Raw genomic sequence first — 228,209 nt, forward strand, 5'->3', positions numbered from 1 at the left:
ACATATCGCCAAAGGCCTCCCGGGGCATATCCGGATGGCGGATCACATTATGCGGCTCTCCAGTAAGGTGTTCTTCTTTATAACCACTGGCATCAATAAAGGCCGAGTTCGCGTACGTAATATGACTCTGAGTATCGGTGGTCGACATTAACGTCGAGCCTTCGTTAAGCAAAAACTCGTTTTGTGTAACGTGATTGTTACGCCTCATGAATAACTCCATGGTGATGTCTGTGTGAAGAAAAGCCGCCCGAAGAAAAAAGCCTCAGGCAAGGTGATATCATTATCTTGAATATTACGGCTGGCGTATTCTCCACAAATTCTAATCAATTAGAAAGCACCTGAATTAACTATTTTTTCATCGCAGTCGGGGCATATGTAATAAAATTGCAATCATCCGGAAGAGAATATCCATACGGGCGGGAAATAAACTCACTTAAGGCAAATATAACCTTAATAATGACTCCATGGCGAAAACCACCTACCCGAAATCGTGTTTCATTAACAATCATAAAACATTATTATTGCTGGCCCGGCTTTCCCGACGCATCAGGACACAGGATGAAAATCAATATAATTGGTACCAGCGGCAGCGGCAAAAGCACGCTGGCCCGCAGGATCGCCGCCGAACTGGCGCTGCCCTGTATCGAAATGGACACCCTGTACTGGCGTTCCGACTGGCAGGGCACCCCGGATGAGATGCTGTTCGCGAAGCTGGAGGCGATACTCAGCGCCACGCCGGGCTGGGTGCTGGACGGCAACTACAACCGCACCCGTCCGATAAAATGGCGCAACGTCGATCTGGTGGTATGGGTCGATTACGGCCTGGCCCGCACCCTGCGCCAGGCGGTGATGCGAGCAGTGAAACGCGCCTGGACCCAGCAGGAGCTGTGGCCCGGCACTGGCAACCGGGAAAGTTTTCGCCGTTCCTTCTTTAGCCGGGAATCGATCCTGCTGTGGACGCTCAAAACCTGGCGCAGCAACCGGGCGCGCTATGAATCGGACATGCAGAACCCGGCTTTTGCCCATATCCGCTTCGTGCGCATCACCTCCCGCCAGCAGGCTGAGGCCCTGATCGCTGAGCTGCGTTCGTCCCTGTAATCCCACGCGGTATTTCTGAAATCCGGCAAACCAAATGTAAATTAATTGTTTCTCAGCGGTGAAATCGCCCCTTAATAATGGCGACATGTTTAGTCAAACGAGATTGCAACATGTCCTGGCGAATCAGCATTCTGGATAAAAGTCCTGTCGCAGAAAACGAAACGGCCGCCGATGCGCTGTCGCGCACCTTAAGCCTGGCGCAGCAGGCCGAAACCCTGGGTTATCACCGCTTCTGGATTGCCGAACACCACAACACCCCGCAGCTGGCGAGTCCGTCGCCTGAGCTGCTGATTGCCTGGATCCTCGGGCAGACCCGCCGCATCCGCGTCGGCTCCGGTGGGGTAATGCTGCAACACTACAGCCCGTACAAAGTGGCAGAGAACTTCAACCTGCTGGCGGCCATCGCCCCCGGTCGTGTGGATCTGGGCGTCGGCAAAGCGCCGGGCGGCCTGCCGCTTTCGACCCGGGCGTTACAGCTCGGCCTCAGTCAGCAGGATAAGGGCGATTTCGCCGCCCAGCTGGCGCAGCTGAACGGCTGGATCAACCCGACGTCACAGGAGGAGGCGGTTCGCGCCACTCCATTACCCCAGGTTCCGGCGGCGGGATTCCTGCTGGGAGCCAGCGCGGAGAGCGCGCGCCTTGCCGCCAGCCTCGACTGGGACTTCGTCTTTGCCGCCCATCTGAATGGCGACCCCGATCTGCTGCGCGAGGTGATTGGCACCTGGCGCGCCCATAGCGCCCGGGAGGTGATCGTCGCGGTGCAGGCCATCGTGGCCCCAACCCAGGCTCAGGCCGAGGATCTGGCCCAATCCGTCGAAGTGTGGGGCGTTGAGTTGGCCAACGGCCAGCGGGTCACCGTCGCCAGCGAAGAGCAGGCCTACGCCTTTGCCCGTCAGGCGGGCAGCGAGCCGCTGCGCATCGCCCGCCGCGCCCAGTCGCTGCTGGCGGGTACCGCGGAGTTTGTACTGGAACAGCTGGAGGCGCTGCATCAGCAGTGGGGCATTGACGAGTTCATTATTGATACCCCGGTTGCCGATGGCACCGTCCGCGTGCAGTCCCTGCGCCTGCTGGCCCAGGCCCGCGAGCCGCGGGAGGTGACGGTATGAGCCTCGAACAACAGCTGATCGCCTGGCGCCGCGAGCTGCACCAGAACCCGGAGCTCTCCGGTGAAGAAGTCCAGACTACCGCCCGCCTGCGTCAGTGGTTAGGCGACGCCGGAATTAAGGTTTTGCCTTACGAACTGGCAACCGGCGTGGTCGCCGAAGTGGGGAAGGGTGAAAAACAGATCGCCCTGCGGGCCGATATCGACGCCCTGCCGATTGACGAGCGTAGCGGCGTCGCCTTTACCTCTCAACGCCCCGGCGTGATGCACGCCTGCGGCCATGACATCCACACCAGCGTGATCCTCGGTGCGGCCCTAAAACTTAAAGAACGGGAAGCCTCCCTGAACGGTCGGGTGCGGATCTTGTTCCAGCCCGCAGAAGAGAACTTCGGCGGCGCTAAAAGCCTGGTGCGCGCAGGGGCCCTGCGCGACGTCAGCGCCATCTTCGGCATGCATAACGAGCCGGGTCTGCCGGTGGGCAGTTTCGCCACCCGCGGCGGCCCGTTCTACGCCAACGTCGACCGCTTTGTGTTCCGCATCACCGGCAAGGGGGCGCACGCTGCCCGGCCGCATGAAGGGAGCGACGCGATTGTACTCGCCAGCCAGCTGGTTACCGCCCTGCAAAGCGTCGCCAGCCGCAACGTGAATACCCTGGATTCGGTGGTGCTGAGCGTGACGCGCATTACCGGGGGCAACACCTGGAACGTGCTGCCGGAGAACGTCGAGCTGGAAGGGACCCTGCGCACCCATCGCACCGAAGTGCAGCAGAACGTGAAGGCCCGGGTGGCCGAAATTGCCGCCGGGTTTGCTGCCGCCTTTAACGCCCAAATCGACATCACCTGGTATGCGGGACCTACCGCGCTGGTCAACGACGCCAACTGGGCCGAATTTGCCACCTCGGTGGCGCGGGAGACCGGCTACGAGACCCGTCAGGCCGAGCTGCACATGGGCGGGGAGGATTTCGCCGTCTACCTGCAGCAGATCCCCGGAGCCTTCGTCAGCATCGGCAGCGCCAGCCAGTATGGCCTGCACCATCCGGCCTTTAACCCGGACGAGGCATTAATTGAACCTGCCGCGCGCTATTTCGCCCGGCTGGCAGAAAAAGCACTGAATCAACTTTAAGGGTAAGGAGGGACTATGTCCGCACCACGACAGCTGCGCCTGGGCACGATTTTGCACGGCGCGTCAGGGAATATGTCAGCCTGGCGCCATCCGGCGGCCCCGGCCGATGCCAGCATCAATTTTAACTTTGTCAAAGAGACGGCCCTGAAGGCCGAAGCGGGCAAGCTCGACTTTATCTTTGTCGCGGACGGCCTCTACATCAACGAGAAGTCGATCCCGCACTTTCTCAACCGCTTTGAGCCCCTGACCGTGCTGTCGGCGCTGGCGACCGTCACATCACGGTTGGGGCTGGTGGGCACATTATCTACCTCTTACAGCGAGCCCTTCACAGTGGCACGTCAGTTTGCCAGCCTCGATCACCTGAGCAATGGCCGGGCGGGCTGGAACGTGGTCACCTCGCCGCTGGAAGGGTCGGCGAAGAACTTCTCCCGCGACAAACACCCGGAGCACGCCCTGCGTTACCGCATCGCCGATGAGTATCTCGACGTGGTGAAAGGGCTGTGGGACTCCTGGGAGGGCGACGCCTTTGTGCGTAACAAAGAGACCGGGCAGTTCTTCGATCCGCAGAAACTGCACACCCTCGATCACCACGGCGATTTCTTTAAGGTGTCCGGGCCGCTGAACATTGGCCGCACGCCGCAGGGCAGGCCGATCGTCTTTCAGGCTGGCGCATCCGACGACGGCAAAAAGCTGGCGGCGAAACATGCCGACGCCATCTTTACCCATCATGAAACCTACGAAGAGGCGCAGGCCTTCTGGCACGACGTGAAAAGCCAGCTGAAACAGCATGGCCGTCGCGCCGACGAGCTGCACATCTTCCAGGGGGTGAGCGTCATTGTCGGTAAAGACGCCGACGACGTGGAGCAGCAGTACCAGACCACCGCCGCGCTGGTCTCCATCAACGATGCCCTGAACTATCTGGGCCGTTATTTTGAGCACCACGATTTCAGCCAGTATCCGCTGGATGAAGCCTTCCCGGACATTGGCGACCTGGGGAAAAACAGCTTCCGCAGCACCACCGATGAGATCAAACGTAACGCCCGGGAGCGCAACTTAACCCTGCGTCAGGTGGCGCTGGAAGCCGCCTCGCCGCGTCCGCGTTTTTCCGGCACTCCGGAACAGGTGGCCGACGGCTTACAGCAGTGGTTTGAAGGCTATGCAGCGGACGGTTTCATCATCCAGGGCGGCACCCCGGACACCTTCCCGCGCTTTGTCGATCAGGTGGTGCCGCTGTTGCAGGCGCGCGGCCTGTTCCGCACCGAATACCCGGGCACCACCCTGCGCGAGAGCCTGGGGTTAGACCAGCCGGTTAATCAGTTCACACAACAATAACGCCCACAACAATAAGAGAACCTGCCATGCAAAAATCATCGCTTATTCTGGCGCTCGCGCTGGCCTTTACCCCTGCCGTCTGGGCAGAGAACGTCAATATTAACGGCACCGGGGTCAGCCTCGAGGCCAACAAAACGCCGATCAACACTGCGAAGAATCCGCAGGCCATCGCCCAGCTTCCGGCCAGCTTTAAGCCGGTGGTGCCGGGTAAATTCACCGTGGCGATTGCCGGGCTGAGCCAGCCGCCGCTGACGGTGTTTGCCGATGACAACAAAACCCTGATTGGCAGCGAGGCCGACATCGCCCGTCTGGTGGCCGACAGCCTCGGGCTGGAGCTGAACGTGGTGCCGACCTCCTGGGAAGACTGGCCGCTGGGCGTGACCTCCGGGAAATACGATGCGGCGATCAGCAACATCACCGTCACCAAAGTGCGTAAAGAGAAGTTCGATTTCGCCACCTACCGCAAGGATTCGCTGGGCTTCTACGTGAAATCCACCAGCCCGATCAAGAAACTTGAGAAGGCGGAAGACATCGCCGGGCTGCGGATCATTGTTGGCTCCGGCACCAACCAGGAGGCGATCCTGCTGGCGTGGGATGCGGAGAACCAGAAGAAGGGGCTGAAGCCGTTCACCCCGATCTACACCAAAGATGATGCCGCCCAGACCCTGGCCCTGCAGTCCGGTCGTGCGGATGCCTACTTTGGCCCGAACGTGATTGGCGCGTGGAAAGCGGCCCTCAACGGTAAAACCAAACTGGTGGGCAGCGTGGACGGGGGCTGGCCGAAAGCGGCGCACATCGCCGTGACCCTGAAAAAAGGCAGTGGCCTGGCCGAGCCGGTACAGACCGCCCTGAACGGCGTGATCAAGAACGGCGACTACGACAAGGTGCTGAACCGCTGGGGTGAAGGGGTGGAGCGCATCCCGAGTTCCGAAGTGAATCCGGCTGGCCTCGGTGACTAAGGAGATCCCATGAGCGACCATTTTCGTGACGTATCGCCGGAGGACGCGGATCTTCAGCCCATCATTGAGGGGCTGTTTGGAGAGTACGCGGCGCGCTACGGCGACTATTTTTCCAAAGATGCCGAGATCGAACTGACCGAGTGGTATCTGGCACCCCAGGGGCTGTTTATTGTGCTGGAGCGCGACGGAAAAATCATCGCCACCGGCGCTTATAAACCCTTCGATGGGCAGACCGCCGAGATCAAACGGATCTGGACCGACAAATCCCTGCGTCAGCAGGGGCTTGCCGCCCGGGTGGTACAGGAGCTGGAGCGCCGGGCGGTACTGGCCGGTTACAGCCAGATCTACCTCACCACCGGCTTCCGTCAGCCGGAAGCGGTGCGGCTCTACCTGAGCCAGGGCTACGCGGCGCAGTTCGACCTTGAGCGCGACCCGGAAGAGTACAGCCAGCCGCCGTTCGACGGGCGGCTGCGCTTCACCAAAACGCTGGTACGCGAAGCGTTCAGTAAATCGGCATGAGGAACGACGATGAACAACGTTGAAACCATCAAAGTGGTCCCGGCGCGCTACCCGCTGCGTACGGTGGGGGCGATTGTTGCGCTGTTTGTGCTGGCGGTTGTCGTGCAGTCGGTGGCCTTTAACCCGCGCTGGGAGTGGAGCGTGTTCGCGCGCTGGTTCTTCGACCCGGTGATCCTCGAAGGGGTGGGGCAGACGCTGCTCCTGACCCTGATCGGCACCGCGCTCAGCGTGGTGATCGGCGGCATGTTAGCCCTGGCGCGGCTGTCGTCCTCGTGGCTGCTGAGCAGCCTCGCCTGGGGCTACATCTGGCTGTTCCGCTCGCTGCCGCTGATTGTGGTTCTGATCATCCTTTATAACTTCTCCTATCTGTACGACACGCTCTCTCTCGGCGTGCCGTTCACCGGCATTACCTGGGGCAGCTTTGAGACCATCAACGTGCTGGGGCAATTCTCCACCGCAGTGGTCGGCCTGACGCTGGTGCAGAGCGCCTATACCGCAGAGATCATTCGCGGTGGCTTCCTGGGGGTCGATCACGGTCAGTATGAAGCGGCCGCCGCGCTGGGCTTACCGGCCTCGCGCCGCACCCTGCGCATTATCCTGCCCCAGGCGCTGCGCACCATTCTGCCGTCCGGATTCAACGAGATCATCAGCCTCGCCAAGGGCACGGCGATGGTTTACGTCCTGGCGATGCCGGAGCTGTTCTACACCATCCAGATGATCTACAACCGCACCCAGGAGGTGATCCCGCTGCTGATGGTCGGTGCCGTCTGGTATCTGGTGATCACCACCGTGCTCTCGGCGATTCAGCACCTGGTGGAACGTGCCCTGGCCCGCAGCGAGCGCCGCTCGGCGGTAAACTCCACCCGCGCCACCCGCACCCGTTCCGTTACCACCCAGACGACACAGGAGCCTGTCCATGCAAGCCTCTCCTGAAGGACATATTTCGATTACCGGCGTGAGCAAGTTCTTTGGCCGCCACAAGGCGCTGGATAACGTTTCGCTGGAGATCCCGCCGGGCTCGGTGACGGTGATCCTCGGGCCGTCCGGCTCCGGAAAATCGACGCTGCTGCGCACCATTAACCACCTGGAGCGCGTCGATGAAGGCTTTATCCAGATTGACGGGGACTACATCGGCTATCGCCGTGAAGGCAATACCCTGTACGAGCTGAAAGAGAAAGCGATCCTCAAACAGCGGGTTAACGTCGGCTACGTGTTTCAGAACTTCAACCTGTTCCCGCACCTGACGGTACTGGAAAACCTCATCGAAGCGCCGATTGCCCATAAACAGCTAAGCCGCAAAGAAGCGGTCGAACGGGCCTACGATCTGCTGGACGTGGTTGGGCTGCGCGATAAGGCCGACGCCTGGTCGCGGCACCTTTCCGGCGGCCAGCAGCAGCGTATCGCCATCGCCCGCGCCCTGGCCCTGCGCCCGCGGGTGATGCTGTTTGATGAGCCGACCTCGGCGCTTGATCCCGAGCTGGTGGGCGAGGTACTGGATGTGATCAAAAAGCTGGCCCGCTCCGGCACCACCCTGGTGGTGGTGACCCATGAGATTGGCTTTGCCCGGGAAGTGGCGGACCAGGTGGTATTTATGGTCGATGGCAAAATCGTCGAGCAGGGCAGCAGCGACGAGGTGCTGAACCGTCCGTCCCACGCCCGAACGCGGCAGTTCCTGTCGAAAGTGCTCTGAGGAGAGAAGATGAAAAAGGGATTACTGGCGTTGGTTATGGTGGCATCCACCAGCCAGGCTGCAATAGATTTACAGGCTAACGAGCAGCCGCTGCCGGTGACGGTGGATCAGCAGGCGGTGGCGAAGATCCCCGCGAACTACAAATTTGTAGAACCGGGCACCTTAACCGTCGCCATTTCGGCCCTCAACTCGCCGCCGCTGGCGCTGCTGGCCAGCGATAACCGCACCCGTATTGGCAGCGATCCGGATATCGCCCGGCTGCTGGCGGGCAGCCTGGGATTAAAACTCAAGCTGGTGCCGACGGCGTGGGAGGACTGGCCGCTGGGCATCACCTCCGGGCGTTACGACGTGGCGCTGGTCAACATTGCGGTGACCGAACAGCGGAAACAGAAGTTTGATTTTGCCACCTATCGCGTCGATAACCTGGCCTTCTCGGTGAAATCCACCAGCGAGGTGCAGTCGATCAAGGGCGCAGCCGATCTGTCAGGTAAAAAGGTGATTGTCGGCTCCGGCACCAACCAGGAACGCATTCTGCTGGGCTGGAACGAGGAGAACAAAACCGCCGGGCGCGAGCCCGCGCTGCCGGTCTACCTGACCGATGACGCCTCCGGCAATCTCTATATCCAGTCCGGCAGGGCGGACGTGTTCTTTGGCCCGCAGTCGGTATCGGCCTATAAAGCGGCCCTGACCGGCAAAACCCGCGTGGTGGGCTTAGGGCCGAAGAAGGCCTATGTCGCCACCACCACCAAAAAGGGTAACGAGCTGGTGTATGCCCTGCAGGCTGCGCTCGACGGAGCCATCCAGCGGGGGGACTACCAGAAGGTGCTGGCCCGCTGGGGGGAGCAGGGCGAGGCGGTGGCGCAGTCGGAGGTCAATCCCCCCGGGATAACCTACTGAGGCTGCTCTACACTTAAGGCTTTGACCGAGGTATAGCCGATGATCAAAGTCTATGGTGTTCCCGGCTGGGGTTCAGCCATCAGTGAAGTGATGCTGACCCTCGCCGACATTCCCTATCAGTTTATCAACGTCGACGGGTTCGATAAGCCGGGCGCTACGCGCGAGCTGCTCGAAAAACTCAATCCCCTGTGCCAGGTGCCAACGGTCGAGCTGGAGAATGGCGAGATCATGACGGAAACGGCGGCGATTGCACTGATGATCCTCGACCGCTGTCCTGACCTCGCGCCCCCCATCGGGAGTCGCGAGCGCCAGCAGTTTCAGCGTCTGCTGATCTGGCTGGTAGCCAACGTCTATCCCACCTTTACCTACGCCGACTACCCGGAACGCTGGACGCCGGATGCCCCGGAACAGCTACAGCAAAACTGCCGTGAATACCGGAAATCGCTCTATCTGTGGCTGGATAATCATCTTAAGGCGTCGCCTTACGCTTTTGGCGCGCAGATCACCCTTATCGACTGTTATCTGTGTGTGATGCGCACCTGGGGACCACGACCTGACTGGTTTGCCGCCAACACCCCGAATATCACCGCAATTGCCGATTGCGTGGGCAAGCTCCCGAAACTGCACAAGGTGCTAAAAGACAACGAGATACTCTGTTAGTCTGGATCCCTTATTCAAAAGGAGCCCTGCACATGCCACACGTCAATATCAAATGCTTCCCCCGCGACCTGAACGCCGAGCAAAAAACCGCCCTGGCGGCGGATATCGCCGAGGTGATCACCCGTCATCTGAACAGTAAAGATCGCGCTATCTCCGTGGCCCTGAACGAAGTTCAGGAAGCCGACTGGAAAGCACAGGTCTGGGATACGGAGATTGGCCCGAAGCTGGATGAGCTGATTAAGAAGCCGGGTTATTCGATGTAAGCCTTTTGCCGGGCGGCGCTGCGCTTGCCCGGCCTACAAAGGCTCGGTACCCGTAGGTCGGGTAAGGCGCAGCCGCCACCCGGCTATTCACACATACAGCTCCGGATGCGCCTCCAGCATCGTCAGCATATTATCCCGAATCTCATCCTGCGCCCCGGCCATCCACACCGCTTCCAGCGGCATTCCCATCTGCTCCGCGCCGTTGAGTTGCACAAATTTAACTCCCGGCATCAGATAACGACTGCTCCACGCCGGGACAATCGCCAGACCAATCCCCGCCGCGACCAGGTTGATAATGGTCTGCTTCTCGTCGGCCATCTGTGACACCGTCACTTCAATTCCCGCGTTATGGAACAGCTTCATGGTCAGGTCGTGGCTGTGCGGGCGCGAGCGCCGCTCGGGCAGGATCATCGGCATCCCTTCCAGTTCGGCGATATCAACCCTTTGCCGATCGGCAAAAGGGTGGCTGGCAGGCAGGGCCAGAATGCCGGGCTCATTACACAAAAACGCCCGGCCAAACTGGGCGTCGAGCTGGGCGGGAGGGCGGATAAACACCAGATCCAGCCTGCCGCTTTTCAGCTTCGGCAGCAGATGGACGGTCTTATCTTCGAAGAGTTGGATCTCCACCGTCGGGTAGTGCTGGCGGAACAGTTGCAGCAATCCCGGCAGCAATCCGATGGCCGCGCTGTCGATGGTGCCGACGCGCAAAAGCGGCTGTGCCCGGCGCGGATTTTGACGAAATTGCAACATGATCGCATCGGCGTGGGCCAGCAGCTTTCGCGCCTCTTCCCGCAGCAACACGCCGTTCTCGGTCAGCGCCACCCGACGAGTGGAGCGGGTAAACAGCCGCGTGCCAAGTGCCTCTTCTAAAAGACGAATATTTCTCCCCAGGGCGGAGGGAAGCATATCCAGGCGCTGGGCCGCCTGGCCGAAATGCAGGGTCTCTGCCACCGCCAGGAAACAGCGCAGGTGTTGTAGTTCCATTTGGGCTCGCTCGCGATTATTGCATTTTTTTGTATAAACCGATGCGCATGATCATGCAAGAAATATCAGCATACTCATCAAGGCAGCCCGACTGCGTACCCTACAAAATAATTATGAGGAATACCTCACATGACCTGCACAATCGAACAACGGGTTATGCGCAAGATCACCTTGCGCATCGTCCCCTTCATCATGCTGTTGTACTTCATCGCCTTCCTTGACCGGGTCAACATCGGTTTCGCGGCCCTGACCATGAACGCCGATCTCGGCTTCTCCCCGGCGGTGTTTGGCTTCGGGGCCGGGATCTTCTTTCTCGGCTATTTTCTGTTTGAAGTCCCGTCCAACCTGATCCTGCACAAGGTCGGGGCGCGCATCTGGATTGCCCGGGTGATGATCACCTGGGGGCTGGTCTCCGGCGGCATGGCTTTTGTCCAGAGCACCACCAGCTTCTACAGCCTGCGCTTTCTGCTCGGCGTGGCGGAAGCGGGCTTCTTCCCGGGGATCATCCTCTACTTAAGCTACTGGTTCCCGGCGCAGAAACGCGCCCAGGTCACGGCAATCTTTATGGCCGCGGCACCTATCTCCACCGCGCTCGGCTCGCCAATCTCCGCCGCACTGCTGGAGATGCACGGCATGCTGGGCTTCGCCGGCTGGCAGTGGATGTTTGTGCTCGAAGCGGTACCGGCGGTGATCCTCGGCGTGGTGGTGCTGTTCTGGCTCACCGACCGCCCGGAAAAGGCGAAATGGCTCAGCGAAGAGGAGCGCGGCTGGCTGATTGCCACCCTGCAACGTGAGCAGGCTGCGAAACAGGCCACGGCGCAGCACAGCGTCTGGAAAGGGTTACTCGATAAACGCGTGCTGGCCCTGTCGCTGGTCTACTTCGGCACCTCCGCCGGGCTCTACACCCTGGGCATCTGGTCGCCGCAGATCATTAAAACCCTCGGCGTCTCCTCCATGACCGTCGGCCTGTTGAACGCCATTCCGGCCGTGATGGCGGTAGTGGCGATGGTGCTCTGGGCCCGCCATTCTGACAAAACCGGCGAACGCTCGTGGCACGTGATTGCCGCCTGCATCGTGGCCGCGGCTGGCCTGTTTATGGCGGGCAGCACGGCGAGCATCGTCGGGGTGATCCTCGCCCTGACCATCGTTAACTGCGGCATCAGCGCCTCCAAGCCCCCGCTGTGGAGCATGCCAACCCTGTTCCTTTCCGGCTCGGCAGCAGCGGCGGGTATCGCAACCATCAACTCACTCGGCAACCTGGGCGGCTTTGTCGGTCCGTTCATGATCGGCCTGATTAAACAGCAGACCGGCAGTTACACCTGGGGGCTGTGGTTTGTCGCCGGACTGCTGATCCTCTCTTCACTGGTAGTTCTGTGGCTCTCGGCGTCCAGCCGCAAGGCGCAGGCTAATGAACCATTAATTCAGTCAAAACATTAATTTAAGGAAACAGAGATGAAAGATTACGCCATTGCAGCTATCCCCGCAGACGGTATCGGCCCGGAAGTGATCACCGCGGGCGTTGAGGTGTTACACGCGCTGGCCCAGCGTCAGGGGGATATGCGTTTCTCGGTACATACCTTCGAGTGGGGCTCGGACTACTACAAAACCCACGGGGTGATGATGCCGGAAGACGGGCTGGAGCAGTTAAAAGCCTTCGACGCCATCTACTTTGGCGCGGTGGGTGCCCCGGACGTGCCGGATCACATTACCCTGTGGGGGCTGCGCCTGCCGATCTGCCAGGGCTTCGACCAGTATGCCAACGTCCGTCCGACCAAAATCCTGCCGGGCATTCAGTCCCCGCTGCGCAAGGCGGTGCCGGGTACCCTCGACTGGGTGATTGTGCGTGAGAACTCGGAAGGGGAATATTCCGGCCACGGTGGCCGGGCGCACCGCGGCCTGCCGGAAGAGGTGGGCACCGAAGTGGCGATTTTCACCCGCACCGGGGTGACGCGCATCATGCGCTACGCCTTCCGCCTGGCGCAGACCCGTCCGCGCAAGCTGTTAACCGTGGTCACCAAGTCCAACGCCCAGCGTCACGGGATGGTGATGTGGGACGAGATCGCCGCCGAAGTGGCGCGCGAGTTCCCGGACGTGACCTGGGACAAAATGCTGGTGGACGCCATGACCGTGCGCATGACCCTGCATCCGGAGTCGCTGGACACCATCGTCGCCACCAACCTGCACGCCGATATCCTCTCCGATCTGGCCGGGGCGCTGGCGGGCAGTCTGGGGGTGGCACCTACTGCCAATATCGATCCGGAGCGTCGTTTCCCGTCAATGTTTGAACCGATCCACGGTTCGGCGTTTGATATCACCGGCAAGGGCATCGCCAACCCGGTCGCCAGCTTCTGGACCGCGGCGCAGATGCTGGAACACCTGGGGGAAGGCGAGGCGGCAACCCGTCTTATGGCCGCCGTGGAAAAAGTCTGTGCCGAGGGCATCATGACCCCGGACGTGGGCGGTACGGCCAACACCCGCGAGGTCACCCAGGCGGTGATCCGCGCCATCGCAGAAGGCTGACCTATGGCACAACACGACGACAGCGCCCTGCGAGGGGCGCTTACTGAGATCTTCATGGCGGCAGTGAAAAGTGCCGATCCGCATGAGGCACTGATTAAGGCGCTGCCGGAGAAACCGCGCGGGCGCTGCATTGTGGTCGGAGCCGGGAAAGCCAGCGCCGCCATGGCCGCCGCGCTGGAGGCCGCCTGGTCGGATGTCGATCTGCAGGGTGTGGTAGTGACGCGCTACGGTCACGCGGTGCCGACGCAAAAAATCCGCATCCTCGAGGCGGCGCACCCGGTCTCGGATGCGATGAGCGAAGTGGCCTCGATGCTGATGATGGAACAGGTCAAACATCTCAGTGCCGACGACTGCGTGATTGCGCTGATCTCCGGCGGGGGCTCGTCGCTGCTGGCCCTGCCACGCAAGGGCATCACCCTGGCCGACAAACAGTTGGTTAACCAGGCGCTGTTGAAGAGCGGGGCGACCATCCACGAGATGAATACCGTGCGCAAGCAGCTGTCGGATATCAAGGGCGGACGCCTGGCGCTGGCGGCGCTTCCCGCCCGGGTGATTACCCTGATCATCAGCGATGTGCCCGGGGACGATCCCCAGAGCATCGCCTCCGGCCCGACAGTGGCGGACTCGTCCACGGCGGAAGAGGCGCTGGAGATTATCGCCCGCTATCGTCTGGCGCTGCCGGAGCCGGTAATGCGGGTCCTGCGCACCCCGCGGGCTCCGGTGACCACGGCAGAGATAGACGAGGATATCCGCCTGATCGCCACCCCCTCCGGCGCGCTGGCTGCCGCTGCCGCCGTGGCGCAGCGGATGGGTTATACCCCGTTGATGCTGGGGGATGCTCTGGAAGGCGAAAGCGCCCAGATGGGAATTATGATGGCCGGGATCGCCAAATCGGTGAAGCAGCATGGCCTGCCGGTGAAAGGCCCGGCGGTGCTGTTAAGCGGCGGAGAGACAACAGTCACTATTGGCGATTCGGGCGGTGGCCGCGGCGGGCGCAACACTGAATTTCTGCTGGCGCTGGCCTGCGCCCTGAAGGGTGAGAAGGGGATTTACGCTATCGCCGGGGACAGCGACGGGATTGACGGCACCGAGGACGCGGCAGGAGCAATCGTTACGCCGGATACGCTGCATCGCACTTCGCTGGATGCCAGATCCATGCTGCGTGGGCATGACAGCTACAGCTATTTTTCCGCACTGGGGGATCTGGTGATAACCGGGCCAACCTTAACTAACGTGAATGATATTCGGGTAGTGATGATTACCTGACGTGAAACTTGCCGGGCGGCAGCTTCGCTTTGCCCGGCCTACAACTCGTATCCCGTAGGCCGGGTAAGCGGTAGCGCCACCCGGCATGTGTTTACACCGCCACCACAATTTTACCCACCTGGCCGTTCGACTCCATATAGCGCTGTGCGTCAGCAATTTGTTCCAGTGGGAAGGTCTTGTCGATGAGCGGCTTCAGGGCACCCGTGCGTAATCCTTCACTGACAAAGGCTTTTGCTCGCGCCATTTTTTCAGCATCGGTGGTGATTTCGAAAAGCTCATAGCCCCGGAAGGTCAGGTGCTTACCCAGGATGGCGAAGACCGGAACCGATAGGTCGCGGCTGTCCAGCGCACCATACTGAAAGAAAATCGCGCCGTCGGACATCACCTTCGCAATCTCAGCCACACCCGGGCCGCCGACCGGGTCAAAAGCCATTTGGATCCCTTTGTCGGCAGTGATCCGGTTAATCTCCGCCGCCACACTCTGCTCCTGGCTGGCGACCACAGCAGCCGCACCGGCTTCCAGCAGTAGAGCGCGTTTATCACCGGTACGCGTCATGGCGATGGGGATGGCACCACGCATCCTGGCGATCTGTATTGCCGCCAGCCCGACGCTACTGGACGCGGCATTGATCAGTACATGATCGCCCGCTTTGAGGTTGCCGTATTCAATCAACGCTCCGAAGGCGGTGACGTACATCATCCAACTGGCGGCAGCCTGCTCAAAACTGAGATTCTGCGGATGTTTTACCACCGCGTGCGCCGGGGCGTTCACCACTTCGCCGTACATCCCGTAGTCACTGAACATAAAGGCGGGGATCACGCTCACGCAGTCACCCGGGGCAAAGTCCGTGACGTTTGTCCCTACGGCTTTGACCACGCCGGCGGCTTCGTAGCCAAGGCGGGCCGGAAACTGTGGATCGATAACGTACTGACCGGTGCGGTACATGATTTCCGCGCGGTTAATGCCAATGGCACGTACGGCAATCTGCACCTCATTTGGGCCAGGGGCAGGTACGACAACATCTTTAATTTCAAGCACATCGGCGCTACCTACACGATTAAACACGACAACTTTAGACATCTTTCACCTCGAAGAACGATAAGGACAATTGCATGAGCAAAATGTACCGGGCAACGTTCGGGGGAAAAACCGCTGTCGCGGAACTTCACTATTTCTCTGTGGGTAATAATCCATTGAGCTGCGCCGATTTCCCGGCAAAAAGCTCAGTCAGCCAGTCGATAAACACCCTGACTTTGGGCGCCAGATAACGTCTGTCGGGATACAGCACCGAGATGGGTTTCGTCACCGTGGTGTAATCAGCAAGCACTTCAACCAGCCTGCCGGCCTGGAGATGCGGGGCCAGCACGGCATGGATCCCCTGTAACATTCCCAGCCCTGAAAGGCCGCATGAGAGCAGGATATCGGAATTATCGACCAGCATGGTTCTGGCCGGACGGAAGACCACGGCCTCGCCATCTTTCACAAAGCGCCAGTCCATCACCGCGCGACTGTGGCCCGAAAAGAACATCACGGCTTTGTGCGCGGGCAGATCGTCTGGCGTCTCAGGTACGCCATATTTTTCCAGGTAGGTAGGGGCGGCACAGGTCACCAGACGTGCATCGCCAAGACGGCGGGAGATCAGCGTCGAGTCCTGCAGTTCCCCCATACGGATCACACAGTCAATACCTTCCGCTACCATGTCGACACGGTGGTCGGAAGAGGTCAGCTCCAGCTCGATGTCCGGATATTTTTCCTGAAAGCTGGCCAGGGCGGGGATCAGCACCGCATGCGCCAGCGACAGGGGGGTATCCACACGCAGACGGCCTCGCGGCGGACGCGTGGGCGAAAAAGAGGCCAGCACATCGTCCACTTCAAGCAGCAGAGATTTCGCGCGTTGTAAAAAAACTTCTCCTTCTGATGTCAGGCTGATTTTGCGGGTGGTGCGGTGCAGTAATTTACTGCCCAGCTCATCTTCCAGCTGCTGCAGGGCTTTGGTGACGGCAGGGCGGTGAAGATGCAGGACATCCGCCGCCCGGGCAAAGCTGCCCTGTTCAGCAACTTCAACAAATATGGTCATGAGCTCAAACATTCTGGCGCGCATTTTTCACAGCCTTCCGTACAGGATTGTTTCTTTATTGATAACAGTGTAATACGAAAACGCCGCTTTTTACTGCATCACCAAATACTTATGCTTACTTCACTCCAGTCAACAAGGTGATGATATGTCATTAATTCATAACTACCAGGCACCCATGGTCAACCGCAAAAAAGTGGGCGATATGATGATCACCCTGCTCAGCGATGGCTATCTGGATGCCTCATTTGAGCTGCTCTCCGGCATTACCGGTTCGCAGGCGGAAGCCTTACTGCAACGACGCGGGGCGTCGGTTCTGCCCCGGATGAACATCAATGTCTATGTCATTCAGAACGGCAAGCAGACCATTCTGGTCGACAGCGGGGCGGGGAACTTCAAGGGCTGGGGCGGTCGTCTCCCCGTGGCGTTGGCGGCGGCGGGCATCGATCCGCTGCAAATTGATACGATCCTGCTGACCCACGCGCATCCTGACCATATAGGCGGCCTGGCGGGCCCGCTGCAAACGCCTCATTTCCGCAACGTCGAACGGCTGTTTGTGCATCAGGATGAACTGGCTTTCTGGCGCAACCAAACCCTGCAGGCCAGCGCCCCGGACGGCTTTAAACCTGCCTTTGCTCTGGCTCAAAATGCCTTTGCAGCGTACGAGCAGAAGCTGGTGCCGTTCGCTCACGAGGATATTCTACCGGGCATTCAGGCGGTGGCGCTGCCGGGGCACACGCCGGGCCATAGCGGTTATGTTGTCGGAAACGAGAACGAATCGCTGCTGATCTGGGGGGATATCGTCCATTTCCCGCATATACAGGTTGAACACCCGGACGTGACCATCGCCTTTGACAGCGACCCTGCCGCGGCGGCCTTAACCCGCAAGCGCCTGCTGGAACGGGTGGCCAGTGATAATCTCAGCGTTTCAGGCATGCACTTTAACGCGCCCGTCACCGCGACGGTAAAGCGGGGTGCTGAGCAACAGTTCGCGTTACATTACGACGGATGGTCTCCGGCAGTATAAATCCTCACTTCTTTCGACCGCAGAATCACCCGTCTCCCCCTTCACAGGGCACTACACTGATCAACATACCTGCACGCGCTAACCCAGCGCGTGATTGTCATGTCCATTAAATAAGGATGCATCATGATCCGGTCCATTCCTCTCGAGCGTTATCGCAACATCGGTATCTCCGCGCATATTGATGCCGGCAAAACCACCACCACCGAGCGCATCCTGTTTTACACCGGGGTGAGCCACAAGATGGGGGAAGTCCACGATGGGGCGGCGATCACCGACTGGATGGCGCAGGAGCAGGAGCGCGGCATTACCATTACCTCGGCGGCGGTGAGCTGCTTCTGGTCCGGGATGGATCGCGGTTATGAGCCGCACCATATCAACATCATCGACACCCCCGGGCACGTGGATTTCACCATCGAGGTGGAGCGCTCCATGCGGGTGCTGGACGGGGCGGTGATGGTCTACGACTCGGTGGGCGGGGTGCAGCCGCAGTCGGAAACCGTCTGGCGGCAGGCCAATAAGTACCGGGTGCCGCGCATCGCCTTCGTCAACAAAATGGACCGTCCGGGGGCCGATTTTTTTCACGTGGTGCAGATGATGATCGATCGGTTGAAAGCCCACCCGGTGCCGATAGTGATCCCCATCGGGGCTGAAGATCGCTTCACCGGGGTAGTGGATTTGATCAAGATGCGGGCCATTATCTGGGACGACGCCACGCAGGGCATGACCTTCAACTATGCCCCGGTGCCGGACGATCTGCAGGCCACCGCCCAAACCTGGCGGGATAAAATGGTCTCCGCGGCGGCAGAAGCCAGCGACGACCTGATGGATAAATACCTCGAAAGCAACGATCTCGACGAGGCTGAAATCATTCGCGGCCTGCGTAAACGCACGGTGGCCGGGGAGATCCAGCCTATGCTCTGCGGCAGCGCCTTTAAAAACAAAGGGGTGCAGCGGATGCTGGATGCGGTGATTGAGCTGATGCCGTCGCCCCTCGACGTGCCCGCCATCGACGGCGTGGACGAGAAGGGCCAGCACGCCGAGCGTCACCCCAATGATGATGAACCCTTCTCGGCGCTGGCCTTCAAGCTGATGTCCGACCCCTACGTCGGGCAACTGACCTTTATCCGCGTCTACTCCGGGGTGCTGAAAAAGGGCGACGCGGTCTTTAACCCGGTGAAGGGTAAAAAAGAGCGCATCGGACGCATCGTACTGATGCATGCCAACGACCGGCATGACGTCGAAGAGCTGCGCACCGGGGATATCGCCGCCTGCGTCGGGCTGAAGGATGTCACCACCGGCGACACCCTGACCGACCCCGACGCGGTGATCACCCTCGAGCGGATGGAGTTCCCGGACCCGGTGATCTCCCTCTCTATTGAGCCAAAAACCAAAGCCGACCAGGAGAAAATGGGCATCGCCCTGCACCGGCTGGCGGCAGAAGATCCTTCTTTCCATCTGCATACCGATGAAGAGTCCGGCCAGACCATTATCTCCGGGATGGGCGAACTGCATCTCGAGATCATCGTCGACCGCATGCGGCGTGAATTTGGCGTCGAGGCCAACATTGGCCGTCCACAGGTCACCTACCGGGAGACCATCCGCAAAACGGTCAACGACATCGAGGGCAAGTTTGTTCGCCAGTCCGGCGGGAAAGGGCAGTACGGCCACGTGGTGCTGAGCCTTGAGCCGCAGGAGCCGGGCAGCGGTTTTGCCTTTGTCGATGCCACCAAAGGCGGGGTGGTGCCGCGGGAGTATATCCCGTCGGTGGAAAAAGGGCTGCGCGAAGCGATGAACAGCGGGGTGCTGGCGGGCTACCCGGTGGTGGATATCAAAGCGACCCTGACCTTTGGCTCGTACCACGAGGTCGACTCCTCGGAGATGGCCTTCCGCATGGCGGCGATCTTCGGTTTTAAGGACGCGGCGCGCAAAGCCGACCCGGTGATCCTGGAGCCGATGATGCACGTGGAGGTCGAGACCCCGGAAGAGTACGCCGGGAATATCATGGGCGATCTCTCCTCCCGGCGCGGGCTGGTGCAGGGAATGGAGGAGCAGTTCGGCAGCCAGATTATCCGTGCCGACGTGCCGCTGGCGGAGATGTTCGGTTATGCCACCACGCTGCGCTCCATGTCTCAGGGGCGGGCAACCTACAGCATGGAGTTTCACCATTACGCCGAGGCCCCACGTATCGTGGCCGATGAGATCATCGCCGGGCGCGCGAAAAAGTAGGCCCGGAGGGGTGAACCATGAAGCGTTTGCATTTTGCTCTCGCCGCACTCATGGCACCCCTTACGCTGCTGGGGTGTGTGGTAATGTCCGGCACCAGCCGGACTGACTTTAGCGCCACAAAGCAGGCGGATATGGTCTTTATCGGCCTGCCTGCGCCGCTGAACTGGCTGGCGGCCGGGATGCAGGGCACCACCTTTCCGGTCTCCAGCACCCTGTCACTCACCGCCGCCCACGTGGCGGTGCCCTTGCTGAAGCCAGTGAAGGCTCAGCATCCCATTTGCGATGTGGCGGTAATTGGCGATAACAACCGCGGCAAGATCGTGCATCAGCTGGCTTACGCCAGGGTCGGGCGCAACGTCACCCTGTTCGGCTACAGCGCCATCAATAGCCTGCCTAAATCCAGCATGGGCAAGATCGACGGCTTCGTGAAGCGCGACGGCTGCTACTACGGCATTATTACCGGGGCGGGGGCGGTCTCCGGGATGTCCGGCGGGCCGGTGATGGACAGCCTGACCGGGGAGACGGTGGGGATCATCACCAACGTCATCCCCGGTAAAGGGGCCGTGGTCTTCGTGGCGGTGCAGGATTTTACTAACGTGCTGGACCGGCTGCGGATCCCTTATAAAACCTACTGACCCGGCGCTTTCACCTGCCTGCCGCTGGTGACAAACGTTCCCGCGCCGAGGTGGTGCAGGGTATTGCGCTTATCATCGTCAAACTGCCATCTTCCGGCAACGAACGCCCGTTCATCCGCCGCGGCGGAGACCACTTCCCCAAACAGGGTGTCATATTTTTCCGCTGCGGAGGTGGCGGGCAGCAGACGGCACTCCATCCACGCCAGACATTTTTCTTCAATGACGGGTAATCCCAGCACCGGGCCGTTAATTGTCGGGATGCCGTAACAGTTGAACTTATCCTCATCGCGGCCGCTGACGCTGCCCACGGCATAAGTCCAGTTGGTCGCTGCCACGCCGGGAATCACGATCCCGAACCTGCCGCTGCGCTCAATCAGCTCCCGCGACCAGGCGCTTTTGTCCACCACGATGGCGATCCGCGGCGGCTCGAACTCCACCGGCATCGACCAGGCGGCAGCCATGACATTGCGCCGGTCAATAGATTCATCGCGGCTGGTGATTAAGACGGTAGGGCCGTGATTCAACAGGCGGCTGGCGTGCTTTAACTCAACGGGGCGGAAGTGGCTCATACAAACTCCTTACAGAACAGGTCAGGGCATTAAACGGCTGAAAGCCATCGGAAATCAAGCTGCAACAGTTTTGTCACCCATTCGTCACACAAGCTGCCTACAGTGGCGAGCATCAAATCCCAAAGAGGATAACAATATGCTCACGTCCATAACGCTCAAAGGCGTCTCCTACGCTTTTGGCGCGAATACCGTTTTGAATCAAATCGATCTGCATATCGAGCCGGGTAGCGTGGTTGCGCTGCTGGGGCCGTCAGGCTGCGGCAAAAGCACCCTGTTGCGTCTGCTGGCGGGGTTAACCCAGCCCGCGCAGGGGGAACTCCATTTTGGCGATCGGCTGGTGGCGAAAAGCGGCTGGGCCTTGCCGCCGGAAGCCCGGGACATCGGGATGGTGTTCCAGGATTACGCCCTCTGGCCGCACATGACTGTGGCACAGAATGTGATGTTCCCGCTGAAGATGCGCCATATCCCCCGTCAGGAGTGCGACACCCGCGTCGCCCGGGCTCTGGCCCGCGTTGGCTTAAGCGATTTCGCCCACCGCAAACCGGCCGGGCTCTCCGGCGGGCAACAACAGCGCGTGGCCCTGGCCCGGGCGATTGTCGCCGAGCCGCGGGTGCTGCTGTTTGACGAGCCGCTCTCCAACCTCGACAGCGAACTGCGGGGCACCTTGTGTCACGAGATGGCCACGCTGCTGCGCCAGCTCGGCACCACCGCCGTTTATGTTACCCACGACCGCCGGGAGGCTGAAATCCTCGCCGACCGCATCGTGCATCTGTCTGCTGGCAGCGTCGCTGCCGATCGTTTGATTCCATCCTCAGGAGAGTTCGCATGAAAGCTGCAATGTCCGTCAAAAAGGGAGTGCTGTTAGCCATGGCGTTATCGTCCGTTATGATGTCCAGCGCCCACGCGCTGACCGTTTACACCGCAGGTCCGGGGTCGCTCGCCAAAAGCCTCGCCAGCGGCTTTGAAAAGAAAACCGGCGTGAAGGTGGATATCTTCCAGGCGACCACCGGCAAAGTGATGGCCCGCCTCGAAGCGGAGCAGGCGAATCCGCAGGCCGATATTTTGATCTCCGCCTCCTGGGATACGGCGGAAGATCTGCACAACCGCGGCTGGCTGCTGCCGTACCAGAGCGCCAATGCGGCGAAGGTGCCTGCGGATCTGAAGTCGGACGACTATGTGGCGCAGGGCGTGTCGGCGTTAGGCATCGTCTGGAACACCAAGAGCGGCACCCCGGAGCCGAAAGAGTGGGGCGATCTGACCACCGAGGCCTTCAGGGATAAAGTCACCACCCCGGACCCGGCGCTCTCCGGTGCCTCGTTGGATCTGCTGATCGGGTTGCAAAATGGCATGGGCGATAAAGCCTGGACCCTGTTTGATGAGCTGAAAAAGAACGGGATGGTGGTTAGCGGCCCGAATGCCCAGGCGGTAACGCCGGTAATGCAGGGGGCGAAAGCGGCGGTGTTTGGCGCGGTGGATTATGTCTCGTATGGCAACATCAGCCAGGGCGAATCTCTGAAGGTGATCTTCCCGGCCAGCGGGACGGTGATTGCCCCGCGCCCGATGATGATCCTCAAATCCACCCAGCACGCAGAGGATGCTAAAGCCTTTGTCGATTACGTCCTGTCGCCAGAAGGTCAGGCGATGGTGGCCGATGCCTGGCTGATGCCCGCCCGTGGCGACGTGCAGGCGAAGCGTCCGCTGCTCAACGACCTGAAGATCCTGCCGACCAAAAGCGACGGTACCAGCGAACGCAGCGATATCCTCAAGCGTTTCAACACGCTCTTCACCTTATAATCAGGCGACGGGGGCAACCCCGTCTTCAGGACTGCTTTGTGAATCCTAAATTCTTGTCGGTGACGACGCTGACGCTGCTGGTGATCCTGGTGGCATGTCCTCTCGCCTTTATTCTGCTGCAGGCGGTGTTTCCCCAGTTCAGCGCCGGAGTCTTTTCCGGTGCTTTTAGCGGCGTGGTGACGCTGCTGGCCGAGCCGCATCTGCCCACCATGCTGGGCGGTACGCTACAGGTGGGCATCGGGGTGGCACTGGTGAGTGCATTAATTGGCTTTCCCCTCGGCGTGGCGCGCGGGCTGCTGAATCTGCCGCTGCCCCGGCTGTGGGATCTGCTGTTTCTGATCCCCTTTTTAACCCCGCCCTATATTGCCGCGCTGTCGTGGATGCTGGTCCTGCAAACCAACGGCTATCTGCAACAGCTCACCGGCCTTAATCTCAATAATTTATTGTTCAGCCAGACCGGGATTGTACTGGTGATGGCCCTGAACATCTTCCCGGTGGTTTATTTCGCGGTGTCGCGCAGCCTGCTGGCGAGCGGGCAGCGTCTGGCACTGGTGGCACGGATTCACGGTGCCACCCCCGGACGGGCGTTCTGGCATATCACCCTGCCGATGCTTTCGCCATCGCTGGCGGCGGGGATGCTGCTCTCCTTTACCCTGGCAATTGAGGAGTTTGGCGTGCCCGCGGCGCTCGGCACCCGGGCCGGGGTGCTGATGCTGACCACCGATATCGAGAAAAAACTGGCGGAATGGCCCATCGATCTCTCCGGTGCATCGATGCTCTCGGTGGTGTTGGTGATTCTCGCCCTGAGCGCCTGGTGGCTGCAGAAAAAGCTGACCGGCAATCAGGATGTAACCAGTATTACCGGCAAACCGACGGAGAACATGGGGGCGGATGCCGGGGGCTTTACCCTGCCGGTGGTGGCGCTGCTGGCGCTGACCGGGTTTATCGCGGTGATCCTGCCGGGCGCTTCGATGGCCTTGTCCGGCGTGCTCGGTACCCTGTCGGGCGGGGTGACGCTCGGCAATCTGACCGCCTCCCACTACGCGGCGCTGTTCAGCCAGCAGGGAGATGCCCTGTCGGCGCTGGGCACCAGCCTGTCGCTGGCATTGGGCGCGGCCTGTATCACCGGGCTGCTCGGCCTGCTGGCCGCCTGGCTGGTGGTGGTGCAGAAGATCAAAGGGCGCGGGCTGCTGGATGCGCTGTCGCTGATGCCTGCCGCGTTGCCCGGCGTGGTGGTCGGGGTGGGGCTGATCCTGCTGTGGAACCAGCCGTTCTGGCCAGTCTCACCCTATAATAGCTGGGCGATCCTGTTGCTCTCCTACTGCTGTCTGCTGCTGCCGTGGCCGGTGCGCTATGTCGGCAGCGCGCTGCGCCAGCTGGGCGGTAATCTGGAGCCGGCCGCGCGGGTGCATGGCGCGTCGGCGCTACAGGCGTTGCGCTTTATCGTCCTGCCGCTGGTCTCCCCGGCGATGCTGGCGGCGATGCTGATGGTGTTTGCCATCGCCTCGCGGGAGCTGGTTACTTCCCTGCTGCTGGCCCCGGCGGGTACGCAGACCGTGTCGGTGTTTATCTGGCGGCAGTTCGAGCAGGGATCCGTCGGGCAGGGGATGGCGATGGCAACCCTGACGCTGCTCACCGGGCTGGTGTTGATGCTGACGGCGCTGGGGATCATGCAACGCACGGGGCGCGGGTAAAAAGCACTTTTGCGACAGTGGCCGGGGAAAAATAGTTTATAAACAAGGAAGAATTGTTAAAGGAGCCCACCATGACCCCGTTTTTAACTGCGTATTTTGCCCGTACCGGCTGGCAGCAGCCGGTTGCTGTGGATATTGACACCCTGCGGGCGCTGCATCTGCACCACAACAGCGCCATCCCGTTTGAAAATATTGATGTGGTGCTGCCGCGGGAGATCCAGCTCGACGATCAGTCCCTCGTCGATAAGCTGGTCACCGCCCGGCGCGGCGGCTACTGCTTTGAGCAGAACGGTCTGTTCGAGCGGGTACTGCGCGAGGTGGGCTTTAACGTCCGCAGCCTGCTGGGACGGGTGGTGCTGGCGAACCCGCCCCACATGCCGCCGCGCACCCACCGCCTGCTGCTGGTGGAGTTGAACGGTGAGCGCTGGATCGCCGATGTCGGCTTCGGCGGACAGACGCTGACCGCGCCGATTCGGTTGATCGCCGAGGAGGAGCAGGCGACGCCGCACGGCATCTACCGGCTGATCAACGACGGTCAGGACTGGGTGCTTCAGTTCCGTCATCACGACCACTGGCAGTCGATGTACCATTTCGATCTCGCCGCCCAGTACCAGACCGATTATGTGATGGGCAACTTCTGGTCCGCACACTGGCCGCAGTCCCATTTCCGTCATCATCTCCTGATGTGCCGCCATCTGCCGGACGGCGGCAAACTGACCCTCACCAACCTGCACTTTACCCACTGGCAGGACGGGCACGTGGTGGAGCAGATTAACCTGCCGGACGCAGAAGCGCTGTATCAGCTGATGCAGGAGCGGTTCGGGCTGGGAGTGGACGATCCGAAGTACGGCTTTTCGCTGGCGGAACTGACGGCGGTGATGGCCGGGTTCGAAACCCATCCGCAGGCGGGGAAATAGCCAACAACGCCGGGCGGCGCGTGCGCTTGCCCGGCCTACGGTGTGGTGCGGTTTTACGGGTTTTGTAGTTTTTGTGTTATCTCCGCGACCGCACCAGTTGATACCGCCGGGTGATATATTCGAACGGCGCGCTCCAGACGTGCACCAGGCGGGTGAAGGGGAAGATCAGGAAGATGGTCATCCCCAGCACCAGATGGACGCGGAAAATAAAGGCCACGCCGGTCAGCATCTCGGACGATCCCCCCTGGAAGGTAAAGATCCCCTGGGCCCAGCCGACCAGCTTGAGCATTTCGCTCCCGTCCGGGTATTGCGCCGAGAACGGAATGGTCGTCAGACCAAGCACGCACTGGGTCAGCAGAATGCTCATGATGATGATATCCGGGGTGGTGGAGGTGGCCCGCACCCGCTGATTGAACAGGCGACGGTACAACAGCATCGCGCCGCCAATCAGGGTCAACACGCCGCAGATCCCCCCGGCGATCATCGCCAGCTGCTGTTTGACCGCCATCGGCAGAAACCAGGCGTACATCCAGTGCGGAGTTAACATCCCGAACAGGTGGCCGAAAAATATCCCCAGGATCCCGATATGAAACAGGTTAGAGCCCCAGTTCATGCCGCGCTTGCTCAGCAGCTGGCTGGAGGAGGCGCGCCAGGTGTACTGGCCGTAGTCGTACCGCAGCCAGCTGCCGAGGAAGAAGACCGCAGCGCAGATGTACGGATAAATGTCGAAGAAAAAGACGTTCAGATGGTGTGTCATTTTGGGCCTCCGGCGCTGACGTCCACATACTGCGGGGCGACGTCCTGGCTAAAGCGTCGTTGATATTGCTGCATTGGCGAGCTGTCGCAGGCCGTCGCGTTATCCTCGATAAACTTCACCTGCTCCTCTTCCCAGACCGCATCCAGCGCCTGGCGGGTGTCGTCCCGTTTTTCACCCGCCACCTGCTGCGTGACACTGTCACTGGAAAGTTTACTGCCCGCGAACCTCAGCAGGGCGTCAAACAGCTGATAGTGCGCTACCTCGCGCTGTTTTAACCGCCCGCCAATCAGCGCCAGGATCGGCGCGACGTTCTGCAACCCCTCCCGGGCCTGCGCCTCGGGCAGAATGCTCAGATACTCGAGATAGAGCGGAAGATAGTCCGGCAGCTCACGGCAGTCGAGCTGAAGCCCGGCCTGTTCGTACTGGTTCATCAGGTCGACCATCGCCTGACCGCGATCCCGGGACTCGGCATGGACATGTTCAAACAGCAGCAGCGAGGTGGCGCGCCCGCGCTCGAACACCTCGCACCACCCGGCCTGACGGTCGAGTAGCGGGGCGTTGAGATACTGCTGCGCAAAGGGCAGCAGCACCGGCGCATCCTGCGCCACCAGGGCGATCGCCTCGTCGCGGCTCTCCCACAGCGCCTCGTCCGGGTACTCAATCAGCAGGGCGATAATTTTGAGGATCTGCATTACTCTCCCTCCCCGTGTTCACGCACCTCGGTGATGTTGATGGCGTCGATGCGGCTGCTGTTGAACAGGTTGAATTTGGTGTCGGAGCCGTGGCAGCCGTCGCCGAAGGTAAAGCCGCAGCCGTTTTTCTCCGGGAAGGCGTCCCGGGCCATTTCCCGGTGGCTGGTGGGGATCACGAAGCGGTCTTCGTAGTTGGCGATGGCGAGATAGCGGTACATCTCCTCCACCTGCTCGACGCTGAGGCCCACTTCCTCGATGGCGCGGGTGTCGGTCACGCCCTCGACGGTCTGGGAGCGTTTATAGTGGCGCATCGCCATCATCCGTTTCAGGGCGCGCAGCACCGGGCCGGTATCGCCCGCGCTGAGCATATTCGCCAGATACTGCACCGGAATGCGCAGGCTTTCCACCGCCGGGAGAATGCTGTCGGTCTGCGGCAGGCCCCCGGCATCGGCGTAGGACTGGATCGGCGACAGCGGCGGAACATACCAGACCATCGGCAGGGTGCGGTACTCCGGGTGCAGCGGCAGGGCCAGCTTCCAGTCCATTGCCATTTTGTAGACCGGAGAGCGCTGGGCCGCGTCAATGACGTTCTGCGGAATGCCTTGCTTGACCGCCTCTTCAATAATCGCCGGGTCGTGCGGGTTGAGGAATACGTCGCACTGCCGCTCATAGAGATCGGTTTCATGTTCGGTGCTGGCCGCCTCCTCGATACGGTCTGCGTCATACAGCAGCACGCCGAGATAGCGGATGCGCCCGACGCAGGTCTCCGAGCAGACGGTCGGCTGGCCGGACTCGATACGTGGATAACAGAAGATGCATTTTTCTGACTTGCCGCTCTTCCAGTTGAAGTAGATCTTCTTGTACGGGCAGCCGCTGATGCACAGCCGCCAGCCGCGGCATTTGTCCTGGTCGATCAGTACGATGCCATCCTCTTCGCGCTTATAGATCGCCCCGCTCGGGCAGGTGGCCGCGCAGCTCGGGTTCAGGCAGTGCTCGCACAGCCGCGGGAGATACATCATGAAGGTATTTTCGAACTGGCCGTACATCTCCTTCTGCATCCTGTCGAAGTTGCGGTCCCGGGCGCGCTTCTCGAACTCGCCACCCAGCAGCTCCTCCCAGTTGGGCCCCCATTTGATCTTGTCCATCCGCTTGCCGTCAATCAGCGAGCGCGGGCGGGCGGTGGGCAGGTGATTGCCCTCCGGGGCGCGGTGCAGATCCTGATAGTCAAAGGTGAAAGGTTCGTAGTAGTCGTCGATCTGCGGCATCACCGGGTTGGCGAAGATTTTCGACAGCACCCCCAGTTTGCCGCCGAGACGCGGGGTCAGCTTGCCGGAGATGCCGCGGATCCAGCCGCCTTGCCACTCCTCCTGGTCCTCCCAGTTTTTCGGGTAGCCGATGCCCGGTTTGGTTTCGACGTTGTTAAACCAGGCGTACTCCATCCCTTCGCGCCCGGTCCAGACGTTTTTGCAGGTTACCGAGCAGGTGTGACAGCCAATGCATTTGTCGAGATTAAGTACCATGCCGACCTGTGAGCGTATTTTCATTTTTTCGCCTCCTGAACCTGATCCCGACCTTCGCCATCCAGCCAGTTAATGTTTTTCATCTTGCGGATCATGATGAACTCATCCCGGTTTGACCCGACGGTGCCGTAGTAGTTGAAGCCGTACGCCAGCTGGGCGTAGCCGCCAATCATGTGGGTTGGTTTCGGGCAGACGCGGGTTACCGAGTTGTGGATCCCGCCGCGGCGTCCGGTCACTTCTGAGCCCGGAATGTTCAGAATGCGCTCCTGGGCGTGGTACATCATGGTCATCCCCGGCGGCACGCGCTGGCTGACCACCGCGCGGGCGGTCAGCGCCCCGTTAGCGTTGAAGCACTCGATCCAGTCGTTGTCCTCAATGCCCAGCTCCCGGGCGTCGGTTTCGCTGATCCAGACAATCGGCCCGCCGCGCGACAGGGTCTGCATCAGCAGGTTCTCGCTGTAGGTGGAGTGGATGCCCCATTTCTGGTGCGGGGTCAGGAAGTTCAGCGCTTTTTCCGGGAAGCCGTTCGGCGGGATCTCGCGCATATGGGTCACGCTGCGGGTATCAATCGGCGGTCGATAGGCCACCAGGCTTTCGCCAAAGGCGCGCATCCACTGATGATCCTGATACAGCTGCTGCCGCCCGGAGAGGGTGCGCCAGGGGATCAACTCGTGGACGTTGGTGTAGCCCGCGTTGTAGGAGACATGCTCGCTCTCAATGCCGGACCAGGTCGGGCTGGAGATGATTTTGCGCGGCTGGGCCTGAATATCCCGGAAGCGGATCTTCTCGTCCTCCTTGTTCAGCGCCAGATGGCTGTGCTCGCGGCCGGTGAATTCGGCCAACGCCTCCCAGGCCTTGACCGCCACCTGACCGTTAGTTTCCGGGGCGAGGGCGAGGATCACCTCCGAGGCGTCAATGGCCGTCTCGATACGCGGGCGGCCTTTCGCCGGGCCGTCGAGCTTGACGTAGTTAAGTTTGCCGAGGAAATCGACCTCATCCTGGGTGTTCCACGAGATGCCTTTCCCGCCGTTGCCGAGCTTGTCCAGCAGCGGCCCGAGGGCGGTAAAGCGCTCGTAAGTTTCCGGGTAGTTGCGCTCCACCACGGCGATGTTCGGCGCGGTTTTGCCGGGGATCAGATCGCATTCGCCTTTACGCCAGTCGGCAATGTCGAACGGCTGGGAGAGCTCCGCCGGGGAGTCGTGTTGCAATGGCTGCAACACCACGTCGGTTTCAGTGCCCAGATGGCCGACGCAGACCTCCGAGAAGACTTTGGCGATGCCCTTGTAGATCTCCCAGTCGCTGCGGGACTCCCAGGCCGGATCCACCGCGGCGGAAAGCGGGTGAATAAACGGATGCATATCCGAGGTATTCATATCGTCTTTCTCATACCAGGTGGCGGTGGGCAGGACGATATCCGAGAACAGGCAGGTGCTGGACATGCGGAAATCCAGCGTCACCAGCAGATCCAGCTTGCCCTCGATGGCGGCGGTCTGCCACTCCACCTCTTCCGGCTTCACGTCATCGGTCGAGCCGAGATCCTCGCCCTGAATACCGCTCTCGGTGCCGAGCAGGTATTTCAGCATGTACTCGTGCCCTTTCCCGGAGGAGCCGAGCAGGTTAGAGCGCCAGACGAACAGGTTACGCGGGTGGTTATTGCCGCTGTCCGGCTGCTCGCAGGCCATGCGGATATCGCCGGATCTCAGCGCCTGGGCGGTGTACTCCTGAGGTGACATGCCGACAGCATCCGCCTGCGCCTTGATGTGCAGCGGGTTGAGGTTGAGCTGCGGCGCGGACGGCAGCCAGCCCATGCGCTCGGCCCGGACGTTAAAGTCGATCAGATGCCCGGTGAACTTCGAGGCGTCCGCCAGCGGGGAGAGCAGCTCCTGCGCGGTCAGTTTTTCATAGCGCCACTGGCTGGCATGGTTGTAGAAGAACGAGGTGCTGTTCATCTGGCGCGGCGGGCGGTTCCAGTCCAGCGCGAAGGCCAGCGGCAGCCAGCCGGTCTGCGGGCGCAGCTTCTCCTGGCCCACATAGTGCGACCAGCCGCCGCCGCTCTTGCCCACGCAGCCGCAGAACACCAGCATGTTGATCATCCCGCGGTAGTTCATGTCCATGTGGTACCAGTGGTTGACCCCGGCACCGAGGATAATCATCGACCGGCCATGGGTCTTATGCGCCGTGTCGGCAAACTCCCGGGCGATCTGCTCAATGTGACGCCGCGGCACGCCGGTGATCTGCTCCCCCCAGGCCGGGGTGTAGGCTTTGATCTCGGCGTAATCTTTGGCCGCGAGGGTGTCCTCCAGGCCGCGATCGAGGCCGTAGTTAGCCAGCACCAGATCGTAGACGCTGGCGACGTGCAGCTGGCGGCCATCGGCGAGAGTCAGGGTTTTCACCGGCAGCTGGCGGACCAGGACCGGATCCTGCTTCACGCTGCGAAAGTGCGGGTTTTCATTGCCGCCAAAGTAGGGGAAGGCCACCCCGGCGACAGTGTCGCGGGTGTCCAGCAGAGAGAGCGCCAGTTCGGTCTCCTGGCCTGCCGCCTGCGGCTCGAGGTTCCATTTGCCTTTTTCGCCCCAGCGGAAGCCAATAGAGCCGTTGGGCACCACCAGATCCCCCGAGGCGGTAAAGGCGACGGTTTTCCACTCCGGATTGTTGGCTTCCCCCAGCCCGTCGGCGAGGTCCGAGGCGCGCAGCATCCGGCCCGGCACGTAGCTGCCGTCCTCGCGCGGGTCGAGCATCACCAGCATCGGCATATCGGTATAGCGACGGCAGTAGTTGAGGAAGTAGTCGCTCGGGTTATCGAGGTGGAACTCTTTCAGGATCACGTGGCCCATCGCCATGGCTAAGGCGCTGTCGGTACCCTGTTTCGGTGCCAGCCACTGGTCGCTGAGCTTCGCCACTTCCGAAAAATCGGGGGTGATGGCGATGGTTTTGGTGCCTTTGTAGCGCACCTCGGTGAAGAAGTGGGCATCCGGGGTGCGGGTCTGCGGCACGTTGGAGCCCCAGGCGATGATGTAGCTGGAGTTATACCAGTCGGCGGACTCCGGCACGTCGGTCTGTTCGCCCCAGGTCATCGGCGAGGCGGGGGGCAGGTCGCAGTACCAGTCGTAGAAGCTCAGGCAGGTACCGCCCAGCAGGGAGAGGTAGCGGGTGCCGGCGGCGTAGGAGACCATCGACATTGCCGGGATGGGTGAGAAGCCCGCCACCCGGTCCGGGCCGTAGTGTTTGATGGTCCAGACGTTGGCGGCGGCGATCAGCTGGTTCAGCTCTTTCCAGTTCGAGCGGATAAACCCGCCGTGGCCCCGCGCCTGCTTGTAGCTCTGGCTTTTTTGCGGGTCATTCTGAATGGCGTTCCAGGCCAGCACCGGATCGCTGTGCTGTGCCAGCGCCTCCCGCCACGGCTCGATCAGCTTGCGGCGCACCAGCGGGTACTTCAGGCGGTTAGCGCTGTAGAGATACCAGGAGTAGCTGGCCCCGCGCGGGCAGCCGCGCGGTTCGTGATTCGGCAGGTCGGGGCGGGTGCGGGGGTAGTCGGTCTGCTGGGTTTCCCAGGTGACCAGGCCATTCTTGACGTAGATTTTCCAGCTACAGGAGCCGGTACAGTTCACGCCGTGGGTGGATCGCACAATTTTGTCGAACTGCCATCGCTGGCGATAGCTGTCCTCCCAGTCGCGGTTGGTGTGCATCACCTGACCGTGTCCATCTGCGAAGGTCTCGCCTTTGAGTTTGAAATAACGAAAGCGATCCAACAATTTACTCATGACGTTTCTCCTGACGGAGTGACGCACCACCCCGTGGTTACACTGCTCACAAAAAAATTGAACTACGCGTTATGATTTGACGTGCTTCTGACGACGGCCATACACCAGCCAGGTGACGAACACGCAGACGATGTAGAACACCAGGAAGACCTTCATCGCCCCTACCGGGGAGCCGGTCATCGCCAGCGAGGTGCCGAAGGCTTTTGGAATGAAGAACCCGCCGACAGCACCGATGGCCGAGATAAAGCCCAGCGCCGCGGCGGTGTCGGTAACGGCCTCTTTCTGGGCCTGCTCGTCCGTACCGCCGTGCAGTTTGACTCTGTAGACGGTGATTTGCCGGAAGATGACAGCGATCATCTGGAAGGTGGAGCCGCTACCCAGCCCGGCGGTGAGGAACAGCCCCATAAACACCAGATAAAAAGCGGTAAAGTTGCCCGAGCCGGATCCCGGCAGGGTGAGAAACAGCAGGGCGGAGAACACGGCCATAAAGATGAAGTTCACCAGGGTGACGCGCACCCCGCCGAGCTTATCGGAGATCACCCCACCCGCAGAGCGCGCCAGGGCCCCGATCAGCGGGCCAAAGAAGGCCAGATGCAGGATATTGACGTCCGGGAACTGGGTTTTCGACAGCATGGCGAAGCCGGCGGAAAAACCGATAAACGAGCCGAAGGTCGCCAGATAGAGCAGGCTCAGCAGCCACAGGTGCAGGCGCTTCAGCACCGGCAGCTGGCTGGCGATGGTCGCTTTCGAGCTGGCGATATCGTTCATGCCGAAAAAGGCGGCGAGGGTCGCCAGCAGCAGCAGCGGGGCCCAGATCCAGGCCGCGTTAGCAAGGAACAGCGTCGAGCCATCCTCCTGCGGCACGCCGTGCACGCCCAGGAAAGTGAACATCGGCAGGAAGATCACCACCGGGGCCACCATCTGCATCACGCTGACGCCGAGGTTGCCCAGCCCGCCGTTAATGCCCAGCGCGCTGCCCTGTCTGGCTTTCGGGAAGAAAAAGCTGATATTGCCCATGCTGGAGGCGAAGTTCGCCCCGGCAAAACCGCACAGCAGGGCGATAGTAATAAATACCGCATACGGAGTAGCCGGGTTTTGCACCGCAATACCGAGCCACACGCAGGGAATAATAAGAATAACGGTGCTTAATACCGTCCAGTAGCGGCCGCCAAATATTGGCACCATAAAGGAGTAGGGGACGCGTAATATTGCCCCGGAGAGCGAAGGCAGGGCGGTTAACATAAATAGTTGATCGGTAGTGAAATTAAAACCCACCTTATTTAGATTCACCGCCACCGCGCTAAATAACATCCAGACACAGAACGCCAGCAGCAGACAGGCAACCGAAATGACTAAATTTCGTCGCGCAATCTTTTTGCCTTTATTTTCCCAAAATGCCGCGTTTTCCGGTTTCCAGTTGCTTAACAGATAAGGATTATTCTTCTCAGCTTGTTGTGACATATTACCCTCTTGCAGATCCGTAAATGGCAGAAAGAGACAGTCATTCAGGCAGATACCTGAAATTTTTTGGTGAGAGATTATTGGATGTTTTTGGGAGACTTCTGAAAGGATAGATAAAAAAGCGAACCCCTGAGATTAGAAGGGAGATATGGGTTCGCTAAATGTGTTACAAATCGTAACAGTTAAGAACTGCTGATGATTAGCCCAGCTCGAGAGTAATCAACGTATCAAGATGCTGATTAAAGGCATCATCGTCCATCTCCGGCATGGATAATACATATAGCCCGTCCAGCCCGCAGACCAGCCCGATCAGCCGCCAGGCGATATTTTCCGCACTGTCTTTCAGCCGGAAGGCGTTGGCCTCTTCACCCGCCCGTATGATAGCCACCGTCTCCTGGTGCCACATCTCCATGGTTAACACATAAGCCCCTTTTATTTCGGCATCGCGGGTGGCCAGCAGCTGCGCTTCCCGCCACAGGCGAATATAGGGCTCAAAACTGCGATCGTTGCTGCCGACCATGGCATGCAACCGTGCGCGCCAGCTGGCGTTTTCGCCCACTACTTCGGCATCCAGCAGGTCACGGATCAGACGGATAAACGCCTGCGACTTTAGCTCGCCCGCTGAGGCGAAATGGTGATGGACCTGGCCGGTCGCCACTTTCGCTTCACTGGCGATACGTCGCACGGTCATCCCGGTAAAGCCCTCGCTCAGCGCCACGCGCATTGCCGCCTGCAGGATCTCTTCCCGCCGCTCGTCCTTGCTCAGATAGCTCATTCTTTTCACTCTCAACTGGGGGACAACGAGTGTAACAAAGAGCTGGACATGCGTTCAACTTTCCGTAGGATCGCAACCTGGACATGTGTCCAGATTCGGTTAAATAAGGATAGTTATGTTTGGTCAGTGGTTAGCGTTAGTGATTATTGTGCTGGTCTATATTCCGGTGACGATCGATGCCACGGTGCTGCACGTCGCCGCCCCGACGCTGAGCATGACCCTGGATGCCAGCGGCAATGAATTGCTGTGGATCATTGATATCTACTCTCTGGTGATGGCCGGGATGGTGCTGCCGATGGGGGCGCTCGGGGATCGCATCGGCTTTAAGCGGCTGCTGGTCATGGGCAGCACCCTGTTTGGCCTCTCGTCGCTGGCGGCGGCCTTTGCTCCTTCGGCGGGGTGGCTGATTGTGGCGCGGGCCTCGCTGGCCATCGGCGCGGCGATGATCATTCCCGCTACGCTTGCCGGGATCCGCACGCTGTTCCCGGATGCGCGTCGGCGCAACATTGCCCTTGGCGTCTGGGCCGCGGTGGGGTCCGGCGGGGCGGCCTTTGGCCCGCTGGTGGGCGGCATGCTGCTGGCGCATTTCTACTGGGGATCGGTATTTTTGATCAACGTCCCGATTGTGCTGCTGGTGGTCTCCCTGGCGGCGCGTTTTATTCCCGCTCAGCAGGGACGGCCTGAGCAGCCCCTGAACATTACCCACGCCCTGATGCTGATCGTGGCGATTTTGCTGCTGGTGTTTAGCGCTAAAACGGCGCTGAAAGGGGGGCTATCTCCATGGCAGGTAGCGGGCACGCTGCTGACCGGGGCGGCGATGCTGTGGATCTTTGTCCGCATCCAGCTCCGCGCCCCTACGCCGATGATCGACATCCGTCTGTTCGGCCACCGCATTATTCTCAGCGGGGTGGTGATGGCGATGACGGCGATGATCGCCCTGGTAGGTTTTGAGCTGCTGATGGCGCAGGAGCTGCAGTTCGTTCACGGCTTCACGCCGTTCGAAGCGGGAATGTTTATGCTGCCGGTGATGGTCGCCAGTGGCTTTAGCGGGCCGATCGCCGGAGTGCTGGTAGGGCGTCTTGGGCTGCGGATCGTGGCGACCGGCGGCATGGGGCTGAGCGCGCTGAGCTTTATCGGGCTGTCGATGCTCGATTTCAGCACTCAGCAGTGGCAGGCCTGGGGCCTGATGGTGCTGCTGGGCTTTAGTGCGGCGAGCGCCTTGCTGGCCTCGACCTCAGCGATCATGGCCGCCGCGCCAAAAGAGAAGGCGGCTGCGGCCGGGGCGATTGAGACCATGTCCTATGAGCTGGGGGCCGGGCTGGGGATTGCGATCTTTGGTCTGCTGTTGACCCGCAGTTTCTCGGCGTCGATTGAACTGCCGTCCGGGCTGGATGCTTCGCTGGCGGAGCATGCCTCCTCGTCCATTGGCGAGGCGGTGAAGGTCGCCCAGGGGTTGTCGCCATCGCTGGCGGAGTCGGTGATTGAGGCGGCAAAAACCGCGTTTATCACCTCGCACAGCGTGGCCTTAGGCAGCGCGGGGGCGATGTTGCTGCTGCTGGCGATCGGGATTTGGTTTAGCCTGGCGAAAGTCGCGCAGCAATAAAACCACGCCCGGCGGCGCTGCGCTTGCCGGGCCTGGAAAGGCAGGTTTGGGGGGTATCAGACCATAAAAACTTCCGGGCCCTTAACATCGATGATGTTGATGATGCGTAGCGCTGCTTTATTGGGTTTACTTTCGTTCCGCTCCCACTTCGATACGCTTTCTACTGACATACCCGTTGTTATGGCCAGGGCTGCCTGAGACATGTTGTAGCGTGTTCGAACTTCTTTAATTTCGCCGCCGGTCATTTCACGTACAGCCGGGATGCTGCGTGCTGCCACTGCGGCATCGATGGAGGCCACAGTCTCATCTTTCACCACACCCAATTTGTTGTAACGCTGAGCCATGCCCTGAATACGTTTCAGCCCTTCAGTCATCACAAGTCACCTCTATCAGTTCTTTATCATTCACCAGGCGTTTTATCTGTGCTGGAGTAAGCGCAATAAAATCTTCTGCGATCCTGCAATAAGCATCGATTTCGTCATCTTCTAATTCCTTGCCTCTCTTTTTAGAAAGATGACTTTTCAGATACATATCAAAAAAATAAACGTTTGAACCATAGTGGAAAAACACGATGGCCCGGGCACCATCTCGCGGACTTACCGCAGGTAAAGCCAGTCGCTTTTTATAAGTATATTTACCTAAGTGGTCCCCATGCAGGCCCGAAATAATAGCCTTTGCGGCCTTACATAAAATGCTATTACTGATGCGAGCGTCCTTGCGCTCCGCCTCAAATTCAGGTGTAAGATAGATACCCATGGTTATTCCTTAACCTCGCCACCCGTAAAGGTTACTATAGTCATCTTTACGGGTTAATTCAATCGTTCGTCAGGTGTCTTGGGTAATGCCCGGCGGCGCTTTGCTTGCCGGGCCTACAACGGCAACAGATTACGGTTCCTGCGCCGCGCTCAGCACGCTGTGCAGCAGCACGTTTGCCCCTTTCTCTGACCACTCCGGCAGGATCTTTTCGGCTTCGTTATGGCTGATGCCCTTCACGCAGGGGATAAAGATCATGCTGGCTGGCGCGATTTTGCTGATATAGCAGGTGTCGTGCCCGGCCCCGGAAACCATCGGTTTCGCGGTGTATCCCAGTTCCGTCACCGCTCTTTCGCTACGTGCCAGACAGTCGGTGTCAAAGGCGATGGGCGCATAGTCGAAAATGCGCGCCACCTCTGCGGTGACACCGCGCGGGGCAAGACTTTCTGCCGCCTGATGCAGCGCAGCTTCCATTGCCGCCAGCGCCTCGCTTTGCGGGTGACGAAACTCGACGCTGCATACCACCCGGGAAGGGACGACATTGCGCGAATTCGGTGTGATTTCCGCCATGCCGATGGTCGCCCGGCCATCCGGCGCATGCTGATAGCCAATCTCTTCCACCTTCAGCGCCAGCTCCGCAAAGGCGGTTAAAGCGTCGCGGCGGCTGTGCATCGGCGTGGTCCCCGCATGGGCGGCAAAACCGTCGAGGGTGATGGTAAACCAGCGCTGGCCCATCGCCGCACGCACCAGCCCGATATCCACGGCTTCCTCTTCCAGAATCGGCCCCTGCTCAATATGCAGCTCGTAACAGGCGTGGATCGGGAAGGCGCGGGCAGGGCGTTCGCCGCGATAGCCGATGGCCTCCAGCGCCTCGCGTACCGTGACTTTTTTGCTGTCCATCCTGGCGTAAGCAAACTCTTCGGTAAGCTGACCGGCCCAGACCCCGGAGGCAAGCATCGCCGGAGCAAAACGCGCCCCTTCTTCGTTGGTCCAGTTCACCAGCACGATATCGCGCTCGGTTTCAACCTGATGGTCGTTCAGGGTGCGCAGCAGCTCCAGCCCGGCCAGCACGCCGTAAATCCCGTCGTAATTGCCGCCCAGCGGCTGGGAATCCACGTGCGACCCGGTCATCACCGGGGCCAGCGCCGGATTTTTACCGGCGCGGCGGATAAACATATTGCCCATGCTGTCCACATCACAGGAAAACCCCGCCTGCTGCGCCCAGTCGCGCAGCAGGTTGCGGGCAATCCGGTCTTCGTCGCTCAGCGCCAGGCGGGTGACGCCGCCGCCGGACGTCCCGCCGATATGCGCCATCCTCTCCAGCGTTGACCAGAGTCGGTCTGCATTCACGCGGATCATGCTTTGTCCTTGCTGCTGCGATAGCGGAAGTCACAGCACTTACCGCCCTGCATGATGGTGGTGGTGCGGGTCAGCTCCACGTCCGGCGCGTAGCCGACGATGAATTTCTCATCCCGGGCGCACGACAGCAGGTGGCCAATCTCGCCCAGCCCCATCTCGTGATACATCTCGGCGTAGCGGCAGCGGGTCACGTTGTAGTTGTACTGCTGGTCGTCGGCATCGATCACCTTCACGTCCAGGGCGTTATCTTTCTCCCACAGGTATTGCAGGGCGATAAAGCTCTTCACGTCCGCGCCGTTCGGCTCTTTACTGGCAAATTCTTTGCCTGCGTTAATCGCGGCCTGCTCAATGGCCTCGCCAATTACCGCCTGGGCGCGGGTCTTACCGATCTCGCGCACCAGGATCTCGTAAATGGGCTTAATAATTTCTGCTTCAATTTTGCGGCGGGCGAGAATGCCCAGCTCGTTATTATCACTCATCACATTGCCTCACTGCGTTACTTAGCTTTTGCGCCGCCCAGCACGGTCTGCGGCTGCCATTTGCCGTCGACCACTTTATAGACGGTGAACGACGGGGCTTTCAGGTTGCCCTGGTTGTCAAAGGCGATTTGCCCGGTGACGCCGGAGTAGCTGATGGCGCGCAGGGCAGGCAGGTATTCAGCCGGATCCACCGAGTCGGCTTTCTCCATCGCCGCCACCAGCACGCGGGTCGCGTCATAGGCGAACGGGGCGTGCAGCTCGATATGGGTGTGGTAGCGGGACTGATACGCCTGCTCGAAGGCCTTGCCGCCCGGCATCTGCTCGACTGGCAGGCCTGGCTCCAGCGCCACCACGCCTTCACCCTCTTTCTGCGCCAGTTGCAGGAAGGTCTGGCTGACAAAGCCGCCCGCGCCCATCAGGGTGGCGTTCATGCCCAGCTGTTTAATACGACGGGCCAGCGGTGCCGCCTGGCTGTCCACGCCGCCGAAGAAGATCAGATCGGCGTTTTTGCTGCGAATGGCGGTCAGCACGGCGCTAAAGTCGACGGTTTTGTCGTCAACGTACTGGCGGTCAACAATTTTCACGCCCTGAGCTTCGAGGGACTTAATAAACTCATCCGCCAGACCCTGACCAAAGGCGGTACGGTCGTCGATCACCGCGATGCGTTTGGCTTTCAGGGTGTCGATAGCGTACTGGCCGGCAAACTGGCCGCCGTCATCGTCGTGGCCCATCACGCGGAAGCTGGTGTCAAAACCCTGTTTGGTGTACGCATGGCCGGTCGCCACCGGGGCTACCTGGGCGATACCGGCATCGTGATAAACCCGCGCCGCCGGAATGCTGGTGCCGGTGTTCCAGTGACCGACCACCCCCGCCACGCCGCTGTCCACCAGACGCTGGGCCACGGCTACCGCAGTACGCGGATCCGACTGATCATCTTCGGACTGCAGTTTGAAGGTCACTGCTTTGCCGCCGATGGTCGGGTGCTGCTTGTTGATGTCGTCAATCGCCAGCTGCGCGCCGTTCTCCAGATCTTTACCAATACGGGCAGACGGGCCGGTGAGCGGGCCCGCCAGGCCGATAAGCACGGTTTCACCGTCTGCGGCCCACGCGCCCGTTGAAGCAAACCCGCTGAGCAGAAGCGCGGCGCTGAGCGCGCTGATTTTTACTGTTTTCATTGTTATTCCCTGGTGTTGGTTGGTGTTGTCAAACGGGCATTTCGCCCAAATAAATCTGTGCTATTTGATCGTCGTCGAGCATCGCTTGCGACGCCCCGTGATGAACGATGCTGCCGCTATCCATTACCCAGGCCTGGTCGGTCACTTCCAGCGCCAGGCGGGCGTTCTGTTCGATCAGCAGCAGGGCCACGCCGCGCTCGCGCAGCCCGGCAATGACGGCAAAAATGTTCTCCACCATCTTCGGTGCAAGCCCCATCGACGGCTCGTCGAGGATCAGCAGGCGCGGGCGGCTGAGCAGGGCGCGGTTAAGGGCTAACAGCTGCTGTTCCCCGCCGGAGAGCAGCCCGGCCAGCTGATGCTGCCGTTCGCCCAGGCGCGGAAAACGCTCGAAAATCTCAGCCATCTCCTGCCTGACGGTGACAGTGTCACGCCGCAGCCAGGCCCCCATCTGTAAATTTTCCAGCACCGTCATCCGACCAAAGATGCCCCGGCCTTCCGGGACCATCACCAGCCCGTCGCGCAGCAGCGCTTCGGCTTTCTGCTTACGCACCGCTTTGCCGTTAAACTCAATGTTGCCGCCAAAACGCTCCAGCCCGGTGATGGCTCGCACGGTGGAGCTTTTGCCCGCGCCGTTGGCACCGATCAGCGTGGCCTGTTCGCCTTCACGCAGGCTAAAGGAGACGTCCCGTACCGCCTGGATCCCGCCGTAATGCACGTCCAGGCGTTCCACTTTCAGTAATTCAGACATGGGCATGGCCTCCAAGCCAGGCGGCGATCACCGCCGGGTCGCGTCGCACGCTGTCCGGGGTGCCGCTGGCCAGCGTTTTACCGTAATCCAGCACCGTGAGGCGATCGCAGATCCCCATCACCAGCTTGACGTCGTGTTCAATCATCAGCAGGGTTTTTCCGTCGTCACGAATACGGGCCAGCAGCTCGCCGAGGGCCACTTTTTCTGCGGCGTTCATTCCGGCAGCGGGTTCATCCAGCGCCAGCAGCAGCGGATCGGTTGCCAGCGCGCGGGCGATCTCCAGTCGACGCTGATGGCCATAAGCCAGATCGCAGGCGCGGTAGTGGGCGAACTTCGCAATCCCGGTATACTCCAGCCAGTGCCAGGCCTGCTCCAGGGTCTGCGCCTCTTCTTCCCGGGCGCGCTTGTGACGGCTCAGCGCCGCCCACAGCCCGTTACGGGTGCGCACGTGGCGACCGACCATCACGTTCTCCAGCACCGACATCTCGTTAAACAGACGCACGTTCTGGAAGGTGCGGGCGATGCCTGCGGCGGTCACTTTCTCGATCTGGGTCGGAAAGTAGGGTTGATCGGCAATGGCGAACTCCCCGCTGTCTGCCGGGTACAGGCCGGTGATCAGGTTGAAGCAGGTGGTTTTGCCCGCGCCGTTAGGGCCAATCAGGCCATAGATTTCGCCTTTGTTAATGGTCAGTGAGACGTTATCCACCGCCGTCAGGCCGCCAAAGCGTTTGGACATATTTTTTACGGTTAACAGGCTCATGCTTGCACCTCCTTGTGGCGCTTCGGCCAGATGCCCGACGGACGCACCAGCATCACCAGTACCAGTGCCAGGCCGTAAAACAGCTGGCGCAGGATCTCCGGGTCAATCAGCACCGAACCAAACAGCGCCTGCTGCACCGGGGCCGCCTGGCTGCGCAGCAGCTCCGGCAGGGCGGTGAGCAGTACCGCACCGAGGATCACCCCCGGGATATGGCCCATTCCGCCCAGCACCACCATCGCCAGTACGGCAATAGACTCTTGCAGGGTGAAGGATTCCGGCGAGACGAAGCCCTGGAAGGCACCGAACAGCGCCCCGGCCACGCCGCCAAAGGAGGCGCCCATGGCAAAGGCCAGCAGCTTAAAGTTGCGCACGTTGATGCCCATCGCCCGGGCGACGTCTTCATCTTCACGGATGGCGTGCCATGCCCGGCCAATGCGCGAGTGTTGCAGGCGCAGGCAGACAAAAATGATCCCGACAATCACCAGCATCAGCAGGTAGTACCACAGCCACAGGGCGGGCACCTTTACGCCGAACCAGTGGTACACGCCGCTGAACTTCAGGCCAAACAGGTTGAGGGTATCGACGCCGGTTATGCCTTTCGCGCCGTTGGTGATGTTCACCGGGCGGTCGAGGTTACGCATCAGGATGCGGATGATCTCCCCAAAACCGAGGGTAACAATCGCCAGGTAATCCCCGCGCAGCTTCAGCGTCGGGGCACCGAGCAGAATGCCGCACACCGCCGCGACCAGCGCCGCAATCGGGATAATCAGCAGATAAGAGGTGTGCAGCCCCTCCGGGAACCAGACGTTGAGGATCGGGAACACCTCCGCCAGGTGCGGCGAGGCCAGCAGCGCCGCCAGATAGGCACCGACGGCATAGAAGGCGATAAAGCCCATATCCAGCAGGCCGGTATAGCCCACCACGATGTTTAGCCCCAACGCCAGCATGATATAGAGCAGGGCGAAGTCGATCACCCGCACCCAGTAGTTGCCGCCCAGTTGGGTCGCCACCATCGGCGCAAGCAGCAGGGCAAGGACGAAGAGCGTCATGCCGGACCAGAATTTACCGCTGGCCGCCGGTGTTTTGAGTTCAATGGCACTCATGATTTCCCCTTACGCCCTGTGCGCCACGCGTTCGCCCAGCAGACCTGCCGGACGGAAGACCAGCACCAGAATCAGCACGATAAAGGCGAACACGTCCTGATAGTTGCTGCCGAATACGCCATTGGTCAGCTCGCCCAGATAACCACCGCCCAGCGCTTCGATAATGCCGAGCAGGATCCCGCCCAGCATTGCCCCACGAATATTGCCGATACCGCCCAGCACCGCTGCGGTAAAGGCTTTAATGCCGGGCAGGAAGCCCATCGAGAAGCTGGCATTGCCGTAGTTACTGGCCATCATTACCCCCGCCAGCGCGGCAAAGATGCCGCCGATGGCGAAGGTCAGGGTGATAATCGCATTGGGATTGACGCCCATCAGGGTGGCGACCCGGGGGTTTTCCGCCACCGCGCGCATACCGCGACCGAGGCGGGTGTACTCCACCAGCAGCCACAGGCCGGTCATAACGACCAGCGCCAGCGCCACGGTGACAATGCCGGTAACGGTGATAATCGCCGGGGGATGGGCTTCGCTGCCTGCGGTGATGGCAATCGGGTCCATCGGCAGGATCTGCGGGAACATCAGCGGATTACGCGACCAGATAATCATCGCCACGGTTTGCAGCAGCACCGACACGCCAATCCCGGAGATCAGCGGTGCCAGCCGGGGGGCGTTTCGCAGGCGGCGATAGGCAAAGCGCTCAACGGCCATCGCCAGCAGGGCGCAGACCGCCATGGCGATCAGCAGCGCAAAGCCCAGCTGCAGCAGCTGCGGCATGGCGGGGAAATGGCTGCTAAGAAGATTCAACGCCGACAGGGTGGTCAGCGCGCCGACCATCAGAATATCGCCGTGCGCGAAGTTAATAATGCGCAAAATGCCATACACCATGGTATAGCCCAGCGCGATCAGCGCGTAGATGCTGCCCAGCATCACGCCGTTGATCAGTTGTTGTATGAGTGTGTCCAACGTTCCTACCCGACAAAGTGCTCTTTCCAGCGGGTAACATCTAATAATTGAATTAAATTGTGAAATACGCATATATTCTTTCTTATGATTTTTGGAGCTTGCGTTATCTATTTGATTTAAAAGGTGATGATAAATAGCGCATAAACCGGATTGCCCATAGCAGATCAACATATGAATAAAACAGAACAATCCCTGACGCTGGCGGCCTTTGCCGAGAGCCGACTGGCGAACGATCCGCCCCTGCGGGCGGTGCGGGCTTTCGAGGCGATAGCCCGACTGGGCAGCGTGACCCAGGCCGCGCAGGAGCTGGACATCTCCCCGTCGGCGGTAAGCCATCAGCTGAAAGTGCTGGAAGGGTATTTACAGATGTCCCTCACCGAACGTCAGGGGCGCAGGCTGATCCTCAGCCAGCAGGGGCGGGACTATTACCGCTCCATCCGCGCGGCCTTTAACGTGCTGCGCCAGGCCACGGAGCATCTGCTTGAGCAGGTGCAGACCCGCCAGGTGACCATCAGCCTGATCCCGCTGTTTGGCATGGGATGGTTTATTCCGCGCCTGCCGGGGTTTATGCGGGCGAATCCACAAACCGAGATCAACGTGGTCTACGCCAACCACCGCAACTACCTGAGCGATGCCTCGGACATGTCGATCCGCTTTGGTAACGGGCAGTGGGCGGGCTATCAGAGCGAAAAGCTGATCTCCGGGCAGATGGTGCCGGTCTGTAGCCGGGCGTTTTTGCGCCTGCACGGGCATATCGACACGCCGGAACAGCTCCTGCAAATGCCGCTGTTGCACGACGAGGAGCGCACCACCTGGCAGCAGTGGTTTATCCAGCAGGGGGTAAAACGCCCGCCGCGGCGCAGCGGACCGATGTTTGAAGACGGGCTGCTAACCCTGGCGGGAGTGCAGGCGGGGCTGGGTTGTGCCCTGATGCGCGAGCCGCTGATTGCGCCCTATCTGGAGAGCGGCGAGCTGGTGAAGATTTTCGATCTGCCGATTGATGATGGCCGGGATTATTACCTGTGCGTGCGTCAGGACGGCGAGATGAGCCAGGACGGCAAGCTGCTGCAAAGCTGGCTGCGGCGGAACAGTTCCCTGGAGGAGATGCCGGGTGGCGGCTCCGCCTGACGCGGCCTACAGGGTGAGGGTGAGTCGTAGGCCGGGCAAGCGTATGCGCCGCCCGGCGTTGCAGGCCGCACGGCCCACAACCTCAGGCGGCCCGGGTGGCATACCAGCACAATAGCGACCCAGCGCACACCATCATCGCTCCCTGCCAGAAGCTGAACGACAGAGGGGCGTTCAGCAGCACCGCCGCCAGCGCCGCCGACAGCACCGGAGTAAAATAGGAAGCCGCCGCCAGCAGCGTCACGTTGCCGTGCAGAATGCCGGTGTTCCACGCGGCATAGCCAAACCCCAGCGCCACGCCGCACATCAGCAGTTTGATCACCACCGGCACGCTGAATACCATCTCCGGCTGATCGCTGAAGGCATATTTCAGCCACAGGGTCAGCGCCGTCAGCAGCACAAACAGCGTGATGCCGTTCTGCCCCCGGGCATATTTACTGGTCACGGTGCAGTAGGCCGCCCAGATGAAAGCCCCGACAAAGGCCAGGCCGTAACTCAGCGGGTTGGATACGACGTTGCGGGCAATCTCGGCCGGGTTAAGGCCGGTGTCACCGCCTAATACCCAGCTCACGCCCAACAGGGAGATAAGCAGCCCGGGGATCACCCACAGGGTTGAGCGCTGACGGTTAAACAAAATGGCAAACAGGATAGTCAGGCTCGGCCAGAGGTAATTCACCATTCCCACCTCAATCGCCTGATGGCGGGTGGTGGCGTAGCCTAACGACAGGGCCAGACAGATTTCATAGCTGACAAACAGCACGCTACCGGCTATCAGGTAGCGCGGCGAGAAACGCCGCAGGTCCGGAAACCCCACCGTGACCAGGCACAGTAAACCGCTGAGCGTATAGATCATCGCCGCGCCGCCTACCGGACCCAACCCCTCGCTGACGCTGCGGATCAGCCCTACCATCGTGCTCCAGAGCACAATCGCCGCCAGCCCGATCAGCGTGGCTTTCTTTCTGTCCATCATCTTTCCATTGGCATGACATTTTCAGGGGCAAATTTATAGCACTGTTTCAGTACCTTCCGCGAATTAATCTCCCTGTCATTACCTCTTAAGCAGTAATAAAACCGCTCCCCGCTGACTATTAAGAGGGCGAAGATCGGCGAGTTTGATTTGCCGCAAAAAAAACAGGGGCTTTGCTGTTAGTTTTCCGCCGGAATTCTCAATGATCTAACGAGGACAGCAATGGACGTCAGCCGCAGACAGTTTTTTAAAATCTGCGCGGGCGGTATGGCCGGTACGACAGTGGCTGCTTTAGGGTTCGCCCCCAAAATGGCGCTGGCTCAGGCGCGCAACTATAAGTTGCTGCGCGCCAAAGAGATCCGTAACACCTGCACATACTGCTCCGTGGGATGCGGGCTATTGATGTATAGCCTGGGTGATGGCGCGAAGAACGCCAAAGAGTCGATTTACCATATTGAAGGCGATGCGGATCATCCGGTCAGCCGCGGAGCGTTATGCCCGAAAGGGGCGGGCCTGCTGGACTATGTCCACAGCGACAACCGTCTGCGTTATCCGGAATACCGCGCGCCGGGCTCCGACAAATGGCAGCGCATCTCCTGGGATGACGCTTTTACGCGCATCGCGAAGCTGATGAAGGCCGATCGCGACGCCAACTTCGTCGAGACCAACGCGCAGGGCGTGACGGTGAACCGCTGGCTCTCCACCGGGATGCTGTGCGCCTCTGCGGCCAGCAATGAAACCGGCATGCTGACGCAAAAATTTGTGCGCTCCCTCGGGATGCTGGCGGTAGACAACCAGGCGCGCGTCTGACACGGACCAACGGTAGCAAGTCTTGCTCCAACATTTGGTCGCGGTGCGATGACCAACCACTGGGTTGATATCAAAAACGCTAACGTCGTGATGGTGATGGGCGGTAACGCCGCCGAAGCTCATCCGGTGGGATTCCGCTGGGCGATGGAAGCGAAAAACAATAACGATGCGACGTTGATCGTCGTCGACCCACGCTTTACACGTACGGCGTCGGTGGCCGATATCTATGCGCCAATCCGCTCCGGCACGGACATTACGTTCCTCTCCGGCGTGCTGCTGTACCTGATCGAAAACAACAAAATTAACGCCGAGTACGTTAAGCACTACACCAACGCGAACCTGCTGGTGCGGGATGATTTTGCCTTCGATGACGGGCTGTTTAGCGGCTATGACGCCGAAAAGCGTCAGTACGATAAGTCCTCCTGGAACTATCAGTTCGACGAGAACGGCTATGCGATGCGCGATGAAACGCTGACGCATCCGCGCTGCGTGTGGAACCTGCTGAAACAGCACGTTTCACGCTATACGCCGGAGGTGGTGGAGAACATCTGCGGTACGCCAAAAGCCGATTTCCTGAAAGTGTGTGAAGTGCTGGCCTCTACCAGCGCCGCGGACAGAACCACCACGTTCCTTTATGCACTGGGCTGGACCCAGCATACCGTCGGCGCACAGAACATCCGTACCATGGCGATGATCCAACTCCTGCTCGGCAATATGGGCATGGCGGGTGGCGGGGTCAATGCCCTGCGCGGTCACTCGAATATTCAGGGCCTGACCGACCTCGGCCTGCTCTCCACCAGCCTGACCGGCTATCTGACGCTGCCGTCCGAGAAACAGAGCGATCTGCATAGCTATATGGCGGCGAACACCCCGAAAGCGACGCTGCCGGATCAGGTGAACTACTGGAGCAACTATCCGAAGTTCTTCGTCAGCCTGATGAAATCCTTCTACGGCGACGCGGCGCAGAAGGAGAACGACTGGGGCTTTAACTGGCTGCCGAAATGGGATCAGTCCTACGACGTCATTAAGTATTTCAACATGATGGCGAAGGGCCAGGTCACGGGATACATCTGCCAGGGCTTTAACCCGGTGGCGTCATTCCCGGATAAAAACAAGATTGTCGCCAGCCTCAGCAAGCTGAAGTACATGGTGGTGATCGACCCGCTGGTGACTGAAACCTCGACCTTCTGGCAGAACCACGGCGAGATGAATGACGTGGATAGCGCCTCGATTCAGACCGAGGTGTTCCGTCTGCCGTCCACCTGCTTCGCGGAAGAGGACGGCTCGATCGCCAACTCCGGCCGCTGGCTGCAGTGGCACTGGAAAGGGCAGGATGCCCCGGGCGAAGCGCGTAACGACGGCGAGATCCTGGCCGGGATTTACCATCGCCTGCGCGAGATGTATCGCACCGAAGGCGGCAAGGGCGTCGAGCCGCTACTGCGCATGCGCTGGGATTACAAACAGCCGGATCACCCGGAATCGGAAGAGGTGGCGAAAGAGAACAACGGCTATGCGCTGGCAGATCTCTATGACGCCAACGGCGTGCTCATCGCGAAGAAAGGCCAGCTGCTGAGCAGCTTCGCCCAGCTGCGCGATGACGGTACGACGGCGTCGTCGTGCTGGATCTACACCGGGAGCTGGACCGAGCAGGGCAACCAGATGGCCAACCGCGACAACGCCGACCCGTCCGGGCTGGGCAATACGCTGGGTTGGGCCTGGGCGTGGCCGCTGAACCGTCGCGTGCTCTACAACCGCGCCTCGGCGGACATCAACGGCAAGCCGTGGGATCCGAAACGGATGCTGATCCAGTGGAACGGCACGAAGTGGACCGGAAACGATATTCCGGACTACAACACCGCCGCGCCGGGCAGCAACACCGGGCCGTTTATCATGCAGCCGGAAGGGCTGGGACGTCTGTTTGCCATCGATAAGCTGGCTGAAGGGCCGTTCCCGGAACACTACGAGCCGATGGAAACGCCGCTCGGCACCAACCCGCTGCACCCGAACGTGGTCTCCAGCCCGGTAGTACGTGTCTACGAAGAAGATGCCGTGCGGATGGGCAAGAAGGACAAGTTCCCGTATGTCGGCACCACCTATCGCCTGACCGAGCATTTCCACACCTGGACCAAGCATGCGCGCCTGAACGCCATCGCCCAGCCGGAACAGTTTGTCGAGATCAGCGAGACCCTGGCCCAGGCCAAAGGCATTGCCAATGGCGATCGCGTCAAGGTCAGCAGCCAGCGCGGGTTTATTCGCGCCGTGGCGGTGGTCACCCGTCGTCTGCAGGCCCTGAACGTGCACGGTCAGCAGGTGGAAACCGTCGGTATTCCGCTGCACTGGGGCTTTGAAGGGGTGGCGCAGAAGGGCTATATCGCCAACACCCTGACGCCAGCGGTAGGGGATTCCAACTCGCAAACGCCAGAGTATAAGGCGTTTCTGGTCAACATCGAGAAAGCGTAAGGAGCGAAGTAATGTCGATGGAAACACAAGACGTCATCAAACGCTCCGCCACCAACGGCTTTACCCCCGCGCCTCGTGCGCGGGATTACAAAGCGGAAGTGGCTAAGCTTATCGATGTCTCCTCCTGCGTGGGCTGCAAAGCCTGCCAGGTGGCCTGCTCAGAGTGGAATGATATCCGCGACGAGGTGGGGCACTGCGTCGGGGTGTACGATAACCCGGCCGATCTGAGCGCCAAATCCTGGACGGTGATGCGCTTTAGCGAAACCGAGCAGAACGGCAAGCTGGAGTGGCTGATCCGCAAAGACGGCTGCATGCACTGCGAAGATCCGGGCTGCCTCAAGGCCTGCCCGTCCGCCGGGGCGATTATTCAGTACGCCAACGGCATCGTCGATTTCCAGCAGGATAACTGCATCGGCTGTGGGTACTGCATCGCCGGGTGTCCGTTCAACGTACCGCGTCTCAGTAAAGAGGATAACCGGGTCTACAAATGCACCCTGTGCGTGGATCGCGTCAGCGTTGGTCAGGAGCCGGCCTGTGTGAAAACCTGTCCGACCGGGGCCATTCACTTTGGCACCAAGAAGGAGATGCTGGATGTGGCGCAGGCGCGGGTGGATAAGCTGAAGGCACGCGGCTACGCCAATGCGGGCATTTATAACCCGCAGGGCGTGGGCGGCACCCACGTGATGTATGTCCTGCACCATCTCGACCAGCCGGAGCTGTATCACAACCTGCCGAAAGATCCGGCGATCGATACCTCCATCAATCTGTGGAAAGGGGCGCTTAAACCGCTCTCGGCGGCGGGCTTTATCGCCACCTTTGCCGGGTTGATTTATCACTACGTGGGGATCGGGCCGAACAAAGAGGTGGATGAGGATGAGGAGGAGCACCATGAGTAAGTCAAAGATGATTATGCGCACGAAGTTTGTTGACCGCGCCTGTCACTGGACGGTGGTGATCTGCTTCTTCCTCGTGGCGGTATCGGGGATTTCGTTCTTCTTCCCGACGCTGCAGTGGCTGACCGAGACCTTCGGTACACCGCAGATGGGGCGCATCCTGCACCCGTTCTTTGGGGTACTGATTTTCGTGGTGCTGATGTTTATGTTCGTGCGCTTCGTGCATCACAACATCCCGGACAAGCAGGATATTCCCTGGCTGAAGGGGATTGTTGAGGTGCTGAAAGGCAACGAGCATAAAGTCGCGAAGGTGGGCAAATATAACGCCGGACAGAAGATGATGTTCTGGACCATCATGAGCATGATTTTTGTGCTGCTGGTGACCGGGGTGATTATCTGGCGTCCGTACTTTGCCCACTATTTCCCGATGCAGCTGGTGCGCTATAGCCTGCTGATCCACGCCACCTCGGCCATTATTTTGATCCACGCCATTCTGATCCATATGTATATGGCGTTCTGGGTCAAAGGCTCGATTAAAGGGATGATCGAAGGCAAGGTGAGCCGCCGCTGGGCGCAGAAACACCATCCGCGCTGGTATCGGGATGTGGAGCGTCTGGAAGCGCAGAAAGATGTTAGTGAAGGGATGAAGTAACTGCCCCCCGCTCCGGACGGTGTTTCGGAGCGGGTTTTGGGGAGGTCAGGTGTTGGTTATTAGCGAGTCAATGGCACCAACGACATCCTAGCTCGTATTACGCAAATTACAAATTAAATCCCTGCTGTTAATTTTTCTGTTATTGACGTTCGTCACCATAGGCGAAAATATTAATAAGCTTTCGAAATCAATATTGATCCGCGGTGCAAGGTGTTCATGCCAGAGTGGAAGCTTACGCGCCCGTATTAAAGGAACGATGACGCGTGTTTCCAGATCGTCATAACAATCATGTTGAATAACCATATAGTAGGGTAGTTCTTTATTGGTCAAAATAGACGAATTACGATAAACGTTGAATTGTTTTAGCATTATATCACCCTAAAAAATTCATCATCGGTAAGGGTTCCATATTTAGCGACGAACTCATTCATAGCCTTCATGAATTCCTTATCGCGTTTGCGCTGCTCGATGCGTTCCTCTGCCGTTAATACGGGGCGTGGTGCGACACCAGTTAAATGATCCTTACCTGCGCTCTTTTCTTTGATACTTGCTTTCATTGGTTGATTCTCCTGTATTGGTAAGCCCATTATCAATCGCCAACAATAAAAAACAATACCGATCCCCCTGGTAATTCAGGATTTGCGAGCACGATTCCAGACAAAAGCAAGAGAGTGAAAACAGGCGGAATTATTACGAATCACCCTCCCGATAAATAACCAGGAGGGCAATAACCGTCAGAATTTCTCTTTAATATAACGGAACGGATAAGCGGTTGGCTTAATTTTACCGATTTTACGTTTCGGTAATTTAACCTCTTCTTCCGGCAGATCTTTATAGGGAATTTGCGACAACAGGTGAGAGATAATATTCAGCCGCACGCGCTTTTTATCCTCGGAACGGGCGACAAACCACGGGGCCCATGCGGTGTCGGTGGCCGCAAACATTGCATCGCGTGCCGCGGTGTACTCATCCCAGCGGTTGAAGGATTTGATGTCCATTGGCGACAGCTTCCAGGTTTTGCGCCCGTCGTTGATGCGGTCGCGCAGTCGGCGTTCCTGCTCTTTCGGCGTCACCTCCAGCCAGTATTTGATCAGGATAATGCCCGCATCGACCATCGCTTTTTCGATGATAGGTGCACCGTCGAGAAACTTCTCGGCCTGGTCCTCGGTACAGAAGCCCATCACGCGCTCAACACCGGCGCGGTTGTACCAGCTGCGGTCGAAAATCACGATTTCACCTGCCGACGGCAGATGCGGCACATAGCGCTGGAAGTAGAGCTGGCTTTTCTCTTTCTCTGTCGGGGCCGGCAGCGCCACCACCCGGAACACGCGCGGGCTGACGCGTTCGGTCAGGGCTTTGATGGTGCCGCCTTTACCGGCACCGTCGCGCCCTTCGAAGACCACACACACCTTCAGGCCCTTACTCACCACCCAGCGCTGCAACTTCACCAGCTCCACGTGCAGGCGATGCAGCTCTTGTTCGTACTCCTTACGCTTAAGTGGGACGGGAGGCGTGCTATTCGCCACTGTTTTGCTTTTCTTTTTATCTGCCATGATGCGTTCCTGTGCGGGGATCCTGCCGGTACGGCCATGATTACATGTTGAAGTGTAATCATGGCTGGACGTACTGGCGGAAAATATTTACTCCCGCGCGAGTGCTTATCTTTTTCTTGCCTCGTACGGGACGTACCCCACGTCCTCTATCAGTTTTTGCCCCTGCGGGCTTAAGAACCAGTCGATAAGTGCCTGAGTATTGGCCGACGGCGCGTCAGTGGTGACCATGTAAACATCTACCGTAAACGGATAGCTGCCGTTGCGGATATTCTCTTTGGACGGGGCCACACCTTCGACCGAGAGCAGGCGCAGATCTTCCAGGTTGTCCATCTGACTGGCGTAGTAGCGGAAAGAGTAGCCCAGCGCATTAGTGAGGTTCTGATAGTTGGCGACGCGGCGCACAAGTCCGCCCATGCCTCTTACCTGTTCGCTCTCCAGCGGTTCACGCATCCTGAGCCCCTGCATCACCTTAGAGAGCATCACGGTCTGACTGCCGGAGTTGACCGGACGTTGGAAAGGAATAATGCGTTCATCTCGACCGCCTACCTCGCGCCAGTTGTTGATTTTTCCACTGTAGATACTGCGGATTTGCTCAATGCTAAGATCGCTGACCGGGTTGTTCTGGCTGGTGACAAAGACAAAGGCTTCCCGGATGAAAGGGATTTGCTTCAGCGTGATGTTTTTATCCGCTGCGGCTTTCTTGTGTTCCGCCGAAGGCTCCGCGACGAAAATCAGGTCGACTTTGCCGTCAATCAAGCTTTGCCAGGAATCAGGTGTTCTGCTGAAGCCAAGGTAATCGAAGGCAGAGTCCGCATCCAGCCTCTGGTAAATCGCCTGCGCGGCAGAGGCATAAACGGGCCAGGCCGCCGTCGCACCGTCGAGACGCGGCCATGCCTTGTCAATACGCAGCGTCGGGTTAACCACGGGCGTCAATCGGTTATCGCTGGTAAAAGGTCGATACTCGTAAGACCAAAGGGTTTCAATATCGCTTTTCCCATAATCTTCATTAATTAAAACATCCTTTCGTTGGTAGTCCTGATAGCCGACAACCAGCAGCAGGGCGCAAAACAGGCCCAGCGATATCCAGTAGCCCTTATTATCAGCCAGCGGCTTACCGCCATGGGCGGTACCGCAGATGACCGCCAGCAAAAATACGGTGTAGGTGACCAAAGGAACACACAGCAGTAGCCATAACTTTCCATCGAAAAAGGCCAGAAAATTGGAGATCAGGAACGGGATAGTGCCTATGCCCATCCAGGAAAAGGCTTTGTGCGTAAAGTCTCCGTTGCTGATAAACATGACCAGGATCCAGAAAGTCAGGACATAGAAAATGGCGATCAGCATGGGCGCATAGCGTGGCCAGAAGCGGTCGGGCATTTGTTTGAATCGTCCCCATAGATACCCCGTCGGGACAATGCAGGTCGCCACGGCCAATATTACAGGCATCAGAGGTCCTCTCAGATTCAGCGATTGAAACAATATCATCCAGAACGCCGAACCAGCCTGAGCTAACACAGGCAGTATGATAAGGAGCATTAGCAAAGAATAGAGCCAGTATTTGTATTTGTGGTTCATCGTCAGACATCCCTGTGGCATGTTGTGAGCAAAGGCGCTTTATCGCACCTTTATTAAAAAACGTCACCGAGGTCTGAAATAAACACCGCGAAAAAGAGAAAAATGCCTGCGGAATTTCGTGTCGTACAATGAATGTATTCACAAATGAGCGTGAAGAAATGGATAAATTTGTCGCACTTATATTTTGAACTGGCTCACCCTACAGGATTGGTCGATAATGGCTGTTGCAATTTTTTAACAACTGGTTGTGGTATGAAAAAGACGGTGTTTTCGCTGGCACTTGGCACCTTTGGCCTGGGCATGGCCGAATTTGGCATTATGGGTGTGTTAACCGAGCTGGCGCGGGACGTGGGGATCACCATTCCTTCCGCCGGGAATATGATTTCGTTTTATGCATTTGGGGTGGTGATCGGGGCACCGATCATCGCGCTCTTCTCCAGTAAGTTCTCCTTAAAGTCGATCCTGCTGTTCCTGGTGACGCTGTGCCTTATCGGCAATGCGATTTTCACCTTCTCCACCTCGTACACCATGCTGGCCATCGGGCGACTGGTCTCCGGCTTTCCGCACGGGGCGTTCTTTGGCGTTGGTACCATCATCCTCTCGCGCATCGCGCCGCCGGGCAAAGTGACGCTGGCGGTAGCGGGAATGGTGGCCGGGATGACGGTCGCCAACCTTGCGGGGGTGCCGCTCGGCACCTGGCTGGGGCATCAGTTCAGCTGGCGCTATACCTTCTTCCTGATCGCCGCCTTTAACCTGCTGGTGATGGTGTCGATTGTCCTGTGGGTGCCGCAGACCTTCAATAAATCGCAAACCCGCCTGAGCGAGCAGTTCCACTTCCTGAAGAAACCGGAGCCGTGGTTTATCTTCGCCGCCACCATGTTCGGCAACGCCGGGGTCTTCGCCTGGTTCAGCTTTGTGAAGCCGTTCATGATCAACGTGTCGGGCTTTTCTGAGGGGATGATGACCGCGATCATGATGCTGATGGGGCTGGGAATGGTGCTGGGCAACCTGTTCAGCGGCAAACTCTCCGGGCGCTACAGCCCACTGCGGATTGCGGCGATGACCGATCTGGTGATTGTGCTGTCGCTGCTGCTGTTATTCGCCTTTGGCGGGTTGCCTGTGGCCTCGCTGGTGATGGGCTTTATCTGCTGCGCCGGGCTGTTTGCGCTGTCGGCACCCTTGCAGATCCTGCTTCTGCAAAATGCGCAGGGCGGGGAGATGCTGGGAGCGGCGGGGGGTCAGGTGGCGTTTAATCTCGGCAGCGCCATTGGGGCGTACTTTGGCGGGATGATGATTACCCTGGGCTTTAGCTGGAGTTACGTGACCTTGCCTGCGGCGGCGCTGTCGTTCTGCGCCATGTCGTCGCTGTTGATGTACGGGTATCTGAAAGCCCGCCGGGCTGGGGGGAATACCCAGGCGTTAGCCTGAGAGTGAATTGCCGGGTGGCGCTGCGGTATGAACCGGAAACATGGGTAACACTTTAGACCGGATACATGGGTAACAGTTATAACTGGCATAGAAGAGGAGACTCGCTATGCCCTGGACTGAGACCCGACCCATGCAACGCCTTGATTTTATCCGTGCCTGCCACGCAGGCACGGACTCCTTTTCCGCCCTCTGTCGGCGCTTCGGCATCAGCCGCAAGACCGGCTATAAATGGCTTGAACGCTTCGACCCGGATGACCTCTCATCCCTCTCTGACCGCTCCCGTGACCCGCACTCGCACGCCCGGTCCGTTCCGGACGGTATCGCGGCTTACCTGACGGCCCTGCGGCAAAAGCATCCCGACTGGGGACCCAAAAAACTGCGGATGTGGTGCCTCAATCATCAGGTCGATTTTACCGTGCCTGCCGCCAGTACTATCGGCGATATCCTTAAACGGGAGGGCCTGGTTGCGGATAAAAAGCGAAAACGCCGGACGCCGGGCAACCGTCAGCCCCTGACCACCATCAGTGAGAACAATCAGGTCTGGAGCGCGGACTTTAAGGGCAGGTTCAGGCTGCTGAGCAGGGAATACTGCCACCCCTTCACCCTGACCGATAATCACAGCCGGTATCTGCTGAGCTGCCGGGGAACGGACCGGGAGAGCGAGCCCTTCGTCAGGCAGTGCCTGACTGATGCGTTCCTGGAGTACGGGCTCCCGGAGGTGCTCAGAACCGACAACGGTCAGCCCTTTGCCGGGACAGGTATCGCCGGGTTAAGCCGTCTTGCGGTCTGGCTGATAAAACTGGGCGTCAGACCGGAACGTATCCGGCTGGGCCATCCGGAGGAAAACGGGCGGCACGAGCGCATGCATCGTTCCCTGAAAAGCGCGCTGGCGCATGGCAATACGTTCATGACGATGGAGGAGCAGCAGGTCTGGTTCAGCCATTACCGGAAGGAATTTAATCATGAAAGGCCCCATGAAGCGCTGAACGGTTCGACGCCGGGAGTGGTGTGGCAACCTTCATACCGCAGATGGAACGGAAATATACCGGAATACGTCTGGCCGGAAGGAGCCCGGTTGTACCGGGTGATGTCGAAAGGAGTGATACATACAGGAAAGAGTGTGTTCCTGAGTGAGGCGCTCATCGGGGAACATATCATGCTGGAAGAGCAGGATGATGGCCTTGAGGCCATCATCTTCAATGGAATAACACTTGCGTACTATGACCGGGAATCCCAGAGTGTGATCCGGATAGACTAGAAAAAGTGTTACCTGTGTTCCCGGTCTGATCTGTCACCTGTGTATCCGGTCATACACTGCGCTTACCCGGCCGACAAAACCCGTAGGCCCGTGCAAGCGCGGCGCCGCCGGGTAACAAGCACTCACAAAACGCTTTCGAGGTTTTTCAGGAAATCTTCAACCTGTTCTGACGAGGCAGTATCTGCCTGATAAAGAATATCCAGCCTGACGTTCTTCAGGCCGCAAAAGCCGAAAACACCTTCGATTAACTGGGTTTGTATGGCCGTGGAATAACCGTGCTTATCGAACCCCTTGAGATCGCTGCCTGCTGTGGCGATCAGGCGGACCGGAACATCGCGTAAATTACCCACTATCTTGCCGTCTTCTGCCACTTTGTACGCCCAGTTCAGGGTGAGTACCCGGTCAAACCAGCCTTTCAGCAGGCCAGGAACCGACCACCAGTACACCGGGAAGACAAAGACCAGCATATCTGCCCGCTCAACCCGCTGTTGCTCACGCAGAATATCGGCGGGAAGGGCGCTGGCATCCCCGTGATAGAGCGCAAGATCGGGAGGTTGCATTGACGGCGTAAAGGCTTCGGCATGCAGATCGGCAATCTCGACCTGAGTACCTCGTTCACGCAGTCGCGCGGCAATTCGCGCCGCCAGCGTGTGGGATAACGAATTTTCGACAGGGTGAGCTGTCACGATCAGCGCATTATCTATGACATGTGTTCCAGACATAACCACCTCAGCACGGAGTTAACCTGTTACCTATATTACTATTGGTAACTTATCTGTCAATCCGTCTGCACCACTCATTTTGTGCTGTCAGTACAGGTGTTCAGTACGCCAAACATCGCGCCACTGAGCATATCTTCCGCGACATTACGCGCGAGCACGCCGTTACTCGCAGCGGTGCTAAGCGCATCCGCCGCACCAATGATGGCCGTCAGCGCCGCTTCACCCTGTACCCCTTTCAGGGTGATATAGGGGGAGAGCGCCATGCGCAGGCAGTCTGCACATTCGGCGACGCAGGCTTCCCGGAACGTCTGCAGGGCCCGGGAACCTGAGAGTGCCGCGGCGATAGGCCCTGTCTCTGGCCCCGCGCTGATTGCGCAATCAATATAGGCGGCACTGAAGAAGCGGATAGTATTTTCCAGCGTTTTGTTATCGACCTTCAGCGTTTCACGGAATTTTTTTAACTGCTGGTCGCTGAAATCCTGATACAGCGCCATCAGCAATCCCTCACGATCGCCGAAGTGATCGTAGGGAATAGGCTTGGTGACGTTAGCCCTCTCGGCCAGATAACCCAGCGTCAGTGCCTCGGTGCCTTGCTGACGCACAATCCCACGTGCAACCTCCAGCAACTGCACCCGGCGATCCTCTTTTCTTAACCGCTTAACAACCATATTTCCCTCGCGCACGTTGTCTACTAAAGGTAGTTTACACGGTTTCCTGGCGAGGCTGAATTTTATCGAAGGCCCCCGTATCGGGGCCTTATCTGCACTCACGGCAGCGAGGGTTCCCCGAGGGTTAACATCAAGCGGTTAGCCCAGGCGAAGAAGGCGGCGGACTGCACCAGGTCCAGCTGAGCCAGGGTATCCAGCCCCTGACGTTCCAGCCCGGCCAGATGTCCCGGCGTGACGGCCGGTGGCGTGACCGACAGGGCGGCGGCAAAATCGATCTCCGCCTGCCAGCGCGGCGACTGCCCGCTGCTCAGCGACTGACCCGGCGCTACCGCCAGCAGTCTTTCAACCGCATCATTATCCTTCGACAGTTGACTGGCTTTACGCGCATGAACAGAGGCGCAGTAAATGCAGCCGTTGATCTTGCTGGTCACCGTGGCCGCCAGCTCGCGCTCTGCCCGGGGCAGCCCGCCCGAGGTATAGAAGATGCCTTTATCGGTCAGCGTTCGCTGCTCCAGCACCGGCAGATTGCGCCCCAGCAGGCGGAAATAGTCCGAGTCGGTATGGCCGAATCTGGCCAGGATCGCCTGCTCATCAGGGGTGAATTCCGCCAGCGGTTTAGCGGCCAGCCAGGGCTCCCAGCCCAGCTCCTGCTGGGTAAATTGTACCGGTGCGGCTTTGCCGTTTTGGGTCAGGGGTATGCTGTGCCAGGGGCCTGCCACCACAGCAACATCGCTGGCGGCCACTGTTTTGTCATTCAGCAGCCGCAGGCCAACGAGCAGGCGGCTCTGGAAGCTGACAAAGGCGATCAGCTGCGCCAGAGTGACAATACCCTCTTTGCTCCAGCCCGCGAGGGTCAGGGCATTGATCGCGCCGGGCGTGGCTTCCACCGGCGAGAAGGTCAGCAGACGGGCAAAGGTCAGGGCGGGGGTCAGGCGCACGGAGGTCGGATCCGCCAGACCAAACCCGGCGTAGTGGGCCGCCAGCGCGTCGGCGTTGTGCCATTTCGCCACTTTAGCCGCCACGGCAAAGCGTTCGTCCAGCGCAAAGTCGGCATTCTGCTGACTGAATAAGGTTTCGTAGCTCCCCTGGGCGTGACGCGTTGCCGCCTCGCGGGTGAGTCGTGCCTGCTCCAGCGGGGAACCTGGGGCGATCTCCGCCAGTTCGGCGAGAATATCCTGACTTAAAGCCATAGTGACTCCTTATAAAAGATGAGGGGCGATCTGCTCTGCGATTAACTCAATGGAACGTAAGGTGTCCTGATGCGACGGCTCAACCGAATGCACCTGGAACGAAATATCGGTAGCGCGGGCCAGCACCGAATCCTGCGCCAGCGAGGCCAGCATCGTCTGCGGCGCACCGATGTGGGCGTCGAACTGACGGATATAATCCGTGACAGTGTCACCAGTAAGGGCATGTCCGGCGGCCTGATGCTGCTGCGCCTGGCGGGTCAGACCCGGTTCGGCGACCTTCAGGGCATACGCATCGCTGTCGGCGACAAACGCAGTGCGGGAGGCCAGAATGCGCGGGGCCACGCCAGTCGGCAGGGCGTCAAGATAGGCATCAATAATTGGGTTCTGGATCGCATCCAGCGGCAGCGTAAGATTGTCCGCCGGACGCGGCTGGGTTCGGGAGAGCATCAGCCCGTGGCCCTGCCGGGCGGCACGCACGGCGCCTTCCACCGAAAAGGTGGCGATCCACACCCGCTCCGTCAGCCCGGGAGCGGGTGGATAAAGATGGTTGTCCGGATGCGTGAGCGAATCCCCGCGCCAGGCGCTGTTAATCAGATGCAGGTGATCGGCGAAGGTCGCCGCTCGCTCGTTGATGGTCAGCCCGAACGGCAAAAACGAGGTCGGCGTCCCGCCGGAGCCAAACCCGACCTCCAGCCGCCCGTCGGATAAGAGATCCAGTACCGCCGTGTCCTCCGCCACCCGAAGCGGGTTCTCCAGCGGCAGGGTGATAATGGCGGTGCCGAGTCGAATGCGGGTGGTAAAGGCCGCGACGTGGGCGAGGAACACCAGCGGCGACGGCAGGCCGCCCTCATGCTCGTGGAAGTGATGCTGGGCAATCCAGGCGGTGTCAAAACCGTAGCGTTCGGCATGACGGATCTGCTCTGTCGCCAGGCGATAGCGTTCTTTGGCTGGCGCATCGTCCAGCAGGCGGGTGAAGAAACCCAGGCGTTTACGCGTCATGCGTACTCCTTCTGTGAGAAATGGGGAATGGCGTCGATCAGCTCGCGGGTATAGGCGTTCTGCGGGGCGGCGAACAGCGACTCCACCGCGCCATGCTCCACGACCTGACCGCTGCGCAGCACGGTGACGCTGTGGGCAATGCGGCGCACCGTCGCCAGGTCATGGGTAATAAACAGATAGGTCAGGCCCAGCTGCTGTTGCAGCTGCTGGAGCAGGGCGAGGATCTGCGCCTGCACGGTGACGTCCAGCGCCGAGGTGGCCTCATCCAGCACCAGAATGGTCGGCTCGAGAATTAAGGCGCGCGCAATGGCAACCCGCTGGCGCTGCCCGCCCGAAAGTTCCCGCGCGGTACGGCTTAACAGCTCCGGCGGCAGGGCCACGCGTCGGGTGACGCTCTCCACCCTGGCGGCGCGTTCGGCTTTGCCGACCGGGGCGAAATTTTTCAGCGGCTCTTCGATGATCTCAAACAGCGTCTGGCGCGGGTCCAGCGAGGCAAAGGGGTTCTGGTAGACGAACTGGATCTTCTGCCGCAGCTGGCGACGCGCCTCGTGGCTGAGGGTGGTGGCATCAATATCATCAATAATCACCCGACCTGCGTCGGCCTGCTCAAAGCCGAGCAGGATCCGGGCGAGGGTGGTTTTCCCGGAACCCGACTCGCCGACCAGCGCGTGGGTACTGCCGCGCTGCACGGCAAAGCTCACGCCATCCAGGGCCTGCAGCTGATGACCTTTACCCAGCGCAAAGCGTTTGCTGATCCCCTCGGCGCGAATAGCCGGGGAGTAAAGCGGACGACCCGCCACCGGGGCGATGGTTAACCGCGGTCCGTTCAGATCGCTGAGCAACTGGCGGGTATAGGCGTGCTGCGGGGCACGCACCACGTCGGCGGTGGCACCCTGCTCCTGTACCTCGCCGTGGCGGAACACCAGCAGCCGGTCGGCCCGCTGGGCCGCCAGCGCCAGGTCGTGGGTGACGAACAGCACCGCGGTGCCGGATTCCCGGCGAAGGAGGTCCAGCAGATCGAGAATGCGTTTCTGCACCGTCACGTCCAGCGCGCTGGTGGGTTCATCGGCGATGATCACGTCCGGGCGCAGGGCGATGGCGATAGCGATCAGCACCCGCTGCTTCATGCCGCCGGAGAGCTGATGCGGAAATTGTTTCATCCGCTGCTCGGGGTGGCTGAGGCCCACCTTCGTCAGCAGGGCCAGCACCTGGCTGTCGCACTCGGCCTGAGTGATTTTTTGATGCAGACGCAGGATCTCGCCCACCTGGGCACCGACGGTTTTCACCGGATTGAGGGAGTTACCCGGATCCTGCGGCACCAGGCTGATGCGCGCCCCGCGCAGGCTGTCGAGCCGTTTCGCCGACCACTGGCTGAGATCTTCACCGTTCAGGCGGATGCTGCCGGCGTCGCGGCGGGCGTTGTCTGCCAGCAGGCCGATGATCGCCTGAGCGGTGGTGGTTTTCCCGGAACCAGACTCGCCGACAAAGGCCAGCATCTCGCCGCGCCCGAGGCTAAAGCTGACGTTATGCACCACTTCGCGCCACTCGCGTCCGGTGCGGTAGCTGAGGGTCAGGTTTTCCACAGAGAGTACGGTCATGAGCGGCCTCCGCTTAACTGTTGGCTGATCCGGTTGGTGGCCAGCACCACGGCGATCACCACCAGGCCGGGGAAGGTGGTTAACCACCAGGCGGTAGAGAGATAGTTACGCCCCTCGGCAATCAGCAGGCCCCATTCCGGGATCGGCGGCGGGGTGCCGTAGCCGAGGAAGCTGAGGGTCGACAGCGCCAGGATCGCCTGACCAAACTGCAAGGTGGCAAAGGCCAGCACCGCGGTCAGGGAGTTGGGCAGAATGTGTCGCCACAGCACCGTCCAGAAGGTGCCGCCGCTGCCAAACGCCGCTTCGACATAATCGGTGTGGCGGATACGCACCACTTCACCCCGCGCCAGGCGGGCAAAGCTGGCAATCGACGCTACCCCTACGGCAATGGCGGCGTTCACCGTGCCAAAACCGAGGAGAATGATCACCGTCAGGGACAGCAGCAGCGAGGGGATAGCGAGCAGCACGTCCACCAGACGCATCAGCACCGACTCCACCCGACCGGCAAAGGCCCCGGCAATGACGCCGATGGCGGTGCCAATAAACAGACCCATCGCCACCGCCACCAGCGCAGCGCTGAGGGAGTGCGATGCGCCATAGACGATGCGGGTATAAACATCGCGCCCCAGTTGATCAGTACCGAGCCAGTAGTCCGCCTGGGGAGCCAGTCGCTGCGCACCTGCAATGCCTTCTATCGGGCTGAAGTGGGTAAACAGCCCGGGCGCGAGGGCCGCCAGCGCGGCAGCGGTAATAATGGCCCAGGCCAGCCATAATCCGGGCTGCCAGCGTAATCCGCCCCAGGCGGGTATGCGCTTGCGCGCCGCAGCAGCATAATCAACAAGGCTCATGCAGCACCTCCGGTCACGGTTTGCAGGCGGGGGTCGAACAGCGGCATCAGCAGATCCACCGCCAGGTTAATCAACACAAAGCCGAGGGCGGAGATCATCACCACCGCCTGTAACACGGCGATATCCTGATTATTCACCGCCTGCTGAGTCAGCAGCCCCAGACCGCTGCGGCCAAACACGGTTTCGGTGATCAGCGCTCCGGCAATCAGCTCCCCCAGCAGTAGCCCGGCGATGTTCAGCACCGGCAGCAGGGCGTTGCCGGTAACGTGCCGCCAGAGGACGGCGGTCTCGCTCAGCCCTTTGGCCCGTGCCACCGCCACAAACGGCTGGGCGGACACCTGATCCAGACTGCGCATCAGGATCTGCGCCAGCGGGGCGGAAATCGGAATGGCGACGGTGATAATCGGCAGGATCAGCCCTTGCAGCGGAGTCGGGTTAATCACCGGGATCAGCCGCAGCTGGAAGGAAAACAGCTGAATCAGGGCAATCCCCAGCCAGAACGTTGGCAGGGAGATAAACAACACCGGCAGGGACTGGATGGCGTTGCTCAGCCAGCGCAGCCCCGGCAGACGCGAGGCCAGCGCCAGGGAGAAAGCCAGCACCACCGCCAGCACAAAGGCGGGCAGCGCCAGGCTTAAGGTATCCGGCAGGTTGGTGGCAATCAGCTCGCTCACCGCCACACCGGCCTGCACCGAGAAGCCAAAATCGCCGCGCAGCATCGCCCCGAGGGTGTGCAGATACTGCTGCCACAGCGGGCTGTCGGCTCCGTAGGCGATGCGCATCTCTTCGATTTGCGCCGGGCTCAGACCCAGGTCCGGGTTCTGGAACTTGATCAGCACCGCGTCCCCCGGCAGCACCTGGAGCAGGACAAATGACAGGGTAAACGCCGCCCAGAGCACCAGCAGCCCCAGCCCGGCCCGTCGCAGCAGATAGTGGCTCATCATCGGCTCCTTAGTGTTTCTCGATCCACGCGCCGTAGAACGACGGGCGACCGACCGCTTCAAAACTCACCCCTTTCAGCCAGGGCGCACCGGCAAACACCTGCGGCTCTTCGAAGATCGGGATCACGTAGGCGTTATCCAGCAGGTAGCGCTGGGCATCGCCGGTGAGCTGCAGGCGCTTCTGCGGATCCACTTCGGCGGAGATGTTCACCAGCAGGTCGTTGAGCTTGTCGTCGCGGAAGCTGTTGACCTTGTCGCTGGAGCCGCCTTTTTGCAGCAGGGCGTCGCGGTTGTTCGGATAGAACATGCTCTTCACCACGTCCGGGTCGGCGCGGCCCACTTCCGAGACGGTAAGCGGAGTTTTCAGCGGATCGAGGTTGTCGAGAACGTGGCTGCCCGCGTCACCGGCTTTCACGCTGAGGGCAACCCCCACCTGACGCCACTGCTGGGCCACCAGCTGCAACACCTCTTTATTCTGCGGCTGGGGCAGGGATTCGTAGATGGTCAGGGCCAGACGCTGGCCGTCTTTGGCGCGGATGCCGTCGCTGCCCGTCTTCCAGCCCGCCTCATCCAGCAGGCTGCTGGCTTTGGCCGGATCGAAGGTCAGCTTGTCGCTGAGATCGACATAGCCCGCCGCGGAGTCGGCAATCACCGATTTGGCCTGCGGATAGTTGGGTGAGAACAGGGTCTCCACCACCTGTTTGGCATTGGTGGCGTGGAGCAGCGCCTGGCGCACCCGCACGTCGGCTACCAGCGGGTTATCCGGACGGAAGCTGATGCTGTCGTTCACCCCGCGGGTGGGGGCGGCGTAGATGTGATATCCCTGTTCGGTGGCCTGTTTTTCGTCATAGGCCTGCACCTGGCGGATAAAGTCGGCCTGTCCGGCCAGCAGCGCGCCAACGCGCACGCTGTCTTCCGGTGTCACCAGATAGGTAATACCGTCGAGGTTCGCCGGGCCCTGTTGGGCGAGGTTTTTCGGCCCCCAGGCGTAGTCTTTACGTGCCTGAAGGTTCACTTCCCGGCCCAGTTTTTCGTCTTTCACCACGAACGGGCCGGAGCCGATAATATGGCGGGCATCCCCCAGCTCTTCAAAGTTACGTTGTAACGTGCTCAGGGAGACCAGGCCCGAGCCGATGGTGGCGGTGCCCTGCAAAAAGCCCGGGGACGGCTTTTTGAAGTAAAACTTCACGGTCTGCGGGTCGACCACTTCGCTGCGGTCGTAGTTGTTAATCACTTCCGACACCGGCAGGCGCTGGGCCTTGTTGCCTTTGCCGTAGGTATCAAAGTTCTTCGCCACCGCGTTGGCGTCCAGCGGCGTGCCGTCAGAGAAGGTCACGCCCGGGCGGATCTTAAAGGTGTATTCGGTTTTATCCGCGTTGGTGGACCAGCTCTCGGCGATCCACGGCTCCACCTCCAGCGTCTTCGGGTTCTGCCAGGTGAGCTTGTCGGTGATCTGATTGAGGATCCCGCCGTTGGGGTAAAACCCACCCGCCGGGGGATAGAGGTTGGTGTGCGCCTGTTGCTCCAGATAGACCAGCGTGCCGCCTTTGACCGGCGTATCGGCTGCATAAGCCGCCGTGGTCGCAACAATGAGTGCGGTCAGCAGCGGCAGGCGAAATGGGGTTTGCATGGTGAATTCCTTTGTTATCTTCTTGTTAGCGTCGAATGCATCTTCGGGCGGGGCCGAAAAGAAGGGAACAAAGGAATTGAGCTAAGGATTTGCAGAAAGTGGCAATAAAAAAACCGCGCCGGTGGGGGCGCGGTGAGTCGTCTCTAGACGAATTTCGCCAGCGGATCGGCGGCGGCAAAGGCCACCGCGCGGTCGGCTGCGGGCGGGTAGATCAGCTCGTTAGTGATGGCGATTTTGATTTTCTTCGCCTCATCCCGGACGCATTTCACCTTCTGGTCCCAGCCTTCGCTGTAGACCGCCCCCCAGCCGCCCAGATCGAGACAGGTGACGTAGTTCACCTGACGATAGGGATAGGGTTCAACCTCCAGCAGGCTGGCCGCGGCGTTATGCCCGGCAAATTTGCCCAGCTGGATGGCGTGCTGGCAGGTCATCAACGCCGTGTTACCGAGATTGTCGGTGCGGGCGTGGGCCATATCGCCGGTGGCGTAGACCTCCGGATGGGCTGGCACCTGCAGGCTCTCGTTGACCACTAAACGCCCCTGTTTGTCGCGCTCGCCCGCAATCTGCTGGCTGAGAGGATGGGCTTCCACGCCTGCCGTCCAGACGACGGTGGCGGCCGCGATGCGCTCGCCGTTTTTCAGGGTGACGCCGTTGGCATTAATGGCTTCGATCTCACTGTTGAGCCGCCACTCCACGCCCAGTTCATGACTCGCTTCTTCAATGGTTTGGCGCAGCGCTTCGCTGTAGCGACCGCCAATCACAGCGCCGCGTTCAACTACGATGACTTTAGTCTGCGTATCAGCGCCAAATCGGGCGCGCAGACGGGCAGGGAGTTCGGTAGCCAGCTCAATGCCGGTGAAACCGCCTCCGCACACTACCACAGTGTTACGTTCCGGCGTGGCAGGGCGTAAAGCCAGTGAATCGAGGTGGTTTTCGAAAAGCTGGGCGGATTCCAGCTGGTCAATATCAAAGGCAAATTCATCCAGTCCGGCGATGGCCGGGCGGCGGGTCTGGCTGCCGGTCGCCACAATCAGGCGGTCGTAGGTGGCCAGCGTGACCTTGCCCTTGCTATCGCGGTACCAGACACTTTTCTGTTTAGCATCAATGCGTTCAGCGGAACCGGCAATAAAGTTGATATTCAGTTCAGCAAAGAGAGCGCTTAACGGGGCCGCAAAACCTGCGACCTGCTCTTCATAAAAGCGCGGGCGGATCCGCAGCTCTGGCCGGGGGGCCAGCACGCTAATCTCCAGGTCTTTGCTTGCCGTTAAGTCGGCCAGACGCGCGGCGCTCACCGCAGCCCACATACCTGCAAAACCGCTGCCCAAAATTAAAATTTGCTTCTTCATCTTCGATCCTTTTTCTCATCAGGCCTCGTGGCTGACGTGACTGCAACTATACTTGTCGGAGTTAACTGCGACAACTTCTTTCTGAGTTAAATGGCGTCCACCATTAAAAACAGGCAGTTAGCAGCTGTAGGGGATTGTGGCTGTCTTTCACTCATCGAACATGGCTATAATGACGCGGAATAATAACTTCGGAGTTAAGCATGGCTTTTTACAGTTCCGGTGTGGAATACGGCATTCATAGCCTGATGACCATGGTGGATGCGAAGGGGAACGACCGCGAGATGAGCGTCAGGGAGATGGCGGCGCTACAGGGCGTGCCCTACGACTACCTGGGCAAGATCTTCACGCGTCTGTCGCGCGCCGGGCTGGTGAGCAGTACCGAAGGAAAGGGCGGCGGCTTCCGTCTGGCGCGGCCTGCGGAGCTGATCACCGTGCTGGATGTGGCCCACGCCATCGACGGCGAGAAAAACATGTTTGAGTGTCGGGAAGTGCGTCAGCGACTGGCGGTATTCGATGAAACGCCCCCGGCCTGGGTCTGCGACGGACCGTGCGGCGTGCGTTCGGTGATGGACAGCGCCCAGCAGCGGATGGAAGAGGAGCTGGCGCGGCATACCATTCTCGACCTGGCGCGCAAAATGTACCGCAAAGCGCCGGATACTTTTCAGATTGAGGTGCAGGAGTGGATTGCGGATCGGCGGAATACGTAGGCCCGGCAAGCGCAGCGCCGCCGGGCATGCAACTTATGAACGGAAATCAATCACCATACGGCCACGGATCTGGCCTTGCTCCATCTCCTTGAAGATGGCGTTGATATCGCCCAGCGGACGCAGCGCCACTTTTGGCACTACTTTACCTTCGGCGGCAAACTGGAAGGCTTCGGTCAGATCCTGACGGGTACCGACCAGGGAACCCACCACCTGAATTCCGTCCAGCACCAGGCGTGGAATATCCAGGCTCATCGCCTCTGGTGGCAGACCGACTGCCACCACGCGGCCACCGGCACGAACCGCATCTACCGCCGAGTTAAAGGCCACTTTCGCTACCGCCGTCACTACCGCAGCGTGGGCACCGCCGGTTTTTTCCTGAATAAATTTCGCGGCATCGTCGCTGCGGGAGTTAACGACCAGATCGGCCCCCATGCTGGAGGCCAGCTTCAGCTGCTCGTCGTTAACATCAACGGCGATCACTTTGGCATTAAAGACGTTTTTGGCGTACTGCAACGCCAGGTTACCCAGCCCGCCGAGGCCATAAATCGCAATCCACTGACCCGGTTTGATCTCCGATACCTTCACCGCTTTATAGGTGGTCACCCCGGCACAGGTGATGCTGCTGGCAGCGGCGGATTCCAGTCCGTCCGGTACTTTTACCGCATAATCGGCGGTGACGATGCACTCTTCGGCCATCCCGCCGTCCACCGAATAACCGGCGTTTTTCACGGTACGGCACAGGGTTTCGTTGCCAGAATTACAGTATTCACAGTGGCCGCAGCCTTCGAAGAACCACGCCACGCTGGCACGATCGCCCGGCTTCAGCGAGGTGACCCCCGGGCCGACTTCCTTCACCACGCCAATGCCTTCATGGCCGAGGATCACCCCGGTCTTATCACCAAAATCGCCGTTCTTAACGTGAAGGTCGGTGTGGCAGACGCCACAGCACTCCATCTTCAGCAGCGCTTCGCCGTGCTTCAGTGGGCGCAGGGTTTTCTCGGTCACTTCTACCTGATGGTCTTTGGTCACGACAGCAGCTTTCATATGTTTCTCCATTTTCATATTGAGGATCTGCGAGGCAGGTATGGCGTCCAACAGCGCGACATACCTCTTAAGGATTAATTTTTTTAATGATTGAGGCAAGGGCTGTGAAACATAATGTCATCATTTAATGAGGTTTTAGCGGAACGGTAATAGCAGAATAAGTAATAACCATAATGAGTGAGTGGGTATATATTTTTGCAGCAAATCTGTCATGTTTCTGACATTTCGAAACCGTATGGTGTGGTCTTCTTAAAAACCGAAGAGTTAACAAGACAATGCATCTGGTAAAAAAACTTCTCGCCGTAAGCGTTCTTCTGTCTGCGTCCGTACAGGCGCAAAATATCCTCGAATTCCCTCAGCCTGATAACAATCCGGAAGAGTTTTATGCCGTCACCGAAATTCCGGCAGGCGGAATTATTAAGTATGAAACGGATGCTAAAACCGGCTTTATCATCGCCGATCGCTTCCAGTCGATGCCGGTGGCCTACCCGGCGAACTACGGCTCGCTGACCCAGTCGCTGGCGGGCGACGGGGATCCGCTGGACGTGATCTTCTACACCCGCGCGCCGATGGCGCCAGGTACCCTGATCAAACTGCGCGCCATTGGTGTGCTGAAGATGATCGACGGCGGCGAGAAAGACGACAAAATCGTGGCCGTCCCGGCCAGTAAAATTGACCCGACCTATGACGACATCAAAGAGCTGAGCGATCTGCCGAAGATTGAGCAGCAGCGTCTGGAGTCGTTTTTCCGTGTCTATAAGCAGCTGCCGGAAGGGCGTAAAGCGGTGGAGCTGAACGGCTTCAACGATGCCGCCACCGCGAAGCAGGAAATTAAACAGGCATGGGATGCCTGGAAAACGAATCAACCGAAGTAAAAAATGGCCCGGCGGCGGCTACCCGCCGGGCGATTTACTACAGCTGCGCCGTCAGCGCGGCAATCTCCTCCTGCCACTGGGCCTGAAGCTGCGGTTTCTGATGTTTAGGCTTACGCAGCCGATCTTCTTCCAGCAGCGTCTCCAGCAGTATCAACCGTTCCAGCAGATCGTCATGTGCCTCTGGTTCCTCGCGTTGTGCGGCCTGAACCGGCGCAGCGCTGCCTGCGTTGCCGTCCCGCAGGCGGGCGAATACCGCGTCGGCATCATGCCATTCGCTGAGCTGGCCATGTTCAATTAGCCAGAAGCGGTTGCAGCTCTGGCTGATTAACTGCCGATCATGGCTGACCAGCAGCACGCCGCCCTCGAACTGTTGTAGCGTTTCGGCCAGCGCCTCTTTGCCTTCCATATCCAGATGGTTGGTCGGCTCATCGAGCATCAACAGGCTAAAGCGGGCCAGAGTCAGGCCAATAAACAGTAGCCGCGAACGTTCTCCGCCGCTGAGCGTGCTGACCTTTTGCCCGTGCCGCGCCCAGGCGAACCCGGCGGAGATCAGCGCCATCTTGCGATCCTGCGGGTTGGGGGCGAAGGGCTCCAGGGCGTCGATCAGCGTGGCGTCATCCGCCAGCTGGTGCAGGGTCTGGTCGTAATAGCCCATCGCCACGCGCGGGTGGATCTTCAGCCCGGCAGGCGTTTCGCTGGCAGTAAACTGTCGCCAGATCAGCCGCATCAGGGAGGATTTGCCGCAGCCGTTGCGCCCGACAATTGCCACCCGGTCGCCGCTTTTGAGCCGGACGTTTTCTGCCGAAAATAGCGCTGGCAGGCCCGGTGCAGGCGGTACGTCGAGGGTATCGATCTCCAGCAGCCGGTCGGCGCGTAGCGCATCCCCGCGCAGGGTTAAGGTCCAGGGCGTGCCGGAAGTCAGCGCCGTCTGGCTCTCCTTCAGGCGCTTCACCTGGCGTTCCATCTGCTTGGCTTTGCGGGCCAGATCCTCGTTGTCGTAGACCTTGCCCCAGGTCGCCAGCCGTTTTGCGCTGGCGGTAACCCGGTCGATCTCCTTTTGCTCGGCTTTATGGCGCAGGGCGTCGCTTTCGTCCTTTTCCGCCAGGGCCTGACGCGCCCGGGTGCAGGGAAGGGCGAAGTAGTGCAGCGTTTTATCCCGCAGAATCCAGCTGCCGTTGGTGACGGCATCCAGTAACTGCCTGTCGTGCGACACCAGCACAAAGCTGCCGGACCAGTTCTGTAAAAACTGCTCCAGCCACAGCAGGGTCGGCAGATCGAGGTGGTTGCTGGGTTCATCCAGCAGCAGCAGATCCGGCTCGTTAATCAGCGCCCGCGCCAGCAGCAGACGCGTATGTTGCCCGCCGCTAAGGGTAGCCGTTTGCAGAGCGGTGTCCTGCGGAGTAAAGCCCATGCCCGCCAGTAAGGTTTCCGCCCGCCAGCGCAGGCTTTCGCGCTCGGCCACCGGCAGTTGGGCCAGCACCGCGTCGATCATGGTCAGCGGATAGACCGATTCCGGCAGATGCTGCTCCACCCGGGCCATCAGGCAGTGCCCGGCCAGCGCCACCGTCCCGGAAAGGGGCGTGTCGGTGCCGTCGAGGATCTTCAACAGGATACTTTTGCCGCAGCCGTTATCGCCCAGCAGACCGATGCGGTCGCCTTTCTTCAGGCTAAAGGTGAGGTCGTTGAACAGCATGTCAAAGGCGGTATCAACACGGAGAGAGAGTGCAGTCAGTAATGTGCTCATTTGCTTACTCAAGAGTTTCAGGCATGAAAATGCCTCGTCAAACATCGCTGACGATAACCCGGTAAGCCCGAGAGAAGGGATTCAGTCTTAGGTGTCTTCGCTCAAGCCGAAGTTATCGCAGCACGTAACCGATAACGCTTGAGCAGGTGCGATCACCAAGGTGAAGTGAAATATCAAAGATTTCACAGCACAGCATAATTAGCCTCCTTTATATTCAGTAGGTTGATAGATGAGAGGAGTGTAGCGGGGTTTGGTTTGGCGGGCAAGGGGGGGCGGGTTTCGCCGGGTGGCAGGGCTAAATAATTTGGTTGCATTTTAAAACTGGATGGTCTGATATAGTTGGTTTTAAGTTGAAACCACATTACGGAACCCAGACATCATGAATGCGCAACTTACCACTTCGCCGGAGCAGGCGGGTATGTCACCCAGCCTGGTGTGGCTCTTCGCCATCGCCAGCGGTTTGAGCGTGGCAAATGTCTATTACGCCCAGCCGCTGCTGGATGCGCTGGCGCGGGATTTCGCCATCAGCCAGGCGGCGGTGGGCGGCGTTGTCACCGCCACCCAGATGGGCTGTGCGCTGGCGTTACTGTTTCTGGTGCCGCTGGGCGACAGGGTGGATCGCCGTCGGCTGATGGCGCTGCAAGTGCTGGCCCTGATCGTCGCCCTCATTTTGGTGGGGATGGCGCAGTCTGCGCCGGTCCTACTGGTGGGTATGCTCGCGGTCGGGCTGCTCGGTACGGCGATGACTCAGGGGCTGATCGCCTGTGCGGCCAGCGCTGCGGCTCCACATGAACAGGGGCGGGTGGTGGGAACGGCCCAGGGCGGCGTTTTCATCGGGCTGCTGCTAGCGCGGGTCTTTGCCGGGGGCGTGAGCGACCTGGCGGGCTGGCGCGGGGTCTATTTCAGCGCCGCGCTGCTGATGCTGATGATTGCGATCCCGCTGTGGCGACGGTTGCCTGTTCTGCCTCCGGCTTCCCGGGCGCTGAGTTATCCCCGCCTGCTGGCCTCGATGCTGACGCTGCTGCGCCAGGAGAAGGTGTTGCAGGTGAGAGGCATGCTGGCGCTGCTGATGTTCGCCGCCTTTAATATCTTCTGGAGCGCGTTAGTACTGCCCCTCAGCGCGCCGCCGTATAGCTTCTCGCACACGGCAATTGGCGCGTTTGGGCTGGCAGGCGTGGTTGGTGCCCTGGCCGCCGCGCGGGCCGGGCAGTGGGCGGACCGGGGATATGCTCAGCGCACCAGTGCGATAGCACTTCTGGCGCTGCTCTTGGCCTGGTGGCCGCTGTCGCTGATGGATGTGTCGCTCTGGGCGCTGGTAATCGGCATCGTACTGTTAGATCTGGGCGGTCAGGCGCTGCACGTCACCAACCAGAGCCTGATTTTTCGCACCCGCCCGGATGCGCACAGTCGGCTGGTGGGGCTCTACATGCTGTTCTATGCCGTCGGCAGCGGGCTGGGGGCCATCGGCACGACCGTCACTTATGCTCATTTTGGCTGGCAGGGGGTGTGCATGCTGGGGGCATTGGTCAGCCTGCTGGCGCTGGTGTTCTGGAGGATAACACAGCGCCAGCTCGCAGAAACCACGGGCTGCGCCAGTGAACGCAGGTGAATTCCCGGCCGTACTGGCGTAAAATTAGCTTTTTGCCACAGGTAACTTCAGCAATGGCTCTGATCCCGAAAAACTACGCGCGGCTGGAAAGCGGCTACCGCGAAAAAGCGTTAAAAATCTATCCATGGGTATGTGGGCGCTGCTCGCGGGAATTTGTTTATTCCAACCTGCGTGAATTAACGGTTCACCATATCGATCACGACCATACCAACAACCCGGAAGATGGCAGTAACTGGGAGTTGTTGTGTCTGTTCTGTCACGATCACGAGCACTCCAAATACACGGAAGCGGATCTGTATGGCACCACGGTGGTGGCGGGCGAGGACGCGCAAAAAGACGTAGGCGCGGCGACCTACAATCCGTTTGCCGATTTACAGGCGATGTTAAATAAGAAGAAGTAGATCGTAGTTGAAACGCCGGGTGGCGCTGCGCTTACCCGGCCTACGAAATGCTCCCTCTGCCTGTGGGGTGAGGAATGCTTAATAATTTTATTGCCTTTAAAGCAACCTGGTAATTAAAGAATAATAAACGACTTACAGCGGCTCCCTGGTCCGGCTGAAAATCGCCGAAGCGTTTCCGGAAGGCCGGGGCGAGGCGCAGGGACGCGCCGAGAGGGCATAGCCTGCAGGGATGCAGGCTGGTGCCCGACCCGAAAGCCTGGAGGAATAAGCTGAGGACAAAATTGCCGGGAGCAATTTTGGACAGCGCTTGCGCTGGCCCCGAAGGGGTGAGCCCCAGGGATGGGGCGAACAATCCGCGAAGCGGCGATTTTCTTGCCGGGAGCCCGGGTTGCCAGGGTGGTGGCGATTGAGCCACCCTGGCACGTTCACCGGTTCTGGCGTATCAGAGAAGCAAGAAACGTGAAGTGAACGGAACCACCACCTCAGCCGCATGTACCCCTTACCTTCTTCCCAAAGGGGAGAGGGTGCACACATAAAAAAGGCAACTTACGTTGCCTTTTGCTTTTAGATCGACGTCCGACGATAGCTCCGGTACTCCGGCTGCCAGAAGTTCTCATCAATCGCCTGCTGTAACGCATCGGCAGAGGTTTTCACTGCCACCCCTTGCTGCTGCGCCATCTTGCCCACGGCAAACGCAATGGCCTTCGACACCACGTGGATATCCTTCAGCTCCGGCAGCACCAGCCCCTCGCCATTATTCACCAGCGGTGAGTGCTTGGCCAGGGTTTCGCTGGCGGACATCAGCATCTCATCGGTAATGCGCGAGGCACCCGAGGCGATCACCCCCAGACCAATCCCCGGGAAGATATAGGAGTTGTTGCACTGGGCAATCGGGTAGGTTTTATCCTTCCACACCACCGGGTCAAACGGGCTGCCGGTGGCGACCAGCGCATTGCCTTCTGTCCAGGCGATGATGTCCTGCGGGGTGGCTTCGACGCGGGAGGTCGGGTTTGACAGCGGCATCACGATCGGGCGCGCGCAGTACTTATGCATCTCGCGGATGATCTCTTCGGTGAACAGCCCGGTCTGCCCGGATACGCCGATCAGAATATCCGGCTTGACGTTGCGCACCACGTCCAGCAGGGAGAGCACTTCATTGTCGGTATCCCAGTTTTTCAGATTCTCGCGCTTTTGCACCAGTTTGGTCTGGAACGGCAGCAGGTTCGGCATGCCGTCGGTCAGCAGGCCGAAGCGGTCCACCATAAAGACGCGAGAGCGGGCCAGCTCTTCGCTTAAGCCTTCCCGCTGGGTCTGGGCGATGATCTGCTCGGCAATACCGCACCCGGCAGAACCGGCCCCGAGGAAGACAATCTTCTGATAGCTTAACTGGTTGCCCGCCGCACGGCTGGCGGCAATCAGGGTGCCGACGGTAACTGCAGCGGTGCCCTGAATATCATCGTTAAAGGAGCAGATTTCGTCCCGATAGCGATTCAGCAGCGGCATGGCGTTTTTCTGGGCGAAGTCTTCAAACTGCAACAGCACGTCCGGCCAGCGATGTTTTACCGCCTGGATAAAGTCATCCACGAACTGGTAATACTCGTCGTCGGTGATGCGCGGGTGACGCCAGCCCATGTACAGCGGATCGTTGAGCAGCTGCTGGTTGTTGGTCCCGACATCCAGCACCACCGGCAGGGTGTAGGCCGGACTGATGCCGCCGCAGGCGGTATAGAGCGACAGCTTCCCGATTGGAATGCCCATCCCGCCGATCCCCTGGTCGCCCAGACCGAGAATACGTTCCCCGTCGGTCACCACGATCACTTTGATGTTGTGGTTCGATACGTTCTGCAGAATGTCATCCATGTTGTGACGGTTCTGATACGAGATAAACACGCCGCGCGAGCGACGGTAAATTTCGGAGAAGCGTTCGCAGGCGGCACCGACGGTCGGGGTGTAGATCACCGGCATCATCTCGTCGAGATGGTTTTGCACCAGCCGGTAGAAGAGGGTTTCGTTGGTGTCCTGGATATTGCGCAGGTAGATGTGCTTATCGATTTCGGTTTTGAAACCCTGGTACTGGATCCACGCGCGCTCGGCCTGTTCTTCGATGGTTTCCACCACTTCCGGCAGCAGGCCCAGCAGGTTGAAGTTGCTGCGCTCTTCCATGCTGAAGGCGCTGCCCTTGTTCAGCAGGGGAAACTCCAGCAGAACCGGTCCGGCGTAAGGGATATAAAGGGAACGATGTCGGGTTGCTTTGTTGTCCATGTCACTCACTTAATTTTGGGAAATCCGTCCCTGGCACTGGTGTTGATCATTGTCGCTGTCGTGCCTGCAGGGGATGTCAGGCGCATAGTATAGAGGAGGTGAATGTTAAAAACTGCAACATACAAACAAAAACACCACCGGTTTTGCCGGTGGTGTCAGGGATCCTTGCGCGAGCTTACTTAGGTTCGTGGCGTTTTCTGCCGGTAGCGTGGGTGACCTGCGTTTCGCTGTCGCCCTCAATCACCACTTTACGCTGGTTAGAGAGTTTGTAGTTCAGTCCCAGAATATGGCGTGCCTGACGGTTCGATTTCATAGTAACTCCTCATTCCTGTTTGTAGTGATAAGGCGAACGAAATGTAACCCCTAAGGTTGCAGATCCAGCATAGCAGGTTTTCAGAAACTGGCGTGCTGACCGCTGACGACGTAGTTAATGGTCTGCTGGTAGATGTCACTGAGGATGTCATTGTCTGAGGCTTCAACCCACTTGGTGAGTTCCATCAAAATGTCATCTTCGGTGACAGCGCCCATCTCTGCGCGTAAACCCTGTGCAATTGCATTTACCAGCTCCGGCTGCGCGGATGGTGTGGTTGCTGAAGTATAAGTAAACATAGTGCCTCCGTGTCGTTTTCTATTTAATGTTCCGGTTCGCAATAACGTAATGCACATTCAGAATGGCAAATTTTTTAATCACTGTGACTAAGAGTCGTCCTGGAAATAAAAATATCATAATCCCTAACTTTTAAAGGATATATCATGGCTTCCAGCGACGCCTGTTTGTGTATTTTTCATAAGGCATGGGGGAGGGCCAGGATATCAATTCAATCACGCTGCCCCAGGGCGTTTTACCGTAGCAAAAAGCATTGCCCTCTCCCTGTTCTGCCGGGAAGGAGAGCGGCTTCGGCCCGGTAAACATCTCGCCACCCGCCGCCGTAAAGCGGGCTATTGCCTGCGCAAAATCATCCACATAGACCGCAAAATGTTGCAGGCCAAAGTCGCTCGCTCTGGCCGGGGACTGCTGCTCCGGGCCGTGCATTTCAAAGAGCTCTATGCCCGGCCCGTGGGGCATCGCCAACATCCGGATGGCGCGAACCTCGGTCCCCGGGAATAAACGCAACGTTTTCTGCTGAGCATCGGGATCAATATTCCCGTCGCCGGGCTCTACTGAGCGATATATTTCTTTCGCGTTAAAGGCCTGCTCGAAAAATAGTGTTGCCTGATTAATGTCCGGCACGGTAATACCGATATGGTCAATACCTCTTACGGGTGAATTCATTCTCTGCTCCTTATTAAAAATTTAAATATAGCAGGTGAATATCTGCGCAAAAGGATGAGACTGTTCCGTGTTTGCCCTTGAGTCCAGACTCTCTTCTATACTTAACCCTTTGTAAGCCAAAAGGAGAGCAAATTATGACAATTCACAAGCACGGTTCGGCGCACTGGTCTGGCGATATTAAACGCGGCAAGGGTACGGTCTCCACCGAGAGTGGCGTCCTTAATCAGCAACCTTACGGCTTTAATACCCGCTTTGAAGGGGAAAAGGGCACTAACCCGGAAGAGCTGATTGGTGCAGCCCATGCGGCCTGCTTCTCAATGGCGCTGTCCCTGATGCTGGGCGAGTCTGGTTATACCGCCGACTCCATCGACACCACTGCGGATGTTTCGCTGGATAAAACCGACAGCGGTTTTGCCATCAGCAAGATTGCGTTGCAGAGCAAAGTGACCGTACCGGGCATTGACCCACAGCAGTTTGACGGCATTATTCAGAAGGCCAAAGCCGGATGTCCGGTGTCGCAGGTGCTGAAAGCTGAAATCACCCTCGACTATACCCTGAACTGATCCGCAAGCCGGGCGTCGCGCCCGGCTATCCCTTCACCGCCCCGGGAAAAACCTCTGCCAGCCACGCGATAAACACCCTCAGACGCTGGGTCACATGCCGGTTTTGCGGATAGACCACGTAAAACGGATAGTGCGGCGGACGCCACTTCGCCAGAACTTCCACCAGCGCACCCGACGCAATCAGCCCGCCGACCGAGTAGCGAAAGGTCTGGATAATCCCTATACCGACAACCGCCGCCGCCAGATGCGCGTTGCTTTCGTTCACCCCGATATGGTGCCGCAGGCCGATCTCGCGAACCTCATCATCGTGAGTAAAGCGAAACGGCACCGCGCGTCCGGTCACCGGGGACAGATAGCTCACCAGTTTATGTCCATTTTTTAACTCCTCCGGGTAGGCGGGGATGCCGTGCAGCTTCAGGTAGTCCGGCGTTGCGCAGGTGACCATCTCCGCATTGCCGATATGCCGGGCGATCAGGGAGGAGTCCCCCAGCACGCCGCCGCGGATCACGCAGTCCACGTTGCCGCTGATCAAATCCACTGGCCGGTCAGCCACCCCCAGGTCGATGCGGATGTCGGGGTAACGATGCATAAAGTCCGGCAGCAGCGGGATCAGCACGTCCCGCGCCGTCGAGCCCCCCACATCGATCCGCAGATGCCCCTGCGGCTGCTGCTTCACCGCGCTGAACGAGGTGTCGATATCTTCGATATCAATCAGCACCCGCCGGGCTTTGTCGTAATAGTCCTGACCTTCCGGAGTGGGCGTTACCCGCCGGGTGGTGCGCTGTAACAGCCGCACGCCGAGATGCGCCTCCAGGGCTTTTACCAGCTTGCTGAGGGTGGCGATGGGCATGGTCAGCGAGTCTGCCGCCCGGGTGAAGCTGCCGGTTTCTACCACGCGCGTAAAGGCGCGCATTGCCATTAACTGATCCATCGGACGGGCTCATTGAAGAGGGGGATTATTCCCACAGGGAAAAAGTGATTTCCATTTTTGCTGATTTTTCCCTAATCCCGCAAGGGGTAGAGTGCATCCACACTCACAACACAGAAGGTCAATCACATGAACGCAGCATTAACAGGTAAAGTCGCACTCGTCACCGGTGGCACCAGCGGTATCGGTCTGGCAACGGCAAAAGAGCTGGCCGCTCAGGGGGCGAAGGTGTACATCACCGGTCGCCGGCAGGCTGAACTGGACAACGCCGTCGCCGGCCTCGGCGGGCAGGTGACCGGCATTCGCGCCGACGCCTCCCGGCTTGCCGACCTCGATACGGTGTATGCCCAAATCGCTGAGCAGGCCGGACGGCTGGATGTGCTGTTCGCCAACGCCGGTGGCGGCGATATGCTGCCGCTGGGGGCCATCACCGAAGAACATTTCGACCGCATCTTCGCCACCAACGTGCGCGGCGTGCTCTTTACCGTGCAGAAGGCGCTGCCGCTGCTGGCGTCCGGGTCGTCAGTGATCCTCACCGGCTCGACCGTCTCGGTTAAAGGCACCGCCAACTTCAGCGTCTACAGTGCCAGCAAGGCGGCAGTGAGAAACTTTGCCCGCTCCTGGGCGCTGGATTTGCAGGGGCGCGGGATCCGCGTCAATGTGGTCAGCCCGGGTCCAGTCAAAACCCCGGGGCTGGGCGAGCTGGTACCGGAAGAGCAGCGGCAGGGGCTGTTTGATGCCTTAGCCTCAACGGTGCCGCTGGGTCGCATTGGCGAACCGGAAGAGGTGGCAAAAGTGGTGGCGTTCCTCGCCTCCGATGCTGCCAGCTTTATCAACGCCGCCGAGCTGTTCGTGGATGGTGGGATGGCGCAGATTTAACGCTGATAAAGCAGGGTGAGATTGCCGCCGAGGCGGCGATCCTTCAATGGACGGCTGGCGACCAGGCGTGACAGTGTCCCTGAGCTACATTGATGCAGGGCGCACCAGGGTTCCAGCCATTCCAGACGATCCCCGTTTTGTTGCAACACATACCCCGCCAGCCGTGCCAGCGCGCCATTATTCTCCTGAGTCACATCAACCTGATTCGCCCCGGCAAAACTGGCGATCATCACCAGCGGCTGCAGGGCATAGTTGTGATAGGCCAGCGCCCGTGCGCCGCGACGCTGTTCGTTTGCCAGTGTGCCGTCGGCGGCTATCTGCCCGGCGGCGATGCGATACTCTTTTAGCGACCAGTTGAACAAATCCCGCCGGTCAAGGGCCACGGCGCTGGCCATTACTGCCCATGCCGCCCAGTAGCTGTGATTATTGGTGCTTTTCAGCGGCAGACCGTCCCACTCCTGGATGACCCGATCCGCCAGCTTGCCCAGCCAGCGCTCGGTGGTCTGTTGTCCGGCAAGGGACGTCCCTGGGGTAAACTTCAACTCCAGCCAGCTGCTGGCCAGCGTCGCCAGCGCCCATTTACGCATCGCGCGCCCGGTATGGCTGGTCTCCCCGGAGAGCAACGCGTCTGCTTTGGCCCAGGCCGCGTAGCCGTTGAGAATACAGGTCAAAGTATGTGGATCCCCGCTCTGTTTATAGCGCCAGACCATTTCCGAGATCCCGCGTTCAAAGCCGACGATGGGTTTAGACGCGGCGCGAAACGCCTGTTCCGCCTGCGGATTCAGCGTGGCGCGGGCGCTGTCCGACCCTTCATATTTACTGCGCAAGGTCAGCGGGGCGGTGAAAGGCGCGGGCAGGGGAACGCAGCCGCCCGCTTCAGTCTGCGGCAGCGGTCGGGTAAAACCCGCAGGCGGCACCAGCGGAGCGGCCAGCGCGTACAAGGGTAAACAGAGCAGCACATGCAGAGTACGTTTCACATTCATCTTCAACAGAGTTAAATATTGATATTGGTTATTTTTGAGCCGAATCGCTTCTTTCGGGATATATCGCCTTAATACTATTAGTCGATAAATGTAAATTATGTTAAACACTAACTTATAAAGCCTAACAATGTATCGGGAACAATGACTGTGCTTACTACACTCATCTACAGAAGCCAGTTAAATTCATCCTGTAAATCTTTCTCACTGATTTCACTGGTGGAAAAGGCCAGACACAGTAATGCCGCGCTGGATGTGACGGGCATATTGCTGTTTAACGGCGTCGATTTTCTGCAGATCCTGGAAGGATCTGAAGAGGTCATCGAGACGTTGTTTGTGAAGATTAGCCAGGACAAGCGCCATGACAGCGTGGTAGAGCTGATGCGCGACTACGGCCCGCGGCGACGCTTCGAGAATGTCGGCATGCTGCTGTTCGACCTGCGTATTGATACACCTAAGTCGGTGCGCGACTCCGTACTACGCTACAGCAAACTGGATAATTATCTGGCGGCGGAAGATCGGGTCTTCAAATTTATTCAGCGTTTTATTCACCAGCAGAAAAAAGCGCCGGGCGTCTCCAGCTTCCGGCCCGATAAGTGGCGGCTGGCCCCGGAGCATGCGCCTTTCGGCAAAACGATTAACGGGCTGATTGATAATCAGGTCTGCCAGTTTGCCCTCCAGCCGATTGTCGAACCCACCGAGGGGAAAATCTCCTCGCTGGAGGCGTTGATCCGCGGCAACGACGGCGGCAGCCCGGAGCGGTTCTTTAATGCTATCGATCAGGACAAAGTGTACGAAGTGGACCTTCTGACCAAGTCCTACGCTTTTGCGCTGGCAGAGAAGATCGGCATTGGCGACCATAAAATCGCCATTAACCTGCTGCCGATGTCGCTGGTCAACGTGCCCGGCGCCGTCGATTATCTGATGGACCAGATCCTCTTCCACGGTTTGCAGCCGGAGCAGGTGGTGATTGAAGTTACCGAAAACGAAATGATCTCCGGTTTTAACCAGTTCAACAGCGCCATCAAGCAGCTAAGGGCGGCAGGGATTGGTCTGGCGATTGATGATTTTGGCTCTGGCTATGCCGGACTGTCGCTGCTGACCCGTTTCCAGCCGGATAAACTGAAAATCGACCGCGAGATTGTCAGCAATATCCACTTAAGCGGCCCGAAACAGGCGATTGTGAAGTCGATCATCAGCTGCTGCACCGACCTGGAGATTGCGCTGGTGGCCGAGGGTATCGAGAAGATCGAAGAGTGGTGCTGGCTGGAGTCGGCAGGCATAAAACGTTTTCAGGGCTTTTTATTTGCCCGCCCCAAATTAAACGGCGTGGGAGAAATTCACTGGCCACAATATACTAATGCTGCATATTTAAGCGATTAACTCTCCGGCAAATAATTAGCGGTAAAAGAGATAAAGGTTTTCAATCTATGGCAGGGTCAAAAATATAAGGTCCTGCCGTGCAATCTGATGATTTAAATCGTTATTAACCCCGCCAGTGCTATTTCCATGAATAAATAACTTTAATTCAATATCAGGGGGGCGGTGCCGATAATACCTCAGACCGTTTTATATCTGAGGTAGTTATGTCGTTGAAAAAGTCGTCCCTAGCCATTCTGCTCGCCTTACTGTTTTTCTTTGTCGCCAGTGCCGCAACCAATGTCTGGCTGGCCATCAAAAGCAATGATTCGCTGGATAGCGTCAATAAAGAGATTCAGGTGGTGTTATCCATTATCGATCCTATTAACCACAGCCGTACCCTGCGCGTGCGGGTGATGGAGTATATGAAGCAGGTGGAGAGCGGGGATACCGCCAGTATCGCTGAGAAACTGGACTCGGTGAAGCTGGCCCTGACCAAAGCGGATGGCGCGTTCGCCGCCTTTAATGCCGCGCCGCGTCTGGCGGATGAAGCCCCGCTCGTAAAGGACTATAACGATGCCTGGCTCGCCTACCGTAATGAGGGGCTCGCCCCGCTGATCGACGCGGCCTCGGCGCATGACGCGGCTAAATTTGATGCCCTGATCCCGCAGATCTCCCGCCTCGACCGCCAGTATGAGATCGTCCTCGACCAGGTGCTCTCTGTGCATCAGAAATACGCCAAACAGCTCAATGAGGATGCGCGCTCGCATTTTGCCTCCGGCTTAACCATTATCGCCGCCTTTGCCGCGCTGTTTGTGGTGGTCATTGTCGGGGTGAGCGTGCTGATGAAGCGGTTTGTCTTTGCCCCGATTAACCTGGCGCGGGAACACTGCAGCCAGATTGCCGCCGGTCAGCTGACGCAAGCGGTACCGCAGAAGGCGGGCTCGAACAACGAAATCGATCTGCTGATGGGCTCGATGGAGCAGATGCGTCAGGCCTTGCTGGAGACTATCTCGCAGGTGCGCGAAGCCTGCCGCACCGTCAATTATGCCTCGCAGGAGATTGCCTCCGGGAATATCGACCTGGCCTCGCGTACCGAACAGCAGGCCTCGGCCCTGACGGAAACCGCTGCCAGCATGGAGCAGCTGAGCGCCACCGTCGCCAATAACACCGACAATGTGCATCAGGCCGGTAAGCTGGTGCAGGATGCGGTGAACAACGCCCGTACCGGCGAGGCGGTGACCCGGGAGGTGATCGAGACCATGAACACCATTGCTGCCAACTCCCAGCGTATCGAAGATATTACCAGCGTGATCAACAGCATCGCCTTCCAGACCAATATTCTGGCGCTGAACGCCGCGGTGGAAGCCGCGCGCGCCGGCAACCAGGGGCGCGGTTTTGCGGTGGTGGCGACCGAAGTGCGTACCCTGGCACAGAAGAGCGCCGTGGCGGCGAAGGATATTGAAAACCTGATTGCCCAGTCGGTCTCCAGCGTGAAAAACGGTTCGCAGCTGGTGAACCGTTCCGGGGAAGTGATCCATGCCATTATCAACTCGGTCAATAAAGTGAATGCGCTGATGGAGCAGATCTCGGTGGCCTCGGAAGAGCAGAGCCGTGGGATTGGCCAGGTCGGCCAGGCGGTGACCGAGATGGACGGCGTGACCCAGCAAAACGCCGCGCTGGTGCAGGAGTCCGCGGCCGCGGCCGCCTCGCTGGAAGAGCAGGCGAAACACCTGACCCAGAGCATCGCCAGCTTCCGACTGCCGGAACCGGCATAACAGGGATGAATGCCCGGCGGCGCTACGCTTGCCGGGCTTACAGGGTCAAACCCGTGTTTTGTAGGCTGGCTAAGGCGCAGCCGCCACCCGGCAATATCCCCCACACCCTTCGCAGTGACCCATCTCACATTAATTTCCTGGTCTATGCTTGATGTTCATGCGCGACATCAGGTCAGCGCATTTTCTCTATTTCCCTCTGCTTAGCGATAACCGCCGGGCAACCCGAGGATGATGGGTCAAACGAGGTGCTGGAATGACGGCTAAATCTATTAGGTATTGGGGTTGTGAATATAGCGATGCGAACGACGTTCGCTTTCATCTGTGGGCCAGCGGTCAGCAGCACATCGACCTGCGCCTGAACGGCGAAACACTGCCGATGCATCCGACCGGCGACGGCGGATTTGAACTGACGGTCAACAACGTTGCCCCTGGTTCAGCGTACAGCTTTATCCTGCCCGACGGCACTGCGGTGCCCGATCCGGCCTCCCGCGCCCAGCAAGGGGATGTCAACGGCCCGTCGCTGGTGTGCGATCCTCACAGCTATGTCTGGCGCAACACCCACTGGCAGGGCCGCCCCTGGGAAGAGAGCGTGGTCTACGAGCTGCATATCGGGACCTTTACCCCGGAGGGCACCTTCCGCGCCGCGGCCGACAAACTGCCGTATCTCGCCTCGCTCGGCATCACCATGATTGAGCTGATGCCGCTCTCCCAGTCCGGGGGCAATCGCGGCTGGGGTTATGACGGGGTGCTGTTGTATGCCCCGCACAGCGCCTACGGCACGCCGGACGAGCTGAAGGCCTTCGTCGATACCGCCCACGGGCTGGGGTTATCCGTCGTGCTGGATATCGTGCTTAACCATTTCGGGCCGGAGGGCAACTATCTGCCGAAACTGGCCCCGGACTTCTTCCACCCTGAACGCATGACCCCGTGGGGAAACGGCATCGCCTACGACCTCGCGCCGGTGCGTCAGTTTATTGTTGATGCGCCCCTGTACTGGCTGACGGAGTTTCACTTCGACGGCCTGCGCTTTGACGCCATTGACCAGATCGAAGACAGCTCCGACACCCATGTACTGATTGAGATCGCCACCCGCATCCGCGCCGCCATTACCGACCGGCCGGTGCATCTCACCACCGAAGACAGCCGCAACGTGGTGTTTCTCCATCCGCGCGAGGAGGATGGCAGCGTGCCGCTGTTTACCGGGGAGTGGAATGACGATCTGCACAACGCCGTCCACGTGATGGCCAGCGGCGAAACCCATGCCTGGTACCAGGATTTTGCTGAAAAACCAGAGCAGTGGGTGGCGCGGGCGCTGACTGAGGGCTTCTCTTATCAGGGGGAACGTTCCCCCCAGACCGGTGAGTTGCGGGGCGTGAATAGTCTCGCTCAACCGCCAGTGGCCTTCGTCGATTTCATCCAGAATCACGACCAGGTAGGCAATCGTGCGCAGGGGGATCGCCTGCTGAGCCTGATTGGGGAGGAGCCCACCCGGGTGCTGATGGCCGCGCTGCTGCTCTCCCCGCACATTCCTCTGATGTTTATGGGCGAGGAGTTTGGTGAAACCCAGCCGTTCCTGTTCTTTACCGATTTCCACGGGGATCTGGCGCGCGCGGTGCGGGAAGGGCGCGCAAAAGAGTTCAGCGATCACGACGAGACGGTGCCGGATCCCAATGCGCCGGAGACCTTTACCCGCTCCAAACTGGACTGGGACAAACTCAACCAGCCTGGCGGCCAGAACTGGCTGCGCTTTACCCAACAGCTGTTGCAGCTGCGCCAGCGGGCAATTGTGCCGCTGCTGGCCGGAGCCCAGGGGGGGAACGGCAGGGTGCTGAAAACCGCGCCGGGCTGTGTGGTGGTGAGCTGGACCTTTACCCAGGGCACGCTGACGCTGGCGCTCAATGTGAGTGACCAGCCACAGAAGCTGCCCGATATCGCCGGTGAAACGCTGTTTGCCTGGCCGGAAGGCCGCACGGAGCTGCTCGCGAACACCGTTATTGTACGTTTTGCACAAGGAGAACCGACCTGATGATCCCAACAGCGACCTGGCGTATTCAGTTTCGCAACGGCATGACCTTCGATCGTGCCGCCAGTCTGGTGCCATATCTGCAACAGCTCGGCATCAGCCATCTGTATGCTTCGCCAATCTTTACCGCCGCCCGGGATTCGACGCACGGTTATGACGTCACCGATGCCAACGAGATTGACCCTGCTATCGGCGGTCGCGCCGGGTTTGAACGGCTGGTCAGCGCCCTGAAGGCCGCCGGGCTGGGGTTGATCCTCGATATTGTGCCGAACCACATGTCCACCTCGCTGGAAAACGCCTGGTGGCGGGATGTGATTGAGCACGGGGAGAAGAGCCGCTACGCCCGCCACTTTGATATCGACTGGTCCCGGCGGCTGACCCTGCCGTTTCTCGGGGATGACTTTGAGGTGGTGCTGGCGAACGGCGAAATCAGCGTCCAGCGCGACCCCAACACCGGCAAGCCGGCGCTGGCCTATTTCGACAACTTCTACCCGCTGACCCCCGAGAGCTGGGAAGGGCGCGAAGAGGAGGTCCTGAACCTCAGCGATCCGGCGGCCATTACGAAGCTGCACGACCAGCAGCCGTGGCGGCTCACCAGCTGGCGCGATGCGCCGCGCGACCTTTCCTGGCGTCGCTTCTTTGAGATTACCGGTCTGGTGGGCGTGCGGGTAGAAGATGACGCGGTGTTTGATGACAGCCACGCCCTGATCCTTGCCCTGGTGCGTTCAGGTGCGGTGGACGGGCTGCGTATCGATCACGTGGACGGTCTCGCCGACCCGCGGGCTTATCTGCAACGTCTGCGGCAGGAAGCTGGGCCCGACTGCTATATCACGGTGGAGAAGATCCTCAGTAAAGGCGAGAACCTGCCCAATGACTGGCCGATCTCCGGCACTACCGGGTATGAATTTATCGCCTCGCTGTCGGAGGTGCTGATCGATGACGACAAAATCGATGGTCTGCGCGAGGCCTATGACCGGATCATGGGCCGCCCGGTTGATATGCATGACGAACTGCGCGACGCGCGGCTGCTGATGGTGGACCGGAACTTCGCCGGGGAGTTTTCCACGTTGCTGAGCCTGGCGAACAGCCTGGCGCAGACCGAAGGCGTTGTTATCGAAGAGGAGCCCCTGCGGCTGGCGCTGCGCGAGCTGCTGGTGGCCTTCCCGGTGTACCGCACCTACGGCACGGCGCAGGGTATGTCCGCCGCGGACGTGCGGCTGCTGAACCATGTAGTGTCGACCATCAGCGCCGACCCTGACGCTATCGCGCTGCTGATGCGCATTCTGACCGGCGAGGTCTCTGACGAGGCGCGGGATACCGCCACGACCTTCCGCACCCGTTTCCAGCAGCTGACCGGGCCGCTGATGGCGAAATCGGTGGAGGATACGCTGTTCTTCCGCCAGCACATGGATCTGGCGCTCAACGAAGTGGGGGCCGAGCCGGTGCCGCGCGCCTTCTCGCTGACGCGTTTCCATACCGAGATGGCCGCCCGACGGGATCGTCAGCCGGACGCGCTCTCCGGTACCTCGACCCATGATACCAAGCGCGGGGAAGATGCCCGCGCCCGGCTTTACAGCCTGACCGAAGCGCCGGCGGTGTGGGCAGAGTGCGTGGCCCGCTGGCAGCAGTTAAACCAGACCCACGTGCGTTTTCTGAATGATGGCACGGCCCCGCGCGGCGCCGACACCTGGATGCTTTATCAGGCGCTGGCCGGCGTCTGGCCCCCGGATCTGGATCCGCAGGATGCGGCGGGGCTGAATGCTCTGGAAGCGCGCTTCCTGGCCTTTGTCGAGAAGGCGCTGCGCGAGGCTAAGCTGCGCACCGACTGGGTGGACAGCAACGAAGCCTATGAAACGGTGGTGCTGGAGTACGCCCGCCATCTGCTGTCGCCGGACAATCAGGATTTCCTGCAGGACTTCAGCACCTCGCTGCGTCCGTTTATCCGCGCCGGGCTGGTAAACAGCCTGAGCCAGACGGTGATCAAACTGACCGCCCCGGGCGTGCCGGATGTTTATCAGGGCAGCGAAGGGCTCAACTTTAGCCTTGTCGATCCGGATAACCGCCGCGAGCCCGATTTCGACCAGCTCCGTCAGCAGCTGGCGACAGCGGATCGGCAGACTGCTACCCGCGAGGCGAGCTGGCTGGATGGGCAACTTAAGCTCTCCGTCACCCGCACGCTGCTGCATCTGCGCCAGCGCAAACCGGCGCTGTTCCGTCTGGGCAGCTATATGGCGCTCCTGACCCGCGGCGAGCGGGCGGATAAGGCCATTGCCTTTGCCCGCGTGGATGACGACGACGTACTGATTGTGGTGGCACCGCGGCTGGCGCTGGCGAACGCCGCGCAGGCGTTTCCGGTCACCGGGGCGGCCCTGTGGGGACAGACAGAGGTGGTGCTGCCACCCGATCTTGCCGGGCGCAGCTACAAGGACTGTTTCAGCGGTGAAACCCTTACGTTGGGCGAAAGCCTGCAACTGAGTGATGCACAGGATTGCTGGCGGGTGTTACTGGCCTGCGGCTAATGATTATGACGGTTCGAGGGAAAGACATTATGGCATTCGACAAAATCTATGAAATTCAGCCGGGGCAGAGTTACCCGCTGGGGGCGAATTACGATGACAAAGGGGTGAATTTTGCCCTCTTTTCGGCCTGCGCTGAACGCGTTGAGCTGTGTCTGTTTGACCCGAGTGGTAAAACGGAAATTGCCCGTCTGGAGTTACCGGAGTTCACCGACGAAGTCTGGCACGGCTATGTCCCGGATCTGAAACCGGGCGCGCTGTACGGTTATCGCGTGTATGGTCCGTACGATCCGGAAAACGGCCACCGCTTCAACCCGCATAAGCTGCTGATTGACCCCTATGCGAGGGCGTTGACCGGGGAGCTTATCTGGAACCCGGCCCACTTTGGCTATGAACTGGGGCATGAAGATCTCGATCTCAGCTTTGATACCCGGGACAGCGCTCCCTATACGCCAAAATGCCGGGTCATTGACCCGCGGGTCTTCGACGGGCAGGATCCGCATCGCCCGGCGGTGCCCTGGTCCAGCACCATTCTGTATGAAACCCACGTGAAAGGCTTTACCCAGCTCAACCCGGCGATCCCGCCTGAGCTGCGCGGCACCTTCGAGGGGATGGGGCATAAAGCGACGGTGGATTACATCAAAAGCCTCGGCGTGACCTCCGTTGAGCTGCTGCCGGTGCATGCTTTCCCGGATGACCAGCATCTGCTCGACCGGGGGCTGAAAAACTTCTGGGGCTACAACACGCTGAACTTCTTCTCTCCGGCGTCGCGCTACGGCGGCCCGAACGGCATTCAGGGATTCCGCGACATGGTGCGCGCCTTCCACGATGCCGGTATCGAGGTGATCCTCGACGTGGTCTATAACCACACCGCCGAGGGCAACGAGCTGGGCCCGACGCTGTCATTTAAGGGGATCGACAACTTCTCGTATTACCGCACCATTGCCGGGCAGCACCGTTACTACGTGAACGATACCGGCACCGGCAATACGGTGAATACCTCGCACCCGCGGGTGCTGCAGATGGTGATGGACTCCCTGCGGTACTGGGCGGAGTCGATGCATATTGACGGCTTCCGCTTTGACCTTGGCACCATCCTCGGACGCGAGCCGGAAGGGTTCGACCAGCGCGGCGGCTTTTTCGATGCCATGATGCAGGATCCGCTCCTCTCACGGCTGAAACTGATCGGCGAGCCGTGGGATATCGGCCCGGGCGGCTATCAGGTCGGCGGATTCCCGCCGGGCTGGGGCGAGTGGAATGATAAGTATCGCGATACCGTGCGGGAGTACTGGCGCGGAGATAACGTCTCCTCCGATTTTGCCGCCCGACTGCTCGGCTCCGGGGATCTCTATGACCAGCGCGGGCGTCGTCCGTGGGCCAGCATCAACTTTATTACCGCCCACGATGGCTTCACCCTCAACGACCTGGTCTCGTTTAACGAGAAGCACAACGAGGCCAATGGCGAGGACAACAACGACGGCCACAATGATAACCGGTCATCGAATTATGGCGCGGAAGGTCCGACTGACGACGAGCAGATCAACGCCCTGCGTGAGCAGCAGAAGCGTAACTTCCTCACCACGCTGCTCTTCTCCCACGGTACACCGATGCTGCTGGCCGGGGATGAGTTTGGCCGCAGCCAGTTGGGTAATAACAACGGCTACTGTCAGGACAGCGAGATCAGCTGGGTACACTGGGAGAATCTGCCGGAGAGCGCCGAGGCGCTGCGCAACTTCACCCGTCATCTGATCGACCTGCGCACCCGTCAGCCGCTGTTACGCCGCGAGAGCTGGCGTGACGGGATGGAGATCACCTGGTTCAATGCCGGTGGTGGGCCGCAACTGCCGGAACACTGGGACGAGGGGACCACGCTGGGGCTTCATCTCACCCGTGCCGATCTGCACGGGCAGAAGGGGATCTGGCAGGAGGTGCTACTGCTGATTAACCCGTATGAAGGCGCGGTGCCGTTCCGTATCCCGGAATGCGGTCAAGAGGGTTGGGTGCTGGAGCTTTGTACGGCAGGGGATGAACATCTGGGGCAAGCGGTGCTCCCGGATACCGATTTTCCGCTGCCAGGCCGCAGTATCGTGCTGTTACGGCGGCCCTGAACGCGGGGCTATTTGTTAGCCCGCGCTCTGTCCCACGGGCTGGTGGTCTCGTTCTCGGCTTTTGCCGGGGCGGGATCCTCCAGCGAGTCCAGGTACAGGGCTTCAACTTCGGCCCGGGCCCACGGGGTGCGCCGCAAAAACTTGAGGCTGGATTTGACGCTGGGATCGCTGTTAAAGCAGTTGATTTTAATCAGCTTGCCCAGCTGCACCCAGCCGTAGCGCGCCACCAGGGCATTCACCTGCATTTCAAGCGTGACGCCATGCAAAGGATCTTTCGAAGGGTGAGCAGTCACAGGCATCCTTTAATTATCTGGCAAGGGGTTGAAAGCGGGGAAGGTTACAAGAAAAGCCGGGGGCCAGCAAGCGCCCTGACGGGCAGCGGTTTTGTAAATTTTATAGGCCGGGTAAGGCCTAGCCGCCACCCGGCACGACAGATCGCACCCGGGTTTATGCCCGGCGGCGCTGCGCTTGCGCGGGCCTACGATTCTGGCGCGCGACCTCACCATCGCATGAAGCTACTGTTATTGAAACGCTGTTCCTATATACTCTATTTCCCCGATCCCGCTGCTATTGATCCGATGAATACACCTGATAAAAACCTTCGCGCCTTTCACTTTTCCGCCTTTCGCTATCTGTTTGCCGCCCGGTTTCTTACCGTGCTGGGCAACGGTATTGCCCCCATCGCGCTGGCGTTTGCTGTGCTGGATATTGGGGGATCGGTCTCCGACCTCGGGATCGTTGTTGCCTCCCGGTCGATCTTCAACGTGCTGTTTCTGCTGCTGGGCGGGGTGCTAGCGGATCGCTATTCCCGCAGCAAGGTATTGGTGTCTTCTTCGCTGGTGGCGGCCATTTCGCAGGCGATTGTGGCCTGGTCGGTGCTGGACGGTTCCGCCACGGTAATCTGGCTGGCCTTGCTCGGGGCGCTGAATGGGGCCGCCGCCGGGATTGCGTTACCGGCCTCCTCAGCGCTCATTCCCCAGACGGTACCCGCGCAAAAGCTGCGCTCAGCCAACGCCTTTCTCCAGGCCGGTATTTACGGCGGGACGGTGATTGGCGCTTCCCTGGGCGGTATTCTCATCAGCGCCGTCGGTCCCGGCTGGGGGCTGGCCATTGATGCGCTGGGCTTCGCCGTCGCGGCACCACTCTATTATTTAATTCGCGTTTCGCCCCGCGAAACAGGAACATCCCAAAGCAATATGCTGCAGGATCTGAAAGAGGGGTGGAAAGAGTTCGTCAGCCGCTCCTGGGTGTGGGCTATCGTGGTGCAGTTCACCATCATTAATGCGGCCTTCAGCGGCGTGATGATGGTACTCGGGCCGGTGATTGCGGATGCCTCCTTTGGGCGCGCACACTGGGGGATGATCATTGCGGCCCAGAGCCTTGGGCTGATCGTGGGCTCCTCCCTCGCGCTGCGCTGGCGTCCGCGCCGCGACCTCTTTATCGGGGTGCTGCTGGTGTCGTTTTGTGCCTTACCTCCTTTCATGCTCAGCCAGCTTGCGGCCACCCCGTGGCTGATGGCCGCGTTCTTTATCGCTGGCGTGACCTTTGGTCTGTTTGGTGTCGCCTGGGCCCAGTCGCTGCAAACCCACATTCCGCAGGACAAGCTGGCCCGCGTCTATGCCTGGGATGCGGTGGGATCCTTTGTCGCCATTCCCTTCGGAGAGCTTATCGCGGGCCCGCTGGCGATTGAGTACGGCACCCACAACGTGCTACTGGTATCCGCCGCTGCGGTGGTGATCGCCACGGCGGGGGCGAGCCTGGTACCGTCGATTCGCCGGCTGGAGAGCGGTTTTCAGGTGACATCGCACACTATTGCTCAGCGCGATCGGGTTTGATAAAACGAAGAAACGAGTCATTCGATGATGAACAGGCAGATGATTTCCAGTCACGCTTTCCAGGTACCGTTTCAGGGCAAATTGATTTCTGCTGAAAGCACATTCGGTCTCAATGGCCATGTGCTGATGCTTCATGGCGGCGGTAAAGACCGAACCGTTTTCTATAAATATCGTGCGCTTCTGGATACGTTAGGCTTTGGAACGACGCTATTTGACTTTGTCGGTCATGGTGAGACGGGAGGTGATTTGCATGAATCCTCCCTTTGTAGCCGTACGGCACAGGCAGAGGCGGTGATTGCGTTTCAGAGGCTGGCTGTCACGGGTTGTATAGGCGTTAGTATGGGAGCCTATAATGCGCTTCAACTGAGTAAAACAGTTCAGTTTCACTCCCTCATTCTTATGGTTCCCGGCGTCTACGCAACGCCAGCCTACGAGGTTAACTTTGGTCCTGAGTTTTCTGCCATCATCCGCAAAGAGAGAAGCTGGGCGCAAACCGATGCATGGGGTATCGCTGCCGAATTTACCGGTAATATGCTGATTATTGCTGCCGAAAATGATGTCATTATTCCCGCTGAAATACCGGAAAGATTATTCTCCTCAGCAAACTGCTGCCGCCAAAAGAAGCTGCTCGTCATTCCTGGCGCGGATCACAATAGTGTCTGGCAAAATGTAATGCTGTCAGACTCCCTGCACGAAGAAATGCGTTCAGCTATTAAGCAATGTTTATCCTGATCTTCCCCTGCCACAGGACAGGGGATAATCCGTAGGCCGGGCAAGCGAAGCGCCACCGGCAATCATGGGCAGAAGCTACGATCCCCAGCGGGTTCTCAGATACCGCACCGCTTCCTGAGCCTGGGGCTGATTCAGGTTGTTCTCACGGAACAGGATCGTGCCGTCGATTTGCGGTTCGGATTCATTCAGGTCGAGCTGCTTTTTCAGCTCCGGCACGCCGCCTTGCACCGTCCAGTCGGGCTCTTTGCTTGAGGGTTCGCCCACCTTATAGAGCGCGACGCCGATATAGAGTCGCGTATGGGTAGGCTTCACCACGCCAGCCCACCATTTCGCCAGCACGTCATAGCGCGCCGCATCGCGGGAGAACGGCCAGTAGATCTGCGGAGCGATATAGTCCAGCAAACCCTGCTGCACCCAGCGACGGGTATCGGCAAAGGACTCGTCGTAAGCCGCCGCGCCCCGGGTGTCGGACCCGGCCGGATCGTGGGAGCGGTTACGCCAGACGCCAGCCGGGCTGACGCCAAACTCGACGTTGGGGTTGATCTGCTTGATGGTGCGCGACACCTGGGCAATCAGCTGCTGGGTATTATCGCGCCGCCAGTCGGCCTTTGAGGCAAAACCTTGCCCGTACTGCCGCCAGGTCTGGCTGTCATTCAGCGTCGAGCCGGGGGATTCCGCATAGAAGTAGTCATCAAACTGCACGCCATCCACCGGATAGCGCGACACCACTTCAGCCACGATGCTGGTGATCCACTCCCTGGCTTCCGGAATGCCTGGATCGAGGACATAGCGATCGCCTGCGGTGCGGATCCACTCCCGATGCAGAACAAACACGCTCGGCGGATTAAGCGACAGGGTGCGGTTCAGCTCGGCGACCGTGCCGGGTTTAGTGTTAGTCGAGACGCGATAAGGGTTAAACCAGGCGTGGACCTTCATTCCGCGCTTGTGCGCTTCATCGAGCATAAACTGCAGCGGGTCGTAGCCGGGATCCTCCCCAATTTTGCCGGTCAGCATATCCGACCATGGCAAAATCTTCGATGGCCACAGGGCGGTGCCGTCCGGTTTGACCTGGAAGAACACGGTGTTGATCCCGAGGCTTTTCAGGTTATCCAGCTTATCGGTCAGGGCCTTTTGCTGCATGGCGATCCGCGATGCGGCAGGACGACCGTTCACCGACGCCAGAGGGGGCCAGTCGAGACGAGAGACCGTCGTCAGCCAGACGCCGCGCACCGGTTCATGGCGCGCACTTTTATCCGGTAGCGGATGTTTCGCCACCGGCGGAAGCGGGGTGACCAGCGATTTGGGCGGCGTAGAGCTGCAACTGACCAGCAATAGTGCCCAGGCGATCAGAGCGCCGGAGCGTTTAAGGTGAGTGGCAAGCTGAGAATGACGTGAGCAGGCGATGATAGACTCCATTTATACAGACGCCGGGAACATTTATTCTCGTTCTATTCGCAGGTAAGTCAATTCTTAACGGTTATTGCAACTATGCCATCAGCCGATAGTGCGACTGCACCAGACCCGACGGGAAGCTGCGGCTTGATAACAACCTCAAATCGATATCCTGGGGCAGGGATCCGAACAGCGGTTTTCCTGAACCGAGCAGGACCGGAACGGTAGTGATCACCATATCGGCGACCAGGCCTTCGCGCAGAAACGACTGGATCACTTGCCCACCATCGATATAGACGCGCTGTACGTTCTGCGCTGCCAGGTCATTAAGTACTTCCTTTGGCGTATTGCGCGAGAACTGCACTTTGCCCTTCAGCGCCTCGGGCACCGGGGTATCGGCCAGCTGTCGGGAGAGCACCAGCACGGGCCGGTCGTAAGGCCATTCCTCAAAGGTCAGCACCTTCTCATAGCTCCCTCGGCCCATAACGATCCACTCTTTGTCCGCGATGAACGCCGTATAGCCATGATCTTCGCTCGGATCATCGCGCTGCAACAGCCAGCCGTTATCGCCATCCTGTCGGGCGATGTAACCATCAAGGCTGACCGCAATAAAAACGTGTGTGGTAATCATTAGCTGCTCCGTATTCAGATTGCATAGTGCAAACTCCCGAGACGCTGCAGTATAACACCTGGGGCTTCAGGCTATTTAGCGGGAAAATTCGCTAATTGTTACTGCCTCAGGATCTGCTCCAGCGTGGCACCGATCGCCAGAATTTGCGCATCGCTGCCCGGCAAACCGTCTATCTCAATTCCCACCGGCAGCCCGCTGGTGGCACCCAACCCGACCGGCAGGGTCAGGCCCGGCAGTCGTGAGTTGCTGCCGGGATCCACATTGCGGATCAATCGGACAAAGTTTTCCCCTGAACTCACCTCGTCATTCGCCAGCGGGGCGACCACCGGTGAGGTGGGGAAGATCAGTCCGTCGAGCTGGTGGTCGTGGAACGTCTGTTCGTAGAGTGCCAGCAGTCGGCCAATGCCCTGCGAAACCGCCGCTTGGTACAGCGGCGCCAGCGGGACGGGGTTCCCGCTGCTGTCCGGGATCAGGCCCGGCACAATAGCGTGCTCAAAAATGGCGCGCACATCCGGGCTGGCGATGTGCTGCACGATATCCTCCAGCGTCAGCCCGGTTTCATGCGCCTGCAGATAGTCGATCAAATCGTGCTTGCCTTCGTGCATCACCACCGGGAAGGAGACAGCGGCGTTGGCCGCTTCAAGCCCGGGCAGTTCGACGTTAACCAGCGTTACCCCGGCATCCCGCAGCCTGGCGAGCACGGCGTGGGCCAGCTGGCTCACCTCGTCATCCAGCCCCTGCCAGAAATAGTGCGCAATCCCGAGTCGAAGGGTTTGGGCGGGTTTAGGGGCTAAAATCTCGCCCCCGGCCATCAGACTGTCGAGCAGGGCGATATCCGCCACATTGCGTGCCATCGGGCCCGCGGTATCCCGGGTGTGGGAGATGGGGGTGATCCCCGCCTGGGAATAGCGCCCGGTGGTGGGACGAAAACCGACGCAGCCATTCAGGGCGCAGGGCTGACGCACCGACGCCCCGGTATCGGTGCCGATGGCCACCGGGGCCATGCCGGCGGCAACGGCCACCGCGCTGCCCGACGAGGATCCGCCCGCAATGCGGCTGACATCATGGGCATTGCGCACCCCTTTAATCGCAGGCGTGTGATACGCCGCGTTGTAGCCGGTAACGCCAAAGGCCAGTTCGTGCATGTTGCATTTGCCAATAATAATCGCCCCGGCGTCGATAAGGCGCTGGATCACCGGGGCGGTGGCGTTGGGCACAAAATTTTTCATGGCAGGCGTACCGGCGGTATTGGGCAACCCGGCCACGTGAATATTGTCTTTCACCGCGACGGGAACACCGCCCAGCGGCAAGGGTGCACCGCCTGCTGCAAGGTGTTTATCCCAGGCTCTTGCCTGGGCCAGCGCCTGCTCGGCATTGACCGTAATAAAGGCGTTAAGGTGATCCTGAGCGTCGATGCGGGCCAGGCAGGCGCGAACCAGGGCTTCGCTCGATATCTTGCGGTCATTGATGAGCCGTGCCGCCTCGACAGCGGAGAGGGTATCCAGTGGTGCAGGGTTTGCGGGTGTTATTATTTTCATGGGCTGTTTCCGGACAGGAGGTATCCGCAACATTTAGGCAAATCCGGAACCCGCCCGCCATCCTCAGGATTGAGGAGGCGTTAATGCCGGAGCCGGGAGGCCAGCTCCGTGCGGTTAGCGCAATTCAGCTTTTTAAGGGCGTGATTGAGATGGGTGCGAACGGTGGTGAAGCTGATGTTCAGCAGGCGGGCAACCTCTTTATCGCTCAGACCTTTACTGACCAGGCTGACCACCTCCTGCTCGCGGGCGGTTAACGGCGGAAAATGATCACCTTTGGGCAGGGCTCTGGCAAACCAGGGCTCCAGCAACTGTAGCAGGGCAATCTCCCGCGGCCCGAACGGTGGGGCACCTTTGGCCCGCCAGATGCGCAGATCGCCCACGTCTTCACCCTCACGCAAAAAATAGACATTCACGCCGTGGTGCATCCCGCAAGGTTTCAGGAACTCATGGTAGAAGGGCGTCTGGAATAACTCGCGGGCAGGCATTACTTCATCCACCAGGGTCGGACGTTGCTTCGCCCGCAGCAGTGGGGTGATAGGGTCGATGTATTGCCAGGTGCTGGCATGCTCGCGCATCGCTTTATCATCGATGTTCCAGCTAACACCATGATGTGAGGTTTGAGAGGCAGAGGACCAGATGCAGGATGCCGCAAAATCGGCCTGCAGCAGGGCGCAGACGTTTTCCAGCGTCTCCTGACGCAAGGCGCGGCTACCCTGGCCCGAGCCGAGTTGCCACAGGATGTGCGAGAACAGATGAAGCTCGTGTTGGCTTAACGGGGTCTCCATGCCGGATGGTCTCCCTGCGGTTTTGTGCCAGTGAGTGTAGAACAGGCCTGACCCAGCGCCAGAATTATTTATAGTTACAACACACAATAAACTTATAACATCATGACACCTCAACATGGTGCCCGTTTATCTTTGCCTGGCAGGGAGCGGGGGCCGCTCGTCGCCGTTTGCGAACAATACGTTAACGCAAACGGCGACGACTGAACAGGTTAATGAGTTAACCGTCAGGAAACAGAATGCCGGTAAGCGGAACCCCGGACTTTCTCAACGGCCACTTTCCCGGCGATAAAGGCGTGGTCCGAATTGTAATATTCCCATTCGCTGTAGCGTCCGGCCAGGGTGATGCCGTGCAGCAGCAGCCATTTGCGGATCGTCTCCACGTTCTCCTTCCGGCTCTGATCGTAGATCACGTAGGCGTAGGGGATATCGATTTGGTTGGCGGTGATAATCTCATCCTCTGCCGAAATGATCCCGGATTCAATGCACTCCTTAATGCAGCGGTCGATCAGCGCCTGGCCGTCCACCGGCAGCGGTTTATCCGGCGAGTAACTGATTTCACAGGTCAGGCCGCAGCCGCCCGGCGGGCTGCAGAAGGGGCTGGCGTTACCCTGAACGAAAATGCGGTGGAATATTGTCTTACCGGCGTAATAGATCCAGTGTTTGTCGGTCAGATTGTCGCGGCCAATCCCCAGATTGACGCAGCGCACGGAGACGTGGCGCAGGCCTTTCGCCGCCTTGCGCACCTCAGGCGGCACTTCGTCCCCCATCAGGCGAATCAACTCCGGCAGCACCAGGGTGCTGATCAGCTGCTCATAGCGGTACTGACGCCCGTCAGCGAGGGCAACAATATGTTGATTGGCATAGATTTTACTCACCTCAGCCCCGGTCTCGATCCGCCCCTTAATATGCGGTAAGAACCCGTTCATCAGCGCCTGGAAACCGCCCTGCAGCGGATAGCCGAAGCGTGCATTGGGGCCCATCGGCTTCGCGGTCTCGTTCAGCGCGCCGTCGATAATTTGCTCCAGGTCGGGCAGGGGAACACGGCCACCCAGCCAGGACGTTTCCATTTCCGATAGTGGCACCGTCCATAACTTTTTATTGTAGGGGATGGCGAAATGGCGGGCGATCCCCTTGCCCCAGGTCTCATAGATGAAAGCTTCAAAGCTGCCTTTTTTCGGCGTGCTTTCTGCCGCGTCGGCGCTGATGTAATCCGGCACCGCGCCATCGGCACAGCAGTCGTGATGCTGCTTACCAGTGGCGGTCTTTCCGGTGCAGGCCGGGGTCATGCTTTGCACCCCGGAGCCAGTGCCGTAGCGCGCCTCGATGGCACCCAGGATGCACTCTTTGACCACCGTGGCGGGCAGCCCGTAAAGTGAACCCTGGAAGGGGTAGCGGGTATAAACGCCGTCGGTATAGACCCAGGCTTCGCGGACCTGCCAGTGGATATTGTCGCCCAGCAAGGTTTTGTACAGGGCCAGCACCTCTTCGTCAGCGGAAAACATAATGTGGCCCGCATAATCAAAGGTAAAACCTTTGTCCTGAATGGAGCGACACAGCCCCCCGACGGTGGCATTACGCTCAAGGAGGATTGCCCCTTCGCCATAGTGGTAGGCCGCGCTCAGCCCGGTTGGCCCGGCACCGAGGATCACACATTTCTGGGCTTCCGCGCGGGTCGCTTTCGGGGGGATCAGGCGTAAAACCGGCTCGTCAGCGGCTTCGTCTGGGCTGATATCCACGGCGTTGACCGTCGCGGCGGAGGCATCCAGATAGCGTGAGAAAGCGTTCTCAATCAACTCGTGCATGCTCTGCACGGTTTTATCCCAGGAGGTGTTAGCGATAATACGCTGCATCGACTGCTGCTGCGCTTTTCGGGCTTCCTCTGGCAGCGCCAGCGCCTGTTCGCAGGCAGCGATAAAAGCGGCATGGTCGTGAGCAACGGCCACAACGTGGCTATAAGGTTTTTCAACATCGGCAATGGCGGTGCTGACCACCGGTAGCTGCGCGGCCATATACTCGAGCACTTTCGTCGGGCTAATGAAACGCGTGGATTCATTCAGCGCGAACGGCATCAGGCAAACATCCCAGCCAGCAAGGAACTGGGGCAACGCCTGATAAGGCTGCATGCCGGGATAGTGGATGTTGCTGCGTCTGGGCAGGGTGGCGAGATCGATTTTCACCACCGGGCCGACCATTACGATTTGCCACTCCGGATGTGAGTCCGCCAGGGCGGCAATCAGCGATAAATCCATGCGTTCGTCAATAACGCCGTAATACCCAAGGCGCGGATGGGGGATCTCGTCCTGCAGCGGGTGGTGATTCGCCCGATCCAGCGCCTGTTCAAAATGCACCGCATCGACGCTGCTGGCAAAACAGTGAATGTTCGGGTGGCGTCCTTTTCGCGCCTCGTACAGGCTGGGGCCGCCGGTAAAGACAATATCCGCCCGGGTCAGCAGGGCTGACTCACGTTGCAAAAGCTGGCGGGGGGCTTTCTCAAAGGCAGCCAGTTCATCCATGCAGTCGTAAATCACCACCGCCGGGGTAAATACCTTCAACAGGGGAAGCGCCATCGGCGTATAGAACCAGACCACCGGGGTTTCGTCCGCTTCCCGTAGGTCCGTCAGCAGCGTTTCCAGAAAGGCAATCTGCTCATCGTGGAACCCCGGCGCCGTTGACGGCGTGTGCGGCTGAACCACGGTAACATTGGGGGCGGGCTGAGTGAGTTTCAGCTCAGGTTTATCCGCGGAATAGAGCGGCTCCTCGATAAAGACAATGTGATAGTGCTGGGCAAGACGTGTCATCAGATGCTGTGGACGCTGAAAGACGAAGTCCCAGCGCAGGTGACTAAAAACATATATTTTTTTCATATCTGATACCTCTGTGCCGGTGCAGGTAAAGGCGCCTGATGGCTGTTGAAAACGAGTCAGCCGGAGCTGGGTTTGCTCAAGCGCGTGTGCGTAAAGGGTATTAAGATGTCGCTCTTTATCGGGGGTGATGTCCCACAAACCGCAGTGATGCCAGACAGCACAGTTTTCCCAGTCGGGGCGGTCAATAATGGGGTAAAGGCAAATCCCGGAGAGCTCAACGCCAGCCAGTTGCGCCTGAGCAACCTCAGAGGCGACATCGTTAATCCAGGCTCCGCGTCCACTGCCGACATGGCTTGTTTCGGCAAGCAGGATGGGGCGGTGATAGCGTACATAAAGCTCCTGCAACATCTCGTGTAACCGTCGTCGTCGACGATCGCCAAGATGCCAGGGGAGGCGCTGGTTGTTTCCCGTTATCCACTGGTTGTCGTGGTAGTAATTGGCGCCGATCAGATCCAGATAGCGCGGATGACCACCCAGCTCCGGCTCATGCCGTCCCGCTAACATATCCCACGCCTGGAACTGAGCCGTGCGTAACGCCTCGGTTTCCTGTCTGGTCGTGGGGTCGTCGTCGGGGGAAATCAGATGGACAATGGGATCGCAGTGCAAAATTCTGGCCCGCGGATCGGCGGCCCAGATGGCGTCGCAGGCGGCGATGGCAGCCCGAACCAGCTGCCGTTTGCTCTGCATGCTGTCCACTGCTTCGGGCAGGGCGGCAGGAAACAGGCCTACGGCAATCCCCCAGGCGGTAAAGGAGATCTCGTTGACCGGGGAATAGACCGGCGGCTCCCGATACAAGGGGCGCAAAAAGGCGGCCAGCGCGCCGCACAGCCTGGCAAAACGCGTGACAAACGCCTCGGAGAAAAAATCGACATCGTCCGGCCAGCCGTAATGGCAAATCGTCCAGCAGATCTGAATACCATTCTCCTTTGCCGAGGCCATTTTTGCGGCCACGGCGGAAAAATCATAACCCTCTGGTTTATCCGTAACTCGCCAGCCGACGCTCTCCCTCACCGTGGCGATATTAAAAGGGCGGAGCGCCCTGTAATCGTCGTGATGTCTGCTGTCATGACCCGTTTCGTGATCCATCGACAGGGCATGGCCCTGCCGCGTAACAAAATCCGCACCCTCAAACCCCGCTTGCCAGAATGAGTTAAAAATAGCCATCTCACTGCTCCCGTATGGATAGTGTTTATTAATAAAAAACGGCCTGGTATTAAAATGGGGGAAATAAATAATCGCTCTACGGTTCTCTGTCCGGCAGAATAATTAATTGCTCACGTCTGTTTACATCGCAATCATGCATGCTTATTTCCTCCACGCATTTTATTAAAGGCGGAATAAAGTCAAAAAAACACCACCCGGAAGTACCAGGTTTGTTTCAACATCCCTTGCAGAAATAGGTGCGAACCACATTTACCGTGCTCTTATCCTTAAATCATAGTCGGAAACACTGATGAACAGCGGCGTCTTTTCACCAGGCTTCTGCTTCGTTCTTTAAAAAGATGATTAAAATCATTGGGCGATAGCGGTGCTTTTTTTACGGGTGACGCTTCGTTTAAGCGACATTATTTTTTATTTTTCGCATAAAGCAGGGAAGGCCGCTACGTTAGTTTCCCGCACGCCGAGGAGTTAAATGGCGTAATTAACGAACCGGCAATTGTGCTGGACTTCATACTTTTATTTTTAAATTTGCTTTGGCGGAGAAAATACAAAAGCCGAGACCTTTACCCAAGAGGAAATAACCCAGGATAATATAAATATATGTAGTTACAACATACAATACAACCTTCTTTATAATCCACTTCAGCACCGTGCACAGTACCTCTGTCTGACAGAAAGAAAGGTCAAAAACAGACGCGTTTATCCTTTGTAGGGGTTAATTTGCACTTATCCCCTGGAGGGGTTATTCTCATTTTATCCCCTATAGGGGATTTTCTCTACATATCCGCTATAGGGGATAAATATGAAAGTGACATCGGCAGAGGGGCTGGCGCAGGCCGTCCGGGATCAGCGTAAGGTCAATAAGTTAACCCAAACGGCGACGGCTGAACAGGTTGGCATTAAACAAACCACGGTTTCGGATTTCGAGAACAAACCGGGCTCCACCAAGCTGGAAACTCTGTTCAAAATTCTCGCGGCACTGGATCTGGAACTACACGTAGTGAAACGCGGCGCGACGCTGCCGGATACTCACGGCTGGACGAAGGAGTGGTAAGCGATGCGCGCACAACGACTGACTGTTGCGATGAATGGCGAGGTGGTGGGGACGCTGCACCGCGACGGCAGCGGGGCGATGTCCTTTCAGTATGATCCGGCGTGGCTGGCAGAGCCGGGGTCGCGCGCCATTTCCCTCTCGCTGCCGCTGCAGCACGCCAGGATCAGGGGTGCCCAGGTCTTTAATTTCTTCAGCAATTTGTTGCCGGATTCCGAGGCGATCATCGCCCGTATGCAGGCCCGTTTTCAGGTTGAAACCGCGCATCCTTTTGATCTGCTTGCCACCGTTGGACGCGACTGCGTCGGCGCTATTCAGCTCTATCCGCCAGGGCAGGAGATCCCCCCGGTAACGGATATGGTGGCTGAACCGCTGGATGACGAACAGATTGCGGCGCTGCTCGACGGGTATCAGATGGCCCCACTGGGGATGACAGAGGAGGGGGCCGACTTCCGTATTTCACTGGCCGGGGCGCAGGAGAAAACGGCGCTGCTGTGGTATCAGGATCGCTGGCAGCGTCCCCAGGGCAGTACTCCAACCAGCCATATCTTTAAGCTGCCGATCGGCAGAATCGAGCAGAACAATATCGACCTGAGCGAGAGCTGCGAGAACGAGTGGCTCTGCTTGCGGATCGCAAAAGCCTTTGGCTTCCCGGTGGCGAACGCCGACATGGCGCGATTTGGCCGCAAAAAGGTGCTGGTTATCGAACGTTTCGACCGCCGCTGGGCACGCAGCGGCTGGCTGATGCGCCTGCCGCAGGAGGATTTTTGCCAGGCGCTGGGCGTTTCGCCAGCGCTGAAATATGAATCGCACGGCGGCCCCGGGATCGCCGACGCCATGAAGCTGCTGCTCGGTTCCCGACTGGCGGGGCAGGATCGCGAGATGTTCTTTAAGGCGCAGATCCTGTTCTGGATGCTGGCCGCGATAGATGGTCACGGCAAAAATTTCAGCCTGTTTATTGAGGCCGACTCCTCGTTTCGTATGACCCCGCTGTACGACGTAATTTCGGCGTTTCCGCTGTTCGATGCCGGGAGTATTCCGGTCAAAAAGGCAAAAATGGCGATGGCGTTACAGGGGAAGAACCGGCAGTACCATTTCGCGATGATCCAGCCGCGCCACTTTATCAGCACCGCGGCGGTGGCGGGGTTTTCTCAGGAGGCTGCCCGCCGTTTGCTGACGGAGATGGCCGAGCGCACTGACGAGGTTATCGCCTACGTCAGGGCAGAGCTGCCGGCAGATTTCCCCTTACAGGTGAGCGAAGCCATTTTTCGCGGTTTAGCCAGCCAGGCCGCGCGGATAGGGCGATTCAATGTGTCAACACCGTAGCACAGCGCCCAGGGCATCAACTATCAGTACCAAAAATGGTAGGTAGTTGATATATATTCTCAATTGTAAATGATAGTTATTTTCATTATCATTTTTCTTTACGTAAGCAACTGTAAAGAAAAATGACATGAACAATGCCTCTGCCGTAAAGAACAAAACCCTGTGCGCCCTCGCCATTTCGCTGGCAATGCACTCTGGCGCGCTATTCGCCAAAGACTTTACCGAGAAGGATTTTCTCGTTCAGCCGCTTGGACATGGCGTCTACGAGCTGGCCTACGATAAAGAGCAGAACGCGCTGTATGCCGCTTCAGCCCCCTCCTTTGATAAAGATAAAACCGCCGGGCTGGTCTTCCAGCTGGCCGCACCGACGCTGAAGATTGAGCGTCAGATCCCGACCGAACGTCGCACCTTTGCCGTCGCGCTGGATCAGGAGCAGCACATTCTTTATCTCGGCAATGCGCTGGAAGGGTCGGTCACGCTGCTCAATACGCGTAACAACGCGATCGTCAAAACGATCCAGTTAAGCGACGATTCCGATGCCAATAAAACAGCCCATGTCCGTGAGGTGGTGCTGGATAAGAAGCATCAGCGCCTCTATGTCTCCGGGATCGGACGTAAGGGGAAAGGCCTGCTGTGGGTGGTAGATACCCAGAAGCAGGCGCTCTCCCGGACGCTCGAAAAACTGGAGCCCGTCGGTTTTGCCGTGGATGAAGCGGGGGACAAGGTTTACGTCGTCTCCGGCAGCGGGGAGCTGATTGCGCTTGATGGCAAAACGTCGGAGCCGCTTTCCCGGGTGAAGGTCGATCCTGCCGACCCGGAACATTACTTCCTCAACATCGCGCTCAACACCGCCAAAGGGGTGGGTTATATCGCTGACACCAATACCAAAGATGTGCTGGTTGTGCAGCTCGATTCCGGCAAACTGCTGCACCGTGTTCCAACGCCGAACTCCGTCGCCGTGCTCTACAACGCCGCCCGGGAAGAGGTCTATGTCACCCATCGCAACGATCGCCAGATTAGCGTCATCGACGCGGCCACCAATCGCCTGAAACACACCGTTAAAACCGTGGCGATGCCCAACAGCCTGGCGCTGTCTGCCGATGCCCGCACGCTCTATGCCAGCGTCAAGCAGGATGAGAAAGCCAGTGAAGCTGACTACGTGCTCAAGATTGATTTAACCCAGTTCTAAGGATCCTTGTTGTGATAAAGCAAACACGCATGGCCGTGGCGGTTTCGCTCGCCCTGGCTAACCTGCCGGGGGCGGTTTTCGCCGCAGAAAACACCGCCGTTAACGAAGATGAACTGGTCGTCACCGCGACCGGTTTTAGCCAGGAACGCCGCGAAGCCCCGGCAACGATCTCCGTGGTGAATGAAAAGGAGCTGAACACCCGCTCGAATCAGAACGTCACCGAAGCCCTGCGCGAAATGCCGGGGTTGTTGGTCGGTAACGGTCACGGCAGCCTGGCAACCGGCGATGTTCAGATGCGCGGGATGGACTCCACCTACACCTCGTATATGGTGAACGGCATCAAGCAGGCGACCCGTGAATCCCGCCCGTATGGACACCATATCGGTACCGAAGCGGCCTTTATGCCGCCGCTTGCCGCCATCGAGCGAATCGAGGTGATCCGCGGGCCGATGTCCTCCCTGTATGGCTCAGACTCTATCGGCGGGGTGGTCAACGTGATCACCAAAAAGTCCTGGAACCTGGAGAAGTGGACCGGCGTCCTGGAGGATAACTACTTCCTGCAAGAGAAGAGCGAATACGGCAATACCAACCAGACCAATGCCTTTGTGATGGGGCCGGTGATCCCGGGCAAGCTCGGTGTCAGCCTGGCGGCGGATTATCTTGATCGCCGCGACGATGACAGTATCAATGATGAGCGCTTTGTGAAGCATCAGTCCGGGAATCTGGATGCGACCATTTCCATGTCGCCGACCGATACCCAGCTCTGGGATCTGAATGCCACCAAAGGCAACCAGGAGAAGACCCATAACCACAAGCAGTGGTACTGGGGCTTCGACCGGGATGCGGCCTCGCTGTCACAACATGCCTGGTATGGCGACATCCTCGAAGTGAAAAACTTCGTCAGCTACGAAAAAGCCAAAACCGAGTATCGCGTTCCGGGAATGTCATCGCAGTTTATTACCCAGAAGAACTACGAAGCCAACAGCGCCAATATCTTTACCCTGGGCGATCATAAGCTGACCCTGGGGGTGAACTTTACCCGCAACGAACTGGATGATGAGTTCGGCATTAAAGATAAGGAAGCGCCTGGCGTCACGCCGGTGAGCGAGATAACGCGCGACGGCTGGGCGGTGTTTGCCGAAGATGCCTGGATGATCGTGCCGGACTTCACCCTGACCACCTCGGCGCGTCTGGACCATGACAGCTATTTCGGTTACCACGTCACGCCGAAACTCTACGGCAACTGGACCATTGATGAGAACTGGGCGCTGAAGGGCGGCGTTTCGGCTGGCTATAAAAAGCCGGATCTGCGCCAGAATAACGAAGGCTTCACCAGCGTGTATGGCGCTTATCCGTACTCTGAAATCGGCATCGGTAATGACGACCTGAAGCCGGAAGAGAGCGTCAACACCGAGCTGGGCATCTACTGGCAGCAGGACGCGCTGGCGCTGGATGCGACGCTCTTCTACACCAAATTCAAGAACAAAATCAGCGACCATCTGATTTGTACTGCGTCGGACACGCAGAAGTGTAGCTACAACGGCTATGTCGCAGATACCGTCTTCCAGTATGCCAACGTCAGCGATGCGCAGATCTACGGTCTGGAGCTGAACGGCGACTGGCAGGTCACCTCCGCCCTGAAAGCCAACGCCAACTATACCTATACGCACAGCGAACAGCAGAGCGGAGAGTATAAAGGCTATGCCCTGAGTGATTTCCCGGAGAGTATGGCCAACGTCTCACTGACCTGGAACGCGGTGAACGATCTGGAGCTATGGACCAAAGCCAGCTGGCGCAGCTCGTCGCCGGACATCGGCAAATCCAGCGAAACGGAAGCCTGGGCGCTGGTCGACCTGGGCGCGCGATACCATCTGAACAAGAACGTGACGCTGATGACCGGCATCTATAACCTGTTCGATGCCAACCCGATCTACCGCACCTCTTACAACCAGTCGTCAGTGCTGGAAGGTCGCCGCTATAACTTCGGTGCCCGTATCGAGTTCTGATCCCTCTGCCGGAGCCTGCGGGCTCCGGTCTCTGCGGCTGGTTAAAACCTTCAACATGTGATACTTAAACTGGGATACAACAAACCAGGATAATAAAAAATGTCGCAGAACAAAATTGCCCACAAAGTACAAAACCTCCAGTCATCGGCGATCCGAGAATTATTAAAACACAGCAAGATGGAAGGGGTGATTTCACTCGGCGGGGGCATTCCCAACCCGGATCTGTTCGATCGTGAAGGGCTGGAGCTAGCTATGGAGAAGGTGCTCTCCAGCACCTGGAAAGAGGCGTTTCAGTACGGTCTGAGCGAGGGCAGCCCGGCGCTACGCGAGGCCATCTGCCAGCTGCTGAGCGGCAGGGGGATCCGCTGCGGCGTGGACGACCTGGTTGTCACCTCCGGCTCCCAGCAGTCGCTGGATATTCTGGCGCGGGCGCTGATTAATCCGGGCGACATCGTGGTCGTTGAACGGCCAACCTATCTCGCTGCGCTGCAGGTTCTGCAGTTAGCGGAGGCTAACCTGATGTCGGTGGGTACCGACGGCGACGGGATGATCATTGATGAGCTGGAAGCGCTGGTTAAGACCACGCCGGTCAAAGCCGTCTATATCGTCCCAACGTTCGGCAACCCGGGCGGCGTCACCCTGGCAGAGCAGCGCCGCAAGCAACTGGTGGCGTTATCCCAGCAATACGATTTTGTCATCATCGAAGACGACCCCTATGGCGAAATCAACTTCACCGACCAAACCTTCACGCCACTCAAAGCCTGGGCGGACGAGATGGGCTGTGGCGATAACGTCATTTACACCTCCACGTTTTCAAAAATCCTCGCGCCGGGCGCCAGGGTTGGCTGGTTAGTGCTGCCGGACTGGATTAAGCGCCAGGTGGTGATCCTCAAACAGGCGACCGACCTGCACACCAGCTCGTTATCCCAGTCGCTGACGTATCACTACCTGGAGAGTGGCCGCCTGGCCGGGCAGATCGACCTGATCCGCGAAGCCTATAAACACAAATGCCAGATTCTGTGCCAGCACGTGGAAAGCGAACTGAGCGATCATCTGACCTTCCACAAGCCGATGGGCGGCATGTTCCTGTGGGCCAGATTCAAATACGAGATGAACACGACAGAGTGGCTGAAAAAGACGCTGAACAACGGCGTGGTCTATGTGCCTGGGGAGTTCTTCTACTGCAACGCGCCGGATCATGCCACGCTGCGCATGTCCTACGTCAGCGTCACGGACGAGAATCTGAAAGAGGCGGTGGCGCGGTTAAAAGCCTCGCTGTAAGTTCCTGATGCGGGTGGCACAAGCCACCCGTTTTTACGTCAGCTGCGAATAAATTCCAGCAGATCCTTATTGATCGCATCGGCATGCGTGGTGTGCATCCCGTGAGGATACCCCGGATACACCTTCAGCGTGCTGTTGCTGAGAAGTTCATCCTGGAGCAGGCTGGCATTCTTGTAAGGCACAACCTGATCGTCATCACCCTGCAAAATCAGCACCGGAAGGGTGATCGCCTTCAGATCGGCGGTCTGGTCCGTTTCTGAAAACGCCTTAATGCCTTCATAGTGCGCCTTCGCGCTGCCAGTCATTCCCTGACGCCACCAGTTCTGGATCGTGCCCTGCGAGATTTCAGCCCCGTCACGGTTAAAGCCGTAGAACGGACCGCTCGCCACGTCGAGATAGAACTGCGCCCGGTTGGCGGCCAGCGCCTGACGGAATCCATCGAACACCTCAATCGGCGTGCCGCCCGGATTGTCCGGGGTTTTCACCATCAATGGCGGTACGGCGCTGATCAGAACAGCTTTCGCCACGCGGCCCTGCGGTTGTCCATATTTCGCCACGTATCGCGCCACCTGGCCGCCGCCGGTGGAGTGGCCGACGTGCACTACATTGTGCAGATCCAGATGTTCAACCACCGCGTCGACATCGGCGGCGTAGTGGTCCATATCATGCCCGTCGCTGACCTGATCGGAGCGGCCATGACCACGGCGATCCGAGGCGATGACCCGGAAGCCTTGCGCTAAAAAGAACAATAACTGGTTATCCCAGTCATCGGCGCTTAATGGCCAGCCGTGGTGGAAGAAGATAGGTTGTGCATCTTTGGGGCCCCAATCTTTATAGAAGATACTGACATTATCTTTTGTGGTGACAAATGACATGATAGACCTCTCGGGGAGTAAAAAAACCTGAGTGAATGATTAACCTGGTGAAGACGTACAGCCGCTAAGAAGTCTAGTTGAGATAGTTAACGGCTGCCTGCGTTTTGCGCAGCCGGCTCAGGCTAAACAGCACCGATGCGACAGAGGCGGCGACGGCGACCCACAGGGCAGCATGGATCGTCTGGCCGGTTGTCGTCGACATAACGGAAAGCAGGATCCCCACCACGGCGGCACCCAGGCATTGCCCAAACGTTCGCGCGACAGACAGGATCCCCGAGGCATAGCTGGCATTCTCGCGGGAGACATTCGCCAGCATCTCCCGGTTGTTGGGGCTCTGAAAACAGCCAAATCCGATACCGCACACCAGGCTACGCAGGCAGATATCCCACACGGCAGGCGCGGCGGGCAGCATCGCCAGCAGGACCAACCCGACGACAAAAATAGCCAGCCCAAGGGTGGAGATCAGCGGCGCAGAGATCGTATCGGCCCAGCGGCCCGCATGGGGCGCAATCAGCACAATGCCAATCGGCCAGGGAATAAACAGCAGCGCAGAGACGACAGGGCTGTAGCCATACACGCTCTGAAACAGAAAGGGCAGCGCGATAAAGGTGATGCCCTGGCTGATAAATGAGGCCAGCGAGGTTAAGGCTGCGAGCGTAAAACGCCCATTTTTGAAAATAACCGGAGGCAGCAAGGGGGCACGGGCGCGGCGGATATGCCAGATAAATAGCAGAGCGCTGAATATGGCGAGCAGCCCCCAGCAGACAGCCGCGAGGTTCGCGCTGTTCACCGCCATAATCATCGCCCCCAGCAGCATCGCCGATAGCACCGCCCCGCAGGTATCAAACGCCGCGTGACCCGAGGTTAACTTTCCGGGTAATGCCCTGGCGGCCAGCACCAGCGCCAGCGTTCCCGGAATAATGTTAATGGCAAACAGCCATTGCCAGCTGAGGGTGTCGAGGATAGTGCCACCGAGCACCGGGGCAATCGCCGTACTGGAGGCGATCAGCAGAGCATGCAGGCCCAGAACGCGGCCAAGCAGGCGTCCCGGAAAAACGGAGCGCAGGATCGCCGGGGCAATACTCAAGGTGGCCGCGCCGCCGATCCCCTGCACGATGCGCATTCCAATGAGAATATCCGGCGTTGTTGCCAGCGCACAGCCCAGCGATGTCAGGACAAATGTCGTCAGACCCGCCAGAAAAATGGGCCGCGTTCCATAGCGGGCCGCGAGGGAGGCGAAGATAAGCAACGTCATGGCCGCGGAGAGCAGATAACCGTTGGCGAACCAGACGGCGTGACTGGCAGGCACCTGCATCGCGTGCGCCATCGAGGGCAGAGCAATGTTGATCATGGTGCCATCGAAGACGCCCATGAGCGTGGTGATCATGACTGCGATCATAACCCGGGCGCGCTCCCGGCCTGGCAGCCCTTCGTCACCGGGTTGGTTTGAAAATAGCGTGTTCATCCTGACTCCTGAGGAGGGTGTTTTAATGACAAAACTATAATCGTGGGGTATAGAGTGCGGAAGATGCAGCGTTTACACTTAATCATTGCGTCGAACGCCTTATCTGAATTCACCCCGAGGTTTATGATGTCCGATCCTGATTTTAACTTGCTGGTCGCGCTCGACATCCTGCTGGCAGAGGCCAGCGTTGCAGGTGCCGCGCGACGCTTAAACCTCAGTACATCCGCCATGAGCCGTACCCTCAGCAGGCTACGGGAGGTGACGGGCGATCCGATCCTGGTGCGGGCAGGTCGCACCATGGTGCTGACCCCCTGGGCGGAAGCATCCCGGGACCGCGCCCGCAATGCGGTGCATGAGGCGAGGGCGGTGCTGCAACCCTCACTGGAGACGCTGAAGGTCGAAAATCTGGCGCGGCTTTTTACCATCAGAGCCAACGATGGATTTGTCGTCGCGTTTGGCCCGGCGCTGATCGCCGCCGTGGCGGAAGCGGCACCTGACGTGTGTATCCGCTTTGCACCGAAACCGGAAAAAACGTCGCGCTATCTGCGTGAGGGTCTGGTCGACCTGGAGATTGGCGTGCAGAGCAATATGGGCCCTGAAATTCGCCTGCAGCGGCTCTTTCAGGACAGGTTTGTCGGTGCGGTTCGCAAGACGCATCCCCTGGCGACGTTACCGCAGATCGGCGTAGAGGATTATACCGCCTGGGGCCATGTGGTCGCCGCGCCCGACGGATCCTTACACGGCTTTGTGGATGACGCGCTGGCAGAGTCGGGCATGAAACGTAAGGTGGCAAGCGTGGTGCCAGGCTTTCCGACGGCATTGTCCGTGGCGCTGGCGTCCGATCTTATTGCCATGGTGCCCGCGCTCTATTTGATCAATCAGCAGATGACGGAGCAACTGCATGTTTTTGAATTACCTTTTAAAACCCGGACCATCACGGTTTCGCAGATGTGGCATCCCAGAATGGAAAAGGATCCCGGCCATCGCTGGCTGAGAGAGAAGATTAAAGCGGTGTGTCAGACGGCGGGTGGGTGAAACTGCGCTCCGAATGGCAACCAGGCTATCCGGAGCGCTATCCTTTATACGTGCAGTTCTGCGACGACCTCGGCAACGCTTTTCACGCGGCGAATGCTGCCGATGCCTGTGCCGAGAGAGATATAGCCCTCGTCAGTATTGCCTTCAAGCATTCCCAGGCGCAGACCGCGTAATCCGCCCATCACCTTCGCCAGCTCTTCCTTACTGGTGCCCGCCTTATCCAGCGCAACCAGTTTATCGGCGAGCTTACCCGGCAACGAACGGTAGTAATCGGGAAGGGTGCGGAACAGGCGCATATCCAGCCCGTTCGCGGCGATAATTTTGTCTTTTACTGATTGCGGTACGCGGCTTTCAAGCGTGCTGATAAATACCGAGCCGGCAAACACACCCTGTGCGCCCAGGGCATGTGCGGCTCTGGCGGTTCGGTTGTCGGTTATCCCGCCCGCGGCCATAACCGGGACATTTTTCACCGCGTCGGCAATCAGCGGCACAATGGAGAAAGTGCCCAATGCGACGCCGGGCAAGGTGCCGCCTTCATCAAACCCCGTCGCCACAATGATATCGGCCCCGGCGGCTTCCGCGAGTCGGGTGTTTTCCGGAGAAGGGTTGATATCCCGGAAGATGATTTTGATCCCTGCGGTTTTCAGCTCATCAAACAGGGCAGGGATAATGGAACCTTCGCCGTAGCCAGTGTAGACCACTGCATGCACAGCCTCCTCTTTGATGACGTTGAGGATGGACGGTGTCCAGATGTCATTTTCTGCCGTCGGGATCAGATTGACGCCAAAAGGTTTCTCGGTGAGCATTTTGGTTTTGCGGATCTCTTCGCGCATTTTCTCGGCTGTCGCTTCCGGCGTTGAGACCGCCGTTTCGGCCGTTAATCCGGCATTGGGTCCGAGTACTCCCAGACCTCCGGCGTTACTTACCGCCGCCACCAGACGGGCATCGGTGAGCCATGACAGAGGCCCCTGAATGACATTTTTTTCGATACCCAGAATATGACTAACACTCTGATTTTGCATGAGACATTTCCTTTAACAAAGACGGTTCGTAGACCGGAATAGCCTGAGTCTACTCGCCGCTTTTGTTCTGAAAAATAGCGAATATCCTTCATCACTTTTACAAAATCAGTAACAATGGGCGTGTTATTCATTTCGGGATATAGGCGTGCTATGCAAATCAACGTGTACGAACTGATGCGGATCTTTATTGAGATCGTCGAGTCAGGCAGTTTTTCCCAGACGTCAGAAAACCTGCAAATTCACCGGCCCGCAGTGACCAGAGCGATCAAACAGCTGGAGCAGCACACGGGGGTGCGTTTGCTGCACCGTACAACCCGGCGAATCACCCTGACACCCGAAGGGGAAGAGTTTTACCGCAGCAGTAAGCCCTTGCTGGAACAAACCGATGCTTTATTAGGCTCTTTCGTCGCGGGCCGTTCATTATGCGGGCAGCTGCGTGTGGATATGCCCGTATCGATTGCCGCAATGCTGGTTGTACCCAGGTTGCCGGATTTCTATCGCCATTATCCCGGGATTGAAGTGGTGCTCAGCAGCTCCGATCGGCGTAAAGATATGCTGCGTGATGGCCTGGACTGCATCGTCCGTGTCGGTCCGCTGGAAGACGGTGACTATGTGGCTCGCTCGCTGGGTAAGATTAAACTGGTCACCTGCGCCAGCCCGGCATACCTTGCGGAGTATGGGGTGCCTGAAACGCTGGACGATCTGCAGCATCACCAGGGCGTGAACTGGTTTAACATTAACAGCCGACAAATTATGCCGTGGGTGTTTCAGTCGCCGTCTGGCATTGAGGAACTTAATCTGCCGGGCAAACTGGTACTGGATAATTCAGAAGTCTACATTGCGGCGGGTCTGGCCGGGCTGGGGTTATTGCAGGGCATGGATTTCTTTTTACGCCCGTACATCAATAACGGACGTCTGGTAGAAGTGTTGCCTGGTCATCCGGTTCCGGCGCGACAGTTGTCCGTGCTTTATCCACACCGGCATATTTCACCGAAAGTGCGGGTCTTTACGCAGTGGCTTGAGACGGTGTTGAAGGCGTATACCTAAAATTGGGGCAGGGTGGATGAATGAAAGTGATACTGGTGCGGCACGCGGAAACAGAGTGGAATGTGCGGGGAATTATTCAGGGGCACAGTGACAGCGCGTTAACCCGTCACGGATTGCATGAAACATCGGCCTTACTGGCCGCGCTTGCAGCAAGTGATTACCGGGTCGAAAGTGTTTACGCATCTCCGCTTGGCCGTGCATGGCAAATGGGCCAGAGCCTGGCTGAGGGCTTTCGCTGCCCATTGACGGCAGAACCCGCTCTTACAGAGCAAGCCTTTGGTCAGTTTGAAGGAGTGTCATCAGAGCTGCTCATCCAAAACTATCCAAACGATGCCCGTGCATTGTTCGAACTTGATGCAGCGTATTGCCCACCGGGTGGTGAATCTCTCGCGCAGGCTTCTCAGCGGGTGATGTATTTTTTACATCACCTGGAATCAACATCACATCATCAAACAATTTGTATTGTGACTCACGGGCATGTCAGTCAGGGCGTTCTGGCGATTCTTAAAGACGGGACTATCGATAATTTCCCACGATATGCACAACCCAACGCGAGTTACTCGGTGTTCGATCTGATAAACGGGAAATGTACCGATGTCAGATGGGGAATTGCCACACACTTGCTTCAACTTCGTTGGTGAACAACACGAGAATGAAAACTCCTCTGTGATAAATGGCTGGACAGGAAAGGGAAGGTTGTGGTGCACGCGTATTGGGTTGTCTGCATAAGGATATGGGACAGGATGGTGTCGGTACAAATATCGCATTTAACATAATATACATTATGCGCACTTGAGGAATAATACCTCAAATCCACAGTCCATATCTGACCAAACTGACTCGTTTGCTTTACAGCCTCACCACTGCGGCTACTGCTTTCAAAGCGATGATTATCATAAAGCTTCCTTTATCCTCTGCATGACGTAATGCTACAGGCTATGATTATGGGCCTGGGCCTCCCTCATAATTCCGGAAACTCTAAATAATGATTCTCTACTGGTCACCTGCCGATCCTGCCCGCAAGGGATACCTGTATGACTGATGCACATCAGGCTGGCGAAATGATCAACCGGTCTGCCAGAAATAGCTGGCTGATCGTTGCTGCCCGTTTCATCTCTGACTTCGGCGCATTTTTAAATATGGTGGCGTTATCCACCTATGTTTACCTGCTAAGCCAAAGTGTGACGCAAGTGAGTATTTTTCTGGCGTGTCGCGTTACCGGAGGAATTTTAGCAAGCGTGTTTGGCGTCCCTTACTTCAGACGCTTCAGCGGGCGCTTGCCCCTGGTCATACTTGATATTGTTCGCGCTGCGCTGCTGGCACTGTTATTAATTTTCCCCTCTGCCATACAACTTTATCTTTTGCCTTTTATCGCTCTGGGAATTGGTATAGGCAATTCCATGTTCGCAATTGGGCTAAACAGCCAGTTACCCTGGTGGGTGGATGATTCCCGCCGGGTTGCAACGAATGCCTGGTTGACTTCAGCCTCTGCGACGGGAGCTGTGACAGGAAGCATGGTGTCAGGTATTTTGCTGGCGACAAAAGGTTATGAGCTGGTATTCGTCACCAATATTCTCACCTATCTCCTCGCCGGTTTATGTATTCTGCCTTTACGCTTTCTGATTACCCCCGCGGGAGCTGAGATAAAAAATCAGCGTAAAGAATGGGCTAATCTTGTTAAAGGGCTACGAGCCGCACCGCTGATGGCCGGAATGTTGTTGATAACAATGGCGGATACTCTCGGCAGTGCTGCCCATAACGTAGGTTTTCCCATTATTTCAGAGCTTCTGACGGCTGACGCGCCAGGCAAAACGATGGGGCTTCTGCTGGCCCTCTGGGCCGGTGGTAAATTTGCCGGAGCCAGAACGTCGAATTACTTTTTGCTTACGCGTGGGATACGAAATGAGCGTCTGTTTTTTTATGGCGTGGCCTTGATGTCCCTGGGGTTTATTTTCACTTTCCAACAAAATACCGTTTCTCTGGCGCTATTTTTTATTTTCTTCGCGGGTATTGGAGATGGACTTGCGGATGTCAGTCTGATTTCGCGGATCCAAAGCGAAGTTGAATCTTTACGACTGCCTGTTTTTAGCTTGATGACGCTGTTACAGATGACAGGATTCGGGGTTGGAATGTTGATAGTGGCCCCCTTTTATCTCTGGTTTGCTCCCTCGGTGGTTATTATTATTTTTCACGGGATCCCTTTACTGACGTTGATCTGCGTAGGGATATACAGCCGACGGAAACCGTCCTTACGTTAGGTACGGACTTGAACATAAAAAAGCCGCGAGCAGTTTCCCACTCGCGGCGACAGAATCAGTGATGATGTGTTCCGGCAATCAGGCGGCTTTTACCGCTCTGATTTTTTTACTGCTCTCAGCATCTGACTCTGTTTTCTCTGTTGCAGTGGCGGCATGAGGATCAGGGAGCTTGCTGGTACGCAGAATATGCTGCACGGCCTCTTTCTGCTCGGCGAGATACAGCCCGAGGTTCTCAGCCTGCGTCTCATCCATCTGCATTTCGCTTTGCAACAGCCAGTCGGTGAACGCTTCTGCCAGGTCGAGCAGTTTGTCGTGCGCGTCAGCCTCTTTCTTACTGGCAAATGTCATTTTCTCTTCACCTTTTCTTACGACAACAAATTTTGTTTCAACAGCCATTATGCACCCCCGCACTGTAATTATATACAGTATAGCAGTTCCGGCGCAGTGTTGCAGCCTTAATGTGCGTCGATGTTATGCCTCCTGCAAACGCGCCAGCATCTTGAGCCTGCAGACATAAATAATCGCGCACAGCAGCAGACTGAATAGTGCCGTGCAGATAAATACGCCCGCCCCGGTCGTGGCCAGCATCACGCCACCGATTAACGGCCCGACAGCGACCCCCAGCGTCGTCAAGGTTGAAGCCCCCAGATAAGCACCGCGATGCGCTGCCGGGGCTAACTGATCGAGCAAAATGTTCAGGTTCGGCATCAGAATCGCCTCCCCCATGCTAAAGATGGCCGTGACCGTCAGCCATGCCCAGATTTCCGTTGATCGGGTGGCAAAAAAGCACAGCTGCGACAACGCGAAAATGGCACCGCCGATCAGTATGCGTTTCGGCAGGTTGATCTGCGCCAGAAAGCGCATGATAAAGCTCTGGAACACCAGCACGGTACAGGCGTTGGTAACCAGTATCAGGGTGATCAGCTTAACCGCCGCGTTGCCGTCAAGTGACATCAGATACTGGGGTAACACCGCTTCGTAATGGATAAAAACAACGCTGCACAGAATGCTGCACAGCAGTGCCGCGATGTAGATCCTGTCCCTGGCGATAATCCCCATCACCTGGTGTAGCTTTATCGCAGGGGCACCGCCGCCCTGCTCTTCGCCCAGCAATTTACCCGCCGGAATAAACAGCAGCACGTAGACGAAAAATGGCAGATAGGTCAGCCCGGTGATCAGGAAGGTCCCCTTCTGGGATGTCAGGCCAAAGACGAGCCCCACCAGCGGGCCGAACACCGCCGCGACGTTGATCAGGTAGTAACGCATTTGCAGAGCAAGCGCACGACGGCGTCGGTCGCCCAGCAAATCGCTCATCAGCGCACGCACCGGAGGATCCACCCACGCAAAACATACGCCGATGATCATCAGCCCGGTAATAAACAGCCCCATCCCGGAGGCCTGCGCCAGAATGGTATATCCCACAGCGGAAAACCCGCAGCCCAGCAGAAGAATGATCCGCCGTCCCAGCCGGTCCGAAATCTGCCCGCCATACATACCGAGCACCACCGATAAAAGTGCGCTACTGGTCATCGCCACGCCAATGGCAATCGGCGACATATGATAATTTTGCGTCATGATAACGGCGATAAACGGCCATGCCATGAAATAGCTGAAGCGCACAACGAAAGTAAAAAAGAGCAGCGCATGAACCGTCGCCGGGAAAGTTTTTAACGTCTGAAAGAGACCCGGAGCCGCACTCACTTCAGCGGCGGGTTTTGTCGTCATAAGTCATCCTAATGATTATTTTTATTAAAATATCGTTTCGCTATTAATAATAAACGACTAAATATTAATAAGATTATTCAGTAGCGGCTGCAATATAAATGTTAAATAAATGTATAATTTGCCAGCTTATGATGTGAGGACTACGGGTCGCAGAGAAATATAAAGGAAAGAAAGTATCAGGCCACAAAATGCAGTTGTTAATACTAAAAAACCGGCAACCCATTGCAGGCTGCCGGTCTGAGCGTCTTTACAGGCTGCGGGGATCATACCCACCAGCAAAACAGTCTTCGTCCAGCGTCAGGCTACCAATTTTATGTACCGGACCACTCATGCTGACCTGAAAATCCTCACTGAAAGTGATTAGCAGCTGTCCACCCGGCATAATCACCTTAACCCGATTGTCGACCCGATCGAGTTTGCGCATTACGCTGGCCGCCGCGCAGCTACTGCTTCCGGATGCCATTGTAAAACCGGCGCCCCGCTCCCAGATACCGATACGCAGCGTGTTGCGATCCACCACCTCCACCAGCTGGACGTTGGTGCGTTTTGGAAACACGGGATGGCTTTCGATTTGCGGCCCTAAGCAGTGAACCTCCGCCAGGTCGAGCTTATCCACCAGCACGACACAGTGCGGATTACCCATTGAAACCAGCGATACCAGTCGGGTTTCATCCGCCAGCGTCAGGGATAATTCAACGCTTCGGGTTGTTCAATCAGGGCGGGCAGCGCCGCCGGACTGAACTTAGCCTGCCCCATCTCCACCGTAATATGATGAGGATCGTCATGGACCCGGCAATGCACGTCCCCGCCCGCAGTGTGCACTAAGAAGGACTCATGTCCAACGCGGCCGATATCAAAAAGATAACGGGCATAGATGCGCAGACCGTTACCGCTTTTCTCAGCTTCTGAACCGTCCGGATTGATGATTCGCAACGTGGGCGCGTTTAGATCGCCACTGTCGATAAGCAGCCCGTCAGAGCCAATCCCATAGTGGCGATGACATAAGGTACGGATCTGTTCGTTACTTAGCTGTTCGGCGACAGAACGGTGGCACACCAGGTAATCATTACCGAGGCCGTGATATTTATGGAATAGCAAAGGCGTCATGGAGAGGGTTCTGAATTTGATTATTTAACAAATACATTACCGTATTTTTCAGCCCGCGGAACCAAAAAGTGAACGCTGCTTTCGTTCATGTTCAATCAGCCATTCTTTACGGGCGATCCCTCCGCCGTAACCGGTCATCGCCCCCTCTTTGCCAATAATCCGGTGGCATGGAATGACAATGGCTATCCGGTTGGCACCATTTGCCGCGGCCACCGCGCGAACGGCAGCGGGTTTCCCAATCTGCCCGGCCAGAGACTGATACCAGGAGGTTTGCCCATAAGGAATGTCGCGTAGCGCCTGCCAGACGGCACGCTGGAAATCAGTGCCGGGCGCATCGAGCGTCAGCCCAAACTCTTGGCGCGTACCGGCGAAATACTCGCCGATCTCTTTTTCCGCCTGTCGGGTGTGACTATTTTCTCCCGACATGATCCTCGCTTTTAACCGTCGCTGGAGATCGCGAAACTCCGTCTCCAGCATACGACGATCGGTAAATTCCAGCAGACAAACGCCCCGTTCCGTAGCGCATACAAACATGGGGCCAAGCGTGGTGGTGAAACGGTGAATGACGATCACCCGGGTCTGTTCAGTTGGCGCAACGCCGGTAAGACGCTTACAGGTATAGCCAAAGCCGCTCAATGATTCATAACCACTGTCAAAAGCGACATCGGTGGCGTTACGTCCCCCTTTTAACTCCTGCAGGGCAACATTTACCCGCTGCATTCGTTGAAAGGCCTGAAAGGTAATACCGTGGTGTTGCAGAAACCAGCGCCGCACCCGCTCGGGGCTGATGTCATGACTTCGTAGGGCTGTATCACTTATCCGGGCTTTGGGATCTGCGCGAACAAGCTCAAGCGCCTGTTCAATGAATGACGGCGCACTGTGGGCGTTTTCCGTGGGTCGACACACTTTACAGGGGCGATAACCGGCATCGAGCGCAGATTTAAAATCTTGATAAAATTCGACGTTTTCACGTTTCGGTTTCCGCGCCCGGCATACGGCAATACAGAATACCCCTGTCGTTTTGACGCCAACGTAAAACACCCCCGTATACCCGGGATCACGTTCAAGTAATGCCTGATACCAGAGATCGCACTGCTTAATATCAAGCACTTTCATTAGCAAAGACCTCTGCAAGATACCCTGCCTGGTGCGCAGCTATTGCACTGGCCGCATCCCAGACATTCGCGATAAGTAAGGGGGTGTCCTGATGGTGAAGTTCAGCGAAGGTCATGATTATCTCCTGTAGTAAGGTACAGGATGAATCTAGGGTATTCGAGGAACGTCTCACAACCGAAAATTGGACAACCATTTTTTAGCAAGGCAAAGGGTAACTGGTATTTGACCTTATTATCAGTACAATAAATGTGACCACAATGTTAATGAGATATAGAAATGAAGTTATTTTCCACCGAGCGTACGGACGTCTGGCTGCTGACGCCCGATCTTGCAGACAGTTTCCAGCTTTTCCTGCTGGAAAACCGATCGCATTTCGCCCCCTTTGAGCCCTTGCGTGACGAGGACTATTTCACGCTGGACAATATCAGCCAAAGACTGCTGAGCGCCCGGAACGATTACGACGCGAGAAAGTGTCTGCAACTGGTGTTCACGCTAAAAGGCGAACATACCCTCATCGGCAGCATCAATTTCACTAACTTTATCTTTGGCGTTTTCCAGGCGTGCTATCTCGGCTTTTCGCTCGATCGGGCTTATCAGGGAAAAGGACTCATGCACGAGGCGCTCAGCAAATCGATTGACTATGTCCATAAAACCTATGGTTTCCACCGCATCATGGCAAACCATCTTCCGGACAACGCCCGCAGCAGTAAGACCCTGGCGAGTCTGGGCTTTGTGAAAGAGGGGTATGCGCAGTCGTATCTCAAAATAAACGGGGTATGGCAGGATCATGTGCTCAACTCACTGGTTCTGCCAGACGTTGAGTGACCGGGGTAACTGAAACACGCAGCGCTAATAATAAGTCAGCGTATAAGTCGCCACCGCGTTAACCTCCCCGGCCGCCACGCGACGTTGGGTCTGATAGTAACGTGCATGCAGAGGGATGGTATATTGTCCCTCTGGCGCAGTCCCCATATCCATCTCTTTGTGAAAGATCACCGGCGCATTCTGGTAAAGCAGCTGAACCCCTATACCGCGCGCCCGGTTATGACGGGCATCGTTTTTTAGCACCCCTTTCTCTCTGACGAAGGCGGACTCCTTACCGTCCAGACGCAGCTTCACCCCCACCGCACTATTGCAATCAAGCTGTAACGCGAACGGCGTATCCCCTGCGGTATCACCCACCTGCTCAAACTGATTCAGATTGGTCGCCGGGAGTTGTACCGTCGTGGGCGTCGAGGCATTCAGGGTACAGGCTCCCACTTTAATTCGCCCATGTATTTCAAGGGCTGCCACAGCGGTATCGCCTGCGAACAGAAAATGGTTGTCACGGTAATTCAGATCGCCTGACGCCACCCCGGAGGCCGTTTTCACCAGTTCGACTTTGACCCGAAACATTCCCGTGCGAAATGCATCGTCATCTTGTCCCGGTGGGAGGTGAACCGCTGCGGTAAAAGGTACACTGGTCATGCGTGCCGGGAAACCGTCATAGCCGCCGATCGCCCGCAACGAAATCCTGACGCCCAGGCCGTTCAGATTGGTGGGGTAAATTTCAGGAGATTGCGCCGTGCCTGACATAAAGGCTCTGAAATCAACGTCAGGGTTCCCGGGATGGCCCTTATCACAGGCGATCCACTGCTCGCCGCCATCACTTATCTCATTCCATGAAAACGTCTTGCTGTAGACAGGCGTACCAGGCAGCGCATTTGCATGAATCATCATGCTGCCTACGTCCACGCGCAGCGTGGATGCTTTCCCCTGGGCAAACACAGGGGTACATGCCAGGGCCTGTGCGCCATGAAGCAGAACAGGGATTAACCACCATTTCAGGCGGTTGAGCGTTAAGAAGTACATGAAAGACTCTGCTGTAAAATAAGAGATGGTGCAGACGCCAGGACGCGTGATAAATCGTAGCGCGCAATACACTGCTGATTAGCGGCCGTTCCCCACTGGGCTTTGAGACGCCCTGCTTTTCGCAGACCCGACAGATAGACCTGCCCGTCGTTAGCGACAATCCCCTCTGACTTATCATCGAGGGCTGTCACCTGCGTGCCAAACGGCAGCGGCTGGCTGTTTTTTTGAAGTATCAACAGCGCCTTATAGCCCACGTGCGCGCGAAAAGAGGCCATAACTATCGCATCTTTGGTGGGAACCGCGGTCACCGAACTGTTGGATAAATCAACGTTAGCGGGCAGCGCGTGGCTATCCAGTGAAACGGTATTACGATGGTAGGCCGTCGCAAAAGGCAGCACGGCATACCCGGAGGCGTTGGTCCTGATCGTTTTCTGGTTTTCCAGCGGCACATTACCCGCACTATTCGCATTCACTAAGATGACGGGACCCTCCATCTCCTGCGAGAACACCACCCCATGCCGGTGCAGCAAAACGCCGCCGCTGGCACCGTAACTGACCCGTTTCATCTGACTGTCTTCGCTGTAGCTGGCATTAAGAGCGCCCTGGCTGCCGGTGTATCCCAGCGACACGTCACCGCTCTGCCCTTGCTGGCTATCCGTACTTTGCTCAACGGAATAGCTAACAGAACGATCGTCCAGCAGCGCCCCATTAATACCCAGTGTCTGCGTAACGCCTTTTTTCTGCGACGACGAGGTGTTGTAGCTGACATAGCTATCGGGGAGAAACGTCGCCAGCGGCACCGAAAGCGAGAGGGAGATGACTTTGTCGTTATCCTGCTGCTCTGAAGAGTGGGTATCACTGTAACCCAGCGACCAGGAGACGCCGTGAAAATCGCTGCTGATGCCCATGTTCGCCGTGCGTTGCGCCCGCACTCCTGACCAGTAGTCATCCTGATTCAGGCTGAGGTACAGCGATAAACCGGAGGCGATGGTCTGATTTAGCGTCACCTGCAGCGTCGATTTTTTGTTTTCCTCATCCGCATCATCGCTCTCGTCCGCTGACGCATCCGCCAGGGAAGCATAACGCTGGTGGGAGTAGCGCCAGGCATTGATCCTGACCAGGGTGCCGAGTTGCTCAAGCCCTTTAGTATATTGCAGCTGCCATGCTCGCCCGGAACCCTGCACCTGGCGGGTGCTGGCGTCCGATGCCAACAGTTGAAGCGACAATGCCCCCCAGTCTCCCAGCCCTTTCCCCATCCCTAGCGAAAGATTGCGATACTGCTCCGCCACCTGAAGGCCGCCAAACCCGGTTATCCCCTGGCCGAAACCGCGCATGAGCGAAATCTGCGTCATTAGCGGCTGACGGGCATTGCCACTGGCAGAGTATCTCCCGGCGATCAGGGTGTATTTCAGATAGCCTTCACGCTGCATCTGGTTGACCGATGAATAAGGCTGGTAGAAGCGGCGTTCTTCACCGCTGGATTCTTTAACCACAACCTCAAGATCGCCGCTGTTGGCCATGGGATAGAGATCGTTAATGACGAAGGGCCCCGGCGTGACATAGGTCTGGTATAACAGATAGCCATTTTGCCGGACCGTGACCCGGGCATGACTTTTTGCAATGCCGTGGATTGTGGGCGCAAACCCTTTTTGGGAGTCCGGTAGCATCTCATCATCAGACGCGAGACCCACGCCCTGCACCTGGACTGGATCAAAAACCTCCCCGGAGGTAAACGCATCTCCCAGCGTTAACTCGCTTTTCCAGCGCGCAATATCGCGTTCCAGCCACGTGGCCGAACTGCTCCAGTGGGTTTTTTCATTGCTGTTACTGGTCAGACTGCCATCCGAACGCAGGCGCCATGCCCCCAGGTTAGCGCCATTCTTCATCATCACAGAGTTGTCATTTTCACTTCCGCCGCCTTGTCTGTCCCGCTGGCTGGCACCGGAATAGCGATAGTTAAGCTCAACGGCGTTAATGCCCTCATCCCATAGCGTCACCGGGACAGCGCCGCGGGCCTGCTGGCTCATCAGCGCCTGAGGGATGGAGAGCACCAGCTTCTGATGCTGAAAATCGAATGTTGTGCGACTGTCCGGCAGCACTTTCGCCAGGTCGACGCAGGCAGCAGGCTTGTCGTCATCCCCGTTCTGCGCCAGTACCGCGGGATTAACGCCCGCCTTGCGCAGATCCTGAGAGGTCAGACAGGGCACCAGCGCCCCATGGGCACCATGGTGAAATTCGATATCTTTGGGTGATTCAATACTGACATCATTAACCAGCCAGTTGACCAGGTAATGACCTTCGGGTTGCGCATCCTGTGCGTTGAAGCTGCTTAAATCAACCGAAGGTAAATTCTCGTTTTTCTCCAGCAGATCCATATTAAACGCTGGCTGCGCCAGAACGGGCTGGCAGTAACCCCATACCGCTATCAGCAGATAGCCATGGGGTTTCAGGCCGATGTTCCAGCGCTTCATGACAAGGGGTTAGCCCTGATTGAGGGTTGAACTGAAGTGTTGAGGTGCACCGAAATCATCAAGCGTGTTCCAGGAAATGCTTTGCGCCGTGCTTCCTGCCGGAACGGTATAATCCTGACGGCCACCCGGGGCCAGTACGCTCTGGTCAGCGGCAGTTTTACTCTGCTGGTTACCCAGGGTAAATGAGGTGACGGTGACATAATAAGGCGATGGGTTCACTGCATGAAGCTGATGACCACTGATGCTCCAGTGCAGATTTTTCGCGGCGGCCAGCGACGACCCGGGTAAACCGAGGGGACGATAGATCAGCTTAAGTTGATTCTTAATCGCGAATTGCAGAATATTTTCGCCCCCCTTGCCGCTATTTTGAGGGATCACCTTAATATTCAGCACAAAAAGCGACTCTTTATTTTTGGGAAGTTGACCGGAGGTCTGGATCACCCGTAAATCGTTAGTATTTCCGGCGTCAAGACGAAACAGTGGCGGTGTCACGATGAAGGGGGATTTATTCTCATCGCCGATGTCGCTTACCCAACTCTGAATCAAAACCGGCGCATCGGTGTTGGTATTCTGCACAGAGATGTCCGCTTCATTTTCGCTGGACAGGTAAATTAACCGGGTTCCTCCGATAGAAACCCCGCCCGCTAATACCGGAGAGGAAAACAGCATCACGGCGGCGAGTAACGTCAGGCTTTTCATTTTCATTGGTAGCTTCTTTCGCAGATCTGGAAAAAGAAAAGAGCAGAGTGACTCTGCTCTTTATGGAACTCAGGTGAGTGGATAATAACTATTCGTAATTAATATCAATGCTAGCATTTGCATTAATATTACCGGCGGTGACATCCACCTAGGAGTCACTCTTCAGGTCGGCAAGAAAACCAAAGGTAATATCACCATTATCATCGGCCTGTTTGGTGGCCGTTTTTACCTGCTTATCAAAAGTCAACTGCGTGCCCTGTGTGGAACCATCGTCGCTGGAATAGACTTCAATTCCAACGCCCTTCGCCACACCGTCAGCGGCATTCATGGCCAGTACGGCATCTGCCTTACCGTTGGCATTGGCATCAGGCGTACCCTCCAGACTGATACTGACGTTCTGTGCCGTCGGGCACCCTTTCAGATGGATTTTAAACGGGGTTTGCGCCGTGGTTTGCTCATGTGATTTCAGTGTATCCATGTTTACACTACCGAAATCGACGTTCACATTGCCGGAATTATCGGCAACCTGACAGGTTTCATTGATGATTTTACCGGAGAAATTAACGGTGCTCGCATGCGCCGACAGCCCGGTGAAAAAGAAGGTCAGGAAAGCGCCGGAAAATAAAATCTTAGTCTTAGAATTCATTTTTATAGCCTATAAAAGACAGGATAACGTGTTATCAAATAAACAATGCAAGTTGCATTCAATTAACAAAAATGACTCAGAACATTCTTAGCCCCGTGTCACTCGGCGACGAGTATAAAAAATTAAACAGTTCGGAAAAATCAACAAGATGTTCTGATTTGTAAGCTTTAGAGATATTGCATGTATCGCAACATGCAGGCAACAGCCAGCCTACATAAATAGACAGCAGATCGCTGCTCTCCTTTTATTTGCAGATCAGTGGAAGAAATAACCAACAATGTATTAATGCAGAGGAAATAGTTTACCGCGCAACTATTTTGCAGTACCGTGTATTTCAGGCAGGACGTCTGATTGTATCGGTTATACCCTGTCGGCAGCAGTGTGGTGAATAACGCTACCGTGCTTGCCGATAGCTCAAGGAGAGAGAAATATGTGCCTTCGGCAGATCACCCTATTTTTAGAACTCTTAGTTTTACTCAGCCTCCCGGCTGTCGGCCATGCTTCATCATCAGGTAAGCTACATTTTTCCGGACGGATTTTTATCGTCGGGTGCTTAATCGACCCGCAGGGTAAAAGTGCGCAAATCGTCTGCGGCAAAACCCCGCATAAAGAACGCCTGAACATCGCCTCATATTCCCCTTCCACCGCTGAATTTGCCTTGCCGGATAACCGGGGTGAAGCGTCGGTCCGGTGGTTGAACAGGCAACACACCGAAGCCGATCTGATCGTCAGATATCGCTAGTTTATGCTGGCCGAACCCGGTTCACTATCCCCATCCCGGCCAGCATCGCCAGAACAAACAGCAGCCCCTTCCCGACGCCCGCCCCCAGCAACACCAGCGACGGTCCGGGGCAAATACCCGCCAGCCCCCAGCCGAGACCAAACAGAATCGCCCCCACCAGCAGCGGGCGATCTACGGCGTTATTCTCCGGTAGCAGGATGGGCACCCCGCAAATGGCTCTTTTTCTGCCTTTCACCAACGCAAAACCGACTATCCCCACCGCAATCGCCCCCATCATCACGAAGGCAAGCGAGGGATCCCAGGCCTGAGAGAGATCGAGAAAGTGAAGTACCTTTTCCGGGTTTGCCATCCCACCGACCAGCAGGCCCACGCCAAAAATCAGGCCACACAGAAACGCGCTAATAATCAGCATCATCTTCTCCTTAACCCAGCCAGAAACCGGTCAGCGTGGCGGTAATCACGCCCACGGCCATAAAGGTCAGCGTGGCGGCCAGGGAGCGCTTAGAAAACCTCGACAGCCCGCAGACGCCATGCCCGCTGGTGCACCCGGATCCGAGACGCGACCCGATGCCCACCAGCAAACCGGCCACGATAATCGTCGGCCAGGAGGTCTGAACGGTAATGGCCGGCAGCGGGAAAAAGAGAGAGAACAGCAGCGGTGAGCCAATCAGACCGGCTAAAAAGGCTATCCGCCACCCTTCTGTGCGGGTCTTTTTCGCCAGCATACCTGCCACAATGCCGCTGATCCCGGCGATGCGCCCGCAAAAGTGGATCAACAGTATGGCTGCAAGCCCGATTAACACCCCGCCGCCGAAACTGCTCAGCGGTGTAAAGTGAGCGAAATCAATGGTCATGGTCGACTCCTGCCTGTGGGCAATAGAGGTCATATAAGGTATTGAGCAGCGTGAAGATCCGCGGATCCTCAATCCGGTAGAAAATCTGTTTACCTGTGCGTCGGGTCTCCACCAGCTGTAAGCGCCGCAACACCCCCAACTGCTGGGATAAGGTGGGCTGACGGATCCCCACCGCCTCTTCAAGTTGCGCGACGCTGGCTTCCCCCTGGCTTAACTGGCACATCAGCAGCAGCCGGTCCGCATTGGACAGACCGCGTAAAATCTCTGCGGCACCCAGCGCCGCCTGTTTCATCGCATCCTGAAGATCGGTCATGGTTTCCATCATCAATATACAATTTTATATAATGTATTTTAGTATATTGTATCCCGGCGCAGGCTGCAAAAAAAAACCGGCAGCGATCCTGAGATCCCTGCCGGTTGGCTACGTCAGACGTGATTAGAATTTGTAGCTGATACCCGCCTGTACGCTGGCATCGTTATCCACATCACCTGTACCGAAGTAGACCCCGGTGTTAACGGAGAAGTTGTTACCGATAGTGGTGTTGATACCCGCCCCGAAGATACCCATCGAGGTGTTGTGACCGTCGGTGTTGTGATAATCCGCCGCTTTGATGTCGGTATTATCGCTAAACTCGGTCTGGTAACGGGCATCGGCCCATGGATAGAGCTCGACGTTCTTGTTGAGGTCTGCCAGTTTGGTGGTCACGTGCATACCGACACTGGTATTCCACTGGGAAACCTGGTTGTCGCTGAAGGCCAGCTCTTTATCAGAGAAGCCTTTCTCTTCTGCTTTATCCCATCCTAAGGTGGCATACGGCTGGAGGACGGTTTCACCCGGCAGCATCACGTTCACACCGGTACGCAGCTGGGTGGTATACAGATTACCGTCCGCAGAGCCGCTCAGCGCTTCGGTCATGCCGCTGGTATCTTGCGTGCTGTTCTTCGCTGACATTGAGTAGCGCATATCGCCGTAGCTGAAGCTACCGTCAACAAACATGCCCCACAGATTGTCATGCAGCGCCTGCTGCCAGCCCGCATACAGGCTGTAGTAGTTGCCATAGACGGTATCCTTGAAGCTGTCAGCGCCGCCGCTGTTGCTCTGGTCGCGGCTGCGGGTCCAGGCCAGCGCCACGCCACCGGTCAGGCTGTCGCCGTTGTCCAGACGAGTTGTCCAGTCAACACCGCCCTGCACGCCCTGGGTGATGTCTTTGTAATCGACGTCATCGCTGTAATCGCCATGCTGATACAGGAAGTCGCCCCACAGCTGCGCCCCTTCGGCGACGTTACCATACAGGCTCTGCAGATGAACCTGGTTCAGATGGTTGGCCAGATCGTCGGTAACCAGGCGGCCCGCCTGTTTGGCAGCATCCAGACCGGCAATCGCCCCCTGGACATCGCTGGCCAGCGCCCCGCGGGAGCTGTCCAGCAGCACGTTGTAGGCGTTCGGAGCGGCCATCAGCCCGGCGCTCTTAGTCAACTGCGCCGCCTGTTCAATGGTCAGGGAGTTATTGTAGTTGTAAGCTCCGCTGCGGTTTTCAACCTTTTGGGAACCGTTGCTGAACTGTGCTTCAACCGCATCGGCCGGATTGCCGGCAGTGGAGAATGTCGCAATCTGGACGTTTTTCTGATTCAGGGTAGACGCAGAGATCTGGGTCACCGTCAGGCTGTTATTCGTCCCGGTGACCGTACCAAAGTTGACGGTACTGTCGGAGGTCATGGCGACCTGAACATTGCTGCCAGTGGTATCCGCCGTTAAAGACGAGCCGTTCTGGATGGTCCAGCCAGTGTTATCGTTTAACTTATCGATGTCGATATTGTTATCCGACGTGGTGTTGATCGTTTCAAATCCGCTGATCTTACCGGTAATGGTGCTGTTGGCATCCATTGACAGCTCATCAGTGCCGGTGCCAGCATCCACGTTGCCGGTCACAGAGGAATTATTGGTCAGCACGACCGTATCATTACCTGCCCCGGTAGTAATGTCCCCGTTCACCGTCGAGTTGTTCAGCTGCACCGTGGTGCTGCTCTCATCGGCAGTCACAATGTTGCCGTTCAGGGTGCTGTTATCCAGCGAGATTTGCGCCGTGGAGGAAGAACCACTCCCCACAACGGCCACTGAACCGTTCACCGTAGCGCCATTGGTCAGCGCAACTGTGGACGCCTGCTGACCATAGATCCCCATCGCAACAGTTTGCCCCTGAAGTGCTGAGGTAATGCTGGCTGCATCCGCATTGCCTGCATAGGCTCCTTCAAAATAGCCCTGCAAGGTGGCGTTAGTTTCACTGGCCGTAACGGTGCTGTTATCAACGCTAATAGTATTATTGCTATTGCTGAAGGCATAAATAGCGCCGTTAACGGTGCTGTTGCCGGCAACATTAATGGTGTTGTCCCCGCCGGTCACGGTATAAATATCCCCGCCGAGGGCACTGCCATTTTCAATATTAACGGTGTTGGTGCCCTGGTTAGCGCCAGAATCAACAAAAATCGCCGCGCCGCCCATATAGGCTTTATTCCCTGGCTGCGCTTTCGTTGCCGCACCGTAGGCGAGATTGTCATTTTCGCCGGTCAGGGTGGCGTGATTAATATCAATATTAAAGCTGCCGTTATCACCCGCAGCGTTATTACCCCCTTCAATCATGTCGGTGGTCGCGCCATTTTGCAGGGTAATATTTTTGGTACCGCCAAAATTAGCCTGAACAAAGGTTCCGCTCATGTCGGTGCCGTCTACGGTCAGAGACTGGGTATCTTCCTGCTTGTTATCCCACAGATAGATAGCGTCATTGCCGTTACCGGTGCTGTTGGTGTTGGCATCGTTGATATACGCAGTACCGTTATCATTGACTGCCCGGGACACAGTGCCATTCGGACCACTAAAAGAGTTAGTCTGGAAACCGCAGGTACTGGTCGGGGCATCGGTTGGTGAGCAGTCTGCTGCCATGGCATAGCCGGAGAAAGCAGTCAGAGAGATCAGGATGCATTGTGATAACAAGGTACGACGAGTTTTATAGCGCATTTTTATATCCCTAAGATGATTCTGATAAACAATCGATCGCAGAGATTTTTACGCAATAAAAACGAATTAAGAATAGTCTCGCTGCCTGCTATTTGTAATATTAATTCCATCCCGGCATTTAAATATAAAAATCAGAATAAGCAGGATGAGTATAAATTTTAGATTAATAGATTCATGTGATGAATGATTTTGATCGCTTATTCAACGCAGGGGAGCACCATAAACCCCCTCGTTTTATAGATACCCCTTAGTGATTATAAAAATACCGATTCAGGAAGAGTAAAAACACTATAAATAATGTTTAGGATACTAACATTTTGTTTCATTGGGCGGGGGCAAGGTGTCGCTCCCGCCGGAAGGTTAAATCTTCAGCTCAGGAACCAGGGCTTTTTTGTCCGACATGCAGGTCTGCCACGCCTTGCCGGGCTCGCCGTTATCCAGCACCGAGGAGGTGCGATACTCCACCGTGCGGGTGCGCTGGTCAGACGCCACGTACTCGATGGTAGTCCAGCGGGTGTCAGCATCCTTCCCTTCGGCGGTGAGTTCGATGGTCTGGTTTTTCACAATCTCGGCGCACTCGCTTGCCGCGGCCTCAACTTTGCGAAACTTCTTCTCTTCAGGTGAGGTGCCCTCGTTGGACATACACCCGGTAAACAGCAAACAGGCCAGAGAGATCAGGCTGATTTTTTGCAGCATCACGCAGTCCTTTTGTTAAACACGCATTAGCTGAAAGCGTAGCCTATGCGGCTGGGCTCTTCCTGGTTTAACGGAGCTGGGCCTGCATTTCCCTTATTTCTCGTAACTGCTCTCTGGTCATCAGGCGATATGACTCTTTTTCCTTATGCGTTGTCGCGAAACGCTGGCTTCGAAGTGGCGAAGATCGTCCAAACTTTCCAGTTGCGGCAAAAACAGATTTTCCAGTTCCCCGCTAAGACCCAAAACCATCGCCACACGCACCACGACTTCAAAGCTGATATTGCGCCCAGCTTCCAGATTTGAAACTGTATTTACTCCTGTACCCGCCCGCTGCGCCAGTTCGGCTTGGGTGAACTGCCGTCGAAGACGTTGCTGGCGCAAACGTTCGCAAAGCAACGTGAGAATTTCATCAGGACTTTTAAAGTTTAAATCCAACATTTTGTACCTTAATGGCTAATTTGGACTTTAAGCCACAAAATATGAGAATTAAATGACTCAATTAAGGCCATTCACGCTTTCACAACCGAAACCCCCTGCTGGCTTACCGCCTCCACCCAGCGGCTGTCGGTATCCGGTTCAACCACCACGGTGTTGATCAGCGCAAGCTCACCAATCAGGAAAGACGATGCGGTGTTGATTTTTTCCGGGGAGGCCAGTACCACCGTTTCGGCGGCTCTGCCGGAAAATGCCCGTTTGATGCACGCTTCTTCATAATCTCCGGTGGTTAACCCGGCCTCAGGGTGGATCCCGGTTACGCCCATGAAAAACAGATCGGCATGGATATGTGCAATCCCTTCAATGGCTGCTGCCCCCACCGTGACGACAGAGTGGCGGAACAGGCGGCCGCCGATGAGGATCACCTCCACCCGGGGAAAGTCCACCAGCGCCAGGGCAATACCCGGGCTGTGGGTCACCGCCGTGAAAGGCAGATCCGCAGGCAGGCTGCGCACCAGCTCGGTGGTGGTGGTTCCGCCGTCGATGATCACCACCTGGCCCGGCGAGATAAGCTCAACCCCCTTCTTTGCTACCCGTTTTTTCGCCTCGATGCCGAGACTGCTGCGTTCGGCAAAGCTGGAGACCGCCTGTGATGCCGGTAACGCGCCGCCGTGGACCCGCTGTAAACGCCCCTCGGCCGCCAGCTCGCGCAGATCCCGGCGAATGGTGTCTTCTGATACCTCAAATTCCAGGCTGAGATTTTTGGACAGCACCTGCCCTTCGGCACTCAGTTTTTCGAGGATCAGCTGTTTGCGTTGACGAGTGAGCATGGGGTGGTTCCTGAGGTTGCATGTTTGATCTTGATATTGCACGAATGTGCGGTTTATGATGCCCACTCTACGTAAACAGGAGGCATCGTGCAATCTAATCGTGCAGAAGTACGCATCCTCGACAGCAAAACGCTGTCAGATGACTGGTACACACTCAAGAAATATACCTTCGACGTGCGCCGCCGTAACGGGGAGTGGCAGCGCCAGAACCGCGAGGCCTACGACCGGGGCAATGGCGCAACTATCCTGCTCTACAACCGCGACAAACGGACGGTGATCCTCACCCGCCAGTTCCGCTTTCCGGTGTACATCAACGGGCACGACGGCTATCTGATTGAAACCGCCGCCGGCCTGCTCGACAACATGGCACCGGAAGAGCGCATCAAGGCCGAAGCGGAAGAAGAGACCGGGTATCAGATCGACCACGTTGAGAAAGTGTTCGAAGCCTTTATGAGCCCCGGCTCGGTCACCGAGAAACTCTACTTTTACATTGCGGAGTATCTTCCCGGGGATCGCACCGGCGAAGGCGGCGGCATTGAGGCCGAGGGTGAGGACATCGAGGTGCTGGAGTGGCCCATCGATCAGGCGTTACTGGCTATTGATGACGGACTGATTGTCGATGGCAAAACCATCATGCTGCTGTATCACGTGGCCCTGAAGAAGATCCTCTAACGAAATCGCACCGACAGAAACGGATTTCTGTCTTTTCGCAAACCTCATCATCTACACTTCTGAAAAGCACAAACCGGAGATGCCTGCATGACCGACTGGAACCCCGCCCTGTATCTGCAATACGGCGCAGAACGCACCCGCCCGGCTTTAGAGCTCCTCTCCCGCATTGCGCTGGATGAGGTCACCGATGTTGTCGATCTGGGCTGCGGGCCGGGCAACAGCACGGCGCTGCTCCAGCAACGATGGCCCTCGGCGCATATCACCGGGGTGGATACGTCCCCGGCGATGCTGGCAGAAGCCCGAGCGGCGTTGCCGGGCTGTCGGTTTGTTGAGGCCGATATTCGCCACTATCGCCCGGAACAGGCCCTGAGCGTGATTTACGCCAACGCCTCGTTGCAGTGGGTGGAAAACCATTACGAACTGCTGCCGCATCTGGTCTCGCTGCTGAAGCTGAACGGCGTACTGGCGATCCAGATGCCGGATAACTTCCTGGAGCCGACCCACGTGCTGATGCGTGAGGTAGCCTGGGAACAGGATTATCCGGATCGCGGCCGCACGGCCCTGCCCGGCGTCCATGCCTATTACGATATTCTGACCGAGGCGGGATGCGAGGTGGATATCTGGCGCACCACCTATTACCACCAGATGCGTTCCCACCAGGCGATTATCGACTGGGTAAGCGCTACCGGCCTGCGGCCCTGGCTCCAGGAGCTGAATGAGAGCGAGCAACAACGCTATTTGCACCGCTATCATCAGCTGCTGGAGGAGCAGTATCCGCTACAGGAGAACGGGCAGATCCTGCTGGCTTTTCCGCGACTGTTTATCGTCGCCAGACGTGTCCCTTAATCAGGCTTTCGCCTCTTTCAGCAGCTGCTGGATCACCAGCTCCTGCTTATCGTTATTTCCCTCGCCGAAAGAGGCGTAGCGCAGCTGCCCTTTGGCATCAAAGAAGTAGTGTGCCGGCCAGTAACGATTACCGAAGGCGGTCCAGATCCTGTAGTTGTTGTCAGTCACCACCCGGTACGGGAGCTGCCATTTGTTGATGGCCTGCTGCACCGACGCCAGCGGTTTTTCCCACTGATATTCCGGAGTATGTACGCCAATCACCACCAGTCCCTGAGCCTGATACTTATTGGCCCACTCGCGGACGTGCGGCAGAGCGTGCTGACAGTTGATGCAGTCCCAGGTCCAGAAGTCGATCAGCACCACTTTGCCTTTTAACGACGCCGGGGTGACGGGATCGCCGTTCAGCCAGCCGGTGCCCCCCTCAAGGGACGGCATGGCGCTGGTGGTGACCGGTTGTGCGACCGGCTGGAGGGTTGGCTGAGGTTGGCTTTCCGGTGCCAGCTGCAGGAGCGTTTTCTCCAGACGGTCGGCTACGCCGTTTGCCCCCTGAAAAACGCTGTTCAGACCGAAGGCGGTAAAGGCCACCGACATCAGCATCGCCACGCCCGCCCCTTTTCGCAGCCCGTCCATCAGCCCCGACTGGGTTTTCAGCCGCGCAATCAGCGCCTGCCCGCTGAAGCCGAGCAGCGCCAGCATCACCGCACAGCCGCTGCCGTAAGCCGCCAGCAGGCTACCGGTGGCGATCGGGTTATGCCCTGCGATACTCAGACTGAGGATCGCCCCCAGAACCGGTCCGGCGCACGGCGACCACAGCAGCCCGACCGCCAGCCCGGCGAGCACCGCTGAGGCCTGGCCTCCGGTTTGCGTGCTGCGGGAATTAATCGCGTTGCCAAGGCGTAATGCGGGTCCGGCGATGCGCTGGGCAAAGGTCGGGAAGATCAGGGCCAGCGCAGCCAGGCTCAACATCCCCAGCGCAATCCAGCGCCCGACCAGGGTGGCGCTGACCACCCAGTCGCTGGCGACGGTGATCAGGCTGGCAACCAGGGTAAACATGATCACCATCCCGAAGAGCATGGCGACAAGCTGGCGCTTCTGGCCGCGAAAACCGGCGAACAGCAGCGGGATGACGGGAAGCGTACAGGGGCTGAGCAGGCTGACCATGCCCCCTAAAAATGCGATCACGAGAAACATAATTCACCTCACTAAAGCGGTTGGCTGCGACGATTACAGTGAGGCTATTACAGCGTGGGGATGTGTCTGGCATGTGTGGAGGACAGGGGGATTTGTCAGGTGGTGTATTCGTTTAGCGCGGAGATACAGTTCGGTACAAAGGGTGCGGTCTGAATGCCCGGCGGCGCTACGCTTGCCGGGCATTCAGGGACAAGACCTTGTTGTGTAGGCCGGGTCAGGCGCAGCCGCCACCCGGCAATTCACACCACCGGCAAGGTAATGCGCGCGGAAAGCCCGCCCTCGGGCCGGTTTGCCAGCTGTAACTGCCCCTCCAACTGGGCGGTAAGCTGGGCGGCAATCGCCAGCCCCAGCCCGGTGCCACCAGTGTCCCGGTTACGGGAGGATTCCACCCGGTAAAACGGCTGCAACACCGCCGCCAGCTCCTGCTCCGGAATACCCGGGCCGTTATCGTCCACGGCGATCAGCACCCTGTCATCGCCCACCGTCAGCCTCACCTCCGCGGTATCACCAAATTTCAAAGCGTTATCCAGCAGATTGGTGAGGATACGGTGCAGCGCCTGCGGACGGGTGGCGAAGGGTACGGCGGTGCGGGCTGCGGTAAACTGCACGTTTTTGCCGGTATCGCTGTAATCACACACCAGGGTATCAATAAAGTTATAGAGATCGACGTTGCGCACCGGCTCTGGCGATACCCCGGACGAGCGGGCGTAGTCGATCCCCTCGCGTACCAGCCGGGTCATGCTGTCCAGATCCTGGGTGAGTTTGTCGCGCAGTTCCGGCTGGTCGGCCATCTCCACCCGCAACCGCATCCGGGTGATGGGCGTCTGTAAGTCATGGGAGATGGCGGCAAGGATCTGCGCCCTCTCCTTCAGCGAGGTCTGGATCCGCTCCTGCATGGCGTTAAACGCCCGCGCCGCATGTTGTACCTCCAGCGGGCCTTGCTCGGTGAGGGTCAGCGGATTCGGGCTGGCGGGTTCAAGGGTGTCGACCGCCCGGGTAAAGCGGGTAAAAGGCCGCACCACCTGACGCACCGCCAGCCAGGCGCAGAGCGCCACTAACAGCAGCTGAAGAATAAACACCACCGGCAGCCAGCGGGCGACCGGCGGCATCCGCGGGGTAAGATCCAGGGTCAACGGCGAGCCGTCACGCAGCGTCAGGTGTGCCTGGATATGGGAAACCGGCCCCGGCACCGCCGTGAAGCGCAGCGGATACTGGGTCGCCAGGGTATCCGTTAACGTCCGGACCGCATCCCGGGAACGGGCATCCGCGGGCGGCGCGCCCGCCTCTCCCGGCCCCAGTATGTAGTGATAGTTATCCCGGTCGAGGCGCGGAAGCCACTGCGCCCGCTCATTCGCAGGCAGCCGGTCGAGGATCGCCACGCTGGTGGAGACATCATCCTGCAGATTGCCCAGCATCACGTTGCGCACGCTGCTCATCCGTTCGTACATGACCAGGGTCAGGCTCAGGCCATTGGCAAGCAACAATCCCAGCAGGACGATCAGCAGCAGACGATAGTGCAGCGAACGCGGCCAGAGCCTCATTCTTTGGCCTCAAGAATGCTCACCGGCATCGAAAAGACGTAGCCTTCGCTGCGCACTGTTTTTATATACAGGGGTGTGCGTGCATCCTCATTCAGACGCTGGCGCACCCGGCTGACCAGCAGATCGATGGAACGCTCGAACAGCTCAGCATCCCGGCCCTGAGTCAGGTTTAGCAGCTGATCGCGGGTTAACACCCGCTGGGGATGATCGACAAACACCCGCAGCAGACGGTACTCCGCCCCGCTCAGCGCCACGATGGTGCCGGTGGCATCCAGCAGATGACGGGCGCTGGTGTCCAGTTGCCACTCGCCAAAGGCGATGATCCGCCCGGCTTCGGTCACCTGCAGATTGGGCGGCAGCGTGCGAAAGCGGCGCAGTATGGCTTTGATCCGCGCCAGCAGCTCACGCGCCACAAAGGGTTTGACCACATAATCGTCGGCCCCCATCTCAAGACCGAGGATGCGATCCATGTCGTCATGGCGCGCGGTCAACATTAAAATCGGCAGATCTTTATGTTGGCCGCTGCGCAGCTGGCGGCACAGGGTCAGTCCGTCATCACCGGGCATCATGATATCCAGTACCACCAGGTCGACTGCCTGTTTATCAAGCACGGCGCGCATCTCTTTGCCGTTAGCGGCACCGGTGGCGCGATAGCCCGATTTCAGCAGATAATCGACGACCAGCTCGCGAATATCCCGGTCGTCATCGACGACAAGAATGTGATCGGTTGTCTCCACCCTAAGCTCCTGTTAATCAGCGATTCGCCAAAAATAGCATAGATTGCTTATAACTTATCCGCATCCACCACCGCCTTGACGAAATCCTGCGGATCTTCCTGCGCCGGATTGTGGCCAATATTGCCGGTAAAGGTGCGATGCTGATATTTGCCGATGAATTTCGCGGCATACACCTCAGGCAACGGGTGCGGCGCGCCGTTATTGTCGCCTTCGATGGTGATGGTCGGGACGCTGATGGTTGGGGCGGTCGCCAGTTTTTGCTCATAGCTGTCGAAGCGACGTTCCCCTTTTTCCAGCCCCAGACGCCAGCGGTAGTTACTGATGGTGACCGCCACGTGATCCGGGTTGTCCAGCGCTTTGGCACTGACGTTGAAGGTGGCGTCGCTGAACTTCCAGCCAGGGGACGCGAGGGTCCAGATCAGTTTGGCAAAATCATGGGTGTTAGCGGCATACCCCTTCTCACCGCGCTCGGTGGCAAAGTAGAACTGATACCACCACTGCAACTCGGCCTGCGGCGGGAGCGGTTTTTCCCCGGCCTTCTGATTACCAATCAGATACCCGCTCACCGAAACCAGCGACTTCACGCGCTCCGGCCACAGCGCTGCCACGATATCCGCCGTTCTGGCCCCCCAGTCGTAACCGGCGAAGACCGCACGTTTGATTTTCAGGGCATCCATCAGGTTAATGACGTCTTTCGCCATGGCGGCAGGCTGGCCGTTGCGCGGCGTAGCGGGCGACAGAAAATGGGTCGTCCCGAACCCGCGGTTGTACGGCACAATCACCCGGTAGCCTTTGGCCGCCAGCGCCGGGGCAACCTGAGCGTAACTTTGAATGTCGTATGGCCAGCCGTGCAGCAGGATCACCGGTTCGCCATTTTTCGGCCCGATATCGACATAGCCAACGTTGAGATCGCCGGCGTCAATCTGCCGGATCTGTTTAAAGCCGGCGGCATAGTCGGTGCCCGCCGCTTCGGCCTGACAGGCAGAAACGGTGGCTAAAGAGAGGGTCAGGGCCAGGGTTAAGTAAGCCAGTTTGTTCATCATGGTGGGATCTCCGGGTCAGTAGAATTTACCCGGCTATCTCACCACTCTGATGTATGGCGAATATGTGCAAAATGGCCCGTTTTGCAAGCTGCTGTATCGCGAGCAGGCCCGGATACACTGTGATACAAACTGAACGTAAAACGGCAGACCTCAGGTCAGCTGGTAATACTTGTCCGGCATTTTGCGCGCGGGGATCTCCGGCTCATCGTTCATCTGCAGCAAATCAATCTCCATCGCATTGCAGATGGCATCCAGCGGCAGGTCGTTATTCTCGGTGCCAAACGGCTCCTCCAGCTCTTCCGCCAGGGTATCCAGCGAGATAAAGGTGTAGGAGATCAGCACAGACACGAACGGCGTCATGTAGTGCAGGTCGCTGACCAGCGCAAACGGCAGCATGATGCAGAACAAGTAGACGGTACGGTGCAGGATCAGGGTGTAGGCAAACGGCACCGGGGTGTTGGCGATACGTTCGCAGCCGGCCAGCACGGTCGACATATCATTCAGACGAATATTCAGGCTGTGGAACAGGATATCCGACAGCTCGCCTCTCCGGCGTCTGACCGCCAGCCACTCCCCCATGATCAGCAGTATGCGGTTGGCAGGCGAACTGGAGTCCATCGCCACGCGCAGGTTCTCTTCGGAAAGATATTTCGCCAGCTGTTCTGCCTGCGGCTGTCGGCGCAGGGTCATGCGCAGACAGTGGGCAAAGGCAATCTGCAGGCGAACAAACTCACCCAGCGCCGGGTCGTCCGGCAGGGTGTTTTTGACTTCACGGAACAACGAGCGCGAGGCAATCATCAGCTGGCCCCAGAGCAGGCGCGCTTCGACATAGCGGGCGTAGCAGGCGTTGTTGCGGAACCCGAGGAAGATGGCGATGGCAACCCCAAGAATGCTGAACGGTGCCACCGTCAGCCGGATGCCCAGTGAGGTATACCAGGGCAACATCAGGATCACGACGATAGAGAGCAAAAAGTTTAGAAACAGGCGGGAAAAGATTTTGGTCAGCACGGAACCGTGCCAGACGAAAATCAGACGCAACCAGTGCTGTTGAGGTCGAACAATCATAGTCAGCTTCATCGGGAAAAAAGAGCGGTGACTATTAAACGTGATCGTCGTCACGGTTGCAAGTATGTTAAAAAATGATGATGTTTTTGCGAGGCTTAGGGCAAACCGCACGGGGGCAAGGTGTGTTATTACAGGAAAGCGTTAAAGTATGTTGTAACTAAGGAAGGTAAAAAGGAGTTAACAAGAGTGCCCTGTTTTTCCCCTTACCCTAACCCTCTCCCAAAAGGGAGAGGGAAAAGTTCAACGGATCAGCAGAGCGGCTTAACCGCTTCGCGCATCCCTTTGTGCAGAATCGCATCCAGATCCTGGGCAACCTGCTCTACCAGGCCATTGACCTGAGTCAGATCCTGCTCCCAGTGGTCGCTGACGCTCAGCACCGCGCTCACCAGCTCGCGGGTGGTGATCTGCTGGTCATTATGCTGGGTCCACAGCTGCTGGAAGCGGGTGATCCAGTGCGCATCGTCCTGCACCGGGTAGCTTTCGCCGTTACGCTCCGCGCGGTAGAAGGCAATCAGCGCCGCCAGGGCAAACGTCAGACGCGCCGGGAGTTTGCCGCTGGCCTGCTGCCCTGCCAGAAGCTGCGGCAGAATGCGGGTGCGGTACTTGGTCATGCCGTTGAGGGCAATCGACAGCAGCTGATGTTTGATGTACGGGTTGCGGAAACGGCCCGTGACCGCGCTGGCAAACGAGGCCAGCTCATCACGCGGCAGATCCAGCACCGGGATAATCTCTTCATGGATAGCTTTTTCCACAAAGGCGCAAATCTCGGTGTCGTTCATCGCCTCACCCACGGTATCCAGCCCGGCCTGGAAGGCCACAGGCACCAGGGCGGTGTGCGCCCCGTTGAGGATCGCCACTTTACGCTCTTTGTACGGCTTGATGTCATCAACAATCAGCACGTTCAGCGCCAGCTTGTCGAGACGCAGCTCCTGCGTCAGGGATTTCGGCCCCTGGATCACAAACAGATAGAAGTGTTCGGCGGTATCAAGGAAAGCATCGTGATAGCCAAGAGAGGCTTCAAGCTGGGCCACTTCATCACGCGGATAGCCGGTGACGATACGGTCAACCAGCGTTGAGCAGAAGCTGTTGGCGTCGTTCAGCCACTGGGTAAAGGCCGCCGGCAGCGCCCACTCCTGAGCATAGCGCAGCACCAGCTCGCGCAGCGCCTCGCCGTTATAGTCAATCAGCTCACAAGGGACAATCACCCAGCCTTTATCGGCAGCGCCGTTGAAATGGCTGAAGCGCTCGAACAGCAGACGCGTCAGTTTCGCCGGATAGCTCACCGCAGGGGCATCCTCGAATTTATCCCCGGCGTGATAGCTGATCCCCGCCTCCGTGGTGTTGGAGAAGACAAAACGCATCGCCGGGTTGTGGGCCAGCTTGAGGAATTCATCGTACTGGTCGTAAACGCTGATTTCGCGGTTAACCGAGCGGATCAGGCGAGCGTCGCTGACCGCTTCGCCCTGCTCGTTCAGGCCACGAATAATGGTGGTGTAGAGGCCGTCCTGGGTGCTCAGGGAAGGCGGGAAATCGCTTTTGATCGGGCGGACAATCGCAATACCGGCATTGAGGTCGGTATGTTCATTGAGCAGGTCGATCTGCCAGTCAATAAACGCGCGCAGGAAGTTGCCCTCACCAAACTGGATGATACGTTCAGGATAGAGCGCTCCGGGGAAATCACGACGGTTCAGTGTGTTCACAATGGGGTCCTTGTAATGATTAGTCATACAGCCTGATAAGATTGGTACGATAACTTATCAAAACTTAACGACCACGAACCCCTGTTTTGATCAAATACGCGGTGAATTGTGACAGGATCTATAAGAATTTGTAGAACACTGAGGTGGCCGCCATCTCACCGTCAGGCATCAGGGCGTAGCGCGGGATCTCGCCCACTTTCTGCCAGCCCGCCCGCTGATAGAAGATCTCTGCCCCGCTGCCGGTGGTAGTGTCCAGCACCAGCACCGTCTTACCCTGATCCCGGGCAACATTTTCCAGGGCCTGCATTAACCGTCCCGCATCGCCGCAGCGGCGCGCGTTCTGGTGAACCAGCAGTTTGGCGACATCCGCCCGGTGCGGCTGGTTGTCAGGCTGATCGGTGATCAGCTGCACGGTGCCGGTGAGCTGGCCCTCAGCATTGGTCGACACCAGCAGAGTCCGCTCCCCGCGCCCGACGCTCTCGGCCACACCGCGCCAGAACGCGCTGGCCTGCTCGAGGCTATAGGGCAGCATAAAGCTTACCGACGCGCCGCCGGTGACACAGCTGTGCAGAATGTCAGCTAACTGAGGAAGGTGCGCGAGGATGTCGTCGCGCGAAAAAATATGAATAGCAGGTGATGTCATCATTATTCTCCTTTTAATCAACGGCAACACCATGCGCTTTACATTTTTGTAACACAAGAGAGACTGTCAGAGGATTTTCTTATCTCAGCAGCCGGTACCGCGCTGCTGTTTCATGGAGTACATCATCCGGTCGGCGGTTTTCAGCCAGCTCTCCAGATCGTCGCGATCGTGGTTAAACTCGATGACGCCCCAGGAGAAAGAGAGCGCCCAGGGATATTCAGCATGCTCATTCCACACCGCGGCCTGTTCGGTAAGATACTGCATGGCAATCCATGCGCCCTTCTCGTCGCTGTTGGCAAACAGGATCGCGAACTCGTCCCCGCCGTAGCGCGCCAGCACGTCGGCTTCGCGGAAGGTGGAACTCAGCAGCCCGGCCATCGCCTTCAGGGCGTTATCGCCATCGGCGCGACCGTAGCGGGCGTTGATCTGTTTAAAGCGATCCAGATCCAGCCAGGCGAGAGTCAGTGGCTCTGCCCGACGGCGCGCGGCACCAATGACGTAGGTGGCAAGATGGTGAAAACCGCGGCGGTTATACAGTCCGGTCAGATTGTCGATGATAGTGGCGCAGGTCGCGGCGAACTCCACCTCTACCAGCGCCGCCAGATCGGCCAGCGCCGCAACGTCGGCCGCGGAAAACTGCCGCGGCTGATGGTCGATAATGCACAGGGATCCCACCGTGGCCCCATTGGGCAGATGCAGCGGATAACCGGCATAAAACCGCACCGGAACGTCGTCGGTGGCCAGTGGATTATCGGCAAAACGGACATCGTCTAAGGTGTCGGGCACCACCAGCGGCGAATTATTGAATACGGTATGGCCGCAAAAAGAGAGGTTGCGCGGCAGATTGGTGGCATCAGCACCCTCCGCGGATTTAACCACCACCACGTGCTCGTCAACCAGGTTGATCATCGCCACCGGTACCGCAAACAGGCGTTTTGCCAGGCGGGTCAACCGGTCGTAGGTCGGATTATTTTCAGTCTCAAGCAGCCCGGATTCGCGCAAGGCGCCAAGACGCGCCACTTCATTCTGGGGTAAAAAGGGGGATTTCATACAGACTCCGGACATCAGGCTTTTTAAAAGCTTAGCGCATTATGACGCCGGTCAATGGGCGAATATCCTATTTTTACCTTCGCGCTTCGCCTGATAGAGGGCAATATCGGCTGCCTGCAGCCAGTCTGTGACATTTCCCATCTCCCGGGTGGCGATAGCAATGCCGATGCTCATCGTACACGGGACCGCCTCTTCCGCCACGCCGTCGATCACCGCGGCGGCATCCATAATCCGGCTGGCGACCACGTGCGCCTCCTCCAGGGTGGTATCAGGGAGCAGGATCACAAACTCGTCGCCGCCCAGCCGCGCCGGGGTATCGCTCTGCCGGGTGGCGACATGTAGTATCTGTGACACTGTCACCAAAAGCATATCCCCCACCTTATGACCGAAGCGATCGTTCACCTCTTTGAAGTTGTCGATATCGATAAACATCAATGCCGATTCGCGGCAGGTCTGCCGCAGTTTATGCAGCTCATTGTCGATTCGCTTCTCCAGCAGACGGCGGTTGGCAATGTCGAGGAGCGGATCCATCATCGCAATGCGTTCCAGCTCGCGGGACTTAAAGCGCAGCCGCATGGCGATGCTGTTGGTGAGCAAACTCAGCGCCACGGTATAGATGCCGATCAGCGGCAGCGTGGCGTACATCGTGCGCTGGGACACCCAGGGGATAAGCGCCATCCCCTGCGTCAGCCAGCTGGCCATAAAGACCACCAGCATCACCGCACCGGCTTTTTTCATCAGCGGGAATCCGCCCGCTGCCAGCCGGTCAGCCATTAAGATGCTGGCAATGGCGAGAGACGGCAGCGGGTTCGCCGCCATCATGGCGATCCAGAACCCGCCTGCCCCGGCGTCCAGTATCAGGTTTTGGTGTTCCGTACTCAGCGGCGTGGTGGAGCGACGGGCGCGCCAGAAGGCCAGCGTCGGCCAGATAAAGGCGTTGATCCCCAGCAGACCCATTAGCCAGGGTGAACGTTGATGCTCCACCAGGACGGAAAGAATGGGGAAAAAGCAGAGAAATGTTCCAAGCACTCGCATCAGAAACATGCGTTTGATAAACCGACTGCCAGGCACGCGAGGGGGTTTACTGAGTCTGTCAGTTCCGTTCATCACACGAATTTTCCGAAATAATCACCCTATTATATTATTGACGGATAAAATTCGTATCAAGGCATTTATCAGTTTTGTGAATATATGGCAGGGCCCGCCCCACCGGGCAGGCAAACGATTATACCTGCTCAGATGGCGCTGCATTTTGTACGGCAGTCGTTATCTCTGTCATTCGCGCGCTGGTGCGATTTCGGCCTGCTTTTTTCGAACGATACAGATAATCATCCGCTTCGCTCATCAGACGATTGAAAATTTCCGTTCGCTTCCAGGGATCCGATTTTCCGTTGCCCAGCCCGATACTGACGGTCAAAAACAGTACCTGCCCGCGCCAGTTGAACGGATGTTGTTCAATAGTGGTACGGATACGTTCCGCCAGGCCGTACCCCTGCTGCGCCGACACGGTATTGACCACCACCGCAAACTCCTCGCCCCCCATCCGCGCCACCAGTCCCTCGTTCCCTACCGTCTCCTGCACTTTACGCGCAAAGGCCGCGAGCACGGTATCGCCACACTCGTGACCGAAGTTGTCATTGATGCTTTTGAAATAGTCGATATCCAGCAGCATCACGGTCAGCAGCGGGCTTTTACGTGTGCCCTCATCGCGCTTCAGGGCCTCGTACAGCCCGGACCGGGAGTACACCTGGGTCAGGAAATCATAATCGGCGCGCAGGGAGACCTGGCGGATCAGCGAGTTGATCGCCGCCATGCTGACCGAGACCATCACCGGGCAGACAGCCATAGTGGCGATCCCCAGCCGGGCAGAGAACATCATCGGCGTGGTGATCGGCGTGGTCGCCAGAATGGTAATGATGGAGTTGCCGACCAGGGTGATCTCCACCGCCCCGGTGACAAAGGTCAACAGGCAGGTCGCTGGTAGTGAATAGCGCACCGCGCACCAGATCAAGGCTGGCATTGGAAACGCCAGCGCACCGGCCCCGCCAATTGCCACCGAGGCCGCCACCGAGATAATCAGTAACACCACCGGCATCAGATGGCTGGCCCGCAGGGTCCGCTTAAAGGTGGGCCAGGTGATGGTCAGCATGCAGGGAACAATCAGTACCCCGGTGGAAAACTGTTCGCTAAACCAGTCGGCGACCAGCGGCCAGAAGGCGCGATTATCCACCCCGCCCGACACCATCGCCCCGAGCAGCGCGCAGAGCAGCGCGGCCACCAGACAATAGTTAAACAACCGCAGGGCATTTACCGGATCCGGGGTGCGGTTTTTCAGCCGCCTGTCGCGCTGGACCAGCAGGGCAACCATGACGATAAACACCATATTCGAGAGGTTGATGCCCAGCGAGGTGATGCCCCAGTTGGTGGTGAGGGCGTCATAGACCAACATGGCGAAATACGATAGCGCATAATAGTGCGGCCGGTTCAGGTAAGCGTAACGGGCAAATACCCCTGCCATGACGCCGTTTAGCGGCCAGAACATCGACAGTGATTCCACCAGACGCAGCTGCGCGCCAATAAAATAGAACAGCGTGGTCAGGACAAATATTCCCACCGCATTACGCAGGGGGCTTTCCGGCTGAAAAAGCGCGAATGTTCTGCTGGAGTCAGAAGACATGCAATATCAATCCATAGGGTTGCTTTTAACAATGATTTATCACCCGCGCGGGTGAATGTTAAAAGTTTGGGACTCATGTATATCACATCAGGGGGGGTACAATCACCACTCCGTTAAGGGGGCTTAACTGTCAGTCGTCAGCCCCCGGGTCGGATCCGGTTAATAGACCGAGCGGCCCAGCTTCTGGGTCAGACGCTCCAGCACCGCGACGCCGGCCAGGGAGTTCCCCGTCTCGTCCAGCTCCGGGCTCCAGACCGCAATCGCCATCTCGTGCGGCACAATCGCCACCACCCCGCCACCAACCCCCGATTTGGCAGGCAGCCCCACGCGCCAGGCAAACTCACCGGCATTCTGATACATGCCGCTGGTGGCCATCAGGGCATTCACCTGCCGGGCCTGCATCGACGTGACCACCGGCTCTGAGAGGTGCGGCGCATAGCCCTGGGCGGCCAGAAACAGAAAGGTGTCGGCCAGTTCAACGCAGTTCATCTTCAGGGCGCAGTAGTGGAAGTAGTTTTGCAGCACCGTCGAGACATCGTTATGGAAATTGCCGAACGACTTCATCAGCCAGGCGATCGCCGCATTGCGCGCCGAGTGTTCGAACTCTGATTTAGCCACCAGGGTGTCGTAAGCAATATCGCTGACCCCGGAGAGCTGGCGCACAATCTCCAGCATCCGCTGACGCGGGGCGCTGAGACGGCTTTGCAGCATATCGCACACCACCAGCGCCCCGGCGTTGATAAACGGGTTGCGCGGTTTGCCCTGCTCGATCTCCAGCTGCAGCAGAGAGTTAAACGGCTGGCCGGAGGGATCTTTCCCTACCCGCTGCCAGATCTCGTCTTCGTCATACTGACGCATGGCCGCCACCAGGCTGAGCACTTTTGAGATCGACTGAATGGAGAAACGTTCGGTGGCATCCCCGGCCTGGAAGCGCTGACCATCGACGGTACGAATGGCAATCCCGAGCTTGTTGCCGTTGACCGAGGCAAGCGCCGGAATGTAATCGGCCACTTTGCCCTGGCCCAGTAAGGGACGTACTTGCGCCAGAATGGCGTCCAGCATCTGATTATTGATGTTCGCAGCCATCGGTTGCTCCTTGCTCACAGGCCAAAAACGGCCTGCGAGTATAACAGAGGCTGATGGATGACGTCAGGCAGGAAGTCGGAACCGCGAAACCGCCTGTAACAGCAGGCCGGATTCATCATGCAGTCGCCGGGAGGCCTCGGAGGCGGTGTTCACCAGTTCATCGGTCTGGTGCGCCACCTGGTTCAGGGCCTGTAGCTGGCCGGTCATGCGGTGAATGCTGTCCCCCTGGCTGAGGGTCGCCACGGAGATCTCATTCAGTAAGCTACAGAGATTGCCCACCAGACCAATCACCTGCTGGAGATTATCCTCCAGCCGGGTCACCGCTTTCGAGCCATCTTCGATGCCCTGTAGCGAGTGATTAATCAGCTGCTGAATGGTTTGCGTCGAGTGGCTGCTCTTACGCGCCAGCAGCCCCACTTCCCGCGCCACCACCGCAAAACCGCGCCCCTGATTCCCGGCGTGCGCCGCTTCGATAGCCGCGTTCAGGGCCAGAATATTGGTCTGAAACGCCACGTTATCGATGATCGCCACAATGCCGCGCATTTCAGAAGAACGCGCCACAATCGCCGCCATCGAGGCGTTCACCGTCTCCATCATACGATCGCCGCCCGCCGCCATCTCCCGCGCCTCGTCTGCCCGCGTGCTCGCCAGTCTGGCGTAGCCGCTGTTGCCCTCGACATGGGTCTCCAGGTCGGCAATGTGCGCCGTGACCTCTTTCAGCTCCTGCGCCTGACGCGCCGACTGGTGATAGAGCTTCTGATTGCCCTCCGCCAGCGACCCGATATTGGTCACCATCGAGGTGGTCGCCTCGCTGACCTGCGTCACCAGCTGCTGCAGGCCCTGTTGCAGGGTATCGACGCTGTCGCCAAGCTGCGCCATCTCGCGGTTAAAGCGTTTCACGCCCGGCGGCGGCGCGGAGAGATCCCCCGCCGCCAGCAGATTGATATGGGCGATAAGCCGACGCAGCGGCACGATCACCCAGCGCGACATCGCAAACCACACCGCTACGGCGATCGCCAGTAGCACCACCGGGGCCAGTAAGAACAGGGATTGCAGGCTGGAGAGGCTGGCGGTCAACAACTGACGCCCCTCTGCGGCGCGCTGGACGCTGGCCTGCTGATAGCGGGCGTAGTTGTCATTGAAGTCCGCCTGAAATGCCTGCGCGGGGACCGCGAAGAAGGCGTCAATCGACTGGCTATTGACCAGCCCGTCGGCCTGTTCACGGATAGCATCGAAGAACAGCTGATAGCTGGTGAGCAGCGCCTCATCCCGCGGGGGCTGCATCGCCTGCCAGGCCTGCCACGCCTGCTGAGAATCCCGCAGCGCCAGCTGGGCCTCGTCCATCAGGCTGTGCCAGCTCCCGTCCGAACCGGTCTCTTTATCCTGCATAAAGTAAACCCCCGCCCGATTGAGCAGATCGCTCGCCGCCAGCAGCGAGATCCGCGCCTGATCGACTTTGGCCTGTTGCAGGTACGCCATCTGATTACGCTGTTCATTGCGCTGGGCATCCCGCAGCGAGACGGAGAGGAAAATCGAGGATGAGATTTGTACGGCAGAGAAGAGCCCGATAATGCAGAAGATCCCCGCCAGCAAACCAAACTGCCGGGGAGTAATGCGGCGATAAATTTTGCTTAAGTTCATAAATGTATTCATTAACAATGCCTTAGACGTGGGCGAGTCTACGCAGTGAAAATGACAGAACTATTTCAGGGAGATGACAGCGGGAAGGAACGCCCGGCGGCGCGGCGCTTGCACGGTCCTACAGATTTTGTAGGCCGGGTAAGCGCTGCGCCACCCGGCAGATGCACATTGTTAAACCCGGTCTTTCCACACCGTCTGCACATTGCAGAACTCATGCAGGCCGAAGTGCGACAGCTCCCGGCCAAAGCCGCTCTTCTTCACCCCACCAAAGGCCACGCGGGCATCGCTGGCGCTGTAGCCGTTGATAAACACCCCGCCGCACTCAAGCTGGCGGGCAAAGCGATCCGCTCTCTCAGCGCTGGCGGTAAACACTGTGGCAGAGAGCCCGAAATCGCTGTCGTTCGCCAACGCCAGGGCATGATCGGCATCGGTTGCCACGGTGATGGCCGCCACCGGGCCAAACAGCTCCTGACGGAAGGCGGTCATCGTCGGAGTGACATTCCCCAATACGGTCGGCGCATAGTAGTTCCCTGCCCCCGCCAGCTTCTCGCCGCCCAGCAGCAGGGTCGCCCCTTCGGCAAGCGTAGCCTGCACCTGCTGATCCATCTCGTCGCGCAGATCGAAACGCGCCATTGGCCCCAGGTAATTCTCTTCTGCGTCCGGTGCCCCCATTTTCAGGGCCGCGGTGGCCTCAACAAAGCGACGGCTGAACTCGTCGGCAATCCCCGCTTCGACGATAAAGCGTTTGGCGGCGGCGCAGACCTGCCCGGTGTTCTGATAGCGCCCGGTCACCGCCGCTTTCACCGCCAGATCGAGGTCGGCATCGTTGAGGACGATAAAGGGATCGGATCCCCCCAGCTCCAGCACGCATTTTTTCAGCGCCGCCCCGGCCTGAGCGCCAATCGCCGCCCCGGCCCGCAGGCTGCCGGTAACGGTCACCGCCGCAATGCGCGGATCGGCAATCATCTGGCTTACCCCGTCGTTGGTGGCATTCAGCTGACTAAACACACCCTGCGGGAATCCGGCGTCATTAAAGATGGCATCAATCAGGGTCGCGGCGCCCAGCACGTTCGGGGCGTGTTTCAGCAGATAGCTGTTGCCCGCGAGGATAATCGGCACCGCGCCGCGCAGTACCTGCCATAGCGGGAAGTTCCACGGCATCACCGCCAGCACCGGGCCCAGCGGGCGATATTCAATCACCGCATCCGCCACCTGCGTCGCCTCGGTAGCGAGCATCGCCGGGCCATGTTCGGCATACCAGTCGCAAAGCCCGGCGGATTTCGCCACCTCCCCGCGCGCCTGGGCAATAGGTTTGCCCATCTCGCGAGTGATCATCTGAGCCATCTCTTCGCCACGGTTGCGCAGCACGGTACCCAGATCGCGCAGTTTTTGCGCACGCGCCGCCACCGGGACGCTGCGCCACTGGCGAAAAGCGGCATCGGTCCGGGCAAGGGCTTGTTCAACGTCGGTGGCGGTCGCCCACGGCCAGACGGCCAGGGTTTCGCCGTTTGCCGGGTTAACAGATAAAGCATGAGTGGCAGAAGGTATAGTCATGATCGGCTCCGTGTAATAACAGTTGCTACAGTGTGGCCTGGTCTGTTATTTCTTAAAAATGAATAATAGTGACCACCTTATTCACGATACGAGAATGATATGGATCTGACCCAGCTGGAAATGTTCAACGCCGTCGCCCAGACCGGCAGCATCACCCTGGCCGCGCAGAAGGTGCATCGCGTGCCCTCAAACCTCACCACCCGCATCAAGCAACTGGAAGCCGACCTCGGGGTAGAGCTGTTTATCCGCGAGAACCAGCGGCTGCGCCTCTCCCCCGCGGGGCACAATTTTTTGCGCTACAGCCGACAGATCCTCGCCCTGGTGGATGAGGCCCGGATGGTGGTGGCCGGTGATGAACCCCAGGGGCTGTTTACCCTCGGGTCGCTGGAGAGCACGGCGGCGGTGCGTATTCCGGCCTCGCTGGCGCAGTTTAACCAGCGCTATCCGCGCATTCAGTTTGCGCTGGCGACGGGTCCATCGGGGATGATGATCGACGGCGTGCTGGAGGGGACCCTGAGCGCCGCTTTTGTTGACGGGCCCTTAACCCACCCGGAGCTGGAGGGGATGCCGGTCTACCGGGAAGAGATGATGCTGGTGGTACCCGCCGGTCAGCCGAAGGTCGAGCGGGCTCTGGCCGTCAGCGGACGGGATATCTACGCCTTTCGCGCCAACTGCTCCTATCGTCGCCATTTTGAGAGCTGGTTTCATGCGGATCGCGCCACGCCCGGGCGCATTCATGAGATGGAGTCCTACCACGGCATGCTGGCCTGCGTGATTGCCGGTGCCGGAATTGCGCTGATGCCGCGCTCGATGCTGGAAAGCATGCCCGGTCATCAGCAGGTGGAAGCCTGGCCGCTGGCAGAGAACTGGCGCTGGCTCACCACCTGGCTGGTGTGGCGTCGCGGGGCGATGACTCGCCAGCTCGAAGCCTTTATAGCACTGCTAAACGAAGGTCAGCCACCAGCACCTTCTCCATAAACAGGCTCAGGGGGTCGGGCGCATACGGGGGAAACGCCTCGCACAGCTGATACCCGCAGCGCTCATACAAATGAATGGCCGCCTGCTGTTTAATCCCCGTCTCCAGTCGCAGCGTGTGACAGCTGCGGCTGAGCGCTTCATCTTCCAGCGCCGCCAGCAGTTTTTCCCCCAGCCGCTGCCCGCGATGGGTCGGATCGATATAGACCCGCTTCATCTCCCCGCTGCCGTCGCCGTTGAGTACGATGGCCCCGCAGCCGACGGCGTTAAGCTGGCGATCGCGGATCACCATCATGATCAAACTGTGTTCCGGCAGCCCGGTCAGATCCAGCAGATGGTTGCTTTCCGCCGGATAGAGCGCGCTCTGGTAGCTGTCGAGATCGGCAATCAGGGTGGTGATATCCGGATGGGCGGGCGATTCTGAGGTAATGGAATACATGGCAGGCTCCTTTTGTCGTTTTTCTCCACCCTAACGCCGGGCGGCTACGTTGCGGGCATATTTTTAACTTATAACTGCCGCCAGCCATTGCACGCCTCGCGCCTGCGGCGTAAGTTTGGGCCCAGTCACGGTTAAAATGTCAGGAAAAACAATGAACACCAAAGCCCGTAAAGTGATGATTATTGGGGCCGGAAACGTCGGCACCTCCGCCGCCTATGCCCTGCTGAACCAGAATATTTGTGAAGAGCTGCTGCTGGTGGATATCAACCAGCAGCGCAGCGAAGGTCACGCCTGGGATCTGTCGGATGCCGCCGCCTATATGCCCGGGATGATGACCATCTCCACCCGCGAGGCGAGCGACTGTGCCGATGTGGACATCGCGGTGATCACCGTCTCCGGCGGTGCCCTCAAGCCGGGGCAGACGCGGCTGGATGAGCTGAACGCCACGGCCCGCATTGTGAAAAGCATTGTGCCGCAGATGATGACCGGTGGGTTTAACGGCATTTTTCTGATCGCCACTAACCCGTGCGACATCATCACCTGGCAGGTGTGGCAGCTCTCCGGCCTGCCGCGCCATCAGGTGATTGGCACCGGCGTCTGGCTGGATACCACCCGCCTGCGCCGCACCCTGGCACAGGCGCTGGATATCGGTGCCCAGAGCATCGACGCCTTTATTCTGGGCGAGCACGGAGATACGCAGTTCCCGGTCTGGTCACATTCGGCGGTCTACGGCTCGCCCATTGCCGACGTGTATCAGCGCCACACTGGCAAAACGCTGGATTTTGATGAGCTGGCCGAGCGCGTGCGCAAACAGGGCTTTGAGATCTATGCCCGCAAGGGCTGCACGGAGTACGGTATCGCCGCCACTATCGCCGAGATCTGCCGCAATATCTTCACCGGCAGCCACCGGGCGCTGGCGATCTCCTGCATTCTGGACGGTGAGTATGGCGTGGATGGCGTGGCGATTGGCGTCCCGGCGGTGCTGGCCCAGAGCGGCGTCCAGCAGATCATAGAGCTGAAGCTTGCAGACGACGAATTAGAAAAATTCCGCCATTCGGCGGAGGTGATCAGAGCCAATATCGCCCGTCTGCCCTGAATCCTAAGGGGCCAGGGTCAGAGTGGCATCAAGCTGGCTTAGGGTCTGCTGCACCCCTTCGTCCAGCCGTTTATCGGTAACGATATCGGTGAGAGTGTTGAGGTGAGCCACGTTAAACAGCGACCAGGCACCGTATTTCGAGCTGTCGGCCAGCAGCACCCGGCGGCGGGCATTGGCGATCAGATCCCGCTTGAGGGCCGCTTTCTCTTCCGTCGGGGAGGTAATGCCGCGCTCCAGATCCCAGCCGTTACAGCTGACAAAAGCGATATCCGGCCAGACGTTTTGCAGTAGGCGGCGGCCGTGCTCGCCGATGCAGGACTGGCTGGAGTCGTCGATGCGCCCGCCAATGATCGTCACCTCGATCTGCTTAAACTCCGAGAGAAACAGGGCGATATGCAGATCGCTGGTGATCACGCGCAGCGGGAGATGGGTCAACTGGCGCGCCAGTTCGATCATGGTGGTGCCCGCATCGAGCACCACCGCGTCACCGGCTTTGACAAAGCTGGCTGCCGCGCAGGCAATGGCGTGTTTTTCCGCCAGGCTGCGCTGCATCTTTTCGCTGGTGGTGGGCTGCGAAGGAATAAACCGGTTCAGGGTCACGCCGCCATGCGTGCGGCTGATCACCCCCTCCTGATCGAGCTTAATCAGATCCCGGCGAATAGTCGCGGGCGAGGCATCCGTCGCCGCCACCAGCTGATCCACCGTCACCAGATTGTGCCCTTTCAGGTAGTCCATTATCTGTTCTAACCGGCTATATCCCTTCATATTATTCCCGTGTGATTTGCATCGCTAACTGGATAGAAACCGTCATGCTCTCAGACTTCGCTTTACCTGTCCACGCAATGTCGAACGCGGTGCCATGGTCGGCAGAAGTGCGGATAAACGGCAGCCCGGCGGTGATATTCACCCCGTCGTAAAAACCGAGTAATTTTAACGGGATATGCCCCTGATCGTGATACATCGCCACCACCATGTCATACATCCCTTCGTGGCACTGCATAAAGACCGTGTCCGGCGGGCATGGCCCTGACACATTCAGCCCTTTCGCCTTCATCGCCTCTACCGCCGGGCCGACAATCTTGATCTCTTCGTCGCCAAACAGACCGTTCTCCCCGGCGTGCGGGTTGACCCCGGCCACGGCGATACGCGGATTTTTATACCCCACGCGCTTAAGGAAGGTGTCCGCAATGCCAATCACGGTTTTTACCCGATCCTGGTTGAGGGTATCAAGGAATTTGCGCAACGCGATATGGGTGGTGATGTGAATGACCTTTAACTGGTCGGTATAGAGCACCATCGCGTAATCCTTGCTGTCGGTGAGGTGCGCCAGCAGTTCGGTATGGCCCGGATAGTGATGACCCGCCAGATGCAGCGCCTCTTTGTTCAGCGGCGCGGTAGCAATGGCTTTCACCTCGCCCGCCATCGCCAGCTCGGTGGCGCGACGCACGCAGCGGTAGGCCAAATCCCCGGCCTGGGCCTGCACCACGCCGGGCTGTAACGCCTCGGGATCTGCCAGCGGCTCGTCCAGCACGTTGATGATGGACGGCCCGAACTGCGCCTCGCTGACGCGGGTAATCACGCGTAACTCCGCCGGAGCGGTGATGCCCTTCTCAAGCACCCGTTGCAGGGTACGGGCACAGCCGACCACCACGACCGGCGCGCCGGACAGCTCGCCTTCAGTCAGGGATTTGATAATGATCTCCGGGCCGATGCCCGCCGGGTCGCCCATGGTTACAGCAATGATATTAGTCACTCATCTTCTCCTCGATAAAATGCAAAACCTCAAGCAGCGTGGTTGCAGTACCAAAACCGCCCGCTTTCGTCATAACTGGCCCCTGCCAGCGACAACCCAAAAATCGACCAAACGGCACGCACTGCGCCACTTGTCCGCGTATGGCAAAACCTTGCGCGCCGAGCGCGCTGGCAACCGCCATCGCCACGTCGCCCCCGGAGACATACAGCGCCGCCGGGTTATGGTGCTCCAGCACCTTGCGTGTTAACTCCCCGAGAAACGCGCTGATGGTCTCCCCCAGCGCGGCGCGGCTTAATCCGCGCTGCTGACACAGGGCGTCGATCTGATGCCGGGCCTGGGTATCGGCGCAGGTATGCACCACGCAGTGCTGACCTGCCGTCAGCGCTGCGGCGATCTGCTCCTCATACCCCGCCATCGCGTGGTTAAACACATCATTGATATCAATCAGTACCCTGCTGACATTGCGTTGACTGCGCACCCGCTGGATCTGCTCCTGAGCAATCTCACTCATCGAACCGATTACCGCCAGCAGCTGACGCGGCGTGGCGAGACGGCGGGCCAGGGCATCGCACAGCCCGGCGGAGCCTACCAGCAGCGGACGCTCCTCGCAGGCGAAGGCGGCGTTGATAATCTGGTCCAGCTCGTCGTCACTTTGGGCATCAACAATCACCAGTTGCGCATCGCCCTGCAGGGCCACCGTCAGCTGGGCCGGGTTGACGACCAGGCTGGTAAGGGCGGTTTGTTCCGCCAGTACGGCGGCAATATGGGCATGGCGCACCGGGGTTTTGGGGTCGCTGGCAAATTCGGTCTCCGTGACCGGGACGCCCTTCACCAGGCAGATGCCGTTTTGGGTGGTGCGCCCCGCCGCCGGGAAGGCCGGGGCGATGATGGCCTGACGCTGACCGCTGAGACGCAGCAGCGCCGCCACTTCCGCCCCGGGGTTGCCCCGCAGGGTGGAGTCGATTTTCTTCACCAGCCATTTTGCGCCGTCAATCTCGTCGGCGTAGCGCGTCAGCTTTTCAGCGGCCTCTGATGCCCCGAGCGCCCGACTGTCGCTATTAATAACCAGCGCATCGGTGTCGCCGGTAAAGGGTGTCTGAAACGCGACGCTGACCTTTTTGCCGCTTAACGCCAGGCTGACGCCCGCGTCATTGGCACCGGTAAAGTCATCGGCGATCACCACCACTTCTCTGTTCAGGTTGTTCACTTACATCCCCAAAGGTTAGCCTTTCCTGTTAATGATTATATTCAATCATGATTGATTATATGTGAGCAAGATCAAGTTATTCGGTTTGCGAATAAATTATAAATTTAGACACACGATGACTGTGATTGCCTGGTTTGAGTGAAATCAATCACAGACACAGCAACAGGAGAGCAATGTGTTAACCATTAACAGTACGATTATCAGCGGTGCGGGTGCGATCCCGGCCCTCGCGCCCCTGCTGGCAGGCAAGACGCGCCTTTTACTGGTCACCGACGGCAATATCGCCCGTCTGGACGCCGCCCGCGCCATCCGCAGCCTGCTGGAAGCCGACAACCGCAGTGTGAGCGTGATTGAGAGCGTGCCGCCGGAGCCGACCAACCATGACGTCCGCGCCCTGCTGGCGGAGATCAACGACACCGCCTTCGATCTGGTGGTGGGCGTGGGCGGCGGCAGCGTACTGGATGTGGCCAAGCTGCTCTCCGTGCTGTGCCACCCTTCTTCACCGGGGCTGGACGCGCTGCTGGCGGGTGAAAAACCGACCCTTCGCCTCGCCTCTCTGTTGATCCCGGCCAGCGCCGGGACCGGCTCCGAAGCCACGCCAAACGCAATCCTCGCCATTCCCGAGCAGAGCACCAAAATCGGCATTATCTCCCCGGTGCTGCTGCCGGACTACGTGGCGCTGTTACCGGAACTCACCACCAGCATGCCGCCGCACATTGCGTCTTCAACCGGGATCGACGCCCTGTGTCACCTGATCGAGTGTTTTACTGCCACCGTGGCGAATCCGGTGAGCGATAACGCGGCGCTGATTGGCCTGCGTAAGTTGCTGAACAATATCGAAACCGCCTGCGCCGAGCCGCATAACCTGGCGGCGAAGCTGGAGATGCTGTGGGCCTCGTACTACGGCGGCGTGGCCATTGCCCATGCCGGAACCCATCTGGTGCACGCCCTCTCCTATCCGCTGGGCGGGAAGTATCACCTGCCGCACGGCGTGGCGAACGCCATTCTGTTAGCGCCCTGCATGCGCGTGGTACGCCCGGATGCGGTCGAAAAATTTGCTCAGGTGTGGGATCTGGTCCCGGGTGCCGATACCTCCCTGTCGGCGGAGGAGAAATCCTACGCGCTGGTGGACTGGTTTGCCGCCCTGGTGCGCCGCCTGAACTTACCGGACAACCTCGAAACGCTGGGCGTGCCGCGGGATGACATCGCCTCCCTGAGCGATGCCGCTCTGAACGTAAAACGCCTGATGAACAACGCCCCGCGTCAGGTCAGCCATGCCGAGGTGCAGGGGATTTATCAGACCCTGTTCCCCGAAATTTAACCTCGAAGGAGTGAAAAATGCGTAACAAGATTGAGGGCGTGCTGACGGCGATCGTCACCCCCTTTATGGACGACGGGGCCCTGCATCTGCCGGGACTAAGACGCCAGATCCAGCGCCAGCTGGCGGCGGGAAACGGTATTTTCTGCGGCGGCACCAACGGTGAGTTTTTCGTGCTGACCGAAGAGGAAAAAGTGGCCGTGACCCGCACCTGCGTGGAAGAGGTGGCAGGCCGTGCGCCGGTGGTGGCGCATATCGGGGAGATTTCAACCCGCGCCACTATCCGCCTCGGCAAGCAGGTTGAAAGCCTCGGCGTCGATGCGGTGTCGGTGATCACCCCGTGGTTTGTCCCCCTGAGCCAGGCGGAACTGATCGCCCACTACACCGCCATCGCCGATGCCCTGACGGTGCCGGTCTTTCTCTATAACATCCCGGCGCGCACCGGTAACACCATTGAACCGCAGACCGCGCGGGTGTTGGCTTCGCACTCGAACATCATCGGCATCAAGGACAGCGCGGGCAGCTACGAGAGCCTGAGCGGTTTCCTGAAAGCCGCCCAGGGCATCGAGGACTTTGACGTGCTGAACGGCCCGGACTCGCTGATCCATCAGGGCTTTGTCGACGGCTGTTCCGCCTGTATTTCCGGGCTGGCAAACGTCGCGCCGGAGGCGATCAACGCCATCTGGAGCCGGTTCCACGCGGGGGATATCGATGGCTCGCGTCAGGCGCAGGAAGGGGTAACTGAACTGCGGACCAATTTGTATAAAGTGGCCTTCTCCCCGGCGGCGGTGAAAAAAGCGCTGCAGGTGATGGGCGAAGAGGTGGGTGAAAGCCGCTACGCGGTGGCTTTCGATGCGCAACAGACTGAACAGATCCGCCAGATAGTGACGAAGTCACTGCAGTAACCGGCGTTTGATTTCGTCCATAAGAATACCGGGTGCCTCAGGCACCCAGGGTTCCTACGCCCTGATGAGAGGCAAAGATGAACAATTTTACCGCTGAAGATACCCTGATCATCGTAGGCATTGTGATTGTCTACATCCTGTTTACCACCTGGCTGACCTTCCGGTTGCGCAGTAAAAACACCGGCGACTTTATGGAGGGCTCCCGGGCCATGCCGGCGTTTATCGTCGGGATCCTGCTGATGTCCGAATACATTGGGGCCAAATCGACCATCGGCACCGCTCAGGCGGCGTTTGAGGACGGTTTTGCCGCCTCCTGGTCGGTGATTGGCGCGGCCATTGGCTTCCCGCTGTTTGGCCTGCTGCTGGTGAAGCGCATCTATAACACCGGCAAAATCACCATCTCCGGGGCGATTGCCGAGAAATACGGCACCAGCACCAAAAACATCATCTCGATCATCATGATCTACGCCCTGCTGCTGGTAAACGTCGGGAACTATGTCTCCGGCGCGGCAGCCATCTCCACCGTGCTGAAGGTTAACCTGCCGGTGGCGGCCTTTATCACTGCCATTGTCAGTACTTTCTACTTCGCCTTTGGCGGCATGAAAGGGGTGGCCTGGGTCACGCTGCTGCACAGCGCCCTGAAGTATTTCGGTATCCTGGTGATCATGGGCTTCGCGCTCTCCAAAACCGGCGGCTTCACCCCGATGATCGAGCAGATGCCGTCGTACTACTGGACCTGGGATGGCAACATTGGTGCCAGCACCATCTTTGCCTGGCTGATTGGTACCATCGGCTCCATCTTCTGTACCCAGTTCGTGATCCAGGCTATCTCCTCGACGAAAGATGTGAAGTCGGCGAAACGAGCCACCTGGGTAGCCTTCTTCTTCTGCCTGCCGATTGCCCTGGCGATTGCGGTGATTGGCGTGGCGGCGAAGTTTCTGCACCCGGAGATCGACAGCCTGTACGCCATGCCGATCTTCCTGCAGGACATGAACCCGTGGCTGGCCGGTTTGGTGACAACGTCACTGGTTGCCTCGATCTTCGTCAGCGTCAGTACCGTGGCCCTCGCCATCGCTTCGCTGGTGGTGAAAGATTTCTATGTGCCCTACCGCAACCCCACCCCGGAGCAGGAGTTTAAAGCCACCCGCTGGATGTCGCTGCTGATTGGTTTCCTGCCGCTGATTTTCGTTCTGCTGGTGCCGGAGGTGCTGAAGCTGTCGTTCTTCACCCGCGCCATTCGTCTGTCGATTACGGTGGTGGCGGTGATTGCCTTCTATGCGCCGTTCTTCAAAAGCACCCGCGGAGCAAATGCTGGCCTGCTTGGTGCCTGCGTGGTGACCTCGGTGTGGTATCTGCTGGGCGACCCGTTTGGCATTAACAATATGTATATCGCGCTGATCACCCCGGCGGTGATTATGGTCCTCGACCGCCTGATCCCCAACAAAGCGGATCGCAAAGCGCCTGCCCCTGTTCAACATAATGGAGTCTGATATGTCTGTAACCGTAACCCGTGACGGGATTGTTCGCCCGCAGCCGCAGGATGCCCGCGTGGAAACGGCGATGCTGCCCTCGTCCTGCCCGCAGAACCACGCCGCGAACCTGCTGCCGCTGCCGGATGGCACCCTGATGTGCGTCTGGTTCGGCGGCACCCAGGAAGGGATCGCTGATATTTCAGTGTGGGGGTCACGTCTGGCCCCCGGCAGCAACCAGTGGAGCGAGGCGGTGAAGCTGTCGGATGACGCCAGCCGCTCGGAGCAGAACCCGGTGCTGTTCCTCGCCCCGGACAACGTGCTGTGGCTGCTGTGGACCGCGCAGCTCTCTGGTAATCAGGATACCGCCATCGTGCGCTACCGCCAGTCGCAGGATCTGGGCAAAAGCTGGGGCGAGATCGCCACCCTGCTGGATAAACCCGGGACCTTTATTCGCCAGCCGATCGTGGTGCTGGAGAACGGCAACTGGCTGCTGCCGGTCTTCTACTGCCGGACCCAGCCGGGCGAGAAATGGGTCGGCAACGACGACATCAGCGCGGTGAAAATCTCCGAAGATCAGGGGAAAAGCTGGCGCGACGTCGAGGTGCCGGAGAGCCTGGGCTGCGTGCACATGAATATCACCGCCCTGAAAAACGGCCATCTGGTGGCGCTGTATCGCAGCCGCTGGGCGGACAATATCTATATCAGCCAGTCGCTGGACAACGGTGAAAGCTGGTCGGTGCCGGAGCCGACGGCCTTGCCGAACAACAACTCGTCGATTCAGGTCACGACCCTGGCCAGCGGCGAGCTGGCGCTGGTGTTCAACCACATGAGTGCGGCGGGAGCGCTGGAGCGCCGCGCCTCGCTGTATGACGAGATTGACGACGGCGACGGGCGCAAAGAGCCTGAAGTGACAAACGGTCGTGCCGCCTTCTGGGGGGCACCGCGCGCGCCGATGACGGTGGCGATCTCCAACGACGGCGGGAAAAGCTGGGCCTGGCAGCGCAACCTCGACGAGGGCGACGGCTACTGCATGACCAACAACTCGCTGGAGAAACTGAACCGCGAGTTCTCCTACCCGAGCATCAAACAGGGTCCCGACGGGTCGCTGCATATCGCCTATACGTACTTCCGTCAGGCGATCAAATACGTGCGCGTCTCACCGGAGTGGGTGAAGGAGGCGCAACAGTGATCGTCGGACATCTAAACGCCCTGCCGCTGGCCGGGCTTCCTCCGGTGCTGCGGGAGATCCTCGATCGCCCGGACTGTTCTCTGGCGGCGCTGGCCGCCCGGGACGACGGGCGCTGGCAGCCGCAAGGCTGCCGGTGGTTCTGCCATATCGGCCCGGCGCAGACTCAGCCGCAGGACCAGCGTCATACTGAGTATCACTATTTATATGCCGATATTCAGGTGATGCTGGCAGGTGAAGAGAGGATCTGCGCCGGGATGCAGTCTGTCGCGCAGCCAGGAGACGAGGAGCGTAAACCGGACCTCTGGATCGCCGCCGGAGCGGTACACACGATGAGCATCACCCTGAAGCCCGGGGATTTCGCGGTATTTCTGCCCGAGGAGCCCCATCAGGCGCTGTGCGCAGTGGGTATGCCCATGACCGTGCGCAAGGCGGTATTCAAGGTGCCTCGCGCCCTGCTGGAGGTGTGATATGCGCCATGCAATTGTCACCGGTGTCAGCTCGGGCATTGGCGAAGCCATCGTCACCCGCCTGCTGGCGGAAGGCTGGCGGGTAACGGGCTTAAGCCGTCGCGGTGTGGATGGCGGGCACCCGAACTTCACCAGCCTGAGCGTGGACATGAGTGACAGTGTCACGCTCAGAGAGGCGCTCGCCCCCCTGCCGGTTCCCCAGGCGATAGTTCATGCCGCCGGAATGATGGCCGCCGCCCCGCTCGGCGAGCTGGATCCGGCGGTCAGTGCGCGCCTGTGGGGGCTGCATATTCACGCCGCCGAGATCCTGTTTAACCATTTTGCCCCGCAGATGAGCGCGGGGGGACGACTGGTGGCGATCGGCAGCCGCACCTCACGCGGTGCCGCCGGGCGTTCGCAGTATGTCGCCACCAAAGCGGCATTAGTGGGAATGGTACGCAGCTGGGCGGCGGAGCTGGCACCGCGCGGGATCACCGCCAACGTGGTGGCCCCGGGTGCGACCCAGACCCCGATGTTGAGCGCGCCGGGACGGGAGACATCACCGCCAAAAGTGCCGCCGATGGGCAGGTTGATTACTCCGGAAGAGGTGGCGGCGATGGTCAATTTTCTGCTCAGCGCCGAGGCCGCGCCCATCACCGGGCAGGAGCTGGTGCTGTGCGGCGGGGCGTCATTGGGGTGATGTGTGCGGTCTGTTTGCCGGGTGGCGGCTGCGCCTTACCCGGCCTACATGTCGTGGCTTTTGTAGGCCCGCGCAAGCGCAGCGCCGCCGGGCGGTTTTACCTCCGCAGGAACACGGTCCCCTGCAGATAGAGCGCGGCCTGGCCGCCAATCAATACCCGGTCGCCCTTCAGCTCGCAGCGCAGATCGCCGCCGCGGGGAGAGACCTGTCGCGCCTGCATCGCGTTTTTACCCAGCTTCTCGCTCCAGTAGGGGATCAGCATGCTGTGGGCGGAGCCGGTCACCGGATCCTCCGCCACCGATTCCCCCGGGCAGAAGAAGCGGCTGACAAAGTCATACTCATCCCCCGGAGCGGTGACGCAGACCATCTTATCCAGCGGCATCATGCCGTCGATATCAGGGGTCAGCGCTTCAACCTGCTGTTGATTCTCCAGCACCACCATGTAATCGCGCCCTACCCGTACCTCCTTCGCCCCGGCGATCCCGAGAGTGCTGAACAGCAGTTCCGGCGGATTCGTTACCGCCTCGCTGCTCCACGCCGGGAAGTTAAGCGTCAGCCAGTCGCCGCTGCGGGTAACGGTCAGGTCGCCCACGAAGCGGGTGGAGAAGACGATCTCGGTATGCGGGTAGTCCAGATACTCAAAAATCACGTGGGCGCTGGCGAGGGTGGCGTGCCCGCAGAGGTTAATTTCGTACTGCGTCGTAAACCAGCGCAGCTCAAAGCCCGCGTCGGTGCGCACGAAAAAGGCGGTTTCCGACTGGTTATGCTGCTGGGCCATCTTTAACAGCACGTCGTCCGGCAGCCACTCCTCGAGCGGGCAAACGGCCGCAGGATTCCCACCAAACGCGCGATCGCTAAACGCATCGACCAGATAAAATGCAATTTCTTTCATTGGGTTAACCCTTATTGTTAGCGTAAAAACAGATGACCTTTCATATACAGCGATGCTCTGCCGCTCATTAACACCCGGTCGCCCTTCAGTTCACAACGCACATCGCCGCCGCGGGCCGAAACCTGGCGGGCAAAGAGCGAGGTTTTATTCAGCTTTTCACTCCAGTAGGGGATGAGCATGGTATGCGCCGATCCGGTGACCGGATCTTCCCACAGCGCCGCCCCCGGGGAGAAAAAGCGGCTGACAAAATCGTATTCACCCTCGCCGCGGGCGGTGATGGACACTTTATGCTCCCCGGGCGTCATGGCGTTGATATCCGGGGTGATCGCCTCGACCTGCTGGCGATTTTCCAGCACCAGCACCCAGGCACGCCCCTTGCGGGCCTCGATGTAGTTCTCGATCCCCAGCGCGGCAAGCATCTCCGGCGGTGGGATCTGCGGCTCGCTCGGACAGGCCGGGAAATCGAGGGTCAGCCACTCCCCGTCACGGCTGACGGTAAGCCTGCCGGAGGCAGTCTCAAAATGAATGCGGGAGTCGGGATAACCCAGCTCGTTAAACAATACCCAGGCGGTAGCCAGAGTGGCGTGACCACAGAGGTTAACCTCGCCGTTGGTGGTGAACCAGCGCAGCTCAATACCGCCCCGGTGGCGCACAAAAAATGCGGTCTCCGACTGGTTGTGCTCCCGCGTCATGCTGAGCAGCGTCTCGTCCGGTAGCCATTCCGGCAAAGGGCAGACCGCCGCCGGGTTACCGCCAAAGGCGCCTTCACTAAAGGCATCAACCAGATAAAACTCGATTCCCTGCATCGCCAGACCCACTGTTAACGTAATGTTGCATCCTATATTTATGGAAAATAACCCGTTTCACCAGCTATTACTTTTAGGGTTGAGTGAGATCCAGATCACAAAATGATTGTATTTCCAGCAGGGAAGGTTTTAAGATCGCCTCACCTCATTGACGTAACGACTCCCGGACATCCCTATGACAACCAACACCGTTTCCCGCAGGGTGGCATGGCTACGGGTGGTTACGCTCGCCGTTGCCGCCTTTATCTTTAACACCACTGAATTTGTCCCCGTCGGCCTGCTCTCGGATATCGCCGGCAGCTTCGGCATGGAGACCGCCCAGGTTGGGATCATGCTTACCATCTATGCCTGGGTGGTGGCGATGATGTCGTTACCCTTTATGCTGCTCACCAGCCAGATGGAGCGGCGCAAGCTGCTGATCGGGCTGTTCGTGCTCTTTATCGCCAGCCATGTCCTGTCGTTCCTGGCGTGGAACTTTACGGTGCTGGTGATCAGCCGGATCGGCATTGCCTTTGCCCACGCCATTTTCTGGTCGATTACCGCCTCGCTGGCCATCCGCCTGGCCCCGGCCGGGAAACGTGCCCAGGCGCTGAGCCTGCTGGCGACCGGCACCGCATTAGCGATGGTGCTGGGGCTGCCGCTCGGGCGCATCGTCGGGCAGATGTTCGGCTGGCGCACCACCTTTTTCGTCATCGGGCTCGGGGCACTGTTCACCCTGCTGTGCCTGATCAAGCTGTTGCCTGCACTGCCGAGCGAACACTCCGGTTCCCTGAAAAGTCTGCCGCTGCTGATGCGTCGTCCGGCGCTGATGAGCCTCTATCTGCTGACGGTGGTGGTGGTCACCGCCCATTATACGGCCTACAGCTACATTGAGCCGTTTGTGCAGACCATCGCCGGTTTCAGCGCCAGCTTTGCCACGGTGCTGCTGTTGCTGCTGGGCGGCGCGGGCATTATCGGCAGCCTGCTGTTTGGCAAGCTCGGCAACCGTCACGCCTCTGCGCTGGTGAGCAGCGCCATCGGCCTGCTGCTGGGGTGCCTGCTCCTGCTGCTGCCTGCCTCGGGGAGTGAGACAAATCTTGCGCTGCTGAGCGTCGTCTGGGGCGTGGCGATCATGATTATCGGTCTTGGGATGCAGGTGAAAGTCCTGGCCCTGGCACCGGACGCCACGGACGTGGCGATGGCCCTCTTCTCCGGTATTTTCAATCTGGGAATTGGCGCGGGTGCGCTGGTGGGCAATCAGGTGATCCTGCATCTGTCGATGGCGTCGATTGGCTATCTGGGCGCCATCCCGGCCCTGGCGGCGTTGATCTGGTCGGTGCTGATCTTCCGCAAATGGCCTGTCGCCCTGGAAGAGCAGCCGCATCACGGCTAACAACAACATCGGGTGGCAGAACGCCACCCGATCTGAGGGTTACGGGTAGTTCTTAATAATTTCCAGCACGCCGTTAATAATAAACTGCACGCCCATACAGACCAGCAGGAAGCCCATCAGACGGGAGATGGCTTCGATACCGTCTTTACCCACCCAGCGCATAATTGCGCCCGAGCTACGCAGACAGCCCCAGAGGATCACGCCGATAATGGCGAAAATCAGCGTCGGGGCAATCATGATCACCCAGTCAGGGAAGTCAGAACCACTGCGCACCGTCGAGGCGGAGCTGATGATCATCGCAATTGTCCCCGGGCCGGCGGTGCTGGGCATCGCCAGCGGCACGAAGGCGATGTTCGGCGCGGGCTTGCCCTGCTTATCTTCCAGTGCGTCCTGGGCGTCAGCGTTATCCGTCACTTTCTGCGGCGGGAACAGCATCCTGAAACCAATAAAGGCCACGATCAGCCCGCCAGCAATGCGCAGGCCGGGGATGGATATGCCGAAGGTATTCATCACCAGCTGCCCGGCGTAATAGGCCACCATCATGATCGCGAAGACGTAAACGGAGGCCATCAGCGACTGATGGTTACGCTGCTCGCGGTTCATGTCTCCCGCCAGCCCGAGGAACAGCGCAACGGTGGTTAACGGGTTCGCCAGCGGCAGCAGCACCACCAGCCCAAGGCCAATTGCTTTAATTAAATCAACCATTTTAGGGAGTTGTCCTTAGCAAAATATCACCAGGCAAGTATACGGTGAAAAGCCCCGTTTCAGCCACGCACACGGCGTAAGTAATATTTTCATTCCGAAATCAATTCATCCCAATGATATGACGATCCGCAAAGCGGGCAAAAAGGTGATCTGAATCGCTTTAGCAAATCGTGTCATAAGCTAATGCATTCAGTTGACTTATAGTTGCCTGAGCAATAATATCTGCCGTGATTAAACTACTTGCCAGGGCAACCATTGTGAAAAGCACCAGTGACCTCTTCAACGAAATCATTCCGCTGGGTCGGCTTATCTATATGGTTAACCAGAAAAAAGACCGCCTGCTCAATGACTATCTGTCACCGCTGGATATCACCGCAACGCAATTTAAAGTGCTCTGCTCTGTGCGCTGCGAAGTGTGTATTACGCCGGTTGAGCTTAAGAAAATCTTATCCGTCGACCTCGGCGCGTTGACGCGAATGATCGACCGGCTGGTCTGCAAGGGCTGGATTGAGCGCCGCCCTAATCCGAATGACAAACGCGGCGTGCTGTTGCAACTGACCAGCGACGGCGCGGCTATGTGTGAACAATGTCATCAATTAGTAGGACAAGAACTGCACCAGGAACTAACAAAAAACTTAACGGCGGATGAAGTGGCCACTCTTGAGCACTTACTTAAGAAGATCCTGCCGTAAACAGAAAGAGGTATGACGATGTCCAGACGCAATACTGACGCCATCACTATTCATAGCATTTTGGGCTGGATCGAAGATAACCTGGAGTCACCGCTCTCGCTTGAGAAAGTGTCCGAGCGCTCAGGTTACTCAAAATGGCACCTGCAACGGATGTTTAAAAAAGAGACCGGCCACTCATTAGGCCAGTACATCCGCAGCCGCAAATTAACGGAAATCGCACAGAAGCTGAAGGAAAGTAACGAGCCGATCCTGTATCTGGCTGAGCGTTACGGGTTTGAATCGCAGCAGACGCTGACCCGCACGTTCAAGAACTACTTCGATGTGCCACCGCATAAATACCGTATTACCAATATGCACGGGGAATCCCGGTATTTGCTTCCGATCAATCACTGTAACTGCTAATCGCCTTTATTTAAGGCTATCCCAGTAGGCGTAATTGTTGCAGACAGTTTGAACACGGACAGCGCGGAACAACCGGAGCGTACTTTAAGTACGTGAGGATTGTGAGCACTGCCCAGGTTCAAAATGGCAAATAAAATAGCCTAATGGGATAGGCTCTAAGACGTATCGAGGAATCTATGAAATTATTCGCTTCCGCCGCCCTCACCGCCCTGGTGCTGGTCTCCGGCCAGAGTTTTGCGGAGCAAACGCCTGGTGTCACGCCGCAAAACAACCGCGACACCATGATCCTGCCCACGGCCAATGGCCAGTCGCCTTACGATTTTAACCATATGGGCGCAGGCAGCGACAAATCCGACGAGTTAGGCGTGCCGTATTACAATCAGCGCTCTTAACGCGTTTTGCCCCGCCCGTGCGGGGCTTTTTTTTAGCCTCTTATCCGCGTCGCCCGACGCAGACGCAGGCCGAAGACGTTGATATAGAGCCCGGCCATCACCAGCAGCGCCCCCACCAGCTGCAACACTCCCAGTTTTTCATCCAGCAGCAGCGCCGCACTGGCGAGACCCACCACCGGCACTAACAGGGAGAGCGGCGCCACCCGCCAGGTTTCGTAGCGTCCGAGCAGCGCGCCCCAGATGCCGTAGCCAACAATGGTGGCGACAAAGGCCAGATAAATCAGCGATAAAATCGTGGTCAGGTCGAGAGTGACCAGGCTGTGCAGCATCACCGTCGGGCCATCCAGCAGATACGACGCCGCCATGAAAGGTACGATCGGGATCAACGCGCTCCACACCACCAGCGACATCACTGCCGGACGGGTCTCGAGCTGCATGATCTTTTTGTTGAAGATATTGCCGCTGGCCCAGCAGAACGCCGCCGCCAGGGTCAGCAAAAAGCCCAGCAGCGCGACGTGCTGCCCGTTGAGGCTGGCCTCTGCCAGCACCAGCACGCCGACCACCGCAAGGGCAATCCCCGCCAGCTGTTTGCCCTGCAGCCGCTCGCCAAACACCAGCGCCCCGAGAATAATGGTAAAGAACGCCTGGGCCTGCAGCACCAGCGACGCCAGCCCGGCAGGCATGCCGAAGTTAATGGCGCAAAACAGAAAGGCAAACTGGCCGAAGCTGATGGTCAGGCCATAGCCCAGCAGCAGACGAAACGGGATCTTCGGACGGGCGACAAAGAACAGCGCCGGGAAGGCCACCAGCAAAAAGCGTAAACCGGCCAGCATCAGCGGAGGCATGTTGTGCAATCCGACTTTGATCACCACAAAATTTAGCCCCCAAACCACCACCACCAGCAACGCCAGCAGCCCGTCTTTACGCGTCATACCCTGCCCCTGTTTTTTAAATTTTTGTAAACACTTATCAAAGTAACGAAAAATCAGGGCGAGGAACAGATCATTAATTCTGGCAGTCAGGCGAAGCACTTAGGGATAAATTTGGAGGTATACAAGCCTCTTATGCCGTGATAATCCTGATAAGACATAACAAAAACTTCACACGCAATTGTCGGGCAGGAAAATGAAACCATCACTCAGGCGCTCAACGGCAGCGCTGCTGGCGTCGTCGTTATTACTCACCATTGGCCGCGGCGCGACCTTGCCGTTTATGACCATCTATCTCACTCGCGTCTATAACATGAGCGTGGAGAATATTGGTTATGCCCTGACGGTGGCGCTGACTATTGGGGTGGTCTTCAGCCTAGGCTTTGGCATTCTGGCCGACAAATTCGATAAAAACCGCTACATGCTGATCGCCATCACGGCGGTGGCGCTGGGCTTCCTGGCGATCCCGCTGGTGGATAACGTGGTGCTGGTAGTGCTGGCCTTCTCGCTGATCAACTGCGCCTATTCGATCTTCTCCACGGTGCTGAAAGCCTGGTTTTCCGATGTGCTGAACCCGGCGGAAAAGGCGCGGGTGTTCTCGCTTAACTACAGTTTTCTTAACATTGGCTGGACCATCGGCCCGCCGTTGAGCACCCTACTGGTGATGTACAGCCTGCAGCTGCCGTTCTGGGTGGCGGCCTTCTGCGCTGCGCTGCCGCTGGTGCTGATCCAGCGCTATGTGCAGAAAGGCGTGGCGGTCGATAGCGAGCATGCTCCGGTTCCGTGGCAGCCGTCGGTGCTGCTCCGCGACCGGGCGCTGTTCTGGTACACCCTCTCCGGGCTGCTGGCCTCCTACGTAGGCGGCTCCTTCGCCAGCTGTATCTCTCAGTACGTGCTGGCGGCAGATTACGACAGCGATTTCGCGCAGAACGTGGTGGCCGTGGTGCTGCCGGTGAATGCCGCAATGGTGGTTTCGCTGCAGTACATCATTGGCCGCAAGCTGTCGGCGCGTAACATCCGCCCGCTGATGACGCTCGGCACCCTGTTTTTCGTCCTCGGCCTGGCCGGGTTTATGGTCTCGGGGGAGAATCTGATCTACTGGGGACTGGCCGCGGCGGTCTTTACCGTGGGGGAGATCATCTATGCGCCTGGCGAGTATATGTTGATCGACAACATCGCCCCACCGGGCATGAAAGCGAGCTACTTCTCCGCCCAGGCGCTCGGCTGGCTGGGCGCGGCCTTTAACCCGATGATCACCGGGCTGATCCTGACCCATCTCCCGCACTGGTCCCTGTTTGTGATTATGATGGTCGCCATTGTGCTGGCGTGGCTGATGATTTTGCGCGGGATGCGGATGAAGGCGTGGGTTGATGCGCCTGGTTTAGTCCCGAGGTAATTGCCCGGCGGCGCTACGCTTGCACGGGCCTACAAAACACGTAGGCCGGGTAAGGCGAAGCCGCCACCCGGCGCACAGGCCGCACCGAAATTAATGGTGCAACATCTCCTCCACTACCTGCTTTTTATACATTTCGTTTGGATAATAGGTCGGCCAGTTATCCATCTCTTTTAATAACGCCTCGTGGGAGGTGTTGCCCATAAAGATGTGGAAATGAGCAGACTGGCGCGGCGCGATGGTGTGGTCGCTGAACTGGACGAATTTCGGCGCCTTGCTGCTGGCGTCCTTACATTCAAACAGGTAACGCACGCCCTTCTTGCCGGAGGCATAGGTCAGGATCTTGTAGCCGTTAGAGACGTACTCGCAGCGGCTGACGTTTTTGCCGGTGTGGAACTCCATCACGTTATTCTCGATGCCGATGGTCTCCACGTCGGTGGCGTAGCCGGTGCGGTAATAGGCTTTTACCTGATCAAAGGTTTTGCTGCTGTCTTTCTCAGCTTTCTTCTTAAACACCGGGTCAAGATCGCCGCTCAGCAGAAACGGATAGACCGACTGCCAGACGCCGTCCCAGTTGGAGAGCGGGCGATCCTTCACGTCTTTATCCTCAAACACGCCGTTAGCCGCTTGTTGTTCCGCCTCGGTCATCTGGTGGCCGTGGGAATGGGCATACAGCTGGCCGCTGACCAGCATCGCCCCCAGAGTCATTGCATATTTACCAATTTGTCCTGCCAAGATAACGTCCTCACTCCATTTGAAAGAATGAGAGATGTTATATTATAACATATAGCAAAACAAGCCTGTCAGATCGCTACCAGGCCGCGAACGCCCTCCTGTTCCATATCCACCCCGCGACCGCGCTGGATAATGCTGCCCCGGGACATCAGCAGATAGCTGTCGGCCAGCTCGGCGGCAAAGTCGTAGAACTGCTCCACCAGCAGGATCGCCATATCGCCCCGGTTGGCGAGCTGGCGGATAACCTGACCAATCTCCTTGATCACCGAGGGCTGGATCCCCTCTGTCGGCTCATCAAGGATCAGCAGCTGAGGACGGCTCGCCAGCGCCCGGCCAATCGCCAGCTGCTGCTGCTGCCCGCCCGAGAGATCGCCGCCCCGGCGCTGCTTCATCTCCTTGAGAACCGGAAACAGCTGCCAGATCTCCTCCGGCACCTGCTTCGCCTCGCGCGCCGGAAAACGCGACAAGCCGAGGAGCAGGTTTTCCTCCACCGTCAGGCGGGGAAAGATATCCCGCCCCTGAGGCACATAGGCCACCCCGGCCTGCACCCGCTGGTGCGGCCTGGCATGGGTGATGGCTTTGCCCTGCCAGAGGATCTCGCCGTTGCGCGACGGGATCAGTCCCATCAGGCACTTCAGGAGGGTGGTTTTGCCCACCCCGTTGCGTCCCAGCAGGCAGGTGACTTCCCCGGGCAGCGCCTCAAAGCTGACTCCACGTAGAATGTGGCTCCCGCCGTAATATTGATTCAGTTCGTTAACCTGTAGCATCCGCGCTCCTTAGCGTCCGAGATAGACTTCAATCACCTGCTCATTGGCCTGCACCTCGCGCAGCGAGCCCTCCGCCAGCACCCGGCCCTGATGCAGAACGGTGACGTGATCGGCAATGGTTTCAACAAAGCCCATGTCATGTTCCACCACCATCAGCGAGTGCTTGCCCGCCAGAGTGCGAAAGAGTTCGGCGGTGTACTCGGTTTCGGCATCGGTCATCCCGGCGGCCGGTTCGTCGAGGAGCAGCAGGTGCGGCTCCTGCACCAGCAGCATGCCGATCTCCAGAAACTGCTTCTGCCCGTGGGACAGCAACCCCGCCCGCCGATGCCGCTCTGCGCCGAGGCGCAGCAGGCTCAGCATCTCGTTGATCCTGTCCCCCTGCTCGCTGCTCAGCCGGGCACGCAGGCTGGCCCAAACCGATTTATCACCCTTCATCGCCAGCTCGAGGTTCTCCCATACCGTCAGGGCCTCGAACACCGTCGGCTTCTGGAACTTGCGCCCGATCCCCTGGCGGGCGATGGCGATCGGATCGAGGGTGTTGAGGTCCGTCGACTGGTCGTAAATAGCGCGTCCGCTCTGGGGCCGCGTTTTACCGGTGATCACGTCCATCAGGGTGGTTTTCCCCGCGCCGTTGGGACCAATCACGCAGCGCAGCTCGCCCACGCCGATGTTGAGTGACAGGTCGGTGAGTGCCTTAAAGCCGTCAAAGCTGACGTTGATCCCCTCCAGCTGCAATACCGGATCGGTCTGGTCGCGGTAGCGATCCCCGGGCAGCTGGCGGGTAAAGAGTTGTTCGCTCATTACTGGTCTCCTTTGCGAAACAGTCCCGTTACGCCGCGAGGTAAAAACAGCGTGACCGCGATAAAGATCAGCCCGAGGAACAGCTGCCAGTACTCCGGCATTGCCACGGTAAAGAGGCTTTTTGCGCCGTTGACCAGCGCGGCACCCAATACCGGGCCAATCAGCGTGCCGCGGCCACCAAGCGCCACCCAGATTGCCGCCTCGATGGAGTTGGTGGGCGACATCTCGCCTGGGTTGATGATCCCGACCTGCGGAACGTACAGCGCCCCGGCCAGTCCGCACAGCACCGCCGACAACGTCCAGACCAGCAGCTTGAATCCGCGCGGATCGTAGCCGCAGAAGGTGAGCCGGTTCTCCGCGTCGCGCACCGCGGTCAGGATGCGGCCAAACTTACTTTTTGCCAGCGCGTACCCGACACCCAGCGACGCCGCCAGCAGCAGCACGGTGGCAATAAACAGCGCGATGCGGGTTGAGGTGGCCGTCACGGAGAAGCCCAGCAGCGTGGTAAAACCGGTAAAACCGTTGTTACCGCCAAAGCCGGTTTCATTGCGGAAAAACAGCAGCATCCCGGCGAAGGTCAGCGCCTGGGTCATGATCGAAAAATAGACCCCTTTGATTTTAGAGCGGAAGGCAAACCAGCCGAACAGCAGCGCCAGCAGGCCCGGCACCATCACGATCAGCACCAGCGCCCAGGCGAAATGCTGGGTGCCCCACCAGAACCAGGGCAGCTCGCTCCAGGAGAGAAACGACATAAAGGCCGGAAGCCCGTCGCCCGCGGCCTGGCGCATCAGGTACATTCCCATCGCGTAGCCGCCGAGGGCAAAGAACAGGCCGTGGCCGAGCGACAGCATTCCGGCGTAGCCCCACACCAGATCCAGCGCTACGGCCACAATCGCATAGCAGAGGATTTTGCCCACCAGGGTCAGCATCCAGGTGGAGACCGCCAGCGGATGGGTGGCGGGCAGCAGCGCCAGAAACGGCAGCACCAGCAGTGCGGCGAGGATCAGACCGAGGAGTATCGGTACGCTGCGCGGCGCTTTCCGCGCCAGGGTTAAGGTCAGTGGCTGGCTCATCAGTCGATTACCCTCCCTTTCAGTGCAAATAACCCCTGAGGACGCTTCTGAATAAACAGAATGATCGCCACCAGAATCACAATTTTGCCCAGTACGGCACCCATCTGCGGCTCGAGGATCTTATTGAAAATCCCGAGACCAAAGGCGGCCGCCACGCTGCCGGCCAGTTGGCCCACGCCGCCGAGCACCACCACCAGGAAGGAGTCGATGATGTAGCCCTGACCCAGCTCCGGCCCGACGTTGCCCAACTGCGACAGCGCCACCCCGCCAAGCCCGGCAATGCCGGACCCCAGCCCGAAGGCCAGCATATCCACGCGCCCGGTAGGCACCCCGCAGCAGGCCGCCATGCTGCGGTTTTGCGTCACCGCCCGCACGTTCAGCCCCAGACGGGTTTTGTTGAGGATAAGCCAGGTGAAAAACAGCACCAGCAGCACAAAGCCCAACACCACCAGCCGGTTCCACGGCAGGATCAGGCTGGCGTAGACCTGCACGCCGCCGGAGAGCCACGCCGGGTTGGCGACTTCGAGGTTCTGCGCGCCGAAGATCATGCGCACCAGTTGGATCAGCATCAGGCTGATGCCCCAGGTCGCCAGCAGGGTCTCCAGCGGGCGGCCATAGAGGTGGCGGATCACCGTGCGTTCAAGCGCCATGCCCACGCCAGCGGTGAGCGCGAACGCCACCGGCAGCGCCACCAGCGGGTAGAAGGTGAGCCACTGCGGGGTAAACTGCGCCATCGCCTGCTGTACCATCCAGGTGGCGTAGGCCCCGAGCATCAGCATCTCGCCGTGAGCCATATTGATCACCCCCAGCAGGCCGTAGGTAATCGCCAGCCCGAGCGCGGCCAGCAGCAGAATGGAGCCCAGCGACAGGCCCATAAACGCCTGCCCCAGGAGGTCACTAATGGTCTGACGGTGCTGGATCTGACGCAGGCTTTCCGCAGCGGCCTCGCGCACCCCGACGTCCGGCTCGGTCTGTGCCTGGGTATAAGGCAGCAGCCGGGACTGCACCTCCGGATCGCTCGACTGGCCCAGCAGCGTGACGGCCTGCTGGCGTACCGCGGGCTGGGCGCTGGTCAGCTGCAGGCTGGCGACGGCCAGGCTCAACAGCTGACGCACCGCGTCATCCTTCTCGCTTGCCAGCTGACGCTGTAAAAAAGGCAGCATCTGCGGCTGGGGATCGCGCTGTAACTGCTTCGCTGCCGCCAGTCTTTCGGTGACACTGTCACCGGCAAGCTGGTGGGTGGCGAGCGCGGTGGCGGCCAGCACCCGCAGGCGGTTGGTAAGCCGCACGGCTTTAGTGGCACCCTGCGGTTGCGCGCTGTCACCGAGGGCGGTTAAGGCACCCTTTTCCCGGGCGAAGGCATGCTTTTCCGTATCGACAACGACATTTTCCTGCTGCAATGCCCGCAGCAGCGTCAGACGGGCGGGATCGGGCGCGGCGGCCCACTGCTCCAGCATCACCGCCTGCTGGCTGCGGCTGGCGGCAACAAAATTATCGGCGTCCGTTGCCTGCGCCATCCCTGGCAGCAGTCCGGCAAGCCATACGAGAGCGAAGATCATGCGCATGACGTTCATGGCTTTACCTCTTTATGATCCGGATTCAGTTGCTGGCGGTTTTGATCGGGGTGTCAGGCTTTTTATCATTCCCGGCAATGTACGGGCTCCACGGCTGGGCGCGAACCGGCGCTTCGGTCTGCCATACCACGTTGAACTGGCCGTTACCTTCGATTTCGCCAATCATCACCGGCTTATGCAGATGGTGGTTGGTGGCATCCATGGTCAGGGTGAAGCCCGACGGGGCTTTAAAGGACTGGCCCGCCATGGCGGCACGCACTTTATCCACGTCAGTAGTGCCCGCTTTTTCCACCGCCTGGGCCCACATGTGGATCCCCACATAGGTAGCTTCCATCGGATCGTTAGTCACCACCGTACCGGCATTCGGCAGCTTCTGCGCTTTAGCCCAGTTTTTATAGGCTGCCACGAAGGCCTGGTTGGCCGGGTTATCCACCGACTCGAAGTAGTTCCAGGCCGCGAGGTTACCCACCAGCGGTTTGGTATCGATGCCGCGCAGCTCCTCTTCTCCTACCGAGAAGGCCACGACCGGCACGTCGGTGGCTTTTACGCCCTGGTTAGCCAGCTCTTTGTAGAACGGCACGTTAGAGTCGCCGTTGATGGTGGAGACCACCGCGGTTTTGCCTGCGGCAGAGAATTTCTTGATGCTGGCCACGATGGTCTGGTAATCGCTGTGGCCGAACGGGGTGTAGACCTCTTCGATGTCTTTATCCTGCACCCCTTTCGAGTGCAGGAAGGCACGGAGAATTTTGTTGGTGGTGCGCGGGTAGACGTAGTCGGTGCCCAGCAGGAAGAAGCGCTTCGCCGCCCCGCCGTCTTCGCTCATCAGGTACTCCACTGCCGGAATGGCCTGCTGGTTAGGCGCTGCGCCGGTGTAGAAGACGTTGGGTGACATCTCTTCCCCTTCGTACTGCACCGGGTAGAACAGCAGGCCGTTCAGCTCCTCAAACACCGGTAGAACCGATTTGCGTGAGACCGAGGTCCAGCAGCCGAAGACTGCCGCCACCTTATCCTGGCTTAACAGCTGACGGGCTTTCTCGGCAAACAGCGGCCAGTTAGAGGCAGGATCCACCACCACCGGCTCCAGTTTTTTGCCCAGCACGCCGCCTTTGGCGTTGATTTCGTCGATGGTCATCAGCGCCACATCTTTCAGCGGCGTTTCAGAAATCGCCATCGTGCCGGAGAGCGAGTGCATGATGCCGATCTTGATGGTGTCGGCTGCCTGCACGCTGAAACTCATCCCCATGGCCACCACGGAGGCCGATAAAGCAAAGGCTTTTAACAAGGTACGACGATGCATAATTTTCACTCCTGAAAAACAACGCTGTGCGAAATCGTCCGTTACGGCATGGACGCAGAAAAAGCATTCAGGAAAAGACAGAGCAAAAAGGATGCCAGAACGAAAAAGCAGTGGGATCAGGGGCTGGAATGGGTGTTAAACGCAGGGGCGGATCAGAATGGCACAGCGTTGCACTTAATTAATGCAACGCTGTGGAGAAACGGTTACCAGACTTCGCTGGCGATCTGTGTGACCAGGCGAACCTTATCCCACTGCTGGGCTTCGGTCAGGGAATTGCCCTCTTCGGTAGAGGCAAAGCCGCACTGCGGGCTGAGGCAGATCTGCTCTTTCGCTACGTACTTTGCCGCCTCTTCCAGACGCGCTTTCACCCCTTCCGGATTCTCCAGCTCGCCACTTTTGGTGGTGATCAGCCCCAGCACCACCTGCTGCTTGCCGGGACGGACAAAGCGTAACGGGGCAAAGTCACCGCTGCGATCGTTGTCGTATTCGAGGAAGAAAGCATCGACGTTGACGGTACCAAACAGGATTTCGGCCACCGGCTCGTAGCCCCCTTCGGAGATCCAGGTCGAGCGGAAGTTCCCGCGACAGACGTGCAGCCCGATGGTCAGGTCGTCCGGTTTGCCTTCCAGCGCCTTGTTCAGCACGCGGGCATAGATGCGCGCCAGCTGGTCCGGGTCATCACCGCGCTCGCGGATCTGACGACGTTGATCGTCGGAACAGAGGTAGGCCCAGACGGTGTCATCCAGCTGCAGGTTGCGACAGCCTGCGGCGTAGAAGGCGTGGATGGCGTCGCGCCAGGTTTGCGCCAGGTCGTCGAAGTACACATCCAGATCCGGATATACGGTGGCATCGATATCCTTCCGCCCGCCGCGGAAGTGCAGCACGCTCGGGCTCGGGATGGTCATCTTCGGCTGGGCGTTGCCGCTGACGCTCTGGAGGTAGCGGAAGTCATCCAGCATCGGATGGCTGCCGAACCCCAGCTTGCCGGTGACGCGCACGCCGTGGGCTTTGGTCTGGACGCCGTTGAACTGGATCCCCTGGTTCGAGTCATAACGCTCCACGCCCTGCAGACCGTCGAAGAAATCAAAGTGCCACCAGGCGCGGCGGAACTCGCCATCGGTGACCACGTTTAAGCCGCAGGCGCACTGCTGCTCTACCACATGGCGAATCGCCTCGTCTTCTACCGCACGCAGCTGCTGCGCGTCGATCTCACCGCTGGCGAACTTCACCCGCGCCTGTTTGATAGCGTCGGGACGTAAGAAACTGCCTACCACATCGGCACGGTTCGGGGCGTGTTGTCGCTGCATGCTTATCTCCTTTAACTGCCGCCATGTAATTGCCGACAGTGATAATTCATTATTTGAATATTTAGACTTCTGGATGGCTATATGTCCAAAAGATGTCACAGCGCCCGCTTTTCGGCAAACGAGAAAAATTCATGGGTGTTGAAAAAAATTCATGTTGGGCGGAGAGGCAAAAAAATACCGCCAGAGACTGGCGGTAAATGCTTGCATGGATAGATTTGTATTTTGCTGTCTACGGTTCCGGTAATCCATACCGGACTGCGGATCTGAACCAGGTTAGCATGGGGAGGATAAATGGAGGTTAAACGAGGCGTGGGGACAGGTCGGGATGCTTGTTTCACCTATGGTGCTCAAGCATCCTCAATGGGATATTCAGTATTGATTATTGGCGCATATAGGTAGCTGGGTATAACCGGGTTTGTTAGCCATATAAAGCGGCGCACAGGTTGGCTTTTTCTGCTGCACTGGCGTTGGTATTTCTTCTTTAATTTCCGACACCTGCGATGAACGAGGTTTATTAGTTCTACTTGTTTTCTTCACCGCCGGAGCTTTCTTCACTGCATTTGGCTCAAATGAGTCATTGCTTCCACCATAACCTGAACAAATTTTCTGCGATCGACTTAAGCTTCCATCATTGCAGACAAATTGCCCGCTGGTTGTGCAATGTGAAATGCCGCCTTTTGCCCCAGAGCACGGTTTACGACCGCGTGCGGCTTCAGCATGAGAGATTGTCAGCAGTCCAAGCGTAATGACCAATAATATTTTTTTCATTATTCAATTCCCTATGATTTGTGCGCCAATAATATCCATCTTAGGTGCTTGCTCAAGTTTTTCTTTTTAAAGTCATGACGTAGCAAACAACTTTGGGCGCGATGACGAATGAAGGTCAAGAAGGTTGCGTGCGGCGTTATTGATAGCTAGTTAAAGACAACATGGGTGTGGATTATTGATGCATCACTGTGCACGTGACCCTTTATAACGAGCCATCATCCAGACGATAAGGCAGGTCACAACCGGCACCAGCCAGTCGAGCAGGCTCGCCACATTCCATACCTGCCAGTCAAACCCGCCCCACCACGGCATGTTGGCGCGCTTCCCGTGACCAAACTGGGCGATCCAGCGGTATTCCGCCTGAGTCTGTTCCCGGGCGATAAACCAGAGCGAACCCAGCGCACCGCCGATGCCCCATCTGTTCCATCGCAGGCCACAAAGGCACTGGAGCGTCACGGCGGCTAAGGCGTGCAGTAGAGGAGAGAAATCCATTATCGTGCCAATTGTTTATCGTTCATTTATGCATTTTCCAGCTGATCGCCATACCTTCACAATCAGGCGTCACTTTTTTGAAGCCAAACTTTTCATAGAGTGCGGGTACATCAGCTACAAGGGAGATATAGCTTCCGTCCCAGGCGTTTTGGCTCAGCCATTCCATGATATGTTCCATGATGGCTCTTCCCAAGCCCTTACCCTGGAAATTCGGATCGACAGCGATATCCACGATCTCAAAATTCAGTGCGCCATCGCCGACAACTCTTCCCATTCCTACGGGTATGCCCTCGTGAAGGATGTGGACAGCGTAGCAGCTTGAAGGGAGGCCTTTTTTCGCTGCTTCCAGGTTTCGGGGTGAAAGCCCGGCGATAGCGCGCAGACGGCAAAAGTCTTCAGGGGCAGGATGTGTTTCGATGAACTTAAAATCTTCTGTCATGTGTACCACTCAAAAACATAAGGATAACTTTTTAATAACATCACAATTTTTTATCTTCAACACTGTTTTCATTCACACGTTGCTGATTTATGGCAAAAAAACCGGGCACGGTTTACCAGCATCGGTTCAGTCTTAAGAACGAATCTACGCCACTGATGATAACATTATGTAAATTCAATAGTATTTTCTCGCTAAAAATCGCCGCGCGTAATTTCTATCCATTTTCGCGCTTCAGACCGTTCTGAGTCGCTAACCGCTGATTGTCAGTGTCGGCCAGCAACTGCATCCATAAATAATCTTAAAACCTTGTTTATTCCCGTTACGTCTAAGCAGCCCGAAAAATAATGAAACAAAAGATCAGTTACTTCCCTAACAAAAAATGCTGAAATATATAAGTTATCGTTTTTTAAATTAATGTAATTAACAATAGCTAACCAATACACAGGGATAGTTAAATGAATATGATGTATTACTCCATTGTTGGAGTTTTTGCTTTCGCGGCCGTTTTGACTATGTTGGTAATTACCATCATAAAATTAAAGGCAGTAAAAGCGGATTTAGCAGATAAAGCAGTCCAGCTTAAGCGTTACGCGACAATCACTGATGCTGAAGAAGAGGCCGATCGTATCGTAAATATTGCTAAACAAACTGCACAAGAATTAGGCGCTGATTCGCAGAGGATTCTTGATGAGGCAAAAGTTGAAGCAGCCAGCACTATCGTCACGAGTGAAGCCGAAGCAAAATCAATTACATTACGCGCAGAAGATATCCTTTCGGATGCTCGCGTGACAGCTAATAGATTGAAATCACAAGCATTATCCGATGTGGAAACGCAACGCGCTAAGCGTCTTGAAATTGAAAGTCAGATTGATGAGCTACGTCGTTCCTATCGTGAAAAAAAAATCACATTAGATGAACTCGAGGACGCACTTTCAATTTACAAAGATGACATGGAATTCGCCGATATGGGATTTTATGCACCCCACTTCGATTTTGATACATCCAGCCATTTCCAGGATGCCATTAAGGCCTGCCGTGATAAGCAAAAAAATTTGCTACGGGATAAAACCAGATTTGGCGCAATTCACTGTTCAACCGAATGGACAGTCGGTGGTTCTAAAAGTGAAGGTCGCAAGATGACAACACGCGGTATCCAGATGACGGCTCGTGCATTCAATGGAGAATGTGATGCAGCAATCGCAAACTGCACCTTCAAAAACGTCCAGCAGATGGAACAACGCATTTATAAAGCCTTTGAAGCCCTCAATAAAATGAATGAAGTTAACAAGATTTACATTAATCATGCATTCCTGAATATGAAACTCGATGAACTCCATCTAACACATGAATACCGTTTAAAGAAACAAGAAGAACGCGAAGAACAGCGCGAAATTCGCGCCCAGATGGCTGAAGAAAAACGAGCTCAAGCTGAAATCGATCGCGCGCTTCGTGAAGCGGAAGAAGAAGAACGTCGGGCTAAAAAGGCTTTGGACAAAGCCCGTAAGGAAATGGAGTCAAAACTAGCGCAAATGACCGCCGAACAGGCTGCAAAGCATAAGGAAAAAGTGAGCGAACTCGAAAATGCCCTTGAAGAAGCGTTGCTGAAAGGCCAAAAAGCACTATCTATGGCACAGCAGACAAAACGCGGTCATGTTTACGTTATCTCTAACATCGGTTCATTTGGTGAAGATGTTTTCAAAATCGGCATGACGCGTCGCCTTGATCCACAAGATCGAGTGGACGAGTTAGGTAGCGCTTCCGTGCCATTCCTGTTCGATGTCCATGCAATGATATTTAGCGAAGATGCTCCCGCTATGGAAAATATGCTTCACCAGCGTTTCAACGAAATGCGTACTAACCTCGTGAATAAGCGCAAAGAGTTCTTCAATGTTAGCTTGAAGGAAATCAAAAACGCTGTTTTTGATATCGCAGGCGATGATGTGGATTTTATCGAAACCGCGAGTGCTCAGCATTACCACGAAACACAAGCCATTCGTAAACAGCAAGCAGCGGCTAATTCAAAATTGACTAAAGAAGTTAAGCAGCCCAGATTTGCTGACGCTATATAACTTTATTTGAGATTTTTGTAATAACTTTTGAGCCAGATAAACGTTAGCTTTATGACTCGAATCTGGCTTATTGGCTGTAAACTAATTAGTCTGCACTCTTTCCTCGCCAGCGTTTATAGCAATCTGCTATTCGTACTGTATCAATAGACTCGACTTTTCCTTCATCGAATCGAATTGCATTATCTCGCTCAAGAGACTGTCGAGCATATTTTGTACCAACAGGTCTGAGTTTTTCTTTAAATTTCTCAATTCGCAACTTAGCTGCCAGCTGAGCTTTTGCCTCTGTTCTGTTGGCTGGTTTTGATTTTATCAATTCAAGATCAATATGGTATTGCTGGTTTGCACTTAAACGTTTAATTTTCATAACTCACCTGCATTCAACATTTTGCATGAGCATAAACAAAAGGCGTCGCTGGGCTTTGATGTTTCCTGCTAGACCATATGAATGCCACGGTCAGTTGAAAATGTAATATGAGGAAATATTATAAAAAACCGGGCATCACGCCCGGTTCTTTTTCCAGCCTGAAAAGCCCTTACGCACTCAAGCCGCGATTCACCAGCATCGGTTCAATCTGCGGATCGTGCCCGCGCCACTGGCGATAAAGTTCAGCCAAATCAGTACTATTCCCGCGCGACAAAATCGCCTCGCGGAATTTCTGGCCGTTTTCGCGGGTCAGGCCGCCCTCTTCCACGAACCACTGATAGCCGTCGTCGGCCAGCATTTGCGTCCACAGATAGGCGTAATAGCCTGCTGCGTAGCCGCCGCCAAAGATATGGGCGAAGTAGCTACTGCGATAGCGCGGTGGCACGGCGGGAAGATGAAGCTGCTCGCGCTCAAGGGCGGCGGTTTCGAAGGCTTCGACATCCTCGGGTGCCTCGCTGGCGGTCAGGCCGTGCCAGTTCATGTCCAGCAGCGCGGCGCTGAGCAACTCGGTCATGTCATAGCCTTTATTAAACTGGGTAGCGCTGACCATTTTCTCGCGCAGAGCATCCGGCATCGGTTCCCCGGTCTCATAGTGACGGGCGTAGTGGGCAAAAACCTGCGGATGGCTGGCCCAGTGCTCGTTAATTTGCGACGGGAATTCAACAAAATCACGCGGCGTGTTGGTCCCGGAGAGCGTGGCGTATCGCTGGCTGGCAAACAGCCCGTGAAGGGTGTGTCCAAATTCGTGGAACAGGGTGATCGCATCATCCCAGGAGAGCAGCGCCGGCTGGCCTGCCGCCGGTTTTTGATAGTTGCAGACGTTATAGATCACCGGACGCGTACCGAACTCAAAGGACTGCTCGACAAAGTTCCCCATCCACGCCCCGCCGCCTTTCGAGTCGCGGGCAAAGAAATCACCGTAGAACAGCGCCATGCCTTCTCCGTTGTGATCGAAGATCTCCCACACGCGCACGTCAGGATGGTAAACCGGGATATCGCTGCGCTCGACAAAGGTAATGCCGAACAGCTGGGTCGCCGCCCAGAAGACGCCGTCGGTCAGGACTCTGTTCAGGGCAAAATAGGGTTTAACCTGGGATTCATCCAGGGCGTACTTCGCCAGCCGCACGCGCTCGGCGTAAAACGACCAATCCCAGGCCTGCACCTCAAACCCACCCTGTTCGTCATCAATCACCTTCTGAATATCGGCCTGCTCCTGCAATGCGCGCCCGCGCGCCGCCGGGACGATGCCGCGCATAAACTGCAGCGCGGCGTCGGGAGTTTTCGCCATCTGATCGGCAATTTTCCAGCTGGCATAGCTGTCGAAGCCCAGCAGTTCCGCCTGACGCGCCCGCAGCGCCACCAGACGCCGTACCAGATCGCGGGTGTCGTTGGCATCGTTTTTCTGCGTGCGCAGCCAGCCGGCTTTGAACAGATTTTTCCGGGTCTGGCGATCGCGAAGCTGTTGCAGGGCCGGTTGTTGGGTGGTGTTCAGCAGCGGGATCAGCCAGCGATCGCTAAGCCCCTTCTCCGCTGCCGCCTGCGCGGCCGCGGCCTGCTCTGCCGGGCTGAGCCCATCCAGCTGGTGGAGATAATCCACCACCAGTCCGCCCGCTTTATCGGCCGCCAGCAGACGCTGGTTAAACTGGCTGGTAAGGGTGGCTGACTCTGTATTGATCGCTTTCAACTCTTGCTTTTCCGCCTCGCCCAACCGGGCACCGGCCAGGATAAAACGCTGGTGCAGCTCCTCGATCAGGCGCAGGGACTCCGCGTCCGGGGCCATCGTCTGCCGCGCGTTATAGACCGCATCCACCCGGGCAAAAAGCGCGTCATCCAGCCAGATATCGTTGGACAGCGCCGCCAGTTCGCTGGCGATGGCCTCTTCCAGCTGCTGCAGATAATCATTGGTGTGCGCCGAGGTCATGGCAAAGAAGACGTTGCTCACCCGGCCCAGCAGGCCGCCGCTGTGCTCCAGCGCCAGTACGGTATTGGTAAAGTCCGGGGCTGTCGCAGATCCGGCAATCGCGGCGATCTCCTCGCGCTTCTGGCGGATGGCCTCGTCAAAGGCCGGACGATAGTGGCTGTCGTCAATCAGATCAAAATGCGGTGCCTGGTACGGCAGCAGGCTGCTTGCGAAAAAGGGGTTAGTGCCAGACATATCAGACTCCTGAATACGATGAATTTCACCAGAGTAGGCCAGCCCGGCAGTCGCTGCAATCTCTGTCACCTGAAGGGGACGAAAAGTCGCCTTACTCTGCGTCAGATCACATGCTATGGTAGTACAACACAAAAAGCGTTGAGGAACAGTGAGATGATTATATTAGTTACCGGGGCGACAGCGGGTTTTGGTGAAAGCATCACGCGTCGCTTCGTCGCCAACGGGCATAAGGTGATTGCCACCGGCCGTCGTCAGGAGCGTCTGCAGGAGCTGAAGGATGAGCTCGGCGACAGCATTTTGACCGCGCAACTGGACGTGCGTAACCGCGCATCTATTGAAGAGATGATTGCTAACCTGCCGGCTGAGTGGCGCGACATCGACGTGCTGGTCAACAATGCCGGGCTGGCGCTGGGCCTTGAGCCAGCGCACAAAGCCAGCGTGGAAGACTGGGAAACGATGATCGACACCAACAACAAAGGCCTGGTCTATATGACCCGCGCCGTACTGCCGGGCATGGTCGAGCGCAACCGCGGGCATGTGATTAATATCGGCTCCACCGCCGGCAGCTGGCCTTACGCGGGCGGCAACGTCTACGGCGCCACCAAAGCCTTTGTCCGTCAGTTCAGCCTCAATCTGCGCACCGATCTGCACGGCACCGCTATCCGCGTGACGGATATCGAGCCGGGTCTGGTTGGCGGAACCGAGTTCTCCAACGTGCGCTTCAAAGGCGATGATGACAAAGCGGGTAAAACCTACGAGAACACCACCGCCCTGACGCCGGATGATGTCACCGAAGCCGTCTGGTGGGTGGCGACGCTGCCGAAACACGTCAACATCAACACCGTTGAGATGATGCCGGTCAGCCAGAGCTTTGCCGGTCTGAGCGTCCATCGCGGATAATTTGTCCGGACCTGGCCTGCGGGCCAGGTCTGGGATGCCCGGCAAAAGAATGGTAGTATTTACCGGTTACTTTTCTGAGAAATCACATCCAATGGCCGCTGAATCGCAACTTAATCCAACCCAACCCGTTAATCAGCAGATTTACCGTATTTTGCGCAGCGACATTGTGCATTGTCTGATCCCACCGGGAACCCCGCTCTCTGAAAAAGAGGTGTCGGTCCGCTTTGATGTCTCCCGCCAGCCGGTTCGCGAAGCCTTCATTAAGCTGGCGGAAAACGGCCTGATTCAGATCCGCCCCCAGCGCGGCAGCTACGTGAATAAGATCTCCCTCACCCAGGTGCAGAATGGCTGCTTTGTCCGTCAGGCCATCGAGTGCGCCGTGGTGCGTCGCGCGGCAAGCCTGGTGGACGATCATCAGTGCTATCTGCTGGAGCAGAACCTGCATCAGCAGCGCATCGCCATTGAACGTAAGCAGCTGAATGATTTTTTCCTGCTCGACGACGAATTTCACCAGAAGCTGGCGCAGATTGCGGGCTGTCAACTGGCATGGGACACCATTGAGAACATTAAGGCGACCATTGACCGGGTGCGCTACATGAGCCTGGACCACGTCTCGCCCCCGGAGATGTTGCTGCGTCAGCATCACGATATTTTCAACGCACTGGAAAAGCGCGACGCCGATGCGGTGGAAAAAGCGATGACCCTGCATCTGCAGGAAATTGGCGAGTCGGTACAGTTAATCCGTCAGGAAAACAGCGACTGGTTTAGCGAAGAGTAATGATTCCGCATCCCGTCGACTGTCCGGGATGCGGGGATTAATTTAGCGCACCACTAATACCGGAATTTTGGCATAGCGTAATACCGATTCGGCATTCGAGCCCAGCAGATGTGTCGTTACGCCCGGCTTTTTCGAACCGATAACAATTATATCGAACGCCCCTTCAGCGCCCATCGCGATAATTTCATCGCGTACGTTGCCAAAACGCACTGCGGTATGAATAGCGTCAGGCGAAATATCAAAGAGCCGCTTCAACTCATTCATTTTTTTCTTCGACTCTTCGGTCATAAAGGCCTCGAATTTGACAATATCCGAGGAGAAGCCACGCAGCATGGCGCGACTGTTGACCGGGAGTACATGCAATAACGTGATTTCGGCATTATCCGCCCGGGCGAGGAATGCGGCATGACGCACTGCCTTATCACTTAAATCCATTTCAAATACATCGACAGGCATCAAAATTTTCTTATACATACGCCTTTCTCCTTATATCGATAATATGTTTCTTAACGATATTCAGAGTGACAGAGTTTTATCAAACGAAGGTTAAACGGCAGGGTCAGGAAATAGAGGAGTTACGTAAAGAAGTGTGGAGATAAGATCATGCCGCCGTTAACGGCAGCATGAGGACAACGTTAGATCTGTGCCGCGTATTGTGCCACGGTGGCTTTCGCCCCGTTGTTCAGCAAGGCGGAATAGGCGCTCATCACCGCGTCAACAAATACCGCGTCCAGCGGCAGTTCCTGACCGAAAATGGTTTCAATTCCCAGCAGGGCTTTCACGCGGCTTTCGCCTTCCGCGCTGCCCTGCACCGCCGCCTGAATCACCGGCAGCAGCGGATCGCATACTTCAATGGCGTCACCGCGCTCATCCACGCCGCCGACGTAGCGCATCCAGCCAGCAATACCCAGCGCCAGCAGCGGGAACGGCTTCTGATGCACCCGGTGCCAGCGCACGGAGTCCAGCATACGCTGGGGCAGTTTCTGGCTGCCGTCCATGGCAATCTGCCAGGTGCGGTGGCGCAGTGCCGGGTTGCTGTAGCGTTCGATCAGCAGATCGGCGTAACGGCCTAAATCCACTCCGGTGACTTTCAGGGTTGGGGCCTGCTCGTTGAGCATCAGCGCATGGGCGGCGCGCTTGTAGTTCGCGTCTTCCATGCAGTCATTGATGTGCTGGTAGCCCGCCAGATAGCCCAGATAAGCCAGGAACGAGTGGCTGCCGTTGAGCATCCGCAGCTTCATCTCCTCGAACGGGATCACGTCGGCCACCAGCTCGGCCCCCGCTTTCTCCCACGCCGGACGCCCGGCGACAAAGTTATCTTCAATCACCCACTGACGGAACGGCTCGCAGGCCACCCCCGCCGGATCGCGCACGCCGGTGATCTGCTCGATTTTGCTCAGCGTGTCGGCGGTAACGGCAGGCACAATCCGGTCGACCATGGTGGACGGGAAGGTGACGTTGGCTTCGATCCACCCGGCCAGCTCAGGGTTGACCGCCCGCGCATAGGCGCAGGTGACATTGCGCATCACGTGGCCGTTCTCTGGCATATTGTCGCAGGACATCAGGGTAAAGGCCGGCAGACCGGCGTTTTTACGTCGGGCCAGCGCTTCCACCACCACGCCTACGGCGGAGACCGGCTGATGGGGATTTTGCAGATCGGCGACGATCGCTGGGTGATCCAGCATTAACTGGCCGGTCGCAGGCGCGTGGCAGTAGCCTTTCTCGGTGATGGTTAAGGAGACGATCGCCACCTGGGGTTCACACATGGCCGCCAGCACCGCTTCCAGCCCATCCACCTGGGCATGCAGCGCTTTTTTCACCACCCCAACCACCCGCGCCGTCCAGGCATCGGCTGACATTTCAGCGACGGTATAGAGGTTGTCCTGGGCCTTAAGATCCGCGATTTGCTGCTCACCGCCAATCAGGTTGACCTCGCAGTATCCCCAGTCGCTGCCGTGGTCTGCTGCCAGCATATCGGCATACACCGCCTGATGGGCGCGGTGGAAGGCACCAAAACCCAGATGCACGATGCGGGACTGCAGGGCATCGCGGTTGTAGTGAGGAAGCGTGGCTTGCGCATGTAATAACGGATTTTTCATGATAGTACTCGTTAATGTGATTAAGCGATGAATCCGGGCCGGTATTGCCATTCCGCCCGGCTTACTAACCCAACTAGAATGGTAGATGGCATAACAAATTCTCTGCCGTTAACCATACTGATTGTTGATATGTCGATATTGATTTACGTTAACTTTTCACCATCTGGTGTGACATCAATTGCAAGTTGTGTGACAGCATTAAAATGCTGTAAACCACTTACCCGGCAGGGGTAGCGCTCTCACGCGGCTGGGCCATGGCTGGAGTCGATTCAGTCCAGAGCGTGTCATAGTTATGGCCGGTCAGATCCTCCACTATGCGCCGTACGTGCGGTTCAACCGCTACTTTTGACCCATTGGCACGTAGTCGCTCGACCTCTTCCACGAAGATCTGGTGGGTCTGCTTGTTCAGACGGAAGGTCAGCGCCTGCCAGAGGGCGAGAATTAGCAGCCCGGCGGTGCCGATAAACATCAGCATAGCGATGGTGTGAATTGCTTCCGGCGGTTGAACCTGACTCCCCTTCACGAAACCACCGGTTTGCAGCAGAAAGCCGACCACAAAGGTGGCGATGGCAACCGTGGTTTTACGCGAGAAAGTCATCACTGCGGCGAACAGACCTTCCCGACGCTGACGGCTGACCATCTCGTCAATATCCGGAATGAACGGGAAGACGTTCCACGGGGTAAACTCCAGCACGCAGCGGCCCACCTGATACAGTCCGGCCAGCAGGAACAACGTAAACACGGTATTCAGCGCCGGGATCTGGTACACCGCCAGGAAACCGGCCAGGCACAGCATCATCACCAGATAGGCGAAAACGTACAGTCGGGCCGGACCGTACTTGATGATCCCGAATCCGGCAATCAGCGTTACCGGCAGGCCGACGATACTCATCGACAGCAGGCTCCCCGCAAGCGAAGACGAGACATTCAGGCAGTAGACACAGAAGAAGACAAACACGGTGTTGTAAACATCTTTGCCGGTGAATGACAGCAGATAGATAGCCAGATGCTTTCTGAAAGCACGGATTTTCAGCGTCGAGGCGTAGGATTTAAACAACTCGCCAACGGCACAAACTTTGTCAGCCAGGCTGCCGGGAAGCGCGGATTTTTCCAGCTCGACCTGCATTTCCGGGGTGAGCTCTCGCTCCCAGGTCACTTTCCACGAGATAAAGACGCAGACCATGAACAGCACCGCGAAGATCACGCCGTTAATCAGATAGGCATTGGCACTCTGTTCGCCGAAATAGCCGATCAGCAACCCTGGGATAAAGGTCGCCAGAAAGGTGCCGGATGCCGACAGGAACATGCGACAGGTAGACAGTTTGGTGCGGCCGTTAAACTCTTTGGTCATCTCTGACGGCAGGGTTTCCCACGGGATCAATACCATGGCGGCAATAATTTCGAACGCCAGATAGACCGCCAGATAAAACCCATAACTCATCCCATTGAGCCACAGCAAGGCGTACACCAGCATCAGCGGCGCGCCGATCAGCAGGAAAAAGCGCCGGCGGCCAAACTTCTTACCAAAGTAGTTCTTATAAAAGTGGTCGGTTAAGCTGCCCATAAACAAGCTGACTATCGCGTCGACAATACGGGCGATGGCCACAATGGATGCCGCTTCCATCGGCGATAAACCTACAAAGGTGGTGTAGAAAAATAACAGCCAGGCACCAATGACGGTAAAAGCACCGCCGCCCATAATATCGGTCAATCCATATCCAATACTCACCGGAATGGTGATGTTTTTCTTTGCACGAGACATACAGTTTCCTTACCTGAAAAAAATCCAGTTAATTCCCGATGCTTCCCTGAGTGAGTGCGTAATAGCGCTGTTGTTTTGCGAGAGATAAAAAAAGACTCCCCTGCGTTAGCAGGAGAGTCTTCAGGCATCAGGACATTGCGCGATGCTTATTGTTAATCCCCAGCACGGCAGAGTTGTCCTCTGCGGCATCGTCGAGGATGCTCAGGTCGCGATCCCGTACTTCCGGCATTAGCAGGGCTGAGATCAGGCCGATAACGGAGTAGACCACCACCATCACCGCAATAGGCCACCAGGAGCCGGTCATGTTGCAGAAGATCCCCGCCAGTACCGGACCAAAACCTACCGCCACCAGACCGCCCGCCTCTTTCGAAATTGCCATCCGGGTGAAGCGGTTACGTGAACCGAACATCTCGGCCATGGTGATATTTTCCAGGGCAAACAAGCCCAGTACCGCGAAGTTATGGATGACGATAATCGAGGTCATGATCACCCCCGGCGTATTCGATTTATCGACAATAATCGACAACATCGGATAAGCCAGAATAATGGCGGAAATATTCAGCAAAATATAAGGCAGACGACGGCCATATTTATCGGACAACCAGCCCAGCAGCGGAATGGTAATAAAGCCGAGGATGGAGCTGATCATTAAAGCGTCGGTCGGGATGGCTTTATTAAACAGCAGCGTCTGCACCAGATAACCGGCCAGGAAGGTCTGGATCAGACCGGAGTTACCCGCCTGGCCGAAACGCAGCCCGGTTGCCAGCCAGAACGATTTGCTCTTCACCATCGCCCCGACGGTACTTTCCTGCACCGCAGCCTGCGCCGGTGCCTCTTCGGCGTTGACCTGCTCAAAGACCGGACTCTCTTTGAGGTTCATACGCAGCCAGATAGCAAAGATCATCACCACCACGCTGGCGAGGAACGGCACGCGCCACCCCCAGGCCAGCAGCTCTTCACGGTCAAGGGCGAAGAACATTACCGCCCAGATCGCGGTGGCGCTGAGGGTACCGCAGTTGGTGCCCATCGCCACCAGCGAGGAGATGATGCCGCGTTTCCCTTTCGGGGCGTACTCCGCCAGCATGGTGCCCGCGCCGGAGATTTCCGCGCCAGCGCCCAGGCCCTGAATGATACGCAGCGTCACCAGCAGCACCGGAGCGAAGATACCGATCTGCGCATAGGTCGGCAGCACGCCGATCAGAGTGGTACAGATCCCCATCATGGTGATGGTGATAAACAGCACCTTTTTACGCCCGACGCGGTCGCCCATTTTGCCGAAGATAAAGGCCCCGACGATACGGGCGATATAGCCCGCGCCATAGGTTCCCATCGCCAGAATCAGCGCCATCGCCGCCGACTGTTCCGGGAAGAAGATCTCGTGAAAGACTAATGCTGCGCCCAGCGAATAAAGCTGGAAGTCCATAAATTCTAACGCGGTGCCCAGCCAGCCGGACACGGCGGCTTTGATCAGGTCAGATGTGGATCTTTCATGTTGTACTTGAGTCATATTGGCTATCTCAACAGGGTAAGATGCGTACCGCTAAACCGCATTCATCGTTATTAGAACGTCAGCAATACCTTGCAGCACTGCCGCTGGTCTTTCTCAAACAGTTCAATGGCGTCTTTAACGCATTGATACTCAAAGGCGTGAGTAATCAGCTTGTCGGGATCGATCAGCCCTTTTTCCAGCCAGTCGATCACCACCGGGAACTTGTTGGCATTCAGACGGGAGGAGAAAATCGACAGCTCTTTGCCGGTGATCCCCTGCTGCACGATCTGGCTCGCATCGCTGGAGAAGCCCATCAGCACGATGCGCGCCGCGGGTGAGGCCAGAGTAATGGCTTCCTGCAGAATAGAGGGATGGCAGGCGGCATCGATAATCAGCGTCGGCTTGATGCCCTTCTCTTCAAGCAGTGCCGGTAGCGACTGGTTGCCATTGTTGATGACCCAGTCCGCCCCGCTGCGCTGGGCCATCGCCAGGCGCTCGTCGATGCGGTCGACCACAATTACCTGCTTCACCTTATAGACGCCTTTCAGCGCCTGGACGGTGACCAGCCCCATCGGTCCGGCACCATAGATCAGCGCCACATCCTGCTCCGTCGGGCTGGCATGGCCGGTGACGTTGGCCGCGATGGTGAACGGCTCGACCATCACCGCGTGCTTATCGCTGATGCTGTCCGGGATTACCCAGGCATTTTTGGCCGGGACCACGGCGTACTCACTGAAGCCGCCGTCGCGATGGACGCCCAGTACCACCAGCGAGGTGCAGACGTTCGGTTTGCCGACCGAGCACGGGTAGCAGTGGCCGCAGCTGATCACCGGGTCCACCGAGACGCGCTGCCCCAGACGGGCGGTATCGACACCGTCACCTACGGCATCAATCACGCCAAAGAACTCATGGCCGATAACGCGCGGATATTTAGCGAAGGGATTATGGCCGCGATAGATATGGCTGTCGGAACCGCAGATCCCGGCCAGCTTCACCTTTACGCGCACCTCGCCCGCGGCGGGTGTCGGTAACGGACGCTCTTCGATCACCAGCGTATTCGGTTGTTGAATAACGATACTTTTCATCTTCTGCTCCTTTACCAGTTCCACAACGTGCCGTCTTCCAGACGGGCAACCGGCAGATAGGCGGGATCGTAGGGATATTTGGCGGCCAGCTTTTCATCAAATTCGATGCCCAGGCCCGACTTATCGCCAGGATGCATATAGCCGTCTTCGAAGGTCCAGTTGGTGTTGAAGACCTCTAGCATCTGCTCGGAATAGCCCATGTACTCCTGCACGCCAAAGTTCGGCACCCACAGGTCAAAGTGCAGCGCCGCCGCGTGGCAAATCGGGGAGAGATCCGACGGACCGTGCGAGCCGGTACGCACCTGGTAGAGCGAGGCGAAATCGGCAATCCGCCGCATCCCGGTAATGCCACCCGCGTGGGTGATGGTGGTGCGGATATAGTCGATCAGCTGCTCTTCGATCAGCTGTTTGCAATCCCAGATGCTGTTGAACACTTCGCCCACGGCAATCGGCGTAACCGTGTGCTGGCGGATCAGGCGGAAACACTCCTGGTTCTCTGCCGGGGTCGGGTCTTCCATCCAGAACATGCGGTACTGCTCGATACTCTTACCGAAGCGTGCGGCTTCGATCGGCGTTAAGCGGTGGTGCATGTCGTGCAGCAGGTGTTCATTAAAGCCATACTTGCTGCGCACGGCGTCAAACAATTTCGGGGTAAAATCGAGGTACTTTTCGGTTGACCACAGCTGTTCGTCTGGCCAGTTGCCTTTGGTGGCGGGTTCATACGCCAGCCCCTTCCCTTTAGACATGCCATAGGTGGTTTTCATTCCCGGCACACCGCACTGCACGCGGATAGCCTTGAATCCCATCTCTTTATGGCGGGCGTAATCTTCCAGCACATCGTCAATGGTGTGGCCGGTGGTGTGGCAGTAAACCATCACCCCTTCACGGGAGGCTCCGCCGAGCAGCTGGTACAGCGGCATATTGGCGGCTTTGGCTTTGATGTCCCACAGCGCCATATCGATGGCCGAAATGGCTGACATGGTGACCGGGCCGCGACGCCAGTAGGCGCCTTTGTAGAAGAACTGCCAGATATCTTCGATACGGTGGGCATCACGGCCAATTAACTGCGGGCAGAGATGGTCTTTCAGGTACGAGGCCACGGAGAGTTCGCGGCCGTTTAAGGTGGCATCACCCAGGCCGACAATCCCTTCATCGGTGGTGATTTTTAGCGTGACAAAGTTGCGCCCTGGACAGGTGACAAAAACTTCAGCCCCTACAATCTTCATTTTTTGATTCCTTACATCTGGTTTTGTGATGCAGGAAATTTACGCAACAACCCTACTACCATACAAGTATGAAGATCAAAAAACCCTCGCTCGATCACAGAATGGCGCGCTTAAGCGCGCCCCCAGCCTGCCACGATGATCAGCATTCCGCACAGCGCCACCGCCGCGCCAGCCCAGTCATACGGGCTTAACTTCACGCCATCCACCACTCTTAACCACAGCAGCGCGGCGCAGACGTACACGCCACCATAGGCGGCATAGACCCGTCCGCTGGCCGCGGGATGCAGCGTTAACAGCCAGACGAAAAGCGCCAGAGCAATGCCTGCGGGAATCAACAGCAGCACCGACGCGCCTTTTTTCAGCCACAGCCAGGGCAGAAAGCAGCCAAGGATTTCGCACAGCGCGGTGGCAAAAAAGAGCAGAGTTGTTTTAAACATATTTAACGTTGTCCGAAGAGTGATGCGGTATCATACCCGAATGTGAAAGGATCCTTTCCACATGCCTGATGTGGGTTTGCCCGTATAATGGACAGTTACAGAATCTGCGGTGGGATGTCGAATTTCCACCCTTCATAAGGAAATCGCTATGCGTAAAATGAGCACACGCCTCTGTCTGGTCGCCCTGCTGGCCGCGGTCTTCGTCGCGCCAGTCTCCGCCAACACCAGCAAACTGATTATTGAATCCGGCGACAGCGCCCAGAGCCGTCAAAATGCCGCCATGGATAAAGAGCAATGGAACGACACCCGCAACCTGCGCCATAAGGTGAATACCCGCGCGGAAAAAGAGTGGGATAAAGAGGATGTGGCCTTTGATGCGCGGGATAAGTGCCAGCAGAGCGCCAACGTGAACGCCTACTGGGAGCCGAACACCCTGCGCTGTCTGGATCGTCGTACTGGCCGCACGGTAGCCCCATAATGTCGACGCCCTGTGACGTAAAACTCCGTCCGCTGGAGCGTGAAGACCTGCGCTTTGTCCACCAGCTCGACAACAATGCCAGCGTAATGCGCTACTGGTTTGAAGAGCCTTACGAGGCTTTTGTCGAGCTGTCCGATCTCTACGATAAGCATATTCACGATCAGAGTGAACGTCGTTTTGTGGTGGAGTGTGAAGGCAAAAAAGCCGGTCTTGTGGAGCTGGTTGAAATCAACCATGTTCACCGTCGGGCGGAGTTTCAGATCATCATCTCCCCTGAGCATCAGGGAAAAGGCCTCGCCTCACGCGCGGCGAAGCTGGCAATGGATTACGGATTCAACGTTCTGAATCTCTACAAGCTTTACCTGATTGTGGACAAAGAGAACGAGAAAGCGATCCATATTTACCGCAAGCTGGGCTTTATGGTGGAAGGTGAGCTGATTCACGAGTTCTTTATCAACGGTGAATACCGCAATACCATTCGCATGTGCATCTTCCAGCATCAGCACCTGGCCGGACACAAACCATCTAGCGCCAGCCTGCTGAAACCGACCGCGCAGTAACCTGCGCGGCTTTACTCTCAGTAATATTCAATCGTGTTTTTGATGGTGTACTTGCGCTCAACGGCAGGTTTGACGCTATCGTCCGTGATGGTCAGCTCGCAGCTCACCGGATTATTGTGTCGATCGTAGTCGCAGCTTTGCGTCACGTTGCCGAGCGGCTTGTCGTTCAGCATGCTGACTGCCGAGTAATCCATTCGTTTGCGAACATCTTTAGACGGCGTCGACTGGATGGAAAGATGCTGATCCCCGGCCACGGTGGTTTTCCCCAGCGGGTAGCCGTCGGTGTCGTAGCGATACTTCACGTCCATATCTTTTCCGTGAGCGCTGACGATAAACCCGTTGTCATCGGTTTCCCATGAAATGCCCGACGCAGGCATCTCTGCCAGCTGGCATTTGCCCTGTAGCCGCAGTTTTTTCTGCTGGGTCTGGGCATCGAGATAGTAGTTGGCATCCAGCACCAGAGCGATGCCGGAGTTCGACTCGAGATCCTGCAGTTCCAGACTGTCAAAGCAACCTTCTGCAGACAGCTTACCGCTGACGCGCTTCGCCACTTCCCCTTTTTCATTGAAAAGCGTCTGGCTAAAGTCCTTCACCGGCCCGCGGAGCGGATCAAAATCAAACTCATTAGAGAAGCTGGCCATCTCAGGCGTAAACGACAGCGGCGCGGTGGTGTTGTCACACCCTGCCAACAGACCCGCCAGGAGAAGCACAAGCGCGTGTTTATTCACATGACCTACCGATAGATGAAGATAATTCCCAGTCATATTAGCAAATACAACCGTTTACATTAGCTATTATTATAGTCACACACAGTCGTAAGGAGGCAGATATGAAACGGTTACCCTGGATTACTGCACTTTTGCTGGCGGGCGTTGCCCCGGCCGCGCTGGCGGCACCCGATAACTGCGAGCGAATCAAAAGCGATATTCAGCAGCGCATCATCAATAACGGCGTACCGGAAAGCGGCTTTATGCTGAACATCGTGCCGAACGATCAGGCCGATAAACCCGATGCCGAAGTGGTCGGGCACTGCGCCAATGACACCCTAAAAATCCTCTACACCCGCACCAGCAGCGGAAACTATCCGGTGAGCGGCGGCGGCAATCAGGCCCCGGCACCGCGCGAACCGCAGTAAACGCGCTCCCCCGCTTCGGCGGGGGAATCCCCTCTGTTTTGATATACATTAATATTATCTCCCCCTTAATAGGTAACACTCCCACTCCGTTAGCCTGATCCTAATCACGGCTAAAACGTTCCTCGAAAAGAACAGAATGGAGTGAGCCATGTCAGATAATGCGCAAAGCGGCGGGATCAGCCGCCGCACCCTCGTCAAATCTACCGCCATCGGATCGCTTGCGCTGGCCGCCGGTGGCCTGTCATTACCCTTCGGTTTACGTCCCGCCGCTGCGGCACTTAACCATTCCCTACAGTCCGGCCCGGATAAAGTGGTGTGGGGTGCCTGCTCGGTAAACTGCGGCAGCCGTTGCGCGCTACGGCTGCACGTGCGGGACGATGAGGTCTACTGGGTCGAAACGGACAATACCGGCGACGATATTTACGGCAACCATCAGGTGCGCGCCTGCCTGCGCGGGCGCTCGATCCGTCGACGCATTAACCATCCCGACCGGCTGAATTACCCCATGAAGCGCGTCGGCAAACGCGGCGAAGGCAAGTTCGAGCGCATCAGCTGGGACGAGGCGCTGGATCTGCTCAGCACCAGCCTGCGTGACGTGGTGGCTAAATACGGCAACGAAGCGGTCTACATTAATTACAGTTCCGGAATTGTCGGCGGCAACATCACCCGCTCCTCGCCTTACGCCTCTCTGGTGGCGCGTCTGATGAACTGTTACGGCGGGTTCCTCAGCCATTACGGCACGTACAGCACGGCGCAAATCGCCTGCGCCATGCCCTACACCTACGGCAGTAACGACGGCAACAGCACCTCCGATATCGAAAACAGCAAGCTGGTGGTGATGTTCGGCAATAACCCGGCGGAAACGCGCATGAGCGGCGGTGGGATTACGTATTACTTGGAACAGGCGCGCGAACGCTCGAATGCGCGCATGATCGTCATCGATCCTCGCTATACCGATACCGCTGCCGGGCGCGAAGATGAGTGGATCCCCATCCGTCCGGGCACCGATGCGGCGCTGGTAGCCGGTATTGCCTGGGTCCTGATTAACGAAAACCTCGTCGACCAGCCGTTCCTCGACAAATACTGCGTCGGTTACGACGAGAAAACGCTGCCGGAAGGCGCCCCCGCCAACGGCCATTACAAGGCGTACATTCTGGGCCACGGCGAGGACGCCACGGCTAAAACCCCGGACTGGGCCGCGGCCATCACCGGCATCCCCGCCGACCGCATCATCAAGCTGGCCCGGGAGATCGGCACGGCTAAACCGGCGTATATCTGCCAGGGCTGGGGACCGCAGCGTCAGGCCAACGGCGAGCTGACCTCCCGCGCCATCGCCATGCTACCGATCCTTACCGGCAACGTCGGGATCCACGGCGGCAACAGCGGCGCGCGCGAGTCGACCTACACCATCACCATCGAGCGGATGCCGCTGCCGGATAACCCGGTCAAAACTCAGATCTCCTGCTTCAGCTGGACCGACGCCATCGCCCGCGGGCCAGAGATGACCGCCACCCGCGACGGGGTACGCGGCAAAGAGAAGCTCGACGTGCCGATCAAGTTCATCTGGAACTACGCGGGCAATACCATCATCAACCAGCATTCGGACATCAACAAAACCCACGACATTTTGCAGGACGAGAGTAAGTGCGAAATGATTGTGGTGATCGACAACTTTATGACCTCGTCGGCGAAATATGCCGACCTGCTGCTGCCCGACCTGATGACCGTCGAACAGGAGGACATCATTCCCAACGATTACGCCGGGAATATGGGCTACCTGATCTTCCTCCAGCCGGTGACCGCGCCGAAATTCGAACGTAAACCCATCTACTGGATCATGAGCGAAGTGGCGAAACGCCTCGGGCCGGATATCCATCAGCGCTTTACCGAGGGCCGCACCCAGGCGGAGTGGTTGCAGTATCTTTACGCCAAAATGGTGGCGAAAGATCCGCAGCTCCCCTCTTACGAAGCGCTCAAAGAGATGGGCATCTATAAGCGGAAAGATCCCAATGGTCACTTCGTGGCCTACAAAAAATTCCGTGACGATCCCGAGGCCAATCCGCTGAAAACCCCGTCGGGCAAAATCGAGATCTACTCCAGCCGGCTGGCTGAGATCGCCCGCACCTGGGAGCTGCAGGAGGATGAGACCATCAGCCCGCTGCCGGTGTATGCCTCCACCTTCGAAGGCTGGGACTCGGACGATCGCGGCCAGTTCCCGCTGCAGCTGTTCGGTTTTCACTACAAAGCCCGCACCCACTCCAGCTACGGCAACGTGGACGTGTTACAGGCCGCCTGCCGCCAGGAGGTGTGGCTCAACCCGGTGGATGCCCGGGCACGCGGCATCAAAAACGGCGATATGGTGCGGGTCTTCAACACCCGCGGCGAAGTGCGGATTGCGGCCAAAGTGACACCGCGCATCATGCCCGGCGTCAGCGCCATGGGCCAGGGGGCGTGGCATCAGGCGAATATGCAGGGCGACCGCGTTGACCACGGGGCCTGCATGAACACCCTGACCACCCACCGTCCGTCGCCGCTGGCGAAGGGCAACCCACAGCACACCAATCTGGTGCAAATCGAGAAGGCATAAGGATTAACCGATGACCACTCAGTATGGATTTTTTATTGATTCCAGCCGCTGCACCGGGTGCAAAACCTGCGAGCTGGCGTGCAAGGATTACAAGGACCTGACTCCGGACGTCAGCTTCCGCCGCATCTACGAGTACGCGGGCGGCGACTGGCAGGAGGACAACGGCGTCTGGCAGCAGAACGTGTTTGCCTACTATCTGTCGATTGCCTGCAACCACTGCGAGGACCCGGCCTGCACCAAAGTCTGCCCCAGCGGGGCGATGCACAAGCGTGAGGACGGCTTTGTGGTGGTGAATGAAGAGGTCTGCATCGGCTGTCGCTACTGCCACATGGCCTGCCCGTACGGGGCACCGCAGTACAACGCCGCCAAAGGGCATATGACCAAGTGCGACGGCTGCCACGAGCGCGTGGCAGAGGGCCACAAGCCAATCTGCGTTGAATCCTGCCCGCTGCGGGCGCTGGACTTCGGCCCGATTGAGGAGCTGCGTAAGAAACACGGCAAGCTGGCCGCCGTCGCCCCGCTGCCCTCGGCGCACTTCACAAAGCCGAGTATCGTGATAAAACCCAATGCCAACAGCCGACCCACGGGTGATACCACCGGCTATCTGGCCAATCCGCAGGAGGTGTGAGATGGGAAATGGATGGCATGAATGGCCGCTGGTTATTTTTACGGTCTTTGGTCAGTGCGTCGCCGGGGCGCTGATTGTGGCGGGCGGCGCCTGGCTGCGCGAGCACGATCCGATGGCGCGCAACCGCCTGGTGCGTAGCATGTTCTTTTTGTGGCTGGTGATGGGGGTGGGTTTTGTCGCCTCGGTGCTGCACCTCGGCTCGCCCCTGCGCGCCTTTAACTCGCTCAATCGGGTCGGTGCCTCCGGCCTGAGCAACGAGATTGCCAGCGGAGCGCTGTTCTTCGCCGTCGGCGGCTTCTGGTGGCTGGTCGCCGTGCTCGGCAAAATGCCCGCAGCGCTGGGCAAGATCTGGCTGGTGCTGAGCATGGTACTGGGGCTGGTGTTTGTCTGGGCGATGACCCGCGTCTATCAGATTGATACGGTTCCCACCTGGCATAACGGCTACACCACCCTGAATTTCTTCCTGACGATGCTGCTCGGCGGCCCGCTGTTTGCCGCCCTGCTGATGCGGCTGGCGAAGGCGCATTTTAATGCCCATGTGGCGGCGGGGATTTCCGTGGTGGCGCTGCTGGCCAGCGCGGCGACGGTGGTTCTGCAAAGTCAGGATCTCGGGACGATCCACAGTTCCGTTCAGCAGGCCAACGCCCTGGTACCGGATTATGGTTCCCTGCAGGTGTGGCGTATCATACTGCTGGCAGCCGGGCTGGGCTGCTGGCTGTGCGCGCTGGTGCGTCGTAAGGTTCCCACCTTACCGGGGCTCACGCTGGGCCTGCTGCTGGTGGTAGCCGGAGAACTTATTGGCCGCGGCGTCTTTTACGGCCTGCATATGACCGTAGGTATGGCGATTGCCGGATAATTTGTCAGCGCGGGGCAACCCGCGCCGTTCAAGGAATGCAGTAATGAATGAAGGTTTTGCATTTACCGCCCGGGTACTGGGCGCACTCTTTTATTTCGCACCGGACAGCGAACAGGCTGCTCCGCTGGTGACGGCCCTGACCCAGGGCGACTGGCAGCAGGACTGGCCGCTGCCGCCCGGGCAGTTAGCTCTCCTCGCCGACGCCCTGCGCCAGCAGGCTGACGAACCGCTCCCCGATGCCTGGCAGCGGCTGTTTATCGGCCCCTGGGCACTGCCTGCACCGCCATGGGGTTCGGTCTGGCTGGATCGTGAGTCTGTCCTGTTCGGCGACTCCACCCTGGCGCTGCGCCAGTGGATGCGCGACAACGGCATCGTCTTTGAGATGGCGCAGAACGAACCGGAAGATCACTTTGGCACCCTGCTGCTGCTGGCCGCATGGCTGGCGGAAAACGGTCGGAACGCGGAGCGGGATCAGCTCCTGGCCTGGCATTTGCTGCCGTGGAGCAGCCGTTTTCTCACGGTGTTCGTCGATAACGCGGGTCACCCGTTCTACCAGACGCTGGGACAGCTGGCGCAGCTGACGCTGGCGGACTGGCAGTCCACGTTGCTGATCCCGGTGGCGGAGAAGCCGCTTTACCGTTAACGGCAGGCAGCCAGTGCGACCCACTGGCTGCGCTCATGTTCAGTCGAACTAAGACTTCTGAAAAGATTTCCGTATAGCGATTGCTATACGAAGGGTATAGAATATGTATATCATTTGCTATACAGGAGCACATTATGAAATCTGACGTTCAGCTCAACATCCGGGCAAAAGAAGCGCAGCGCGCGCTGATCGATACAGCAGCCGGTATTCTCCATAAAACCCGTACAGATTTTATACTGGAAATGGCCTGTCAGGCTGCTGAAAACGTTATTCTTGACCAGCGTATGTTCAACCTCAATGATGCGCAATACGCTGAATTTATCGATATGCTGGATGCACCCCTGACGGCGAATCCTGCTTTAGATGCACTTCTGGCGAGAAAACCGCAGTGGGAAAAATAACAGCGCCGACGCCACTCAATGCAACCCATATTCTTTCTGAGTTCTACTGTGGAGAGGCTGTCCTGGATGAATGGATTAGAAACCGGGGATTAAAAAATCAGTCTCTCGGTGCAGCCAGGACTTTTGTGGTATGCAGGGAGCACTCTTCACAAGTCGTAGGTTTTTACTCGCTTGCTACCGGTAGCGTAACGCATGCCATCGCAACCGGTAGCCTGAAACGCAATATGCCCGATCCTGTCCCGGTGATTATTCTGGCGCGACTGGCTGTTGATACCCGTTTTCACGGCAAAGGCCTTGGCGCAGATTTACTGCATGATGCAGTATTGCGCATCTGCCGTGTCGCTGAGAATATTGGCGTTCGGGCGGTGATGGTTCATGCCCTTTCAAACCCGGCAAAACAGTTTTATCTGCACCATGGCTTTACCCCCTCTGTAACGCAGGAAAATACGCTTTTTCTTCGTTTACCTGTTCACCTGTAGCAAACGGGCAAAACTCCCCAGAAAATGCTCAGGAGAGATGACAGTTTTGCGTTATTGATCAGGCGATCCATGCCCGCCAGCCGCCATACGATGTGATATCACGAGCCCCCTGCAACCCATACTCCTCGCAGATAAACCCCGTTAACCAGCGCCCGTCCTCCAGCTCAACTTTGCCCAGCCCCAGCGGTGCCGGGATCCCGGCGAGAAACGATCCCACTTCGGTGTGGGGCAACTCCCACACCTCAACGGCGATGGCCGCCCCCTGTTCGCGGTCGCGCACCATGCCGGGGCGTTTCCCGTCGGCCAGAGCATAGAGCCGGTAGTGCGGCGCGCTGCGGGTGGTCTCGCGGAGGGTGGCCCCGCGCTGGCGCAGCTGGTGGTTCAGCGCCAGGCCGTCGAGATGCGCCCCGCAGACCACCACCGACAGGCGATCGTGCGTGGCGACGGCGGCGGGCTCATCGGTCTGAATCTGCCGACCGCCCGGCAGGGCTAGCTGCTGGTGACGTTGTAACGCCCCGGCAAGGCTGAGCAGATACTGATCGGTGAAGGCCCGGCCAAACAGCGTCACCCCTGACGGCAGGCCATTGGCCATGAAGCCCGCAGGCACCGCCACGGCGGCATAGTCCAGCAGGTTCATAAAGTTGGTATAAACGCCCAGCTCGGAATTGCGCTTTACCGGCTCCTCCGCCAGCTCGGCCAGGGTCACCGGGCGCGGATAGGTCGGGGTTAACACGCAGTCCAGATCGGCCATGATCCCGTCGCACAGGGTTTTGAAATGCTGGAGTTTGTACTGGGCATCAAAGGCCGCCACCGCGTCGAAGCCGGGGGCTTTGCGCAGCACGTCGCGGATCACCGGCAGCACCGCCTCCGGCTGCTGCTCGATCAGTTTCCCGGCAAGGTGATAACGCTCCGCCACCCAGGGGCCGTCGTACAGCAGCGTCGCCGCCGCGAAAAACGGGGCGAAGTCGAGGGGCACCGGGATGCCGCCGAGGGCTATTAAGCGGTTTTTCGCAGCGTGATAAAGCGCCTCGATCTCCTCGCAGCCAAGAAACTCCAGCCGGTCCGGCACGCCAAAACGAAAACCTTTTTCTGGAACGCCGAACGCCTGTGCCCCGTTCCAGGCCGGATTGGCGCGGCTGTAGTCGTCGCGCGGATCTTTCACCGCCGTCAGGGCCAGCAGCTGGCTGGCCTCGGCGGCGGTGGCGGTAAAGAAGGTCACGCAGTCAAGGGTACGACAGGCCGGTACCACCCCGCCGGTGGAAATAAGCCCTTTGGTCGCTTTCAGCCCGACCAGGTTATTGAGCGATGCCGGTACCCGCCCGCTTCCGGCGGTGTCGGTGCCGAGGGCAAAGCTGGCGAGCCCCAGCGCCACGGCCAGGGACGAGCCGGAGCTGGATCCCCCTGCCGGGTAGTCGGCGTTAACGCTGTTGCGGCAAATACCCCAGGGCGAGCGGGTGCCGTTCAGGCCGGTGGCGAACTGGTCAAGATTGGTTTTCCCGAGCGGGATCGCCCCCAGCGCAATCAGCTGGGCCACAATCGTCGCGTCCTGCTCCGCCAGGTAAGCAAACGCCGGACAGGCGGCGGTGGTGACAATCCCCGCCAGATCGATGTTGTCCTTAATGGCGAAAGGCACACCGTAGAGCGGCAGGGTCTGCGGCGACGCGTTGTCCAGCGAAGCAAGGTACGGCTCAAGCTCCTCTGGGGTGAGGAGATGAATAAAGGCATTGAACTCAGGGTTCAGCGCCAGCGCCCGCTCGCGCAGGGTAGCAATCACCTCCCGCGGCGTGAAGCGGCCCTCGCGGTAGGCCTGTGCCAGTACGTCGAGACGTAAATCAAAAGGATGCATCATGCTGTTTTCTCCAGAACCACCACACACTGACCCGCCCGTACCGGGGAGCCCGGCTGGACGCGCACCTGGCTGACCACCCCGTCCTGCGAGGCCACCAGCGGGATCTCCATCTTCATCGACTCCAGCACCACCAGCACATCGCCCTCGCGGACTTGCTGACCGGGCTCAACGCTCACCTGCCACAGATTGCCGGAGACCGGGCTGTCGATGCCTGCCTGTCCCGGCTGGAGCGGAGCGTCTTCGCCCTCCTCCGCCAGCACGTCGCTGCTGTCGAAATGCGCCTGACCGTTGGCGATCCAGCGCTCACGCTCGGCGTTAAACGCCCCCTGCTGATGGGTGCGAAACGCTTCAATGCCCTGGGCTTCGTCAGCCAGAAACTGCTGATACTCTGCCAGCTTCAGGGTGGTGTGCTCGATGCGCAGCGGATAACGCCCCAGCGGGAAATCGCGACGGATGGTGATCAGCTCCCCGGCAGAGACCGGATAGAAGCGGATCTGGTCGAAAAAGCGCAGCAGCCACGGCTTACCGCCGAAATCCTCTACCGCGTGATAGCGGCTCCACATCTGCAATGTGCGCCCGACAAACTGATATCCGCCCGGCCCCTCCATGCCGTAGACGCACAGATAGGCCCCGCCGATCCCCACCGAGTTCTCTGCCGTCCAGGTACGCGCCGGGTTGTACTTGGTAGTGACCAGCCGGTGGCGCGGATCCAGCGGCGTCGCCACCGGCGCGCCGAGATAAACATCCCCGAGCCCCATCACCAGATAGCTGGCGTCGAATACCGTTTTGTAGACCTCGTCGACGTTCGCCAGGTCGTTAATGCGGCGGATAAATTCAAGGTTGCTCGGACACCAGGGGGCGTCCCGACGCACGGTGGTCATGTATTTGTCGATGGCTTTCTGGCAGGCCGGATCGTCCCAGGAGAGCGGCAGCCAGACCACGCGCGACGGGACCTCCAGCGAATCCTGCTCGCAAACGCTCTGCCACAGCCCGGCGATGACCTCCAGCAGCGCGGTCAGGTTCAGCGCCTCCGGCTGGTAGTGAATTTGCAGGGAGCGGATCCCCGGGGTCAGGTCAATCACGCCGCTTAACGCCTTTGCTTCCAGCGTCTGCATCAGGGCGTGAGCGCGAAAACGCAGGACCAGATCCAGCTCCGGATCGCCAATCTCCAGCAGCAGGTGGGTATCGCCGGAGAGACGCGCCACCAGCCGTTTATCGGCCTGCCCCTGCTCCAGCACCACCGGCGAGGCGATCTCGGCTGGCTGCCAGTCCAGGTTCTGCGGATGCAGGCTGTGGATCTGCGCCTCCTGCGCCTGGGCCAGACGGCGGGCGGTGGCAATGTCGACAGGCACAAAGCGCACTTTATCCCCGGCTTTCAGCTGCCCGACCGCGTGCAGATCGGCTTCGATGATAGTGACCGGACAGACGAACCCGCCCAGGCTGGGGCCATCCGGGCCGAGGATCACCGGCATGTCGCCGGTAAAATCCACCGCGCCAATGGCATAGGGGTTGTCATGGATGTTTGACGGGTGCAGCCCCGCCTCGCCGCCGCTGTCGCGCACCCACTCGGGTTTGGGCCCGATCAGGCGCACGCCGGTGCGGCTGGAGTTGAAATGCACTTCCCAGGCGGTGGCAAAAAAGGTCTGCATGTATTCCGGGGTGAAATACTCCGGCGCGCCGTGCGGGCCGTAGATCACCCGCAGCTCGCGCACCGCCGCCAGCGTGGTACGCAAGGCCTGGGGCAGCGCCTGCTCCGGGCTGGGCGCGGTTAATGGCGAGATGTGCAGCACGTCGCCGGTACGCAGGGCGCGTCCGGCGTGGCCACCAAACTGCCCGAGGGTAAAGGTGCTTTTGCTGCCGAGGTAATCCGGGACGTTAAATCCGCCCTTCAGGCACAGATAGCTGCGCACGCCGTCGCCGGTGATATCTCCCATCCGCAGCGTCATGCCGCTGTAGACCCTAAAGACCCGATTGTTCTCCAGCGGCTCGCCGTCCAGGGTCAGGGCGATCTCCGCCCCGGTCACCACCAGCTGGGCATCGCAGTTGAATTTCAGCGTCGGCCCGATGAGGGTGATCTCCAGCGCGGCGGCGCGGTCGTCGTTGCCCAACAGGCGGTTGCCGAGACGCAGCGCCCGGCTGTCCATCGGCCCGGATGGCGGCACCCCCACGGCCCAGTAGCCGGTGCGCCCTGGGTAGTCCTGCACCGTGGTTTGCGTGCCGGGGCTGAGCACCTCCAGGGTATGAGCCTGGTAGCGCAGCCCTTCCAGACAGCGGGTCCAGGGCTCGCCGCTGGCGAACGGGGTAAAGGTTAAAATCTGCTGTAAATAGCTGCGGTTGGTCTCCACGCCGTACAGGCGGGTATCACCCAGGGCGCTATGCAGGGCGGCAATGGCCGCGTCCCGGGTGGGCTGCCAGGCGATGATTTTTGCCAGCATGGGATCGAAAAATGGCGGCACGTCGCAGCCGGACTCGACCCAGGTGTCGATGCGCAGGTTGCGGCGGTCATCCGCCGGGAACACCACCTCGGTGAGCAGGCCGGGCGAAGGCTGGAACTGACGGCCCGGATCTTCCGCATACACCCGCGCCTGAATGGCGTGCCCGTCCGGTTTCAGGCCAGCGTGCAGCTCAGCCAGCGGAGGCAGGGTTGCGGCCGCCAGCGCGATCATCCAGCGCACCAGGTCCACGCCCCACACCTGCTCGGTGACGCCGTGCTCCACCTGCAGACGGGTATTTACCTCGAGGAAGTAGAACCGGGCGGCGTCGCTGTCGTAGACAAACTCCACGGTGCCTGCGCTGCGGTAGTTGACCGCTTTACCCAGTTTAATTGCCGCCGCACAGAGCGCGTCCGCCATCCCGTCCGGCAGGTTCGGCGCGGGGGTCTCTTCCAGCACCTTCTGGTTACGGCGCTGCACCGAGCAGTCACGCACGCCGAGGGCAATTACCTCTCCTTTGCCGTCGCCAAACAGCTGGACTTCGAGATGACGCGCCCGCTCGATGTACTTCTCAATAAACACGCCCGCATCGCTGAAATTGTTTTTCCCCAGCCGCACCACCGCGTCGAAGGCATCATCGAGTTCCGCTGCGGTATAACAGACGCGCATACCGATCCCACCCCCGCCCGCGGTGCTTTTCAGCATCACCGGGTAGCCGACCTGTTCCGCCGCCTTGAGTGCCTCGTTCACGTCCGCCAGCAGGTCGGTGCCCTCCAGCATCGGCACGCCGTGCGCTTTCGCCAGTGCCCGGGCGGTGTGCTTCAGGCCAAACAGACGCAGCTGCTCCGGCGTGGGGCCGACGAAGGCGATCCCCGCGGCCTCGCAGGCTTCGGCAAAGGCGGCGTTCTCCGAGAGAAAACCGTAGCCGGGGTGGATGGCCTGAGCGCCGCTGGCTTTGGCGGCGGCGATGATTTTGTCGCTGACCAGATAGGTGTTCGCCGCCGGGCCGTCGCCCAGGCTCAGGGCCTCGTCGGCCTCGCGCAGATGCAGGCTGCTGATATCCGCCTCGGAATAGACCGCCACGCCGCTAATGTTCATGGCGCGCAGCGTGCGCAGGATGCGGCAGGCAATCGCCCCGCGGTTGGCAATCAGGAGTTTCGTCAACATAGTTCAGACTCAATCGTGGCGGGTCGTCCCGCCGAAAATTGGCTCACCGCATGGTCGTCCACGGGGAAAAAACGTTTACGGCAGGATCCGTCCGGCGCGCACTTCAAACAGGCGATAGAGCATCTGGCGCAGGCGCTGCCAGCGGTTTGGCGTCAGTTCCATACCAGCACCTCCGCAGGGGTCGGGTTCCAGCCGTTGCAGGGGTTGTTCAGCTGCGGGCAGTTGGAGATCAGCACGATGACGTTGCACTCGGCGCGCAGTTCGACGTATTTGCCCGGCGCGGAGATGCCGTCGGCAAAGGTCAGCCCGCCCTCTGGCGTTACCGGCACGTTCATAAAGAAGTTGATGTTGGCCCCGATATCGCGCTTTTGCAGACGACCGTCGTGCAGACAGGCGCAGAGGAAGTTGTCCCGGCAGCTGTGCATATGGCGTTTGTCCAGGGCGTAGCGCACGGTGTTGCTCTCCTGGGCGCAGGCCCCACCGAGCGTGTCGTGCCGCCCGCAGGTGTCGGCCACGATGGTCAGCAGCGGGTTGCCGAGGTTGGAATACAGCACGCTGCCGCTGGTGAGATACGCCTTGTTCTGCCGGCGCAGGGTACGCTGGGCGTCGTAGCGCTCGCGCGGGTTATCGGCGCTGTAAAACAGCGTATCCACCGCCTGGTTGCCCTCCAGATCCAGCAGGCGCAGGGTCTGGCCCTTTTTCACTTCAAACAGATAAGGCTCGCCAGCCGGGATCACGTGGCGGAAGGTCGCCTCCTGGGGCTGTTTTTCGCGGACATTAGTCATCTTGCGGCTCCTTACAGGGCGAAAAGTTGGGTGTTGGTCATGGCGCGGTCGTTTTCCGGGCGCGTGAGGAGTGCGTTAATGGCCCCCTTCTCGTCCTCCGCCTGCCGCCAGCTCAGCTGCACCGGGCGCGGGGCATACTCGGTGGAAGGATCCATCGGATGTTGCAGAGCGGTCATCACCATCAGCACATCCATCGGGGCGTACAGCTCCACGTAGCTGCCGGGCCGGGAGTGGTCGCGGTGGAAGCTGAACTGGCCCTGGTCATCCACGGTCACTTTGCTGAAGAAGTTGACCACCATCAGCAGGTCTTCAAGGTTGAGATCCCATTTGCCCATCTCCACCAACAGGTTGTCGGTGCCGTTGCGGAAGAAGCCGTTGCGCAGCTCCTGATAGCGCCCCTGGCCGTATTTCTCCGTCACTTCGGCGGCGTTGAGCACGCCGCCAAAAGGATCGTGCCAGCCGCTGGTATCGGCGGTAATGCCCGCCAGCACCCGGCCCATATCGGAGTAAAAGCAGTGTCCGGCGGTGAGGCGCGCGGTGTGCTGGCCCTTGAGGGTGTCCGGCAGGTTCAGGCGCTCGCTCTTCTGGTGCGGGTTGAGCATCATCAGGCTGACGTTCGCCCCGCCCTCAAGGTCGGTCATGCGCAGGATCTGCCCGCGCTTGAGCACAAAGGAGAGGTGGCCGCCGCCCGGCAGGATCTCGTCACGTAAAGTCGTCGTCATAGTGTTAACCCCTTAAGGCATAAACGTTGTCGGGAGCCAAACCGCTCAACGCCGAGAGCCGTGTCTCGTTGAGCGGAATGTCGTAGGTGATGCGCGCCCCGTAGGCGTTCGGGGCCTGCGGATCGAGGCGCACCTTGTCGAACACCAGCAGGCGGGTGCCGAGGTTGAAGCCTTCGGAGAGATCGTGGGTGACCATAAACACCGTCATGCGGGTTTCGCCCCACAGCTGTAAGAGCAACGCGTGCATGTCTTTGCGGATACCAGGATCCAGCGCGCCAAAGGGTTCGTCCAGCAGCAGCACGCGGGGCTGCATGATAAAGGCCTGGGCGATGGCGAGGCGCTGCTGCATGCCGCCGGAGAGCTGGGCGGGATATTTGTTCAACGCGTGGCCGAGACCGACCTTCTCCAGCATCTGTGCGGCCTGCTCACGGGCGGCGCGTTTTTTTGCCCCAAACAGGCGACCGAACAGCGGGGATTGCGGCAGTTCAAGGCCGATGGCCACGTTATCCAGCACGCTGAGGTGCGGAAAGACCGAGTAGCGCTGGAACACCACGCCCCGACGGCTGTCCGGCTCGGCGGTGAGCGGTTTACCGTCGAGCGTGATGGAGCCGCGGCTCGGCGTCTCCTGCCCGAGCAGCAGGCGCAGAAAGGTCGATTTCCCGCAGCCGGACGCCCCGACCATCGAGCAGAACTCCCCCTCGTTGATCTGCAGATTCAGGCGCTCCAGCACCACATGGTCGCCGTACTCCTGCCAGATATTGTTGATGGTGATAAAACTCATCCTTTCCCTCCTTCTGCCCACGGGAAACAGGTTTTGTGCAGCTGGCGCAGGGCGAGATCCATCAGCCACGCCAGCAGGGTGATCCACAGGACATAGGGGATAATCACGTCCATCGCCATATAGCGGCGCACGAGGAAGATGCGGTAGCCCAGCCCGGCGGTCGAGGAGATGGCCTCCGCCGAGATGAGGAATAACCAGGCGGAACCCAGCAGCAGGCGCAGGGAGGTGAGCAGGCGCGACAGGAGCTGCGGCAGCACCACCCGCAGCACCAGCGTCCAGCTGTTGGCCCCCAGGGTCTGGGCCTTGATCAGGATCTCCGGCGGGATTTCGCAGGCGCGATGCTCCAGATCCCGGGCCAGCATCGGGGTGATGCCGATGACAATCAGCATGATTTTTGACAGTTCATCCAGCCCGAAGACGATAAACAGCACCGGTAAAATCGCCAGCGGCGGCACCATCGACAGCACCGTCATCAGCGGTGACAGCGATGCCCGCCACAGGGGGAACACCCCGGCGGTGACGCCGATGCACAGGCCGATCAGTGAGGCGATCCCCAGCCCCACCAGCAGACGAGCCAGGCTCACCAGGGTATCGACCCAGAACAGGTACTCGCCGCTGCGTTTATCCGGGGTAAAGGCCATCCGCGAGATCGCATCCAGCATCTGTTGCAGGCCGGGCAGCAGCTTGTCCTGAGGGTTGGCCTCAAGGCGCACCGCCGAGCCAAAAAAGTAGGTGGCCAGCAGCAGGACAAACGGCAGCATGACCAGCATCAGCCGCATGCCTGGGGTGGGATGGCGATTAATTTGGCGCATGGAGACTCCGTCACTCATCACAGCTGGCCCGCGGCGGCCATTTTCACGAAGCTGTCGTCAAAGCGCAGTTTGACGTTGTTGGCATCGCCCCGGGTCAGGTTGCCCGGGAAGCTCATGCCGATAAAATCGGCGCTCTGGGCACCGTCGCCCAGCAGCCCCTTGTCGAAAGAGAAGGCCGCTACACGCTGCATGGTTTTCGCCAGATCCGCCGAGGTGACAAAGGCGATGTTGTCCTGCGGGGTGTAGAACAGGTGGGTGGTTTTCAGCTGCGCCTGATAGCCGGCGAGATCGGTCCCGGAGGCCGCCGCCATCGCATTCAGGGCGTTCGCATCCTGGGCTTTCATCAGCCCCATCATCTCGTACCACGCCCCGGTCAGCGCTTTGCCCAGCGCCGGGTTGTCCTTCAGGGTTTCGCTGTTGACCACCATCATGTCGATCAGCTCACCCGGCACCTGCGAGGAGCTGAACACCTCAGTGGTTTTCGGCGTGCCCTTGATGACCGACAGCTGCGGGTTCCAGGCCACGGCGGCCTGCACGTTTTGGGTGGCGAAGGCCGAGACGATATCCGCATCGGAGGTGTTGACCACGGTGACGTCTTTCTCCGCCAGCCCGGCTTTCTCCAGCCCGCGCACCAGCAGATAGTGGGAGACGGACAGCTCCGGCAGATAGATCTTCATGCCTTTGAGGTCGGTCAGGGTTTTGCCCTCACCTTTCATCACCACGCCGTCGTTGCCCTCTGAGTAGCTGCCGAGGATCAGCGCCGTGGAGTCCACCCCGCCCGCCGCCGGAATGGTCAGCGCGTCCATGTTGGTCATGGTGCAGCCGTCGAACTGGCCGGCGGTGTACTGGTTGATGGATTCGATGTAGTCGTTGAGCTGGAGAACGTTGATTTTGATGCCGTACTTATCGGCCCATTTATCGATGATTTTGCTGGTGCTGATGGTGCCCCAGGGCATCCAGCCTGCGTAGATGGTCCAGCAGACGTTGAACTCTTTTTTGACGGCCGCAACGCCAGGAAGACTGACCAGCATCGCCAGCGACAGGATAAGAGAGCGGAGTAATGGCGTTTTCTTCATGCTTGACCTCTGAGTGGCACAAAATAAGGGGGCAGCGCGACACCGTCTGGTGCTGCTGTCTCCCGGGCTTTTGTCCCGCCGTGTAACCTCTCAGAGGTCGCCAGCTCTTGGACCAGTCGTTCACCAAAGTGAACCGGAACCCTAGCCAGCTATTTTCATGTTGTGTGGTGCTGCCCTTCGCTTGTGGTGGTTGCAAAGGGTGTGCCAGGATATTTTAATGAGGTTTATTAGGGGGTTGTAGAATGGCGAGGGTTGGGTTTCACCGTTTTGGTGAAGAGGTGCGGGATGGGTGCACTGTAGTGGTGCTCTGGAAGGAACAGGATAAGCATGCCTTATTTATTTAAGAAAGACTCAACCGCGCTGGAGAACCGTTCTGGCTGATCAAGCATGATAAAATGAAAACTGTCATCAATTCGCGTGAAATGGATATCTGGCGCAGCGATATAGGCTCGACGGTACATTTCATCCACATTGGATGCAGGCACGCCGAATAAGGCGTCATACGCATAAACGACTTCAATCGGTGCTCTGATACGGCCAAGCTCGGGGCGCAAATCGGTAACCATCAATTCATATACAGCATCTGCAATGGTTTTACGATCGGAACTGAGCCCGGCAGCCACCAGCGCAGGCCTCACCGCCTCGGTCTTAGCTAAGCGGGCTATGGATGTTTTCTGAAAGGCGATAAATTCTTCCGGCGATTGCGCCAGCATCCAGTCCCTTGTGGCACCGGCATGGCGGGACGCTGTTTCGCTGGTTGCCGCAGGGTCAAGCATTAACGTATAGAACGGCAAAGCATCGACAATCATTAAGCGACCGACCAGGTCAGGATGCCGTGCCCCCAGCATCAGGGCAATCTCCCCGCCAAGAGAATGGCCAACGATCGCCGGCGCTTTGAGGTGTTGGGTGCGGATGTACTCAGCGATAGCGTCAACTACCGGCGCGATGACCTTCCCGTCCCGGTTGGACATAGCAGGTGTATTTGCAAAGCCCGCGAGTTCTAAAATGTGAACGCGATGGCTCAACTGTAGATCTGATGCTAAATCGGCCCAGATTGCGCGAGATGACGCCAGCCCTGGGATCAATATGACATCCGTTCCTGAGCCTTGCGTCTCAACGGACATAGACTGCAAATTCGGATGTTCTGATGATATGGACAGAGATTGAGCGCTGGATATTGGGATTAAGACAGACATCAATAAAAAAGCGCCTCCGAGCATTGCACGAATATTTGGGGTATGCATTAAATCGTCCTGTTTAAGCCAGCTCATTTTAAAAGAGCTTTGTTTTTGTGATCCTGTTGACGCAGTCAGACTAACGCGATGAAGGTAGGGTGCACCACCACCATATTTAGGGTTGACTCTGGTTGCTGAGGTAACGTACCGAGTGAATGTCAATATGCGCAGAAACAGATTTCAGGTTGGGTCAGAAGAAAAAGTTAACTGGATGTGGGCCGATAATGGTATCGGCTACTTTCACAGATCTGCGGAAGGACTCTGGCAGTTTTCATGTCAGTTTTACTAGAGGTGCTCAATGTCATCACACAGCGCCTGTAATTCGTTGATCAACCTTGCCACATGGAACCCATCGCACACGGAGTGATGGACCTGAACGGCGAGCGGCAACAATACTTTCCCATCCTGGTGGTAATATTTCCCCAGCGTGAACATCGGGGAGAAAAAGTTCTTCATATTAGCCACGTTGATATCAAAACTGGTAAAGCTTACCCAGGGAATACCTGACACAAAAAAGATATTTTCTGGAGACTCACCCTTGGGCCAGTAAGCAAGGTTATTACCATAGCGCGCAGTATCTTCTGAATAAACGTTCTGGAAGTGATGGATATTGCCGTCGTACTGACTCCATATGCAGGAAAAGGTCTCCGTTTCATTATGGAAAACGGTATAGCTTGGATAAACTTCATCCCAAATGACCAGCTCATCGTTCTTCATCGCCATCCGGAATTCGGAATGACTATTTACGATCTTAGAAATAAGGAAAATGATTGTCGGATAAAATTTCCAGCCCACCTGCTTAATATGTTTTAGCAGCGCGGTAATATCTAATTGCACAGTCTGGTTAAATGTTGATTGAGCAAAAGACTGAAATACCTCGAAATGCTCTTTCCTTGCCCAGCGAGATAAATCAACAGGGGTGTAGTCTGGCGTTATTTTTTTCATTTTTAACCTTAGGGTGGCAAACGCATTGTGAGAGTAGCGCATCCTTATACAGGAGGAAAGAAAATGCCGTCGAGTTTCCCCTGTTCGCTCGGTTAAGGCCTTCCTGCCCGCCCCCAGAAAACCCCATCAAAATCATGCCATTATGGAAATATTTTTTTAGCAATACCTGTTTACATTTTAATGATAATTCATATCATCTTGACAATCATTATCACCTGCGAAGGTGATGTTCTTGCGGTACGGGGCTTCAACGCCACGACTACCTCGAAAAATCAGGATGATCACAATAATGAAAGCGCGTCACCTCTGGGCTTTAAACCCTTGTTTGTTAATGATGTTAGCCGCTAATGCCTCGGCTGAAGGCCAAAAAGAAGAGTCGCTGGTGGTCTCCGCCAGCCGAACCAACCACAGCATTACTGACATGGCCCAGACCACCTGGGTTATTGAACAGGCTGACATTGAACAGCAGGTTCAGGGGGGCAAAGAGCTCAAAGAGGTGCTGGCGCAGTTGATCCCCGGTATGGACGTCAGCGGCCAGGGGCGTACCAACTACGGCATGAATATGCGCGGTCGTTCAATGATGGTGATGGTTGACGGCGTGCGGTTAAACTCTTCACGCAGCGACAGCCGCCAGCTGGACTCTATCGATCCCTTTAATATCTCGCGCATTGAAGTGATCTCCGGCGCAACCTCCCTGTATGGCGGCGGCAGTACCGGCGGCTTAATCAATATCGTCACCAAAAAGGGGCAGCCGGAAACGGAAGTCGAGTTCCAGACCGGTCTGAAAACCGGGTTCAACAGCCATAACGATAATGACGAGAACGTCGCGGCGGCGGTCAGCGGCGGCAACGATAACGCCTCCGGACGACTGTCGGTGGCCTATCAGCGCTTTGGCGGCTGGTACGACGGCAACGGCGACGAAGTGATCATTGATAACACCCAGACCGGGTTGCAATACTCTGACCGTCTGGACGTGATGGGCACCGGCACGCTGAATATCGACGATCACCAGCAGCTGCAGCTCACCACGCAGTACTACAAAAGCGAATCCGACGGTAAGCACGGCCTCTACCTTGGCGAGAACTTCTCGGCAGTGACGGGTTCCGGCAACGCTTACAACAAAAATAATCTCGACTCCGACCGTATCCCTGGCACCGAACGTCACCTGATCAACCTGCAATATGCCAATACCGATTTCTGGGGCCAGGATCTGCTCGCCCAGATTTATTATCGCGATGAGAGCCTGACGTTTTATCCCTTCCCTACCCTTTCCGGTGGCCGGGTCACCAGCATTGGCGCATCGCAGCAAAAAACTGACTTCTACGGCGGCAAGCTCACCCTCAACAGCAAACCGCTGGATGATTTGACGCTGACGTGGGGTGTCGATGCGGAGCATGAAACCTTCGACGCCAATCAGCAATTTTTCGACCTCAGCAAAGCGGCGGCCAGCGGCGGCATGAAGCTGGATAACGCCTATAACATCGGACGCTATCCGGGCTACAGCATCACCAACCTCGCCCCGTTCCTGCAATCCAGCTACGACTTCTCCGCCATCACCCTGAGCGGCGGCGTGCGCTATCAGTACACCGAAAACAAGGTCGACGACTTTATTGGCTACGCCCAACAGCAGGGTATTGCCACCGGCAAAGCCACCTCGGCGGACGCGGTACCGGGCGGAAAGACTGACTACAACAACCTGCTGTTCAATGCCGGTATTCTGGGTCATCTGACTGAACGCCAGCAGCTGTGGTTTAACTTCTCCCAGGGCTTTGAGATCCCGGATCTGGCGAAATATTACGGTTCCGGCACCTACCAGCTGGTAAACGGCCATTACCGTCTGGTCAACAGCGTTAACGTCAACGACTCGAAACTCGACGGGATCAAAGTTGATGCTTACGAGCTGGGCTGGCGTTACACCGGAGATAACCTGCGCACGCAGATCGCCGGGTACTACTCTCTCTCCGACAAGACCATCAACATCAACAAAAGCGACATGACCATCAACGTCGAAGACGATGAGCGTCGTATCTATGGCGTTGAAGGCCAGGTGGATTATTTCTTCACCGACAGCGCATGGAGCACGGGTACCAACTTCAACATCATCAAATCGGAAACCCGCGTCGACGGGAAATGGGAGAAGCTGACGGTCGACAGCGCCAGCCCGTCCAAGATGAGCGCATGGGTCACCTGGGCACCGGGCGACTGGACCTTGCGCCTGCAAAGTACGCAGACGTTTGATGTGTCTGACGAAGCCGGTAAGCACATTGATGGCTATAACACCGCGGACTTCATCGGCAGTTACCTGCTGCCGGTGGGCAAGCTGAGCTTTAGCGTCGAAAACCTGCTGGATGAAGACTACACCACCGCATGGGGACAGCGCGCACCGGGTCTCTACAGCCCAACCTATGGGGCTGAGAACCTTTATACCTATAAAGGTCGCGGTCGTACCTTCGGCCTGAACTACTCGGTTCTGTTCTGATAACCACTCCCTGCCGCCTGCAAAGCGGGCGGCAGTTGACAGATCTCATTCCCCCGGTAAGAATGCTGTACATTAAAACAGTATCTAAAGGTGTGTGTGATGTTCGTTGAACTGGTTTACGACAAAAGAAATGTGGCGGGACTCCCGGGCGCCAGGGAGATCATCCTGGCCGAACTGACCACTCGCGTGCACCGGATCTTTCCGGACGCCGAGGTGAGGGTTAAGCCGATGCAGGCGAACGGCCTGAACAGCGATGCCAGCAAAAGCGATCGGGAGAAGCTGAACCGCATGCTGGAAGAGATGTTTGACGAGGCCGACATGTGGCTGGTAGCGGAGTGAGGTTTCCCACATGACCCCTTTTCATCAGCTGACGGCCACCAGCCTGCGTGGCGAGCACATCTCAATGGCCGACTATGCGGGTAAGGTGGTTCTGGTGGTGAATACCGCCAGCCATTGTGGCTTCACGCCCCAGTACGCAGGCCTTGAAATGCTCTACAAAAAGTACGCCGCTCAGGGGCTGGTGGTGCTGGGTTTCCCCTGCAACCAGTTCGGTAAGCAGGAACCGGGCAGTGCCGACGACATTGCCCAGACCTGTCAGATTAACTACGGCGTGAGCTTCCCGATGTTCGGGAAAGTGGAGGTCAACGGCCCCAACGCGCACCCGGTGTTTCGCTACCTGAAACAGGAGCTGCCCGGCGTGCTGGGCGGGCGGATCAAGTGGAACTTCACTAAGTTCCTGATTGGCCGCGACGGTAAACCCCTCAAGCGTTTTGCACCGCTCTCTACCCCGGAGAAAATAGAAGCCTCTATCGTTGCTGCGCTTGAACTTTAGTAGCCGGGCAGTGACTCTCCAGCCATTGCCCGACAACGGGCCATAGTTTCTCCGCGCATCGCGCACGGAAAAAACCCATATGGCCAATGGCCGGCAGGCCATAATCGGCGCGCCGTATCTCACGGCGTTCAATTCTGGCATTTTGCACGGGCTCCATCAGTCGCGCGATGGCCTCAGGGTTAGCCCAGGGGTCGTCATCAAAACCCATTACCAGCACCGGTAACGTTATCTCACTTGCCCGCTGGCGGGCGTTCCAGTCTGGATCGTCGTAGAAATAACCCGGCAATGCGCTCCAGCGCCCCCACTGACGCATCACCGGCGCGGGTAAATCTTCGCCCAGGCCGAGGCGTCGTGCGGGCATGTAGCCGAAGATTTGGCAGAGAGCCGGGGCCAGAACACGCAATAAGCACCAGACGCGCACCTTCTCTGCCGTTTGTTTGATGGTGCTCGTCACACCGGCATGGGAGGCCACAATGACCGCGGCCTGCAGGGCGTGAGTGGCTGACGAAAGCAGAACGGCATGCCCGCCGACGCTGTGGCCAACCGCCAGCAGACGACGTCCGGGGAAATGCGTCTGAGCCCAGGCGGTTATGCATCCGACGTCCTGCTCGATCCAGTCTGACATTGAGACGCGGGAGTGACGCATATTTCCTGACTTTGAACGCCCCGTTCCCCGGTAATCGTAAGTGAGAACGCTGAATCCCTGGTTAAAAAGGTACTCGGCAAATCCCTTATAAAATGCCTGCACCACCGCCGTTGCCGGGTGAAGGATTACCACCGCTTTGGCATCGCTTCTTTCCCATATCGTGGCAGCCAGAAACCCGCCTTCATTGACGGGTATTATTATTGCATTCATTCTTGAGCCTTATTGATGTGGTCATACCAGTTGTGTATGAGTTCAATCTAGCCTGTACTTGCATATTTGGCGATTTTTTCTTCTCTGTTGTTATCAGGAAGCGATTGCAATTAGACCAGGTTTGCTTATGAATAAAGGCGGTCTGATTAACAGGATTAAGTGAATGACATTACACATGCGGCAAGCAACCCTGGCGGATGCCAGGTTACTGAGTGAACTGGGTAACAGCATCTATCGCGCCCACTTTAAACATCTGTGGGTATCAGAACCGGAACTGAACCAGTTTTTAACTGCTGAATATTCTCTGCCCGTGCTTGAGAAGAGCCTGCAAGACCGCAGTGTGTGCTGGTATGTGGCAGAGACCGATCGCCCGATTGGTTTTGCAAAAGTGACCGCTGAAAGCCGCATCCCCGATACGGATATTTCAGGGGTGCTGCTTAACAAGCTGTACTTTGATTCGGCTGAGACAAGTCGAGGCTATGGCCAGATTATGTTTGAGGCGATCAAAACGCGTGCCCGGGAAAATGGCGCCACATTTTTATGGCTGGAGGTGCTTGAACAGAATCAACGCGCTTGTCACTTCTACAATAAACAGGGCATGGCGCACATCAAAAACACCCTTTTCACTACGGCTTCGCAGCAGAGCGTGCTCAGGATCATGGGAATCTCTTTATAGCCTGGTCGCGTGAGTCCGGCGACGGCCCACGCGCCAGGTAGGCGGACCGCGCCGCCGGGGGTGCTGCGCTTGCCCGGTCTGCAAGTAACTTCAGATTTTCAGGGTATCAATCACCGCGCGCAGAGCGGGTGATACGTTGCGATGAGGGTAGTAGAGGAACAGCCCGTCCATCCGCAGGCTGAAGTTCTGCAATACCCGGATCAGCGTCCCGCGCGCCAGATCCTCCGCCACCAGCTCGACCGGCACATAGGCCAGCCCCAGACCCAGCCGGGCGGCTTCCGCTTCCATATAGCTGTCCGACAGCGCCCACTGCCCCTCGGGGCGATGGGTGATGCTTTTGCCATCCTGAACCAGCTCCCAGTGGTAGAGACTGCCGTCGGCAAACTGGTAGGCAATGCAGGGATGGGCCGCTAAATCCGCTGGCGTCTGGGGAAAACCGTAACGGCGTAAATGGTCGGGCGTGCCGACCACCGCCATCTCCATATCGGGCGTAATGCGCACCGCGACCATCCCCTGACCGACTTCCGGCCCCAGCCGGATACCGGCATCGAACCGCTCGGCGATGATGTCGACGAAGCGGCTCTCGTTCATCAGCTCCAGCCGGATATCGGGGTAGCGCTGCTTAAATACCGCCAGCTTTGGCAGGAGACATTTATCGATGGCGTGCTGGCTGGCATTAATGCGCACCGTGCCGGAGGGGGTATCGCGGTAATGCGCCAGGGTGGCGAGCCCGGTATCCAGGGCGGCAAACCCGGACTGGGTAGTCTGGTAGAGCTGCTCACCGGCCTGAGTCAATGAGAGCCTGCGGGTAGTGCGCACCAGCAGCTGCACGCCCAGCCGCTCTTCAAGGTCGCGCACCGAGCGGCTGATCCCTGACTGGGCCAGCCCGAGCCGCTGCGCGGCAGCCGTGAAGCTGCCCTCCCGCGCCACCTGCATAAACAGGTACAGCTCGTTATAGTTTTCCCGCTTCGCCATCACCGTCCCCCTCACCCATTCATAACAATATGGTATGAATCTTAGCAGCTTTCACCCTCTAATCAGCATTATTTCTGCTAACTATACTGGGCTCCACACAACAACACAGCCCGGTGCCTCTTATGAAAACACTTGCCCGAAAAATGACAGTCGCGATGCTGCTGTGCGCATCCTTAAGTGGAGTGACGACAATGAGTTACGCAGATACCACCAATCCGAACGCGCCCGTTTCGATGATCGCGAAATGGGACAAAACCTTCGCCGAGAGCGACAAAGTGGATCACCGCAAGGTCTCCTTCCCGAACCGCTACGGGATCACCTTAGTGGCCGATCTTTACCTGCCGAAAGACCGGGGCGATCGCAAGCTGGCGGCGATTGCGGTCAGCGGGCCGTTTGGCGCGGTGAAAGAGCAATCCAGCGGCCTGTATGCTCAGACCCTGGCTGAACAGGGCTTTGTGACCCTGGCCTTCGACCCCTCTTACACCGGCGAAAGTGGCGGCCAGCCGCGTAACGTCGCTTCGCCAGACATCAACACCGAGGACTTTAGCGCGGCGGTAGATTTCCTGGGCTTACAGAAAGAGGTGGATCGCAACCGCATCGGCATCCTTGGCATCTGCGGCTGGGGCGGGATGGCGCTGAACGCAGCATCCATGGACACCCGCGTCAAAGCGGTCGCCACCAGCGTGATGTACGACATGAGCCGGGCGATGGGTCACGGCGTGGGCGATGGCAAAGACCGCTACTCTGCGGCCGATCGCCATGCGGTCCTGCAATACCTGAACGAACAGCGCTGGAAGGATGCTGAAAACGGCACCTTCGCCCACGGCGGCCACGATATTAATGTCGACCAGAACGGCAACGTGAGCGCGGCGAAACGTATTCTGCCGGAGGCATTGCCAGCCGATCCGCATCCGGTGCTGAAAGAGTTCTTTGACTACTACCGGATGCCGCGCGGCTTCCATGAGCGTTCCGTGAACTCCACCGGGGCATGGACCGCGACGATGCCGCTGTCGTTTATGAATATGCCGCTGCTGAGCTACGCCAACGAGATCAGCATCCCGACGCTGATCGTGACCGGTGAAAAGGCGCATTCACGCTACTTTGCTGAAGATGCGTACAACGCCGTCGGCAGCAAACAGAAAGAGCTGGTGATCGTCCCGGGCGCTAACCATGTCGATCTGTACGACAACGTCGCCGGTAAGATCCCCTTTGCGCAGTTCGGGCAGTTCTTCAAAACCAGCCTGAAGTAACCTCTCAGCCACCTGTCCCGGCAGGTGGCGCTGTTTTCCCCTCGTGAAATCTGACTATGTCCACACTGAGCCAAACATCACAACATAACCAACGCGCGTACTGGGGCGGCATTTTCGCCATGACCCTGTGCGTATTTGTCCTGATTGCATCGGAGTTTATGCCGGTCAGCCTGCTGACCCCCATTGCCGGCGATCTGGGCGTGACGGAGGGTCTCGCAGGCCAGGGGATTGCCATCTCCGGCGCGCTGGCGGTCCTGACCAGCCTGAGCCTGTCGCATCTTGCCGGGAATATGAACCGTAAAACTCTCCTGCTGGGCATGACGCTGTTGATGACGATATCGAGCCTGATTATCGCCTTTGCCTCCAGCTACCTGGTCTATATGGCCGGGCGCGCCCTGATTGGGATCGCCATCGGTGGCTTCTGGTCGATGTCTGCGGCGACGGCCATGCGCCTGGTGCCGCAGCATCAGGTCTCCCGGGCGCTGGCAATTTTCAACGGCGGTAACGCCCTGGCGACGGTGGTCGCCGCTCCGCTCGGTAGCTATCTCGGGGCCACCATCGGCTGGCGCGGAGCCTTCCTGTGCCTGGTCCCGGTGGCGATCGCGGCGTTTATCTGGCAGTGGTTTAGCCTGCCCGACATGCAAGGGAACAAGAGCCGGACCTCACGCGGCACCCTCTTCCGCCTGTTCCGTCTGCCGGTCGTTTCCATCGGCCTGCTGGCCTGCGGCCTGTTCTTTATGGGCCAGTTTGCGCTGTTTACCTACGTGCGGCCCTTTCTCGAGACCGTTACCCACGTCAGCGCCTCCGGCTTATCGCTGATCCTGCTCACCATCGGTATCGCGGGGTTTGTTGGCACGCTAATCGTTGCCTTCTTCCTGAACGCCCGGTTTTACCTGACGTTAATGGCGATTCCGCTCCTGATGGCCGCCATCGCCGGGCTGTTAACCCTCACCGGCCAGAGCCTCTGGATCGTCGCCCTGCTGTTGGGATTCTGGGGTCTGCTGGCAACTGCAGCACCCACGGGATGGTGGACATGGCTCGCCCGTACTCTGCCCGATGATGCAGAAGCCGGCGGCGGGCTGATGGTGGCGGTGATCCAGCTCTCGATTGCGCTGGGCTCAACGGTTGGGGGGATGGTCTTTGATAACCTGGGCTGGCAAAGCACCTTTGCGCTGAGCGGGATTTTGCTGCTGAGCGCGGTGCTGTTGACCTGGTTAACTTCAGGCAAAAGCGCGATTAAGGATTAACCTGACATTGACTCTCAAGCCATTGCCCGAGGATGGGCCACAATTTCTCCGCGCATCGCGCTCACTTTACTCCCTGACTCCCGCTCCGTTATCGACTACTGAATGCCAGTTTGGCGGCAAAGCAGAGAAAGAGTCCTCCGGTTGCACGATCCATGGCGCTGATGACGCGGCGTTTTCTCAGGATACCGGATGCGAAGTGCGTGGACAGAATAAGCGTGACGGACCACAGGGTGCCGATCAAAACATGAATGCCGACAAGGATAAATGTCCAGAGCACGGGTGAATGCCCGGCGGGGATAAACTGCGGTAAAAACGACACATAAAAAATGCCCATTTTGGGATTGAGTACGTTGCCGAGCATGCCTTTAACAAACCAGTTCCCGTGAGCCGTGGTATTGCCCGCCCCCTGACTGAAAGACGATCGGGGGCGCATCAGGAGTTGCAGGCCCAGCCAGCAAAGGTAAGCCGCACCGCAGATTTTCAGGACGGTATAGGCGAGCGCTGAAACCGCCATCAGTGCGCCCAGACCGAGCGCGACAAGCGCTCCCCAGATAAAACAGCCCGCATCAATGCCAAGAGCGGCCTGAAAAGCTTTTTTACCCCCTTCAGCGCAGGCGGTTCGAAGAATGAGTGCCGTATCCAGGCCAGGCGTGAGGGTAAGCAAGAGTGCAGCAAAGGAGAAAGCGAGAAGTGAATCGGTAACAGACATTTTCTTTATCCGAAAGAGCGGATGTTATCGGGTTGCCTCCGTTCAAACAATCCCTTACGGGCATTTTGTTAAAAAATTGCTACAAAAACCTGTTCTACAGAGTATCGCTTGCGACGTAAAATCAAAGGGTAACAGGTTCATCACTGACGGCTTCAGAAATGAGGCTCGGCCAGGGTTCATGTAAACCATTCAGGATAGGGAATGTCAGATGCCATCTCAGTACACACTCATTGACCTGCTCGGGCTACTGGTTTTCTCACGGAAATATCCCTTTCTCCACGACGATCTGGACCGTCTGATCGTTGCATGGGCTGAAGATCAACTCACCCAGGGAAGTGAGTCGGAGACGCTATTAATCCTCGCGTCACTGGGGTTTGATGAGCGCCCTGAACGGGACGAGGTTGAACTCTATTTGTCACGATATATGGCAGAGCGGCAGATAGACCTGCCGCCGCTAAAAGATGCGGCCCTGATCTGGATAAGGCTCTTTATGCGTCAACTTTCTCAGTGCACGTCCATTCAGGATGCCGAACAGAAAATGAATTTTCTGGTGTGTCACTGGCTCGAACCTGACGTAAAGATTTTCGTGGCGGTGGTCGATACTCTGAAATCGCTTTACTGGCATCTCTTTGATGAATGGGAGGGGCCTGGCACAAGCGAAGCAGTAAGGATGCAGGAGTCAGAGTTCTTCGAGCTGATTGATCGTGCGATGCTGCCCTATTCCCGAAAAATTAATAATCCAGACTGGCGGGATCTGCTTGTGCGGTAATGATTAACGTCCGGGCTTCGTTTTTAACTGCCGTTTATATGACCAACAATAAGGGTCGTTGGGCATGGTACTACGTCGTCTCATTTAAATAGTGAAGATATTCGTCCCAGACTTTTTCAGGGTTGAAATCTTTATACCCTCTTTCCTCTGCCAAACTGCGGGCGCTGTCCGCTGGAAGTGCAATGCATGTCCCCGAATCCCTGATGGATTCCACCTCTTCACGGGTAAGCTGGCTTCCTTTTTTATCATGAGCACTGATGATCAACTGAACCAGCGGGGGAATGAAACAGAGATAAAGATCTTCACTCATTTTGCGCCTTTTACCTTTTATGCTGTTAACGCTGTTCAGTTTAACGGGGAGTAGAGTCTTGATGAATTGCCCATCCTGCAGAAATCGTCGTGGATGGGCAATCCGCCAGATTACCGGAGAACTGTTCTCAGGTTTTCGTAGATATCCAGCGCTTTTGTCACGCTAGCTTCATCCATCGACATTTCGGAAAAGTCGGTGAACAGGGCATCAGAACTGTGTTTGTTGATGATAAAAAGCTTTTTGCCCTGAACAACTCGATATTCAATATCGTACTCTTTGCGCGTCAGCGATCCTGTATCCGGAACCGTGAATCTGGTTTTCGCTCCCGTATCTTTGGGGTCCCACTTCAGGAATCCGGAATAGTAGTTAATCCAGTTTTCAAGGGTGTATTTGGTGACATAACCGAACTGGGTTACGGCATTGCCGCCGTTATAGACCACGATCTGGGCATACTCGCCATCATCGTCCTGACGTAACGTCCCGTGAAAGGAATCAATATATTTAGGCTCTTTGGGGAGGTTGATATCAATGCCCGTACGGTATTGAGTCCAGGGATAATAGAATGCGGGTTTACCGGGGGTGGAACAGCCTGCCAACAGTAATACACATAATAATCCCAACACTTTTTTCATTGTTACTCCTTTCTGAATACTTCCATTGTTTTGTCACTATTACATAAACCATTACTTACCGCACGCCACCCCCTCCCCACCAGAATTTGCCCTAAACTCCTTACACAACTGCTGTATTGTTCTTAAACATTCATAAAAAGGACACCTGCACCATGCTAAAAATCCTCGGCAAAACCACCTCCATCAACGTGCGCAAAGTGCTCTGGACCTGCGAAGAAGCGGGTCTGGACTATCTGCAGGAAGATTACGGCAGCGGCTTTGCCTCAACGGAGACCGACGCCTTCCGCGCGCTGAACCCGAACGCCATGGTGCCGGTGCTGATCGACGGCGACTTTGTGCTGTGGGAATCCAACGCTATCTGCCGCTATCTGGTGCGCAAAGCCGGGCGCGACGACCTGCTTCCTGCGGATCCGCGGGCGTGCGCCAATATTGAGCGCTGGATGGACTGGCAGGCGACCGAATTCAACAACGCCTGGCGCTACGTCTTTCCGGCGCTGGGACGCAAAAACCCGGACTTTAACGATCCTGAGCGAATTGCAGCGGGGATTACGGAGTGGAACCACCACATCATGATCCTTGAACAGCAGCTGCAACGCACCGGGGCCTGGGTGGCGGGCGAGACTTTTACCCTGGCCGACGTGGTGCTGGGGCTGTCGGTGAACCGCTGGAAGATGACGCCCTTTGAGCACCCGCAGGTGCCCGCCATCGAGGCCTGGTTTGAACGTTTAAATCAGCGTGAAGCATTTTTACGCCACGGGAATAATGGCATGTTGTGAGCATGGCGCGCCTGATGCTTAATAATCACTTTCTTATCAAGGTTATTTTAATTAATTACGAAATCTACACAGGCCTCCGGTGCCGTAATAATTAAGCACTATCCTGGACAACCCAGGAATTCGCTTTGCTAGCCTGATGATTCAGGCAAAGCTCAAACCGGAGGTATTCTTTGCTGATTAAACTCAAGAAAGAACGAACGCATCAGGAGGATCGCCGGCTTGCCCTCTGGCTGGCGACTTCCGCAGGATTGCTGAATGCTATTGCATTGGGGGCCTTCGGCTTTTTTCCTTCCCATATGACCGGCAACACCTCACAGTTATCCAGCGAAGTCTCCTCAACGGATCTGAACGATATTATTTTCTTTGCCACCCTTATTTTGTCGTTTGTGTCGGGGGCAATTATTGCGCGGATTATTGTTTTATGGGGCCTCATTCACAATGTGCGGCTCATTTTTTGTCAGGTTCTGTTTATTGAAGGGTTATTGCTGGCTGGTGTCTCCCTGTACGAAATGTATTTCCATACTCTCACCACCAATCGGGAAATTATTGTTTTTCTCTGCGGCCTGATGGGGATCCATAATTCCACCTCCACCCAACTTTCCGGCGGCCGGGTAAGATCCACTCACATTACCGGCACCTTAACCGACGCAGGCATTGCGCTGGCCTCCGTGGTGGTGGCAATGCTACGCCGGGATTTCTCCAAAGATACGACCGCACAACGAAGCCAGTTGACAACCCATCTCACCACCCTTTTCTCGTTTATTACCGGGGGTATTGTCGGGCTGATCCTGTTCAGAAATTTTGGCTTTCAGGCGATGCTGGCGCTGGGGCTGATGCTGACCCTGGTGGCCGCTTTCTGCATTATCAGCACCTCGCTGCGGGTGCGGAAGGTTCGCGCTGCACTCAGCAAATAGTTTATGCCGTTCACTCGTTAAGTGACGGTGTCACTTAACGAAACTCTCTTTAGGAGTATTCTGCCTGCCCCCCGATCGCCCCTTATCCCATAAGGCTTAACCCATGATTTCCCCTGTTTTCATCGGGTTACTTATCTCACCGCTTCGCTGGAACCCTTCCCAAACGCTTGCTATAGCTCAATGACCCCTGCCGAATCATGGCATAACAACAGGCAACCGGTGGTTGCTATAACGAACGCATGCGCACAGGGAGATACATCGCAATGCATCCATTATTCAAACGCTCGCTGCTTTTTATCGGCGCGATTATTGTGGTCGTCGCCCTCCTCGTCTGGGGAATTGGGCTGGAGACGATCAAAGCGCGCCAGGTTGACCTGGTCTATCTCGGGCAACAGCATCTGATTTTAGTCTTCTCATCCATGTTCTTTGCCCTGCTGATCGGTATTCCCAGCGGTATTCTGCTGAGCCGTCCGGCGGCCCGGGGTATCGCCGAGTACGTGATGCAGATCTTTAACGTCGGCAACACTCTGCCCCCGCTGGCGGTGCTGGCCCTGGCGATGGTGGTGATTGGCATTGGCGATACCCCGGCCATTATCGCCCTGTTCCTCGCCTCGCTGCTGCCGATTGTACGTAACACCTACGCCGGGCTGTGCTCGGTGCCGGGCTCGCTGCTGGAAGCGGCGAACGGCATCGGGATGACCAAAGGGCAGCGTCTGTGGCAGGTGGAAATCCCTAACGCCTGGCCGGTCATGCTCTCCGGGATCCGCATCGCCACCGCCATTAACGTCGGTACCGCGCCGCTGGCTTTCCTCATCGGTGCCAGCAGCTACGGCGAGCTGATTTTCCCGGGTATTTACCTGAACGACTTCCCGACGCTGATCCTGGGTGCCGCGGCCACCGCCCTGTTCGCCCTGATTCTGGACACGCTGCTCGCGGCGCTGGGTCGTCTGATGAGCCCGCATCTCGCGCGATAATTATAACAAGGAGCTTCTATGAGACTGTTTACCGGCCTGACGGCGCTGTGCGCCGCCGCGCTCTTCTCCAGCCAGGCGCTCGCCGCGCCGCTGATCCTGGCGACCAAGAGCTTTACCGAGCAGCACATTCTTTCGGCCATGACCGTGCAGTACCTGCAAAAGAAAGGTTTTCAGGTCCAGCCGCAGACCAACATTGCGACGGTGATCTCCCGCAACGCGATGATCAACAAGCAGATCGACATGACCTGGGAGTATACCGGCACGTCGCTGATCATTTTTAACCACATCAACAAACGCATGTCGCCAGAAGAGTCGTACGAGACGGTGAAACGCCTGGATGCGAAGCACGGCCTGGTGTGGCTCAAACCCGCCGATATGAACAACACCTACGCATTCGCCATGCAGCGTAAGCGCGCGGAAGCGGAACATATCAACACCATGTCAGAGCTGGTGGCGAAAGTTGAGCAGGTGCGTAAAACCGATCCGGATAACAACTGGATGCTGGGCCTGGACCTGGAATTTTCCGGGCGCAGTGACGGCATGAAGCCGCTGCAGGCCGCCTATAACCTGGAGCTGGACCGTCCGCAGATCCGTCAGATGGACCCCGGTCTGGTCTATAACGCGGTGCGCGACGGCTTTGTCGATGCCGGGCTGATCTACACCACCGACGGGCGCGTGAAGGGCTTCGACCTGAAGGTGCTGGAAGATGACAAAGGCTTCTTCCCGAGCTATGCCGTCACCCCGGTGGTGCGTAAGGACACGCTGGAGGCCAACCCGGGTCTGGAGGAGGCGCTGAACACCCTCTCCGCCCAGCTCAACAACGACGTTATCACCGAGCTGAACAAGAAGGTGGATATCGATCATCAGTCACCGCAGCAGGTCGCCCGTGATTTCCTGCGTAGCAAGCAGCTGCTGTAAGGAGGCGCTATGGATACGGTTCACTACATTATTGATAACTGGGGCTACCTGTTAACCCTGACGCTGCAACATCTCTGGCTGGTGGCGCTGGCCGTGGGCCTGGCCATCATCATCGGTGTGCCGCTGGGCATTCTGATCGTGCGCCACAAATGGCTGGCAACGCCGGTGCTGGGGATTGCCACCATCGTGCTGACCATCCCGTCCATTGCGCTGTTCGGCCTGATGATCCCGCTCTTTTCCATGATCGGTCAGGGTATTGGTGCCCTGCCCGCCATTACCGCGGTGTTTCTCTACTCGCTGCTGCCGATTGTGCGTAACACCCACACCGCCCTCGACAGCCTGCCACCCGGCCTGCGCGAAGCCGGGCGCGGGATCGGCATGACCTTCTGGCAGCGTCTGCGCTGGGTTGAAATCCCAATGGCGCTGCCGGTGATTTTCGGTGGCATCCGTACCGCCGTGGTGATGAACATTGGGGTGATGGCGATTGCCGCCGTCATCGGCGCGGGCGGGCTGGGCCTGCTGCTGCTTAACGGCATTGGCGGGAGCGATATTCGTATGCTGATTGCCGGTGCACTGATGATTTGTCTTTTAGCGATTGTGCTCGACTGGTTACTGCACCGTCTGCAGATCGTTCTGACTCCAAAGGGGATTCGATAATGATAAAACTGGAAAACCTCACCAAACAATTTTCACAGAAAAATGGTCAGGCCATGAAGGCCGTGGACAACGTCAATCTCAACGTGCCTGAAGGGGAGATGTGCGTGCTGCTCGGCCCGTCCGGCTGCGGCAAGACCACCACCCTGAAGATGATTAACCGTCTGATTACCCCGAGCAGCGGCAAGATCCTCATCAATGGTCAGGACACCAGCGACATGGATACCGTCACCCTGCGCCGCAACATTGGCTACGTGATCCAGCAGATTGGTCTGTTCCCGAACATGACCATCGAAGAGAACATCACCGTTGTGCCGCGGATGCTGGGCTGGGACAAAGCCCGCTGTAAAACCCGCGCCGAAGAGCTGATGGATATGGTGGCGATGGATCCGCATAAATTCCTCAACCGCTATCCGCGCGAAATGTCCGGCGGCCAGCAGCAGCGTATCGGCGTGATCCGCGCCCTGGCGGCGGATCCGCCGGTACTGCTGATGGATGAGCCGTTCGGCGCGGTCGACCCGATTAACCGCGAGGTGATCCAGAACCAGTTCCTCGAGATGCAGCGCAAGCTGAAAAAGACCGTGATGCTGGTGAGTCACGATATCGACGAGGCTCTGAAGCTTGGCGACCGCATCGCCGTCTTCCGCCAGGGGAAAATTGTCCAGTGCGCCAGCCCGGACGAACTGCTGGCCAAACCGGCGAACGAGTTTGTCGGCTCGTTTGTCGGCCAGGACCGGACCCTGAAGCGCCTGCTGCTGGTATCGGCCGGGGATGTGACCGACCAACAGCCGACCATCACGGTGCGCCCGGCCACGCCGCTGCCGGAGGCCTTCGCCACGATGGACGATAACGATATTCGTGCCGTGACCGTGGTGGATGAAAATGGCAAACCGCTGGGCTTTGTAAAGCGCCGGGAAGCGCGCCATGCCAGCGGCACCTGCGCCGATCTGATCCACCCGTTCCGCATGACCGGCAAGGCAGAAGACAACCTGCGCGTGGTGCTTTCCCGTCTGTACGAGAGCAACACCAGCTGGATGCCGATTGTCGATGAGGACGGGCGCTATAACGGGGAGATTTCCCAGGACTATATTGCGGAGTATCTCAGCTCTGGCCGTACCCGCCGGGCGCTGAATATTCATAGCGAGAGCTAATACTGTAAGCCGGGCCCTGCCCGGCTCTTTACGTTGCTAACCCCACGATTTCCCCGCACAATATTGTATCTTTCCTGTTTGTGCGTATCTCCATGCATCGACTTCATGCTTACCCTGACATCCGCGCGATGTTTCGCAGGCTGCTGATTGCCACCGTGACCGGCGTACTGGCTGCGCTGGCCGTGGCACTGTTCCGTCACGCCATGACTCTGCTGGAGTGGCTGTTCCTGAGTAACGAAAGCGGCAGCCTGGTGAATGCCGCCAGTACGCTTGCGCCCTGGCGACGCGCGCTGACGCCCGTGCTGGGTGGGCTGGCGGCGGGGTTGCTGCTGTGGGGCTGGCAGCGGATGACCGCTCAGCGCCCGCATGCCCCCACCGACTATATGGAGGCGCTGGAGACGGACGACGGACAGTTTGACTACGGTGCAAGCCTGGTGAAATCCCTCGCATCGTTACTGGTGGTCGCCAGCGGAAGCGCCATTGGTCGTGAAGGGGCGATGATCCTGCTGGCCGCCCTCGCCGCCTCGTTTTTCGCCCGGCGGTTTACGCCAAAATCAGAATGGAAACTGTGGATCGCCTGCGGAGCCGCCGCCGGGATGGCCAGCGCCTACCACGCCCCGTTAGCCGGTAGCCTGTTTATTGCCGAGATCTTATTTGGCACCCTGATGCTGGCCTCGCTCGGCCCGGTGGTGATTGCCGCGGTGGTGGCGCTGCTCACCACCCGCCTGCTCAGTCCCGGGGCCACCACGCTGTATGAGGTGCATCTGAGCGAAGCGCTGACCGGGGTGGATTACGCCCTGATGGTCGGCATGGGCCTGCTGGCGGGCATCTGCGGCCCGGCGCTGATGTGGCTGATGGACGTCAGTCACACCCTGTTTCTGCGCCTTAAACTCTCGCCGCCGTGGCAGCTGGCGCTGGGCGGGCTGATCGTCGGACTGCTGTCGCTGCTGACGCCCAAAGTGTGGGGCAACGGCTACAGCGTGGTGCAGGCGTTTCTGATCGCGCCGCCGCTGCTGTCGGTGATTGCTGGGGTATTCATCTGTAAGCTGCTGGCCGTCCTCGCCAGCAGCGGCTCGGGGGCACCGGGCGGGGTATTCACGCCGACGCTGTTTGTCGGCATGGCGACCGGGATGCTGTTTGCCCAGCTCTTTATGCTGTGGTTGCCCGGCGCTGACACTGCGGTTTTACTGGGACTGGCGGGGATGGCGACGTTGCTTGCCGCCACGACGCACGCACCGATCATGTCGGCGCTGATGGTCTGTGAAATGACCGGGCAGTATCTGCTGCTGCCCGGCTTGCTGATTGCCTGCGTGGTGGCGTCGGTCCTGTCGCGGACGTTACGCCATAACTCGATCTACGGACAACACACTGCCGAGAGTCGAGAGGTCGATATAGTGCGCTAGGTCGCGCTGCTCTGCCCGGGGCAGATACGGCAGCTCGCCCACCAGCGGACCGGGCAGTTTTTTACTCAGCACGTCAATGATTTCGGCATAGTGGGCAAGGCCCGGGTTGATGCGGTTTGCCACCCAGCCAACCAGCGGCAGGCCGTCATTGGCGATGGCCTGCGCCGTCAGCAGGGCATGGTTAATACAGCCTTCCTGAATGCCCACCACCATCAGTACCGGGAGTTGCTCCTGCACCACCCACTCTGATAACGGGCGCAAA

Annotated in this window: 212 protein-coding genes, 3 pseudogenes and 1 riboswitch (2 of these 216 cut by a window edge); of the genes and pseudogenes, 92 read left to right on the forward strand and 123 right to left on the reverse strand. The window is 58.2% G+C overall.

What is annotated here, in order from left to right; genetic code table 11:
* Positions 1-208: the beginning of a methyl-accepting chemotaxis protein gene (locus WFO70_RS05325; protein ID WP_337014996.1), read on the reverse strand. It extends 1,328 nt beyond the left edge of the window; 208 of the gene's 1,536 nt are visible here — the first part of the coding sequence; its start codon is at positions 206-208; its stop codon lies off the left edge, out of view.
* Between the two features lie 350 nt (positions 209-558).
* On the opposite strand from WFO70_RS05325, the gene WFO70_RS05330 reads away from it, so the two are divergent.
* From WFO70_RS05330 to pptA, 10 genes and pseudogenes are all read left to right on the forward strand, one after another.
* Entirely contained in the window at positions 559-1,098 is a 540-nt protein-coding gene (locus WFO70_RS05330; protein WP_337014997.1) for an adenylate kinase, read from the forward strand.
* Positions 1,099-1,208: 110 nt separating this feature from the next.
* Positions 1,209-2,204 (forward strand): LLM class flavin-dependent oxidoreductase, encoded by a 996-nt coding sequence (locus WFO70_RS05335; protein ID WP_337014998.1) that lies wholly within the window; start codon positions 1,209-1,211, stop codon positions 2,202-2,204.
* Complete coding sequence (locus WFO70_RS05340) at positions 2,201-3,322, forward strand: amidohydrolase (protein ID WP_337014999.1); 1,122 nt, start codon at positions 2,201-2,203, stop codon at positions 3,320-3,322. Before WFO70_RS05335 ends, WFO70_RS05340 begins: the two co-directional genes overlap by 4 nt.
* Positions 3,323-3,337: 15 nt before the next feature.
* A pseudogene (locus WFO70_RS05345) lies at positions 3,338-5,613 on the forward strand (NtaA/DmoA family FMN-dependent monooxygenase).
* Positions 5,614-5,622: 9 nt separating this feature from the next.
* On the forward strand, positions 5,623-6,132 hold the full coding sequence (locus WFO70_RS05350) for a GNAT family N-acetyltransferase (protein ID WP_337015000.1): 510 nt from the start codon (positions 5,623-5,625) through the stop codon (positions 6,130-6,132).
* A 9-nt stretch (positions 6,133-6,141) separates the two neighbouring features.
* On the forward strand, positions 6,142-7,065 hold the full coding sequence (locus tag WFO70_RS05355; protein ID WP_337015002.1) for an amino acid ABC transporter permease: 924 nt from the start codon (positions 6,142-6,144) through the stop codon (positions 7,063-7,065).
* Positions 7,049-7,822 (forward strand): amino acid ABC transporter ATP-binding protein, encoded by a 774-nt coding sequence (locus tag WFO70_RS05360; protein ID WP_077227950.1) that lies wholly within the window; start codon positions 7,049-7,051, stop codon positions 7,820-7,822. Before WFO70_RS05355 ends, WFO70_RS05360 begins: the two co-directional genes overlap by 17 nt.
* A gap of 9 nt (positions 7,823-7,831) precedes the next feature.
* A complete protein-coding gene (locus WFO70_RS05365; RefSeq protein ID WP_337015003.1) occupies positions 7,832-8,719 on the forward strand; it encodes a transporter substrate-binding domain-containing protein in 888 nt (295 codons plus the stop codon).
* A gap of 39 nt (positions 8,720-8,758) precedes the next feature.
* On the forward strand, positions 8,759-9,379 hold the full coding sequence (locus WFO70_RS05370) for a glutathione S-transferase family protein (RefSeq protein WP_337015004.1): 621 nt from the start codon (positions 8,759-8,761) through the stop codon (positions 9,377-9,379).
* Between the two features lie 32 nt (positions 9,380-9,411).
* The gene (gene pptA, locus WFO70_RS05375; protein ID WP_337015005.1) at positions 9,412-9,642 is read left to right on the forward strand and encodes a tautomerase PptA; all 231 of its coding nucleotides are present in this window, start codon (positions 9,412-9,414) and stop codon (positions 9,640-9,642) included.
* Positions 9,643-9,729: 87 nt separating this feature from the next.
* Here the strand turns inward: pptA and WFO70_RS05380 are convergent, their stop codons facing one another.
* Positions 9,730-10,626, reverse strand: coding sequence for a LysR family transcriptional regulator (locus WFO70_RS05380; RefSeq protein WP_337015007.1), 897 nt, complete (start codon positions 10,624-10,626; stop codon positions 9,730-9,732).
* 129 nt (positions 10,627-10,755) lie between these two features.
* Between WFO70_RS05380 and WFO70_RS05385 the strand changes: the two genes are divergently transcribed.
* Genes WFO70_RS05385 through WFO70_RS05395 form a run of 3 tightly spaced genes read left to right on the forward strand, consistent with a single transcriptional unit; the run spans position 10,756 to position 14,412 of the window.
* On the forward strand, positions 10,756-12,063 hold the full coding sequence (locus tag WFO70_RS05385) for an MFS transporter (protein WP_337015008.1): 1,308 nt from the start codon (positions 10,756-10,758) through the stop codon (positions 12,061-12,063).
* Positions 12,064-12,078: 15 nt separating this feature from the next.
* Positions 12,079-13,146 carry a tartrate dehydrogenase gene (locus WFO70_RS05390; RefSeq protein ID WP_337015009.1) on the forward strand — a complete coding sequence of 356 codons (1,068 nt, stop codon included), beginning with the start codon at positions 12,079-12,081 and terminating at the stop codon, positions 13,144-13,146.
* Positions 13,147-13,149: 3 nt separating this feature from the next.
* A complete protein-coding gene (locus WFO70_RS05395; protein ID WP_337015010.1) occupies positions 13,150-14,412 on the forward strand; it encodes a glycerate kinase type-2 family protein in 1,263 nt (420 codons plus the stop codon).
* Positions 14,413-14,503: 91 nt separating this feature from the next.
* Here WFO70_RS05395 and WFO70_RS05400 read toward each other — a convergent pair whose 3' ends face one another.
* Complete coding sequence (locus WFO70_RS05400) at positions 14,504-15,493, reverse strand: zinc-dependent alcohol dehydrogenase family protein (RefSeq protein WP_337015011.1); 990 nt, start codon at positions 15,491-15,493, stop codon at positions 14,504-14,506.
* Between the two features lie 88 nt (positions 15,494-15,581).
* The gene (locus WFO70_RS05405) at positions 15,582-16,514 is read right to left on the reverse strand and encodes a LysR family transcriptional regulator (RefSeq protein ID WP_337015012.1); all 933 of its coding nucleotides are present in this window, start codon (positions 16,512-16,514) and stop codon (positions 15,582-15,584) included.
* 298 nt (positions 16,515-16,812) lie between these two features.
* On the opposite strand from WFO70_RS05405, the gene WFO70_RS05410 reads away from it, so the two are divergent.
* The 3 genes from WFO70_RS05410 (at position 16,813) to WFO70_RS05420 (ending at position 20,375) form a co-directional block, all read left to right on the forward strand.
* Positions 16,813-17,514, forward strand: coding sequence for an MBL fold metallo-hydrolase (locus WFO70_RS05410; protein ID WP_442913366.1), 702 nt, complete (start codon positions 16,813-16,815; stop codon positions 17,512-17,514).
* A gap of 123 nt (positions 17,515-17,637) precedes the next feature.
* Positions 17,638-19,740 (forward strand): elongation factor G, encoded by a 2,103-nt coding sequence (gene fusA, locus WFO70_RS05415; protein WP_337015014.1) that lies wholly within the window; start codon positions 17,638-17,640, stop codon positions 19,738-19,740.
* A 17-nt stretch (positions 19,741-19,757) separates the two neighbouring features.
* Positions 19,758-20,375 carry a hypothetical protein gene (locus WFO70_RS05420; RefSeq protein WP_337015015.1) on the forward strand — a complete coding sequence of 206 codons (618 nt, stop codon included), beginning with the start codon at positions 19,758-19,760 and terminating at the stop codon, positions 20,373-20,375.
* Here the strand turns inward: WFO70_RS05420 and WFO70_RS05425 are convergent.
* Positions 20,369-20,944, reverse strand: coding sequence for a flavin reductase family protein (locus WFO70_RS05425; RefSeq protein WP_337015016.1), 576 nt, complete (start codon positions 20,942-20,944; stop codon positions 20,369-20,371). The two genes, WFO70_RS05420 and WFO70_RS05425, sit on opposite strands and share 7 nt — an antisense overlap.
* Before the next feature lie 136 nt (positions 20,945-21,080).
* Here WFO70_RS05425 and WFO70_RS05430 point away from each other — a divergent pair, with 136 nt between their 5' ends.
* From WFO70_RS05430 to nhoA, 4 genes are all read left to right on the forward strand, one after another.
* Positions 21,081-21,773, forward strand: a complete 693-nt coding sequence (locus WFO70_RS05430; protein WP_337015017.1) for an ABC transporter ATP-binding protein — start codon at positions 21,081-21,083, stop codon at positions 21,771-21,773.
* Positions 21,770-22,738: an ABC transporter substrate-binding protein gene (locus WFO70_RS05435; RefSeq protein WP_337015018.1), complete on the forward strand. Its 969-nt coding sequence runs from the start codon at positions 21,770-21,772 to the stop codon at positions 22,736-22,738. Before WFO70_RS05430 ends, WFO70_RS05435 begins: the two co-directional genes overlap by 4 nt.
* A 38-nt stretch (positions 22,739-22,776) precedes the next feature.
* The gene (locus tag WFO70_RS05440) at positions 22,777-24,432 is read left to right on the forward strand and encodes an ABC transporter permease (protein ID WP_337015019.1); all 1,656 of its coding nucleotides are present in this window, start codon (positions 22,777-22,779) and stop codon (positions 24,430-24,432) included.
* 71 nt (positions 24,433-24,503) lie between these two features.
* Positions 24,504-25,349, forward strand: coding sequence for an N-hydroxyarylamine O-acetyltransferase (nhoA, locus tag WFO70_RS05445; protein WP_337015020.1), 846 nt, complete (start codon positions 24,504-24,506; stop codon positions 25,347-25,349).
* Between the two features lie 76 nt (positions 25,350-25,425).
* Here nhoA and narI read toward each other — a convergent pair whose 3' ends face one another.
* From narI to WFO70_RS05475, 6 genes are all read right to left on the reverse strand, one after another.
* Positions 25,426-26,106, reverse strand: coding sequence for a respiratory nitrate reductase subunit gamma (gene narI / locus WFO70_RS05450; protein ID WP_337015021.1), 681 nt, complete (start codon positions 26,104-26,106; stop codon positions 25,426-25,428).
* Positions 26,103-26,798 carry a nitrate reductase molybdenum cofactor assembly chaperone gene (gene narW / locus WFO70_RS05455; protein WP_337015022.1) on the reverse strand — a complete coding sequence of 232 codons (696 nt, stop codon included), beginning with the start codon at positions 26,796-26,798 and terminating at the stop codon, positions 26,103-26,105. The genes narI and narW overlap by 4 nt, the downstream gene beginning before the upstream one ends.
* Positions 26,798-28,342, reverse strand: coding sequence for a nitrate reductase subunit beta (narH, locus tag WFO70_RS05460; protein WP_337015023.1), 1,545 nt, complete (start codon positions 28,340-28,342; stop codon positions 26,798-26,800). Before narH ends, narW begins: the two co-directional genes overlap by 1 nt.
* Positions 28,339-32,079 (reverse strand): nitrate reductase subunit alpha, encoded by a 3,741-nt coding sequence (locus WFO70_RS05465; protein ID WP_337015024.1) that lies wholly within the window; start codon positions 32,077-32,079, stop codon positions 28,339-28,341. Before WFO70_RS05465 ends, narH begins: the two co-directional genes overlap by 4 nt.
* A 69-nt stretch (positions 32,080-32,148) precedes the next feature.
* Entirely contained in the window at positions 32,149-33,540 is a 1,392-nt protein-coding gene (locus WFO70_RS05470; RefSeq protein ID WP_337015025.1) for a NarK family nitrate/nitrite MFS transporter, read from the reverse strand.
* A 199-nt stretch (positions 33,541-33,739) separates the two neighbouring features.
* The gene (locus WFO70_RS05475) at positions 33,740-34,315 is read right to left on the reverse strand and encodes a TetR family transcriptional regulator (protein WP_337015026.1); all 576 of its coding nucleotides are present in this window, start codon (positions 34,313-34,315) and stop codon (positions 33,740-33,742) included.
* Positions 34,316-34,430: 115 nt separating this feature from the next.
* Here WFO70_RS05475 and WFO70_RS05480 point away from each other — a divergent pair, with 115 nt between their 5' ends.
* Positions 34,431-35,918 carry an MFS transporter gene (locus tag WFO70_RS05480; RefSeq protein WP_337015027.1) on the forward strand — a complete coding sequence of 496 codons (1,488 nt, stop codon included), beginning with the start codon at positions 34,431-34,433 and terminating at the stop codon, positions 35,916-35,918.
* A 56-nt stretch (positions 35,919-35,974) separates the two neighbouring features.
* On the opposite strand, the gene WFO70_RS05485 is transcribed toward WFO70_RS05480, so the two are convergent.
* The 9 genes from WFO70_RS05485 to WFO70_RS05525 form a co-directional block, all read right to left on the reverse strand.
* Positions 35,975-36,292: a helix-turn-helix domain-containing protein gene (locus WFO70_RS05485; protein WP_337015028.1), complete on the reverse strand. Its 318-nt coding sequence runs from the start codon at positions 36,290-36,292 to the stop codon at positions 35,975-35,977.
* Entirely contained in the window at positions 36,285-36,674 is a 390-nt protein-coding gene (locus WFO70_RS05490) for a type II toxin-antitoxin system RelE/ParE family toxin (protein ID WP_337015029.1), read from the reverse strand. The genes WFO70_RS05485 and WFO70_RS05490 overlap by 8 nt, the downstream gene beginning before the upstream one ends.
* Before the next feature lie 129 nt (positions 36,675-36,803).
* Complete coding sequence (locus WFO70_RS05495; RefSeq protein WP_337015030.1) at positions 36,804-38,030, reverse strand: Zn-dependent hydrolase; 1,227 nt, start codon at positions 38,028-38,030, stop codon at positions 36,804-36,806.
* Entirely contained in the window at positions 38,027-38,509 is a 483-nt protein-coding gene (locus WFO70_RS05500) for an L-2-amino-thiazoline-4-carboxylic acid hydrolase (protein ID WP_337015031.1), read from the reverse strand. The genes WFO70_RS05495 and WFO70_RS05500 overlap by 4 nt, the downstream gene beginning before the upstream one ends.
* A 17-nt stretch (positions 38,510-38,526) precedes the next feature.
* Positions 38,527-39,684 (reverse strand): branched-chain amino acid ABC transporter substrate-binding protein, encoded by a 1,158-nt coding sequence (locus WFO70_RS05505; RefSeq protein WP_337015032.1) that lies wholly within the window; start codon positions 39,682-39,684, stop codon positions 38,527-38,529.
* A 28-nt stretch (positions 39,685-39,712) separates the two neighbouring features.
* The gene (locus WFO70_RS05510) at positions 39,713-40,432 is read right to left on the reverse strand and encodes an ABC transporter ATP-binding protein (protein ID WP_337015033.1); all 720 of its coding nucleotides are present in this window, start codon (positions 40,430-40,432) and stop codon (positions 39,713-39,715) included.
* Entirely contained in the window at positions 40,425-41,192 is a 768-nt protein-coding gene (locus WFO70_RS05515) for an ABC transporter ATP-binding protein (protein WP_337015034.1), read from the reverse strand. The genes WFO70_RS05510 and WFO70_RS05515 overlap by 8 nt, the downstream gene beginning before the upstream one ends.
* On the reverse strand, positions 41,189-42,295 hold the full coding sequence (locus WFO70_RS05520; RefSeq protein WP_337015035.1) for a branched-chain amino acid ABC transporter permease: 1,107 nt from the start codon (positions 42,293-42,295) through the stop codon (positions 41,189-41,191). The genes WFO70_RS05515 and WFO70_RS05520 overlap by 4 nt, the downstream gene beginning before the upstream one ends.
* Before the next feature lie 9 nt (positions 42,296-42,304).
* Complete coding sequence (locus WFO70_RS05525; RefSeq protein WP_337015036.1) at positions 42,305-43,255, reverse strand: branched-chain amino acid ABC transporter permease; 951 nt, start codon at positions 43,253-43,255, stop codon at positions 42,305-42,307.
* 171 nt (positions 43,256-43,426) lie between these two features.
* Between WFO70_RS05525 and WFO70_RS05530 the strand changes: the two genes are divergently transcribed.
* Positions 43,427-44,383, forward strand: a complete 957-nt coding sequence (locus WFO70_RS05530; RefSeq protein ID WP_337015037.1) for a LysR substrate-binding domain-containing protein — start codon at positions 43,427-43,429, stop codon at positions 44,381-44,383.
* 82 nt (positions 44,384-44,465) lie between these two features.
* Here the strand turns inward: WFO70_RS05530 and yddG are convergent, their stop codons facing one another.
* Positions 44,466-45,347, reverse strand: a complete 882-nt coding sequence (gene yddG, locus WFO70_RS05535) for an aromatic amino acid DMT transporter YddG (RefSeq protein WP_337015038.1) — start codon at positions 45,345-45,347, stop codon at positions 44,466-44,468.
* Between the two features lie 222 nt (positions 45,348-45,569).
* Between yddG and fdnG the strand changes: the two genes are divergently transcribed.
* From fdnG to fdnI, 3 genes are read left to right on the forward strand one after another with little or no spacing between them, the layout of a single operon-like run.
* Positions 45,570-48,617 (forward strand): formate dehydrogenase-N subunit alpha, encoded by a 3,048-nt coding sequence (fdnG, locus tag WFO70_RS05540; RefSeq protein WP_337015039.1) that lies wholly within the window; start codon positions 45,570-45,572, stop codon positions 48,615-48,617.
* Positions 48,618-48,628: 11 nt separating this feature from the next.
* A complete protein-coding gene (gene fdxH / locus WFO70_RS05545) occupies positions 48,629-49,513 on the forward strand; it encodes a formate dehydrogenase subunit beta (RefSeq protein WP_337015040.1) in 885 nt (294 codons plus the stop codon).
* Positions 49,506-50,162, forward strand: a complete 657-nt coding sequence (fdnI, locus tag WFO70_RS05550; RefSeq protein WP_337015041.1) for a formate dehydrogenase-N subunit gamma — start codon at positions 49,506-49,508, stop codon at positions 50,160-50,162. The genes fdxH and fdnI overlap by 8 nt, the downstream gene beginning before the upstream one ends.
* A gap of 87 nt (positions 50,163-50,249) precedes the next feature.
* On the opposite strand, the gene WFO70_RS05555 is transcribed toward fdnI, so the two are convergent.
* The 4 genes from WFO70_RS05555 to WFO70_RS05570 form a co-directional block, all read right to left on the reverse strand.
* Positions 50,250-50,531, reverse strand: a complete 282-nt coding sequence (locus WFO70_RS05555) for a CcdB family protein (RefSeq protein ID WP_337015042.1) — start codon at positions 50,529-50,531, stop codon at positions 50,250-50,252.
* Positions 50,531-50,719 carry a hypothetical protein gene (locus tag WFO70_RS05560; protein ID WP_337015043.1) on the reverse strand — a complete coding sequence of 63 codons (189 nt, stop codon included), beginning with the start codon at positions 50,717-50,719 and terminating at the stop codon, positions 50,531-50,533. Before WFO70_RS05560 ends, WFO70_RS05555 begins: the two co-directional genes overlap by 1 nt.
* A 177-nt stretch (positions 50,720-50,896) precedes the next feature.
* On the reverse strand, positions 50,897-51,715 hold the full coding sequence (ppk2, locus tag WFO70_RS05565; protein ID WP_337015044.1) for a polyphosphate kinase 2: 819 nt from the start codon (positions 51,713-51,715) through the stop codon (positions 50,897-50,899).
* Positions 51,716-51,820: 105 nt separating this feature from the next.
* Positions 51,821-53,290, reverse strand: a complete 1,470-nt coding sequence (locus WFO70_RS05570) for a substrate-binding domain-containing protein (RefSeq protein WP_337015045.1) — start codon at positions 53,288-53,290, stop codon at positions 51,821-51,823.
* A 252-nt stretch (positions 53,291-53,542) separates the two neighbouring features.
* On the opposite strand from WFO70_RS05570, the gene araJ reads away from it, so the two are divergent.
* Together araJ and WFO70_RS05580 are read left to right on the forward strand one after the other, a co-directional pair.
* Positions 53,543-54,718: an MFS transporter AraJ gene (gene araJ, locus WFO70_RS05575; protein ID WP_337015046.1), complete on the forward strand. Its 1,176-nt coding sequence runs from the start codon at positions 53,543-53,545 to the stop codon at positions 54,716-54,718.
* Between the two features lie 106 nt (positions 54,719-54,824).
* Positions 54,825-55,976, forward strand: coding sequence for an integrase core domain-containing protein (locus WFO70_RS05580; RefSeq protein ID WP_337015047.1), 1,152 nt, complete (start codon positions 54,825-54,827; stop codon positions 55,974-55,976).
* A 122-nt stretch (positions 55,977-56,098) separates the two neighbouring features.
* Here the strand turns inward: WFO70_RS05580 and WFO70_RS05585 are convergent, their stop codons facing one another.
* The 9 genes from WFO70_RS05585 to WFO70_RS05625 form a co-directional block, all read right to left on the reverse strand.
* On the reverse strand, positions 56,099-56,698 hold the full coding sequence (locus tag WFO70_RS05585; RefSeq protein WP_337015048.1) for an NAD(P)H-dependent oxidoreductase: 600 nt from the start codon (positions 56,696-56,698) through the stop codon (positions 56,099-56,101).
* A 74-nt stretch (positions 56,699-56,772) separates the two neighbouring features.
* Positions 56,773-57,366, reverse strand: coding sequence for a TetR/AcrR family transcriptional regulator (locus tag WFO70_RS05590; protein ID WP_337015049.1), 594 nt, complete (start codon positions 57,364-57,366; stop codon positions 56,773-56,775).
* A gap of 98 nt (positions 57,367-57,464) precedes the next feature.
* Positions 57,465-58,556, reverse strand: coding sequence for an alkylhydroperoxidase domain protein (locus WFO70_RS05595; protein ID WP_337015050.1), 1,092 nt, complete (start codon positions 58,554-58,556; stop codon positions 57,465-57,467).
* 9 nt (positions 58,557-58,565) lie between these two features.
* Entirely contained in the window at positions 58,566-59,555 is a 990-nt protein-coding gene (locus tag WFO70_RS05600; RefSeq protein WP_337015051.1) for a putative FMN-dependent luciferase-like monooxygenase, read from the reverse strand.
* Positions 59,552-61,153 carry an ABC transporter ATP-binding protein gene (locus tag WFO70_RS05605; protein ID WP_337015052.1) on the reverse strand — a complete coding sequence of 534 codons (1,602 nt, stop codon included), beginning with the start codon at positions 61,151-61,153 and terminating at the stop codon, positions 59,552-59,554. The genes WFO70_RS05600 and WFO70_RS05605 overlap by 4 nt, the downstream gene beginning before the upstream one ends.
* Positions 61,150-62,001: an ABC transporter permease gene (locus WFO70_RS05610; RefSeq protein ID WP_337015053.1), complete on the reverse strand. Its 852-nt coding sequence runs from the start codon at positions 61,999-62,001 to the stop codon at positions 61,150-61,152. Before WFO70_RS05610 ends, WFO70_RS05605 begins: the two co-directional genes overlap by 4 nt.
* Positions 61,998-62,942 carry an ABC transporter permease gene (locus tag WFO70_RS05615; RefSeq protein ID WP_337015054.1) on the reverse strand — a complete coding sequence of 315 codons (945 nt, stop codon included), beginning with the start codon at positions 62,940-62,942 and terminating at the stop codon, positions 61,998-62,000. The genes WFO70_RS05610 and WFO70_RS05615 overlap by 4 nt, the downstream gene beginning before the upstream one ends.
* 10 nt (positions 62,943-62,952) lie before the next feature.
* The gene (locus WFO70_RS05620; RefSeq protein ID WP_337015056.1) at positions 62,953-64,572 is read right to left on the reverse strand and encodes a TIGR04028 family ABC transporter substrate-binding protein; all 1,620 of its coding nucleotides are present in this window, start codon (positions 64,570-64,572) and stop codon (positions 62,953-62,955) included.
* A gap of 143 nt (positions 64,573-64,715) precedes the next feature.
* Complete coding sequence (locus WFO70_RS05625) at positions 64,716-65,918, reverse strand: NAD(P)/FAD-dependent oxidoreductase (protein WP_337015057.1); 1,203 nt, start codon at positions 65,916-65,918, stop codon at positions 64,716-64,718.
* 200 nt (positions 65,919-66,118) lie between these two features.
* Here WFO70_RS05625 and WFO70_RS05630 point away from each other — a divergent pair, with 200 nt between their 5' ends.
* The gene (locus WFO70_RS05630; protein WP_337015058.1) at positions 66,119-66,625 is read left to right on the forward strand and encodes an RrF2 family transcriptional regulator; all 507 of its coding nucleotides are present in this window, start codon (positions 66,119-66,121) and stop codon (positions 66,623-66,625) included.
* A gap of 33 nt (positions 66,626-66,658) precedes the next feature.
* Here the strand turns inward: WFO70_RS05630 and adhP are convergent, their stop codons facing one another.
* The gene (gene adhP / locus WFO70_RS05635; RefSeq protein WP_337015059.1) at positions 66,659-67,669 is read right to left on the reverse strand and encodes an alcohol dehydrogenase AdhP; all 1,011 of its coding nucleotides are present in this window, start codon (positions 67,667-67,669) and stop codon (positions 66,659-66,661) included.
* Positions 67,670-67,944: 275 nt separating this feature from the next.
* Here adhP and WFO70_RS05640 point away from each other — a divergent pair, with 275 nt between their 5' ends.
* On the forward strand, positions 67,945-68,544 hold the full coding sequence (locus WFO70_RS05640; RefSeq protein WP_337015060.1) for an inorganic diphosphatase: 600 nt from the start codon (positions 67,945-67,947) through the stop codon (positions 68,542-68,544).
* Between the two features lie 37 nt (positions 68,545-68,581).
* Here WFO70_RS05640 and WFO70_RS05645 read toward each other — a convergent pair whose 3' ends face one another.
* Positions 68,582-70,288, reverse strand: coding sequence for an ABC-F family ATP-binding cassette domain-containing protein (locus WFO70_RS05645; RefSeq protein ID WP_337015061.1), 1,707 nt, complete (start codon positions 70,286-70,288; stop codon positions 68,582-68,584).
* 379 nt (positions 70,289-70,667) lie between these two features.
* On the opposite strand from WFO70_RS05645, the gene WFO70_RS05650 reads away from it, so the two are divergent.
* Positions 70,668-71,897 carry an MFS transporter gene (locus WFO70_RS05650; RefSeq protein ID WP_337015063.1) on the forward strand — a complete coding sequence of 410 codons (1,230 nt, stop codon included), beginning with the start codon at positions 70,668-70,670 and terminating at the stop codon, positions 71,895-71,897.
* A 53-nt stretch (positions 71,898-71,950) separates the two neighbouring features.
* Positions 71,951-72,298, forward strand: a complete 348-nt coding sequence (gene yajD / locus WFO70_RS05655) for an HNH nuclease YajD (RefSeq protein WP_106992874.1) — start codon at positions 71,951-71,953, stop codon at positions 72,296-72,298.
* A gap of 564 nt (positions 72,299-72,862) precedes the next feature.
* Here the strand turns inward: yajD and WFO70_RS05660 are convergent.
* The 4 genes from WFO70_RS05660 to WFO70_RS05675 form a co-directional block, all read right to left on the reverse strand.
* Entirely contained in the window at positions 72,863-74,560 is a 1,698-nt protein-coding gene (locus tag WFO70_RS05660; protein WP_337015064.1) for an NAD-dependent malic enzyme, read from the reverse strand.
* A 175-nt stretch (positions 74,561-74,735) separates the two neighbouring features.
* A complete protein-coding gene (gene sra, locus WFO70_RS05665; RefSeq protein ID WP_032618124.1) occupies positions 74,736-74,873 on the reverse strand; it encodes a stationary-phase-induced ribosome-associated protein in 138 nt (45 codons plus the stop codon).
* Positions 74,874-74,953: 80 nt separating this feature from the next.
* Positions 74,954-75,169 (reverse strand): biofilm-dependent modulation protein, encoded by a 216-nt coding sequence (gene bdm / locus WFO70_RS05670; protein ID WP_337015065.1) that lies wholly within the window; start codon positions 75,167-75,169, stop codon positions 74,954-74,956.
* Between the two features lie 142 nt (positions 75,170-75,311).
* Positions 75,312-75,833 carry a VOC family protein gene (locus WFO70_RS05675; protein WP_337015068.1) on the reverse strand — a complete coding sequence of 174 codons (522 nt, stop codon included), beginning with the start codon at positions 75,831-75,833 and terminating at the stop codon, positions 75,312-75,314.
* Between the two features lie 134 nt (positions 75,834-75,967).
* On the opposite strand from WFO70_RS05675, the gene WFO70_RS05680 reads away from it, so the two are divergent.
* On the forward strand, positions 75,968-76,396 hold the full coding sequence (locus WFO70_RS05680; protein WP_106992868.1) for an OsmC family protein: 429 nt from the start codon (positions 75,968-75,970) through the stop codon (positions 76,394-76,396).
* Positions 76,397-76,421: 25 nt separating this feature from the next.
* Here WFO70_RS05680 and WFO70_RS05685 read toward each other — a convergent pair whose 3' ends face one another.
* Complete coding sequence (locus tag WFO70_RS05685) at positions 76,422-77,327, reverse strand: LysR family transcriptional regulator (protein WP_337015069.1); 906 nt, start codon at positions 77,325-77,327, stop codon at positions 76,422-76,424.
* Between the two features lie 126 nt (positions 77,328-77,453).
* On the opposite strand from WFO70_RS05685, the gene WFO70_RS05690 reads away from it, so the two are divergent.
* The gene (locus WFO70_RS05690; protein ID WP_337015070.1) at positions 77,454-78,203 is read left to right on the forward strand and encodes an SDR family oxidoreductase; all 750 of its coding nucleotides are present in this window, start codon (positions 77,454-77,456) and stop codon (positions 78,201-78,203) included.
* Here the strand turns inward: WFO70_RS05690 and WFO70_RS05695 are convergent.
* Positions 78,200-79,180 (reverse strand): mannuronate-specific alginate lyase, encoded by a 981-nt coding sequence (locus tag WFO70_RS05695; RefSeq protein ID WP_337015071.1) that lies wholly within the window; start codon positions 79,178-79,180, stop codon positions 78,200-78,202. The genes WFO70_RS05690 and WFO70_RS05695 overlap by 4 nt on opposite strands.
* 153 nt (positions 79,181-79,333) lie before the next feature.
* Here WFO70_RS05695 and WFO70_RS05700 point away from each other — a divergent pair, with 153 nt between their 5' ends.
* The 5 genes from WFO70_RS05700 (at position 79,334) to glgX (ending at position 88,967) form a co-directional block, all read left to right on the forward strand.
* Positions 79,334-80,566 (forward strand): diguanylate phosphodiesterase, encoded by a 1,233-nt coding sequence (locus tag WFO70_RS05700; RefSeq protein WP_337015072.1) that lies wholly within the window; start codon positions 79,334-79,336, stop codon positions 80,564-80,566.
* Between the two features lie 203 nt (positions 80,567-80,769).
* Entirely contained in the window at positions 80,770-82,320 is a 1,551-nt protein-coding gene (locus tag WFO70_RS05705; protein ID WP_337015073.1) for a methyl-accepting chemotaxis protein, read from the forward strand.
* Positions 82,321-82,573: 253 nt separating this feature from the next.
* Positions 82,574-84,346 carry a malto-oligosyltrehalose trehalohydrolase gene (treZ, locus tag WFO70_RS05710; protein WP_337015074.1) on the forward strand — a complete coding sequence of 591 codons (1,773 nt, stop codon included), beginning with the start codon at positions 82,574-82,576 and terminating at the stop codon, positions 84,344-84,346.
* Positions 84,346-86,862: a malto-oligosyltrehalose synthase gene (treY, locus tag WFO70_RS05715; RefSeq protein WP_337015075.1), complete on the forward strand. Its 2,517-nt coding sequence runs from the start codon at positions 84,346-84,348 to the stop codon at positions 86,860-86,862. Before treZ ends, treY begins: the two co-directional genes overlap by 1 nt.
* A gap of 29 nt (positions 86,863-86,891) precedes the next feature.
* The gene (glgX, locus tag WFO70_RS05720) at positions 86,892-88,967 is read left to right on the forward strand and encodes a glycogen debranching protein GlgX (RefSeq protein WP_337015076.1); all 2,076 of its coding nucleotides are present in this window, start codon (positions 86,892-86,894) and stop codon (positions 88,965-88,967) included.
* A gap of 8 nt (positions 88,968-88,975) precedes the next feature.
* Here glgX and WFO70_RS05725 read toward each other — a convergent pair whose 3' ends face one another.
* Positions 88,976-89,260 carry a VF530 family protein gene (locus WFO70_RS05725; RefSeq protein WP_337015078.1) on the reverse strand — a complete coding sequence of 95 codons (285 nt, stop codon included), beginning with the start codon at positions 89,258-89,260 and terminating at the stop codon, positions 88,976-88,978.
* Positions 89,261-89,545: 285 nt separating this feature from the next.
* Between WFO70_RS05725 and WFO70_RS05730 the strand changes: the two genes are divergently transcribed.
* Both WFO70_RS05730 and WFO70_RS05735 read left to right on the forward strand, forming a co-directional pair.
* Positions 89,546-90,802, forward strand: a complete 1,257-nt coding sequence (locus WFO70_RS05730) for an MFS transporter (protein ID WP_337015080.1) — start codon at positions 89,546-89,548, stop codon at positions 90,800-90,802.
* 24 nt (positions 90,803-90,826) lie between these two features.
* Positions 90,827-91,534: an alpha/beta fold hydrolase gene (locus WFO70_RS05735; RefSeq protein WP_337015081.1), complete on the forward strand. Its 708-nt coding sequence runs from the start codon at positions 90,827-90,829 to the stop codon at positions 91,532-91,534.
* Positions 91,535-91,609: 75 nt separating this feature from the next.
* On the opposite strand, the gene WFO70_RS05740 is transcribed toward WFO70_RS05735, so the two are convergent.
* The 5 genes from WFO70_RS05740 to WFO70_RS05760 all read right to left on the reverse strand — a co-directional run bounded on the left by WFO70_RS05740 (position 91,610) and on the right by WFO70_RS05760 (position 99,908).
* Positions 91,610-92,950: a glycoside hydrolase family 10 protein gene (locus WFO70_RS05740; protein ID WP_337015083.1), complete on the reverse strand. Its 1,341-nt coding sequence runs from the start codon at positions 92,948-92,950 to the stop codon at positions 91,610-91,612.
* A gap of 70 nt (positions 92,951-93,020) precedes the next feature.
* Complete coding sequence (locus WFO70_RS05745) at positions 93,021-93,557, reverse strand: dihydrofolate reductase family protein (protein WP_337015085.1); 537 nt, start codon at positions 93,555-93,557, stop codon at positions 93,021-93,023.
* A gap of 98 nt (positions 93,558-93,655) precedes the next feature.
* Positions 93,656-95,095, reverse strand: coding sequence for an indoleacetamide hydrolase (gene iaaH / locus WFO70_RS05750; protein ID WP_337015087.1), 1,440 nt, complete (start codon positions 95,093-95,095; stop codon positions 93,656-93,658).
* Between the two features lie 80 nt (positions 95,096-95,175).
* Positions 95,176-95,880, reverse strand: a complete 705-nt coding sequence (locus tag WFO70_RS05755; protein ID WP_337015089.1) for a response regulator transcription factor — start codon at positions 95,878-95,880, stop codon at positions 95,176-95,178.
* A 224-nt stretch (positions 95,881-96,104) separates the two neighbouring features.
* Positions 96,105-99,908 carry an NAD(P)-binding protein gene (locus tag WFO70_RS05760; RefSeq protein WP_337015091.1) on the reverse strand — a complete coding sequence of 1,268 codons (3,804 nt, stop codon included), beginning with the start codon at positions 99,906-99,908 and terminating at the stop codon, positions 96,105-96,107.
* A gap of 799 nt (positions 99,909-100,707) precedes the next feature.
* Here WFO70_RS05760 and WFO70_RS05765 point away from each other — a divergent pair.
* The 5 genes from WFO70_RS05765 (at position 100,708) to WFO70_RS05785 (ending at position 106,758) form a co-directional block, all read left to right on the forward strand.
* Entirely contained in the window at positions 100,708-100,959 is a 252-nt protein-coding gene (locus tag WFO70_RS05765) for a helix-turn-helix domain-containing protein (protein ID WP_337015093.1), read from the forward strand.
* A gap of 3 nt (positions 100,960-100,962) precedes the next feature.
* Complete coding sequence (locus tag WFO70_RS05770) at positions 100,963-102,282, forward strand: type II toxin-antitoxin system HipA family toxin (RefSeq protein ID WP_337015095.1); 1,320 nt, start codon at positions 100,963-100,965, stop codon at positions 102,280-102,282.
* A 127-nt stretch (positions 102,283-102,409) separates the two neighbouring features.
* Positions 102,410-103,471, forward strand: coding sequence for a 7-bladed beta-propeller protein YncE (yncE, locus tag WFO70_RS05775; RefSeq protein WP_337015096.1), 1,062 nt, complete (start codon positions 102,410-102,412; stop codon positions 103,469-103,471).
* Positions 103,472-103,482: 11 nt separating this feature from the next.
* Positions 103,483-105,477, forward strand: coding sequence for a TonB-dependent receptor domain-containing protein (locus tag WFO70_RS05780; RefSeq protein WP_337015097.1), 1,995 nt, complete (start codon positions 103,483-103,485; stop codon positions 105,475-105,477).
* A 99-nt stretch (positions 105,478-105,576) separates the two neighbouring features.
* Entirely contained in the window at positions 105,577-106,758 is a 1,182-nt protein-coding gene (locus tag WFO70_RS05785) for an aminotransferase-like domain-containing protein (protein ID WP_337015099.1), read from the forward strand.
* A gap of 38 nt (positions 106,759-106,796) precedes the next feature.
* Here WFO70_RS05785 and WFO70_RS05790 read toward each other — a convergent pair whose 3' ends face one another.
* Both WFO70_RS05790 and WFO70_RS05795 read right to left on the reverse strand, forming a co-directional pair.
* Complete coding sequence (locus WFO70_RS05790) at positions 106,797-107,633, reverse strand: alpha/beta fold hydrolase (RefSeq protein ID WP_337015101.1); 837 nt, start codon at positions 107,631-107,633, stop codon at positions 106,797-106,799.
* 73 nt (positions 107,634-107,706) lie between these two features.
* Positions 107,707-109,098 (reverse strand): MFS transporter, encoded by a 1,392-nt coding sequence (locus WFO70_RS05795; RefSeq protein WP_337015103.1) that lies wholly within the window; start codon positions 109,096-109,098, stop codon positions 107,707-107,709.
* A gap of 126 nt (positions 109,099-109,224) precedes the next feature.
* Here WFO70_RS05795 and WFO70_RS05800 point away from each other — a divergent pair, with 126 nt between their 5' ends.
* Positions 109,225-110,133, forward strand: a complete 909-nt coding sequence (locus tag WFO70_RS05800) for a LysR family transcriptional regulator (RefSeq protein ID WP_337015105.1) — start codon at positions 109,225-109,227, stop codon at positions 110,131-110,133.
* A 44-nt stretch (positions 110,134-110,177) separates the two neighbouring features.
* Here WFO70_RS05800 and WFO70_RS05805 read toward each other — a convergent pair whose 3' ends face one another.
* Positions 110,178-111,155, reverse strand: coding sequence for an NAD(P)H-dependent flavin oxidoreductase (locus tag WFO70_RS05805; protein ID WP_337015107.1), 978 nt, complete (start codon positions 111,153-111,155; stop codon positions 110,178-110,180).
* 150 nt (positions 111,156-111,305) lie between these two features.
* Between WFO70_RS05805 and WFO70_RS05810 the strand changes: the two genes are divergently transcribed.
* The 3 genes from WFO70_RS05810 (at position 111,306) to WFO70_RS05820 (ending at position 114,460) form a co-directional block, all read left to right on the forward strand.
* The gene (locus WFO70_RS05810) at positions 111,306-112,202 is read left to right on the forward strand and encodes a LysR family transcriptional regulator (protein WP_337015108.1); all 897 of its coding nucleotides are present in this window, start codon (positions 111,306-111,308) and stop codon (positions 112,200-112,202) included.
* A gap of 20 nt (positions 112,203-112,222) precedes the next feature.
* Positions 112,223-112,843 (forward strand): histidine phosphatase family protein, encoded by a 621-nt coding sequence (locus WFO70_RS05815; protein ID WP_337015109.1) that lies wholly within the window; start codon positions 112,223-112,225, stop codon positions 112,841-112,843.
* A 393-nt stretch (positions 112,844-113,236) separates the two neighbouring features.
* Positions 113,237-114,460, forward strand: coding sequence for an MFS transporter (locus tag WFO70_RS05820; protein WP_337015110.1), 1,224 nt, complete (start codon positions 113,237-113,239; stop codon positions 114,458-114,460).
* A gap of 78 nt (positions 114,461-114,538) precedes the next feature.
* Here WFO70_RS05820 and WFO70_RS05825 read toward each other — a convergent pair whose 3' ends face one another.
* The 5 genes and pseudogenes from WFO70_RS05825 to WFO70_RS05845 all read right to left on the reverse strand — a co-directional run.
* Positions 114,539-114,856, reverse strand: coding sequence for a YebG family protein (locus WFO70_RS05825; protein ID WP_337015111.1), 318 nt, complete (start codon positions 114,854-114,856; stop codon positions 114,539-114,541).
* A gap of 75 nt (positions 114,857-114,931) precedes the next feature.
* Positions 114,932-116,185 (reverse strand): MFS transporter, encoded by a 1,254-nt coding sequence (locus tag WFO70_RS05830; protein WP_337015112.1) that lies wholly within the window; start codon positions 116,183-116,185, stop codon positions 114,932-114,934.
* Positions 116,186-116,432: 247 nt separating this feature from the next.
* Positions 116,433-117,292: pseudogene (dapF, locus tag WFO70_RS05835) on the reverse strand (diaminopimelate epimerase).
* Positions 117,293-117,340: 48 nt separating this feature from the next.
* Positions 117,341-118,408, reverse strand: coding sequence for a bifunctional transcriptional activator/DNA repair enzyme AdaA (locus tag WFO70_RS05840; protein ID WP_337015113.1), 1,068 nt, complete (start codon positions 118,406-118,408; stop codon positions 117,341-117,343).
* A 13-nt stretch (positions 118,409-118,421) separates the two neighbouring features.
* Positions 118,422-118,523 (reverse strand): annotated as a pseudogene (locus WFO70_RS05845) (isocitrate lyase/phosphoenolpyruvate mutase family protein); the annotation flags it as partial.
* A gap of 161 nt (positions 118,524-118,684) precedes the next feature.
* On the opposite strand from WFO70_RS05845, the gene WFO70_RS05850 reads away from it, so the two are divergent.
* Positions 118,685-119,233: a GNAT family N-acetyltransferase gene (locus tag WFO70_RS05850; protein WP_337015114.1), complete on the forward strand. Its 549-nt coding sequence runs from the start codon at positions 118,685-118,687 to the stop codon at positions 119,231-119,233.
* Between the two features lie 24 nt (positions 119,234-119,257).
* On the opposite strand, the gene WFO70_RS05855 is transcribed toward WFO70_RS05850, so the two are convergent.
* The 4 genes from WFO70_RS05855 to WFO70_RS05870 all read right to left on the reverse strand — a co-directional run bounded on the left by WFO70_RS05855 (position 119,258) and on the right by WFO70_RS05870 (position 124,075).
* The gene (locus WFO70_RS05855) at positions 119,258-120,259 is read right to left on the reverse strand and encodes a fimbrial protein (RefSeq protein ID WP_337015115.1); all 1,002 of its coding nucleotides are present in this window, start codon (positions 120,257-120,259) and stop codon (positions 119,258-119,260) included.
* A complete protein-coding gene (locus tag WFO70_RS05860) occupies positions 120,247-122,730 on the reverse strand; it encodes a fimbria/pilus outer membrane usher protein (RefSeq protein WP_337015117.1) in 2,484 nt (827 codons plus the stop codon). The genes WFO70_RS05855 and WFO70_RS05860 overlap by 13 nt, the downstream gene beginning before the upstream one ends.
* Positions 122,731-122,739: 9 nt before the next feature.
* Positions 122,740-123,429, reverse strand: a complete 690-nt coding sequence (locus WFO70_RS05865) for a fimbrial biogenesis chaperone (RefSeq protein WP_337015118.1) — start codon at positions 123,427-123,429, stop codon at positions 122,740-122,742.
* Positions 123,430-123,577: 148 nt separating this feature from the next.
* Positions 123,578-124,075, reverse strand: coding sequence for a fimbrial protein (locus WFO70_RS05870; RefSeq protein WP_337015119.1), 498 nt, complete (start codon positions 124,073-124,075; stop codon positions 123,578-123,580).
* Positions 124,076-124,505: 430 nt separating this feature from the next.
* Here WFO70_RS05870 and WFO70_RS05875 point away from each other — a divergent pair, with 430 nt between their 5' ends.
* Positions 124,506-124,817 carry a hypothetical protein gene (locus WFO70_RS05875; RefSeq protein WP_337015120.1) on the forward strand — a complete coding sequence of 104 codons (312 nt, stop codon included), beginning with the start codon at positions 124,506-124,508 and terminating at the stop codon, positions 124,815-124,817.
* Position 124,818: 1 nt separating this feature from the next.
* Here the strand turns inward: WFO70_RS05875 and WFO70_RS05880 are convergent, their stop codons facing one another.
* From WFO70_RS05880 to WFO70_RS05910, 7 genes are all read right to left on the reverse strand, one after another.
* A complete protein-coding gene (locus tag WFO70_RS05880) occupies positions 124,819-125,229 on the reverse strand; it encodes a DUF6691 family protein (protein WP_337016621.1) in 411 nt (136 codons plus the stop codon).
* A 10-nt stretch (positions 125,230-125,239) separates the two neighbouring features.
* Positions 125,240-125,671 carry a YeeE/YedE family protein gene (locus WFO70_RS05885; protein WP_337015121.1) on the reverse strand — a complete coding sequence of 144 codons (432 nt, stop codon included), beginning with the start codon at positions 125,669-125,671 and terminating at the stop codon, positions 125,240-125,242.
* On the reverse strand, positions 125,661-125,984 hold the full coding sequence (locus tag WFO70_RS05890; protein WP_442913353.1) for a metalloregulator ArsR/SmtB family transcription factor: 324 nt from the start codon (positions 125,982-125,984) through the stop codon (positions 125,661-125,663). Before WFO70_RS05890 ends, WFO70_RS05885 begins: the two co-directional genes overlap by 11 nt.
* Before the next feature lie 123 nt (positions 125,985-126,107).
* Positions 126,108-128,684 (reverse strand): autotransporter domain-containing protein, encoded by a 2,577-nt coding sequence (locus tag WFO70_RS05895; protein WP_337015123.1) that lies wholly within the window; start codon positions 128,682-128,684, stop codon positions 126,108-126,110.
* A gap of 360 nt (positions 128,685-129,044) precedes the next feature.
* Positions 129,045-129,380 (reverse strand): hypothetical protein, encoded by a 336-nt coding sequence (locus tag WFO70_RS05900; RefSeq protein ID WP_337015124.1) that lies wholly within the window; start codon positions 129,378-129,380, stop codon positions 129,045-129,047.
* A 120-nt stretch (positions 129,381-129,500) separates the two neighbouring features.
* Positions 129,501-129,818, reverse strand: a complete 318-nt coding sequence (locus tag WFO70_RS05905; RefSeq protein ID WP_442913354.1) for a helix-turn-helix domain-containing protein — start codon at positions 129,816-129,818, stop codon at positions 129,501-129,503.
* Positions 129,819-129,889: 71 nt separating this feature from the next.
* Complete coding sequence (locus WFO70_RS05910; RefSeq protein WP_337015125.1) at positions 129,890-130,645, reverse strand: DeoR/GlpR family DNA-binding transcription regulator; 756 nt, start codon at positions 130,643-130,645, stop codon at positions 129,890-129,892.
* An 87-nt stretch (positions 130,646-130,732) separates the two neighbouring features.
* Here WFO70_RS05910 and WFO70_RS05915 point away from each other — a divergent pair, with 87 nt between their 5' ends.
* Together WFO70_RS05915 and tam are read left to right on the forward strand one after the other, a co-directional pair.
* Entirely contained in the window at positions 130,733-131,317 is a 585-nt protein-coding gene (locus WFO70_RS05915) for an NUDIX domain-containing protein (RefSeq protein ID WP_337015126.1), read from the forward strand.
* 87 nt (positions 131,318-131,404) lie between these two features.
* Positions 131,405-132,163 carry a trans-aconitate 2-methyltransferase gene (tam, locus tag WFO70_RS05920; protein ID WP_337015127.1) on the forward strand — a complete coding sequence of 253 codons (759 nt, stop codon included), beginning with the start codon at positions 131,405-131,407 and terminating at the stop codon, positions 132,161-132,163.
* Here the strand turns inward: tam and WFO70_RS05925 are convergent, their stop codons facing one another.
* From WFO70_RS05925 to sad, 13 genes are all read right to left on the reverse strand, one after another.
* Positions 132,164-133,354 carry a cytochrome c biogenesis protein/redoxin gene (locus tag WFO70_RS05925; protein ID WP_337015129.1) on the reverse strand — a complete coding sequence of 397 codons (1,191 nt, stop codon included), beginning with the start codon at positions 133,352-133,354 and terminating at the stop codon, positions 132,164-132,166.
* A 239-nt stretch (positions 133,355-133,593) separates the two neighbouring features.
* A complete protein-coding gene (locus tag WFO70_RS05930) occupies positions 133,594-134,895 on the reverse strand; it encodes an ATP-binding protein (protein ID WP_337015130.1) in 1,302 nt (433 codons plus the stop codon).
* A complete protein-coding gene (locus tag WFO70_RS05935; RefSeq protein WP_337015131.1) occupies positions 134,892-135,632 on the reverse strand; it encodes a response regulator in 741 nt (246 codons plus the stop codon). The genes WFO70_RS05930 and WFO70_RS05935 overlap by 4 nt, the downstream gene beginning before the upstream one ends.
* Positions 135,633-135,679: 47 nt before the next feature.
* Positions 135,680-136,675 carry an alpha/beta fold hydrolase gene (locus WFO70_RS05940; protein WP_337015132.1) on the reverse strand — a complete coding sequence of 332 codons (996 nt, stop codon included), beginning with the start codon at positions 136,673-136,675 and terminating at the stop codon, positions 135,680-135,682.
* 150 nt (positions 136,676-136,825) lie between these two features.
* Entirely contained in the window at positions 136,826-137,740 is a 915-nt protein-coding gene (locus WFO70_RS05945) for a bestrophin family protein (RefSeq protein WP_337015133.1), read from the reverse strand.
* 248 nt (positions 137,741-137,988) lie between these two features.
* On the reverse strand, positions 137,989-139,440 hold the full coding sequence (locus tag WFO70_RS05950; RefSeq protein WP_337015134.1) for a tagaturonate reductase: 1,452 nt from the start codon (positions 139,438-139,440) through the stop codon (positions 137,989-137,991).
* 118 nt (positions 139,441-139,558) lie between these two features.
* Positions 139,559-140,086, reverse strand: a complete 528-nt coding sequence (locus WFO70_RS05955; RefSeq protein ID WP_337015135.1) for a GNAT family N-acetyltransferase — start codon at positions 140,084-140,086, stop codon at positions 139,559-139,561.
* An 81-nt stretch (positions 140,087-140,167) separates the two neighbouring features.
* Positions 140,168-141,133: a sensor domain-containing diguanylate cyclase gene (locus WFO70_RS05960; protein ID WP_337015136.1), complete on the reverse strand. Its 966-nt coding sequence runs from the start codon at positions 141,131-141,133 to the stop codon at positions 140,168-140,170.
* A gap of 51 nt (positions 141,134-141,184) precedes the next feature.
* Positions 141,185-142,177: a sensor domain-containing diguanylate cyclase gene (locus WFO70_RS05965; RefSeq protein ID WP_337015137.1), complete on the reverse strand. Its 993-nt coding sequence runs from the start codon at positions 142,175-142,177 to the stop codon at positions 141,185-141,187.
* Between the two features lie 181 nt (positions 142,178-142,358).
* The gene (locus tag WFO70_RS05970; RefSeq protein ID WP_337015138.1) at positions 142,359-143,810 is read right to left on the reverse strand and encodes a GGDEF domain-containing protein; all 1,452 of its coding nucleotides are present in this window, start codon (positions 143,808-143,810) and stop codon (positions 142,359-142,361) included.
* Positions 143,811-143,969: 159 nt separating this feature from the next.
* Positions 143,970-144,896: a glutaminase B gene (gene glsB / locus WFO70_RS05975; protein ID WP_337015139.1), complete on the reverse strand. Its 927-nt coding sequence runs from the start codon at positions 144,894-144,896 to the stop codon at positions 143,970-143,972.
* Between the two features lie 63 nt (positions 144,897-144,959).
* A complete protein-coding gene (locus WFO70_RS05980) occupies positions 144,960-146,537 on the reverse strand; it encodes a methyl-accepting chemotaxis protein (protein ID WP_337016625.1) in 1,578 nt (525 codons plus the stop codon).
* 171 nt (positions 146,538-146,708) lie between these two features.
* A complete protein-coding gene (sad, locus tag WFO70_RS05985) occupies positions 146,709-148,091 on the reverse strand; it encodes a succinate-semialdehyde dehydrogenase (RefSeq protein ID WP_337015140.1) in 1,383 nt (460 codons plus the stop codon).
* Positions 148,092-148,190: 99 nt separating this feature from the next.
* Between sad and ptrR the strand changes: the two genes are divergently transcribed.
* Positions 148,191-149,069 carry a putrescine utilization regulator PtrR gene (gene ptrR, locus WFO70_RS05990; RefSeq protein ID WP_337015142.1) on the forward strand — a complete coding sequence of 293 codons (879 nt, stop codon included), beginning with the start codon at positions 148,191-148,193 and terminating at the stop codon, positions 149,067-149,069.
* Here ptrR and WFO70_RS05995 read toward each other — a convergent pair.
* The gene (locus WFO70_RS05995; RefSeq protein WP_337015143.1) at positions 149,023-149,505 is read right to left on the reverse strand and encodes a GNAT family N-acetyltransferase; all 483 of its coding nucleotides are present in this window, start codon (positions 149,503-149,505) and stop codon (positions 149,023-149,025) included. The genes ptrR and WFO70_RS05995 overlap by 47 nt on opposite strands.
* Before the next feature lie 151 nt (positions 149,506-149,656).
* Here WFO70_RS05995 and WFO70_RS06000 point away from each other — a divergent pair, with 151 nt between their 5' ends.
* The gene (locus WFO70_RS06000; protein WP_337015144.1) at positions 149,657-150,601 is read left to right on the forward strand and encodes an L-lactate dehydrogenase; all 945 of its coding nucleotides are present in this window, start codon (positions 149,657-149,659) and stop codon (positions 150,599-150,601) included.
* A gap of 3 nt (positions 150,602-150,604) precedes the next feature.
* Here WFO70_RS06000 and WFO70_RS06005 read toward each other — a convergent pair whose 3' ends face one another.
* The 3 genes from WFO70_RS06005 to dtnK are packed head-to-tail and all read right to left on the reverse strand — an operon-like array spanning position 150,605 to position 153,561.
* Complete coding sequence (locus WFO70_RS06005) at positions 150,605-151,366, reverse strand: DeoR/GlpR family DNA-binding transcription regulator (protein ID WP_337015146.1); 762 nt, start codon at positions 151,364-151,366, stop codon at positions 150,605-150,607.
* Position 151,367: 1 nt separating this feature from the next.
* Entirely contained in the window at positions 151,368-152,354 is a 987-nt protein-coding gene (locus WFO70_RS06010; protein WP_337015147.1) for a D-threonate 4-phosphate dehydrogenase, read from the reverse strand.
* The gene (gene dtnK, locus WFO70_RS06015) at positions 152,347-153,561 is read right to left on the reverse strand and encodes a D-threonate kinase (RefSeq protein WP_337015148.1); all 1,215 of its coding nucleotides are present in this window, start codon (positions 153,559-153,561) and stop codon (positions 152,347-152,349) included. The genes WFO70_RS06010 and dtnK overlap by 8 nt, the downstream gene beginning before the upstream one ends.
* 175 nt (positions 153,562-153,736) lie before the next feature.
* Between dtnK and WFO70_RS06020 the strand changes: the two genes are divergently transcribed.
* From WFO70_RS06020 to WFO70_RS06045, 6 genes are all read left to right on the forward strand, one after another.
* Positions 153,737-154,882, forward strand: coding sequence for an iron-containing alcohol dehydrogenase (locus WFO70_RS06020; protein ID WP_337015149.1), 1,146 nt, complete (start codon positions 153,737-153,739; stop codon positions 154,880-154,882).
* Positions 154,883-154,899: 17 nt separating this feature from the next.
* The gene (locus WFO70_RS06025) at positions 154,900-155,784 is read left to right on the forward strand and encodes a dihydrodipicolinate synthase family protein (RefSeq protein WP_337015150.1); all 885 of its coding nucleotides are present in this window, start codon (positions 154,900-154,902) and stop codon (positions 155,782-155,784) included.
* A gap of 77 nt (positions 155,785-155,861) precedes the next feature.
* Entirely contained in the window at positions 155,862-157,274 is a 1,413-nt protein-coding gene (locus WFO70_RS06030) for a sodium:solute symporter family protein (protein WP_337015151.1), read from the forward strand.
* Position 157,275: 1 nt separating this feature from the next.
* On the forward strand, positions 157,276-158,445 hold the full coding sequence (locus tag WFO70_RS06035) for a sialidase family protein (RefSeq protein WP_337015152.1): 1,170 nt from the start codon (positions 157,276-157,278) through the stop codon (positions 158,443-158,445).
* On the forward strand, positions 158,442-158,912 hold the full coding sequence (locus WFO70_RS06040) for a YhcH/YjgK/YiaL family protein (RefSeq protein ID WP_337015153.1): 471 nt from the start codon (positions 158,442-158,444) through the stop codon (positions 158,910-158,912). The genes WFO70_RS06035 and WFO70_RS06040 overlap by 4 nt, the downstream gene beginning before the upstream one ends.
* A gap of 1 nt (position 158,913) precedes the next feature.
* The gene (locus tag WFO70_RS06045; protein ID WP_337015154.1) at positions 158,914-159,591 is read left to right on the forward strand and encodes an SDR family NAD(P)-dependent oxidoreductase; all 678 of its coding nucleotides are present in this window, start codon (positions 158,914-158,916) and stop codon (positions 159,589-159,591) included.
* Positions 159,592-159,688: 97 nt separating this feature from the next.
* Here the strand turns inward: WFO70_RS06045 and WFO70_RS06050 are convergent, their stop codons facing one another.
* Together WFO70_RS06050 and WFO70_RS06055 are read right to left on the reverse strand one after the other, a co-directional pair.
* A complete protein-coding gene (locus WFO70_RS06050) occupies positions 159,689-160,483 on the reverse strand; it encodes a PhzF family phenazine biosynthesis protein (RefSeq protein ID WP_337015155.1) in 795 nt (264 codons plus the stop codon).
* Positions 160,484-160,500: 17 nt separating this feature from the next.
* On the reverse strand, positions 160,501-161,289 hold the full coding sequence (locus WFO70_RS06055; protein WP_337015156.1) for a PhzF family phenazine biosynthesis protein: 789 nt from the start codon (positions 161,287-161,289) through the stop codon (positions 160,501-160,503).
* Positions 161,290-161,464: 175 nt separating this feature from the next.
* Here WFO70_RS06055 and WFO70_RS06060 point away from each other — a divergent pair, with 175 nt between their 5' ends.
* On the forward strand, positions 161,465-162,661 hold the full coding sequence (locus tag WFO70_RS06060) for a sugar transporter (protein WP_337015157.1): 1,197 nt from the start codon (positions 161,465-161,467) through the stop codon (positions 162,659-162,661).
* Positions 162,662-162,700: 39 nt separating this feature from the next.
* On the opposite strand, the gene WFO70_RS06065 is transcribed toward WFO70_RS06060, so the two are convergent.
* Complete coding sequence (locus WFO70_RS06065; protein WP_337015158.1) at positions 162,701-163,366, reverse strand: MarC family NAAT transporter; 666 nt, start codon at positions 163,364-163,366, stop codon at positions 162,701-162,703.
* A 257-nt stretch (positions 163,367-163,623) separates the two neighbouring features.
* Here WFO70_RS06065 and marR point away from each other — a divergent pair, with 257 nt between their 5' ends.
* The 3 genes from marR to marB all read left to right on the forward strand — a co-directional run bounded on the left by marR (position 163,624) and on the right by marB (position 164,852).
* Entirely contained in the window at positions 163,624-164,058 is a 435-nt protein-coding gene (gene marR / locus WFO70_RS06070; RefSeq protein ID WP_337015159.1) for a multiple antibiotic resistance transcriptional regulator MarR, read from the forward strand.
* Between the two features lie 18 nt (positions 164,059-164,076).
* Positions 164,077-164,460, forward strand: a complete 384-nt coding sequence (gene marA, locus WFO70_RS06075) for an MDR efflux pump AcrAB transcriptional activator MarA (protein ID WP_138369239.1) — start codon at positions 164,077-164,079, stop codon at positions 164,458-164,460.
* A gap of 176 nt (positions 164,461-164,636) precedes the next feature.
* Positions 164,637-164,852 carry a multiple antibiotic resistance protein MarB gene (gene marB, locus WFO70_RS06080; RefSeq protein WP_337015160.1) on the forward strand — a complete coding sequence of 72 codons (216 nt, stop codon included), beginning with the start codon at positions 164,637-164,639 and terminating at the stop codon, positions 164,850-164,852.
* Between the two features lie 32 nt (positions 164,853-164,884).
* On the opposite strand, the gene eamA is transcribed toward marB, so the two are convergent.
* Positions 164,885-165,784, reverse strand: coding sequence for an O-acetylserine/cysteine exporter (eamA, locus tag WFO70_RS06085; protein WP_337015161.1), 900 nt, complete (start codon positions 165,782-165,784; stop codon positions 164,885-164,887).
* Between the two features lie 193 nt (positions 165,785-165,977).
* Between eamA and ydeE the strand changes: the two genes are divergently transcribed.
* Complete coding sequence (ydeE, locus tag WFO70_RS06090; RefSeq protein ID WP_337015162.1) at positions 165,978-167,177, forward strand: efflux MFS transporter YdeE; 1,200 nt, start codon at positions 165,978-165,980, stop codon at positions 167,175-167,177.
* Between the two features lie 90 nt (positions 167,178-167,267).
* Here ydeE and zinT read toward each other — a convergent pair whose 3' ends face one another.
* The 10 genes from zinT to WFO70_RS06140 all read right to left on the reverse strand — a co-directional run bounded on the left by zinT (position 167,268) and on the right by WFO70_RS06140 (position 176,427).
* Positions 167,268-167,909: a metal-binding protein ZinT gene (gene zinT, locus WFO70_RS06095; protein ID WP_337015163.1), complete on the reverse strand. Its 642-nt coding sequence runs from the start codon at positions 167,907-167,909 to the stop codon at positions 167,268-167,270.
* Positions 167,910-167,977: 68 nt separating this feature from the next.
* Complete coding sequence (gene urtE / locus WFO70_RS06100) at positions 167,978-168,676, reverse strand: urea ABC transporter ATP-binding subunit UrtE (RefSeq protein WP_337015164.1); 699 nt, start codon at positions 168,674-168,676, stop codon at positions 167,978-167,980.
* A 9-nt stretch (positions 168,677-168,685) separates the two neighbouring features.
* Positions 168,686-169,477 carry an urea ABC transporter ATP-binding protein UrtD gene (urtD, locus tag WFO70_RS06105; protein ID WP_337015165.1) on the reverse strand — a complete coding sequence of 264 codons (792 nt, stop codon included), beginning with the start codon at positions 169,475-169,477 and terminating at the stop codon, positions 168,686-168,688.
* Positions 169,477-170,550: an urea ABC transporter permease subunit UrtC gene (urtC, locus tag WFO70_RS06110; protein ID WP_337015166.1), complete on the reverse strand. Its 1,074-nt coding sequence runs from the start codon at positions 170,548-170,550 to the stop codon at positions 169,477-169,479. The genes urtD and urtC overlap by 1 nt, the downstream gene beginning before the upstream one ends.
* Positions 170,550-172,124 (reverse strand): urea ABC transporter permease subunit UrtB, encoded by a 1,575-nt coding sequence (gene urtB / locus WFO70_RS06115; protein ID WP_337015167.1) that lies wholly within the window; start codon positions 172,122-172,124, stop codon positions 170,550-170,552. The genes urtC and urtB overlap by 1 nt, the downstream gene beginning before the upstream one ends.
* 25 nt (positions 172,125-172,149) lie before the next feature.
* A complete protein-coding gene (gene urtA, locus WFO70_RS06120) occupies positions 172,150-173,421 on the reverse strand; it encodes an urea ABC transporter substrate-binding protein (RefSeq protein ID WP_337015168.1) in 1,272 nt (423 codons plus the stop codon).
* A gap of 203 nt (positions 173,422-173,624) precedes the next feature.
* Positions 173,625-174,728 carry a cobalamin-independent methionine synthase II family protein gene (locus WFO70_RS06125; protein WP_337015169.1) on the reverse strand — a complete coding sequence of 368 codons (1,104 nt, stop codon included), beginning with the start codon at positions 174,726-174,728 and terminating at the stop codon, positions 173,625-173,627.
* 369 nt (positions 174,729-175,097) lie between these two features.
* Positions 175,098-175,496 carry a hypothetical protein gene (locus tag WFO70_RS22470; protein ID WP_442913355.1) on the reverse strand — a complete coding sequence of 133 codons (399 nt, stop codon included), beginning with the start codon at positions 175,494-175,496 and terminating at the stop codon, positions 175,098-175,100.
* A gap of 183 nt (positions 175,497-175,679) precedes the next feature.
* Positions 175,680-175,988 (reverse strand): hypothetical protein, encoded by a 309-nt coding sequence (locus tag WFO70_RS06135; RefSeq protein ID WP_337015171.1) that lies wholly within the window; start codon positions 175,986-175,988, stop codon positions 175,680-175,682.
* Between the two features lie 22 nt (positions 175,989-176,010).
* Positions 176,011-176,427 (reverse strand): GNAT family N-acetyltransferase, encoded by a 417-nt coding sequence (locus WFO70_RS06140; protein WP_337015172.1) that lies wholly within the window; start codon positions 176,425-176,427, stop codon positions 176,011-176,013.
* A 455-nt stretch (positions 176,428-176,882) separates the two neighbouring features.
* On the opposite strand from WFO70_RS06140, the gene WFO70_RS06145 reads away from it, so the two are divergent.
* A complete protein-coding gene (locus tag WFO70_RS06145) occupies positions 176,883-178,496 on the forward strand; it encodes a DUF4041 domain-containing protein (RefSeq protein ID WP_337015173.1) in 1,614 nt (537 codons plus the stop codon).
* Between the two features lie 85 nt (positions 178,497-178,581).
* On the opposite strand, the gene WFO70_RS06150 is transcribed toward WFO70_RS06145, so the two are convergent.
* Both WFO70_RS06150 and dcp read right to left on the reverse strand, forming a co-directional pair.
* Positions 178,582-178,860 (reverse strand): hypothetical protein, encoded by a 279-nt coding sequence (locus tag WFO70_RS06150; RefSeq protein WP_337015174.1) that lies wholly within the window; start codon positions 178,858-178,860, stop codon positions 178,582-178,584.
* A 169-nt stretch (positions 178,861-179,029) separates the two neighbouring features.
* The gene (gene dcp, locus WFO70_RS06155; protein ID WP_337015175.1) at positions 179,030-181,075 is read right to left on the reverse strand and encodes a peptidyl-dipeptidase Dcp; all 2,046 of its coding nucleotides are present in this window, start codon (positions 181,073-181,075) and stop codon (positions 179,030-179,032) included.
* A 153-nt stretch (positions 181,076-181,228) separates the two neighbouring features.
* Between dcp and ydfG the strand changes: the two genes are divergently transcribed.
* Together ydfG and WFO70_RS06165 are read left to right on the forward strand one after the other, a co-directional pair.
* On the forward strand, positions 181,229-181,975 hold the full coding sequence (gene ydfG, locus WFO70_RS06160; protein WP_337015176.1) for a bifunctional NADP-dependent 3-hydroxy acid dehydrogenase/3-hydroxypropionate dehydrogenase YdfG: 747 nt from the start codon (positions 181,229-181,231) through the stop codon (positions 181,973-181,975).
* A gap of 91 nt (positions 181,976-182,066) precedes the next feature.
* Positions 182,067-182,753 (forward strand): GntR family transcriptional regulator, encoded by a 687-nt coding sequence (locus tag WFO70_RS06165; RefSeq protein WP_337015177.1) that lies wholly within the window; start codon positions 182,067-182,069, stop codon positions 182,751-182,753.
* A gap of 42 nt (positions 182,754-182,795) precedes the next feature.
* Here the strand turns inward: WFO70_RS06165 and WFO70_RS06170 are convergent, their stop codons facing one another.
* The 7 genes from WFO70_RS06170 to WFO70_RS06200 all read right to left on the reverse strand — a co-directional run bounded on the left by WFO70_RS06170 (position 182,796) and on the right by WFO70_RS06200 (position 190,851).
* Positions 182,796-183,227, reverse strand: a complete 432-nt coding sequence (locus WFO70_RS06170; protein ID WP_337015178.1) for a universal stress protein — start codon at positions 183,225-183,227, stop codon at positions 182,796-182,798.
* Between the two features lie 161 nt (positions 183,228-183,388).
* Positions 183,389-184,852: a mannitol dehydrogenase family protein gene (locus WFO70_RS06175; protein ID WP_337015179.1), complete on the reverse strand. Its 1,464-nt coding sequence runs from the start codon at positions 184,850-184,852 to the stop codon at positions 183,389-183,391.
* Positions 184,853-185,069: 217 nt separating this feature from the next.
* Positions 185,070-186,614, reverse strand: a complete 1,545-nt coding sequence (locus tag WFO70_RS06180) for an MFS transporter (protein WP_337015180.1) — start codon at positions 186,612-186,614, stop codon at positions 185,070-185,072.
* A 127-nt stretch (positions 186,615-186,741) separates the two neighbouring features.
* On the reverse strand, positions 186,742-188,121 hold the full coding sequence (locus tag WFO70_RS06185; RefSeq protein WP_337015181.1) for an MFS transporter: 1,380 nt from the start codon (positions 188,119-188,121) through the stop codon (positions 186,742-186,744).
* A 53-nt stretch (positions 188,122-188,174) separates the two neighbouring features.
* A complete protein-coding gene (locus tag WFO70_RS06190) occupies positions 188,175-189,188 on the reverse strand; it encodes a Zn-dependent oxidoreductase (protein WP_337015182.1) in 1,014 nt (337 codons plus the stop codon).
* Positions 189,189-189,199: 11 nt separating this feature from the next.
* Positions 189,200-190,414 carry a D-mannonate dehydratase ManD gene (manD, locus tag WFO70_RS06195; protein WP_337015183.1) on the reverse strand — a complete coding sequence of 405 codons (1,215 nt, stop codon included), beginning with the start codon at positions 190,412-190,414 and terminating at the stop codon, positions 189,200-189,202.
* Positions 190,415-190,524: 110 nt separating this feature from the next.
* A complete protein-coding gene (locus WFO70_RS06200; protein WP_337015184.1) occupies positions 190,525-190,851 on the reverse strand; it encodes a YnfA family protein in 327 nt (108 codons plus the stop codon).
* Between the two features lie 148 nt (positions 190,852-190,999).
* Between WFO70_RS06200 and WFO70_RS06205 the strand changes: the two genes are divergently transcribed.
* Together WFO70_RS06205 and speG are read left to right on the forward strand one after the other, a co-directional pair.
* On the forward strand, positions 191,000-191,329 hold the full coding sequence (locus WFO70_RS06205; protein ID WP_337015185.1) for a DUF1283 family protein: 330 nt from the start codon (positions 191,000-191,002) through the stop codon (positions 191,327-191,329).
* Positions 191,329-191,889: a spermidine N1-acetyltransferase gene (gene speG / locus WFO70_RS06210; protein WP_337015186.1), complete on the forward strand. Its 561-nt coding sequence runs from the start codon at positions 191,329-191,331 to the stop codon at positions 191,887-191,889. The genes WFO70_RS06205 and speG overlap by 1 nt, the downstream gene beginning before the upstream one ends.
* A 17-nt stretch (positions 191,890-191,906) precedes the next feature.
* On the opposite strand, the gene WFO70_RS06215 is transcribed toward speG, so the two are convergent.
* Positions 191,907-192,617 carry a YnfC family lipoprotein gene (locus tag WFO70_RS06215; protein WP_337015187.1) on the reverse strand — a complete coding sequence of 237 codons (711 nt, stop codon included), beginning with the start codon at positions 192,615-192,617 and terminating at the stop codon, positions 191,907-191,909.
* A 101-nt stretch (positions 192,618-192,718) separates the two neighbouring features.
* Between WFO70_RS06215 and WFO70_RS06220 the strand changes: the two genes are divergently transcribed.
* The 7 genes from WFO70_RS06220 to WFO70_RS06250 all read left to right on the forward strand — a co-directional run bounded on the left by WFO70_RS06220 (position 192,719) and on the right by WFO70_RS06250 (position 198,618).
* Positions 192,719-193,024 (forward strand): DUF1161 domain-containing protein, encoded by a 306-nt coding sequence (locus WFO70_RS06220; protein ID WP_337015188.1) that lies wholly within the window; start codon positions 192,719-192,721, stop codon positions 193,022-193,024.
* Positions 193,025-193,172: 148 nt separating this feature from the next.
* Positions 193,173-195,611, forward strand: a complete 2,439-nt coding sequence (ynfE, locus tag WFO70_RS06225) for a selenate/tellurate reductase subunit YnfE (protein ID WP_337015189.1) — start codon at positions 193,173-193,175, stop codon at positions 195,609-195,611.
* Positions 195,612-195,621: 10 nt separating this feature from the next.
* Positions 195,622-196,239 (forward strand): DMSO/selenate family reductase complex B subunit, encoded by a 618-nt coding sequence (locus WFO70_RS06230; RefSeq protein ID WP_337015190.1) that lies wholly within the window; start codon positions 195,622-195,624, stop codon positions 196,237-196,239.
* Position 196,240: 1 nt separating this feature from the next.
* Positions 196,241-197,095 (forward strand): dimethyl sulfoxide reductase anchor subunit family protein, encoded by an 855-nt coding sequence (locus WFO70_RS06235; protein ID WP_337015191.1) that lies wholly within the window; start codon positions 196,241-196,243, stop codon positions 197,093-197,095.
* A gap of 43 nt (positions 197,096-197,138) precedes the next feature.
* Complete coding sequence (gene dmsD, locus WFO70_RS06240) at positions 197,139-197,738, forward strand: Tat proofreading chaperone DmsD (protein WP_337015192.1); 600 nt, start codon at positions 197,139-197,141, stop codon at positions 197,736-197,738.
* Between the two features lie 134 nt (positions 197,739-197,872).
* A complete protein-coding gene (locus tag WFO70_RS06245) occupies positions 197,873-198,139 on the forward strand; it encodes a type II toxin-antitoxin system TacA family antitoxin (protein WP_337015193.1) in 267 nt (88 codons plus the stop codon).
* A complete protein-coding gene (locus WFO70_RS06250; protein ID WP_337015194.1) occupies positions 198,127-198,618 on the forward strand; it encodes a GNAT family N-acetyltransferase in 492 nt (163 codons plus the stop codon). Before WFO70_RS06245 ends, WFO70_RS06250 begins: the two co-directional genes overlap by 13 nt.
* Before the next feature lie 58 nt (positions 198,619-198,676).
* On the opposite strand, the gene atzF is transcribed toward WFO70_RS06250, so the two are convergent.
* The 9 genes from atzF to catA form a co-directional block, all read right to left on the reverse strand.
* On the reverse strand, positions 198,677-200,467 hold the full coding sequence (atzF, locus tag WFO70_RS06255) for an allophanate hydrolase (RefSeq protein WP_337015195.1): 1,791 nt from the start codon (positions 200,465-200,467) through the stop codon (positions 198,677-198,679).
* A complete protein-coding gene (gene uca, locus WFO70_RS06260; protein ID WP_337015197.1) occupies positions 200,464-204,066 on the reverse strand; it encodes an urea carboxylase in 3,603 nt (1,200 codons plus the stop codon). The genes atzF and uca overlap by 4 nt, the downstream gene beginning before the upstream one ends.
* 152 nt (positions 204,067-204,218) lie before the next feature.
* The gene (locus WFO70_RS06265) at positions 204,219-204,851 is read right to left on the reverse strand and encodes an urea amidolyase associated protein UAAP2 (protein ID WP_337015198.1); all 633 of its coding nucleotides are present in this window, start codon (positions 204,849-204,851) and stop codon (positions 204,219-204,221) included.
* Positions 204,852-204,862: 11 nt separating this feature from the next.
* Complete coding sequence (locus WFO70_RS06270; RefSeq protein ID WP_337015199.1) at positions 204,863-205,573, reverse strand: urea amidolyase associated protein UAAP1; 711 nt, start codon at positions 205,571-205,573, stop codon at positions 204,863-204,865.
* A gap of 4 nt (positions 205,574-205,577) precedes the next feature.
* Positions 205,578-206,354: an ABC transporter ATP-binding protein gene (locus tag WFO70_RS06275; RefSeq protein ID WP_337015200.1), complete on the reverse strand. Its 777-nt coding sequence runs from the start codon at positions 206,352-206,354 to the stop codon at positions 205,578-205,580.
* Entirely contained in the window at positions 206,351-207,166 is an 816-nt protein-coding gene (locus WFO70_RS06280; RefSeq protein WP_337015201.1) for an ABC transporter permease, read from the reverse strand. Before WFO70_RS06280 ends, WFO70_RS06275 begins: the two co-directional genes overlap by 4 nt.
* A 17-nt stretch (positions 207,167-207,183) precedes the next feature.
* Positions 207,184-208,242: a putative urea ABC transporter substrate-binding protein gene (locus WFO70_RS06285; RefSeq protein ID WP_337015202.1), complete on the reverse strand. Its 1,059-nt coding sequence runs from the start codon at positions 208,240-208,242 to the stop codon at positions 207,184-207,186.
* 57 nt (positions 208,243-208,299) lie between these two features.
* Positions 208,300-208,398: riboswitch (guanidine-I (ykkC/yxkD leader) on the reverse strand.
* A 176-nt stretch (positions 208,399-208,574) separates the two neighbouring features.
* The gene (locus WFO70_RS06290) at positions 208,575-209,486 is read right to left on the reverse strand and encodes an alpha/beta fold hydrolase (protein WP_337015203.1); all 912 of its coding nucleotides are present in this window, start codon (positions 209,484-209,486) and stop codon (positions 208,575-208,577) included.
* Positions 209,487-209,762: 276 nt separating this feature from the next.
* Positions 209,763-210,422, reverse strand: a complete 660-nt coding sequence (catA, locus tag WFO70_RS06295) for a type A chloramphenicol O-acetyltransferase (protein WP_337015204.1) — start codon at positions 210,420-210,422, stop codon at positions 209,763-209,765.
* A gap of 289 nt (positions 210,423-210,711) precedes the next feature.
* Between catA and WFO70_RS06300 the strand changes: the two genes are divergently transcribed.
* The 3 genes from WFO70_RS06300 (at position 210,712) to WFO70_RS06310 (ending at position 213,733) form a co-directional block, all read left to right on the forward strand.
* Positions 210,712-212,901 (forward strand): TonB-dependent siderophore receptor, encoded by a 2,190-nt coding sequence (locus tag WFO70_RS06300; RefSeq protein ID WP_337015205.1) that lies wholly within the window; start codon positions 210,712-210,714, stop codon positions 212,899-212,901.
* 99 nt (positions 212,902-213,000) lie between these two features.
* Positions 213,001-213,240, forward strand: a complete 240-nt coding sequence (locus WFO70_RS06305) for a DinI family protein (protein ID WP_337015206.1) — start codon at positions 213,001-213,003, stop codon at positions 213,238-213,240.
* A 10-nt stretch (positions 213,241-213,250) separates the two neighbouring features.
* On the forward strand, positions 213,251-213,733 hold the full coding sequence (locus tag WFO70_RS06310) for a glutathione peroxidase (protein ID WP_337015208.1): 483 nt from the start codon (positions 213,251-213,253) through the stop codon (positions 213,731-213,733).
* Here WFO70_RS06310 and WFO70_RS06315 read toward each other — a convergent pair.
* Positions 213,708-214,589: an alpha/beta hydrolase family protein gene (locus tag WFO70_RS06315; RefSeq protein WP_337015209.1), complete on the reverse strand. Its 882-nt coding sequence runs from the start codon at positions 214,587-214,589 to the stop codon at positions 213,708-213,710. The genes WFO70_RS06310 and WFO70_RS06315 overlap by 26 nt on opposite strands.
* Positions 214,590-214,752: 163 nt before the next feature.
* On the opposite strand from WFO70_RS06315, the gene WFO70_RS06320 reads away from it, so the two are divergent.
* Entirely contained in the window at positions 214,753-215,265 is a 513-nt protein-coding gene (locus tag WFO70_RS06320; RefSeq protein ID WP_337015210.1) for a GNAT family N-acetyltransferase, read from the forward strand.
* A 90-nt stretch (positions 215,266-215,355) separates the two neighbouring features.
* On the opposite strand, the gene WFO70_RS06325 is transcribed toward WFO70_RS06320, so the two are convergent.
* Positions 215,356-216,240 (reverse strand): LysR family transcriptional regulator, encoded by an 885-nt coding sequence (locus WFO70_RS06325; RefSeq protein ID WP_337015211.1) that lies wholly within the window; start codon positions 216,238-216,240, stop codon positions 215,356-215,358.
* A gap of 122 nt (positions 216,241-216,362) precedes the next feature.
* On the opposite strand from WFO70_RS06325, the gene WFO70_RS06330 reads away from it, so the two are divergent.
* Positions 216,363-217,490: an alpha/beta hydrolase gene (locus tag WFO70_RS06330; protein WP_337015212.1), complete on the forward strand. Its 1,128-nt coding sequence runs from the start codon at positions 216,363-216,365 to the stop codon at positions 217,488-217,490.
* Positions 217,491-217,546: 56 nt separating this feature from the next.
* Positions 217,547-218,737: an MFS transporter gene (locus tag WFO70_RS06335; RefSeq protein WP_337015213.1), complete on the forward strand. Its 1,191-nt coding sequence runs from the start codon at positions 217,547-217,549 to the stop codon at positions 218,735-218,737.
* Between the two features lie 88 nt (positions 218,738-218,825).
* Here the strand turns inward: WFO70_RS06335 and WFO70_RS06340 are convergent, their stop codons facing one another.
* Positions 218,826-219,446 carry a LysE family translocator gene (locus tag WFO70_RS06340; protein ID WP_337015214.1) on the reverse strand — a complete coding sequence of 207 codons (621 nt, stop codon included), beginning with the start codon at positions 219,444-219,446 and terminating at the stop codon, positions 218,826-218,828.
* Positions 219,447-219,654: 208 nt separating this feature from the next.
* Between WFO70_RS06340 and WFO70_RS06345 the strand changes: the two genes are divergently transcribed.
* Positions 219,655-220,215, forward strand: coding sequence for a hypothetical protein (locus tag WFO70_RS06345; protein WP_337015215.1), 561 nt, complete (start codon positions 219,655-219,657; stop codon positions 220,213-220,215).
* A gap of 70 nt (positions 220,216-220,285) precedes the next feature.
* Here WFO70_RS06345 and WFO70_RS06350 read toward each other — a convergent pair whose 3' ends face one another.
* Both WFO70_RS06350 and WFO70_RS06355 read right to left on the reverse strand, forming a co-directional pair.
* Positions 220,286-220,525, reverse strand: a complete 240-nt coding sequence (locus WFO70_RS06350) for a hypothetical protein (protein ID WP_337015216.1) — start codon at positions 220,523-220,525, stop codon at positions 220,286-220,288.
* Positions 220,526-220,635: 110 nt separating this feature from the next.
* Positions 220,636-221,157 (reverse strand): hypothetical protein, encoded by a 522-nt coding sequence (locus WFO70_RS06355; protein ID WP_337015217.1) that lies wholly within the window; start codon positions 221,155-221,157, stop codon positions 220,636-220,638.
* Positions 221,158-221,309: 152 nt separating this feature from the next.
* Between WFO70_RS06355 and WFO70_RS06360 the strand changes: the two genes are divergently transcribed.
* From WFO70_RS06360 to clcB, 7 genes are all read left to right on the forward strand, one after another.
* Positions 221,310-221,933 (forward strand): glutathione S-transferase family protein, encoded by a 624-nt coding sequence (locus WFO70_RS06360; RefSeq protein ID WP_337015218.1) that lies wholly within the window; start codon positions 221,310-221,312, stop codon positions 221,931-221,933.
* A 170-nt stretch (positions 221,934-222,103) separates the two neighbouring features.
* A complete protein-coding gene (locus WFO70_RS06365; RefSeq protein ID WP_337015220.1) occupies positions 222,104-222,847 on the forward strand; it encodes a YoaK family protein in 744 nt (247 codons plus the stop codon).
* 263 nt (positions 222,848-223,110) lie between these two features.
* Positions 223,111-223,821, forward strand: a complete 711-nt coding sequence (gene osmY / locus WFO70_RS06370) for an osmoprotectant ABC transporter permease OsmY (protein WP_337015221.1) — start codon at positions 223,111-223,113, stop codon at positions 223,819-223,821.
* 18 nt (positions 223,822-223,839) lie between these two features.
* Entirely contained in the window at positions 223,840-224,739 is a 900-nt protein-coding gene (osmX, locus tag WFO70_RS06375; RefSeq protein ID WP_337015222.1) for an osmoprotectant ABC transporter substrate-binding protein OsmX, read from the forward strand.
* 9 nt (positions 224,740-224,748) lie between these two features.
* Positions 224,749-225,396, forward strand: coding sequence for an osmoprotectant ABC transporter permease OsmW (gene osmW / locus WFO70_RS06380; protein WP_142489310.1), 648 nt, complete (start codon positions 224,749-224,751; stop codon positions 225,394-225,396).
* The gene (gene osmV, locus WFO70_RS06385) at positions 225,396-226,544 is read left to right on the forward strand and encodes an osmoprotectant ABC transporter ATP-binding protein OsmV (RefSeq protein WP_337015223.1); all 1,149 of its coding nucleotides are present in this window, start codon (positions 225,396-225,398) and stop codon (positions 226,542-226,544) included. The genes osmW and osmV overlap by 1 nt, the downstream gene beginning before the upstream one ends.
* 92 nt (positions 226,545-226,636) lie before the next feature.
* A complete protein-coding gene (gene clcB, locus WFO70_RS06390; RefSeq protein WP_337015224.1) occupies positions 226,637-227,947 on the forward strand; it encodes a voltage-gated ClC-type chloride channel ClcB in 1,311 nt (436 codons plus the stop codon).
* Here clcB and bioD read toward each other — a convergent pair.
* Positions 227,882-228,209, reverse strand: the final stretch of a protein-coding gene (bioD, locus tag WFO70_RS06395; RefSeq protein WP_337015225.1) for a dethiobiotin synthase. The gene runs 368 nt beyond the window's last position; the window shows 328 of its 696 coding nt (coding positions 369-696); its start codon lies beyond the right edge, outside the window — the gene reads right to left on this strand; its stop codon occupies positions 227,882-227,884. The two genes, clcB and bioD, sit on opposite strands and share 66 nt — an antisense overlap.

The sequence above is a fragment of the Leclercia sp. AS011 genome, assembly GCF_037152535.1.
GTDB lineage: Bacteria > Pseudomonadota > Gammaproteobacteria > Enterobacterales > Enterobacteriaceae > Enterobacter.

What these genes read in the sequence shown, in the direction of transcription:
- WFO70_RS05940 (WP_337015132.1), bottom strand. Translation starts at nt 136,675, where the DNA reads ATGATGAACAAACTGGCTTACTTAACCCTGGCCCTGACCCTCTCTTTA.
- WFO70_RS06335 (WP_337015213.1), top strand. Translation starts at nt 217,547, where the DNA reads ATGTCCACACTGAGCCAAACATCACAACATAACCAACGCGCGTACTGG.
- fdnI (WP_337015041.1), top strand. Translation starts at nt 49,506, where the DNA reads ATGAGTAAGTCAAAGATGATTATGCGCACGAAGTTTGTTGACCGCGCC.
- WFO70_RS05870 (WP_337015119.1), bottom strand. Translation starts at nt 124,075, where the DNA reads ATGAATTCTAAGACTAAGATTTTATTTTCCGGCGCTTTCCTGACCTTC.
- WFO70_RS05420 (WP_337015015.1), top strand. Translation starts at nt 19,758, where the DNA reads ATGAAGCGTTTGCATTTTGCTCTCGCCGCACTCATGGCACCCCTTACG.
- WFO70_RS06305 (WP_337015206.1), top strand. Translation starts at nt 213,001, where the DNA reads ATGTTCGTTGAACTGGTTTACGACAAAAGAAATGTGGCGGGACTCCCG.
- sad (WP_337015140.1), bottom strand. Translation starts at nt 148,091, where the DNA reads ATGACTATACCTTCTGCCACTCATGCTTTATCTGTTAACCCGGCAAAC.
- WFO70_RS05790 (WP_337015101.1), bottom strand. Translation starts at nt 107,633, where the DNA reads ATGTCATTTGTCACCACAAAAGATAATGTCAGTATCTTCTATAAAGAT.
- WFO70_RS05400 (WP_337015011.1), bottom strand. Translation starts at nt 15,493, where the DNA reads ATGTCTAAAGTTGTCGTGTTTAATCGTGTAGGTAGCGCCGATGTGCTT.
- WFO70_RS05855 (WP_337015115.1), bottom strand. Translation starts at nt 120,259, where the DNA reads ATGTACTTCTTAACGCTCAACCGCCTGAAATGGTGGTTAATCCCTGTT.
- WFO70_RS05515 (WP_337015034.1), bottom strand. Translation starts at nt 41,192, where the DNA reads ATGAGCCTGTTAACCGTAAAAAATATGTCCAAACGCTTTGGCGGCCTG.
- WFO70_RS05885 (WP_337015121.1), bottom strand. Translation starts at nt 125,671, where the DNA reads ATGACCATTGATTTCGCTCACTTTACACCGCTGAGCAGTTTCGGCGGC.
- WFO70_RS06185 (WP_337015181.1), bottom strand. Translation starts at nt 188,121, where the DNA reads ATGACTCAAGTACAACATGAAAGATCCACATCTGACCTGATCAAAGCC.
- WFO70_RS05350 (WP_337015000.1), top strand. Translation starts at nt 5,623, where the DNA reads ATGAGCGACCATTTTCGTGACGTATCGCCGGAGGACGCGGATCTTCAG.
- urtA (WP_337015168.1), bottom strand. Translation starts at nt 173,421, where the DNA reads ATGCATCGTCGTACCTTGTTAAAAGCCTTTGCTTTATCGGCCTCCGTG.
- WFO70_RS05830 (WP_337015112.1), bottom strand. Translation starts at nt 116,185, where the DNA reads ATGACGACAAAACCCGCCGCTGAAGTGAGTGCGGCTCCGGGTCTCTTT.
- treY (WP_337015075.1), top strand. Translation starts at nt 84,346, where the DNA reads ATGATCCCAACAGCGACCTGGCGTATTCAGTTTCGCAACGGCATGACC.
- WFO70_RS05890 (WP_442913353.1), bottom strand. Translation starts at nt 125,984, where the DNA reads ATGACCGATCTTCAGGATGCGATGAAACAGGCGGCGCTGGGTGCCGCA.
- ydeE (WP_337015162.1), top strand. Translation starts at nt 165,978, where the DNA reads ATGAAACCATCACTCAGGCGCTCAACGGCAGCGCTGCTGGCGTCGTCG.
- WFO70_RS05335 (WP_337014998.1), top strand. Translation starts at nt 1,209, where the DNA reads ATGTCCTGGCGAATCAGCATTCTGGATAAAAGTCCTGTCGCAGAAAAC.
- WFO70_RS05675 (WP_337015068.1), bottom strand. Translation starts at nt 75,833, where the DNA reads ATGAATTCACCCGTAAGAGGTATTGACCATATCGGTATTACCGTGCCG.
- WFO70_RS05805 (WP_337015107.1), bottom strand. Translation starts at nt 111,155, where the DNA reads ATGCAAAATCAGAGTGTTAGTCATATTCTGGGTATCGAAAAAAATGTC.
- WFO70_RS05425 (WP_337015016.1), bottom strand. Translation starts at nt 20,944, where the DNA reads ATGAGCCACTTCCGCCCCGTTGAGTTAAAGCACGCCAGCCGCCTGTTG.
- WFO70_RS06235 (WP_337015191.1), top strand. Translation starts at nt 196,241, where the DNA reads ATGGGAAATGGATGGCATGAATGGCCGCTGGTTATTTTTACGGTCTTT.
- speG (WP_337015186.1), top strand. Translation starts at nt 191,329, where the DNA reads ATGTCGACGCCCTGTGACGTAAAACTCCGTCCGCTGGAGCGTGAAGAC.
- WFO70_RS05865 (WP_337015118.1), bottom strand. Translation starts at nt 123,429, where the DNA reads ATGAAAAGCCTGACGTTACTCGCCGCCGTGATGCTGTTTTCCTCTCCG.
- WFO70_RS05430 (WP_337015017.1), top strand. Translation starts at nt 21,081, where the DNA reads ATGCTCACGTCCATAACGCTCAAAGGCGTCTCCTACGCTTTTGGCGCG.
- WFO70_RS06230 (WP_337015190.1), top strand. Translation starts at nt 195,622, where the DNA reads ATGACCACTCAGTATGGATTTTTTATTGATTCCAGCCGCTGCACCGGG.
- WFO70_RS05410 (WP_442913366.1), top strand. Translation starts at nt 16,813, where the DNA reads ATGAACATCAATGTCTATGTCATTCAGAACGGCAAGCAGACCATTCTG.
- WFO70_RS06000 (WP_337015144.1), top strand. Translation starts at nt 149,657, where the DNA reads ATGAACACCAAAGCCCGTAAAGTGATGATTATTGGGGCCGGAAACGTC.
- WFO70_RS06035 (WP_337015152.1), top strand. Translation starts at nt 157,276, where the DNA reads ATGTCTGTAACCGTAACCCGTGACGGGATTGTTCGCCCGCAGCCGCAG.
- WFO70_RS06270 (WP_337015199.1), bottom strand. Translation starts at nt 205,573, where the DNA reads ATGACGACGACTTTACGTGACGAGATCCTGCCGGGCGGCGGCCACCTC.
- eamA (WP_337015161.1), bottom strand. Translation starts at nt 165,784, where the DNA reads ATGACGCGTAAAGACGGGCTGCTGGCGTTGCTGGTGGTGGTGGTTTGG.
- WFO70_RS06125 (WP_337015169.1), bottom strand. Translation starts at nt 174,728, where the DNA reads ATGCAGCGACAACACGCCCCGAACCGTGCCGATGTGGTAGGCAGTTTC.
- WFO70_RS05435 (WP_337015018.1), top strand. Translation starts at nt 21,770, where the DNA reads ATGAAAGCTGCAATGTCCGTCAAAAAGGGAGTGCTGTTAGCCATGGCG.
- WFO70_RS05585 (WP_337015048.1), bottom strand. Translation starts at nt 56,698, where the DNA reads ATGTCTGGAACACATGTCATAGATAATGCGCTGATCGTGACAGCTCAC.
- WFO70_RS05755 (WP_337015089.1), bottom strand. Translation starts at nt 95,880, where the DNA reads ATGGAGACCCCGTTAAGCCAACACGAGCTTCATCTGTTCTCGCACATC.
- WFO70_RS05500 (WP_337015031.1), bottom strand. Translation starts at nt 38,509, where the DNA reads ATGAGTGATAATAACGAGCTGGGCATTCTCGCCCGCCGCAAAATTGAA.
- WFO70_RS05970 (WP_337015138.1), bottom strand. Translation starts at nt 143,810, where the DNA reads ATGTCTTCTGACTCCAGCAGAACATTCGCGCTTTTTCAGCCGGAAAGC.
- WFO70_RS05625 (WP_337015057.1), bottom strand. Translation starts at nt 65,918, where the DNA reads ATGAAGAAGCAAATTTTAATTTTGGGCAGCGGTTTTGCAGGTATGTGG.
- WFO70_RS05880 (WP_337016621.1), bottom strand. Translation starts at nt 125,229, where the DNA reads ATGCTGATTATTAGCGCGTTTCTGTGTGGCCTGATTTTTGGCGTGGGC.
- narW (WP_337015022.1), bottom strand. Translation starts at nt 26,798, where the DNA reads ATGCAGATCCTCAAAATTATCGCCCTGCTGATTGAGTACCCGGACGAG.
- WFO70_RS05470 (WP_337015025.1), bottom strand. Translation starts at nt 33,540, where the DNA reads ATGTCACAACAAGCTGAGAAGAATAATCCTTATCTGTTAAGCAACTGG.
- WFO70_RS06045 (WP_337015154.1), top strand. Translation starts at nt 158,914, where the DNA reads ATGCGCCATGCAATTGTCACCGGTGTCAGCTCGGGCATTGGCGAAGCC.
- WFO70_RS05980 (WP_337016625.1), bottom strand. Translation starts at nt 146,537, where the DNA reads ATGAACTTAAGCAAAATTTATCGCCGCATTACTCCCCGGCAGTTTGGT.
- manD (WP_337015183.1), bottom strand. Translation starts at nt 190,414, where the DNA reads ATGAAGATTGTAGGGGCTGAAGTTTTTGTCACCTGTCCAGGGCGCAAC.
- WFO70_RS05965 (WP_337015137.1), bottom strand. Translation starts at nt 142,177, where the DNA reads ATGTTTCTGATGCGAGTGCTTGGAACATTTCTCTGCTTTTTCCCCATT.
- WFO70_RS05475 (WP_337015026.1), bottom strand. Translation starts at nt 34,315, where the DNA reads ATGAGCTATCTGAGCAAGGACGAGCGGCGGGAAGAGATCCTGCAGGCG.
- WFO70_RS05955 (WP_337015135.1), bottom strand. Translation starts at nt 140,086, where the DNA reads ATGATGACATCACCTGCTATTCATATTTTTTCGCGCGACGACATCCTC.
- bdm (WP_337015065.1), bottom strand. Translation starts at nt 75,169, where the DNA reads ATGTTTACTTATACTTCAGCAACCACACCATCCGCGCAGCCGGAGCTG.
- WFO70_RS05810 (WP_337015108.1), top strand. Translation starts at nt 111,306, where the DNA reads ATGCAAATCAACGTGTACGAACTGATGCGGATCTTTATTGAGATCGTC.
- WFO70_RS05930 (WP_337015130.1), bottom strand. Translation starts at nt 134,895, where the DNA reads ATGAGGCTCTGGCCGCGTTCGCTGCACTATCGTCTGCTGCTGATCGTC.
- WFO70_RS05770 (WP_337015095.1), top strand. Translation starts at nt 100,963, where the DNA reads ATGCGCGCACAACGACTGACTGTTGCGATGAATGGCGAGGTGGTGGGG.
- WFO70_RS05390 (WP_337015009.1), top strand. Translation starts at nt 12,079, where the DNA reads ATGAAAGATTACGCCATTGCAGCTATCCCCGCAGACGGTATCGGCCCG.
- WFO70_RS05610 (WP_337015053.1), bottom strand. Translation starts at nt 62,001, where the DNA reads ATGAGCCTTGTTGATTATGCTGCTGCGGCGCGCAAGCGCATACCCGCC.
- fdxH (WP_337015040.1), top strand. Translation starts at nt 48,629, where the DNA reads ATGTCGATGGAAACACAAGACGTCATCAAACGCTCCGCCACCAACGGC.
- WFO70_RS06050 (WP_337015155.1), bottom strand. Translation starts at nt 160,483, where the DNA reads ATGAAAGAAATTGCATTTTATCTGGTCGATGCGTTTAGCGATCGCGCG.
- WFO70_RS22470 (WP_442913355.1), bottom strand. Translation starts at nt 175,496, where the DNA reads ATGAAAAAAATATTATTGGTCATTACGCTTGGACTGCTGACAATCTCT.
- WFO70_RS05465 (WP_337015024.1), bottom strand. Translation starts at nt 32,079, where the DNA reads ATGAGTAAATTGTTGGATCGCTTTCGTTATTTCAAACTCAAAGGCGAG.
- WFO70_RS05705 (WP_337015073.1), top strand. Translation starts at nt 80,770, where the DNA reads ATGTCGTTGAAAAAGTCGTCCCTAGCCATTCTGCTCGCCTTACTGTTT.
- WFO70_RS06355 (WP_337015217.1), bottom strand. Translation starts at nt 221,157, where the DNA reads ATGAAAAAAGTGTTGGGATTATTATGTGTATTACTGTTGGCAGGCTGT.
- dmsD (WP_337015192.1), top strand. Translation starts at nt 197,139, where the DNA reads ATGAATGAAGGTTTTGCATTTACCGCCCGGGTACTGGGCGCACTCTTT.
- WFO70_RS05530 (WP_337015037.1), top strand. Translation starts at nt 43,427, where the DNA reads ATGAATAAAACAGAACAATCCCTGACGCTGGCGGCCTTTGCCGAGAGC.
- WFO70_RS06340 (WP_337015214.1), bottom strand. Translation starts at nt 219,446, where the DNA reads ATGTCTGTTACCGATTCACTTCTCGCTTTCTCCTTTGCTGCACTCTTG.
- ynfE (WP_337015189.1), top strand. Translation starts at nt 193,173, where the DNA reads ATGTCAGATAATGCGCAAAGCGGCGGGATCAGCCGCCGCACCCTCGTC.
- WFO70_RS06065 (WP_337015158.1), bottom strand. Translation starts at nt 163,366, where the DNA reads ATGGTTGATTTAATTAAAGCAATTGGCCTTGGGCTGGTGGTGCTGCTG.
- narI (WP_337015021.1), bottom strand. Translation starts at nt 26,106, where the DNA reads ATGACACACCATCTGAACGTCTTTTTCTTCGACATTTATCCGTACATC.
- WFO70_RS06265 (WP_337015198.1), bottom strand. Translation starts at nt 204,851, where the DNA reads ATGACTAATGTCCGCGAAAAACAGCCCCAGGAGGCGACCTTCCGCCAC.
- WFO70_RS06055 (WP_337015156.1), bottom strand. Translation starts at nt 161,289, where the DNA reads ATGCAGGGAATCGAGTTTTATCTGGTTGATGCCTTTAGTGAAGGCGCC.
- WFO70_RS05520 (WP_337015035.1), bottom strand. Translation starts at nt 42,295, where the DNA reads ATGAGTGCCATTGAACTCAAAACACCGGCGGCCAGCGGTAAATTCTGG.
- atzF (WP_337015195.1), bottom strand. Translation starts at nt 200,467, where the DNA reads ATGATGCATCCTTTTGATTTACGTCTCGACGTACTGGCACAGGCCTAC.
- WFO70_RS05925 (WP_337015129.1), bottom strand. Translation starts at nt 133,354, where the DNA reads ATGTTTCTCGTGATCGCATTTTTAGGGGGCATGGTCAGCCTGCTCAGC.
- WFO70_RS06180 (WP_337015180.1), bottom strand. Translation starts at nt 186,614, where the DNA reads ATGTCTCGTGCAAAGAAAAACATCACCATTCCGGTGAGTATTGGATAT.
- WFO70_RS06325 (WP_337015211.1), bottom strand. Translation starts at nt 216,240, where the DNA reads ATGGCGAAGCGGGAAAACTATAACGAGCTGTACCTGTTTATGCAGGTG.
- WFO70_RS05745 (WP_337015085.1), bottom strand. Translation starts at nt 93,557, where the DNA reads ATGATTACCACACACGTTTTTATTGCGGTCAGCCTTGATGGTTACATC.
- WFO70_RS06025 (WP_337015150.1), top strand. Translation starts at nt 154,900, where the DNA reads ATGCGTAACAAGATTGAGGGCGTGCTGACGGCGATCGTCACCCCCTTT.
- urtC (WP_337015166.1), bottom strand. Translation starts at nt 170,550, where the DNA reads ATGAGCCAGCCACTGACCTTAACCCTGGCGCGGAAAGCGCCGCGCAGC.
- WFO70_RS06280 (WP_337015201.1), bottom strand. Translation starts at nt 207,166, where the DNA reads ATGCGCCAAATTAATCGCCATCCCACCCCAGGCATGCGGCTGATGCTG.
- WFO70_RS05860 (WP_337015117.1), bottom strand. Translation starts at nt 122,730, where the DNA reads ATGAAGCGCTGGAACATCGGCCTGAAACCCCATGGCTATCTGCTGATA.
- WFO70_RS06275 (WP_337015200.1), bottom strand. Translation starts at nt 206,354, where the DNA reads ATGAGTTTTATCACCATCAACAATATCTGGCAGGAGTACGGCGACCAT.
- WFO70_RS05945 (WP_337015133.1), bottom strand. Translation starts at nt 137,740, where the DNA reads ATGATTGTTCGACCTCAACAGCACTGGTTGCGTCTGATTTTCGTCTGG.
- WFO70_RS05330 (WP_337014997.1), top strand. Translation starts at nt 559, where the DNA reads ATGAAAATCAATATAATTGGTACCAGCGGCAGCGGCAAAAGCACGCTG.
- WFO70_RS05850 (WP_337015114.1), top strand. Translation starts at nt 118,685, where the DNA reads ATGAAGTTATTTTCCACCGAGCGTACGGACGTCTGGCTGCTGACGCCC.
- WFO70_RS05795 (WP_337015103.1), bottom strand. Translation starts at nt 109,098, where the DNA reads ATGAACACGCTATTTTCAAACCAACCCGGTGACGAAGGGCTGCCAGGC.
- catA (WP_337015204.1), bottom strand. Translation starts at nt 210,422, where the DNA reads ATGAAAAAAATAACGCCAGACTACACCCCTGTTGATTTATCTCGCTGG.
- WFO70_RS06320 (WP_337015210.1), top strand. Translation starts at nt 214,753, where the DNA reads ATGACATTACACATGCGGCAAGCAACCCTGGCGGATGCCAGGTTACTG.
- WFO70_RS05645 (WP_337015061.1), bottom strand. Translation starts at nt 70,288, where the DNA reads ATGAGCACATTACTGACTGCACTCTCTCTCCGTGTTGATACCGCCTTT.
- WFO70_RS05815 (WP_337015109.1), top strand. Translation starts at nt 112,223, where the DNA reads ATGAAAGTGATACTGGTGCGGCACGCGGAAACAGAGTGGAATGTGCGG.
- WFO70_RS06200 (WP_337015184.1), bottom strand. Translation starts at nt 190,851, where the DNA reads ATGTTTAAAACAACTCTGCTCTTTTTTGCCACCGCGCTGTGCGAAATC.
- WFO70_RS05360 (WP_077227950.1), top strand. Translation starts at nt 7,049, where the DNA reads ATGCAAGCCTCTCCTGAAGGACATATTTCGATTACCGGCGTGAGCAAG.
- WFO70_RS06005 (WP_337015146.1), bottom strand. Translation starts at nt 151,366, where the DNA reads ATGAAGGGATATAGCCGGTTAGAACAGATAATGGACTACCTGAAAGGG.
- marB (WP_337015160.1), top strand. Translation starts at nt 164,637, where the DNA reads ATGAAATTATTCGCTTCCGCCGCCCTCACCGCCCTGGTGCTGGTCTCC.
- WFO70_RS05340 (WP_337014999.1), top strand. Translation starts at nt 2,201, where the DNA reads ATGAGCCTCGAACAACAGCTGATCGCCTGGCGCCGCGAGCTGCACCAG.
- WFO70_RS05505 (WP_337015032.1), bottom strand. Translation starts at nt 39,684, where the DNA reads ATGAAAACAGTAAAAATCAGCGCGCTCAGCGCCGCGCTTCTGCTCAGC.
- WFO70_RS05740 (WP_337015083.1), bottom strand. Translation starts at nt 92,950, where the DNA reads ATGGAGTCTATCATCGCCTGCTCACGTCATTCTCAGCTTGCCACTCAC.
- WFO70_RS06360 (WP_337015218.1), top strand. Translation starts at nt 221,310, where the DNA reads ATGCTAAAAATCCTCGGCAAAACCACCTCCATCAACGTGCGCAAAGTG.
- WFO70_RS06140 (WP_337015172.1), bottom strand. Translation starts at nt 176,427, where the DNA reads ATGACAGAAGATTTTAAGTTCATCGAAACACATCCTGCCCCTGAAGAC.
- adhP (WP_337015059.1), bottom strand. Translation starts at nt 67,669, where the DNA reads ATGAAAGCTGCTGTCGTGACCAAAGACCATCAGGTAGAAGTGACCGAG.
- araJ (WP_337015046.1), top strand. Translation starts at nt 53,543, where the DNA reads ATGAAAAAGACGGTGTTTTCGCTGGCACTTGGCACCTTTGGCCTGGGC.
- WFO70_RS05735 (WP_337015081.1), top strand. Translation starts at nt 90,827, where the DNA reads ATGATGAACAGGCAGATGATTTCCAGTCACGCTTTCCAGGTACCGTTT.
- sra (WP_032618124.1), bottom strand. Translation starts at nt 74,873, where the DNA reads ATGAAATCGAACCGTCAGGCACGCCATATTCTGGGACTGAACTACAAA.
- osmV (WP_337015223.1), top strand. Translation starts at nt 225,396, where the DNA reads ATGATAAAACTGGAAAACCTCACCAAACAATTTTCACAGAAAAATGGT.
- WFO70_RS05900 (WP_337015124.1), bottom strand. Translation starts at nt 129,380, where the DNA reads ATGCTGCAAAAAATCAGCCTGATCTCTCTGGCCTGTTTGCTGTTTACC.
- WFO70_RS06170 (WP_337015178.1), bottom strand. Translation starts at nt 183,227, where the DNA reads ATGTATAAGAAAATTTTGATGCCTGTCGATGTATTTGAAATGGATTTA.
- WFO70_RS05490 (WP_337015029.1), bottom strand. Translation starts at nt 36,674, where the DNA reads ATGGGTATCTATCTTACACCTGAATTTGAGGCGGAGCGCAAGGACGCT.
- WFO70_RS05380 (WP_337015007.1), bottom strand. Translation starts at nt 10,626, where the DNA reads ATGGAACTACAACACCTGCGCTGTTTCCTGGCGGTGGCAGAGACCCTG.
- ptrR (WP_337015142.1), top strand. Translation starts at nt 148,191, where the DNA reads ATGGATCTGACCCAGCTGGAAATGTTCAACGCCGTCGCCCAGACCGGC.
- WFO70_RS06205 (WP_337015185.1), top strand. Translation starts at nt 191,000, where the DNA reads ATGCGTAAAATGAGCACACGCCTCTGTCTGGTCGCCCTGCTGGCCGCG.
- WFO70_RS05995 (WP_337015143.1), bottom strand. Translation starts at nt 149,505, where the DNA reads ATGTATTCCATTACCTCAGAATCGCCCGCCCATCCGGATATCACCACC.
- WFO70_RS06285 (WP_337015202.1), bottom strand. Translation starts at nt 208,242, where the DNA reads ATGAAGAAAACGCCATTACTCCGCTCTCTTATCCTGTCGCTGGCGATG.
- osmX (WP_337015222.1), top strand. Translation starts at nt 223,840, where the DNA reads ATGAGACTGTTTACCGGCCTGACGGCGCTGTGCGCCGCCGCGCTCTTC.
- WFO70_RS05555 (WP_337015042.1), bottom strand. Translation starts at nt 50,531, where the DNA reads ATGCTAAAACAATTCAACGTTTATCGTAATTCGTCTATTTTGACCAAT.
- WFO70_RS05615 (WP_337015054.1), bottom strand. Translation starts at nt 62,942, where the DNA reads ATGAGCCACTATCTGCTGCGACGGGCCGGGCTGGGGCTGCTGGTGCTC.
- WFO70_RS05605 (WP_337015052.1), bottom strand. Translation starts at nt 61,153, where the DNA reads ATGACCGTACTCTCTGTGGAAAACCTGACCCTCAGCTACCGCACCGGA.
- pptA (WP_337015005.1), top strand. Translation starts at nt 9,412, where the DNA reads ATGCCACACGTCAATATCAAATGCTTCCCCCGCGACCTGAACGCCGAG.
- WFO70_RS06220 (WP_337015188.1), top strand. Translation starts at nt 192,719, where the DNA reads ATGAAACGGTTACCCTGGATTACTGCACTTTTGCTGGCGGGCGTTGCC.
- narH (WP_337015023.1), bottom strand. Translation starts at nt 28,342, where the DNA reads ATGAAAATACGCTCACAGGTCGGCATGGTACTTAATCTCGACAAATGC.
- WFO70_RS05395 (WP_337015010.1), top strand. Translation starts at nt 13,150, where the DNA reads ATGGCACAACACGACGACAGCGCCCTGCGAGGGGCGCTTACTGAGATC.
- WFO70_RS05785 (WP_337015099.1), top strand. Translation starts at nt 105,577, where the DNA reads ATGTCGCAGAACAAAATTGCCCACAAAGTACAAAACCTCCAGTCATCG.
- WFO70_RS05510 (WP_337015033.1), bottom strand. Translation starts at nt 40,432, where the DNA reads ATGTCTGAATTACTGAAAGTGGAACGCCTGGACGTGCATTACGGCGGG.
- WFO70_RS05800 (WP_337015105.1), top strand. Translation starts at nt 109,225, where the DNA reads ATGTCCGATCCTGATTTTAACTTGCTGGTCGCGCTCGACATCCTGCTG.
- WFO70_RS05630 (WP_337015058.1), top strand. Translation starts at nt 66,119, where the DNA reads ATGGCTTTTTACAGTTCCGGTGTGGAATACGGCATTCATAGCCTGATG.
- WFO70_RS05760 (WP_337015091.1), bottom strand. Translation starts at nt 99,908, where the DNA reads ATGGCTATTTTTAACTCATTCTGGCAAGCGGGGTTTGAGGGTGCGGAT.
- WFO70_RS05580 (WP_337015047.1), top strand. Translation starts at nt 54,825, where the DNA reads ATGCCCTGGACTGAGACCCGACCCATGCAACGCCTTGATTTTATCCGT.
- WFO70_RS05385 (WP_337015008.1), top strand. Translation starts at nt 10,756, where the DNA reads ATGACCTGCACAATCGAACAACGGGTTATGCGCAAGATCACCTTGCGC.
- WFO70_RS05365 (WP_337015003.1), top strand. Translation starts at nt 7,832, where the DNA reads ATGAAAAAGGGATTACTGGCGTTGGTTATGGTGGCATCCACCAGCCAG.
- WFO70_RS06245 (WP_337015193.1), top strand. Translation starts at nt 197,873, where the DNA reads ATGAAATCTGACGTTCAGCTCAACATCCGGGCAAAAGAAGCGCAGCGC.
- urtE (WP_337015164.1), bottom strand. Translation starts at nt 168,676, where the DNA reads ATGCTACAGGTTAACGAACTGAATCAATATTACGGCGGGAGCCACATT.
- WFO70_RS05600 (WP_337015051.1), bottom strand. Translation starts at nt 59,555, where the DNA reads ATGACGCGTAAACGCCTGGGTTTCTTCACCCGCCTGCTGGACGATGCG.
- WFO70_RS05650 (WP_337015063.1), top strand. Translation starts at nt 70,668, where the DNA reads ATGAATGCGCAACTTACCACTTCGCCGGAGCAGGCGGGTATGTCACCC.
- ydfG (WP_337015176.1), top strand. Translation starts at nt 181,229, where the DNA reads ATGATTATATTAGTTACCGGGGCGACAGCGGGTTTTGGTGAAAGCATC.
- WFO70_RS05875 (WP_337015120.1), top strand. Translation starts at nt 124,506, where the DNA reads ATGTGCCTTCGGCAGATCACCCTATTTTTAGAACTCTTAGTTTTACTC.
- WFO70_RS05405 (WP_337015012.1), bottom strand. Translation starts at nt 16,514, where the DNA reads ATGCGCGCCAGAATGTTTGAGCTCATGACCATATTTGTTGAAGTTGCT.
- WFO70_RS05495 (WP_337015030.1), bottom strand. Translation starts at nt 38,030, where the DNA reads ATGATCCGCGTGAATGCAGACCGACTCTGGTCAACGCTGGAGAGGATG.
- WFO70_RS06330 (WP_337015212.1), top strand. Translation starts at nt 216,363, where the DNA reads ATGAAAACACTTGCCCGAAAAATGACAGTCGCGATGCTGCTGTGCGCA.
- yajD (WP_106992874.1), top strand. Translation starts at nt 71,951, where the DNA reads ATGGCTCTGATCCCGAAAAACTACGCGCGGCTGGAAAGCGGCTACCGC.
- WFO70_RS05905 (WP_442913354.1), bottom strand. Translation starts at nt 129,818, where the DNA reads ATGTTGGATTTAAACTTTAAAAGTCCTGATGAAATTCTCACGTTGCTT.
- WFO70_RS05595 (WP_337015050.1), bottom strand. Translation starts at nt 58,556, where the DNA reads ATGGCTTTAAGTCAGGATATTCTCGCCGAACTGGCGGAGATCGCCCCA.
- WFO70_RS05355 (WP_337015002.1), top strand. Translation starts at nt 6,142, where the DNA reads ATGAACAACGTTGAAACCATCAAAGTGGTCCCGGCGCGCTACCCGCTG.
- WFO70_RS05590 (WP_337015049.1), bottom strand. Translation starts at nt 57,366, where the DNA reads ATGGTTGTTAAGCGGTTAAGAAAAGAGGATCGCCGGGTGCAGTTGCTG.
- WFO70_RS05480 (WP_337015027.1), top strand. Translation starts at nt 34,431, where the DNA reads ATGTTTGGTCAGTGGTTAGCGTTAGTGATTATTGTGCTGGTCTATATT.
- glgX (WP_337015076.1), top strand. Translation starts at nt 86,892, where the DNA reads ATGGCATTCGACAAAATCTATGAAATTCAGCCGGGGCAGAGTTACCCG.
- WFO70_RS05570 (WP_337015045.1), bottom strand. Translation starts at nt 53,290, where the DNA reads ATGAACCACAAATACAAATACTGGCTCTATTCTTTGCTAATGCTCCTT.
- WFO70_RS06030 (WP_337015151.1), top strand. Translation starts at nt 155,862, where the DNA reads ATGAACAATTTTACCGCTGAAGATACCCTGATCATCGTAGGCATTGTG.
- WFO70_RS05690 (WP_337015070.1), top strand. Translation starts at nt 77,454, where the DNA reads ATGAACGCAGCATTAACAGGTAAAGTCGCACTCGTCACCGGTGGCACC.
- WFO70_RS06175 (WP_337015179.1), bottom strand. Translation starts at nt 184,852, where the DNA reads ATGAAAAATCCGTTATTACATGCGCAAGCCACGCTTCCTCACTACAAC.
- WFO70_RS06150 (WP_337015174.1), bottom strand. Translation starts at nt 178,860, where the DNA reads ATGAAAATTAAACGTTTAAGTGCAAACCAGCAATACCATATTGATCTT.
- iaaH (WP_337015087.1), bottom strand. Translation starts at nt 95,095, where the DNA reads ATGAAAATAATAACACCCGCAAACCCTGCACCACTGGATACCCTCTCC.
- WFO70_RS05765 (WP_337015093.1), top strand. Translation starts at nt 100,708, where the DNA reads ATGAAAGTGACATCGGCAGAGGGGCTGGCGCAGGCCGTCCGGGATCAG.
- WFO70_RS06145 (WP_337015173.1), top strand. Translation starts at nt 176,883, where the DNA reads ATGAATATGATGTATTACTCCATTGTTGGAGTTTTTGCTTTCGCGGCC.
- WFO70_RS06310 (WP_337015208.1), top strand. Translation starts at nt 213,251, where the DNA reads ATGACCCCTTTTCATCAGCTGACGGCCACCAGCCTGCGTGGCGAGCAC.
- yncE (WP_337015096.1), top strand. Translation starts at nt 102,410, where the DNA reads ATGAACAATGCCTCTGCCGTAAAGAACAAAACCCTGTGCGCCCTCGCC.
- WFO70_RS06350 (WP_337015216.1), bottom strand. Translation starts at nt 220,525, where the DNA reads ATGAGTGAAGATCTTTATCTCTGTTTCATTCCCCCGCTGGTTCAGTTG.
- osmY (WP_337015221.1), top strand. Translation starts at nt 223,111, where the DNA reads ATGCATCCATTATTCAAACGCTCGCTGCTTTTTATCGGCGCGATTATT.
- dcp (WP_337015175.1), bottom strand. Translation starts at nt 181,075, where the DNA reads ATGTCTGGCACTAACCCCTTTTTCGCAAGCAGCCTGCTGCCGTACCAG.
- WFO70_RS05960 (WP_337015136.1), bottom strand. Translation starts at nt 141,133, where the DNA reads ATGAAATCCCCCTTTTTACCCCAGAATGAAGTGGCGCGTCTTGGCGCC.
- WFO70_RS05685 (WP_337015069.1), bottom strand. Translation starts at nt 77,327, where the DNA reads ATGGATCAGTTAATGGCAATGCGCGCCTTTACGCGCGTGGTAGAAACC.
- WFO70_RS05840 (WP_337015113.1), bottom strand. Translation starts at nt 118,408, where the DNA reads ATGAAAGTGCTTGATATTAAGCAGTGCGATCTCTGGTATCAGGCATTA.
- urtD (WP_337015165.1), bottom strand. Translation starts at nt 169,477, where the DNA reads ATGAGCGAACAACTCTTTACCCGCCAGCTGCCCGGGGATCGCTACCGC.
- WFO70_RS06190 (WP_337015182.1), bottom strand. Translation starts at nt 189,188, where the DNA reads ATGAAAAGTATCGTTATTCAACAACCGAATACGCTGGTGATCGAAGAG.
- yddG (WP_337015038.1), bottom strand. Translation starts at nt 45,347, where the DNA reads ATGGACAGAAAGAAAGCCACGCTGATCGGGCTGGCGGCGATTGTGCTC.
- ppk2 (WP_337015044.1), bottom strand. Translation starts at nt 51,715, where the DNA reads ATGGCAGATAAAAAGAAAAGCAAAACAGTGGCGAATAGCACGCCTCCC.
- WFO70_RS06345 (WP_337015215.1), top strand. Translation starts at nt 219,655, where the DNA reads ATGCCATCTCAGTACACACTCATTGACCTGCTCGGGCTACTGGTTTTC.
- treZ (WP_337015074.1), top strand. Translation starts at nt 82,574, where the DNA reads ATGACGGCTAAATCTATTAGGTATTGGGGTTGTGAATATAGCGATGCG.
- urtB (WP_337015167.1), bottom strand. Translation starts at nt 172,124, where the DNA reads ATGAACGTCATGCGCATGATCTTCGCTCTCGTATGGCTTGCCGGACTG.
- WFO70_RS05620 (WP_337015056.1), bottom strand. Translation starts at nt 64,572, where the DNA reads ATGCAAACCCCATTTCGCCTGCCGCTGCTGACCGCACTCATTGTTGCG.
- WFO70_RS06060 (WP_337015157.1), top strand. Translation starts at nt 161,465, where the DNA reads ATGACAACCAACACCGTTTCCCGCAGGGTGGCATGGCTACGGGTGGTT.
- WFO70_RS05910 (WP_337015125.1), bottom strand. Translation starts at nt 130,645, where the DNA reads ATGCTCACTCGTCAACGCAAACAGCTGATCCTCGAAAAACTGAGTGCC.
- nhoA (WP_337015020.1), top strand. Translation starts at nt 24,504, where the DNA reads ATGACCCCGTTTTTAACTGCGTATTTTGCCCGTACCGGCTGGCAGCAG.
- WFO70_RS05730 (WP_337015080.1), top strand. Translation starts at nt 89,546, where the DNA reads ATGAATACACCTGATAAAAACCTTCGCGCCTTTCACTTTTCCGCCTTT.
- WFO70_RS06300 (WP_337015205.1), top strand. Translation starts at nt 210,712, where the DNA reads ATGAAAGCGCGTCACCTCTGGGCTTTAAACCCTTGTTTGTTAATGATG.
- fusA (WP_337015014.1), top strand. Translation starts at nt 17,638, where the DNA reads ATGATCCGGTCCATTCCTCTCGAGCGTTATCGCAACATCGGTATCTCC.
- WFO70_RS06135 (WP_337015171.1), bottom strand. Translation starts at nt 175,988, where the DNA reads ATGGATTTCTCTCCTCTACTGCACGCCTTAGCCGCCGTGACGCTCCAG.
- WFO70_RS05560 (WP_337015043.1), bottom strand. Translation starts at nt 50,719, where the DNA reads ATGAAAGCAAGTATCAAAGAAAAGAGCGCAGGTAAGGATCATTTAACT.
- WFO70_RS06165 (WP_337015177.1), top strand. Translation starts at nt 182,067, where the DNA reads ATGGCCGCTGAATCGCAACTTAATCCAACCCAACCCGTTAATCAGCAG.
- WFO70_RS06290 (WP_337015203.1), bottom strand. Translation starts at nt 209,486, where the DNA reads ATGCATACCCCAAATATTCGTGCAATGCTCGGAGGCGCTTTTTTATTG.
- uca (WP_337015197.1), bottom strand. Translation starts at nt 204,066, where the DNA reads ATGTTGACGAAACTCCTGATTGCCAACCGCGGGGCGATTGCCTGCCGC.
- marA (WP_138369239.1), top strand. Translation starts at nt 164,077, where the DNA reads ATGTCCAGACGCAATACTGACGCCATCACTATTCATAGCATTTTGGGC.
- WFO70_RS06315 (WP_337015209.1), bottom strand. Translation starts at nt 214,589, where the DNA reads ATGAATGCAATAATAATACCCGTCAATGAAGGCGGGTTTCTGGCTGCC.
- WFO70_RS05895 (WP_337015123.1), bottom strand. Translation starts at nt 128,684, where the DNA reads ATGCGCTATAAAACTCGTCGTACCTTGTTATCACAATGCATCCTGATC.
- WFO70_RS05820 (WP_337015110.1), top strand. Translation starts at nt 113,237, where the DNA reads ATGACTGATGCACATCAGGCTGGCGAAATGATCAACCGGTCTGCCAGA.
- WFO70_RS05640 (WP_337015060.1), top strand. Translation starts at nt 67,945, where the DNA reads ATGCATCTGGTAAAAAAACTTCTCGCCGTAAGCGTTCTTCTGTCTGCG.
- WFO70_RS05370 (WP_337015004.1), top strand. Translation starts at nt 8,759, where the DNA reads ATGATCAAAGTCTATGGTGTTCCCGGCTGGGGTTCAGCCATCAGTGAA.
- WFO70_RS05485 (WP_337015028.1), bottom strand. Translation starts at nt 36,292, where the DNA reads ATGACTGAAGGGCTGAAACGTATTCAGGGCATGGCTCAGCGTTACAAC.
- WFO70_RS05680 (WP_106992868.1), top strand. Translation starts at nt 75,968, where the DNA reads ATGACAATTCACAAGCACGGTTCGGCGCACTGGTCTGGCGATATTAAA.
- glsB (WP_337015139.1), bottom strand. Translation starts at nt 144,896, where the DNA reads ATGGCTGCGAACATCAATAATCAGATGCTGGACGCCATTCTGGCGCAA.
- clcB (WP_337015224.1), top strand. Translation starts at nt 226,637, where the DNA reads ATGCATCGACTTCATGCTTACCCTGACATCCGCGCGATGTTTCGCAGG.
- WFO70_RS05660 (WP_337015064.1), bottom strand. Translation starts at nt 74,560, where the DNA reads ATGGACAACAAAGCAACCCGACATCGTTCCCTTTATATCCCTTACGCC.
- WFO70_RS05825 (WP_337015111.1), bottom strand. Translation starts at nt 114,856, where the DNA reads ATGGCTGTTGAAACAAAATTTGTTGTCGTAAGAAAAGGTGAAGAGAAA.
- osmW (WP_142489310.1), top strand. Translation starts at nt 224,749, where the DNA reads ATGGATACGGTTCACTACATTATTGATAACTGGGGCTACCTGTTAACC.
- tam (WP_337015127.1), top strand. Translation starts at nt 131,405, where the DNA reads ATGACCGACTGGAACCCCGCCCTGTATCTGCAATACGGCGCAGAACGC.